A 230,686-nucleotide genomic window follows, 5' to 3' on the forward strand; every position below is an offset into this window, starting at 1 on the left:
TGTCGAACCAGATCCAGCCACCGTCTTCGAACGGAGCAAGCTCGACGTCGAATTCCAGAGCTGCATCACCGTCGGCAAATTCTTTGCCTTCCACGTGAATTCGCGAGGAATCCGCCTTGGAACGGTAGATGTCGACGCGGCCGTGGCCGGACAGTTCCAGACGCAGGACCACCGATTTCAGGATGGACCAGCGTCGCCAGTAGCTGGCGGGGAAAGCGTTGAAGTACGTGGCAAACGAGACCTCGGTCTCGGCGCCGAGCGCTACCGACGTGCGCGAAGTCGAGTGCGCCCGCCGGCTGTTGGACCAGGACTCTTCCAAGTAGAGCGTGCGCACGTCGAGCGGTTCACCGGCGCGCGGCAGGATGATCCGCTGGAGCAGCGACTTACCGAGGTAACTCACCTCGTCCCCCGCGTCGGCGTTCTCACCCTCGAGCAGATGACGTGCGTTCATTCGCTCTCCCCTGCCAATTCCGCACCCGATTCCAGATGCGGCCGCAAGGTGTTCTCGAACATCGTCAGCGCACTGGCGATAGCCATGTGCATGTCGAGGTACTGGTAGGTACCCAGGCGGCCACCGAACAGCACCTTGTTGTCAGCGGTTTCCGCCTTGGCGCGTGAGCGGTACGCGGCGAGCTTGGCGCGATCCTCCGGCGTGTTGATCGGGTAGTACGGCTCGTCGGTCGACTCGGCGAAGCGTGAGAACTCGCGCATGATGACGGTCTTGTCGGCCGGGTACTCGCGTTCCGGGTGGAAGTGGCGGAACTCGTGGATGCGGGTGAACGGGACGTCCGCGTCGTTGTAGTTCATGACCGGGGTGCCCTGGAAGTCGCCGACTGGCAGAACTTCGGTCTCGAAGTCGAGGGTGCGCCAGCCCAGCTCACCTTCGGAGTAGTCGAAGTAGCGGTCGAGCGGGCCGGTGTAGATGACGGGTGCGTCGGGGTTGGCGCTGCGCAGCTCGTCCCGGACGTCGAAGTAATCGGTGTTCAGACGGACCTCGATCTTGGGGTCCGTGACCATGTTCTCGAGCCACGCGGTGTAGCCGCCGACGGGCAGGCCCTCGTACGTGTCGTTGAAGTAGCGGTTGTCGAAGTTGTAGCGGACCGGCAGGCGGCTGATGTTGGCCGCGGGCAGCTCCGTGGGATCGGTCTGCCATTGCTTGGCGGTGTAGTCACGCACAAAGGCTTCGTACAGAGGGCGGCCGATCAGCGAGATCGCCTTCTCCTCGAGGTTGGAGGCGTCCTTCGCATCGATCTCGCTGGACTGTTCCGCGATGAGCGCGCGTGCCTCTTCGGGCGTGAAGTACCGCCCGAAGAACTGCGAGACGAGGCCCAATCCCATGGGGAACTGGTAGGCCTGGCCCTTGTGCAGCGCAAAGACGCGGTGCTGGTAGTTCGTGAATTCCGTGAACTGGGTGACGTAGTCCCAGACCTTCTTGTTGGAAGTGTGGAACAGATGCGCTCCGTACTTGTGGATCTCGATGCCTGTCTCCGGCTCGGGCTCGGAGTAGGCATTGCCACCCAGGTGGTGACGGCGATCCAGAACCAGCACTCGCTTACCCAACTGGGTGGCGGCGCGCTCGGCGATGGTCAGCCCGAAGAATCCCGAACCGACGACGATGAGGTCGTACTGAGCAAGGGCGGTCTCTGAATTTGCAGCGGTCACGATGAACCAGGGTATCGGACCTGATCTACCGGGGGCGTATTAGCAGTCGTGATCACACCCGCTGTGGAACCGATACCCCGGTCCGATGCGTCCAAGCACGTGGGCTGCCCGGGTGGGCAGCGGGAGGTGGGGCCCAACATGACACGCATAGCCGGAGCGCTGATGCTGGCGACCGTTCTGATCTCGGTGGTGACCGGATGTGGTCGCAGCGTCGAAGGGACTGCGAGGGCGCAGGCGGCAACGGCCACGCTCGAACAGTCCCCAACCGCCACCACGTCGTCGCCCGAACCAGCAGCCGACGACGGTTTGTGCAACATTCCCGACGACGTCGCGACGGAGTTGAACGTCGACAAGTCCACCGCTGAGCGGTCGATGGAATCGGCTACCACGCTGCTGGACGACTGCGCGTGGCGTGGCCCGGATTTCGAGTTGCGAATCGCGAGCTACGACGTTGTTGCGGCCCCCTTTGCAGCGCGTCTTGCGCAGGAAGTCTCAGCCGACAGCAAAGAAATCACCATCGGCACACATCAGGCATTTGTTCTCACCCAATCCGAGGAGGAGTTCGAACCCGGCTGCGTGATCGTCCTGGACATGATGGACAACAGCATCGTGGTCATCAGGGAAGACGACACCTACATCAGTCGCGCCAGCATGTGTTCTCGCGTCCGTTCTGCCGCCACCGCTATCGAAGACGCCCTGGAGTGAGATGGCCAGGACGTCCTCGAGAGCTGGCGTCTACAGACTCTTTGCGATGATTCCCTTCATCACTTCGTTGGCGCCGGCGTAGATCTTCTGCACGCGGGAGTCTTCGTACATGCGCGCGATCGGGTATTCGCGCATGTAGCCGTAGCCGCCGTAGAGCTGAACACAACGGTCGACGACGGCACACTGCTGCTCGGTGAGCCAGTACTTGACCATCGCTGCGTCCGCACCGTCGAGCTCACCGTTGAGGTGATCCTCGATGCAATTGTCGAGGAATACGCGGCAGGTGCGGGCGATGGTCTGACATTCAGCAAGTTCGAATGCTGTGTTCTGGAACTCGAAGAGGCTGTGCCCGAACGCTTGACGCGCCTTGGTGTACGCGACGGTCTCCTCGACGGCCCGCTCGATGGTGCCGATGGCCTGAGCGCCGATGATGAGACGCTCTTGCACCAGCTGCGCCATCAGCTGACCGAAGCCGAGGCCTTCGGACTCGCCCAGGAGATTCGAGACGGGAACGCGGACGTCGGTGAAGGACAGCTCCGACGTGTCGGCTCCGTGCTGGCCGACCTTGTCGAGCACGCGGCCCACCGCAAAGCCTTCGCAGTCACGCAGATCGACGATCAAGAGCGAGACGCCCTTGGCGCCGGCCTTGGGGTCCGTCTTGACGGCCAGCACGATCATGTCGGCGCTGCCACCGTTGGTGATGAAGGTCTTCGACCCGTTCACCACGTAGTGGTCACCGTCGCGGATAGCCGACGTCGTGATGGCCTTGAGGTCGGAACCTGTTCCCGGCTCGGTCATTCCGATGGCGCCGAGGATTTCGCCCGTCGCCATGCCCGGCAGCCACGCCTGCTTCTGCTCTTCGTTGCCGTACTCGAGCACGTAGTGCGCGACGATGCCACTGTGCACGGAGTTACCAAGCGCGTAGTCGCCGCAATACCCCTGCGCCTCGAAGACCGCGAGGTCGTGCGCAAAGGTTCCGCCGCCCCCGCCGTACTCCTCGGGAATTGAGCAGCACAGCAGGCCGAGCTTGCCGGCTTCGAGCCACACGGAACGGTCGACGCGATGCTGAGCGTCCCACTGCTCACGCTTGGCGATCAGCTCACGATCGAAGAAACCGCGGGCCAGTTCGGCGACTGCGGTGATCTCGTCGTCGTACCACGACGGCTTGCGCTTGGTTCCCATGATCAGACTCGCTTGAGCAGGGCTGCGAGGGCCTGGCCGCCGCCGATGCACATGGTGACGATGCCGAATTCGAGATCGCGGCGGACCATGTCGCGGGCAGCGCGCAGGGTAAGGATCGCGCCGGTTGCGCCGACGGGGTGTCCGAGGGCGATGGCGCCGCCGTACGGGTTGGTCTTCTCCGGGTCGAGGCCGGCGTCACGGATGACAGCGATGGCCTGCGAGGCAAACGCCTCGTTGACCTCGGCGGTGCCGATGTCGGACGGCTTCAAACCTGTTTGTGCAAAGAGCTTTTCGAGGGCGAGCACGGGAGCGTAGCCCATCAGGCCTGGCTCCATGGCTGCCGTCGTGACGGCTTCGAGGGTGACCAGACCGGTCAGGCCGCGCTTGGCTGCCTCGGTGCCGGTCGCGAGAACGAGGGCTGCGGCGCCGTCGTTGATGCCCGACGCGTTACCGGCGGTGACGGAGCCGCCCTCTTCGAATGCGGGGCGGAGCTTCGCGAGGGTTTCCATCGTGGTGCCGGGCTTGGGGTGCTCGTCCTCGGTGATGGTGACGGAGCGACGGCCACCGGTTTCGACGGCGGTGATCTCCTCGGCGAAAGCGGCCTTTGCGGCGTCGGTGGCTGCGCGTCGCTGCGATTCGACGGCAAACTCGTCCTGCTGCTCGCGGCTGACGCCGTACTTACGGGCGACGGCTTCGGCGGTGCGGCCCATGTGGGCGTTGCTGAAGGGGTCGGTGAGCATCGCGACGGTGCCGTCGACGAGACCGTGATCGCCCAACTTGAAGCCGGCGCGGGCGGAGAAATCGTAGAACGGCATACGGGACATGCTCTCGTCGCCGCCGGCGAGCGTGATGGCGGCAGCGCCCCAGCGCATCTGCATTGCTGCCGACCAGATTGCCTGCAGACCGCTGCCACACAGGCGGTTGACGGTGTAGGCGGGAACGTTCTCGGGCAGTCCGGCTGCGATGCCGACGCGGCGCGCGTTGTAGGCGTCTGGGCCGACCTGGCCGATGCAGCCCATGACAACCTCGTCGATGTCCTCGGGTGCAACGCCGGCGCGGGTCAGCGCGGCCTTGGCAGCCGTGGCGCCGAGCTCGTGTGCGGGGACGTCCTTGAAGACGCCACCGAAGCTACCGACCGGGGTGCGAGCCCCGTCGACGATGACGATCGGTTCGGGTGTGGTCATGATTGTCCCCATCTGCTGTGCGCACGGCGCTCGAAATTCTCGGTCCGTGGCCGATACTAGGACATCTAAGTATCGCGCAGATGGGGACGTAGGCGTCAGGCCTTTGTAGTGACTGCCGCTGTTGTCGTTTCCACCGTTGGGGTTACCTCTGCCGGGGCGGCCCGGTCTTGTTGTCGTCCGTCTTGTCGTCGTTGCGGTAGCGGTAGAGCCCGATGCCCACGAGGATCGCCGCAAGACCAAGGGACACGAACATCTGGCTACGGGTCGAGTCGAGGACGACCATGCCGATGCAGAGCGCGATGATCGCGGCAATGGTGGCGTAGGTGAGGTACGGGAAGAGCCACATCTTCAGTTCCAGTTCCTGGCCCGACGCTTCGAGCTTCCGACGAGTTCGCAACTGGGACACGGAGATAACGAGCCACACGAAGAGCGCGATCGCACCGGAGGAGTTCACGAGGAACAGGAACACCTTGTCCGGGGACAGGTAGTTCATGCCAACCGTCAGGAATCCGACGATGGTCGAGACCAGCACGGCGCGCATCGGGACGCCGGTCTTCTCGATGCGGGAGAGCGACTTCGGGGCGTCGCCGCGTCCGGCGAGGGAGAAGATCATGCGGCTTGCGGTGTACAGGCCGGAGTTCAGGCAGGACAGGACGGAGGTGAGAACAACGACGTCCATGATGTTGCCCGCGGCCGGGATGCCGTACGAGTCCATGACTGCGACGTAGGGGCTGAGTGCGACAGATGCGCTGTCCCACGGCAGCAGGGTGACGACAACGGCGATCGAGCCGATGTAGAAGATGAGGATTCGCCACACGACGGATTTGACGGCTGCACGAACAGCTTCGAGCGGATTAGCCGATTCACCAGCGGCAATGGTGGCGATTTCAGCTCCGAAGAACGAGAACACCACCACAAGGACTGCGGCAAGCATGGCTCCCGTGCCGTTGGGCAGGAACCCGCCGTGGCCGGTCAGGTTGGTCATGCCTGGTGCTTCGACGCCGGGCATCCACCCGCAGATCGCGACGACACCCATGCCGAGGAACGCGATGATGGCAACAACTTTGATGGACGCGAACCAGAACTCGAACTCACCGAACGACTTGACCGAGATGATGTTGGTCAAGGTCAGCACGATCATCAGAATCAGTGCCCAGGTCCATTGCGGAACACCTGGTACCCATCGGTTCATGATGAGAGCGCCTGCGGTGGCCTCGATTCCGAGGACGATGATCCAGAACCACGCGTACAGCCAGCCGATGGAGAAGCCGGCCCAGCGGCCGATGGCCTTGTCTGCGTACGAGGAGAACGACCCGGTTTCCGGGGACGCTGCCGACATCTCACCGAGCATGCGCATCACGAGGATGACGACGACGCCGGCAAGTGCGTAGGAAATCAGGACGCCTGGGCCCGTTTCCTGGATCGCCACGCCGGAGCCGACAAACAGTCCGGCCCCAATGACGCCTGCGATCGCGATCATCGACAGGTGCCGCTTCTTCAGCGTGTGCTGAAGCGCGGGTTGGTCCGTACTGGACATCGAAACTCCTTGTGGGATTCTCCGGTGGGATTCTGGTGGCGCTTTTTGGCTAGCGCCAGTGTCGGACCTCGAACCCCCTCGCGACAGGCTCCACTTTGTACAAACGTGACCGCAGGCACTACATAGTGGCGCGAACAAGGTGCCAGACTGAACCCATGCCCATCACCCTGCGCCAGCTCTGCGCGACCGAACAGTTCGGCCTGCGAGTACTGGCCGGGCAAGACCAGCTCGACCGCACCCTGACCTGGGCACATGTCTCCGAACTCCCCGACCCGACGCCCTTCCTCGACGGCGGCGAATTACTCCTCATCACCGGGGTGTCGCTACCCATGACGGCCGCGGGAACAACCCGATTCGTGCGGACCCTGGTGGGCGTCGGAATTGCCGGAATCGGTTTCGGAACCGGCCTCGGATACGAGGAAGTACCGCAGGCTCTCGTGGATGCGGCCACACGTTTCAACGTGCCTCTTCTCGACGTCGAAGGATCGCTCCCCGAACCGGTTCCTCCCGTACATATTTGCGTACTTGCTGCAGATCGAAGAACGGTAGCGATCCGATTGCAACCTGCTGCAGCGAAGCGAGTACCTGCCCCGGGACGCGGTGGAACCCGAAGGTGCGCACTCCGCCCTCGAGACCCAACTTCCGCTGGACTTTCGCCTGACGCCGCTCGAATCCACGCCGACTAGCCGAGTCGTCACGTGGTTTATATGTCACCGGCGGCAATTTCGCGCTGATACCGCTTGTGGTGAGGAACGAACTGTAGTGAGGCGCGATGACCGTGTCCCGGTTGACCGCACCGAAACCGGCCTGCGCGAGACCGCGATCGAGGCCGTCGAGCCAACCCGATTTCGGGTCGCCGTCACCAATTCCGTGCAGAAAAACAATCTTCACAACCGCGTTCCTCTCGAGGTTCGAACCCTGATATCGCCGTAGCTCATGCCGCTATTCACTACAAGAGTTGGAGAGAGGTGAGGACCAGTGGCAATCTCATCCGAGTTCTTAGCGCTTAGCCGTTCAATACCGTACCGAGCACGTCCGACACTTTCCCAACCAGCTGGCAAAATCTCGTTCACAACAGTGACATGGCAGGTAGATCAATTAACGAGAGCGACCCGCTTGATGTGTCGGAGAAGATTCCGTTGCGGATTTACTCCGCATGCCACTCGGCGGCGGTAACGATGCATTACTCATACGAGATGATACGAAAGTGAAACAGTTGGAAGCGCATGAGGTACCCCTCCGCAAAGTGTTCTGCAGTGACTACGATTTCCGGATCCCGGAGTACCAACGTCCATATTCCTGGGGGACAGAGCAAGCCTGTCAACTACTCGAAGACCTGACAGAAGCCCTCGACCGAGGACCCGACGAACCGTATTTCTTAGGCTCGGTAGTCCTCGTGAAGTCGAGCGACGAAACCTCTGCCGATGTCATCGACGGCCAACAACGTCTCACCACCCTGACGATTCTGCTAGCGGTACTGCGCGACCTCACTACCGATTCAGGCCTTGCCCGTGAACTCGAAGTGATGCTCCAAGAACCGGGCAGCAAAGTCCAGGGACTGGCATCAAAGCCACGACTGACCCTCCGCGACCGGGACACAGAATTCTTCACCCAGCACGTCCAGAATCCCGGTCAACTCCAGGCACTCTTTGCACGTAAACCGGAAACACTGGCAACCGACGCGCAACGATCAATCCATGCCAACGCGAAAGCACTATGGGAATTGCTTCACTCGCGCGACGAGAATGCCCGTCTCGGCCTCGTACAATTGCTCGGGCAAAAGACATTCCTCGTCATCGTGACCACACCTGATCTCAACAGTGCACACCGAATCTTCTCCGTCATGAATGCGAGAGGACTCGACCTCTCCCCGGCCGACATCTTCAAATCACAAGTCGTCGGAGCAATACCGGAAGTCTTGTCCAAGGTCTACGCAGACAAATGGGAAGATGCCGAGGCCACTCTCGGCCACGACGATTTCGGTGATCTGTTTCTCCATATCCGGATGATCTTCTCCAAGGAACGTGGAAAACGGGAACTACTCAAGGAATTTCCCGAACAAGTTCTCAATGCGTATCTCCCGGATCGCGCTACAGAATTCGTCGACGACATCGTCGTCCCCTACGCCAACGCCTACGCACAGATGCGAGATCACTCGTACACCGCCGCCCACGGCGCCGACCTGATCAATGCATGGTTCCGACGGCTCGACAAGATCGAGAACAACGACTGGCGACCCGTCGCGCTCTGGGCTCTGCGCCACCACAGCGACGAACCCGCATGGCTTGATGCCTTCCTCAAACAGCTCGAACGACTCGCCGCCAGCATGCTGGTCCGTCATGTGTACAACACACCCCGTGTCCGGCGATACGCGGAAATACTGCGTGAACTCGATGCCGGTGCCGGACTGAATGCGCCTTCCTTTGATCTCACTTCAAGAGAGATCGAGGAAACTCTCCAGGGGTTGGAAGGCGACATCTACCTCTACACCAAAGGACGCCGCTACATCCTCCTGAGACTGGACGAGGCATTGGCGAAAAGCCCAGGCGTGCGATACGAGCATCGCCTCATTACCGTCGAACACGTACTCCCCCAGAACCCCAGTCCTGGATCGCAGTGGCTGAACGATTTCACCAACAAGGAACGCCAGGAGTGGACACACCGCCTCGCGAACCTTGTTCTGCTGAACCAGGCCAAGAACTCCGAAGCGCAGAACTTCGACTTCGAGAAGAAGAAATCGAAGTATTTCACTGGTAAGCGCGGAGTGGCGACATTCGCACTGACGAGCCAAGTACTCAGTGAACCGGAATGGACCCCCACAACCATGCAAGACCGGCAGAAGACCCTATTAGGAGCACTGCGGGACGAATGGGATCTCGCCTAATCAGAGGCGAACACCTGGATCAGACAACCAATCTGCGCCGGAACGATCTGTAGAGAACCAGTTATCTGCAGCGCACACTCCACTAATCCACCACGGCAAGCCCCTCTGCTCGATCGTCCATTCGATCGGGCAGAGGGCGAGGACCACCATGCATTTCACAATGCCAAGATCATCAGATGTGAGCGATACCCGTATCTTCATCACCGAGGTGACCGCCAGTGCCTATTGTTTACAGCGAAAAATCATCCGTTACAACAGTTTCGAGGTATCTAGCGTCGACCGAGCCGAGGAAGAAGTAGATGCGTTTGCGCACCTACAAAGCCAATATCCCCGCTCACCTCGACTTTCGGCCCTTCCAGAATACGAGGGTAAATCGTCCACACCGATGGCTCGCCCACTGCCCAAGAGTTGCGAAGATCATCGAAAACCGCAGTAAGAAAAATTGGGTCGTCGAACAGACAATGCCCTCACTGTCCCCACCACCACCGAAGACAGGCCCACGCGACCAAGCAATGGTGGTTGGTTCAGAGTGCCCGCTTCGCGCGATCCGCCATATCCATTGCCGCAGCTTCCTCCGGAGTGGGCGCTCCTCCACCGAGCCGGCGCGGGACCCAGTACCCACCAGGCTCATGAGCAAACCCATCCTGAACGTGATGCAAGATGGCATCCATCTCGATCCGCAGGATTTCGGTAAGTGCGTCCGCCGGTTCTACCGGATCAATGGGCGCCCCAACTTCCACGGAGATCGGAAAGTGGTTGCGGCCCAAATTCTTCGGTCCGCCTTTTGTTACCAACCGCTGCGCGCCCCAGACGATCACGGGAATGATCGGCACATTCGCTTCGATCGCCATCCGCGCTGCACCGGACTTGAATTCCTTGATCTCGAAGCTCCGGCTGATTGTCGCTTCCGGATACACCCCAACCAATTCGCCACGACGCAACCCGTCGACGCCGACCTGGAAGGCCGCGGCACCCGCCGAGCGATCCACTTCGATGACGCCGCACCCGCGCATGAGGAACGCGAGAACCTTGTTGTTCGCCAATTCCGTTTTGGCCATCACCCGAAGCTTCCGCTTCGACTCGCGCACGGCAAGGGCCGCATGGATGAAGTCCAGGTAGCTCGTGTGGTTGATCGCAATAACAGCTCCGCCGGTACGCGGAACGTTCTCGGTGCCGGTTCTGGTGACCGCCAAACCCTGTAGACGGCAGAGAACACGCGCGGTGGTCTCGACTGCCGTGTACACGGGTTCGGCGGTCACGGGCTCAGCCTTCCGACTTGCGGGCCTCGCGTGCTTTTGCCTTGGCCTCGACCTCTTCGGCATCCATTTTGTCTGCCTGTTCGAGGGTGGGCGCGCTACCACCCAATCGTGCGGGTACCCAGTACTCGCCTGCGGGATGCTGGTAACCCTTCTGAGCTTCGAGCAGCAGTTCCTGCATCGTCGTGCGCAGTTTGGCCGTCAGCTCACTGGCCGGTTCGAAAGGCTGGATGGGCTCGCCGACGGCAATGGAGATCGGAGTATTGGTGCGGCCCAACCGCTTCGGGTAGCCCTTGGTCCACACTCGCTGTGCACCCCAGATCGCGACGGGGATGATGGGAACACCGGCCTCGATTGCCATGCGGGCAGCACCGGACTTGAATTCCTTGATCTCGAAGCTCCGACTGATCGTGGCTTCCGGATATACGCCGACCAGTTCGCCGCGCTTGAGGAAATCGACGGCCGCCTTGTAGGAATCAGCACCCGCGCCACGGTCGACGGGGATGTGCTTGAGGGCGCGCATGATGGGCCCGGAAATCTTGTTGTCGAAAACTTCCTTCTTGGCCATGAACCGGATGTACCGCTTCGGGGTGCGCGCCGGCAGACCCGCGTAGGTGAAGTCCATGTATCCGGTGTGGTTGATCGCGATCACCGCACCACCGGTTGCGGGGATATTCCGATCGCCCTGAACCGAGAACTTCAGGCCTTCGAACGCGAAGACGGTACGGGCGATGCCGATGACTGTTCTGTATACGGGGTCCACAGGTTCCCAGCCTAGCGGTGAACCCGTGATCTGACCCACCGCGTGGGCGCGTGTTTCCGGTGGTGACGTCGGGTTATCCGCGATGCCCAGGGGTTGCCTGATCAAACCCGCTGCGCGGAGGGCCTACCCTGGTACCGTCGCTCAGCACATTTTCAGGAGGCATACCAGTGCAGGTCACCAGCGTCGGTCACGCCGGATTCCACATTCAGACGACCGCAGGCTCGATCCTGTGCGATCCGTGGGTCAACCCCGCGTATTTTGCGTCGTGGTTCCCGTTCCCGGATAACTCGGAGTTGGATTGGGACGCCATCGGTAATTGCGATTACCTGTACGTCTCGCACCTTCACAAGGATCATTTCGATCCCGAGAACCTGAGCAAGCACGTCAACAAGGACGCCACGGTCCTGCTGCCGGACTACCCGGTCCCGGACCTCAAGCGTGAGCTCGAGAAGCTCGGTTTCCACAAGTTCTTCGAAACCGAGGACTCCGTCAAGCACACCGTCTCGGGCCCCAAGGGTGACCTGGAGATCATGATCATTGCCTTGCGCGCCCCGGCTGACGGCCCGATCGGCGACTCCGGCATCGTGATTTCCGATGGCGAGACCACGTGCTTCAACATGAACGACGCGCGTCCGGTCGACATGGACGTCCTGGGCGAGCAGTTCGGCAAGATCGACATCCACCTTCTGCAGTACTCGGGTGCAATCTGGTACCCGATGGTCTACGACATCCCCAAGGGCACCAAGCGCAACTTCGGCAAGCAGAAGCGTCAGCGCGGCATGGATCGCTGCCGTAGCTACATCGAGCAGGTCGACGCCACCTGGGTCGTCCCGTCGGCCGGCCCGCCGGTATTCCTCGACGACGCTCTGCGTGACCTCAACGACGATCACGACGACGAGGGAAACATCTTCCCCGATCAGATCGTGTTCCTCGAGCAGATGCGCATCCACGGCAACAACGGCGGCCTGCTGATGATCCCCGGCTCGGTCGTGGATATTCATGGCAGTGAAGCTGTTCTGTCCCATCCGATTCCGGATGCAGAGGTCGACAAGATCTTCTCGAACAAGGCCGAGTACATCGAGAACATGGCCCAGAAGATGGCTCCCGTTCTCGCTGCCGAAAAGGCATCGTGGGCACCGGCCGAGGGTGAACCGCTCCTCGAAGCGATCAAGGCGAAGTTCGAGCCCATCATGGCGCAGTCGGACGTCATCTGCGACGGCATCGGCTACCCGGTCGGACTTGTCATGGGCGACGAGACGGTAGTCCTCGACTTCCCGAAGCGCCTCGTCCGCGAGCCCATCGACGGTGAAGGCAAGTACCGCTACGGATTCCGCATCGCACCCGAGTTGGTTCGCACCGTCCTGCGCGACGACGAACCCGACTGGGTCAACACCATCTTCCTCTCCACCCGCTTCCAGGCGTGGCGAGTGGGCGGATACAACGAGTTCCTGTACACGTTCTTCAAGTGCCTCACCGACGAGCGCATCGCCTACGCCGACGGCTGGTTCTCCGAAGCCCACGACGACACCGCGTCAATCGAGCTGGGCGGTTACGAGATTCAGCGTCGTTGCCCGCATTTGAAGGCCGACCTCACCAAATTCGGTGTGGTGGAAGGCAACAAGCTCACGTGCAACCTGCACGGCTGGCAGTGGGATCTCGAAACAGGCGCCTGCAAGACGTCCAAGGGACACGAGTTGCGCACCCGCAAGCTCTAGCCTCGACCTAGCCGAAAGTGGGGCTGCAGGTCGTCAGACCTGCAGCCCCACTTCATGTTACGGATGAGGAAAGTTCCACTTCTGCCCTACGAGCCGAAGATGTTACCCAGCGAACCCGATCCACCGGGTTCCGTACCCGCCTCAGTGACGTTGATCGTCGACCCGGTAGATTCCGACTCCTTCATCCCGGGACCACCACTGAACACCGCAGTGATCGAATGATTACCCGCAGTGGCGAAGGTGTGATCAAGAACAGCAACACCGTTGACCACGTCCACCGCTGCGCCCAACGGCACATTGCCCTCGAAGAACTGCACTGTGCCAACGCTGCCCAGCGGAGACACATTGGCCTTCAACTGAACACTCTTACCCACAACACCTGATGCCGGAACATTCAACGTTGTCGTCGTATCCACATCAGTCGGCGCTTCAACGGTCACATTGACCGTCTCCGCATTCGACGTCGAGCCGGCCAACGTACCGGAACCGCTGTACACCGCAGTCACCGTAACCGTGCCGACGGCGTTGAACGTGTGCGCCAACGTCGCTGCACCGTTAACTACAGGAACCGAACCAACGCTGACACCGTCAACCTTGAAGGTGACCGTGCCGCCCGACGGAGCCGGATCACCTGAAGGCTGACCGGAAACCGCAGCGGAAAGATCCAGTTCCACACCGACCTTCGCTTCACCCGCAACACTGAGCACCGTTGTCGAAGTCGTGTCGACAACCACTGCATCAGACACCGTCACCGTCGACGGACCCGCACTCGACGCCACAAAACCGGCGCCTGAGAAATCAGCCGTCACCGACTGCACACCCGCCGCAGCAAACGTGTGCGACAGAGTCGCAACACCATTCGACACCACAGCAGTACCAACCTCGACACCGCCAACCTTGAACGACACCGAACCCACAGCAGAAGCCGGAGCAACCGTCGCCGTCAAATCAACAGCAACACCCGTCGTCGCCGAAGCCGGAACCGTCAAACCCAGCGTCGTATCAACATCAACCGGAACCGGATCAGAGACCGTCACCGTCGACGGACCCGCACTCGACGCCACAAAACCGGCGCCTGAGAAATCCGCGGTCACCGACTGCACACCAGCAGCACCAAACGTGTGCGACAGAGTCGCAACACCATTCGACACAACAGCAGCACCAACCTCGACACCGCCGACCTTGAACGACACCGAACCCGCGGCGTTTGTCGGAGTAACGGTCGCGGTCCAATCAACAGCATCACCCGTCGTCGCCGCAGCCGGAACATTCAGCACCAAAGACGTTTCCACATCAGCCGGAACCGGATCAGAGACCGTCACCGTCGACGGACCCGCACTCGACGCCACAAAACCGGCACCCGAGAAATCCGCCGTCACCGACTGCACACCAGCAGAAGCAAACGTGTGCGAAAGAGTCGCAACACCATTCGACACCGAAGCGGTACCCACCTCGACACCGCCAACCTTGAACGACACTGAACCCACCGCAGAAGCCGGAGCAACCGTCGCCGTCAAATCAACAGCAACACCCGTCGTCACTGAAGCCGGAACACCCAGCACCAGAGACGTTTCCACATCAACCGGAACCGGATCAGACACCGTCACCGACAACGGACCCGCACTCGACGCCACAAAACCCACGCCTGAGAACTCTGCCGTCACCGACTGCACACCCGCAGCAGCAAACGTGTGCGACAAAGTCGCAACACCATTCGACACAGATGCAGTTCCAACCTCGGCACCGCCAACCTTGAACGACACCGAACCCACCGCAGAAGCCGGAGCAACGGTCGCCGTCAAATCAACAGCAACACCCGTCGTCGCAACAGACGGAACCGACAAACCCAACGTCGTATCAATATCAGGCGGAGCCAAGACGGTCACAGTGACCGGAGCTGAGATCGGACCGACGCCAACAGCATTCGCCGCAACGGCAGTCACGGTCAGGGTGCCGACCTCGCTGGTGACGATGTCACAGCTGAAAGCACCGGCAGCACCAGCAGTGACCTTGCACGTCTTCTCACCAGCTATGACAGTGACCTCCGAATTGGCCTCAGCAGTCCCGGAAACCGTCACAGTGCCGCCGACAACAACAGATGTCGGGTTCACGGTGATTGCGGTCGGCGCCGCAGGGGCGGTCGGCGCAGCTGCCACAGTCCCGGTCTGCGCGGCCGAGGTCGATACTGCGTTGGTGGCGTCGCTGAGGTACTTCGCGGTGATCGAGTACGGCTGGCCCGCGTCCGCGCCGGACGGGGTCCACGCGTAGGTAGCGGTGCCGTTGGCGATCGTGCCGGTACCGAGGAGGTTGCCGTTGTTCAAGAAGTCGACGTTGCCGGTGGCACCTGTTGTGACGGTGGCCGTCAGAGTCGAGGCTCGATCAGCCTGCGGTGCAGGCGCTACGGTGAGGCTGGTCTGCGTTGCAGCCTTTGCAACGGTGATAGACGGACCCGTATTGGCGGTTTCAGAGCCCGTACCCTGGTTCGCGCTGATGCCGGCGCCCGTTATCAAGGCGACGTCGCGGGCACAGTTCTGGCCGACGGTGTACTTGACCGTGTAGTCGATGTTCCGATCGACGGCGCTGCGGATCCACGATCCTGTCATGCTCACAGATGTGGAGGTCGAACTCGTGCCGACGCCATTTCCGGCGACTTTTGACGAATCCACGACGTAGGTGAGGCAGTCCGGGTGAATGTCCTTGAAGGCACTGATGGTCGGAGCGAGACCACCGTTCCAACGGATGTTGTTCGTGACGGTGATTGTTTCGCCGGGGACGGGCGTACCGTTGCTGATCGTTCGGTTGAATGTCCAACTGCCGGACGTCGTCGATGTGCTCACGGGCGCAGCGGACGCTGTCATGACGCCGAACGACGTCGCGAAGCCCACCGCCATCGCTGCGGTGCTGACGCCGGCTAACAACCGGCGTAACTTCCTGTCTTTCATGTACTTCGAGCCCTCTCTTGCGATGCGCTGACTGGACGGAACAACCGCCGCAGCCAGTGCCACAGCAGCAGTTGAGCTGAATCCGAATCTGCTTTGCGCAGCAGAAGGGAAGCCCACCCAGCGAGCCGACATTTTGGTTAGGAACTGTTGATCAAAAGTTGAATCACAGAGTAGCTAGAAAACTGCTACCTGTATCAGTTTTGGTAAGACGGACGTCCAATAGGGAGCAAAATGTTGCTGGCCACCGTCTTGGGTGAGCTAAGCAGGCCGAAATAGACAAGAGCGGAGCTGCAGATCATCAGACCTGCAGCCCCGCTCTGCGCGAAACAACTACCCCCAAGCCGAACACACCTGGTCGGGCGGAAAAGCAGCCGAGGCCGCGACAAAATCGTCGCGGCCTCGGCTTTTCAGCTAGGAAGAAGTCAGCGCAACACATCCGTGCCGACAAACGGAACCAGTGCTGCCGGCACGCGAACGGTGCCGTCGGCCTGCTGGTGGTTTTCGAGGATCGACACGATCCAGCGCGTCGTAGCCAGGGTGCCGTTGAGGGTGGCAGCTGTCTGCGGCTTGCCGTTCTCGTCGCGGTACCGAACACTCAACCGTCGCGCCTGGAAGGTCGTGCAGTTGGAGGTCGAGGTCAGTTCGCGGTACGCCTGCTGCGTCGGAACCCATGCCTCGCAGTCGAACTTACGGGCAGCCGAGGAACCAAGGTCTCCGCCGGCAACGTCGATGACGCGGTACGGAATCTCCATGGCGTCCAACATGTCCCGCTCCCAACGCAGGAGACGCTGATGCTCGGCGTCGGCGTCCTCCGGTCGGCAGTATGTGAACATTTCGACCTTGTCGAACTGGTGGACGCGGATGATGCCGCGGGTGTCCTTGCCGTAGCTTCCCGCTTCACGGCGGAAGCACGAGGACCAACCGGCGTAGCGCTTCGGGCCTTCGTTCAGCTCGAGAATTTCACCCGAGTGGTAACCGGCCATCGGGACCTCGGAGGTGCCGACGAGGTAGAGGTCGTCTTCCTCGAGGTGGTAGATCTCATCGGAGTGAGCGCCGAGGAAGCCGGTACCGGCCATGATCTCGGGGCGCACGAGCACCGGCGGAATCATCATCGTGAAGCCGTTGGAGATAGCCTTCTGCGCCGCGAGCTGCAGCAGTCCGAGCTGGAGCATCGCGCCGTACCCGGTCATGAAGTAGAAACGCGAACCCGAGACCTTCGCGCCGCGCTCCATGTCGATGAGGTTGAGCGATTCACCGAGCTCGAGGTGATCCTTCGGCTCGAAGTCGAACGACGGAATGTCGCCGACAGTCTCGAGGACGATGTAGTCGTCTTCGCCGCCGGCCGGAGCGCCCTCCTGCACGACGTTGGAGATCGCGCGGTGCGCGGCGTCGAGCGCGGCCTGCGCCTCGTGCTGCGCGGCTTCGGCTTCCTTGACCTTGGCCGCAAGTTCCTTGGACCCCGCGAGCAGTGCGGGACGCTCCTCCGGAGATGCCTGTCCGACCTTCTTGCCGAACGCCTTCTGCTCGGCGCGGAGGTTGTCTCCGGTCAGCACAGCGGCGCGTCGGGACGCGTCGGCTTCGAGCAGAGCGTCGACCAGTCCGGGATCTTCTCCACGGGTGCGCTGCGACTCGCGGACGATTTCGGGATTCTCGCGGAGGAACTTGAGGTCAATCACGACTAGGAACTCTACCCACTCACCCCAGGTAGCCAACGGTCACGTCCGCGGCCGCTCCGGGCGACGCTCAGGATTCGAGCAGGGAAAGATAGTCCTCGCGTCCGAACATCCGGGCCGCGTCGATAGCGCTCGGATGCCCGCCGCGCGGGTCGACTCCCCCGCTCACCAGTGCTTTTACGACGGCGTCCTCACCCTTGAAGACGGCACCGGCAAGGGGTGTCTGGTTCTTGTCGTTGGCCCGATTGACGTCGGCGCCACGCTCGATCAGAGCAACGACGGCATCAACGTGGCCGTGATATGCGGCCAACATCACCAGCGTGTCGCCGCTGCTGTTGGTCAGATCCACCGGAATCCCGGCGTCGATGTACGACGCCAGAGAAGCCGCGTCGCCGGTCCGCGCCATGTCGAAGAGGCGCCCGGCAAGTTCGACGGCTTCGGGTTCGAGCCCGGATTCTTCGGTCATAGTCCATAAAATACCTGCTTCGGACGTAAACGTTTTGCCGTGAAGGTTCGGTACGGCATGGAAAACAGGCATGATGGGATCGATGCCTGAAGACAAGATCGAGAAGCCGTCCGATCCGGCGGGCCCGACGGGCGCGTCGGGGAAGAAAACCGTCTCAGCGCACCGCACCAGACGCGTTCTGGCTGCTGTTGCGGTGGGCGCGGTTGTTGCCGCCATTGCGACAATCGCGATTTCCGGCGGCCTGAACAGTGGCGACAAGCCAGCTGCCACTGTCGGCGGAATCGGCTCTCAGGCCACCAACAAGTCCGCCGAAGAAAACGCCTTCACGTCGGCCGGCGCGGGCGACTGCCTGAACTGGACGCCTGCGACGGCATCCGGTGGTGATCGCACCGACATGTCCATCGTCTCGTGCGACACCGAGCACCGCTTCGAAGTTGCCGGCCCGCTCGACTTGTCGGTGTTCCCGGGCGCGGAGTTCGGCCCCGGATCGCGATACCCGGGCGCGCTGCGGTTCGCAGAACTGCGCGACGAGCACTGCACTCCGATCGTGAACTCGTACCTCGGCTCGCGGTTCGACCCGAAGGGCAAGTTCAGCGTCGGACTGATGTTCCCGAGTGAATCGTCCTGGACGTCCGGCGACCGTTCGCTGCGCTGTGGTCTGCAGTTCTCGACCACAACCGGTGAACTTCTGCCATTCATCGGCAGGGTTGCCGATCAGGATCAGTCGAATGTCTGGGACGTCGGAACCTGCATCGGCATCAACCAGAATCTCCCGACCGACCCCGTGGATTGCGCGAACCCCCACGCATACGAGGTCATCTCGGTGATCGATCTCGGCACCCAGTTTCCCGCAGGCATGCCGTCGGTCGAGGATCAGGACGCCTATCTCGAAGGAGTCTGCACGCAGGCTGCCAACGAGTACCTGGGTTCAGCCGACGCGTTGCGCGACAAGACACTGACCCTGTTCTGGGACAACATCGCCCTCGAGAGCTGGTTGGCCGGCAGCCGACGCGTCAACTGCTCCGTCGGCACGGAAGTCGCCACCGGCGGGTTCGCGGCCATCACCGGCAGCGCCAAAGGCGAAATCCTGATCAACGGCGCGGCTCCGGTCCCGCCGCCTTCAGCACCGGAAGGTCGGTCAGTGCCGACACCGTTGCCCGGCGCGTCCCCGCCGTCGTAAGCCATGACGGTAACCATGAACGACGACCGGTTCGAAGACCTGGTCGGCGAGGCACTCGATCTCATTCCGCCGGAATTGGCAAAGGCCATCGACAACGTTGTTGTCCTGGTCGAACCCCGTGACCCCGAGGAACCGGGGCTTCTCGGGCTGTACCAGGGCATTGCCCTCACCGAGCGCGATTCTCAGTACGGCGGATACCTGCCGGACACGGTGACCATCTACCGCGACGCGATCCTCGACATCTGCGAGTCCGAAGAAGAGGTCGTGCACGAGGTTGCGGTCACGGTCATCCACGAGATCGCCCACTACTTCGGAATCGAAGAGGACCGCTTGCACGAACTCGGGTGGGGTTGAGAAACCAGTCCGATTTCGAGGGAACCGACAGCTCCCGGCGCGCATCAAAGTAGGTGCGGGGAGTTTGACGTTCGGCGTCTGTAGGGCGACGGATGATGATCCTCGCCCATCATTCGCACTGGTCACCTAGGAGTTCGGCACATGCACGTCGATCCTCACGCACTGATTACCGCTGCCCTCGAACTCGAAGCCGGGGCCGCACGGCTGCGCGGAGTCGTCGCGTCCACAAGACCCGCCCGGCAAGTCCTGCCGTCCGGCTCCGACGAAGTGTCCACCAGCGCCGCGAGCAGTTTCAATGCGACGTCCGAAAGCTTGGCATCGTCAGCCGACCGCGCTGTTGCCGAACTCGAAGACGCAGCCGCCGCACTGCGCCGCTACGCCGCCGCCTATGAATTCGAGGACAACCGGACGCAGGCGGATCTGGCTTCGGCTCCACTCTGATCCTCGTCCGCAGACACGTCACTACTTCGCACATTTTCACTTCTGGGGGGAAGAACAATGGTCGGCATCACCGGCGTCATCTGGTATCCACGCGGCGCAGCGCCCAATTCGGCTGCGTTGATCGCCGGCGCGGGCCCGGTGCCACTCAGCGTCGCGGGCGGAGCCTGGACGGCAGTATCCGCCGGACTCGGAGACACTGCGTCGACGGTCAGCCGAGTGATGGCAAATCTACGAATCGGCTGGACGGGCGACGCTGCCGATGCCGCTCTCGCCAAGTTCAAACCGTTCGAGGAGTGGGCGGCGCGGTCTTCCATGCTCGCCCAGAAGACCGGCGGCAAAGCGCAGGTTCAGTCGGCGACGTACACCGTCGCGGCTATCGCCATGCCGTCGTTACCGGAAATCGCTGCCGTCGAAACAGCCAAGCTGGCCGCGTACACGCTCGGCGGCGCCCTCACCGGATCGGCTGCGGTGGCTGAACTGGCTGCAGAGCAGCTCAAGCTCCGGGCAGCGGCGGCCATGGAAACCTACGATTCCGCTACGGCTCCCCTCGCCGTGCGGGACGAGTTCGAGCCGCCGCCATCCATCACCATGTCCGATGTTGCCGGCCAGGGCTCTCCGCAGAATGTCAGCGTCGCCGAACAGACCGTCAACGCATTTGTCGAGCCGGTCCGCACTGCTGCGGCGGCAATCACGTCGGCGCTCTCCAACCCTGCAGTCACTGCGGCCGCTTCCCAGCTCGGCGCCGTATTGGGCGGAGCCAACGCCGCCACTACCGCAGCAACAGCAGCCGCAACGACGGCCACCGCTGGGGCTGGTGCCGTATCGGCGGCAGTCGGCCTGGGCGGCGGGCTGGGCGGCGGGCTGGGCGCGGGTGCACCATCATTCCTGAGTTCACCATTGACTGCCCTGACCGGCGGTAACAACGCCGGGCGGCATGCCGCAGCCACCACCGCAGCGGCCGCCACAACACCCGTCGGCGCACATTCGACCAGCGCAGGGCTTTCGGTCAGTTCTGCCGACCAGATCACGCCCCGCGCGGCGTCCGGGACAGTAGTCAATGCTGTCGGCACCGAAAGTGTGCGCTCCGACGCCGTCCGCACCGACGCCGTCCGCGCTACGCCGAGTTCCGGAACGGGCCCCGTCGCCAGTGGTCGGCATGCCGCGACGGATGACGACGACACCGAATTCCATGACACCCCCGACTACCTCAAGCACTTCGAGCATTTTGCCGATGGGCGTACCGTCATCACCTCGGTGATCGGTGCCGCCGATGTGGAATCGCGCCTGTGAGCACCCTTGATCTCGGAATAGCTACCGACACCGACGCTTTCCCCTCCGTCGATCTGACGTCGGCGGAGATCGAGTACGCCCGCGAGCGCCTCGGCCTCGATGTGCTCCCGGTGGTACTCGGCGGCACAGCACTCTGGGATTCGGTAGCCGAATACGATGCCGCAATGCACAGTGCAGCAACATCTTTGGCTGCGCGTGACCTTCTCCCGGGCGGCGAGATCCATCACGGCATAGCTGCGACACTGCGCACCCTGACGCGCCCCGCATGGGAACTTGCACTGCGCAGCCACAACCAGGGAACACTGACCCGGGTGTGCGTTGCCGCCGACGAAACGCTTTGCGTGGAAGCATCTTTCAACGAAGAAACCAGAATCTACACACTTCACAAAGTCGTGAATCCGGCAGATGCGGTGGTGCGCGCACTCGGCCCGTCGGAACCCATGCCGATTGCCGTGATCAACGCACCCACCGACATGCTGAGCGCCGCACTGAACGCCGGACCCGACGCAGACACCGTCGCCGACGCTCTGACCCAAGCCGGCGTACCACCCGTCGAGGCCGGCCAGCTCGGCAGTGCGATGGTCACCTGCACGTCCTTCACCGAAATTGTCGGCATCCCGCGGGGCGTCGGCACCGAGAATCTCCCCGCCGGAGTGGTGTCGGTCTTCAATACCGCGCATGGCCGCGTTGTCGCGTCGTCAAGCACGTCGGCCGACGGTACGCAGTGGAGCTCGATCAGTTCCGGAACACCCCAACGGCTCCGACAGGCGGTGAATTCGCTGGTAGAACTGCTGTCCGAATCGCCTGGTGCCGTCTCCCGGTAACCTAGGGCGATCCCCTAGACGCCCGGAGCCTTCACCCAGCATGCCTTTGACCACCCCCACCACCACCGTCGAGTCACCGCACAAACCGAGAACACGGCAGTACCGCGAAGACCTCAACGGGCTTCGGGGACTCGCGATCGCCTTGGTGGTGGTCTTCCATGTGTGGTTCGGCAAGGTATCCGGCGGGGTCGACGTCTTCCTGGTTCTGTCCGGCTACTTCTTTGTCGGTTCGCTGGTTCGCCGCGCCGAGGCCGGTGGCTCGCTCAATCCCCTACCGGCGTTCAAACGGGTATTCGTCAGATTGTTCCCCCCGATCGCGGCGGTGACGTTCCTGACCGCGGCGGCGGCCTTGGTGCTGTTGCCTCGAACCCGATGGGCCGGCCTCGCCGACGAGCTGACAGCCGTTCTCGGCTTCTTCCAGAATTGGCAGCTTGCGCTTACGTCGAGCGACTATCTGGCGGCCGACGGTTCGGTGTCTCCGCTCCAACACTTGTGGTCGATGGCCGTGCAGGGTCAGTTCTATCTCGTGGCCATCGCAGTGGTGCTGGTGGTTGCGTCATGCGTATCACGCACTCGCCCAGAGCTTCTGCGACCAACACTGACGCTGGTGTTCGGCGCGTTTGCTGTTGCGTCGTTTACCTACGCCGCAGTGATGTCGGGCCACGATCAAGCCTGGAACTACTACGATTCCGCGGCCCGCCTGTGGGAGCCGTCGGTGGGCGCACTCGCGGCGTTGATGCTGACACGCTGGAATATCACGCGGGTCGGAGCGTGGCCACTTGCACTGAAAACAGCTCTCGGCATCGCCGGATTGGCGTCGATTCTGCTGTGTGGGTTCTTCCTCGACGGCGCCGAGCAATTCCCCGGACCGTGGACGCTGGTTCCCACGCTCGCGGCCATCGCACTGATAGTCAGCGGCGAGGGCAACAAGACTTGGACCGCACACATTCTCGCGCACCCCGCCCTCTCGCAGCTTGGCTCCTTCGCCTTTGCGCTGTACCTGGTGCACTGGCCGATCCTGGTGTTCACCCTCGTTGTGACCGGGCGCCCGGAAGCCGGATTTGTGGGCGGGACGTTGATTATCGCCGCATCGCTCGCGGTGGCCTACGGCTTGCGGATGGCGGTCGAGGTACCGATCGAGCGCGATGCTCCGGCACGGAGGCCGATCCTGCTGGCCTCCGTCGTCGGTGCGGCGGTCATCGTCACCGGAATGTTCGGTTGGCAGGCCTACGTGGGAAGTCAGAGCACGGGTCAGCGCGCAGCCGATACCCTCGACATCCCCACCCACCCCGGCGCATTGACGTTGACCGACGGGGTTTCAGTCCCGCAAGCCTCCATGGTTCCGTCCATTTTCGACGCACCACTGGATCTTCCGATAACCACGCTCGACGGCTGTATCTCGGATTTCCAGCAGATCGACATCGTGACCTGCACGTACGGTGACGTGAACGCAGACCGCACGATCGCCCTGGCCGGGGGATCCCACTCCGAGCACTGGATCACCGCACTCGACGAACTCGGCCGCAGCAATGGTTTCCGGGTCGACACGTATCTGAAGATGGGTTGTCCGCTGGTCGCGGGAGAGAGCCCCGCCGTCAGCGACGTGCCGGATTGTGCGCCGTGGTCGAGCGCGGTCATCGACCGACTTGCCGCCACCACACCCGATTATGTGTTCACGACCGCCAGCCGGCCCAGTCCGGACGGTCCCGGCGACGTGACGCCCGAAGCCTACGTCGAGGTGTGGCACGAGCTGGAGCAGAGCGGCGTTCAGGTTCTCGCGATCCGCGATACTCCATGGCTGCACCACGACGGCGTTCCGTATCGCGCCATCGACTGCCTGGCAACCGCTACCTCAGCGGATCATTGCGCGTTGCCGCGGGCAGACATGCTCAGCGACATCAACCCGGCGTGGGAGGCAATTGCGGAACTCTCCAACGTAGCGCTACTGGATCTGAGCGATGGTGTCTGTGGTCCCGATCTATGCCGCGTGACGGAGGGAAATGTGTTGGTGTACCACGATTCCCACCACCTCACAGCAAGCTACGTCCGAACCTTGACGCCGGAACTCGGCCGTCAGTTAGGTTCAGCGACAACCTGGTGGTGAGCTGGAGCGTCAGCCCATCACGTCGTCGGCGCCCGGAATGAGCCGGTGCTCGAACGGCGGGTTCACCGTTCCCCAGCGCAAGCAATCCCAACCGCCGTCGGCGCGCGGCAGTAGTTCGACGCTTTCGGTGTTCGCAAGGTGATTGTTCGCCGCGAACAGTCCCGGGATGCCCGCGAGCTGAGCTGCGACCAGCCTGATGGCGGCGCCGTGGCTCACGACAACGATATCGCCGGCGCCCGACGACCCTTCGAGGAACTCGTCGCGCAGCGAGTTGACCACGGGGACATACCGTTCCAAGACGTCGTAACCGGTTTCGCCACCGGGTATACGCATACCGAGGTTGCCGGTGTGCCAGTGATGGAAGGTTTCGACAAACAGACGGTGCGCGTCTTCGTCGGTGCGATCTTCCAGGTCACCTGCCTGCACTTCATGCAAACCGTCTCGCACGTCCAGTGAGACCCCGGCGGCCTGTTCGACGAATCCCGCTGTCTGCCTTGCGCGCAACGCCAAGGACGACACCAAGGCGAGCGGCGGCGCGGCGGCCAGACCCTTGCCCAGAACTTCGGCCTGCGCCAGCCCTTCCGGGGTGAGTTTGGCTCCGGGCAACGCTGTGTCGAGCCGCTTCGCTACGTTGGCTTCGGTCTGGCCGTGCCGAACGAGAATGAGCCTGCCGGTCATCGTTCTCCCTCTCCGCGTTTGAGGTCTTCGATCCACGCGATCGCTGTTTCATCCGAAGGAGGCTGTGGCCCTGTTGAATTCGCGGTCGCCCACGACCCCAGGAAGCGAACTCCGGATTTTCGGTACAACGCGCGCATCGCTTCGGCCACCAGGGAGTCTTCGACGTGCCCAACACAGTCGACGAAGAATCGGTAGGTTCCGAGCTCCGTGCGCATCGGACGCGATTCGATTCGCGTCAAATCGATTCCGCGAGCGGCAAATTCAGATAGTGCCTGGACCAGAGATCCGGGAGCGTTGTCCAGATGGAGCACCAAGGCGGTGCGGTCTGCGCCGGTTCTGGCCGGTACCGGCGCAGGTTTGGTGACCAGCACGAAGCGCGTCACCGCGCCTCCCACGTCGGCGACATTGTCTGCAAGGCTTGACAATCCGAGCATCTGGCCGGCCAAGGCCGTGGACACACCGGCGTCGACGGTTCCCGCCTGCACGTCCAGCGCGGCACCGGCATTGGACGAGGAGATCACAACTTCCGCGTTCGGGAGATTGGCCGCGATCCATCCCCGCACCTGGGCGCTCGCGTGCGGGTAGGCACCGATGGTGCGCACCTGATCAGCACTGATGCCGTCGCGAACGAGGATGGAAAAGCTCACCTCGATCTCGGTCTCGGCCACGATCTGCAGCGGCGAGCCCAAGGCGAGTGAGTCCAGCGTCGGCGCGACACCGCCTTCCACCGAGTTCTCGAACGGCACCACGGCGCCGTCGACAACGCCGTCACGAACCAGGTCGAGCGTCGAGGGTGGGCTACCGGCAGGCACCCGTTCGACCAGCTCGTCGAATGCGCCCTCTGCCTCGAACTGGGCGAGCGCTATCTCCGTGAAGGTTCCCGACGGACCGAAATACGCGATTTTTGGCACGCCTCAAAGGTTACGCAACGATCAGCTCAAACCTGCCGAATGCAGTGCCGTTTCCACCGAAGTCGGGTCGGATACCTCGATCGTGAGGAGAACCTCGCGCAACGCGGACTGGGCTTCGGGGATGAGCGCAGCCAGTTTTGCCGGCTGCGGGTCGAGAATGGCAGCGCGGGCGTCGTCGCCGCGCAGGGCCGCCATGGTTCCGCACAGCAATCCGATCACCTCGTCCGCGTCGGCCGCTCGGGCGACAAATCCCACCGATTCGTGGGCCAGCACGGCCAGAAAATCGGCGATTTCGGCAGGTGAGTGCCCTGAATCGAGGCCCGGGATGCGTCCTCCTTCACAGAGCAACGCAGCCGATTCGGCCGGAGACAGAACCTCGTCGCCGCCGTCGACGTACACCGCGAGCGGGGCGGGCACGCGAAGTGCGATGGCGTCGTCGATCTGTTCGGTTGTGCACTCCAGATCAAAGCGCACCGCTTCGTACGACGCACCGGCGTCCGCTCGCAACCGCGCGGGGTCGATATCGAGGAGAACTACGACGCGTCCAGCGGATTCGGCTCCGAGCAGGGCAGATGCGGGAACAACGCGGGGTTCGCCAGGGGCGCCGAGGAGGAGTCCGTCGAGCAGTCCACGGGAACTTTTCGGGGGCAACCCGAGAGAAAGAGGTATGGCCACCGCTCCACCGTAGTGGCGGGTGCGGTCGGGGATTTCAGGCGAGTTGCGCAAAAGTCTTGCGATTCACACCACAGCAGCTTAGGTTAGGGTTACCTCATCAGCCGGTGAGGTAACCGGAAACACCCACCGAGGGGGCAGCATGGCTACGAAAACGAGCACCGGTCCATCCACCGCCGAACGAGTACGTAGCGCCTGCGCCCGAGCCCAGGATGCGGTTCTCGCGATCGAAGGCAGCGAACCGACCGTCACATCGGTGCACCACCTGCGATCCAACGGCGACATCGTTGTGGCCGTCCCCTCCGGCTCGGCTGCAACAGCACTTGCCTGGAGCGCCGGAAACGGCGGCCTACCTGCAGTGTTGGAGCTCACCGACCACGCGCCGCTGGCCCTGCGCGAACCTGTCCGCTCACTCGTCTGGCTGCGCGGCACACTGCACGCGGTGCCGGACTACGAATCGCGGGTACTGGCCGACGACGTCGCCGCCGAACACCCGCACCCGGCACTCCTCGACCTCGGTCACACCTCGGTACTACTCCGGTTGAGCCTCGCGTCGGCCGTTGTCGCAGACTCGTCAGGAGCCGAACCCGTCGCCGTGGAAGACCTGCTCGCCGCTCATCCCGATCCGTTCTGCGAAATGGAAACGGCGTGGTTGCAGCACCTCGACGAAGATCACAGCGACCTTGTGGACATGCTCACACGCAAACTGCCCTCGTACCTGCGCACCGGACGGGTACGCCCCCTCGGAATCGATCGCTACGGACTGCGTCTGCGCGTCGAGGACCACACCGGCGACCGGGACGTCTGGATGCCGTTTGCCAACCCCGTCGACGACGCCATCTCGCTGTCCCGCGCGATCCGCATCCTTGTCGGCTGCCCGTTCCTCAACGGCCTGCGCCCCGGCGGTTCACATGTCACAGGCGGCGCCGCCAACGGATAGCGTTGCGCGGGTGAATGCCCGCCAAACCGTCCGCTCGTGGTTGAACCCACCCGCTCCCGCCGGACCTGCTCTCGATGCGTCCGAACGTCGCGGTGTGCGGATCGAGATCACGATCGTCCTGCTGGTCACCTTCGGCCTCAGTGGCCTTTCCGGCGTCTTGTCGCTCCTCGAATCCCTCGCGACGCCGGTCGCCCTGTCCGATCAGACGGTGGCGCTCAATCCGTCGCAGGCAGCGATCGACTGGATCGACCTTGCTCGTCAATTGCTGAGTGTGACAAGACTGTTCGCGTGGGCTGCACTCGGCCTGTACCTGCTCTGGCGGGCGGGTATCGGCCCGACCGCAGCCGGCCTTCCTCCCAAACCGAAGCTACGACGCGACATCGCGCCCGGCTTTGGCCTTGCCGCCTTGATCGGCCTTCCCGGACTGCTGTTCTATCTCGCGGCGCAGGCGTTGAACATCAATCTCACCGTCCAGGCGAGTGCCCTCGACGATCACTGGTGGCGCGTCCCGATCCTGATTCTCTCGGCGATCGCGAACTCGAGCGCCGAAGAAGTTCTTGTTGTCGCGTATCTGATCAGCAGGCTGCGCCTGCTCGGGTGGGGCGAGAACTCGTCGTTGCTCGCGTCGTCGCTGCTGCGGGGCAGCTATCACCTGTACCAAGGTTTCGGTGGTGGTGTCGGCAACGTCGTCATGGGTCTGATCTTCGGTCGGTACTGGCAGCGAACGGGACGCCTGTGGCCGTTGATCATCGCCCACGCGCTCATCGACATGGTGGCGTTCATCGGTTACGCCCTGCTTCGCGATCATGTGGGTTGGTTGCCGTGACCGGTACCGTGAACTGGTGACCGGCGACTCCCCCTATCCTCAGCGCCCGCCGCGACCGGGTCCTCCACCTCAGGGTCCGCCGCCGCGGCGTCAGCCGCCGCGCCCGCCCGAGGGACAGCGCCCGCCCGAGGGAACTCAGGTCATTCGCCGTGACGGCCGGCCACCCCAGAACCAGCCACCCCAGAACCGGGCGTGGTCGCAGACCCCGCCACCCCAAAACCGCAACAACTGGGCCCCGCCGCAGCAACCACAGCCGTACCGGGACCCCCAGCAGAACCGGCAGCCACCGCAGGATCGGCAAGCGCAGCAATACCGTCAAGCTCCCCCGCCACCCCCGCGGAGGACGCCGCCGAATCAGCCACCCCGCCAGCCACCGCCGCGTCAGCAGCCGCCGTCGGCGCCTCGTCGACGCAAGAATTGGGGCAAGCGCATCGGCATCACGTTGCTGGTGCTGCTTCTCGCGTTTGTCGGCGCGATTTTCTACGTCGACAATTCACTGAATCGGATCGACGCACTTCCCGACTACGCCGGCCGCGTCGCGGATACACCTGGCACGAACTGGTTGATCGTGGGTTCGGACAGCCGCGACGGTCTGACTCCGGAGCAGGAGCAGGCGCTCGCGACCGGTGGCGATACCGGACCCAAGCGCACGGACACGATCATGCTGGTCCATGTGCCCAAGAGTGGGAAGACCACGATGGTCAGCATTCCGCGTGACTCGTATATTCCGATTCCGGGTGAGGGTTCCGACAAGATCAATGCCGCATTCGCGTGGGGCGGAGCGCCGTTGCTGGTGCAGACCGTCGAGGAAGCAACGGGTTTGCGGATCGACCACTACGCGGAAATCGGATTCAGCGGTTTTGCGGGAATCGTCGATGCTGTCGGCGGGGTCAACGTGTGCCTGGATTCTCCGATCGACGATCCCCTTGCCGGTATCAACTTGCCTGCCGGGTGTCAGGACCTGACAGGCTCGGAGGCGCTCGGATTTGTGCGTACCCGCGCAACGGCGCTGGCCGATCTTGATCGCATGAACAATCAGCGCAAGTTCATGTCGGCTCTGCTGTCGAAGGCCACCAGTCCTACGACGTTCCTCAATCCGTTCCGGTTGTGGTCCCTTGCCACCGACACGGCAAAGTCGCTTCAGGTCGACAACGGTGACCACATCTGGAATCTGGCGTCACTCGCGTGGGCTTTGCGCGGCGGCATGACAACTACAACGGTTCCCGTCGGCGGATTCGACTACGTCGACGGCTCGGGTGACGTTCTGTTGTGGGACAAGACCAAGGCATCACAATTCTTCGACGCGCTCGCCAATGATCAGCAGATTCCTGCGGAATTGGTCACACCCGGCTGAGCAACGTAGATCCCGGACGGCGGCCTGCACGCAGTAACCTGGAGACATGACACAGGCGAAGAACTCGAGCGAATTCACCCTTCTTCTGCGTGAGCAGATCCGGAACGAGTTCACGGCGTCTCAGCAGTACGTCGCGGTGGCCGTGTACTTCGATTCGCATGATCTTCCGCAAATGGCGACGCGTTTCTACAACCAGGCGAGCGAAGAACGCTCCCACGCCATGATGATGATCCAGTACTTGCTGGACAACGATCTCGACGTCGAGATTCCCGGAGTCGACGAGGTTGTCACGAAGTTCGAAAATGTGCGCGGACCTGTGGAATTGGCGCTCGAGCAGGAGCACACCGTCACGGCTCAGATCACGCGTCTGGCTCGCACTGCTCGTGACACCGGAGACTATCTGGGTGAGCAGTTCATGCAGTGGTTCCTCAAGGAACAGGTTGAGGAAGTCGCGAGTATGACCACGTTGTTGTCGATCGTGGATCGGGCAGGAAACAATTTTTTCCACTTGGAAAACTTTGTGGCGCGCGAGATGAACAATCCGCCCGCAGCCGATGCCACTGCTCCGAAAATTGCGGGTGCCGGGGCTTGAATAATTAGGTTTCCATTAGTTTGGAAACGCTTACCACAATAAGGCTGCACTGGGATGACAGTGCCCCTGACCTGCACTATCTTGGGGTTCATGACTTCTGGTGACACACACATGACTAAATTCCATGCGCTCCTCCGAGACCAGATTCGCAACGAATTCAACGCCTCGCACCAGTACACGGCAACTGCTGTTTATTTCGACTACGCCGATCTTCCGCAGCTTGCCAAGCACTTCTACAAGCAGGCCGTTGAAGAGCGCAATCACGCGATGATGATCGTCCAGTACTTCCTCGATCGCAGCATCAACGTCGAACTCACGGGTGTCGACGGCGCCAAGTCCGACTTCAAGGATGTCCGGGAAGCCATTGCGCTTGCACTCACCCAGGAGAAGTCCGTCACCGAGCAGATTGTTCAGCTCGCGAGCACCGCTCGCGAGGAAGGCGACTACTTGGGTGAGCAGTTCATGCAGTGGTTCCTCAAGGAGCAGGTCGAGGAAGTTGCGAGCATGACAACACTTCTCACCATCGCGGATCGTGCGGGCGCCAACCTGTTCGACATCGAGGATTTTGTGTCTCGTGAAATGAGCGTCGTTGGCGATTCTTCGGGAGCACCCGCCGTTGCCGGCGGAGCCGTCTAACGCCGCAACTCACTGCCGGCCAGCAGAATCGAGCTGATCAGCTCGGGTGAGTCGGTCATCGGAACATGCCCTACCCCAGGCAAAACTATGAGTTTTGCTTGCGGGAAGGGCTTTTTCACGCGCTGGGCCTGATAGACCGGCAGGATCAGGTCGCGTCGGCCCCACGCAACTGTCACGGGCACAGCCGGATTCACGATCGGCGGCAGCACAAAATCGAGTTCCATCCCTAGATCGACAAGCTCATTCGAGATAAGTGAACGGCAGTCGGCCAGGGCAGCGGAGTAGTCGACGTGACTCGGATGCGCAAAGAACGCGGCAAGCGCCGGGTAGCGAATCAGCTTGTACTGCAACGCGCGGGGCAATCCGTCGCCGAAGAGTTTGGCCGTGCTTCGGAGTGCCTGAAACGTGCCTATCGCGCGCACCTGATCCAGATGATTGACAAAAAATCCGGCCGGCGAGAGCGCCGTTGCCGAAGCAACGTCGCCGCGTGCCGCAAGGCAGAGTGAGATCCACCCGCCGAGAGAATTACCGGCGACGTGGGCGCGCTCGCCCGGCGGCGTCACCTCTGTGATGAATGCACTGACGTCGTCGATCAACTGGCCCATGACATCAGTCCCGAGTTCGGGCAGCGCAGAATCCCCGTGGCCGGGGAGATCAACCGTGACGACGCGCCGATAGGGCATCAACTGATCCAAAAGCGAATCCCACGCCTGGCGCCGATGAACAATGCCATGGACGAGCACAAGCGTGGGACCGCTACCGGAGATGTCGTGCGCCAAGGTCATCCGTAGAACTTTATACGTGACCCTGCGTAACGTCTATAGAAGCGCTATCAGCGCAGCGTGACCTGACGTCCACGCAGTCCGTCGCGCGAACGCAGTTCGGCCGACGTCAAAGGCGCGTCGACGGCCAGGGCCTGCGCCAGGCGATCGCCGAACTCGACGGTTGCCGCAACCCACTCGTTTGCGTGCTTCTCGGGGTCCAGGTCGAAGACCGGAACCAGCAGTCCGTGGGTGCGGAAGGATCCCGCGTAACGCGAACCCTCACCCAGGTTCAGTCCGCCGGCAGCGTGAACGCGAGCCAGTGCAAGCATCAGATCGTCTTCGCTTTCGGGGCGAACCCAACGCAGGTGCGCCTTCTCGCCGGCGTCTACCCACCAGGCTGCGACGAGGCCGTCACCTTCGAGCCGAGCCGACGGCATGATTGCCGCGTTGGCCTGCTCAACGGTGGCCTTGACCTGGGCATCCGTTTCGGTGCCTTCGGGGATCCACCAGTTGAAATCCTGGTAGACGGTGATGTCGAGCAGTGCGGCGGGATCGACGACAGCGGTGACGGCCGGGGTGTCCTCCGCCGGATCGGCAGCGGGGAGCGCGTCGCCGGGGGCTGCGTCGGCAACCCACGTCACGGATGCGGCGAGGTCTGCGCCCAGATCTGCGGAGTGAGCCTGAACCTGAACACCGACAAATCCGGTTGCCGTCTCACCCTCGTTGCGGACGAGTGCTGCAACAGCGCCGGGAAGAACCGTCGCGACGGTGACGGGACGATCCGAGCCGATGACGGGCAGCGGAGCCGTGGCCGAAGGAACGAATTCGCGCATGGCAACCAGGTCGCACTCTGCCGCGAGGCCTTCGAACGGGCGGTTGACCGCGCCTGATGCGGCGTCCCGCTCTGCTTGGCGGGCTGCGAGCTTCGCTGCGCGCCCACTGTCTACCTTCGGTCCACTGTTTCTCTTGCTCTTCTTAGCCACGAGGGCAAAACTACACGGGATCACCCGCGATCAAGCACTGCCCAGCCATTGCTTCGTGCGTCCGGGATGGTTTGTGGCCACCCAACTGACCCCGAGCTCACGGCACAGGTCCACATCCGCCTTGTCGTCGACGGTCCAGCAGTAGGTAGCGCGTCCGGCCGCAGCGGCGCGGTCCACAAGATCGGGATGCTCTCGCAGCGCCTTGACCGACGGGCCGATCGCCGTCGCTCCCACAGCCGTCGACGCGCCGCCGCCGAGATACCGCGACGCATCCCCGAGAAGGACCGTCGGCAGAAGGGGAGCTGCTCGGCGCACGCGCCACACCGCGCTGGCCGAGAAGGACATCACGACGGCCCGGGAATGATCCGCGGACGGCGGCGACGCTATGCCGAAGCGGTGCAGTTCGGCGAGGAGTTTCGCTTCGACCAGTCCGCCGTACCGCACGGGGTGTTTGGTTTCGATGAACAGTTTCACCGGACGCGAGAAATCCAGCGCCAAGGTGATGAGTTCGGACAGGGTCAGCAGATCTGCGGGCTCGCCGGTTGATCCGAAGTCGAGTGCGGTCAGGGAATCGAGGGTCATCTCGCTGACGATGCCGGTGCCGCTGGACGTGCGGTCGACCTTGCGGTCGTGGACACAGACCAGGTGGCCGTCGCGGGTGAGCCGGACATCGCACTCGAGCCCGTCTGCCCCTTCTTCGAGGGCAAGCTCGTAGGCGGCAAGCGTGTGTTCCGGCCGCGCAGCCGACGCGCCTCGATGCGCTACGACAAGCGGGCCTCGGCGATCCGGGCTCACTGAGCGGCTGCTTTTTCCGGCACGGCGTTTTCCAGCACCGATCGTGGAACCGGCACCCATCTGGTCGCGGTGTCCGGTTCGCCTCGCCAATCCTTGTGCTCGATACGCCGGATCACCGCCAGCAGGAGCGCAGCGGTGACAGCGGCGATCAACGCAATGAAGGCCGAGAGGAGCACTCCATCGGCCATTGCCTGGAGGCCGGGTCGCGAGCGCCAATACGCGTTCACGACAAGGAGGAAGCCACTGAACGCCCAGAACCCCCACCAGATCTTGACGAGCCGGCTCCCGCGCGGGTCGCGGCGCACGAGTTCGAGTAGATATACGGGCGGCATCACGAGATTGAGGACCGGCACGGCGCAGCCGACCAGGATTTCACCGCGTGAGCGCGGATCAGCGCGCTTTTCCCGCGCGTACAGGTCGCGGCGCGCACGTAGCAGCCAACACACCGCGGCCACGGCGGCGAGAACAGCCGTAAGCAGCCCACCGAGTTGCGTGAAGTAGACGGCGGCGTCCGACAGCCGCAACAACAGTTGTGGGACCAGACGGGTCTGGTTGTACACCAGGATCGTGTAGCGGCCGAGTTCCGCGAAGACGGCCAACCCGTACAGGACTGCCGCAATGGTGAGCAACGAGCCGACGCGATCGGCCATCCGGTCGGCGCGAGACTCCTCGGCTGGGCTGGTGTCGACGACGTCGGTGAGTCCCCACGTCGGGACGGCGTCGTATCGGGGCGTCGACGGGTCGGTGCGCGGCGGGTTGGGATCTCCGACGCCACGTGGTTCCCCGGGGTTGCGGGCGATCCACCGGAAGCCGCGACGGGAGGGGGGCAGATACACGTCGGTGCGGACCGGCATGAGGAGGACACCGCCGCAGCGGGGACACCATCTACCCGCGGGACCGACGACGGGCCATCGTGCGGCGCACCGTGCGCAGACCTGTAGCTGGTTCACACGCTCGATTCTGTCACGCCGTATCGGTAACGGCAGCAAATGGTTTCGGAGCTGTTCCGTAACCTGAACTTCATCTCCAGGTACAACTTTGTGCCGATAATGTGACCTGCGACACCGAAAAACTCGAGTTATCCACACTATCCACAGGTTCATCCCCAGCTTGGGATGAATCCACAGACCTTTATCCACAGGTCAGGGCTCATGGGTTGTGGGTTTACTGACAGGTGTTAGCGAACGATGCACAGGCTCGAGGATGAATTTGACAAGCGGGCGAATTCCCTGTGAATTCGCGGCCGGAGTCCACCGGACAATCCGTTCACGCGGCACCTGGCAGCACTGTGGGACGGCACCTGGCAGCATTGCCAGGCGATGACTCTCCCGATGACCAAGCCCAGTGCCAGGTGCGTTTTGCCGATCGCACTCGCGTCGATCGCGATCGCACTCGGTATTCGAACGTGGGTGGCGTCGCAGAACTACTTCTACTGGGACGATCTCATCCTGATCGGACGCGGAGCTCGCTTCCCCCTCTTCTCGAGCGAACTGCTGCTCTACGACCACGACGGTCACTTCATGCCGGCAGCCTTCTTCCTGACGGGCCTCGTGACGCGAATTGCCCCGTACCAGTGGGCTCTTCCGGTGATGCTGCTCGTCCTCGGTCAGGCGTTGGCATCACTCGCGCTGCTCCGCACGCTCAGACTGGTGCTCGGATGGCGTCCGGCGCTGCTGATTCCGTTGCTCGGCTATCTGTTCATCCCGCTCACTCTGCCGGCATTTGCCTGGTGGTCGGCGGCGCTCAATGCGCTTCCCCTGCAGATTGCTCTCGCCTGGGTGTGCGGCGACGCGATACAACTCGTGCGGACCGGCCGACGGCACTATGCCGTCTCGGGGACCGCTGTTTTTGTGGTCTCGTTGCTGTTCTTCGAGAAGTCGGTACTCGTGCCGTTTGTGGCGCTCGTGTTCGTCGTCTTGTATCTGCGCACGCAGTCCGACGCGTCGCCGATTCTCACCGCTGCGAAAAAAGCCAAGGCGCTGTGGATTCCGTGTGCCGTTGTGCTCGCGATCTGGATTCCGGTGTACCTGTTCACCGTCGAATCGCCGGTGACGGGCAACGGTCGCAGCATGTCCACGGCCCTGCTGCACCACGGAACTTCCTTGGGAATGCTCCCGACTTTGTTGGGTGGGCCGTGGCAGTGGGAGCGATGGATTCCGGGTCCCGCGTGGGCGAATCCCCCGATGTTCCTGGTCATTGCTGCCTGGATCATGCTTCTCACCGCACTCGTGGTCACCGTGCGCTCCCGACAAGGCGCTGCCTGGATCTGGATCTGCGCCGCTGTGTATTTTCTGGCGTCGGTTGCTGCGATGACCGTCACCCGCACCGCCGAGGGCACGACGTACGAATTGGCACAGACTCTGCGGTATTTCACGGATTCGGCCACGGTGTTCGCTCTCGCAATTGCGCTCTACTTCGCGGCGCCACCCCGGGTCGAACCCCGCGTCGACTCCCACACCACGGTGCCGATCCGCGCTATTGCCGTGGGTCTTTCGGTTCTGTTTGTCGTCAGTTCCCTGGTCTCGACATTCTCGTTCGTGAATGTCTGGCGAGAAAGCCCAACCCGTGACTATCTTCAGAATGCCCGGGTGTCGTTGGCGCAGAACACGGATACGCCGCTGCTCGATCAGCCGGTCTCGATCTGGGTTCTCCTTCCTTTCACCAACCCGAACAACATGGCTTCCCAGGTACTCGGCCCACTGCCCGATCGACCCGAATTTGCTTCCAGTACACCGATTCTGCGACTGATCAACGACAACGGCACTGTCGTCGACGGCGAAGTCACGTTCACGCGACGGATTCCCGAGGGCACGGATCCGCAGTGCGGAACACGTGTCGACGGCCCGACAGAACTGACGTTGGACGGACCGTTGGCCGTCTGGGATTGGACAGTTCAGCTCAACTATCTCGCGAGCGCAGACGGAACGATCGACGTGTCCTTGACCACCGGTGACGCGGTCTCCGTACCCGTGAAGCAGGGCCTGCACTCGGCATTCGTGCAGGTTGTCGGCGACGGCACAACCGTCAAGGTAGCGCCGCGGACCCCCGGACTGTCACTGTGCCTTGCCGCCGGACAGGTGGGTGTTGTCGTTCCCGCGCTGCCCTGACGCACCCGCAGTGGCAGAGTTGAGCGCATGGATCTACGTATCTTCACCGAACCCCAACAGGGCGCTACTTACGAACAACTACTCGCGGTGGCCCAGACGGCCGAAAAGCTCGGGTACGGAGCGTTCTTCCGTTCCGATCACTATCTGGCCATGAATTCCGACGGCCTTCCCGGACCGACCGACGCGTGGATCACGCTGGCCGGCATTGCCCGCGAGACATCGACGATCCGCCTCGGCACGCTCGTGACGTCGGCAACGTTCCGTTATGCCGGCCCGCTTGCCATCTCCGTCGCGCAGGTGGACCAGATGAGTGGTGGCCGCGTCGACTTCGGTATCGGCGCCGGCTGGTACGAAAAGGAGCATGAGGCGTACGGGATTCCGTTCCCGGCGCTGAAGGACCGCTTCGAACTGCTCGAGGAAACCCTCGACGTGGTGACGGGCTTGTGGCGCACACCCGTCGGCGAGCAGTTCGACTACGACGGCAAGCACGTTCAGATCAAGAATTCTCCGGCGTTGCCGAAGCCGCACCAGGCCGGCGGACCGCCCATTCTGATGGGCGGCGTCGGTAAGAAGAAGACACCGGCCTTGGCTGCGCGGTTTGCCGACGAGTTCAATATCCCGTTCCAGTCCGTTGACGCGACCAAGGACATCTTCGGGCTCGTTCGTCAGGCCTGTGTCGATATCAACCGGGACCCGAGCGAGCTGACGTATTCCAACGCACTGGTCTTGTGCTGTGGACGCGACGAGGCGGAAATAACCAAGCGAGCTGCTGCCATCGGCCGCGAAGTAGCCGAACTGCGTGAAAACGGCTTGGCGGGAACGCCGTCGGAGCTGGTGGACAAACTCGGAGCATTTGCCGAGGCCGGTTCAGAGCGTATGTACCTGCAGACGCTTGATCTGAGCGATCTGGATCATCTCGAACTGGTGGCGAGCGAGGTCATGCCGCAGTTGGCGTAGGCCTTCGGCCTGTGCGTCTTTTTGGTAGCGCCCACTACCAAAAAGGCGCACAGGGGGCGAAGCCCTAGCCGTGTGCGTCGAGGAACGCGCGCAGGTCCCGGTCCCACTGCGCGTCGCGGCTACGGTCCAGCCATACCCGAATCAGCATGAAACCGATGGTCAGCAGCGACATGACGCTGAACCACGTGAAGATTCCGGTCACGACCGCAGCCACGTCTGCTGCGCTCTGCGTGATCGGGGCAATGGTTTTGTCACCGTTGTTGTCGACGTAGATGTCGACAGAAGTGCCGGCAGGCGTGGTCTCGTCGACGGTGATGTCTTCGCGATGAACCTGCCCGTTCCAGTTCCACTGAGCCGGTGCTGTTTCGGTGTTCGCAGGAATGTAATCGGCGGTCGCGACACTGGACGTGACCGAGTCGCCTGTCGTGACGGCGGCGATGGAATGGGTGCTCCTGGCCTGGTCGGCGATCAGGGCATTCTGGCTTGCCGCCGTAGCGCCGCCTGCCCAGATGGCAAACGGCACCAGCAGGATCGCAAGAACGATCAAGCCGAAGGACATGAATCCCTCGATGCGATCACTACGCCTGACCATCGGGTCGTGGCCGACGTGAATGGTGCGTCGGAGCAACGACGCTGTTGCTCGCGTACTAGCGGACATGATGCGCTCAGTTCTCTCGACAAGACACTCTTGCTATCGAGATTCCCTCTATTTCGATCTAGTTGCAAGTATTAACGATCGGAATCACATGTGTCCTCCAACACCAACTATTCGCGAGGCGGAAGAATATCGGTCTGTGCCGGCACCTGATCTTGGCGCAATAGTCCTACCGGGCAACTGACTCCCGTGGCATGCACTGGGCAATATCCGCCGGGGTTTTTTGCAAGATATTGCTGGTGATAGTCCTCGGCATAGAAGAAATCACGCAGCGGACCTATTTCCGTCGTAATTGCGCCATAACCGGCGTCAGTCAATCGTTTGCCGAATGCAAGTGCAGATGCGTGCGCGATCTGTTCCTGATCTTCGGAAGTCGTGAAAATCGCGGATCGATACTGCGAACCTTGGTCGTTTCCTTGACGCATCCCCTGCGTCGGATCGTGGTTTTCCCAGAAATGAGCCAGGATCTGCTCGTACGAAATGACGGCCGGATCAAAGACGACGAGAACTACCTCGGTGTGCCCGGTGCGTCCCGAGCAGGTTTCCTCGTATGTGGGATTGGGGGTGTATCCGCCCGCATATCCGGCAGCGGTGCTGTAGACGCCCGGAAGCTGCCAGAACTCCTTCTCCGCACCCCAGAAACAACCCATACCGACGACGACGGTCTGCAACCCCTCGGGGAACGGCGGCGTCAGCGGATGCCCGTTCACGTAATGCGCGGCAGGCACTGGCATCGCGGTCTCACGTCCTGGCAGTGCGTCCTGCGGACTGATCAGGGTGGATTGTGCGGACGCTCGCCCCAGAATGTCGTCGTACCAGCTCATTCTTTGATTCTACGCGTGAGCGCTTGTTCCGCCATGCCGTGACGGCTCGGGCACCTGGCAGTTCGACCCAGCGATAGCCGAATTCCGCGACGACCGCCGTGACAACAAGAAAGAGGCCGAAGGCGAGCGTCGGACCGACGTGGGGGGTCGTGTTCTCGACGACGCGATACAGAATCAGCGTGTGGACGAGGTAGATGATGTAGCTCCGCGTCGACAACCACTTCACGAACGCCCAGCGCGTCGGGCCGCCGTCGTAGCGGCCGATGAGGACCACCGCGGCGGCTACGACGGTGATGGTCCACAAATAGTTCTCACCGGCCCAGTAGACGCGGAACTCGGTGGCCACGAGGATCACGTGAATCTGCGCCAGAACGGCGACGATCAGCCATCGCCCCGGCGCCAGCCGCGCCCACGCGAGGTACATGATCTGTCCGAGGAAAACCGCCGGGAGTGTCGCCGCGATCTTCGAGAGCATCGGAACGGTGTACGGCATCGGTGCGTAAATGTTGTAGAGCAACACCAGCGAACACAGCGCTGCCCCGCCGAGCGGCATGATGACCGGCCGCATCCGCAGAATCGGCCGCATCGCCACGCAGGCAAGGTAGAACAGGAATTGGACGGTCAACGTCCAGGTCACACCGAGAACAGCCACTTCGGGCGTGAGAAAGAACCCGCCGAGGAAAAAGCTCATCAACGCCTGGGTATTCGAAATACCGTCCTGGCCACTGAACATGCCGTTGATACCGAGACGAACCAACAGGATGGCAATCGCAATTGCCACCCAGAATGCCGGTACCAGTCGACTCAATCTGTTGGTCAGGAATTTGCCCGGCCGATCACGTATCGCGGACCGAGTCACCAGGGCGCCGGTCAACATCATGAACGTCGCGACTCCGACAAAAGACAGGTGCTGATTTAGCTGAGCCGGTTCGATCAAGGCGCCGTACACGACGTCGATCAGCCACCAACCGGAGCCGAGATCGTCGATGACGTAGAACGAGATGTGGGAGTAGATCACCGCCGCAACAGCGAGTGCGCGCAGCAGGTCAGCGCCCGGAAGGTACACCCGAGGCGGTGCCGCCTCTGATGACTCCGGGAGAAAAACTGGTGCGGGCATCGAGCAAGTTTAAGGTTCCGTTCACCTTTACGACGAATTTCCGGATGCCCCAATGTCCGAGATCACGCAGTTTTCGGTTACCCGAACTTTATTGTCAGGGAATGACTACCTGAGCTGAACTGTTGCAGACCGTGTACGAATGTTATTGGGTGGATACCCAAGATTGATCCGCAATCCAAGCACCATACTCTCGAAGAAGCAGGGCTCACGGAGCCCGCAAAGAAGGGACCCTCGTGTCTGTTTACACGCTGCCGGAACTCCCCTACGACTACGCAGCCCTCGAGCCGCACATCTCGGGCAAGATCATGGAGCTGCACCACGACAAGCACCACGCGGCATACGTCGCCGGCGCCAACGCTGCACTCGAGAAGCTGGCCGAGGCTCGCGAGAACGACACCATCGCCGCGCAGGCCAACCTGCTCGAGAAGAACCTGGCTTTCCACCTCGGTGGCCACACCAACCACACCGTTTTCTGGAACAACCTCAGCGCTGACGGTGGCGACAAGCCCGAAGGCGAACTCGCCGCAGCGATCGACGACAACTTCGGTTCGTTCGATCTCTTCCGCGCACACTTCTCCGCGAACGCCAACGCCATCCAGGGCTCCGGCTGGTCCATCCTCGCGTGGGATTCCATCGGCGCACGCCTCGTCATCGTCCAGCTCTACGATCAGCAGGGCAACATCTCCATCGGCCTCACGCCGCTGCTGATGCTGGACATGTGGGAGCACGCTTTCTACCTCGATTACCAGAACGTCAAGGGCGACTACGTCAAGGCATTCTGGAACATCGTGAACTGGAACGACGTCACGGCACGCTTCGAGCGCGCTCGCACGCAGACCGCAGGCCTGATCGTCTAGTCACGTTCTTCTTGCTCTACGCGGCGGCGCTCCTTCACCAGGGGCGCCGCCGTTTGCGTCAGCAAGGCACCAGCAAGAAGGGCCGTCGCCACGCCGAACATCAAAGCGATTGTGCGCGAATCCGATCCACTTCCCGGCGCAGGCGTTTGATTCACCGCCACAGGATCGGACAGCACCGACATCAGTTGAACCTGCTGCGGAGTGGTCAACGCCGGCAGCCCGGATTTTGCGGTGTCCAACCCGGTCACCAACGACGTCGCAACCGACTTGAGAGTCCCGAACCCCTGGGTGATCTGAGTGGTCACATCTTCGAGCATCTGCGGAGCCTGGTCTGCGATCGGAATCAAACCGTCACTCAATTGACCGGCAGCGCTGTTCAATTGCGCACTGGCGCCCTGCAATTGGCCGACGGCAGTACGCACCAAATCGCCGAGCGCCGTATCGGGGCCCACCGACCCACCCAACATCGACGGCACCGCGTTCAATTGCGCAGTCACGGCGCCCAAGTCGGTACTCACGCTCGCCAATTGCGCCGTAATATCCTGCGGCACCGGCAATCCACTCAACGCACCGGTCAGCGAATCGATGCGCGACTTGAGATCTGCGGTGGACGACGACGCTTCACCCAACGTCAAGCCGAGCGAGTCTGCGCGCGTGGCCAATTCCTCCGCCGACCCGGCAGCCTGATCCACGACGCCGGAAACCTGCTCCGCGACACTCGTCAACTGCAACGAACCCGCGCGCGCTGTTTCCAGGTACGGCAGGATCGTGTCTGCCCCGGCCTTCACCTGGTCGATCGACTTCTCGGCGCCGGCTGTTCCCGCCACCAGCATCTGCGCGGTCACAAGATTTTGATCGAATGCCCGACGAGCAGCGGACGTCTGGGACATCAAACCCTTGATACCGTCGGCACTGACCTGCGCCGACACCGCGCTGGTCAGCGCCACCGCCTGCGCTCCGCCAGAGCCCTGAACCTCGAGGTCGATACTTGCCTGCTGAGGATCCGGGCCCAGCATCGAGGCAACCGCCTCACTGAAATTCTCCGGCACGGTGAGGGTCGCAAAATAGTTACCGCCGGGGCTGTCCACGACGTGGAATTCGAAGTCTTCACTCGCGCTCAGTGTCTCGACCAGCGTGTCACCGGCGCGTAGTTCCTCGCCGTCCAGCATGGTTCCGGCATCGGTGTTGACTATCGCAACTGTCCGCGAGTTGTTCTCGCTGCCCGAGAACCACACCCAGCCCGTACCGGCCACCGCACCCACCACAACAGCTGCCAAACCACCCACCGCCAGCCGTCGACCAAGTAGCGACGGCTGGCGGTGGGTGTTTTCGGTGTTGTTCGCGGTGCTCATGGCCGAGACGATAGATGGCGATCTTGTAGAAATACTGAGAGTTACCTCAGCCGGCGATCACCGGATCGTCCGCCAGCGCATCCGTCCTGGCCTGCAACCGCGTCCTCATCGTCTCTACCTCGGCGGCAAGAGCCTCCTCCGTCAAACCGTCACTGAGCGGAATCGACGACGCGACATCGTCCAGAATTCCCAGCGCGCGGCCACTCGAGAAGAGCTGCTCGTACAGTTCGCGGTACGCCGTGTCATAGGTCTCGGTGAAGGCCGTCGACGCGAGGAACCGTTCCTTCAGTTGGTTGCCTCCCATTCCGCCGCCCATGCCCCCGCCCATGGCCCCGCCGGGCGCCTGCTCGGCGCCTTCCTGTCCAGCAGCCGACTCTCCCGCACCCATCTGTCCTGCGCCCATCTGTCCTGCACCGCGCGCTGCACGACCGGGGGGCATTGCGCCTTCTGTCATTGCGCCCTGCGGTGCGGCGCCGTCCGTCGCGACTCCCTGCTGAGCGCCGCCGCGCATACCTCCACCTCCCATGCTGATCGAATCATGCGGTCCCGCTTCGGAATTACCGCTCAGCGCCATGTTGAGATCCCACGCAACAACGGAGATTTTCTTCGACTCGAGGTCGTACCACAGATAGTAGTTCTTGCCCGGCCCCGCCATGTCATCACCGTTCACCAGAAGATTCTGCGTCGCAACGTATCTGGCGAAGGAATCGACGTCGACCCAGTTTGCGAGTTCTGAGTCGAACTGCTCATCGGTCGCCGAATCCAGCCACTTCAGGAAGCTGATGATCGGCTGAAGGTCCTGCGACCCTTCAGCATTGATCTGCTTGAACTGGTCGACGTAGGTCGTCTGGTCGTCACCTTGATAGGTGAAGCTCGAGTTGGCATCGGCCTTGTAGAGCACTCCGTCACTGTCGAACAGTGAGTTCGCATAGCCCTCGTCTGGATGCTCGAGTATCAACCGCGTCTGGGTTTCGGAGCCGTTCACCGAGTACACCGCATAGCTGTATCGCTGTGTTGGCTGGCCGGATTCAGCGGTGAGCGACAGCGCCATCGCCTCGTTCAGCACTGGGCTTCCCGGCCGGATCGACAGCTGTGTCATACCTTGGTAGGCCCGCCCGGACACATTCTTGTCAAAGCTGATCAGGAAAGGCAGAGACGCCGGATCATCGGCTGACAGGCTGACCATGCCGCCGCCCCCGCCACCCCACTCGGGTGCGGCTGCGCCATCAGGTATCACCGCACCGCCAGGAACTACTGCCCCATCAGGAACCACTACACCGTCCGGGATTTGCATCCCGCGTCCGCCGGATTCAGTACTACTCAGGCCACGAAGCGTGGAGTTGCCTTTGAGACGCAAGCCGACATCGGTGACCAGGGTGCCGTCGATCGTGATGTCGGCCTCGATCCACTCCTTCTCACCGTCGGTTGCGTAAGCATCGATCATCTTGTCGTAGTCGGATTCGCTGAACTCCACACTGAAGGTGTGTTCAACCGATGCGTCGAAGAAATCAACTGAGCCCGTGATGTTCTCGGTAACCTGCGACGCGATGACCGTGGCGTCGCCGGTTATGTACGGACGCACCCGAGTCTGACCGAATACGCCGGCAAGCACAGCCACAAACGCGACGAACGCAGCAGCCAACTTCCAATGCTGACGCAGAGGCGTTGGCACCCTGTGGATCAGCCGCCTACGGGGTGCAACCGGCGCTGCATTCTCGCCCATCAGATATCAGTCTGGTCGTAACCGGTCAGGACTGTGACTCGCTGGCCGGAGTTGACGCCACTAAGTGCCGAGATCAGTTCTGCCGGTTTCTTACCCGGCTTCAGTTGGGCGGTGTAATACAGCTCGGTGAGAGCACCCGAACGTACCGATTCGGTGGACACCAGTTCGAATTCCTTGGTGTAATCGATCAGAATGTCTTCGACCAGTGCGGTGTATCCGGGCTCCGGGGGAACCTGGACCTTCACGACCTGACGTTGCACGTCGAGCTTGAACATGTTGAATTTGCTCATCAGGACCAAGACCAGGCAGATGGCGATGGTTGCGGCAATTGCCAGGAGGTAAAACCTTGTACCCGTGGTCATTCCGATTGCCATGACGAGGAAGATGAAGCCCACGTCGCGAGTTTCCTTGATCGCGTTGCGAAATCGCACCACGGAGAGCGCGCCGACGAGCGCAAACGCCCGTGCGACGTTCGATCCGACAACCAGCATGATGAGGCTGATGACCATGCCCACCATCACCAATGTCTGCACGTACGACTGACTGTACGAAACGTTCTTGTGCGTCAATCGGTACACGTAGCCGATGGTCGCGGACAGCACGAAGGAAAGTGCAAGCGAGACAATGATGTCGAAGGTCGAAAAGGTGCCGCTGAGATCTTGTAGATCGAAATTCATTTACAGTCCTGATGTGACGAGGGAGCTCTCGAATGGAATCGAGGGCGTGAGCAGTTCTTCACGGGCATGCAGGCGCGAGCGCGGCGCCATCCCGAAGGCTTCGACGCTCTGGCAGTATTTGGAGATTCGCACGACGGACATGTCCATCCGTGCTGCCATATCCGTAACCCAATAAGGCACACGCTCATTGGCTTTGATCTCCACGATGCACAGGTGCGGTGGAATGATGAAGCGATTCTGCGCTTCGGCCGCGAAGTGGAAGTCGCGATCTCGGCCGTGAATTTTGTGATCGATGGTCACCCGCAAGCCGAGGTCGGCGTCGATACCGACAAACGCTTCACGCAGATATCCGGTCGTGACCGACGGCCGGAGGTCGAGATTGCCGATCAGCGTGGACACTTCGTTGACAAAGGGCTGCGCCGTTCTGTCCACGTCGATGTCGCGTCGGCCGTCACACAATTGCCGCGCAACATCGTAGGAAACCTGAACGCGCCGCTTCTGAGTCACACGATTGACCCGTTGCTTGATCTCGACGTACACAGGCGTCTCGTCAACTGCGTCGGACGGGCGACCGTACAGGCGAATTCGGAGTTTCCGGCGAAACTTGAGTCCTTCGATCTTTTCCCAGTAGAAGCGAAGGCTCTGTGTGTCGTAGTACAGGCTGGTCACCGGGTATCCACCGATCGGCGAATTCACATCGGAGTCCATGTGTGCATTCAGTTCCTCGCGCAATGCGGGAACGTCTCGTTCGTGGGCTAGATACTTGATCTCATACCGGTTGAACGCATGGAGCGAACTAGCCGTGCGCAGAGATCGTTCGGGCGTTCCCAATGACGTGGCCTTTCTTCGTCGACTGGGAAACAGTCCACTCCACCAGGCTTTGGTAATCCTGGAGTAAAGCTGCCAAGTTGCTGTCAATCTCGAAGAAAGGTTGCGTCAACCTGAAGTTGGCTCGGTGTTCACCCGGGACTGCTCTTCAGGCGGCTCCTCGTCCACTTCCGGTTCCTCGACAGCATCTGGTGGCTTTGCAACCTCTTTCGGACCACTGATCAAGATGTCGGCCCACCGGGTAGACGGATCGATGTCGAGCAGGACGGCTTTCACCAGAAGTGAGAGCGGAATAGCCAGCAGCGCACCGAGCGCGCCCAACACCCACGACCAGAAGATGAGCGAGAGGAAGGTCATCGTCACCGACAGACCAACGGCGTCACCGACAAACTTGGGTTGGATAATGGACTGGATGACGAAGTTGATCACGGAGTACACGACGATCACCCACACCATCAACCATGGTCCGCCCTCGAGGAGTCCGAGCAGTGCCGGCGGGATCACACCGATCACAAATCCGATGTTCGGGATGTAGTTGGTGATGAACGACAACAACGCCCACAGAATCGGCAAGGGGATCCCCATCAACCACAGCGCGCCGCCGTCCAGCACCGCGACGATCAGACCGAAGACGGTGGACACCACCAGGTACTTGCGGGTTCCCTTGGCAAAAGTGGAAAGAGCGTAAGAGATTTCAGGGCGCTCTTCGGCCAGGATATGCAGTCTCGACCGGATACTCATGCCGTCGAAGGCCATGAACAGCAGTAGCGCCAAAATGAACACGAGGTCCGAGAACACGCCGAGTAGGCCCTCGAGAGCTGTCTCGACCACTCCCAAAACCTTGGTGAGATCGATACTGCTGACCGTGTTTTGGATCTGCTCGGTATCAACTCCGAAGCTGGCCAGACTACTTCGAGCCTCGTCCAGGAGCGCACCCATCTTGTCTGAGTACTCCGGCAGGATCGTGGCCAATTGAGCAGTCGAGACAACCAACGACGCGGCCAAGCCGATCAGGATCAAATACACCGTGACCAGGGCGCCGAGCATGCCGAGCCACTTCGGCCAGCTGTGCTTCTGCGCCCAATCCTGAATCGGCTGAACGGCAACGGTCAGCATCAAGGCCAGAAATACAGGACCGAGAATTCCACTGAAGCCCTTCATCCCGGCAACCGCGACCACTGTTGCGGCAGCGCCGAGCAGCACGATCAGCCCGCGCGGAATCGACCAATGTTCGCTGCCTGTGACAGTCGGTGCCGGGGCGGGGACGGGAACAGGAGCGGGAGCCCGCTTAGAGAACACCAGCTTCCTTTGCCCGACTCCTGATCTGGAACGCACCGACGATCATCAGAATGCCGAAGAATATTGCGTACCAACCAAGCAACCAGGTCAACCCGATGATGCCTTCACCAGGGAAGATGAGCAGGATTATTCCGAAGATCACGGCCAGCACCGACGCGGCGAGTAGCCATCCCCACCCGGAGCCCGACAAGCCCTTGAGCTTGAAAGATCCGACCACGCCGAGGATTCCGAACAGGATGGCGTAGAACGCGATGATGTACAGCAGTACCACCGCAGTGATTCCGGGCCATACCAATGCGACAACACCGGCTGCCACCGAGACCACGCCTGTGAAGACGAACCATCCCCATGAACTGAGATGCGCTCGGTCGCGGATTGCCCGCACCAGGGTGACCACACCGTCCACGATGGAGTAGATACCGAAAACGAAGACCAAGGCCACCACGGTTATTCCCGGCCACACGAGGGCGATGATTCCGAAAATCACGCCGAAGATTCCACGGACCAGGATCATCCACCAGATCTCTTTGCCGTACAACACAAACGGGTTCGTTGCGACCATCAGTAGCCTCCGAGCATTTCAGTTCGTCGGACGAATACCCGGTGCCGTCCACGATCCCGAGAGCACCGAAGCCTTGGGCCAATACAGTCGCAAGAATACGTTGAATCCGTCTGCCGGGCTGGGTAACCAGTTCTTTTCCTTCGAGCCGCCGGGAGACTCGTGCTGAATGTAGATATTCAGGGAGCCGTCGTCCTCGAATCCCAAGTCACTTCGGTCACCGATGGCGTATCGATCAATCGGATTGTCCACGAAGAACTGTCGCTCGTTCATCATTGTCAGCGACCAGAAACCTTCGACCGGCGGAAGCTCGTCCTCGTCGAAGTGCAGTACGTAGTTCTTCTCCCCGGTCAGGGCATTACCGTCGATGTCAGTGGTGGCATGCGGGTACACGGCGTCCGCGTCGAGGTTGGCGCCGAATCCCAGCCATACGATCAAAGCCCGCTGCGCATAGTGCGTTCCGTAGTGCCCCAACCCGCGGTGCATGGTCCAGCCGTTCTTCGGGGAACTTTCGGCGTCGGCCGCGATCGTGTGCAGCAGGTCCATGCCGCTGCGTGCGGCGCGGTCCAATGCGTCGCGCACTTCGGGTGGCCGCGACGCCCACGCGAGTCCCGACCCGATTCCTATGTCGCCGAGCTGCTTCATGATCTCGGAATCCTCGGGACGCGGTGGATTGTCGTCGAGTAACGCGTCGAGTGCGGTGAAGAACGCCTGTCCGTCCATCGCGGCAACCTGGTCGACCGGGGGTGTGAACGTATCGACTGTCGGGTCGAGCGAGCCTTCGGGCGCCGTGTATCCCGCCTTGTTGTCCGTCCACTGCGACAGTGGTGTCAGCCGGGTTCCGTCCTGCAACGTGTGTACTGCGGCGAGGTCGGTGCCGCCCGATGTGGCGTAGCGCGCCACTATCCAATTCATCGCCGTCGGCGAGCGGAGAAGCGTCGTACCCCGCGGCACTTCGCCTTTCCATGTCGGACCCGCCACGACGTACGGTCCGCCGGTACGACCTACCGTGCGGGAACCGGGCACGGTGAAGACATCGCTCCACGCGTCGAGAATCGGGACCAGCCAGTACCTCGTCCCGAAGTCCGGCAACGTCAGGACCTGCGGTTCGGTCCGCAGGTCCAACCACGCCGACGAGTAGAGAGTGTCCGCGTTGGGTGAGACCACATCCGTGAACGACGCATCCGGGGTTTCCCGCGCGTACGCAAACTGGTTGAGCGGCGCTTTCATGCCCTGTGGTGTCGCCGTTGCCGTCATCACGTCCCGTGAGACCGCCGCGATCAACAGTGGATATCCGAATATCCAGGCCTGCGTTGCCAAATCATCCAACGACGAGCGCTTCGAGGCAGTCATGCCCGGTGAATACCACCGCCCTCACCTGCGCAAACCACCGCCGGCACCTGCGCTCATCACCGCTGGCACTCTCCTACTCTTGTGTGCCAGCAGTGTTTAGGCGCATATTTTAGCTACCCAACGACGTGTGCCGGATTTACCTGTCATCACCTCGGGGAGGAACAGAGATGAATAGAAATGAAGCGATAGGCATCTCACCGTTCCAGTCGGCCGGAGCGTTGCAGGGTTTTGTCATTTCGGGGCGTTGGCCCGACACCACCAAAGAATGGGCGCAACTGCTCGCATTGGCTGTGCGGGTCGCGTCACTCCCCGGTCTGTTGCCCACCTCGACGGTTTTCGGCGTGCGCGAGGACGTCCCGGACGATCCACAACCGGGCACTGTGGGATTGGTGATGGCCGAAGGTCCGGTTCTCGGAGATTTTGCTCTGCCACCTGGGCGTTTTTCCGAGCATCAACCGCCGGCGCTGATCATGCTGCACCCACCCTCCGAAACGACTCCCAGCCTGCCGGAATGTGAGGGCAGCGCCTCTGGGTGTGTCCTGCTTCCAGGACTGCCGTACCTCGGCTTGGACCATCGCGCGGCCTGGGTGGAAGCCGAGGCCGACGGGACGGTCGTCTCGATGATCAGCCGGGTAGGCATCGATCCGATCAGCGATCCCGACACCGCAGTTTTGGCAATGCTCCTTGCCTGCTGACGGTAACGGTAAGCGATAAGTTCGGGCTCCCAAACTTGCTGTGCGCTTTGCCAATTCGTGAAACGCAGGCTAACCTCGGTAACAACGAAGGGGAGTAGCCCCCAATCGCCTGTGTCGACATACTGGTTCAACGCGTTCCGCCTGGTGCGGATCGCGAAGCACCCGGCCTGGCGAACCGAAGGTTTCTGACCTCGGTGGGCGAGACCTTCGGCCGGACAAACGCACCCGTTGCGTCTGTCCAGGCCGGAGGCCCCATATTTCCTCCGACCGATACGGACCGGAGGAGTTAATCTTGCTAGCCGCAATACTTTTGAGCTTCGGCGTTATCTTCGTCGCTGAACTCGGCGACAAATCCCAGCTGATGGCAATGACATTTGCCCTGCGCTATCGCTGGTGGGTTGTTCTCGGCGGAATCACCGTCGCCACCACCCTTGTTCACCTGGTGTCAGTGGCTGTCGGCCACTACCTGGGCGTCGCACTGCCCACGGCGGCAATTTCCATCGTCGGCGGTATCGCCTTCCTGGTCTTCGGCCTCTGGACCCTGCGCGGTGACGATCTCACCGAGGACGAGCAGAACAAGGCCGGACGCGTCACCCGCTCAGCCTTCATCGCTGTCGCGTCGGCCTTCTTCCTCGCAGAACTCGGCGACAAGACCATGCTCGCCACCATCACCCTTGCGACCGACAACGACTGGATCGGCATCTGGATCGGATCGACCGTCGGCATGGTGGCGGCCGACGCTCTCGCCATCATCATCGGCTCGGTGCTGGGCAAGCACCTCCCGGAGGGATTCATCAAGATCGGTGCCGCGGTGCTGTTCTTCGTCTTCGGTGTCTGGCTGCTGCTCGACGGTATTTTCCCGGACTCGTCCGCCGGCATCATCGGCGGCGGAGTTGTCCTGGCAATGTCCGTGGTGGGTGCGCTGGCCCGGATGGTCTGGAAGCGCACCCATCCGAAGCCTCCTTCAGAGCTTGGCTCTGATCTCCTGCGCGATCGGCTGGAACTGCTCGAGGAAGGTAAGCGCCCAACCGAATGAGGCGACGCCCTCGTAGTCGAACGAGTACACCTGATCGTTCTTGACGGCGCGCAGACGCTGGAAGATGGTGTCGTTCGCCAACTTCTCGTTGATGGGACCCTTACCACCGTTGGTGATGATGACGTCGGCTTCGTCGAGTAGCTCCAACTGCTCCTTCGGGAACCACTCGTTGCTGCCGGCAGGAATTGCGAGTGAGCGGTCGTTGAACTGGAACCCGGCCTCGCTGATGACCGTCGTCTGATACTTGGTCGGCGAGTACAGCGAGAAACCACTCTCCTCGAAGTACGTGGTGTAGACGACCTTCACCTTGCTCAACACGTCAGCATTGTCGCTGCGGAACTTCGCGATCCGCGCCTCGTACCGGTCTGCCAACTCTTGAACCTTCGCACTCTGGTTGAGTGCGTCCGCGACCCCGAGGGCGCGCTCCTTCCACGCGTACTGGCCGTCTTCGGCAAAAACTGCGGTCGGTGCAATCGACCGAATCTGCTCGTAAAGATCCGGGTCGTTCTCCGAAAGGAGGTTGGTCATCACGATCAAGTCGGGAGACAAAGCCGCTATCGCCTCGGCGTTGGGCTCGTACCAGCGTCCCACCTTCGGAAGAGACCGCAGGGCAGACGCATACGGTTCCGGGACGCCGTCGGCGTTCTCGTAGTCGACCGGCAACCCGACAGGTGTGAATCCGGCGTCGAACATCGCGGGGCCCGTGTAGTAATCGGCGCTGACCACCCGCTGCGGATTAACGGGTACCTCCACCTGGCCGTTGACGGTGGTGATCGTGCGCGTCTCGCCCTCGGCCGTTTCGCCCGAACTGGTTCCGCAGGCGGTAAGCAATCCGATCCCGGCTAAGGCACCGGCCCCGAGGAAACCTCGCCGGGTGAGTGCGGCGGTGATGCGAGCGAATTCGGCATCGGTATCGAGTGTCGGCAGCAGAAGTGATGTCATTAAGTGTCCTGACAGTAACTGAAATTAGGGTGACCTAAAAAATATCCTCACCTGCGGGGTTACGGTGAAGAGTATCGGTCAAGGGTTGTCTCTTTCACGCCACAGACAACTGGTCTGACCACTTGACCTCTTGCCAGAAGGTGGCCTATCGTCAGTACATGTTCCAACCCGTTGCACGTACCTCGGCTTCCGGCGCAGTGTTCGACCAGATTTCGGTGAAAGTGCTGGCCGGAGAGCTTGCGGCGGGCGAAAATCTCCCCAGCGAGCGCAAGCTCGCCGAGGCGTTCGGCGTCTCGAGGCCCGCGGTCCGAGAGGCAATTCAGAAGCTCGCCCAAGCGGGACTAGTCGAGGTCCGCCAGGGCGAATCGACGTCAGTGCGTGATTTTCGACGCCAGGCCGGACCCGAGCTTCTCCCCCAATTGCTGATACGCGACGGTGTCCCCGACCTGGCCGTGGTGCGCAGTGTCCTGGAAACTCGTGAGTTGATGGGACCGCAGATCGCGGTGTTTGCCTCCCGTCGCATCTCCGAGGAATCTGCCCGAGAACTCGACACGGCCGTGGATCAACTAGGCGCCACCGAAGATCCGGTAGAGCTGCAAGACCGCGCTCTGGCGTTCTGGGACGTCGTCGTCGACAGCGCGGATTCCATTGCCTTCCGTTTGATCTTCAACAGCCTGCGCGCTGCATACGAACCGGCCATGACTGCACTTGCCTCCGTCATGGTCGCCGAAGTCGGCCAGACCGACCTGTATCGAAAACTGGCCTCCGCCATCACTTCACACGACGAGTCAACTGCCGAGGCGTCAGCCGCACAGCTCCTTCACACCGGCACGACGGCAATCGGCGACGCTCTCACCTTCCTGGAAGGACTGAAACCATGAGCAAGCCCATCACTCTCGCCGATGCCGCACGAACGTTCCGCAAGTCACCGACGCCGTGGATGATCGGCACCATGTTGGTGGCTGCAGCGTCGACGCGCATCGCGCTGGGCGACTGGCAGATCACCGACGCACTTGTTCCGCTCGTGATGCTTACCGCATTCCCCTTCGTGGAGTGGATCATTCACGTCTTCGTTCTCCATTGGAAGCCGCGGACCATTGCCGGCGTCACCCTCGATTCACGCCTGGCGCGCAGCCATCGGGAGCACCATTTCGCCCCGCGAACCGTCTCACTCATCTTCATTCCGTGGCAGACGCTCCTGATCGTGATTCCCGTCCTGACCGCTGTCGCACTCCTGGCGTTTCCCCGCGTCGAACTCGGCCTGACCTTCCTGACCTGTATTTCCGTACTAGGTCTCGGCTACGAGTGGACTCATTTCCTCATCCACAGTGACTACAAGCCGAAAACTGCTCTCTACCGGTCGGTTTGGCGCAACCATCGCAACCATCACTTCAAGAACGAGCACTACTGGTTCACCGTCACCACCGCGGGAACGGCCGATCGCGTACTGGGCACGTACCCCGATCCCAAATCCGTCGAGACATCCCCGACGGCCAAGAACCTGCACGGCACCGCGTCGAAGCTGTGAAGAAACGCCGATTCCTGGCCCCCAGCTGGCAATGAACTTGAACTTGACTGTGTATCAGCGATTTTCGTTGAAACCCACTCGAACCGTGCTTAGTGTCGATGGAGTCAGAAGTTCGAAAAACGCTGTAACCGAAGGACACAACACATGTTCAACGATGTATTTAACAACGTCATCCACCCGATGGTCACGAACTTCCAGCAGTTGGGTCCCCAGCAGTTCATTCCCCAGCAGTTCATCCCTCAGGGCCTGTTCCAGCAAGCGCCGCAGGCCGCAGAGCAGGCTGTGACGATCTTCGGTAGCTGATACCGCAATCCACAGATAGCGCCACTCAGGGGTCGTCCGTCCAATATGCTGGACGGACGACCTGAGTGCCTCCGCCTGACAAGGATCCCCATGAGCCCCAACACCCCCGTCCACGCATTCACCGATGACGCCCTGGGCGATCTCGACGCCACCGGCGTCGCCGCCCGGATCGAATCAGGCGAGGTGACCGCACGGGAGGTCATGGAGGCGTCGATCGCGCGCGCCGAGGCAGTGCAGGGGCAATTGAACGGTCTGGCCTGCACAGACTTCGATCGCGCCCTCGCCAGGAGCAACCGGCCGGCCACGGGCATCTTCGCCGGCGTCCCCACCGCGATCAAGGACAACACCGACAGCGCCGGCCTCCCCACCCAGCAGGGCAGCACCGCCTTCACCGCAGTCCCCGCCAAGGCTGACAGCGATTTCGCGAAGCAGTTCCTCTCCACCGGGGCCATTTCGATCGGCAAGACCCGACTGCCCGAGTTCGGATTCAGTGCGTCCACCGAGTACATGACGGAAGAACCCGTGCACAACCCGTGGAACCCGGCCTACTCGTCGGGCGCTTCCTCGGGTGGCGCTGCCGCACTGGTTGCTGCCGGAGTCCTCCCGATCGCGCACGCCAACGACGGCGGTGGATCGATTCGCATTCCCGCCGCTGCCTGCGGACTGGTCGGACTCAAACCCACTCGCGGCCGTACCATCGCCGATCCGGCCGACAAGTCGATGCCGATCCGGCTGATCGCTCAGGGCGCCGTCACCCGCACGGTTCGCGACACTGCACGATGGATGTCAGCGGCCGAAAGTTACTACCGCAATCCACGACTCGCACCGGTTCGCCTGATCGAAGGACCGAGTTCCACACGATTGCGCGTCGGTGTGATCACCGATTCCGTGACGGTCACCAAGACCGACGACGAGACACGCAAGTCCGTCGGAGCTACGGCTGAACTCCTTGCAAGCCTTGGCCATCACGTCGAGGACGCGGCATTGCCCGTCGGACCGGAATTCATCGACGACTTCAGCATCTACTGGGGCTTTTTGTCGTTTGCCATCTCCACCGGTGGCAAACAGATGCTCGGGCCTGACTTCGACAAGTCAGCGACCGACAACCTCACGAAGGGCCTCTACACGCTGTACCGGAAGAACCTGGTGAAGACGCCGCGCGTGCTCTACCGCCTGCGACGCCTCCAGCAGCAGTACAGCGCCATGTTCTTGAAGTACGACGTCGTGCTCTCGCCTGCTCTGGGGCACACCACCCCCGAGCTCGGATACCTTTCTCCTGCTCAGCCTTTCGAGGAACTCTTCGACAAGTTGATCGCGTACACGTCGTTCACGCCGCTGAACAACATCTCCGGTGGTCCCGCGATTTCGCTACCGATGCACCAGACCAGCAATGGTTTGCCGTTGGCTTCGCATTTCTCCGCCGATCTCGGCGACGAGCGCACACTCCTCGAATTGGCCTTCGAACTGGAAGAGGCTCAGCCCTGGAGAAGAATCCAGGACTGAGCCCCACCCGATAAATACCCTCAGTCTCGTGGCAATCCGAGCATGCGCTCACCGATCACGTTGAGCTGCACCTCGGTTGTGCCGCCGTAGATGGTGGTGGCACGGCCCGAAATGAGCTGCTCCATCGCCTTGTCGCTTGGCTGACCTGGGATACTGACCGCTCCGGCAGCACCCAGTTCGGCGACGACGAACTCGGCGATCGACTGGCTGATCTTCATCGCCAACAGCTTGCCGACGCTCGACGTCGTACTCACGTCGATTCCCGAAAGTTGCTTGAGCACAACGCGGGAGCCGATGAGGTCGATCGCCTGGCTCTCGGCCACCAGCTCACCGACGCGGTAGCGTCCGATCGGGCTCAGGTCTGCTGACTTCGCGAACTTCAGTAGATCGGAGTCCGAGGCGTACGCCTCCATCTTCTGGCTCAGGGCGACGCGCTCGCCGGCCAGCGTCGTACGTGCAACGTTCCAGCCGTCGTTGACCTCGCCGACCACGTTCTCGTCGGGGATGAACACGTCGTCGAGGAACACCTCGTTGAACAACGCCGAACCCGTCATCTCACGCAGCGGGCGAACAGTGATGCCCGGTGTCGACATGTCCAGGACGAAGTACGTGATGCCCTGATGCTTCGGCTTGCCGGCGTCCGTACGGGCGATCAGCATTGCCCAGTCGGAGAACTGCGCAACCGTAGTCCAGATCTTCTGACCGGTGATCTTCCAACCGCCGTCGACCTTTTCGGCCTTCGTGGACAATGACGCGAGGTCGGAACCAGCACCGGGCTCACTGAAGAGCTGGCACCACACCAGCTCACCCTGCAGGGTCGGTACTGCCAGTTCCTGCTTCTGCTTGTCCGAACCATGCGCTACGACGGCCTGCACGGCCCAGGTGCCCATCAGGAGCTGCGGCATCGAGATACCCGCAGCCTTGATCTCCTGGGAGATGACGATCTGCTCGAGCGGAGCAGCGCTGCGCCCGTACGGCTTCGGCAGGTGAGGCTGAACCCAGCCGCCGTCGCCGAGCGCGATCAGCTGGTCGTCCTCGTCGAGCTCGACCAACTTGGCAAGCTCGGCCGCGATGCCGCCGCGGATCTCCTCTGCCTCGGGCGGCAGTTCGAGAACCGAAGCCCGGCTGACACCGTCAAGTGCCTGCTGCGCAACACGGTTGGCGCGATCCTCGCGAGTACCGAGAATGCCGCGGATCGAGAGTGCGCGACGGTAGTACAGGTGCGCGGCGTGCTCCCACGTGAATCCGATGCCGCCGTGGACCTGCACACAATCCTGAGCTACCTGCACTGCGGCGTCCGGCACGATGACTGCGGCGATATCGGCGGCAAAATCTGCCGTGTCGTCGCCCTTGTCCAATGCGCTTGCCGCATCCCACACAACGGCGCGTGCCTGCTCGAGTGCAATGCCCATCTGCGCACACTTGTGCTTGACGCCCTGGAACTGGCCGATGGGTCGCCCGAACTGCACACGGGTCTTGGCGTACTCCGACGCAGTGGAAACACACCAGGACATGACGCCGACGTCTTCGGCACCGAGAACGACTGCGGCAATGGACCGTACCCGCGCCTCGGTGAGACCGTCGAGTATCCGTTCGGCGCCGATCTGAACATTGTCAGCTTCGATCCGCGCACTGCCGCGCAGCACGTCGATGCTGTCCTGCACGGTGATCGCGACTGCGCTGCTCTCGAGCACCGCGTAGCGGACACCCTCGGGCAACTGGATCGGGACCAGCAGCACGTCGGCGTGTTCACCACCGAGCACACCGTCGAGTGCGCCCGTGATCTTGTATCCACCGTCCGACGACTCGGCCGTCAACGGTGCACCCAAGGCGACTGCTGCTGTACGACTTCCGTCGATCAGGCCCGGCAGAAACTCGGGTCCCGCCTTGGAATCAGCGGCGCCGAGAACGGCGCTTGCCAATACTGTCGGAACAAACGGGCCGGGAGAGACAGTGCGGCCCAATGCTTCCAGTGCCACCGCCAAGGTCAGCAGACCGGCGCCGTGACCACCCTGTTCTTCCGGAACCGCGAGCCCGAGAAGGTCCTGCCCGACCAGGGCCGTCCAGAACTCGGGGAACTTGTCCTCGGTCCTCGACTCCACCGCCGCGCGCACCTGCTCGGTAGTGATGGTGCGCTCGGCGAATGACCGCACCGAATCTGCGAGTGCGGTGTGCTCCTCACTCAGCCCGAGGCCGAGTTCGTATGCGTTGCGTGCCATGCGCTTACAGACGTTCGGCGAGGTCGGCGGTGGTCCAGGGACCCTCGCTCTCGATGGTGTTCACACCGTGCCAGCCGGCGAGTTCCGTGATAGCACCACCCTGAACGGCGTACACCTTGCCGGTCAGCTTGCAGTCCGCTGCCGCTAGATAGGCCACCAACGGGGAGATGTTGGACGGCGCAAACGCGTCGAACTCACCCTCGGGGACCTCGGCGGCGAACAACGCGCCCATACCGGGTGTCGCCAGCGTCAGCCGAGTACGCGCGATCGGCGCAATAGCGTTGACACGCACACCGTATCGATCGAGCTCGTCAGCGGCCACCAGAGTCAGGGCTGCGATGCCCGCCTTGGCGGCGCCGTAGTTGCCCTGGCCCGCGTTGGGCATGAAGGTACCCGAAGCCGAAGCGGTGTTGATGACCGAAGCGTTGACGGTCTCGCCTGCCTTGCTCTGGTCCTTCCAGTACGCGGCAGCGTGGTGCAGCGTCGCCGCATGACCCTTGAGGTGCACGGCAATGACTGCATCCCACTGGCTCTCGTCCATACCGGCGATGAAGGCGTCACGAAGAATGCCGGCGTTGTTGACCAGTACGTCGAGTCGGCCGAACTCGCTGACGGCCTGCTTGACGAGGCCCTCGGCGCCGTCCCAGGTGGCGATGTTGTCGGTGTTGGCAACGGCCTTGCCGCCTGCAGCGACGATCTCGTCGACTACCTGCTGCGCGGGGCCGGCATCTGCACCCGAACCGTCGTTTGCTCCGCCGAGATCGTTGACCACGACGCTCGCACCCTCACTGGCGAAGAGCAGCGCATGCTCACGGCCGATGCCGCGTCCTGCTCCGGTGATGATCGCTACGCGACCGTCGAGACTTCCCATCAGTTCAGATTCCCATCAGTTCAGTTGTCGGACATGAAGACTCATTTGTCGGCGATGACCGCGAGGCCGTCCTTGATGACGAGGTCGCCGACCGCGCTGGTTTCGTACGAGTACGACGTGGCTCCGTCTGCCGAACCCGACTTGTAGAACACCGTCTCGATGTCCTGTGTCGGGAGTACGGGTTTCGCGAATCGCACTGCGAGACGGCGCAACCGCTCGGTCTCTCCGCCCGCCAGTTCGGTCAGGGCTCCCCACGACGTGAACGCCATCGTGCACAGTCCGTGGTTGATGATTCCGGGGAGACCGGACATCCGAGCGATCTCCTCGTCGAGGTGGATCGGCATCGGATCGCCGGAAGCCGGTGAGTACCGGAACGTCTGGTCCTCGTCGATATGCTGGTTCATCACCGCTGCGGGACTACCCGCGCGAAGAGCGTCGTCGAATCGGTGTTCGGGAGCCTTCTCACCCAGGCCGGGGCCTGCGTCGACCTTGCGGAAGAAGGCCGTCATCCACTGCTCGTTGACCAATTCACCCTTGTCGGTTTTTGTTTCGACGTAGATGACGACGGTGGATCCGTTGTCCCGGCCCTCGAATCCGATGGGCTTGGCACGAGCGACCAGATGGTCACCGGGGTAGATCGGACGGTGGAACAGGAAGTCCTGCTCACCGTGAACGAGCTTCATCAGCAGTTCGACCGGCGCCACCGACAGCGCAGCGGGTGCCATCGACATGAAGACGGGTACCACCGCGAAGACCGGTGGAGCGATCTCGCCTTTCAGGTGTCGCTCGATGGGATCGTTGGTGGCAGCGGCGTATTCGGCGATGCGCTCGGCTGTCACCTCGAAGTGCTCCGGATCGGTCCATACGTCCAGCCCGGACGTATCGAATTCGACCGCGTTGGTCTTCGGTGTTGTCATTGAGCCGTTACCCGACCAGCTCGGCGAACTTAGCCAGCGAGGCCTCGAGATCAACCTTGGCGTTCTTGGCAACTGCCTTGCCGATCGGCCCGACGATCATGGTGCCCTTGAAGCTGGCGTCGACGGTTGCCTTCGAACCCGCACCGTCGGCCTCGACCGAGAGAACGAATTCGACGGTGACGCCGGCCATTCCGGTACCGGCGATCTTGACCATCTTCGGAACCTCTACCTCTTCGACGGTCCACTCGATCTTGTTTGCCATACCCATCACGGAGACGACCTCGGTGAACTTGGCGCCCAACGCAACCTGGGTGGGGAGTTCACTCTTCCAGCCCTGGTGAATGGTGAGCCACTCTTCCCAGCGAGACAGGTCGGAGAGCGCATCCCAGGTCTTCTCGGGGGATGCGGGCAGTACAGCGGAGACGGAAACGGAAGCCATGATGAAACTCCTAGTGGGTAGCTAGCGGGTTGTGGGTGTGATTCAGCGTGCGTAGGGCTTGTATGCGGTCACGACAACTGCGCCGCCGAGTCCGATGTTGTGCTGGAGAGCGACCTTCGCGCCGTCGACCTGACGCTTGTCGGCGGTTCCGCGGAGCTGCCAGGTGAGTTCGGCGCACTGTGCGAGGCCGGTTGCGCCGAGGGGGTGACCCTTGGAGATGAGGCCGCCGGACGGGTTGACCACCCAGCGTCCGCCGTAGGTGGTGTCGTCGGCGTCGACGAGCTTGCCGCCGTCACCTTCTGCGCACAGTCCGAGCGCCTCGTAGGTCAGCAACTCGTTGGTGGAGAAGCAGTCGTGGAGTTCGATGACGTCGACGTCGTCGGCGGTGATCCCGGCCTGCGCGTACACCTTCTCAGCGGCCTTACGGGTCATGTCCGCGCCGACGAGGCTGATCGCGCTCTTGTCCTCGAAGGTGCTGTTCATGTCGGTGACCATGGCCTGCCCGACGATCTCGATCGCCTGAGCAGCGAGTCCGTGCTTCTCGACGAATGCTTCGCTGGCGATGATCGCCGCGCCGGATCCGTCCGAGGTAGGCGAGCACTGGAGCTTGGTGAGCGGCCCGTGGATCTGGCGTGCTTCGAGGATCTGCTCGAGGGTGTACTCGTCCTGGAACTGGGCGTACGGGTTATTCAGTGAGTGCTTGTGGTTCTTGACGGCGATCTTCGCGAACTGCTCTGCAGTGGTCCCGAAGCGTTCCATGTGCTCGACGCCCGCGGCGCCGAACATGTACGGAGCGGGCGGCATCGCGAACTCCTGCAGCTCGGCGAGAGCGAGGAGGTGCCGCATGAGTGGCTGTTCACGGTCGTCGTAGGTGGATCCGAGGGACCCGGACTGCATCTTCTCGAAGCCCAGCGCCAGTGCGCAGTCGGCCTGACCGCTCTTGACTGCCTGCGTGGCGAGGTAGAGCGCGGTCGATCCCGTCGAACAGTTGTTGTTGACGTTGACGATGGGGATGCCCGTCAGACCCAGCTCGTAGACAGCCCGCTGACCTGCGGTGGACTCGCCGTAGACGTAGCCGACGTATGCCTGCTCGACCTCGGTGTAGTCGATACCCGCGTCTTCGAGCGCCTTGGTACCCGACTCGCGTGCCATGTCGGGGTAGTCCCACTCGCGGGCTCCCGGCTTCTCGAACTTCGTCATGCCGACGCCGACGACAAAAACCCTGTTACTCATTGCCACTCCTGAGGAGAACGGTATCTGTGTGTGACACGCTGTCCCACCAAAGTATGTGAGACATCTTGTCCAGTCAATGGCCGGGTGAGTATCGTTCGATTTATGACAAAAACAGCCGAGTCGGCGCAGCCCGACGGGCGCAGCACTCGCTGGAACGATCACAAGGAGCAGCGCAAAGCGCGGATCCTCGACGCAGCACTCGATGCAGTCAACGAAGGTGGCGCCGATGTCGGCGTCCAGCAGATCGCCGAACGTGCCGACGTCCCCCGTTCCGTTGTCTACCGGATCTTCAAGGATCGAGCCGACCTCGACGAGCAGCTGCGAGTCCGCATCCTCGAGATGATGATGACCGACCTGACACCCACCCTCACGCCACAGGGCACGGTCGGCGAGGCCATCTCACGGGCAGTCGAGACCTACCTTCAATGGATTGTGAAATACCCACGACTGCACCACTTTTTAGGCAAGGGCTCGCCGAGCACCCGAGCTACCGGTTCGAAAGTGGTGACCGGAACCAAGACAGCCATCGCCGTCCAGTTGGGAAACCTGTTGGGTGCGATCCTCGCCAGCCGCGGCAAACCGTCGAAGATGGCAGAGCCCTTGGCTTTCGGCGTCATCGGCTTGGTCGACGTCAGCGTCAATCGTTGGCTCAGCCAACCCGGTTCCGACGTGTCCGGCACTGAATTGGCCGAGTTCCTCGAGCTTTCCATCTGGCAGGTTCTCGACGGAAATCTGCGACGGATGGGTGTGGACATCACTTTGGAGACGCCGATATCGGAGTTGTAGGCAGCAAAGTGCACCGGGGCATGTTTGATCCCCGGTGCACACGTTTGTCTTTCAGGCCGCTGTTGGCGGTGTGTTCCCGGGAACGGGAACTTGGTACGGATCCACGGACATCGGTGGATAGAACCGGGTTTTTCGGTCGTCTCCGATGTCCACGCGCCATTCGGTGTGATGCATCATCCGATGGTGGTGACCGCATAACAAGATCAAATTATCGAGATCCGTGGGGCCGTCATCGAGCCAGTGGATCAGATGGTGGGCGTCGCACCAGCCCGGTGGAGTGCCACAACCGGGGAAGGCACATCCGCCGTCCCGAACCGTCAGGGCCCGCCGCTGCGGAACGCTGGCAAGTCGCGCTTTCATACCGTGATTGAGCGGAACACCGTTGCTATCGAGGAGGATTCGGGTGACCTCGCAGTCGCAGGCCAGCATACGGGCGGTGTCGAGGCCGATGGGGCCGGCCCAGTTGGTGATCGCATACCCGAGTTCCTCGGTGGAAGGCAACATGTCTTTGAGGGCCTGAAGATCGGTCATGTCTTTTGCGGTGGCGGTGATCGTCAGGTGCGGTTTCACGCCGCCTTCGACGGGACCGAGACCCGCGGCTTCGTAGCGGCGCAGCATTTCGCAGAACCCGTCGGCGCGTCGAAGTGCCAGGGTGCGTCCGTCTTTCACACCGTCCTTCTCCGGCGTGGGCGCCGAGAGGGCGGACAGTAATGCGATGAGACGGGCACCGTTGACGGCGTCGAGGTCACCTTTCACGCTGACTCGCCCGTACAAACCGCGGGAAGCGTAGAACTCGTTGAGCTCGGAATCTTCACCGGCCGGTACACCGTCGGCGCGGTTGCCGTACTGCTTCTGAATCCGCCGGATCGCGGCGCGGACGGAATCGCAGTCGGTGACCTTCTTCGAGGCGAGGGTCAGGAGGATGTCGCGGGCTTTCTCGACGTCGGCGAGGCTCATGTTCTTGGGCGGGTGCTGGCAGAAGTGGGCGACCTGACGCGCTTTCAACGCGTCGATATCACCGTCGTGAAAAGATTGTCCGACAACAGGTTCGAGCATGAATAACCGCGCCAGGCCCACCAACTGGCTGCATTCACCGATCTCGAGATTGGTGGACAGGTGCAGCCACTGTGCGATAGCGCGGAATCCTTTGCCGCCGAGGGTGTCGCGGGTGAACATTTCCGTGATCATCACAACCATGCGGGACTGCATCTCGTGTCGGGCGCGAGCGAGGTCGAGTACCTCGGTCTTGAGGCCCTCGCCGTCGTATTGCCACGCTTCCCGACTGTCCATGGGCCAATTCTAATCGAACAGGATTTCGATTCCTAGGGACATATCGGACACGTTTAAGCGAATCTGTGCTCGAGACTTGTTGACATACAAGAATATTCAATGAATCGTGACCCACAGTTGCGCACTGCCATCGTGCCCAATCATGCAACGATTCGAAAGAACCCGTCTACTCCGAAGCGGGCTTGTAACCCTTGCCCTGCATCCACGCCAGAACGTCGAGGATCCGCACTGCGGGCACTACTTCGTCCAGACCTGCCAGATCGCGTAGGCCCTGCAATCGCGATTGGAGTTCCCCGTCGCGCAAGGCGCCCCGCACCGGCTCCAGATGGGCGGCCTTCGTTCCGAGTTCTCGACCGACGACGTCGTCGTAGATCGGGAAGAGCCGTGGGCGTTTGCGAGCAATCAGCTTGGACGCCATCGTCCGGCCGACGCCGTGGATCTCGCGCAGCGCTGTCTCCAGCCGCCACACCGGAGATTCCGGCGTCAAAGGATCAACTTCGTCCACCAGATCGCGATCTGGACCTACATCAGCCAGGAGCGCATTCAGTGAAGCGTTGATCTCTCCCAGCAGGAACAATGCGCCCTGGGCTGGAACCTGAACTGCGAGAAGTGTCACTGCGACAAGATCTTCCGCAGTGAAGACGTCCGCGTCGCGATCACGATTACCACTGGGATCCCAGGAATCCCACAACGCACCGGTACGGAGATACCCTGTCTTTCGGAGCGGCCTCGTGAAGTACTCCTGCAACACGTCGACGGCGCCGGCATCGTCACCGTCTCGCAGCACACGCGGCAAGCGGATGGACATTTGCTCAACCATGATCGACTGACCTTTCGAGTACGTACTTGGCAAATCCGGGATTGTGGTACTGCCGGAAAGGCCCTTTGCCCTTGGCTACGAGATGCTCCGCCAGCGGCCGAACGGTCGACGCGTCGACGGGCAGTTCGGCGAACTGCTCCAACGCATCCGAGTCCTCGAGGCTGCAGTCGATCATGGTCCCGTCACCGTCGGCTGAAGCTAACGCAGTACGCCGGATGCCGAGCAAATCGTGTTTTGCAGCAAGTTCCTCGATACTGCAACCCGTTCGGGATTCCAACGCCGAACTCGACACGAAGACCGACATGACGTGTTCGATCGGTTGCCCGCCGACAAGATGACACTCGACGCTCAGCACTTCCATCGGACCGATGTTGAGGGTGAACAATCGATGGCGATCCGCGGATCGGTTTGTCGACGGCAGGCAGCTGATCGTCCACTGCTCGATCTCGACTGCCGCCGGAGCGTCGAATGCGTAGGAAAGTACCTCTGCAATCAGCTCGGCGAGATCCTCGAACAGTGGGTCGCCCTGCAATCGCTCGAAGTTCTCGACCGAGGCGGCGGGGCGCACAGGTGCTTTGCTCACCGCGGCCCCCTCTCGTCCGATGAGGTCGAAACCTTACGTCTCACCTCGCATCAAAGGTACCCAGCGCTATGGAGCCCTCGCGCGTTCGCCCTCACATAGAGCGCCGCGTTATGGTTCTCAACACGTACCACTGCCTTACCGATCGCTAACTCGAGGAGCATACGAAGTGGAAATCAAGGGAACCGCAGCACTGGTCACCGGAGCAGCTTCCGGACTGGGAGCAGCTACGGCCAAGCGCCTCGCCGACGCCGGCGCTACCGTCTTCGGCCTGGACCTGCCCGCATCGATCGAACGCGCCGGCGACAATGTCCCCGCCGGTGTCACCCTCATCCCCACCGATGTGACCAGCGGCGAAGAGGTCGAAGCTGCCATCAACCAGATCGTCGAATCCGGCTCTCCGCTGCGAATCGTCGTCAACTGCGCCGGCGTCGGCTGGGCCGGACGCATCCTGTCCAAGAACGGCCCGCATGACCTCGAGCTTTTCCGCACGGTCATCACCGTGAACCTGCTCGGCACGTTCAACGTCATGCGCCTGGCGGCCGACGCCATTGCCAAGACCGATACCGTCGACGACTCGGGCCAGCGCGGGGTTGTCATCAACACCGCATCTGTTGCCGCATTCGAAGGCCAGATCGGACAGATCGCCTACTCCGCATCCAAGGGCGGCGTGCACGGCATGACGGTTCCGGCTGCCCGCGACCTGGCTCAGTTCGGCATCCGCGTCAACACGATCGCTCCCGGCATCATCGACACCCCGATGCTCGCGGGCGTCACCGACGAGTACCGCAAGGGCCTCGAAGCCGGCGTTCCGTTCCCGTCGCGTCTGGGCCAGCCGTCCGAGTACGCGCAGCTCGCTCAGATGATCGTCGAGCACGACTACCTCAACGGCGAGACCATCCGCATGGACGGCGCTCTCCGTATGACACCGCGGTAGGTTTCTGTTGCCTTGTGCGCCTTTGTCAACCGCCCGCGGTTAACAAAGGCGCACAAGGGCTATGACCGTTTGAGGTATTCGGCGACGTCCGCCGCCGGTATCGGCTCGCTGATGTAATAGCCCTGAACCAACTCACAGCCGGCGAATCACCTTCACTGAGCTCAGTGATGAATGATCTGTCGATTTCGAGAATGCCCACGGGCAGTTTCTTCAAACTCTCGAAAGACGAGTAGCCGGTTCCGAAGTCGTCCAACGCAATTGCGATCCCCGTCGCACGAAGACGGTCCAATTAGGCGACGCCGAGCGACGGACCGATCCACTCCGGATACTGCACAGCCATCGGCATAGTCGGCATGACATACCCGGGAGGCGAAATCAACGCTCTACTCCCTTGGGTGTCTACGGTGAACGTCGGGAACTCTTGTTTCCACCAATCGACGCACCCTTGCGAGATCGCATTGCCCGGAATCGATTTTTCCTCCACGATTTTCCAGTTCCCGAAAACATTCCACGAGGGTGGGCGTTGGGCACGTGGATCATGACCTCCCACATCGGTGTCTACGATTCCCGAACTGCCCGCAAGTTCAGCAGTATTCTCCAAAACTATACGCACTGAACCATCGAGAACAACCGAGCTGTCAAATTTCGACGGCTTCTCGTGAACCAAATAGTCACACACAATTGCCGACACCGAATCTGAACTCTCCGAAAAATCGACAATATTCCGGAACCAAGTAAACCTATTATCGTAGTCGGGAGTCTGATTCACGATCCACGAACTAATTGAAGAACGATCCCTGGAAATGTCACGAATCGCATCGATGTAGCCCGGATAAGTAAACTCTGGTCCGCCGGTATGGGTGTACGCAGTGGCTTCGGCAGTCGCTCGAATCAATTCAGCACCGCGACCGAATAAGTCGACACCAGGATCAGCCGACCACACCGTTGTGTGCGGAAACTCCGACGCCGGTGCGACATCGGCAGAATTCGTCGGCGATCTGTCGCTGCCACACGCTGAAATAGAGGCCACACATATCAGCGCTACCGCCACCGAAAGTGCTCTGTTAGGGAGCATTCCACGCCACCGCATTATATTTTTCCAGCATCCGCGTCGCATGGAAATCAGTTGAGGAACCAAACGTCGAAAACATTGTGTCAATATCACCCAGCCTATAAGGTTTTTCGTTGGTCGCCTCCTTAATTTGATCCCAAGATCTCAATTCTCCATCATCGAATGCCCACCGGTAAACTTCCTTGAATTCAGGTGGTAATTCCGGTGCCGCATTCAGAATATTGTAAGCCTGTCTAGCTGAATCGAAACCTGCGAGTTTAGCGGTTTCAGGCCCTGAAGGCTGGGCACCGATTACCGACTCCTTCAACGGATCACCCCCGGCACCGATCATGGCGTTGATGTAATCCCCGCCAGGGAGGTTTCCGATTCCCAAGGTTCCGAGACTCATCAAGGCACCATATGCATTGTTCTTGCGTGCATATATTTCGGCTGCCTGCGCCGCCTTGTCGTCGTAACCATCCTGAGTGCCACGCATCAATCCGTAGTCTGTCAGCCCCGCCAGCCTTCCCGCAGTATCCAAATTGTTGGCTGCACTTTCCCCCATAGGGTTCAGCGCATATGCACCCTGCCTCGCGAGCATCTCCTGGTATGCCGCTCGGGTAAAGTTCGTGCCAGCCGTTTCGTCGGTATTCATCAGAGCGAACACGTTTGCCGAGCCAGTGTAGTGACGAAACCCGTCGGGATCAGTCCACCCTCCGATGCTGAAACCTGGATGATTCTCAGGATCTTCACCAGCCAGATCAGAAACGTAGGGACTCATACTATTCGAAACTGTCTGCAACAGATCGGGATTGAGCTGGCCAGTCGACTGGCCGTCGGCTTCAGGGATATTGGACAGCAACTTCCACGCGTCGTCAGTACTAACCGCTTCCCCAACAGCTGACATGATGCTGCCGGTACGAGTTGCCGTGGCCACATCGGTGGGATCATTCGGATTCTCCACAGTGGCATCACCATCCGGGAAGTCGAAGAGCGTCGACGCGGCTTTACCGTCGTCAGTCCAGTTGTGGGACAGCACATCCTTCACGAAGTCGCTGCCGATCTCTGGATTGTTGACAACGGCATCGACGGCAATTTTGTCATGTCCCACAGCGGCGAAGATCTGCTCGGTGACAGCCATGTCCTGGGTACCACGCCCATCGACCATGAAGTACTCGAACTTGTGTTCCGGGTTCTGTTCATGAGCGACCTGCGCATCCAGGTATTTCTGCCCCACGTCGAGAAGCGCACTGTCCAGGGTGCTTCCGCTCTTGTACTGATCGTCGCCCATCGAAACGATGTCGGCGATCGCCTGATTGTCGGCAACCCCGTTGAGTGCGATGCTGGGAAGGCCGGATCCGCCAACTACTTCAAAGCTGTTTACCACCAAGTCATCCCGAGTCAGAGACTCTCGCATCATGTCGGGTAGAAGGTTCAGACCGCCCTTGGTCGGAACGTCCGGATCACCCTCGACCGTCGCGCTGACGTTCTCGTTGGACAGTATCTGCAGCGAGTTTGCGACCGCAGCCTGCGCATCGGGCGGCAACTTCGAGAGCAGGTCTTCGATCTCCTGGGGCGATTTCCCATCCAGTGATCTTCCCAGCTGATTGAGGTATTCCATCTGCGACGCCGGGATTATCGCAGTGTCACCACGTTCCAATGCCGTGACCTGTTCCGGTGTCAGGTGGCCGGTTTCCGTGATCCGCTGCAATTGTTCCGGCGTCATCGACGCCGGATGTGTTGCTAGAGCGTCAGAATCACTCTTACCCTGCTCCCCACCCGAGGTAGCTGCGGATACAAATGTCACACGTAGCCCGTCACGAGCGCCTGCCAGGGAGCTTCGCACAGTGTTGTCCGCATTCTCGGTGGCATTTGCGGCGTCGGTCAGTTCACGTTGCCGTTCGACCATCAGGGCAACACGGGCTGTGTCCGGTTCGGCCGCGGTGTCGGTGAGAAGAAGCGCGTCCGAGACCACAAATCTATCCGCTTCTGCTGCAAGAACAGCCATTCGGGCCCGCTGCAAGGGAGCGTCGATCTCGTGAAAGCCTTGCTGTGCGGTTTTTGCCAGAGCTTCGAGAGCATCGACAACCTCGCCGGCAGTCTTCCTGTCTGCGGCGGCCCTGTCCTGAGCCGCTTCCGCGGTCTTTCCTTCCCAGTAAGCACCGTGGACGGTGGTAACACTGCTGAGGTACCGGGAGAACAGATCTTCCGCCTTGCTGCCCAAGGTAATCCACGCGTCGGCAACGGCAGTGAGCGACGCTGGATCCCACGATTCGATCTGTGCACGCGTCGGCGTCATGCGGTGGGTTCCTGGGCGACCCAGGCGCCTGTGGCGTCGGTGTACGCGGTGGCAAGTTCGGCCGCAGACTGCTCGTCGCGACTGCGGAACTTTTCGGCGACGTTGATCATGATGTCGCCGGTCTCGCCCAACCGTTCCTGCAATGAGGGAACCAGCACACCCTCGACAAGCTCGTGCGAGATCGCTGATGCTTCAAGAAAAGAGGTCAGCACCGTATTCGCAGGCGCAAAAGGGAGATTCCCGAGCAAGGGCCCAGGCGCCATGGGGACAAACGTGCCACCAGTGGCGGGAGGAGCACCGGCCGACGGTCCCACGCTCAGCCGACCAGCTTCATCCGCGAGCCCGTGTAGCACCCCGCCCAAGCTTTTCAATTCAGCAATATCGGCCGCAAACGTACCCACGATCCCCCCTCGGACGTACGAGTCAGACCCCCCGACTCATGCAACGCGGGCCAAGTATACGTCGAGTAAGCCGGATTACAGGTCCGAGGCGAGGGGAATTTCCTTCTCCGCGCGGTCCGTCATCCACTCACGTAAGACCTTGGTGGCGATGACATCATCCTCGTTGTACTGCAGGATCCGCGTCCGTTGCGTCTCGTCCGGCTCACCGTCGTAGCCGACCGCCTCGCGGTACCACGCCATCGACGCTTCACCACCGGCTTCGGCGTCGCGCCAATGGAATCCGGCAACGGGCGCAATCTTTTTGAGCCCCTTGCCATCCGGGCAGATGAACTGATCGCTGACGGCTTGGTAGATGTCAACCCACTGCGGACTGTCGATAAACTCCCGGATCTCTTCCTTGGTCGGAATGCCCGGTTCACCGGCAAATCGACGCGCAGAATCCAGAAGCCATTTGTCCTCCGCCGAACGTGAATAGCAGTAGGCGGCAAAGGTTTTACCGGACACCGCTGCGCCCGCACGCTCTGCCATCAGCCAACCCCAGAACTCCGCAAACGATCGCGCCTCGTCCCGTGTCGGCAACGGATCCCACGTCGCAAATCCCCGATACATCGAGAAGCCACCGACATTGAGCAAAGTTCCCCACAAATAGGCACCGTGCTCCTGGTAACTCTCCATGTCGACATCGATCTCGATATCGGCGCGCGTCACCGAGATCTTGTCGAACCGTCGTACCAACGGAGCGCCCGCCAGCCACGCCTTCGCGATAACGACGGCGTCGTCGAAGTTTCCGTGTGGCCAATCCTCGAGCGGCTCGCCCTCCCAGGCCGCGAGCTGATCGATGGTGTTGCATCCGGCGTCACGCAGAAGCTCGGCCCGGGAACCGACCGCAACCAGGCTCACATCACGGTTGCGGACCAACTCTTCCTTGCACTCCGTCCACCACGGGCACGATTTGCACTCACTGACCTGAGAGGGAGACGTCAGCACCTCACCGCGCGCCACGGCAATCCTGTCGTCGTAGCGCTCGTCGTAGTCCTCGAGAATCGCACTCAGGTCGTGAACGAGGATGCAGTCGCCGTTGTAACCGATCGCACCCGCCTGCAACGACGGACTCGCCAGTCCCCGGCGCTCGAGCATCCGGTAGACCTGCGCGACGCGCATCTGATCACGAACCTGGCCTCGCACCTTGCGCTTCGGATCGACTGCAGGCTCCCACTCGAACAGGCCAGATGTGATCGCACCCTGCCCCGGGTCGGTGACCTTGTGGTTGACAACGATCACCGGGATATAGCCGCCGCCGTCGGTATCGCGGATCAACATTTCGCATCGACCCTTGCGGCCGGTGTCACGTTCGACAGGCAACACGGCGCCCCAGATGCGGTCGGCGCCGGCTTCACATGCGGCCAGCGTGTCGCGAGCTTGCGCCGCCGTCGACTGATCGGCGTTGATCCGCACCCAACGATCCGGAGCGGCGCCGATCACCAGCTCCGCGATCTCCGCACGCTTGGCCGTTGCCGATTCCTGACGCTGCTTGATGCCCGTATCGAGAGGCTCCGACGCCCACTTGCCCGGAAACAATCCGTCGAGGCGCACCCGATGACGGCAACGCGTGAGCGCCCCTGAATCGATCAGAGGGAGCGAGGGCGCGGGGCTTTTATCGGAACACACGATGACGAAGATTATGTGCTCCCCTAGGCTGAAGCCGAAGCGCAGGTACCTGGCAGCGCACAAACACCTGGAAACGGGGTCCTTTTCGATGGGGTTGTTCAAGAAGCGAAAGTCTCGTGCCACCCGCAAGGCGGAGGCGAAGGCTCTCAAGCACAAGGCCGAGGTCGAGGCGAAACTCAACGCCAAGAGCCAACGCAAGCGCGACAAGGTTGAGACCAAGTCGATCAAGAAGCTGGAAAAGGCTGAGATCGAGTCGACGCACAAGATCGAAAAGGCGCAGATCGCCACGCTGAAGGCCCAGGAAAAGGCCGCTGTGAATCAGGGCCTGACCGTTGCCAAGGTGCGCAAGTACCTGGGTGTCGCTCGGCTACTGGCTCCGGTTCTGCTGCCGATCATCTATCGAGCGGCAACCGCGGTTCGTGGTCAGTTGGATACCGCGCGCGCTCAGAAGATGGGCATCGCCGTCGACCAACTGGGCGACTACACCGGCCACGGAGCCAAGCTGAGCGCCCGCATTGCGGGAGCGGAAAGCTCGGTCACCGAAATCCTCAGCCACAAGCCGAACGCCGCCGAGACGCAGCGTTTTGCCGCAGCCATCCGTGAGCGTCTGAGCGACCTGAGCACCGCGGTGCGGGCGGCCGAGCAGATGCCGCAGGCTCGCCGCAAGGCCGCCCACCACGCTATTTCCTCCGAACTCGACGGCGTAGAGGCTGATCTGCTCGCACGCCTCGGCGTCCGCTAGACCTGCTCGAGTGTCCACCGACGCGCCCACGACAGCACTCCTTCGGGGTAGTGCTGTCGGGGCTGTGTCGACCGCTCTTGCCATCGCAGCGCACGGCCTGGCCGGCGGCGATGTACCGCCGGCGTCGGCGCTGACCCTGTTGATAGCCGTGTGTTCAGCCGTGGGCGCGATCACCGGAACGCTTCCCGTTCCGACCCGCGGACCGCTACCACTCATTGCGGCTCTCGGCGCCGGCCAACTGGCAGCGCACACCACCATGACACTCTCCGTGCATTCTCATTCCCCTTCTCCGGGGCTGGCGATGCTCGGAGCACACATAGTCGCCGTGCTCGTCTGCGCGACCCTCGTGTTGGCTGCCGAGCGACTGTTCGGAGTCCTCACCCGCGTCGTGCAGGTTGTGCTGTCCGCGCCGGCGACGCCCGTCGCAGCGCTGATCCGCCGATTCCCGACGACGCACCACCTCGGCCCCAATGGCGCACTCCTTCGCGCCGGCATTTCCCCGCGCGGACCTCCCGCTCTGGTCTGAAGAACTCGCACTGAAACCCTTCACCAGACCAAGAGGACACATTCCACATGAAGAACACCCTGATTTCGCGTGCGCTCATCACGGCAGCAGCAACCGGCGGGGCAATCCTGCTCGCCGGCGGAATCGCGTCGGCGCACGTCAGCGTCGTAGCTCCGGGAGCGACCCAGGGCGGGTACAGCGTTTTGACCTTCCGCGTACCCACTGAATCCGACACCGCGTCCACCACCAAGGTGACGGTGGCACTGCCCGACCTCAAGTCCGCGCGCACCGAACCGATGCCAGGTTGGACTGCCGTCGTCGAGAAGGATCCGACGTCGTTGGTCGCCAAGTCCGTCACCTGGACGGCAGATCCCGGTGTCGGCGTCGGCCCCGGCCAGTTCCAACAGTTCGTTCTCTCCGCCGGCCCGCTGCCCACGCAGGACGAGGTCTCGTTCAATGCGGTGCAGACGTACAGCGACGGCAACGTCGTCAACTGGGATCAGGCCGCCCTCGCCGACGGCAGTGAGCCCGACAAGCCGGCGCCGTCCTTGACCTTGGCACCTTCGACGGGCGACGCGCACGGAAGCAGCGCCGATACTCACGCCACGAACGAGACAACTGCGACAGAATCATCGAACGACAACACCGCCCGCTGGCTCGGAGGAGCCGGACTGGTTCTCGGCGCGCTCGGCGCTGCACTGGGCCTGGGTGCACTGGTGAGGAGCAAGCGTTCATGAGCACACGACTGAAGGTCGTCACTATCGGCCTACTTGCCATGCTCGCGTCCATGCTCGGGGTGAGCACAGCCAGCGCGCACTCCGCGGTGGTCGGGTCGAACCCCGAGAACGGCGCGTCCATCCAGGTTCCCCCGGACAACGTTTCCGTCACTTTCAACGAAGCACTGCAAGCGCAGTTCGCGGCGTTGACCGTCACGGGCCCCGGTGACAGCCGCGATCAATGGTCCAAGGGCGAGCCCTCAGTCGAGGGGGCAACTGTGAGTGTGGACCTCGGAGATCTGGGGCCTGCCGGTGTGTACACGATTGCGTACCGCGTCACGTCCGCCGACGGCCACCCGGTTCAGGGAACGTTGAACTTCACACTCACCGAGGCCGGTCCCGGCACCCCGGTCACCCCGGCTGCGTCGGCTGGTGACAGTTCGTCGTCCGAGTCGTCGTCGAGCAGCATCCCGGTGTGGGGATTCATCCTCGCCGGTGTTGTCGTCTTCGGCGGCGCACTGTTCTTCGTGCTCCGCAAGCCGAAGTCGAGCTGATCCGTGAGCGGTACGGCAAACAGGTGGTGGTTGCTGTTTGCCGTACCCACAGCACTGCTGGGAGTGCTGATCGCGTGGGGATTGGCGAGTCCCGCCGGCCCTGAAGCGTCCAGCACGGTACGCGTCCTCGCCATCGGATGTGGTTCCGTGACACTGGGAATCGCCACACTCGCCTGGATGGGCCGGGGCGAGCGTCGGCCGGCTTCACCCAACAGCGCGATGTGGACACAACTCACTGCCATCGCCGCCGTGTGGCTGGTTGCCGAAATCGCCTTGCTCGCACTGAGTGCCGCTGCCGCCGACGGACAGCCGATCACCGCGTTGACCGTCGGCCACTTCGCAACTTTTGTCGGCGAAGTCAATGTCGGCCGGGTCGGAGCAGCCATCATCGTGTGCGCTTTTGCCGTCGTCTGCTACGGCGTCTACGGATTCAAGAACCCTGAAACAGTGCCCGTCGCACCGGCATTGGTTGTCACTGCCCTTGCTCTTGCCACCCGCCCCATTACCGGTCACATGGCGCAGCAGAGCTTCGGATCCATCCTCGACGCCATCCACGTACTCGCTGCCGGCTTGTGGTTCGGCGTCCTCGCCGCACTCGCGCTCGCCATGCCCGCTCGCGGCGCCTGGGCACTCTGGCTGCCCAAATACTCTGCTCTCGCGTGGCGATGCGTCCTTGCGCTGGTCATCACGGGAGTTGTCAACGCAGCCGTACGACTCGGATCTGTGACCGCGTTTGTCGACACTGCCTACGGCCGCGTCGTCCTCGCCAAGCTCGTTGCCGTTGCCCTGCTCCTCGGGTTGGGGTGGTGGTGGCGTCGTACGTGGGTCGTCGCGAGTGCCGCCCACCGCATGAGCGCCGACGGATCGCTTCGCCGCGCAATCGGCGAAGTTGTGCTCATGGCAGTTGCTTTCGGGCTTGCAGCGGCCCTTGCCACTACCGCTTAGGGCCTTCGGCCCCGTGCGCCTTTTTGGTAGCGCCCACTACCAAAAAGGCTCACGGGCAGCGAAGCTGCCTGATCCACTTCCTCGTATCTGCCGGATCGATGACGTCGTCCAACTCGAATGTTGTTGCCGCCATCAGCGCCTTGCCTTGTGCGTAGGCCAATTCCACGAACTGACCGAACAGGGTTTCCCGCGCAGCCGGATCTTCGACTGATTCGAGTTCCTTCCGGAAGCCCAGTCGGACAGCGCCTTCAAGCCCCATCGGCCCGATCTCGCCGGTCGGCCAGGCCACAGTGAACTCGGGCGCGTGGAATGACCCGCCGGCCATCGCCATGGCACCGAGACCGTAACCCTTACGCAGGATCACCGTCCCGAAAGGCACCGTGAGCCTCGCTCCGGCCACGAAAAAGCGACCGAATCGCCGTACCGTCGCTTGTTCCTCGGAATCCGGCCCCACCATGAATCCCGGAGTGTCGCAGAGCGTAACCAGCGGAATCCGATGTGCCTCGCACAGTTCCAGGAAGTCCGACGCCTTGTCCGCTGCTTCCGCATCGATTGCCCCGCCCAGATGCTCACTACTGTTCGCGAGCACGGCAACCGGTACGCCTTCCACCCGGATCAACGCCGTCACGACGCCGCGACCGTAATCGCGCCGCAACTCCAGCACCGAATCGACGTCGGCAATCGCCTCGACGGCGCGTCGCACATCGTACGAACGCAGCCTGTTTTCCGGCACTACATGCCGAGCCAGCCGAGGATCAGGCGCGGTCCACTGCTGCGCCGCACCCTGGAAGTAGCCGAGATACTTCTTTGCCAATTCGACTGCCTGAGCATCGTTCTCGGCAACCACGTGCACAACGCCGTTTCGCCGTTGAATGTCGATCGGCCCGATGTCCTCCGGGCGGTAGGTACCCAGTCCACCGCCCTCGACCATCGCCGGTCCACCCATTCCGATGTTGGCGTCCGGCGTGGCGATCAGGACATCGCACGCACCCGCCAACGCGGCATTGCCGGCAAAGCAACGACCCGATACGACGGCCACCAACGGCACTCGGCCGCGCAATGCCGCCATCGCCCGGAAGGTACCCAGTTCAAGCCCCGACCCTGCTCCGGCATCCGTATCACCGGGGCGACCACCACCGCCCTCCGCGAACAGCACCACGGGAACACGTTTACGGGCGGCGAGCTCGAGCAGTCGGTCCGTCTTGGCATGATTGCGCATACCCTGCGTACCGGCAAGAACCGAGTAATCGTACGAAATGACAACGCTCTCACCGCCGTTGATTGCTGCCACGCCACCGATCAATCCGTCGGCGGGAGTATTTGCGATCAGGTCTTCTTCACTGCGACGGCTACGCTGAGCCGCCAAAGTCAAGGCGCCGTATTCGACAAAGCTGCCGTCGTCGATCAGGTCCTCGACATTTTCGCGTGCCGTCCGACGACCCAGCTTGTGCCGTTTGGCTACCGCTTCGGGCCTCGCCGCATCCAAGGTCACCTCATGTCGAGCAAGGATTTCCGCGAGGTCAGGACGCACCAGATCCAGGTCGAGGTCCTCGGAACGCTCCACTCGCTCGGCCGCTGTGGCATCGCGCACCACCATGAGCGGCTCACCCGCAACCACTGCCTTGCCGACCCTGCCGAGTACGCGAATCACCTCGACGTCGGATTCGGCAGCCAGGACATGCTGCATTTTCATCGCTTCGAGCACAGCGGCCTGACTGCCCCGGTGAACGGCATCGCCGACAGCGGCAATCTCGACGACAATTCCGGCCATCTGCGCGCGCAGGACGGTCTCACCCAGCACTGCAACGGGAGGCTCCGAAACCTTGGCTTCCGGGACGAGATCGGCAATACGTCCCTCGAGCCAGTCGATATCGACGACGCCGTCACGGAAATCCTTCTCCGACAGGATCGCCCGCAGGAAAAGAAGGTTGGTCGCAATCCCTTCGATCGCAAACTCGTCGAGTGCGGCAATCGACTTGCGCACCGCCGCAGCAAAATCTGCCCGACGGGTGTGTGTGATCACCTTCGCCAGCAAGGAGTCGTAGCGGGCACTCGGCGACAAACCCGCCGCACCGAAGGTGTCGACTCGAACTCCCGGTCCGCTCGGCGGCGCAAACACGTCAAGCGTTCCGGTTTCCGCGCGCGCACCGCCGTCGCGCGTCATGGTTTCCATGTTGACCCGCATCTGGATTGCGATACCCGACGCCGCCGCAACGGTTCCCTGATGCCCAGGAACTCCTGCTGCACAGGTAATCCCCTCAGGAAGATGCAATGATTCGAAACTCACGCCGTCGGCGATCATCAACTGCACGGCAACCAGGTCGACACCGCTCACCTCTTCCGTGACGGTGTGTTCCACTTGGATACGCGGATTGACCTCGAGGAAAACGAATCCTCGCTCCTCCACGAGAAACTCCACTGTTGCGATCCCACGGTAACCGACCTCCGCACACAACCTCGCCGCGGCGGCATGCAAACGCTCGCGCAGTGGTTCGGAAAGACCTTGCGCGGGAGCAATTTCGACAAGTTTTTGATGCCTGCGCTGAACGCTGCAATCGCGATCTCCCAGTGCCGTCGCACAGATACCCGCCGCGCCGGGCGCCGACACAACCTGGACCTCGATATGGCGAGCACGTTCACTGAGCACCTCGGCAAACAGTTCGGCACTGCCGAAGCCGGCCCGAGCCTCCGCCGCACACACGCGGTAAGCGTCGTCGAGCGAGGGCAGATCGCGCACGACACGCATGCCCCGACCGCCGCCACCCGCAAGTGCCTTGATCATGATTCCCCGCGAATGCCGCGCGAAGAACTCCCGCACCTCGTCGAGGCTTGCATCGCCCGCCGTGGCCGGCAACACCGGAACGCCGGATTCCACAGCAGCGCCGCGCGCGCGTGACTTGTCCCCGAAGATACGGAGCACCTCAGCGCTCGGACCCACGAATACAAGGCCCGCACTGGCACACGCCCGTGCGAAATCCGGATTCTCACTGAGGAATCCGTATCCGGGATGGATATGCGTGACCGATGAATCGAGGGCGATCGACAACAGCGAGTCTTGATCCAGATACGCAGACGCGCCGCTGCCTGGCAGTGGAAACGACTCTGTCGCAGCTTCGACGTGTGGGCTTGTTGCGTCATCTTCGGCGTAGACCGACACGGTCTCGATCCCGAGTTCGCGGGCTGTTCGAATGATGCGCAGAGCAATCTCGCCTCGATTGGCGATCAGCAGTCTCATTCCGAGGTTTCGCAGTCAGTCACCGCCACAGTGTGTTTTGACGTTGACGTCAATGTCAAGCATGGGGGATCGCCCGCGCCACTAGATCACGTCGGCGTAGAGATACACGTTGTCCTGGTAGTTGCCGACCCCGTCCGAGAACTCCAGCTCCCCACCACACGTCACCACGGCAAGCTTGCGCGGACCGTCCGGCCCGGCCAGAACACTCTCCTCGATTCCGTCCGCCTTGGCTCGCGACACCACCGCCGTCACCCGCCACCGTGTGCTGTTCCCAGCGGCATCCGACGTACGGATCTCCTGCCCAGGCTCGACTGTCCCGAGATCGAACAACGCACCGTTACCCTGACCGGCAAGATTCACATGCCCGGCGATCAGTGTTGTGCCCGTCTGCGAATCCAATGGCGCACCGTCCAACCAGATGCCGACCTCGCTGACGTCGCCGGGAGGGGTCAAGGCTCCATCGATGACACTCGCGTCGACGATCGGTGCCTGCACCCCGAGCGGATCGAGGGACAAAGTAGCAGGCGACATCTGCGCATCAGCAGTAGCGAGCACCGCCGGCGCCGATTGGCCGGCCGTGGGCGCCGGCGGTATCGCCGTACTCTCACCCGACCGAGAGCCGAGGTATGTCATGAGTAAGCCCACAGTTACCGCGATAATTATTGCCGCAGTAGCAAATACGCGAGACTTGCGCCTGCGCACAGGTTCCGCGGAACTGGTGCCTGGCTCGTCCGGTACGGGATTCGGATTCATCGACGTCATCAGAGATGTTCCTTTGTCGTGAACGAGCATCGTCCGGTGCTGACGGGGAGAGTCGGCACCGGACGCTGCTCGATCGAAACTGGTTCAGATTTCCGCTGCTACGAGCGGCGGCGGCGGACGGCGATTGCTCCGCAGGCAGCCAGCCCGATCAGGCCGAGTCCCGCAATCGCAATTCCGACGTGCGGACCTGCAGTCTCGTCAGCTGCGCCACCGTCGATAGAGGTCGGACGCTCACCCGTCGGAGCCTTCGGGGTCGTTTGCGTGACCACACGCGGGGTGGGTACCGCAACCGTGGTCGGAGCGGGAGCAACCGGCACTCCGGGGATCACCGGAATGATCGGGATAATCGGAATGATCGGAACGATCACGTTGGGCTTGGTGGTTGTCGTCGGAACAGTCGTCGACGGCGTCGTGGTCGGAGCTCCCGGCGTCGTGGTCGGAACAGTCGTGGACGGCGTTGTCGTCGGAGCCGCATCGAAGGTCACCGTCGCATCACCCTGGAGCTTGGCCGGGGTGACGGTGTTGAACGTTGCAAAAACCTGGCACTCGGCGCCGGCGTTGTTCCAGTGGATGCTTTCGAACGAGCTGGGTGCGCCGGCGACGGATACCTTGACCGCGCCTGCACCCGGGGACGTGACGCACAGCGCCACGTCAGTCGGATCATTGCCCTCACCGGTGACAACCAGGGTGTTTCCGGTCAGCTTCACATTTGCGTTCGGCTCACACAGTTCCAGAGTTGCGCCTGCGGGAGCGCTCACGGTGAGTGGCTTGCCGTACATGTTGGTGGACACCGTGAACGTTGCCTTGCCGCCGCTGGCGAGAGTGCCACTGGCCGGGTCTGCGAGCGAAATACTCAGGGCGGGTGTCACATTCATGACCCCGAGAATCCGAGCCTGCTCAGCCGGACCGAGATCGGCGTCGCAATCGACTACGGCGTTCGTTTCCTCGAGATAATCCTTGTCCGATACACACCAGATAAGAAGCTGACGATTTACCCTGTTCGCAGCCGTCGAATCATCAGCGACGCCACCCGGCGTGAACGGGTGGGGATTCTGAATCAGGTAGCTGATGAGCAGTTCCTGTTCCTGAGTCAGACGATCGTTGCCGCCGACCGGAAGCGTCGGTCCTACTACGTTGAACTGCCCGCCATCGCTGTAGCCAGGCTCGCCATCAGGCGAGATCTCATCACACGTCTCTTCCTTCATGTCGGTGCAGTACATCCACTCCGACTGTGGACCACTGGCCTCGGGGACGTCGCGCACACCACAGATAGGCGCAGGTGACCGCTGGTCGTTGTTGTAGTACAGCGGCACCACATTTCCGGCGTTGTAGTAATCCAGGCGCACACCATCGATAACCATGTCGTCCGCGTAGGGATAGTCAGCGGACGTCTGCGTGCCTTCGCACATCGGCGCAGTGAAGGCGGCCGCCGACGCCGGCGCAGCTGTTGCCGGCCCTGCCAAACCGGCGACAATTCCACCGACCAATGCAAGCGTCGACACAGCGGACACGGATGCCAGCCCGACCTTTTTCCGCCGCACCACGGCTGATGACGATGACGATGTGTTCATGGACGATCTCCTCGAGAAGTAACAGTTGGGGCACCCAGCAGGCCAACATGGCATTAGCCATGTGATTGCCAACACAGTTCGACGATTGAAACTTGCTGCGCGCTTGCTGTCAAACGTCACTATTCGGCGGAAAGCGCTCATAGCGTCGCAAAACAGCCAAAAGGTTTGTTATGTGACACTCTGTCACAGATACACGGAGAAACCGGCGATAAGCTGCGCATTTATCCACAAGGTCGAACAGTTCCCGAAACGATTTGCCGACCCGGAAGAAAATCGTCACAAATTCAACAATCGGCACAGTTACAAGACGATAGCTGTGCGTACTGATAGCTGAATGGTGACAAATCAACCAAACGACTATCTGTTGATCGACACCCGGCACGTCGCGATCCCATAGCGCACGCGGCCCGAGAATGAATGGAATCACGCAATTCGACCCGCACCATTCGCGTGCTGCCGCCCGGTACCGACGTGCGCAATGTCTACGCCGACCGCACGAAATCAACCAGACAACCGTAATCTTTCCGACTAAGGACTGACCGGTCTGAAGGGTGCTCGGCTCGACTTGTCGCAGAGCTAGGTACCCACTGTCCACTTTGCTCCAGAAGGAGATCAAGCGATGCCCGAAAACGCTGGGCCAATGACGCCTCTTCAGATCAAGAACGCTGCGGCAGATTTGATGCCTGCGCTTCGATCGGAATTGATCGAACTGGTACGAATACCGTCGATCGCGACCGATGGCTATCCCGCAGCACCACTCTTCGAAGCCCACGATTTCATCGTGTCACTCTTGGAGAAATCCGGGGTCACCCAGATCGATCGTCTCGAAATTCCGGGTAAGACGGCACCTGTCATCATTGCGACCATTCCGGGTCCGGTCGGGACGCCCACGGTCCTCATGTACTCGCATTACGACGTCGTTCCCGCCGAAGACCTCGAACTGTGGGACACACCGCCCTTCGAGCCCACCGAACGCGACGGCGCGCTCTACGGCCGCGGGACGGCGGATTCCAAGGCAAACGTGATCGGCATGATCGGGGCGCTTCGCGTCTTCGACGGAAAACCGCCTGTGACAGTCAAACTCGTCATCGAAGGCCAGGAAGAATTCGGCAGCCCCTTCGACAATTATCCGCCCGAAGCCCCGGAACTCTTCCAGTCCGACGCCATGGTGATCGCCGATGTGGGAAGTGTTCGCCCCGGATCACCCACCCTGACCGTCGCATTGCGCGGATCCGCCCAGGTGATCGTGGAACTGACCACTCTCGGAGCCGACAAACACAACGGCCTCTACGGCGGCGCCGCTCCCGACGCGCGCCTCGCGCTCATCCGCGCACTGGCATCGCTGCATGACGACAACGGTGATGTCGCCGTCGACGGTCTGCTGCGCGAGGAATGGACGGGAAGCAGCTACACCGACGAAGAATTCCGCACCCTCGCCGAAGTACGTGACGGACTCCCCCTCCTCGGCACCGGCGGAATCGGTGAACGAATCTGGTCCGGTCCGGCGATCACCGTCACCGGAATCGACGCACCGCCCGTCGACGGCGCAGTCAACGCCGTCGCGAGCACCGCACGCGCAGTGATCAACCTGCGCGTGCATCCGCGTCAGCCTGCATCCGAAGCGCAGGCAGCACTGGTCCGGCACTTACAGGCACTACGCCCGTTCGGCCTCGAACTCGACGTCAAAGCCGGAGAAACCGGGGACGGCTTTGCTGCAGAACAGGGCGGCCCCGCATTCGACGCGGCCATGTTCGCGCTCTCGGAATCCTGGGACGGCGAAGCCGGACAGATGGCCGGCGGCGGTTCCATCCCGATCGTGATGGCTCTCGACACTGCCGTGCCCACCGCCGAGAAACTGCTCTTCGGCGCAACCGACGGGTACGCAAACATTCACGGCCCCAACGAGCGTGTGCTTCTCGACGAATTCGAAAAGGCCGTTGTCGCGAAAGCTCTGTTCTTCCAGGAGTACGCCCGCACATTCGAAGGAAAGAAATGAGCACCAAGACCGAAGAAGGCGCCGCGCACACCCCGGCGAAGAAGAAGTTCGAGTTTCCCGGCGCCGTCACGATGCTGGCCATCGTCACGGTACTGGTATGGATTGCCGCGCTGTTCATTCCGGCCGGACGCTTCGGTGTCGACGTCGACGGATCACCCGTCCCCGGTAGCTTCGAAACCGTCACGTCCCCGCTGACTTTCTTCGAACGCATCCAGCAGCTGATTCTCTCCCCCGTCAACGGCCTCTACGGTGTTCAGGATCCACTCACGGGATTTGTCGACACCGATAACATCGGTCGGCTTTTCGGATCTGTCGGTGTCGTTCTGTTCATCATGGCCCTCGGTGCATTCATCTCCGTCAGTTTCGCCACTCGCAGCCTCGAAACCGCTGTCTCGCAACTAGCTACCAAGCTCAGCGACAAGGGTTGGCTGCTCATCACCGTCATCATGGTGCTGTTCTCGCTGCTCGGATCGACCATGGGGTTCTCCGTCGAGACGTTCGGCTTCTACGCGCTCCTCATCCCCCTGATGACGGCTCTCGGCTACGACCGCATGGTCGCGGCGACGATGATCATCCTCGGCGCACTCGTCGGCAATATGGCGTCGACCGTCAACCCGTTCTCGATCGGCGTCGCGTCCGGTGAAGCCGGCGTCTCCATCGGCGACGGTATCGTCCTGCGCGTCATCCTGTGGATCGTATTGACCGCAGTGGCAGTGGTATTCGTACTTCGCTACGCCGCCAAGGTGAAGAAGGATCCGGCCACCTCGCTCGTCGGATTCGACATCGACGACGACGAGGAAGAAGAGGCAGCACCACCTGTCGACATCGACAGCAAGCTGACCGGAATTCAGAAACTGGTCCTCGTCATCACCGGACTCACCTTCGGTTTGATGATCTTCTCCGTCATCCCGTGGTCGAGCATCTTCGGCGGTACCACCGGGCCGGCCGAGTACGACGCGTACCACGTCACCGCCACCGAGCCATACTGGTTCGAATTGAACTGGTGGTTCCCGCAACTGGCGATGCTGTTCATCCTCGCAGCCGTCCTCGTCGGCATCGTCGCCAAGATGGGCGAGAAGAAGACCGTCTCACTGATCACCCGTGGCGCCGGCGACATGGTGGGGCCCGCCATCGTCATCCTGCTCGCGCGCGGCGTCTCCGTGATCATGACCAACACCGAAACCCTCGACACCATCCTCAATGCGATGGAACAGTTGGTGTCCGGCGCGTCCGCGGGTGTGTTCGCGATCCTCGTGATGCTCGTGAACATTCCACTGGCCTTCCTGATTCCGTCCAGCTCCGGACACGCCACCCTCGCAATGCCACTGCTGGCACCGCTGGGTGATTTTGCCGGAGTCAGTAGGTCTTTGGTGATCACGGCCTTCCAGATGGGCCACGGCCTGATGCTGATGGTTGCACCCACCAACGTCGTCGTTGTCGGTGGACTCGCAATGGCCAAGGTCGGTTACGACAAGTTCCTGCGCTTCGTCTGGCCGCTACTGTTGATCAACTTCGTGATCGTGGTCGTCGTGATCGGCGCCGCCGCGGTTCTCGAGTAGAAATGGGTCAGGCGTGGTCGGCGCTGCGCGCTGCCTGTTCGAGGCGGTCTCGATATTCGGCCCACCACGCCTGATCACCCGGCGCCACGTTGGCGTTGTCGGATCGCAGACCTGCAGCGCCGTCGATCATTTCGCGCACGATGTCGGCGTGGCCGACATGACGATGAATTTCCGTGACGACGTGCACGAGTACCTGGTGCAGGGTGACGTCACGGAGTTTCAGCGGCCACGTCTTCACCTCCCCCGCTGCATCCAGATCCAGATCATTGATCGTGGCATCCGAAAAGACCCAGGTGCGACGGTACGTGTCGAGTATGAAATCCCTGGATTCGTCTGCGCGGGCCCACATATCGACATTGGGCTCGTCCGAGCGCAACCACTGCGGCAGGTCCGGCACCCGGCGTCCGAACACCGGGCCGAAGTACCCGAGTTCCACGCCGATCATGTGCTTGACCAACCCCAGCAGGTTGGTGCCTGTATGCGTCATCGGTCGCCGGATCTCGTACTCCGACAACCCTTCGAGCTTCCAGAGCAAGGCGTCCCGTGCCGACTGAAGGTATCGCTGCAGATCGTCCTTGTCTTGCGCGCTTGTCATGCCTGTCAGTGTTGCACCGATGCCTGCCCTTGCGTGAGATAGTGCGCAGGAGAGCTGATTTCCCCATAACAACTACCGAGTGGAGTGAGCAGTTGACCGCGGTCGAAGATCTGGCCGAAGTGGCGTCGCGGGCCCTCGCGGCCGAAGCCGAAGTACGTTCGGTCCGATGGCAGAGCCGAACTGCAGTGGAAAAGGCTGCGATCGGTGCCCGGGATGTGTTGGACAAGGATCGAGCGGCACTGAACCAACCGACGTACAGCGGCCTCTCGCCGTCACCGCACATGGCCCGCCAACTCGAACTGATCACCCGCCTTCAGCCACCCCTGCCGGCCGACGCCAGCATCGGCGCTGCAGCTCAAGCAGAAGCTGACGCGGTAGCAGCGGTCACCACCGCCCGGATTGCGCTCGAAGCAGCACATCTCGCAGTTCTCGAAGCTCGTGTCGCCGCCCTCGATGCCGGCGACAGTGACGACGTTGCCGCTGCGATCCGCGGCTATGTCCCGCTCGCGGCCGGTAACCCCGCGGTTCGGCACATGCAGGACCTCGGCAGCCGTATTCGCGAGGAATTCCGACACGTATTCAACGGGAAACCTCGATCCATTGCGTTCCGTCTGGGCCTGAGCCTCGGGCTAGGGTTCGCGTATCTGGCGTTCATCCGACTTTTCCAGTGGGACAGCAAGGAAGACCGACTGCCCTATCTGGCTCTGTACGCATTGTCAGGGGTCATCGGCAGTGTGGTCTGCACCAATGCACTGAGCTTCGACGCCGGTCGGGTGCGCGCCGCGCTCTCCGGTGGTACCCGCCTGTGGCATGTGCTGGTCGCCAAGAACATCGTGATGCTGATCCTCGTCGGCGCCGCCGGCTTTGTTCTCAGCGTCGTTCTGTCATGGCGCGCCGGAAACAGCACCGAATTGTTGAAAGCCTGCGGGCAGGTCCTGACCATGATCCTGCTGTGGCTCGGAGTCGCCAACGTCATGTCGGTGAGCTTGCCGTTGCGCGCCGAACCGATTCTCGAACGTCGCTACGACGGCACGTGGAAACCCTTCATGCTCTCCTTCGCCATCTCGTACGGTGTCGGGTTGGTCGTCAATCTCATGCTGTACTGGCGTGTTTGGGCCAAGACGACGCTGCTCGAGCAGATGGGTGGGCCGTGGATTCCGGTGCTCATGCTGGTTGCGAGCGCCGCCGCGACGTGGTTACTCCTGACGGTGCTGGCAGTGCTGCTGGCCGAGCAGCCGCGGTTCCGTCGTGCGTTGCAGCGCGAGATGATCGTCTATCGCGACGCTGCCGAAACCGTGAAAGCGTAGAAACCAGACAGTCGGACTAAAGTTGCAGATGATCATTTCACCAGGCCGGAACACCGACCTCGAAGAAGGAACAAGAGAACTGATGGCCAGTCAAGACCAGTTCGGTCCTATCGAATATGTTGCCGTCGAGTTTCCCGATGGCGCAGTAACTGCCGACGGTTTCGAGCAGTTGCTCGAGATCGTCGACAACGGAACCATCCGCATTCTCGATCTCGAGTTTGTTGTCAAAGCTGCGGACAACTCGCTGCGCGTGGTTCCGGCATCCACGTTCGACCTCGCAGACTTTGATCTGTCCCAGTTCGACGGTGCCGCGTCCGGATTGCTCGACGCCGGCGACATCGCCGCCGTGGGCGAGGACATCGCCGCCGGAAGTGTTGCAGCGGTTCTCGTCTACGAGGAGTTGACTGTGCTCCCCGTTCTGGATGCGTGGGTTCGCAGCGGTGCCCGAGTGATCACCGAAGGTCACATTTCAGTCGACGAACTGGCCGATGCCTTGAATGAAACGGAGAACAACGAATGAGCTTCCTCAGGCGGGCCAGCCGAGTAGCTGTCGCGAGCTCCATCCACGGAAATGTTCAGCGCCGCCAGCGAACTCGCTGGGCAGCAGAAGATCAGGCCAAGGCAGCAGCACAGGCTGTTCCACCGATCCCGGATCTGCCGCCGCTGCCGCCTCAGGTTGCGCCGGCAGCATCGATGGACGCGAAGATCGAACAACTCACCAAGCTCGGCGAGCTCAAAGCCGCCGGCATCCTCACCGACGCCGAGTTCGACACCCAGAAGGCCCGGGTTCTCGGGAACTGAGCGTCATCGTGCTCATCCCCGCCGATTGCGGGGATGAGCACAGCCCTTACTTCGAGACCTTATGCGCGAGCGAACTAGATGCCCGGGAGAAGTATCGGTTTGACGATTTCCCCCGCGAGAGCGCGCTTTTCGGCGGCATTGATCTCGGAGAGAGGGAAAGTAGTGACGAGGCGGTCGAAGGGGAATTGTCCGGCCCGCCACAGTGCGATCAGGGTGGGGATGAAGGTGTGCGGGTTGGCGTCACCTTCGAGGATGCCGGTGATGGTGCGACCGGCAGTCAGAGCAAGTGGTGCGATCATCAAATCGCCCTGTTGCACGCCGACCAGTCCCAGAGTGCCGCGCAGAGCAAGGGCATCAAGGGTAGCCGCGATGACGGTGGGTAGCCCGGTGGTGTCGAGGCCGTATCGGACTCCGGCCGGAGCAATCGCGCGGATCTGTTCTGTCAGATCACCCACTCCGGGAACGATCGTGTCCGTGGCACCGAGTTCGCGGGCCAGTTCGAGCCTGTCGCTGTTCAAGTCGACAGCGATGATCGGTCCGGCGCCGGCGACCTTGGCGGCCATGACCGCGGACAGGCCGACTGCACCCGCGCCGACGATGACGATGCCTTCACCGGGACGCACCTGGAGCACTTCGAGGACTGCACCGGCGCCGGTTTGAATTCCGCATCCGAGGGGGCCGAGCAATTCCAGCGGCAGTTCTTTGTCGACGACCACGGCGTTACGTGCGTCGACGACCGCGTGGGTGGCGAAGGACGACTGACCGAACCATCTTCCGGCGACGGGTTTTCCGGCGGTGTCGGTCAGCGGGGTGGAGCCGTCGAGGGCGTTGCCGACGAGATTGCGGGCCAGGAAGGTGTCGCAGTACGCCGGGTGAGCGTCAAGACAGTTGGCGCAGGTGCCGCAGGAGTCGAAGCTCAGGACAACGTGGTCACCGACTGCGACGGTCTGCACCGCGGATCCGACGGCTTCCACGATTCCGGCGCCTTCGTGTCCGAGAACAATCGGTGGGGTTCCGAACCCTGCTGCGGCCCTGGGTAATACATCGGTGTGGCAGTGGCCGGCACCGACGATCCGGACAAGGACCTCATGCGGGGTCGGGTCGGCCAACTCGAGGTCCTCGATACTGAAGGGGGCTTCTTCGCCACGGAGGACGGCTGCTTCGATTTTCATTGCTTTCCTGCGTCTTTCGAGTCAGTGACAGTGGTGAGACAGATCGATTTGGTCTGTCGGCGTTGTGAGCGCCCGTCAGTACAAGTAGTCCTCGCCGCTGGCGCGGACGGTAATGTCACTGATGCTGATGCCCCACGGTTGATCGATGACGTGAACAACAGCATCGGCTAGATCGTCGGGCTTGATGAGCCAGTATTCGATCGAGTCGACGTCCTTCTGCTCGGGACGCATGGTGCCCTCGGTCAGGTGACCGACGTTCTCCATGTAGATGCCGGCGCGCTGACCGGTGAGCCCGAGGATCGCTTTCTCGTTGACGATCCAGCTCGCCAAGTTGGTGCCTGTCACGCCAGTTGGCTTGACCGTGGTGACCTTGATCTTGCCCTTGGCCTCGATTCGCAGCGAATCCGAGATCGTGGTGACTGCAGCCTTTGTCGCACTGTAGACGCCGGATCCGTCGATGCCCGCGTTGCCGAAGATCGACGAGATGTTGACGACCTGGCCACGACCCTGTTCGATCATCTGGTCGTAGACGGCGGAGATTCCGTTGACGACGCCCTTGATGTTGATGTCAATTGCCTTGTGCCACTTCTGCCATGCACGCTCGTGGTCGGCAAAGTAGGCGAGAGGCATAACCCCGGCGTTGTTGACAAGTACGTCGAGCGCTCCGAATTCCGCAATTCCGTGCTGTGCTGCAGCAACGACCTGGTCCATATCGGTGACGTCGGCAACCTTGTAGGTGCCAGTGAACCCCGCTGCCGCGATACCGTCGAACACAGCCTTCAAGCCGGCTTCGTTGATGTCGACGCCGACGACCTTGGCACCCTGCGCTGCCACCTTCTCGGCGATGAGCTGACCGAACCCCCCGCCCGCGCCGGTGATGAGAATGACCTTGTCCTGCAAGTATTGAGACATAATTTTCCTGTTCTTCGAAATTGAGTTCTCTGTGGATCACACCGAAAGTTCTGTGTGGATCACACAATGTTGATGGCATCGAGGACCGCCGCGACGGTCCTCCGATCGCCGGAAACATCGACCGCGGACCGCCATGCAGATCGGGTGGTCCCCCATCGCAGGAAATCGGTGGCCTGGGTCGTCGCGATGTTCTCGGGCACGTCACCGGTTTCGGTGACGGTGACTCCTTCGCCGCCACGAGCCAGGACGAAAGTGCGCTCGGTGGCACCAGTAAGTCGAAGTGCCACAGGCGATGTCAATGCGGCGGCGACGGCTTCGCCGCACATCTGTGGGAGTCCTGAGACCATCCAGTCGATCGCCGGGTCGATAGCAGCCGCCACGTCGACATCCCCGCGAGAGATCGGTCCGAACGGTGCCAGAAGATCCGACGTCAGATGAACGAGATGGTCGAACGACACCGCATCGCTGAGCTGATGCAGACGATAGGTCCCGAGGTCGAGCATCTCGAGTGTGTTGTTGCGAAGCTCTTCGCCCTGCAGCGCGGCTAGCGTCGCGAGACCTGCTGCGGACTGTTCCCGGTAGTAGTCCAGAATCTGCTCGTGCGGTAGATCTGCGCGCTCGCGAACAGCAGCGTCGTTGAGCCGCTCGGACATTCCACTGGGGTTCGGCGGGAACACGAGGTCCGGATCGGCGATGAAGTTGAAGAAGAACGCCATGTGGCCAACGAGGTCGTGAACGCGCCAGCCGTGGCACGCACTGTCGGCTTCCCATTCGGCGGTCCCGAACTGCTCGGCGATTTTGACTGTGTTTTCTGCCAGCGCGCGGGCGCCGGCGAGTCCTGCGTCGGACATGGTGACTCGATTCTCAAGAGGATGCGAGGAAGATGGATTTGAGCTGCTGGTACGACGCGAGTCCTTCTGGACCGAGTTCGCGGCCCACACCGCTGGCTTTGACTCCACCGAACGGTGAACCCCAGTCGAGGTTGAAGGTGTTGACGCCGAACGAGCCTGTCTCGACGCGTCGGGCAATTTCGATTCCGCGTTCCTCGTCGGAGGTCCACACCGTCCCACCGAGGCCGTACTCGGAATCGTTGGCAAGTGCGAGCGCATCATCGACGTCGTCATAGGAAATGACGGACAGCACCGGCCCGAAGACCTCCTGCCGTGCGATTGTGCTGGCGTTGTTCACGTCGGCGAACACGGTGGGCTCCACAAAGAATCCCGTGTCGAGGTCGGTAGGACGTCCACCACCGGTTGTGATGGTTCCGCCCTCGGAACGACCCTGCTCGATCAAGGACAGCACGCGATCGCGTTGCCTAGCGCTCACCATCGGGCCGACAAAGGTCGACGGGTCCATCGGATCGCCGACCTGCAGGCCCGACGCCATGGCAGTGATGGCATCGATGTAGGTCCGACTGTGGCTGCGCGGGACCAAGATTCGAGTCGACATGTAGCAGGTCTGCCCGCTGTTGAGCAAAGATGCCGTCGCGAGACCGGTTACCGTCTGCTCGACATCCGCGTCGTCCAGAACCAGGGCTGCCGACTTACCGCCCAACTCCAGGGTGACGGGGCGAAGCATTCCGCCACACACCTCGCCGATGTGTCGACCGGCTGCGGTGGATCCGGTGAACGCGACCTTGTCGATCCCAGGATGCGCCACGAGATACCGGCCGATCTCCGGTCCACCCGTCACGACGTTGATGACGCCCGCAGGAAGGTCGGCCGCAATGGCAGCTTCAGCCAATACGTAAGAGTCCAAAGTTGTTTCGGGCGACGGTTTCAATACGACGGTGCAACCCGCCGCTAGAGCCGGAGCGATCTTGAACATCGACAGCACCGCAGGGAAGTTCCAGGGCGCGATGGCAGCGACGACGCCGATGGGCTCGCGTCGCACGATCGTCGTGCCCGGCATCGGTTGGCTGACGCGTCGTTCCTCGGGGGGCGTCGACTCGGCGAGGTTTGCGTAATAGCGCAAGAGTTGGACGGGTGCGGCGCCCTCGGCGAATCGGGCAAGCTCGATGGGCATGCCGTTCTGGTGAGTGACCGTCGTCGCGCGATCCTCGGCTCGTTTCTCGAGTTCGTCGGCGAATCTGCGAATGGCGTCTGCACGTTCGGTGGGGGAAAGTTCCGCCCAGTCGCTCCGCCGCAACGCGTTTCGAGCCGATGTCACCGCCGCGTCGACGTCCGTCGTCGTGGATGCGGGGAACGAACCTATCTCCTGCTCGGTGAGAGGTGAGACAACCGGGATGGTTTCCGAACTGTCCGGTGTCCTCCACGCTCCGTCGATGAACAGAGCGGTGTGGTCGGTGCGCGATGTCATTTTCTGGCTCCTCCGAGGATGGCGTTCGACGCTGAACAAGTCATCTGTGTCGATCATCACTGCCCACGCGAGGATTAAATTGACTTCACGCGCCAATTTATTTACATTTCGACACATGGCGGATCTCATCAGTGCTTCGTCGTTGACGCGATTGCCCGAGTTGATCTCCGAACTCGGGGGTGATCCCCACGAGTTCTGTGACCGCGTGGGCATCGATCCGGCCATGATCGGCACCTACGACAGCTTCGTTCCGTTCAGTGCGTTGTCCACCTTGCTCGGACAATGCGCACAGGAGCTTGGGGTTCCGGATTTCGCCCTCAGGCTTGCGAGCAGACAAGACCCGGACATCCTCGGTCCGGTGGCCATCGCGGCCCGCAGTGCCGAGACGATCGGCGACGCGTTGCACGACGTCGCCCGCTATGCCCACGTGTACAGCCCGGCGTTGGCCGTCGATCTGACGATCGGCGACACCGACGTGTCCTATGGACTCGACACCGTGCTGCATCGACTGCCGTACCGTTCGCACGTCGTGGAACTGGCGATGGGAGTGACGCTCCAGACGTTCAGGATGATGGCGGGCCCGGATTTTCATCCGACGCACATCTCATTCCAGCATCCGCGCATCTCCGAACTACACAGGTACATCGAATATTTCGGGTGCTCGGTCGAGTTCGGCTCAGACCGGAATCTGTTGACCTTTCCGCGCGGAGTCATGCATCGTCAGCTGCCCCGGGTGGATCCGTTGGCGTACGGCGTTGCTGTGCGGTTCATGGCGGGTCGAGATCCGAATGTGGCGTTTTACGACGCGGTGTCCGCGTTGATCGTGCGGTCTCTGCCCGCAGGCGTGGCCACACTGAAGCAAGTCGCGACATTGATGATGCTGCACCCGCGAACACTGCAGAGACGGCTGGCCTCTGAAGGCAGAACTTTCGAATCACTCGTCGATGATTCGCGGCGCGAACTCGCTCTCAGCCTTCTCGCCAACCCGAACGTCCCGGTCTCCGCAGTGTCACGGCAACTTGGCTATTCCGAACCGAGCACCCTGACCCGGAGCTGTAAGCGGTGGTTCTCCACAACGCCACTCGCGAAGCGGAGGGAATTGACCGGGCGCAGCAGTTGATTGCGCGAAAATATGCACGTAGGCAACATGACGACGTCGACCCACTCGTGCGCGATCATGGACTCACGAACCCGGGTGCAGCAGGCGAGACACCTCGGCGGCCCCGTCAATTGAAGCAAGTTCACCGGCGAACCACGCCTCCGGAACAGCAAAAATCGCGTTCGACGTCGCGGCCGGAGTCCCGGCAAATGCCGTGCGGGCAGCCTCGAGCGTGGATTCGCGAGTCGACTCGGTGGAGTAGACGACCAAGATTGCCTGCGGCAACTTCGCCAGGACCGATTCCGTGGCTACCTGGCCGAAGTACTTGCCGTCGGGTAGGTCGTCCTCGAAGAGGTTGCTTCCCCCTGCAGCCTCGAGCACGCTGCTGTACAGCCCCCTCGCCAATGCGTAGGACTGCCCCTCCGAAACCTGAACCATCACCGTAGGAACCGGAGCCTTTCCGGCCACGAATACCTCGGTGGCCGTCAGTGACTTCTTGCCGCCAGCCACCAATGTCGCTGCCGCGTCACTTGTTCCGGTCAGGGCACCGAGACCGTCGATGTCGGACCAGACGTCGTCGATCCTGCCCTCGGTGACTGCCTTGTGGCAGTAGCCACTGTTCACGAAGATCGGGATGCCGAGATCACGCAACTCGTCCATGGTCTGTAGCCGGTCACCGTCGAACCAGTACTCCCCGTCGGAGACGATCAGATCCGGCCGGGCGTCGAGTAGCGCTTCCTTTGCCGGCACCCCAGTGCTCAGAACCGGCACGGCTGCAAACTGCTCCGCAAGCTCGGGATCAGGCGGTGACAGGTCGGTATTTGATTGTCCGACAATACGGTCCGCGGCACCGAGCTGAATCAGCAGTTCCGTCATCGACGGATACAGCGAGACAATCCGTTCCGCCGCCTTGGGCAACGTGACGTCCCGATCGCAATTGGTGACGGTGATCGCGCCCGAGGACGCTGCCGCCGAATCCGCAGTCGAGTTTCCGCACGCGGTCAGCACTGCAGTGGCGACGGCCGAGCACAACAGTGCGGCAGTACGTATCGAGGTTTTCACGTCACAGCTTCTTTCGTATGGGTGAGCGGAGGGGCAAACGCGAGCAGCGGTCGCCCGGTCAAGGGGTGCGTTCCGAGATGCACCCGGACTCCGAATACTTCGGACAACAGGCCCTCGGTAAGAACTTCGGCCGTGGGTCCTGATGCGACGACGGCTCCATCAGAGAGCACGCAGACGTAGTCGCAATACGCAGCGGCCAGCGCAAGCTCGTGGATCGCGACAACGGTCGTGGTTCCGAGTTCGGTTACCAGTTCCATCAATTCGAGTTGAGCACGGATGTCGAGGTGGTTGGTGGGCTCATCCAGCACCAGCACCGACGGCTGCTGGGCGATCGCCCTGGCCAACATCACCCGCTGCTTCTCCCCGCCCGACAGCTCGGCGAAGAGTCGTGATCCGAAGCCCTGCATACCGGTTCGCGCGAGTGCGGCGTTGACGATGTCCCGGTCGATCTCACCGAGTCGCGAAAACGCGCCATGGTGCGGTGTCCGGCCCGTTGCCACCACCTCGCGGACAGTGAAGGAGAAGTCCGAGGAATGTTCTTGCCCCACAACGCCGATGATTCGTGCCGCTGATCGGGGCGAGAGATCGTCCCACACGTTCACCTCGTCCACCCGCACGATTCCGCTGCTCGGTTTTCCGGAGCGATACAGCGCCCGCAGAAGCGAGGACTTTCCGCTACCGTTCGGTCCGACGAGCCCGACCACGCTTCCCGCGGGTGCTTCGAGATCTACGCCTGAAACCACCAGGCGTCCGCCTCGAACGACGTGAATTCCACTGGCCGACAATCTCATGACTGCGTTCCTCCGTCGCGGCGCAGTAACCAGAGGAAGAATGGGGCGCCCAATCCGGCCGTGATGATCCCGAGCGGCAATTCGTTGGGAGCATCCAACATTCGAGCCGCAAGATCGACAATCACCAAGAAGGTTGCGCCGACGAGCGCGGTCGTGGGGAGAAGTTTGCGGTGATCGGATCCGACCACAAGCCGTACCGCTTGAGGGACAAGCAATCCCACAAAACCGATCCCGCCGGCCACGGCTACGACAACCGCAGTCAGCAACGACGCGATCACCAGCAACAGCAATCTGGTGCGGCGCACGTCGACGCCCACCGATTGTGCACTCTCGTCCCCCATTGCCAGGGCATTGAGTTGGCGGGACTGCGTCAACAGCACACCCGCGCACACGGTGATCACCGCGGCCGGAATGCCGAGGTCCGACCAACTTGCCCCACTCACCGAACCGAGCAACCAGAAGAGCACGCCCGAAAGCTGACTCGGGTCGGCGCGCAACTGTACAAAACTTGTTGCAGCCGAAAGCAAATAGCCGATGGCCACACCAGCGAGGACCATGCGCAGCGGGACAAGCATGCCCTCTCGCCTGCCCAGGACCAGGACTGCGATCAGGGAGACCATCGCTCCCAGGAAGGCTGCCACCGGGACTCCGATCGACAGACCGGTTCCGACGCTGGTTGTCATGATCAGCACCGCACCGAAGGACGCTCCCGAACCGACACCCAGGATGTACGGATCGGCAATCGGGTTGCGTACCAACGCCTGCAGCACGGCGCCGGCCAGTGACAACCCGGCACCCGCCATGGCCGCGATCAGAATGCGCGGGACCCGCAATCCCCACACGATCCGGTCGAGCAGCGGATCGACCGGCGGACCACCGACGTGCGCATACAGCACCGCGAAGACGTCACCGACGGATACCGACGCGGCACCCGACCACACCGCGACGACGGACACCGAGGCAAGACAAACCGTCGTAACCACGAGAAACGGGACGTACCTGCGGGAGTCGACGGGATGCGAACGCGTCTGCGCGTCAGGTGCTGCTTCGCCGGTCAGCGTCATCGCACTCCTGATCCATTGGGGTCCATGGACATGAACACACGCATTTAAGCATAACGACAGTCGTTTTCATTAATAGCGAAGTGCTTATCTGTGGGGACACGGATCGGTCCGCAGGGCGCTCACCCACGCGAACACCGCCGAGACCAGCGCAAAGGCGCAAGCAACGAGGTAGGCCGCACCGATGTCCCAGCTCCCCGCGATCGCTCCCGCAACCAAGGCGCCTACCGGTGAACCGCCCCAGGCCACCATCCTCGCCGTCGTATTCACACGCCCCTGAAGATGATCGGGAGTCAGGCGCTGACGCGCACCGATGCCGTTGAGGATGGTGATCGTCGCACAGCCCGAATAGACGCCCAGCGCAGCAATTGCAACAACGGCGCTCTCGGTGGTCGCCACGAGGAACAACACCACCGGGGCGACGGTCAGCGAGCCGATCGTAATCGACCCGACCGGCCACTGCGCCGGCAAGCGTGGGAGCACGACGGCACCGACAACCCCACCGATGGAGACGGCCGTCCACAGTGCGCCGATCATCGGACTCGACGTCGAAATCCCCAACCTCTCGGACGCGTAGACCACCAGGAGTGCCGTAACAGCGCCCTGCGTCAGGGAATTCACGAAGCCGACACCAGTCAAGGCTCGCAAGAGCCGCGACCGCCAGAGGAAGGTCAGCCCCTCCCGGATATCACGTGCAATGCTGGAGTTCGAGGTTGTGCTCGCCACCGGCGTGACCGAAAACGACGCACCGATCGAGCCCATCGCCAATGCAGCCACCACATAAGCCAGTGCGTCGGCTCCCAGGGCATAAGCGGGGCCGATCGACGCCACGAGCACCCCGGCGACCGCCGGGAACGCCACGTCGATCAAGGTGCCCGCCGTCCACAGAGCACTGTTGGCGGCCGGTATTCCCCGCCGACCTACCAAGGCAGGCAATGCGCCGAATGCTGCGGCGTCGAACCACACGAAACATGTTCCGATGCAGATCGATACGCCGATGGCGTGCCAGGCAGTCAATACGCCTAGCGACTGCGCCGCCGGAATGCTCGCCAACGCGATAGCGGCTAAAGCCTGCGCACACAGGATGACCGTCCGCCGATTGACACGGTCGGCCGCGGCGCCCGCCACCAAGCCGAACACGAGATAGGGCAGGACTGTTCCGGCGGCCGAGAGCGAGGTGAGAAACGGTGACCGACTGATGTCGAACACCAGAACGGGCATCGCTACGCCGGTGACCGCCGCACCCGCGACTGCAACAGTGCGGGCCGTGAAGAACAGCCGAAAGGACCTGTCTCGAAATACATGTCGGTGCGTGTCTGAAGTTTGCACAGCGACATAGTAATGGAAATCATTTCCATTACTATGTCTGCCTGACCACCAATGCTGGAATACCCGCCTGTAGCGACTCAGTCGACTCCACCGAATGAAGCCACGTCGGTCGCGCAATCGGAGACTGACGAATGACGTCCACGGCGCGCGCAGCGATCATGGCTGTCGCAGCCGATTGACTCCGGCCGGACGCCCATAGCGTCGGGCCGGTTTCGGTGCGGGCCATGACAATCCAGCGATCCGAACCCCACATCTTCTTGGGAACTACTTTCTGCAAGGGCGGTGCCCACGTCATCGCGGCCAAACCGAGCGTCGCCGCCGAGGTATCCAGACGCAAGTAGGTTCTCACCGGCACGCCGAGATCACGCGTCAAAGCATGTTGATCGGAGAAGTCCGCGCGCACCGCTGGACCCTTGCGGTAGCCAGGCGCCTCGGCCGGGACGTCGAATACCTTCATTCCCGTGTAGTTGCGGACGAGTTCACCGCTCGGATCACGAAACCTGGTGCCCAACATTCCGTACGTCCACGCCGTGGCCGCGGGGCCGTGAAGTTCGCCGCCGCCAAGACCTACCATGATGTCCACCGGTCCGCTGCCGAGTCGATGTGCCTCCGCCGCAAGAACACTGGTCAATCCCGGCGCTAATCCGACACCCAGCAGCACGGGACCGTCGACGTTTTCCAATGCATCGCAGTACGCCGACGTCGCAGTGATGTCCACAAAGGTAGCTCCACCCCGAACTGCTTGCTGCGCCAACCAGACGTCTTCGAATCCCGACGCGTTGACCACCACGTCGTAGCCCGATACGGCCCGAGAGTAGGCGTCCTGATCGGTCAGATCGACAGCCACGTCGGCGCGAGCGGCGTTGCGCCCGGCAGAAAACGCTGACACGGCGGGGTCCGTACGGAACTCCTCCATCAGCGGGACACCCACTGCGCCATAGCCGCCCAGAACCAGGACCTTCATTTTCTTGTTCCCTCCGAGTAGCTGGAGCTTCACTCTAGAGCTAAACTCCAGCGCATGGTGGGGGTAGAAACAGTGGCACAGGCGACCGCACGATCGAAGATCATCGCGGCGGCGCGGCATGTCTTCGTCAATCCGGGATACGCGGCAGCGACTATCAAACAACTGGCCGATGCGGCCGACGTTTCGGTCCAAAGCGTCTACTTCGTCTTCGGCAACAAGCCGAGCGTATTGTCGGCGCTGCTGGAAGTCGAGGTCGCCGGCGACGAGGCTCGGATAAGCACTCTGGATCGGCCGTGGGTGGCGGCGGCACTCGGTGCGCCACATCCCCTCGGACAACTACGCATTCAGGTTCATCACGGGCGACTCATCCTCGAACGAACCGCAGACATCCTGCTGGCCTTGCGCGCCGCCGCATCCGCTGACGAGGACGCGGCACTGCTGTGGCAAACCAATCTCGCTCAGCGGAGAACCGTGCAACAGCACCTCATGATCGGGCTCGTGGAGAAGGACCCGTCCGTCGATCTCGAGACCGCGATAAACGTCGCGCTCACTTTGACGAGTGCCGAAACCTATACCGATCTCGTGGTCGAGTCGGGGTGGACCGGCGAGCAATACGAAGAATGGGTGGTCGGCACACTTGCCTCCACCCTCGGCCTGGACCAAGCGAAGAAGTCCAGGCCGCGCCGCGTGTGATCAGGCGTTTGGTTTGTCCAAGGTATGACGCGGGTTGTTCCACAATCGCTCTGTCAGGTCGTGGAAAACTGCCAGAGTGATTGTGTCGTCGTCACGCCGAAGCAACGATTGACTGACCGTCGCGCGAACCAAAGTGCTGTCGGCGTGGACAAATTCCTTGATCGAACCCGGCTCGGAACTCAACTCGCGGTGAGCCTGCTCCGCACTGACGTCGTCGGCATCCTTGTCGTACATGATGTCCTGCAGACGCAAGGCGGCGACGGCTTTCTTCGGGTAGCCGAGCATGTCGGCAAAGGACGGATTGGCAAAAACAATGCTGCCGTCGCGGTGCACGGCCACCACCGGGACCGGCAATCTGTCCAGCAGGATCAACGGCGGCATCTGCTCGAGATCTGCGATCGGTGATTGCGTCGGCGGCGCAACATTGCGGCGGCGTTCCATAACACGTCCTCTCATGTTGCCCAGTCGCAACAGTCTAGCGTCCCAGCTATCTGTCGGTTGACTTCCGGTTGGGGAATTTCGACGGTCACTGGAGACCACGCCCCCGCAGTCAGGCCGCGAATACCTCCCGATCGACTGTCAGGGATCCATCAACCACACGATAAACATTATCCATCCGATGCAGGTGTCCGCGGTCGTGTGTCACGAGAAGAGTTGCAGCATTGTGTTCTCGCACGACTCCGATGATCAAATCCATGACCGCCGCGCCACGTTCCTGATCGAGCGCGCTCGTGGGCTCATCCACCACCAACAGTTGCGGATCGTTCATCAAGGCGCGCGCGAGATTCACCCGCTGACGCTGACCACCGGACAGTTGCCCTGGACGCTTCCCGCTGTGATCTGCCAATCCAACCGCATCGAGCAAATCCATCGCTTTCGCTTTCGCAGCTTTGCGACGCGCCCGCGACGTGAACACGGACTGCCCCAGATGCGCCATCACCTCGAGCTGTTCGAGGGCCGTCAACGACGACACCAGATTGGATTGCTGGAACACGATGCCGATGGACGTGCGTCGAAGTTCGGACGCGTCGCGGCGGCCGAGTGTCGCAAGATCCGTGGCTTCGCCGCCGGTGCGCAGGTAGACGTGGCCCGAGTCCGGGCGAATAAGCGTCGACGCCACCGCGAGCAGGCTGGACTTTCCCGAACCCGACGGGCCGGTGATCGCGGCAATCTCCCCGCGATCGAGCCGCAGGGACACGTCGTCGAGAGCGGTGACGCGGGATTGTCCGTCGGGAAATGTCAGGTTGACGTTTTGGATGTCGAGAACGGTGCTTCCGGCTGCAGAGGTCATCGCGAACTCCCTAGTGCTGTGAGCGGATCAGTGGTGAAGAGGAATCGAAGAGCAAACGCGGCGCCGAGCAGGCCGAGCCCGATGAGCGCCACTGCGGGCACCAGAGTTGTGGACGCGTCCAATACGAAAGGCATCGAATCGCCGATCACCGAACCGGCGATCGCAGTCAAGCCGATTCCGAGCGAAACGCCGACAACAAGCACGATGAACGCCTGGCCAAGCGCGTCGCGGACCAAGGAACCCGACGTCGCGCCGAGCGCTTTCAACGTTGCGATATCCGGCATGCGCTGGATCGTCCACACCGTGAAGAATGCGCCGATCACGAGAGCCGAGATCGCGAGCAACATCACCGTCATCAAGGTCAACGACCCGTTCTCGGACTTGTACGACCCGATGGCATCGAGCGAGCCGGTCACCGTCGTCGACGTTGTTGATGCCGCATCGTCGATTGCCGAAGGATCCGACGCGCCGGATACAGCCAGAATTGTTGCTACCCCGCCGCGCGGATTCAGGTCCTGCCAATCCGCGAGTGTCGTCCAGACGACGGGAGTGTGGCTGTACCAGTCATCGCCGCGAACTGCGCTGACGGTGAACTCCCCGGAGCCGATGCTGACTCGGTCACCGTCGGCTGCGCCCAAGTCCCGGGCGGCGCCCTCGCTGAGGACCACCGTTCCCGGAGCGTCGGGCGTCCGGTTGCCGAAACCGCCGTCAGCACCGAACAGCGCCACCGACTTCTGGTTCGAGCCCACCACACCGGCCTTACCGCGGCCGATGCCGACGGGATCCACAGTCTGTGCGCCTGCCGTCCAGGCTGCGAGTTGATCAGCGGTGAGTGCCGATTCGTCGAACGACGCACCCGCCCCGGTATCGGCGAACACGACGGTATCCGCCGTCATCGACTCGATGGCAGAAACATTCTGATGGCGTAGCCCGGCGGTCAAACCGCTGAGAAAGCTGACCAGCAGTGCAACCAACAGAACCACCGCCGAGATCAGCGCGAAACGACCTCGCGCTGCCCGTAAGTCCTTCATTGCGACAAACACTGTGAATTCCTTTCCTGTGCTTGCCTCTACACTCCCGCTGATCCACACTCTTTCCATCGCACCTCGGACGGACATCGCGGCCAACCGAAGTAGGACCCGCGATTACAACTTTTGATGGATGGCGCGGCGCCGAACCTGGTTAAGCTGGGCGAGATGCACCGATCACCGCTCACACCTGTCTTTGCCGGCCTCCAACTCGGCCTGCACATACTGGTTGTTGCGCTGGCCGGCGTTGTTCTTCTGAGGGCGATCGTCGACGAAACCGCGGCGACGCCGTACATCATCGCCTTGACGGTGATCTTCACCGCGATCTACCTGTTCGGGGTGGTCAAGCGCCTGCGCGGGAATGCCGCGCGCTGGTGGCTGGCCCTGCTGACCCTCGTGTGGATAGTTCTGATGGCGCTGTCCGCCGAGGCTGCCTACCTCGTTTTCGGTCTGTTCTTCCTCTACGTTCACCTGCTACGACGCCCGTGGAGCCTGGTAGCGGTAGTGACCGCGACGTCGGTCGCGGTGATCGGAACAGGTCTGCACCGGGGATGGTCCATCGCGGGGGCAATCGGTCCGATGATCGGCGCCGCTGTCGCGGTTGCCATCGGACTCGGCTATCAAGCGCTGTACCGGGAGGCCGCCGAGCGCGGTCGCCTGATCGACGAGTTGATGAACACGCGTGAGGAATTGGCGTCGACGTCACGAGATGCCGGCAAACTTGCAGAACGCGAGCGACTCGCCGCCGAAATTCACGACACTGTTGCCCAAGGTCTTTCGAGCATCCAGATGCTGCTGCATGCCGCAGAACGCGCCGATCCGAACAGTCCCGCCGTGCGTCAGATCAGCCTCGCCCGCGAAGCTGCAGCAGACAGCCTTGCCGAAACCCGGCAACTGATAGCGGAATTGACACCCGCAGCGCTGGATGGTCAGTCACTGTCCGACGCACTTGGCCGAATCTGCGAGCGCGCGTCCAGCGCTCACATCGAGGCCCGTGCCGTAGTCGAAGGCGAGCCGATCGCGCTACCGATGCCGCTCGAGGCAACCCTCGTCCGGATCGCTCAGGGCGCGGTGGCGAACGTTCTGCGCCACGCCCACGCCACTCGAATGGCCGTGACACTCACGTATTCCACGGACACCGTCAGCCTCGACATCGTCGACAACGGTGTCGGTTTCGACATCTCGGTCCTGGATCGCGGGCCCGCCGAATCTTTTGGACTCAACGCAATTCGGCGACGTGTCCAACTGCAAGGCGGCACTTTCGACATCGAGTCGGAGCCAGGGCACACTGCAGTCACCGTGACCTTCCCCCTCGAGATCGGCGACGAATGATCCGTTTACTGCTGGCCGACGATCACGCCATCGTACGAGCCGGTTTGCGCGCTCTCCTCGAGAGTGAACCCGACATCGAAGTGATCGGTGAAGCGGGAACCGCCGAAGAGGCCATCGCATTCTGCGCCACCACACCAGTCGACTTGGTACTCATGGATTTACGGTTCGGCCCTGGAAAATCAGGCGTCGACGCCACCCGAAGTGTCTGCGCACTGCCTGACCCACCTCACGTACTTGTGGTGACGAATTACGACACCGATGCGGATATCCTCAGCGCCGTCGAAGCCGGAGCCAGCGGATACCTACTCAAGGACACTCCGCCGCCAGAACTCCTCGCGGCGGTCCGCTCTGCCGCTGCGGGCGACAGCGTTCTTTCTCCCGCAATCGCATCCAAGTTGATGACCCGGGTCAGAAAACCCGAAACCAGCCTCAGTCCACGAGAAATCGAGGTTCTGAAGCTGGTAGCGGCCGGAAAGTCGAACCGCGAAATCGGCAAGGAACTGTTCCTCAGCGAGACTACGGTCAAATCTCACCTGGTCCACATTTTTGGCAAGCTGGGCGTGAAGTCACGAACCTCCGCGGTCGCCCGGGCTCGGGAGTTGGGCTCGATCTAACCTGTCCGAAATGCCTCTTGATTCGAATATATGCCCGCCAGGGCCCAGTCCACCGAGACTGAACCCTATAGCCGCGGGACTATGTCCTCCTTGCGACAGCATCTGTCCCCACATCGACAGGCCGAAACCCTATGGTCGAAGCATGTCTTTCTGCGAGCCCGCCCGCGTCGTATCCGTCGTGTCCCTGACACCGCACATGCGGCGGATCAGCATCGAGGCAGAAGGCGACTGGCATTGGCCGACCGGCGGGCAGGGTGACGAGCGAATCGACCTCGCCTTCCCCAAACCCGGCGAAACAGAGGCGAATTACGAGTTCTTCAACATTCCCGACTACGGCAAAGCCGAACTGGGGACCGAGCCGCCGTGGCGGCACTACACAGTGCGCAAGGTGCACGACGGTGGTCGACGTCTCGACATCGACTTCGTCGTGCACCCTGGCGGTATTGCTGCGGATTGGGCCTTGCGGGCGGAACCCGGACACCTACTCGGCGTTTTCTGGTCCGATAGTTCGCGCTCTCATTACCAAGCCCCGGCCGGCCCACGCTGGCAACTGCTTGTCGCAGACGCAACGGGACTCCCGGGTTTGGGCAGGATTGTCGAAGAACTCCGCGAAGGCGATGTCGCACACGCGATCATCGAGGTGGAAACGGAAGAAGATCGACAGGCATTAGTCACTCGCGGCGAAGTCACGTACACGTGGCTCACGGGGAGTGGTCTCGGAAAGGCACCGAGCGCACTTTTCGATGCTGTCGAGAAGGTAGAGTTCCCTGACTCCGATTCAGAGAATACCTACGCCTGGGTGGCGTGCGAAAGCGCAACAAGCCGACGAATTCGTAAGCATCTGAGGGAAGTTCGTGGAATCTCCCGCGACAAGCACAATGTTGTCGGGTATTGGCGAGAGGGCGCCGACGGTCATGTCTCCGGCATGAACAGCGAGGACGTTACCGTCGGCGCCTGAGCGCGGTGATCACTCTGCCGAAGTCTCGGCAGGATCTTCAGTGGACTCACCGGCAGATTCTTCGGCGGGCGCTTCAGCCGGCTTCTGGGCCAGCAGTTCGAACAGCGCGCGCCGCGCTTCGGCAAGAATCGCCTCTGCCTGAGCTACCTGCTCGGGTGTTCCGCCAGTGGCTACCGCAACTACGGCGCCTCGGAGAAGACCCGTCTCGGTGCGAAGTGCGGCACTTGCCTCGGTGAACTCCGGGCGACCGCCACGGCCACCAAATTCTCCGCGTCCTCCACGACCTTCGGGGCCGCCATGACCTCGACGATCAGGGCCGCCACGGCCGCGTCGGCCTTCGGGACGACCTTCAGGCCAGCCTTCGGGGCGACCGCCGAATCCGCGACCTTCACCGAATCCGCGGCGTTGACCGCGATCCCGGCGCTGGTGTCCACGTCCGCAGTCTTCGCGGCGTTCTTGCATTTCTGGGTTGTTGTGTGGGGCGTACATGTTGTCCTCCTGGACTGTTTGTGTTTGTTTGACGTATCGACGATATATCGACAATAGATCGAACGCAAGGGTTTGAAGAAAAATTCCTGCCCCGCCCGGGAACGTAGGCTGACATCGTGAATCCCGACCCCGCAGCCCAGGCCGCCGACGTACTCCGACGGATGGCCCTCGACGAAACACTCAAAGAGCGCACGATGGCCAATCCGGCATCCGCAGCAATTGCGCGCAGAGTCGCCGATCGCTACATCGGTGGCGAAACGATGGACGAAGCCTTCGATCGCCTGCCGGCGATCTTTGCCCGTGGGCATAAGGGCAGCATCGAATACACCGGGGAGAGTGTTCGTGACGCTGATGTCGCGAACGCCGAAACCGACGTGTTCGTCGAACTGGCGGAGCGCATCGGCAAGACGGGCGTCGACAGCACGGTGTCATTCGACCTATCGCACATCGGTCTCGTCGTCGATCCGGAGTTGTGTTACCGCAACGTCGTTCGGCTCGCCGAAGCAACCGAGCGTGCCGGAGCCGAACTGATGATCTCGGCCGAAGGCTCCGACCGTACCGATCTTGTACTCGACATTCACGGCCGACTAGCGGAACGGTTCACTCACGTCGGTGTCACCGTTCAGGCGAGACTGCACCGGACGGCGCAGGACATCGCAACACTCCTCGATCGGCCCGGGCGCATCAGACTGGTGAAAGGCGCGTTCCTGGAACCGGATTCAATTGCATACCCACGCGGAAGTGCCGAGTTGCAGGACGCATACCTGACGTACGCGTCGAAGATCGTCAAGGCCGGACATCTCGTAGCGATCGCAACACACGACCGCGACATCCTCGAAACACTTCGAGCAGAACATGGTTCGGCATTGGCTGCGGAACACGTCGAGTTCGAGATGCTGCTCGGCTTGGGAACCGAGCAACTGGACGCTTTGCATGCCGACGGTTTCACCACTCGCGAATACGTGATCTTCGGGACCGAGTGGTGGCTCTACGTCCTCAATCGCATTGCCGAGGAACCAGCGCGCGTCTTCACGGCAATTGCCGACGCCGCAGTCTGATCAAAACATGCAGTGGAGCCGCACTGGCCCCACTGCATGTTCTCCCTACTGCTCGAGATGCATCTTGATACGCGCGAGGGTGGTGTCGATCCCGGCCGCAATGATCTGATCTCGGCCGCGGCCGAGAACGCCACTACCGGACAGAATCCGTACATACCGGGGCGCAGTCGCGAATATTTCACGAGTCTCGGTGAGCAGAGTGCCCGTTCCCGACGGCTCCACGAGGAAGCTCCATCGCGCCTTCGACTCAGCTACTTCGAAGGCGAACTTCTGCCCACCAACAACTTCGGTAATGGTGCAGCGGGTACTCCACCGCACCAGACCATGCTTGTTGGTTCCCTTGAATGTTGCGCCCACCGTACCCGGCTTTCCGGAAGTCCAGGCACCACCGGTATTTTCGGGACTGAAACGACCCATCCCTTCGAGGTCGCTGACCAAGGTCCAGACGGAGTCGGGCGTGGCTTCGATGTACGCGCTCGAGCGATCCACCTGGACGCCTACCGACCCGGAACCCAGGACATGATCTTGATGGCATGGGGCATGATCTTGGCCCACAGCTTGGCCGGAACTCCGCGTGGCCCACCAAGATTCATGACCCGAGTGGTCGCAACCGTCTGCGGCTCGGTGTACTTGATCAGACCTTCGGCACCGTGACGGCGTCCGACGCCCGAAACTCCCATGCCGCCCATCGGCGCAGCGGTGCTGCCCCAGGTAGGTGCGTAGCCCTCGTCGACGTTGACGGTTCCGGCGCGGACTCGTGCGGCAATCGCTTCACCGACGGCCTTGCTTCCCGCCCACACGCTGGCATTGAGACCGTACTCGGTGTCGTTTGCAGCGGCGATTGCCTCTTCGGCGTCCTTGACGGGGTAGATCGAAACGAGGGGGCCGAAAGTCTCGTCGCGGTAGCACTCCGCATCCTCGGGCACGCCGGTGAGGAGTGTGGGCTCGTAGAACAGCGGTCCGATATCCGGGCGCGCCTTTCCACCGGCAATGACGGTGGCGCCCTTCACCACAGCGTCGTCGACATGCGAGGAAATAGCCTTGACCTGGGCTTCGGAGACGAGGCTGCCCATCTCGATTCCGAATTCGTACCCGGCGCCGATGTTCATCTTCTTGACGCGGTCACCGAACATCCGGATGAACTCGGGTGCGATGGACTCTTCGACGTAGATGCGCTCGATGGAAATACACAACTGGCCGGAGTTGGAGAAACACGCGCGCACCGCTGCGTCGGTGACCTCACGCAGATCTGCGCCGGCCAGAACGATCATCGGGTTCTTGCCACCGAGTTCTGCGGAGAATCCGATGAGACGGCGGCCGGCCTGCTCGCCGAGTAACTGTCCGGTGGCAGTGGAACCAGTGAACATGAGGTAGTCGGTGTTCTCGACCAGCGTTGTTCCGACAACGCCGCCCGGACCGGGAACAACAGCAAAGAGATCGCGGGGAAGCCCTGCCTTGTAGAGCAATTCGACGCAGGCAAGAGCGCAGTACGGAGTCTGGCTGTCGGGCTTGAGAACAACACCGTTACCGGCGAGAAGCGCGGCAATGGCGTCGGACACCGCCAGCGTCATCGGGTAGTTCCACGGCGAGATGACGCCGACAACACCCTTGGGCTGGTAACGCACAACCGTCTTGGTCAAGCCGGGGAGCATTCCGGATACTCGGCGCGGACGCAGCAGCTTCGGGGCGACGCGCGCGTAGTGCCGCGCCGTCATCGAAATGTCGAGAACTTCTTCTTGCGCAGCCGCGCGGGACTTGCCGGTCTCCGCCTGTGCCATGTCCATGAGTGCGTCGCGGTTCTCGAGGATGAGGTCGCGGTAGCGATGGAAAATCGCGGCACGCTCGAGGACGGGGCGCTTTGCCCACTCCTTCTGCGCGACGCGGGCGCGAGCGATAGCGGCAAGTGCGTCGTCGGCGGTGCCCACGGGGATGGTCGCCAGCTCCTTGCCGGTGAACACCTCGGTAATGGACTTCGTCGGGCGATCGGCAGCATTGTCGATGGCGATCAGTTCGGCGAGCCGCGAGAAGGTCGCAGCGGACGGAGCTGGCATTTCGGTACCCCTACTGGTGAGTAGTTCTTGGAGTTACGTATAACTTACCCCGTCGGTGGTGCCGATCACAGTACGGCGTTTTGCAATCATCAGCGACATCACAGCGGCGATCGCGCACAGAGCGCCTGCCACGTAGAAGGCCGCGTCGTACGAGCCGATCTGATCACGGACCAGGCCCGCCAGGAACGCCACCAGGCCGGCACCGATCTGGTGCGACGCCAGCACCCAACCGAACACGATGGGAGCGTCGGCGCCGAAGTGCTGACGACACAGCGCGACAGTCGGCGGAACCGTCGCCACCCAGTCGAGTCCGTAGAAGATGACAAAGGCGATCATCGGCGGGTTCACCGTGTTCGCGAGGAGCAGCGGCAGGAAGAGCAGCGAGATTCCGCGAAACAGGTAGTAGATGCCGAGCAGTTTCCGCGAGTCCACCCGGTCGGTGAACCACCCCGACGCGATGGTTCCGACCATGTCGAGGATTCCGATCAACGCCAGCAGTGACGCGGCCGTGGTGATCGGCATCCCGTGATCGTGCGACGCCGGGACGAAGTGCGTGCCGATCAGGCCGTTGGTGCTCGCGCCGCAGATCGCGAAAGTGCCCGCAAGAAGCCAGAACACCTTGGTCTTCGAGGCCATGATCAGCACGGAGATTGCACGGCCCCCGGCGCCGCCACGCTGATGAACCGGCGCAGCGGGCGCGACGTAATCGGCGGGTGCACCGTACGGCGTCGTCCCGACGTCCGACGGGTAGTTGCGCAGGAACAACAGCACAAACGGTACGACGGCCAACGCGGCGAACGAGACCGTGAAGGCGACGCTCTTCCAGTCGTAGGTTTCGGCGATCTTTGCCAGGACGGGCAGGAACACCAATTGGCCGGCCGCACCACCGGCTGTCAGGATGCCGGTGACGAGCCCACGCTTCTCGACAAACCAGCGGTCGACGACGGTGGCGACAAAGGCCAGTGCCATCGATCCGGTCCCCAAGCCGACAAAGACGCCCCACAGCAGGATCAACTGCCAACTCGACGTCATGAAGATCGTCAAACCACTGCCGAGCGAGATCAACGCCAGCGCGGAGGTGACAACAGCGCGGATACCGAAGCGCTCCATCAGGGCCGCCGCGAACGGCGAGGTGAGTCCGTACAGGACCAGGTTCACCGATACGGCAGCCGAGATACTGGCACGTGACCAGCCGAAATCCTCATGTAGGGGGTCGATCAGAATGGATGGTGCCGCTCGGAAACTGGCAGCACCGACCAGCGCCAGGAAGGCCACGATCGCCACCGACCAGGCACGGTGAAAGCGCGGCGGGCGCACCCGCTGTCGGCCCGATTCAGGGAGAGCGATCTCAGAAGTCACAAGAGGATTCTGCTGTACATCGCCAACCCGCGACAGTGGCCAGATTGCCAATATATGAAAGAATCAGGCCATGAGCGGACCGCATCGCGTTGTTGTCCTTGCCCTCGACGGTGTCATTCCCTTCGAGCTCGGCATCCCGGCGCGTATCTTCGGACGCGCGGTCGACGCCGAGGACAAGCCTCTGTACGAGATCCTCACCTGCACTGTCGATGGCCGGCCCGTGCGAACGGATGCCGATTTCAGCATTACGGTCGACCACGGCAGTGAACTACTCGCCACAGCGGACACCGTCGTCATTCCGGCGTCGTACGAACTTGGTCCCGCCTACGAGGACGGTTACCTCTCCCCCGAGTTGGCGGCGGCATTCGAACACATCCGCCCCGGGACGCGGCTTGTGTCGATCTGCACCGGCTCGTACGTTCTGGCTGCGGCCGGCCTGCTCGACGGCTTGAGGGCCACCACTCACTGGCGCAACACTGATCACTTCCAGCGCATCTACCCCAAGGTGAAGGTGGACCCCGACGTCCTGTTCGTCGACGAGGGCCACATTCTGACCTCCGCCGGAGTGGCCTCAGGAGTGGACCTGTGCCTACACATCGTGCGGCGTGATCACGGCATGGAAGTGGCGAACACCGTCGCCCGGCGATGCGTCGTACCGCCGTGGCGCGACGGTGGGCAAGCCCAGTACATTCGACGCCCGCTGGCCGACAAACCTTCCGAATCGACTGCCGCCGCTCGGCATTGGGCTCTCGAGCATCTCCGGGAACCGATCACTCTGACGGACCTGGCGAATCGCGCCAACATGAGCGTCCGCACCTTCAGTCGCAGATTCCGCGACGAGGTCGGGACAACGCCGAACCGCTGGCTCACCGCTCGGCGTATCGATCACGCCCGCGAACTACTCGAAGAAACCGATCTCTCGATCGACACGATTGCGGCCCGCACCGGATTCGGGACCGCCACATCGATGCGTCAGCACCTCAGTGACACGCTCGGCGTCTCGCCGAGCGCCTATCGCCGCACTTTCCAGGCACCGGGGTAAATCTGCCATTCCCGGCAACTACCCTGGAGGTATGGCTGAATCGACCCGCCCGAATTTCCTCCAGTACTGCGGATACCTTCTGGGCAAGACCCTCCCTGACAAGTACCAGGATTGGGTTCGGAACGATCTGGTCGGACCGGGCGCCCAGGTTCGCTACATCGTTCGTTTCACGGTGCCGGCGACGCTCATCCTCCTGCTGTTTCTCCTGATTCCGGGACCCATTTGGATCCCTCTCGCCATGATGGCGCTACTGCTCATCCCGCTGGCCTATTTTGTCGTGGCGCTTGGCAACATCTACCGCCGTCACCGCCTTCAGAGTCACGGCCTCGATCCCGAACTCATGAACGAGAAAGCCCAGCGCCGCGCCGATCGCACTCGTGAGGACTACGAAAAGCGGCACGGCCGCTGACAGCCTCACGAGTGCGATCGGCCGAGCGAGGTCAACAAGCCCCGGGGTTCACCTCTCCGCCCGCGAGCATTCTTGTCGTGAAGTCCATCGCGTCGTTGTAGGACGCCGCGATTGCTCCGCGGTGATCGGCACCCTCGTAGGTCTTGAACTCGATGTCCGAGCCCTTGGCGCAGTAGTCCTTGACTGCACCGGACGTACTTGCCACCGAGACAAGAACATCCGTGGTTCCCTGCGCGAACAAGGTGGGCACCTTCGGGGTTACGGTCGACAGTTCCTGCTCGTTCAGGTTTGCTGTCAACGCCGTCAGATCTGCACCCTCACGGAAGATCTGATCAACGGGGACAGTCGGTACCGCACGCACTGCCGCCAGGCACCCCGTCCGGGCAGCCTCGAGGAGCGGCTGAGCCTGGTCCGACAACAAGTCTTCAGGAACTACAGACGGATCAACTGCCTGTACGCCCAGCAGGATGACCGGAACAAACGGCACACCCCCTGCCATAGCCTGATTTCCCGTAGCAACCATTGCCGGAATCTGGGCCGTGCCGTTTCCGGGAGCTATCGATACCGCACCCTTCAGATTCAGTTCCGGTGCGCGGTCCTTGCCGATCTGCGACGTGAAAGCGGCTGCCTGCCCACCCTGGCTGTGACCCATCGCAAACCAGTCCTTGCCAACCTGATCGTCCACCTGCCGAGCGGCTCGAACGATATCGGTCACGGTATTGGCTGCGCTGGTCCCGTTCATGTACGAGTGACCGCCGGGAGTACCAAGACCCTCGTAGTCGGTTTGGACCACAACGTACCCACTGCTGACCCACTGGTCGAGCGTCTGGTCGACCACCGACAGGTAGTCGTGAACCGGACCGGCGGGAGTATCCGCCGACGGCGCACAGGCGTCGGCAACTCCGGTTGTGCCGTGCGCCCAACTGATCACCGGCCAACCACCTGCCGGGGCAGGCGTCTTGGGGATAGCAACAACGCCAGAGACGAGAATCGGTTCACCTGAGGCACTTTGGGACATATAGGTGATACGTTCGTTCTTCGCCGCACTGGGCAGCGCGGCAGATTCGGTGAGATTGTGCGCGGTGATCAGAGTTCCCGGCGACAGTTGTGGTGCCTGCGGATCTCCGAAGGACAATGACCCTTCGGCCGACGCCGGGGCAGCAAAAGCTGCTACCGATGCAGCCGCACACAGTGCCAGAGCTCCACTGGACACTCGGATCAGACGCTTCTTGCGGTCGATCTTCACGAAAACTCCTCCAGATGAGTGAAAGTCAGTGCAGTGAAAGTCAGTGCAGTGAAAGTCAGTGCAACGCAACCGTTGCGCCGATCAAACCTTGTGCCTCGTAGATCTTGGCTGCGACTTCGTCTCGCATAGCCACGAACTCGGGGGTCGAACGGACAGCGGTGTCGACGGGTTCGCGATTGTCACCTTTGAACCACACCTTGCGGTCGTAGATGACGCGACCCGGCCTGGCGCCCATCACAATCACTCGGGTTCCGAGGAAGATCGCCTCTTCCACACTGTGAGTGACGAAGAAGACCGTCTTACGACGCTCGCGCCACAAGTCGAGCAGTTCGAGCTGCAACTTCTCGCGGGTCATGGCATCGAGTGCACCAAAAGGCTCGTCCATCAGGATAATTCGCGGGTCTGTGATAAGTACACGCGCAATCTGGCAGCGTTGCTGCTGGCCACCGGACAGCTCGTAGGGCTTACGGTCACCATACAACTCCAAGCCGACCATTTCCAGCATCCGATCGGCCTCGGCGGCACGCTCGGCGCGAGGAACTCCCCGCATCTTCAGCCCGAACTCGACGTTCTTCCGCACCGACAACCACGGGTACAGATTTGCTTGCTGGAACACCACACCACGATCCGGGTCCGGCCCCTTGATGTGAGTGTTCCCGACCATGATGGTTCCCTCGGTCGGCGCTTGGAAACCGGCAAGCATTTGGAGGAGCGTCGTCTTGCCACAACCGGACGGTCCGACTACGCAGACAAATTCTTCCGGTTCGAAAGTCAAGCTGGTGGGGGCCAGCGCGAGTACCGATTCACCTGCGGTGACGTACTCCTTCCGCACTTCGGTGAGTACGACGCGAGTGCTGAGGTCTGTAGCCGTGCTTGTCATGACTGGCCCACTTTCGTCACTGCGTCCGTGTAGATTCCCTCGGCGTAGGTGCTGCTGGGGCTTACTGCGTCGATGTTTCCCTGCTGCAGCAGGAATTCCGCAGTGCCGAAAAGACTTTGAGTGAATTCGCCGCCGAGGAAGGCGGGGCCGGCTTGCTCCGCCGCCGAGAGGTACGTGTAGCCCGCCAACTGCGGCTTGATGACGTCGGGGGCAATACCGAGTTGAGCAGACATCGATACTGAGGCACCAGTGGGATCGGCGTTGATCCGGCCGGCTGCGTAGTCCTGCAGCTTGGTCCACATGAGCATGAATTCCGGATTGGCGGAGACGAATTCAGTGGTAGCACCCGAGAGATCGAACGTGGGCGCGCCCTGTGTCGCAACATCAGCGCTACTCATGACGATGTGACCGTCGGCCGTCAGCTTCGACAGCGTCGGATCCCACACCCAGGCCGCGTCGATCTGTCCACCCTGCCACGCTCCGAGCATTGCGTCCGGTTTCAGACTCATGAGGGTGACATCGGCAGTCATGTTTGCCGCTCCGAGGGCTGCAAGCAGACTGTAGTGCGACGTACTGCCGAACGGTGTCGCGATTTTCTTGCCCTTCAACCCTTCCAATGTGGTTATCGATGGGTCTTTGACAACGAGGGACTCGGCTTCGCCGATCACGTCCTGGATCCAGACGACCTGCATGGGGATATTCAGCGGTGCCGACAACGCCATTGTTGCCGGACTCGACCCCAAGGTTCCCAGATCCAGGCTTCCGGAACCGAAGGCCTGCACTACATCCTGCCCCGAACTGAACTTGCTCCACGTGATATCCGCATTGGGCATGCACGCCTCGAGCAGTCCCTGATCCTTGACGATCAGGTCACCGTTCGGAATGTCCTGATACCCGATCCGTGCCGATGTAGTCACCGATTCATCCACTGTGACAGGACAACTCACTGAGCTGTCCATCGAGCGGCTCATCTCACCTCGACCCGTTTCCACACACGCGGTCAAAGTTGTTCCCAGAGCTGCAGCGGAAACCACCGCGATTGCAATTCGCCTCGACTGACCGGTCATGCCTTACCCTTCCATGGTGCTACGAGTGTTCCGATTGCCTTGATCGCGGAGTCGAGAACAAGTGCGGCGCAACCTATGACGATGATGCATGCGATTGTGAGTGGTGTATTGAGCTGCGTGCCGGCAAGATAGGCCAACCCGCCGATACCGGGTATGCCGTTGTTGAGTTCCGCGGCCACCACGGTGGTCCACGCAAAGCCGACCGCGATTCGAATACCGTTGATCACTTCCGGCAGCGTCGACGGAAAGACCACATTGGTCAGTACCTGAGTTCGGCTCGCACCCAGAGCTCGCGCGGCGTTGATCTGATCGACCTTCACCGAGGTGACGCCGTTGAGTGTGGCTATCGCGATCGGCGGGAAGGCAGCGAGGAACAGCAACCAGATCTTGGAGGTGTCACCGATACCGAACCAGACGATCAGCAGGCCGATATAGCCGAGTGGCGGCAACGCACGCAGAAAGTTCAGGTACGGCTCCACGAAGGTTCTGATCGGGACGGACATTCCCATCGCAAAACCGATCAGCGGACCCACGATCACGGCCGCGCCGACGCCTGCCGCTATGCGCTGACCGCTGGCGATCAAATGTTCCCAGAGAAAGTAGTTCTGTTCGCCGAGCACTTCGCGGTCGACACCGGGCGCCACCTGATGCCAGGTGTTGGCCCGAATGAACGCATCCCACACCGAACCTGGTGAAGGAAGGAATAATTCGTCGATCACACCGGCTGCGGTAACACCCCACCACGCCACGAGGAACGCAACCAGAGCCGCAATCCGGACTCCGATGGAGCGCACCCGTTCCGGTGTGAAGATCGGTGTGCGCTTCTTCGCAGACACCGCGGGCGGAGGAGTAGGTACACGCGTAGCTTCTGTTGAACTCGGTGAAGCAGTTGAACTCGGTGAAGCAGTGGTGGTCATGCCGTCCTCCTGTGCACTCGCTGAGCTGAGGTCTGGTCGCGAGCCAGTACAAGCATCGAGTCGACGTTGACTCGGCTCGGGCGGGTCACAACCCAGGCAACGCATTCCGCGATGTCGTCCGCGGTCAACGGATCGGCGCCGGCGTACACCGCGTCGGCGCGCTCCTTGTCGCCACCGAAGCGCACCATGCTGAACTCCGTCTCCACCATGCCGGGATCGATCTGGCAGACGCGGATGGGTTCACCGAGCAGTTCGAGGCGAAGAACCCGAGTGAGCGCTGTCACAGCATGTTTCGCGGCGTTGTACCCACCACCGCCGAGGTAGGGCTCGCGTCCGGCAATCGACCCGATGGTGACGACAGTAGCGTTTCCGCTCTCACGAAGGCGCGGGAGAAGTCGCTGTGTGACGCGCAGTACACCGAGCACGTTGACGTCGAACATCGCGGACCAGTCGGCTTCGTCGGTATCGGCGATACTGTCGGCTCCCAATGCGCCGCCGGCATTGTTGACCAGCACGTCACACCGCTCGATCGACGCGCAGAAGGCGTCGACCGATTCGACGTCCGTCACATCGAGAGACAGAGCGCGAGCACCTGTTTCACGTGCCAACTCCTCGAGTCGATCCATTCTGCGTGCACCCATCACCACGTCGAAACCCTCTTTGACGAGGTGGCGCACCGTAGCGGCACCGATGCCGCTGCTGGCCCCGGTGACCACGGCAACTGGAGCTTTCATGACGGACATAGTTGTGAACTCCTCGATGAATGATGTTTCGGCCCTGAGAGATCCGCAGACACGAGATCCCGACGGCGGTGAATGAACTGCTCACCAGTGTGCTCGTGATCTGGCCCCCACTCCAGTGCCACCTGCGTGGTGAATTTCTCGGGCCAGTCGTAACGTAGCCGTCTCGTGTTAACGCGAAGGTTCCATCGTGTAACTGGCCCCAGGAGATGCCCTCGAATCTGGATCTGGCGCAGGACCACAGCCATTCCCCATCCTTGAGTGGACTGAAGAAGTTCCAACCCTCGATCAGGAGGTTTCTGCCATGGCAGCTCCCGCAATCAGCACGTCACAACGCACGTACGAGTTGGATCGCGCACACGTCTTTCACTCATGGTCGGCACAGAAATCCTTGCAGCCCATGGTGGTCGAGCGCACAGACGGCTGCTACCTGTGGGACGGCGACGGCAAGGAATACCTCGATTTCTCGTCGCAACTCGTGTACACGAACGTCGGTCACCAGCATCCCAAGGTTGTCGCGGCGGTACAGGAGCAGGCTGCGAAGCTCTGCACCATCGCGCCGGCGCACGCAAACGAGGCTCGGTCCGAGGCAGCGCGTCTGATCGCCGAGATTTCACCCGAAGGAATGGACCGGGTGTTCTTCACCAGCGGCGGCGCAGACTCCAACGAGCACGCAATTCGCATGGCGCGCTTGCATACCGGTCGCTACAAGATCCTTTCGGCGTACCGCTCGTACCACGGCGCTACTGCCGAGACGATCAACCTGTCGGGCGATCACCGCCGGTGGCCGAACGATTACGGAAACTCGGGCGCCGTTCATTTCCACGGACCTTTCCTGTACCGATCCGAATTCCGTTCCGAGACAGAGGAACAGGAATGTGAGCGAGCTCTCGAACATCTCGAAACTCTGATCCGCTTCGAAGGTCCGGCCGCGTTTGCCGCGATCATCGTCGAATCCGTTCCCGGCACCTCCGGCATCATGCCGCCGCCGCCCGGATATCTGAAGGGTGTTCGTGACATCTGCGACCGATACGGCATCGTCATGATCTGCGACGAGGTCATGTCCGGCTTCGGCCGCACGGGCGCCTGGCTGGCAATCGACCATTACGACGTTGTCCCCGATCTCATCACGTTTGCCAAGGGTGTGAACTCCGGTTACGTGCCCCTGGGCGGAGTCATCGTCGGCGAGAAGATCTACAACTCGTTTGCCGAGCGTCCGTACCCCGGCGGCATGACGTACTCCGGCCACCCGCTCGCCTGCGCCGCAGCGGTGGCCACCATCACCACGATGCACGAGGAGCGCATAGTCGAGAACGCAGAGTTCATCGGTCGCACGTCACTCGGACCGGGCCTACGCGCTCTCGCGGACAAGCACCCGAGCATCGGGGACGTCCGCGGTCTCGGAGTCTTCTGGGCACTCGATCTCGTGACGAACCGCGAGACGCGCGAGCCCCTGTCACCGTATGGCGGCACCAACGCCGCGATCGGCCAGACGATGGCCGCCGCCCGCGACGCCGGACTGCTCGTCTTCAACAACTACCACCGCATCCACGTCGTCCCGCCGTGCACCGTGACGCCGACGCAGGTCGACGCCGCACTCGCCATGCTCGACACTGCCCTCGACGTGGCCGATTCCTACTACGACGGTCCCCGGTGACAGCCTCGGCCGTCCACGCCAGTGCGCTCGACGACGCGCGCACGCAACTCGCGGAGGCAGTGGCGGCCCTGGGCTACCCGGACGGCCTGCACCGCATCCTCGGGTCCGCCAGACGTGAGACGACGGTCAGCGTTCCGCTGGTCCGCGACAACGGCGACGTTGAAGTGTTCACCGGATACCGCGTGCAGCACAGCATCGCGCGCGGACCGGCGAAGGGCGGGATCCGGTACAGCGCCGGAGTGAATCTTGACGAAGTGCGGGCTCTCGCAATGTGGATGACGTGGAAATGCGCGCTCCTCGATATTCCGTACGGCGGGGCAAAAGGTGGGGTGGACGTCGATCCCCTGACTCTCTCCCCGGCCGAACTCGAACGACTGACCCGGACGTACACCCAGGGAATCTCACCCGTCATCGGACCGGACAACGATATTCCCGCTCCGGACGTCGGCACCGACGAGCAGACGATGGCCTGGATGATGGACGCCTACTCCGCAACTCGGGGCCGTGGTGTCCCGGGCGTGGTGACGGGCAAACCGCTTGATCTCGGCGGTTCGCTCGGCCGCCGGACGTCAACCTCACGCGGTGTTGCGCACATCGCGTTGTTGGCTCTGAAAAAGGCAGGCATAGAACCGAACTCGGCCACCTCCGTCGTCCAGGGATACGGCAAGGTGGGAGCCGACGCTGCCGACTACCTCGGCGACGCGGGAGTCCGGATCATCTCTGTCAGCGACAGATTCGGCGCGGTGCACAACGCCGACGGATTGAACCTGCCCCTTCTGCGAGCCCACGTCACCGAGCACGGTTCCGTCGCAGGCTTCCCCGGAGGTGAGCAGATCGACCCCGCTGCCGTTCTCGAACTGGATGTCGACCTCCTGGTTCCCGCTGCGGTTGAAGGAGTTATCCACGGCGGCAACGCACATCGCATCCAGGCACGTATTGTCGTGGAGGGTGCAAACGGGCCAACCACCGCCGAGGCCGACGCCGCACTCGAGCGAGCGGGAGTGTTGGTGGTCCCGGACATCCTGGCCAACGCCGGCGGAGTGGTCGTGTCCTACTTCGAATGGGTTCAGGCACAACAGGGTTACTGGTGGACTCTCCCCGAAGTAGAACGGGGACTCGATGATCGGATGACTGCAGCCTGGGCTGCGGTACTGGATCAGGCTGGTGCTACCGGCACCACGCTCCGACGCGCCGCGATGACCCTGGCAGTCGGTCGCGTCGCTCGGGCCCACCGCGCGCGGGGCCTCACTCACTGATCCGGCGAGACTCATCCAGTAGTCGGTGAGCAATTCCTCCAAGCAGTGCGATGCCCGGTTCGATCGAATTCTGGTCTATCGAACCGAAACCCAGTCGCAGGCAGTTTCGGGAGCCTGTCCCCGGAAAGAAGTAGCGGGAGCCGTCGGCCACCAGGATCCCCTGCAGGGCTGCACGTTCCGTGAGTTCGGCAGCGTCAAGATCCTCCGGGCCGGTGTACCAGACACTGACACCGCCCGGAGGAAACGACGGCGTCTCAACTCGTGGCATGTACTTGTTGATCGACTCGGTAATGATTTCCCAGTTCTGCTTGAGCCGACGACGATGCGAGCGCAACACCTTGTGGTAATCACCGGACATGATGAACAACGCCAGCGACCGCTGAATATGTCCCGGAAGATGTTTGGTTCGATGGTGCCGTTCTGCTCGAAGTGCCGCAATGACAGGCGGATCCGCCACGATGTACCCGATGCGCAGGCCGGCCGAGAGAAACTTCGAGAAGGAACCGAGGTAGATCACCCGGCGGTTGTCCCCCAAGGATTTGAGGGACGGAGTCGGCCTCCCACGAAAGCGGAATTCGCTGTCATAGTCGTCTTCGATCACAAAACCGTTTCTCTCCTCCAACAATTCCAGGAGCAGCTTGCGGCGAGGCAGGCTCAATGTGACGTTGGTGGGGTGGTGATGACTCGGCGTGAGATACATGGCGTCGAAGACAGTCGATCGGTCGAACACCGCCCCACGCCCGTCAACGGGAATGGGAGACAGTTCCACACCGGAGCGCTTGAAAATGTGCATAGCGTCGAGGTATCCGGGGTTCTCGAAGCCCATGATCTTGTCGGGTCGCAACAGTACGTCGGCAATCAGCGACAGCCCCTGCTGAGTTCCACTGGTCACCAAGATCTCGTCAGCCGCTGCTTCGATGCCTCGCGACGGGAGAATTTCCTTGCGCAGCGCCTCCACCAGCAGTGGATCGTCCTGATCGACGGCGTCACGCACGCTGTATCGCAGATGCGGGCCCGTCATCGCCTCACTCGCCGCGCGCAACCAACCGCGGACCGGGAAGGAGCGCAGTTCGGGCTGAGAACTGATGAACGGGTACGGATAGTCGAAGGCGTCGGGATGGCCCAGAGTTCGGGTGAACTCGACGCTCTCGCGGGGCTGGAGCAATGTAGACCAGTCAACTGGCGGAGCGGGCCGCGACGACTCTGCAGAAGGTGTTCGAGTGAGCGGGGCTGCCGCGTAAAGACCACTGCGAGGACGACTCTCGATTACTCCGAGCGCGATCAGCTCGTCATAGGCCGCTGCCACCGTATTTCGGGAAACGCCAAGTTCCTGCGCCAGGTAGCGCGTCGACGGCATGGGTCGACCACCGTCGAACACTCCACGTGCAAGCAGGTCTTCGAGCATGGCCCGCACGCGCCGGTACATCGGCGTGTTGGTGGCCGAGTCGAGATACGCCGACCTGCCCTCGAGGAACTCTCCGAGATTTTCGTGTGATCGCAACCTGCTCCTCCTGATTCTGGCCCCATTAATGCTCCCACGATCTGGATCTTCCGTCAGTGCCAGATCGCCCAGAGAATGGGATTGTGATTCTTCTCCTGGTTGCCTGCGTACTTGTTGCCTCCTCGGCGATTCAATCGGCAACCGGCTCGGGTTTCGGCTTGATCGCCGGACCCGCCCTTATTCTGATTGCCCCGTGGCTTGTTCCAGCCCCGCTACTGATTCTCACCATCCCGATAATGCTGATGGTGGCGGCGCGAGAACGCGGGCATTGCGACACACGCACGGTCGGAATCGCGACCGCCACAATGATTCCCGGTATCGCCGCAGGCCTATGGGTCATACAGCGCGTTGAAACGGCGTCCGTTCAACTCCTGGTGGCCGTTCTCGCGCTGGCAGCAGGGGCGGTGATGCTCGCGGGTAAGTCCGTGACCGGATCACGGCGAACCCTGGCCGGCGCCGGGGCCGCGGCCGGGTTCATGGGCGCATTGGCCGCGATGCCCGGCCCACCGCTGTCGCTGACCTATCGGCCGAACGATGCTGCCGCCCTGCGATCTACGTTGTCGACGATCTTTCTTGTCATGGCTGCGGCGACGCTTATCGCACTCCAGTTCCAGATCGGTGTTACCGGAAGCGAATTGCTTGCCGCACTCGCATTGTCTCCACTGCTGGTGTGTGGACACCTGCTCGGCTCGTACCTGGCGCGGCGGATCTCCCTGGCGGTCTTGAGTCGCACAACCACCTACATCATCCTCGCCGCGGCAACCGTGCTGTTAGCCAAAAGCGTAGCCGGACTGGCCATGTGAATCCGAGTTTTAACCCTGCGGCCACCTGGACGTCTGTCCTATGGCCACCTACGGACGCTTAGCCGATCTAACTTCCTGTTCGTCGTGCCATTTCGGCGCGAGCAGAAAGGACTCATCACCATGCGAAGCCCCCGCTTCGGATTGCTGGCGGCCGCAGGCGCTGTCGGACTCATGCTTGTCACGACCGGCACTTCTGCCGTTGCCGCCGCGTCACCATTCGGTTCATTCGACACCGGTTCTCTCGACACCGGTTCTCTCGGGGCCCCGGGCACACCTGCCGTCGGGGGCTTCACGTCCAAGACTCCGTATTCACCCGGCCAGGCCATTGGCGGACTCCAGGCCGTGCCCGCCGGTTTCACGCCCGTGTACACGGAAAACGTTGCACGTCATGGTTCCCGCGCGCTCTCGAGCCTGAAGTACGACGACCTGAGCCTGCAACTCTGGGAGATCGCCGAAGCCGAGAACGCTCTGACTCCCGTCGGCAAGGAGTTCGGCCCCGTACTTCGTGAACTCATGGCGGCCAACCAGACGTTGGGCTACGGCAATCTGAGCGGCCTCGGCATTACCGAGCATCGCGAGATGGGTGCCCGTGTGACGGAACGCCTTCCGCAGCTGTTCGACGCAATTGCCAAGCAGGACGGCTCGATCACCCTGACGTCCTCGGGTGTGGACCGCGCAGTGGACAGTGCCGCCAACTTCGCCCAGGGCGTGAGCACCGCATTTCCGGCGATCGCCGGAAATATCGGAGCTGTCACCTCTGATCCTGACGTCCTCTACTTCCACGATTCCGATCTGAACGCGGACTACAAGGAATACGAGGATTCCGATCCTCGCCTCGAAGCCGTGGACGAGCAGATCGAGAACCTGCCTCGCACTCGCGACGTGTCACGTCACATGATGGAGAAGCTGTACTCGAAGAGCTTTGTGGATCGTCTTGTCGCCGGCGAGTTCTCACTCGTCGACCGGGGCAAGGGCTCGGAAGAGATCAACAACGAGGTCGATGCCGCGTACATGCTTTACAACACGTACATCATCACCCCGGGCATGTCGGAGGAAGGGGACTGGAATTTCGGTCGCTTCATCGACCAGGACGACGCTCAGTGGCTGGCGTACACCAACGACGCAGAGGACTTCTACGCCAAGGGACCGGGATTTGCCGGTGAGGACGTTACTTACCGGATGGCGACGGTGCTCCGCGACGAATTTCTGGCGGGGCTGAAAGAACATTCAGGTGCAGATTCTTTGCCCGGGGCCGACTTTCGATTTGCGCACGCCGAGACGATCATCCCCTTTGCTGCACTGCTGAAGCTGCCCGGCAGCACGGTCGCACAGCCTGAGGGCACCTTGTACACGTACGACAACAACCCGTGGCGCGGCGAGCAGGTCAGCCCGATGGGCGCCAACATCCAGTGGGACGTCTTTGCCGGACCGGACAACGCGCAACTGGTTCGCATGCTCTACAACGAGCGTGAAACCGCGTTTGCAGCGCCGTGCACGCCGGTTGCAAGCGGAAGCTTCTTCTACACGCCGGCGGAACTCGAGCGCTGCCTGCCGGAAATCTCCCCTATAGCTTGAGGCCGGGCCCCCGGACGACGCGGACGCGCCCATGCTTGGTGCAACGCCAGCATGCGCGCTTTCTCGTCGTCTTCCATCAACAATGCATCGCAGATACGAACCATGACCCGAGACGAAACACCCACGGACGTACCCTGTTCCAGCCTTTGATAGTGGTTGAAACTGATGTCGGCGATCTGCGCGACCTCACGTCTGCTGAGGCCGTGCATGCGACGAGCACCCTCGCATCGAATACCGACCTTCTCGGGCGCAAGGCTATTGCGCTTCTCTACGAGCAGCCGGCTCATCAACTGACGTGCACTCGACCCGTTCACGCCGCAGCCTTCTCCCTCACCTGAAATATACTTTTACCGAACATGTTTCAGAATATGGGACAGCAAGGTCGTGGCGGTATCTCCGAGATGACAGATAATCACGCGATACCGCCACTGCTGCGGCGTCAGGACACAGAGTCAGGCACAAGTCAGGCTATGAACCGTCCAATTGTCGGATTGCTTTGGCAGATAGGGCTACTGCCCCAGTTGATGGAACCGAAAGCGGTCGCAACAACGTTGCCGACACCGGTATTCACAGTCGCCGACAGATAGGGGTACGTCCCCATCAGATCGACGATTCCGGCCTTACCGGTGTCGGTGTTGACCCACGCGACCGTGACCTGCCCGGCGGCCGGTATCGGTGCTGCCGCCGGAAAGGACTCGAAGCGTATGTCACCCTTGGCAATCGGCGGATTCGCTTCAGGCCCGGACTGCCCGGTGAGACCGGTCATCGACGCCAGTGACCCCTGATTGGGACAACCGATGGTCACTGCAGCACCACCGAACGGATGGGGTGGATCCGCCGAAGCGGTGCCCACGTATGCGAGTGACGCAACGATCGGCAAACCTACGGCTGCCAGGATTCGGGCAGTACGGGAGATACTCATTGAAACTCCTCGGGTCGACAACTCCCTGATCGGATACCCCTGGTACAACACCCGAAACGACCGAACAGTGGCAATTCGACACCACTAGACAACATGCGTTGTCAGAACTACTCTCGGTGGCACAGCTCACACCGAAGCCATGGGAGTGTTCACATGAAGCGCTACGACCTTCGCGCGCGCACAGATCAGCTCGATCCCGAGACCGACTACGAAGAGATGTCTCGCATTCTTGCTGCTCAAGAGTTTCCCTGGGACATCAACCAGGCCCTCAGTTTTGCGCTGTTCCGCACCTATGCGGTGCCGTCGATCGGCAAACTGCTCTTCTCCACGGGTGAATTCACCGACCGGGTCCAGAAACGGTACGACGACACCAGCCTCATTCTCGACGCCGTCCTCGAACACGGCCTGGGCAGCGACCAAGGTCGATCGAGTGTTCGCCGGATGAACCAGATGCACGGCTCGTACGACATCTCCAACGACGACATGCGATACGTGTTGGCTACTTTTGTCGTCACTCCGGTGCGCTGGCTCGAATCGTACGGTTGGCGCCCGTTGACGCCCAACGAAATAGCCGGATCCACCTTCTATTACCGCGAACTCGGCCGTCACATGAACATCAAGGACATGCCAACGACCTACGACGGATTCGCGAAGCTCTTGGACGAGTATGAGCGCGAACACTTTTCGTTCGATCCGGGTGCCAGGGCGGTTGCCGACTCCACACTGGAACTCATGTGTACGTTCCCGCCCAACAACCTAGCGCCGAAGCCCCTGATCAAGGCATTCGCCTACTCACTCATGGACGATCACCTTCTCGAGGCGTTCGGGTACAAGCGCCCACCTGCGGTGGTTCGTGCGCTCTCCAGGGGCGCACTCAAAGCACGCGGCCGCCTGCTGCGATTCTTCCCACCGCGCACCGCCCGGAAATTCGCCCGCGATCTTCCGAATATCCGCAGCTACCCAGCCGGCTACAAGGTCGACCAACTGGGAACCTTTCCCACGGGGTGCCCCGTCAAGCACGTGAAGCCGAGTGAACAAGCCCAAGCGTGACGTGGCGGTAAGACAAGAATGGGGCGCTTCCTTCGGCACAGTTCGCGAAGGAAACGCCCCCGAAAAAATCAGATCGCGGATTCCAGTTCGTACTTACCCAGACCGGGCGCACCGGCAAGAAGTGGTCCCAAATCCTTGATAGCTCCCGGACCCGCGCGCCATTCGCGGTAAGCGGCATCAGCCTCGGCAGACGCCCACTTCTCGACGCACAACCAGTGCGTTTCGTCCTCGGCATCGATCACCACGTCGACGCCTTCGCAACCCTCGAAAGCACGGGTTTCAGCCAAAACTCGCCCGAACACCTCGCGCGCGGTATCAAGGCTCTCCTTCTTCAACCGCACATCCAAAATCGCGAAAATCGTCACAGAACACTCCTAGTCGTCAACTGCAGTGAATCGAATAATTCAAGGCCACGTTATCGGAAGCACATTCCGCTGACGGTGTGATCGCGTGAAGTTGAAGGAAGCTTTTGTCGCTCTGCCGACTATTCTGTCGTGCATGACCGAGCCTGTAGCCACTGCTGACCTTGCCGACGAAATTGGACCAGACATCCGTAGCTGCGACACGCAGTTCACTGCGTTCGGTGGCCGTGAGGTTTTTGCCGGCCCCATCACCACCATCAAGTGCTTCCAGGACAACCTGCTGGTGAAGCAGACCCTCAGCGAACCGGGCAACGGCGGTGTCCTCGTCGTCGACGGTGATGCGAGTATCCACACCGCACTGGTCGGCGACATCATCGCCGGCCGCGGAGTCGACAACGGCTGGGCCGGAGTGATCGTCAACGGTGCCGTCCGTGACTCCGCAATCCTGCGCACCCTCGACATCGGCGTCAAAGCGCTCGGCACCAACCCGCGCAAGAGCACACAGACCGGTTCCGGCGAGAAGAACGTGCCCGTCGAAATCGGCGGCGTCACCTTCAATCCCGGTGAGATCGTCTACAGCGACCAGGACGGGGTAGTCGTCCGCGAAAGCTAGAAGTAGAGCTCGAGATCAGGCGGGAGCTTCCACCTTGGCGGCCATCCCGCCGATCTCGACTACATCACCGTCGCGCAGCTGACGACCACGACGGTCCTCCACCTCACCGTTGACCGACACCATGCCGTCGGCGATGACTTCCTTGGCTTCTGCGCCGGATTCGATGAGGTTGGCGAGCTTGAGGAACTGGCCGAGACGGATCATTTCGTCGCGGATCGGTACTGCGGGGATGTTGGCGCTCATGGCAATCATTCTGCTCCTCGCACAAAACCGGACACGAACGGCCACACTGAACAGTGAGACTGATCGACCGGTATGGGAGGACGCTCGATGGCACCTATCAGCGAGATAACGGATACAACCGCGGAGTTGGTTGAAACTCCGCCGGAGAATCCGCGAAAGGCACGCCGCTTCCAGTCGGGACGGCTGAGCCAGGTCCCGCATATCTCGGGCTTGATCCTCGGAGTCTTCTCCGTCCTCGTCTTCTTGTGGAGCCTGTCGCCGACGCTGCGTCATATCGTTCGGGTCCCACGCGAATACATCGACAACTACTACTTCGACGCACCGGATACGAGCTTGTCGTGGGCGCTCGTCGTCGGTCTTCTTGCTGCCGCACTAGCCAGCCGCAAGCGCATCGCGTGGTGGCTGTTGACGGTCTACCTGTCCGTGATCGCTCTGAGCAACATCTTGTTCACGTTCACCGACAAAAATCCGAATAATGCCGTAGCTGCTGTCGTACTGCTGGTCGTCATCGGAATTCTGATCGCGGCCCGTCCCGAGTTCTACACCCGCGTACGACGCGGAGCCGGCTGGAAAGCTCTCGGCGTACTGATCGGCGGTTTGGCGATCGCCACCCTGTTGGGCTGGGGACTGGTCGAACTCTTCCCAGGCACACTTCCGGAAGATCAGCGTTTTGCGTGGGCGCTCAACCGTGTCACCGCTGCAGCGGCGGTCGACAACGAAGTCTTCGACGGTCATCCGCATGCCTTCGTGAACACGATCCTCGGTCTCCTCGGTGCTATCGCACTCCTCGCTGCCGTCATCACGCTCTTCCGCGCCCAACGCTCCAACAACGCACTCACCGGCAACGACGAGTCGGCGATCCGCGGGCTCATCCAAGGTTTTGGCGCCGACGATTCCCTCGCCTACTTCGCCACCCGACGCGACAAAGCCGCGATCTTCGCTCCGAGCGGCAAAGCCGCGGTCACCTATCGCGTCGAGATCGGCGTCTGCCTGGCCAGCGGCGATCCGATCGGCGACCCCGAAGCCTGGCCGCACGCCATCGAAGCGTGGCAGGACCTGGCCTCGAAGTACGGCTGGGCAACAGCCGTCATGGGTGCCAGCGAAACCGGTGCAACCGCCTACAAGCGGGCCGGACTCAACGTCCTGCAGCTCGGCGACGAGGCCATCCTGCGTACCCGCGAATTCAATCTCAACGGACGCGACATGCGCCCCGTTCGACAGGCAGTCACTCGCGTACGACGCGGCGGCGTGACCGTCCGGATGCGACGCCACCGCGACGTGCCCCCGGTCGACATGTCCGCCGCCATCGTTCGCGCCGACGACTGGCGCGACACCGAAACCGAACGTGGCTTCTCCATGGCACTCGGCCGACTGGGCGATCCACTCGACGGCGACTGCCTCCTCGTCGAAGCCGTGATGGACGAAGGTACCGACGACGAGTCCGTCGTCGGCATGCTGTCGCTCGTCCCGTGGGGGGCAAACGGAGTCTCCCTCGACCTGATGCGTCGTAAGCCGACGGCACCCAACGGTGTTGTCGAGTTGATGGTCTCCGAGCTTGCCACGCGCTCCGACGAATTCGGCATCGTTCGGGTCTCACTCAATTTTGCGGTGTTCCGCTCCGTGTTCGAGGAGGGCTCGCGCATCGGCGCCGGACCGATCCTGCGTATCTGGCGATCGGTGTTGGTCTTCTTCTCCCGTTGGTGGCAACTCGAGGCTCTGTACCGCTCCAACGTGAAGTATCAGCCGGACTGGGAACCACGCTTTTTGTGCTTCGAGGACAATCGCGAACTCCCGCGCGTCGGATTCGCGTCGGCGATCGCCGAGGGTTTTGTTGTTCTCCCCACCTTCAGTCGCAGATCGAGCAAGGCCACCAAGCACACCGGAATTCACGAAACGCTGCCTGCTGCACTGGTCACCGCCGAAGGCATTCACGCCGACGGCAGCCTGCCGGACTCCGCACCGGCGATGGCAGCACCGGGGCCGCGGCGACCCGAGCAGGTTCGCGTGCGAATGAACAAACTGGCGACGCTCGAGGGCGAAGGCATCAGCGCATATCCCGTCGCCTACCCTCCGACTCACACGATCGCCGCGGCAGCACAGTCACCGGAAGGCACCCGCGTACGCATTGCCGGACGAATCCTGCGGGTCCGCGACTACGGCGGTGTTGCATTCGCCGACGTGCGCGACTGGTCCGGCGACATTCAGGTATTGGTGGACCAGGATCACGTCGGGCGCGAGAAGTTGACGGAGTTCGCTGCCGAATTCGATCTCGGCGACCTGATCGAGGTCAGTGGGACCATCGGTCGCAGCCGTAAGGGTGAACTGTCGCTGATCGCTCTCGAATGGCGCATGAACGGCAAGTGCCTGCATCCGTTGCCGGACAAGTGGAAGGGCCTGTCGGATCCCGAAACTCGCGTTCGTCAGCGGTACCTCGACATCGCCCTCAACCCGAAGGCCCGCGACCTACTCGAAGCCAGAAGTGCCGTCGTCAAGTCGCTGCGTGATTCACTCGGCAACCGTGGTTTCCTCGAAGTGGAGACGCCGATCCTGCAGCAGGTTCACGGCGGCGCCAACGCCGCACCGTTCCTGACGCACATCAACGCGTACAACCTCGATCTGTACCTGCGCATCGCGCCCGAGCTGTACCTGAAGCGGTTGTGCGTCGCCGGCATGGAAAAGGTGTTCGAGATCGGTCGCGTGTTCCGCAACGAAGGTGTCGACTTCAAACACAACCCCGAATTCACGATCCTCGAGGCGTACGAAGCGCACAGCGACTACGAGGGCATGATGCGGATGTGCCGCGAGCTCATCCAAGCTGCGGCTGTGGCGGCTTTCGGGCGCGAGATCATCATGCGGCCAGGACCCGACGGCGAACTGGTCGAGGTCGACATCTCCGGCGAGTGGCCCGTCAAGACGATGCACGGCGCCGTTGCAGAAAAACTCGGCGTCGATGTCTCTCCCGAGACAAGCCTAGAAAAGCTGCAAAAACTGTGCGACGACAACGAAATCCCGTATCAGTCCAACTGGGACGCGGGCGCCGTGGCACAGGAAATGTACGAGCACCTGGTCGAGGACTTCACCGAGTTCCCGACGTTCTACACCAATTTCCCCACCTCGATGTCGCCACTCACCCGTCCGCACCGCAGTATTCCCGGTGTCGCCGAGAAGTGGGACCTGGTGGCGTGGGGAGTGGAACTCGGCACGGCATACAGCGAGCTGACGGACCCCGTTGATCAGCGCAATCGCCTCACCGAGCAGTCGATGCTCGCGGCCGGCGGCGACCCGGAGGCCATGGAGTTGGATGAGGAATTCCTCCAAGCTCTCGAGCACGCAATGCCGCCGACGGGTGGACTCGGAATGGGCGTCGACCGTGTTGTCATGCTGATCACCGGTGGCAGCATCCGCGAAACCTTGGCGTTCCCCCTCGCGAAACCACGCCAGTAATCGAGGCACTGATGCCGGGACTGTTCCACGTGAAACCACCGGGCGAGTTGATGACGGTCGGCGGGGACAGCCTGCATGTGCTCGTAGAGGGCGACGGACCTGCCGTCGTCCTCTGCGGCGGACTGGCCGGCAACTGGTTCGACTGGGACGACTGCGCGCGCAACCTCAGTCTCGACCGCACCGTAGTCCGGTTCGATCGGCCCGGCTTCGGACTCAGCGAGCCTTCGGCCCAAATCCCAAGCGTTCGCGGCGAAGCGCAGCGTATCGCCGACGTTCTCGATGCCGTGGGAATCACTGAACCAGCTGTGGCAGTAGGTCATTCGATAGCCGGTTTCTATGCCGAGGGTTTTGCGAGGCTGTTTCCCGAGCGAGCAGCGGGCATCCTGCTCCTCGATTCGAGCGCCGAGAAAAACCCGAAGCGGCTCGTCCCGCGCAACCTCCTGCTCACGGCCTCACACCTGGTCGCTGCAACCGCCAGTACCGCTGGGCTGCAACGACTTCTAGGCACCACCACCCGAAAGATTCTCAACCAATCCGTGCCCCCGACAGGCCCCTCCCACACAATGGCCGAATGGGTTGAGCACATCTACCGCGAACCGCACTACCTCGAAGCCGCCATGATCGAATACGTCGCCTACACCGATATGGCGATGGAGCTCAACAAGTTACGCGAGTCCGAGGACCACCGACTGCCGGACATCGGTATCAGCGTCGTAGCTGCTCACACCGGCCACTCGACCCCGTGGTCGGTGTCCTGGATGGCCAAACAACAGCGGCTCGCAACATACCTGGGCGGGCGCTTCCACGTCCTGCGTCCCGCCCACCATCACGCGATGATCGATCAGCCCGAAAAACTGGCGGAGCTGATCCGATCCGTCACATGAGAATGATATTCTCATTTTCATGGTCCTCGCGAACGGCTCGTCGCCACAGGTGCTTGCAAGCATGAAAACCTTCACCTCCGACTTCGGGCTGGCCTCGTTCCAGCCGACGCCGGAGCGCTCGCTGATGCGCGCCGATCTCACCGACAAACTGCGGTCACACGGGGGCCAGGCTTCCCTGGGAGTCCTGGTCACCGTGGCGGATTATGTGACCTCCGACCCGGCATTGGTGGCCTGTCGGCCCGATTGGACTGCAACCCAAGATCTCTCACTTCATTCGGCCGGTCCGCTCACCGAGGGACCGATCGTCGTCGACAGTAACCTCGTGCGCATCGGCAAGAAGACGATCATCGTCTCCGCCGATGTCTACGACGGCCACGGCCTTACCGACCTCCGTGAGCTGGCCGACGCAATCGACTCGGGCAGCGGTCCCACCCTCGCAGCTCGCGGACTCGTCACCTTTGCCCGCATTCCTCGTTCGGCCGCTGGGGACGCGGATTCGTACACCCCGGACCAGTGGATCGGCACACTCAGGGAGCATCCGACCGAAGAGGTCGAGGGAACGATTTACTCCCGATTGGGAATGCGGGTCATCGATGCTTCGGCCGGCGTGCTCGAACTCGATCTCACTCCGTTTGTGGTCAATCAGATCGGCACGATCATGGGCGGCGCGCAGGCGCTGCTCGTGGAGTCGGCCGCCCAGGCCATGCGGCCGGAGCTGGTTGCAACAGATATACAGATGCACTACCTGTCGCAAGTCCGAACCGGACCAGCGCGGTCCTACGGCACGGTGATCCGCGACGCCGCGGATCACGCAGTGCTGAGCATCCAGTTAGTCGACGCCAGTGCGGACGATCGACTGCTCGCATTGGCAACGGTGACTCTCCACAAGCCCAGCCGTCTTACGCAGCCCAACCGTCCAGAATGACGCTGACTGCGTGATTCAGGCGGAGAGCGTCGCCGCCCCAGTCGGGCACTATCGCATCGTCAGCGATCTCACCGCTGAGCAACCGATCCGCGAAACCCACTGACGGCGGCGCCGGTTCCATCACCGAACCGCCACGAAGCCGGAACTCGAATTGTTGCTCTCCAATCGCAGTAATCATGAACTCATCGCGGTGCAACGCTCGATGGCACGTGCCGCACAACATGATCAGGTTGTCGAGATCCGTCTTCCCACCAGCACGCCAGAATCGAACGTGATGAGCGTGTAGGAAGCGCGTGCGTCCGCATCCTGGTGTGCGGCAACACCCGTCGCGGTACATGAGCGCAGTCATCTGCTTTGCACTGGTAATGCGGGTACGCCGACCCAGGCTGAGCATGCACTTCTGCTTGGTCGTTGCGGCCCGCACTCTGGCGTCACACAGCACTTCGTCGGCATCAGCGTCCTCGAGCGCGGGCCCACCGGACACGCGTACAACCTTCTCCTCACGTAAAAACACCACTTCGGCTGAGCGGCTACGCATACCCGCATCCGTTGCTACCGCGACGATGTCAGCCATTGCGACCAGCGCCGGACCGATGTTGCGCAGTGGGCGCCGCACCGTATTGGCAGCCTGTGGTTCTTGTGGTTCTTCAGGTTCCCCAGTTTCTTCAGTGGTGCGCGTGCGATCCCGCTCCGCATTTGCCAACGCCGCCAATACCTTTGCACCGTCTTGCGCTGCGAGGCGTCCCCGGAAAACGAAGTCGCCAGTATCCGGATCCCAGTGCCATCGGGTTTCGAACCGGTCCAGCTTCGGCTTGCCCTGATCATCGCTCGTTGCCTTACGTAAGCCGGCAACAAGACGGTCGATCTGGCCGGACGGAGCACTCGTGCCGAGGCGCACCATCTGTTTGTCGTTGAGCGGCGTGGCGACACGAGTCAAAGATCGGACTTTGGAATAGGACAAGCGACCTTCTTCAAACGCAGCACGCATGTTCGGCAGCGTGGTGAGAGCTTTTGCAACCCGGACATATTCGCGCCCGGTATGCTGGCTGAGCCCACACTTCCAGGACAGCCAATGGGCGCACGAATGCAGGCCAGGCCCCGTCCAGCCGCGAGTCTCGTCGAACCGCGCCACCAAAGCAAGGAATCTGGCGGTAGCTGCGGCAATATGTCCGGCAAGTGCGCAGATTTCGGTACCGAGCCGGTCGGCTGTATCCCGATCTGTTGTCGCAGCACCATCCCTGGTCACGCCTCTATCCCTGGTCACGCCGCTGTCTGTTTTCGTCATGATGTCCCCCACCGTTACGAATGTGCGTCGACAGTAGACGCGGGTACCGACAGGTTTGCCGAAAACGTCCCCGCGGGGACGTCTCGACCTCGAAACCTCGAGCTTCTCACTCAACAAGACTGCCGAAATTTGGCCGCACTCAACCTGTTAGAACGGAAGGGTGCCCCACGAATCCCCGAATCTCACCCTGCCCGACAACACCTTCCGCGACAACGAATGGTGGCGCAGCGCCGCGATCTACCAGGTGTACATCCGCAGCTTTGCCGACGGCAATGGTGACGGCGTCGGCGATATCGCCGGAATCCGAAATCGCTTGAGCTATCTGGCAGAGTTGGGCGTCGATGCCATTTGGGTCAACCCGTGGTACCCGTCGCCGATGGAGGATGCGGGCTACGACATCTCCGACTACCGCAGCATCGAACCGTCATTCGGCACGATGGAACAGGCCGAGGCCATGATCGCCGAAGCCCATGATCTCGGGATGCGCGTCATCCTCGACCTGGTGCCCAACCACGTCTCCGAGGCACATCCGTGGTTCCAGGAAGCTCTGCTCGCGCAGCCCGGTTCGGCCGAGCGCGGACGGTTCCACTTCCGCCCGGGCAAAGGTGCGGCAGGCGACGAGGCACCTAATGACTGGGTCAGCTCCTTCGGCGGTCCCGCGTGGACGCGCGTCAAGGATTCGGACGGCAATCCAGGTGAGTGGTACCTGCACCTCTTCACACCCGGACAGCCGGATGTGAACTGGCGCAACGCGGATATCCGCGGCGACTTCGAGACGACGTTGCGGTTCTGGTTCGACCGTGGTGTCGACGGATTCCGCATCGATGTCGCCCAGTCACTGTGCAAGGACGCGGATCTGCCCGACCTGAACGGGCTCACATACCCCACGCCGGTCCCGGCCGACGGTTCCGAACCGGTGGAGCATCCGCACTTCGACCGCGACGAAGTCCACGACATCTACCGTTCCTGGCGAGCGGTGGCCGACAGTTACGATCCGCCGCGCGTATTTGTCGCCGAAGCCTGGGTGGGCAACCCCGCACGCCTCACCCGTTACCTGCGCCCGGACGAACTCCACAGCGCCTTCAACTTCAACTTCCTGCTCGCGCCGTGGAACGGAGCGACGCTGCGCAGCGTCATCGACACAACGATCACGTCGCATGCTGCGGTGAATGCATCTCCCACCTGGGTACTGTCCAACCATGACGGCGTCCGTCATCTTTCCAAATATGCGAGGCCGCAGACAGATTCGCGCACCTGGTTCCTCAGCCAGATCCGCGACATCCCCGGCGACTTCGAACTCGGCGAGCGCCGGGCGCGCGCCGCGGCGATGCTGATGCTTGCACTCCCAGGCGGGGTTTACATCTATCAGGGCGAAGAACTCGGCCTGGCCGAGGTGGAGGACATCCCGGACGATCAGTTGCAGGATCCGATCTGGGAACGGACCGGGCACCGCGAGCGTGGCCGCGACGGCTGCCGTGTTCCGCTGCCGTGGTCGGGCGACACCGCCCCGTACGGCTTCAGCCCCCCTAACGCCAACCAGGCGCCCTGGCTGCCACAGCCGCAGGGTTGGGGTGAGCGCACCGTCGAGTTCCAGACGGGCAATGCCGACTCCACTCTCGAGCTCTACCGCAGCGCGCTGTCCCTACGCCGCAGCCTGTCGGCGCTGGCCACCGAGCCGCTGACTACCGCGACGCTGACCTGGATGAGCGACGACAACGATCGGGTGCTGGACTTCCGGCGCGGCAGTGCGCTGCGCTGCGTCGTCAACACGTCTTCCGAGCCAATTGCGCTTCCCGACGGTGACGTTCTGCTTGCCAGTGGTCCACTACCCGGCAACGGCACGATCCCCGCCGACACGGCCGTCTGGCAAGGTGTCCCGTGTGCAACTACTCCTGATCCGACACGCGCTCCCTGAACTGGCAGAGGTCACCGAGGGTCGTGCTGATCCCGCGCTGACAGACGAGGGCCACGCCCAGGCACACCGACTGCCTGCGGCGTTGGCCCCGTACCGGATCACGGGGCTGTTCAGCAGCCCACAAAAGCGCGCTCTGGAAACCGCGGCTCCCGTATCGAAAGTTCTCGGACTCCCGGTCACCGAGCTTGCGGGTCTGGCCGAGTACGACGCCGAGCAATCCCACTACATTCCGATGCACCAGGTCTTGGAGCGAGCACCACAGACCTACGAGCGCATCAAAGCCGGTTGGCTACCCGAATCGATCGACGCCGACGCATTCCGCACTCGTGTCCTCGGAGCGATCGACGACATCGTGGCGTCAACGGACAACGACGCCACCGTGGCGGTGTTCTGCCACGGCGGCGTCGTCAATATCGTTCTGCAGGAGTTACTCGGCCTGGAGCGTCCGCTGACGTTCCCGATCGAGTACGTTTCCGTCACTCGTATTCTCGTGTCCCGCAACGGTAATCGACGGGTTGCGTCGGTCAACGAAACAGGTCACGTCCGAAACATGTTGCGCGTCTAGCTCAACTCACACGTTGTGGCACGCCACCTGGTGTCCGCCGTCGACGAGTCGTAGCTCCGGAACTTCCTCGGCGCAGCGATCCGTGGCGAGAGGGCACCGGGTGCGGAACCGGCAGCCGCTCGGCGGGTTCAGCGGCGACGGAAGTTCGACGACCTTCTGGTCGACGTTCTGCGCCGCGGTCACCGTTGCGTCGGGATCGGGGATCGAAGACAGCAGCAACTGCGTGTACGGATGCAGCGCACGGTTCTGCATGTCTTCTGCGGGAACGATTTCGCATACGCGGCCCAAGTACATGATCATCACGCGGTCGCTGATGTTCTTCACAACGGCCATGTTGTGCGCGATGAAGAGCAGTGACAGCCCGTGCCGCCGCTTGGCATCCTCGAGCAGGTTGAGGATCTGTGCCTGCACCGAGACGTCGAGACTGGAGACGGGTTCGTCGCAGATCAGCACCTTGGGATCGAGCATCAAAGCTCGTGCGATGCAGACACGTTGGCACTGACCGCCCGACAACTCGCGAGGGGTGCGATCCCAGACCACGTCGGGGTCGAGGCCGACCTCGGCGAGGACGGCGCGGGCGCGGGCCTCGATTGCGGCCTTGTCCTCACCACCCCAGATCGACGGTCCTTCGGTCACGAGCGCCTTGACCTTGCGGCGCGGGTTGAGCGAGGAAATCGGATCCTGGAAGATCATCTGCAGCTGAGTACGGCTGCGACGCAACTCTTCCGAGCCCAGCTCCGTCATCTCCACGTCACCGAGCCGGATGGACCCCGATGTCGGCGAGGGCAACTGCATGATGGCTCGCCCGGCGGTCGATTTACCGCAACCGGATTCGCCCACCACGCCGAGGGTTTCACCCGCAGCGACGGTGAAGCTGATTCCCGAGACGGCGTGAACTGTCTGTCCCTTGCCGACATTGAACTCGACAACCAGATCTTCGACCGTCAATGCGTCGTCGAGCTTTACCGGCTTCTTGGTATCGGTTGCTGCAGTCATCAGACCATCTCCTTCACTGCGAGCGAGAGGCCCGCTGCGGTCTTGCCGGCCTTCTCGTTGGCTACCAATGCCGCTGTGCCCTCAGGGGTGTCGACGGGGAAATGGCACGCAAACGAGTGGCCGTCGGACGTGTTGTCGCCCGGTCCGCCGAGCGCGAGTGCCGGGTCGCCGGTCAGGCAGTCGTCCTGCGCGTACTTGCAGCGTGCTGCAAAGCGGCAACCGGTCATCGGCTTTGTCATGTCCGGCAGTCCACCCGGAATGGTTTGCAGCACGGTGTGCGTCGGCGATTCGAGTCGCGGAATCGCGGCCATCAGCGCTTCGGTGTACGGATGCCGTGGACGCGAGAAAAGCTCTTCCGTCGCCGATGTTTCCACGACGGAACCGGCGTACATGACGGCGACGCGATCGGAACGTCCCGACACCACGCCCAGGTCGTGACTGATGAGAATCACGGCCATGTTGAGCTTGTCGTTGAGCGAGGCGAGCAGATCCAGGATCTGCTTCTGCACCGTCACGTCGAGAGCCGTGGTCGGCTCGTCGGCGATCAGCAGCTTCGGCTCGCAGGCCAAAGCCATTGCGATGACAACTCGCTGGCGCATACCACCGGACAGCTCGTGGGGGTACTGGTCGAGGCGACGCTTGGGCTCCGGAATTCCCACCATCGACAGGAGTTCAGCGGCGCGGTCACGGGCCGCGTCCTTCTTGAGTCCGAGATGGAACTTCAAGGATTCGGTGATGTGCGTGCCGATTCGCTTGAACGGGTTAAGCGACGTCATCGGATCCTGGAAGACCATGGCGATCTCCGGGCCCCAGAAGTGCTTCATCTCCGACTTTTTCATCGTCGACATGTCGCGGCCCGCAAACGTGACCGTTCCGGTGATGTCGAGTGCCGGACCCTTCTCCAGCAGACCCATGATGGTGCGGCCGAGAACCGACTTGCCGGAACCCGACTCACCGACGATGCCAAGAGTCTCACCCTCGGATACGTGGATGGACACACCGTCGACGGCCCGCAGTTTGCCTCGGGGTGTCGCAAATACGGTTCGGATGTTGTCCGCTTGCAGCAGCGGTACGCCATTTGTCACTGAAGTGGTCACAGCTTGCTCCGATACTTCTCACCGATGAGGTTGAACGAGAACACCGTCAGGAAGAGGAAGACGCCGGGCACCAAAACGATGAACGGGTGCTTCTCCACGATGCCGCCCTGGCCTTCTGCAATCATGTTGCCCCACGTCGGATCCGGCTGAGCGATACCGAGCCCGAGGAAGCTGAGCGATGCTTCGGCGACGATCAGGCCGGACACGGCGACGAGGCCGAGTGCTGCAACGGGAACCAGAACGTTGGGTACCAGTTCTCGCCAGATGACTCTCCATTTGGTGGCACCCATTGCCCGGGCAGCGAGCACGAACTCACGTTGGGCGACCACTATCGTATTCGCTCTTGCTATTCGAACCATGCTGGGAATGCAGAGAATCGACAGTGCGAGCGTGATGTTGCGCAGGTTCGACGTGAGGACAGCAGCCAGCGCGATCAGCAGAACCAGGGACGGAATTGCGAGCAGCGAGTTGGTGAGGATCCCGACTACCGCGTCGATCTTGCCGCGGAAGTACCCGGCCATGACGCCGATCGTGCCGCCGATGACGATGCCGATGAGCACCGCGCAGATTGCGACGGTGAGCGAGGCACGCGCTCCGTACAGCGCGCGGGCCAGGAGATCGAGACCGAAGTTGTTGGTACCGAGCGGATGCTCCGAGAGCAGGCTCGGAGGTGCAAAGCCGGGCTCGGCCAAAGTCTTGACCGTGTCCTTGTATTCACCGAGCGGCAGGAGCGGCGCGACGATGGCCGCAACAACCAGCGCTACGAGCCAGATGCAGGCCAGCCAGTACGACAGGTCGAATTGGCTTCCCCACCTGGCGATACCGATCTTCCCCAGTCCCTTGAACAGGAACACGAGCGAGGCCAGGCCGATGACGATACGAACGATCATCATGATGCCGGACCCGAAGAGGGCGGTGCCGAGCAGAGCGATACCGACGACGGTCAGGATCGTGCCGATCAGGACCAGATTCTTCGGCTTCTCCAGCGTTTCTATCGGACCGGGCGCAAGCAGGACGGTCTGCTGCCGATATGTCATCACCTCGGACGGGGCCGGCGCGGGGGCCGCTCCGTCGGGCGTCACTTCAGACATGGACACGACGACTCCTCGGGTCAAGATAGGTGTACAGAACGTCGATCGCACTGTTGACGACCACGTAGATGACGGCAATCACGACCACCGCACCCAACAGCATCGGCGAATCGCCTTGTTGTGCAGCCCGAACGATGAGTGTGCCCATGCCGGGCAGCGAGAACAGTGTCTCGACGATGACGGTGCTGCCGATCATGCCGCCGAGTGCCAGACCCATCATGGTGATGAGCGAGAACGACGACGGCCGCAGTGCGTCACTGAACAGGACTCGCAGCGTGGGCATGCCCTTGGCCTTCGAAGCGAGGATGTAATCCTCACGCAAGGTGGTCACAAGGTCGCTGCGCAGAACGCGGGTGAACATCGCCATCTCGAGAAGACTGATGGTGATTGCGGGAAGTATTGCGTGCGAAAGGTTTCCGGAGATGCTGTCACCGATTCGCACCCACTGCGAGCGCGGGAACCAACCCAACCAGTTCACCGTCACCATGATGAGCAGCAAACCGGCCAGGAAGCTCGGAATCGAGAGAACACCGAACGTTGCGGCGCTGATGACGCGGTCGATGACGCCACCCTCGTGATGTGCCGACCACAGTGCGAGCGGAACGGCGACAACAAGAGCGATGACAAGACCCATCACTGCAAGCTGAACGCTGACCGGGAGAGCCGAGCCGATTGCGGAGAGAACTTCCTGCTGCGGCGGGACCAGCGAGGTACCGAGATCACCGGTAAGGGCGCTCGTCAGCCAGTCCCAATAACGAACCAGGAGTGGATCGTTGAGTCCGAGCTGCTGGCGCATTTCCTCGTATTCGGCGGGGGTACGACCCTCACCCAATACCGCGACCGCCGGGTCACCGGGGATCAACGACGCCAGCACGAAGGTTCCGAAACTGACGATGAGGAGCACAATGACGAGCTGGCCCAACTTCTTACCGATTGCGCCGATGTTCATAGATTTCGTCTCCTTCGGGCAGCCAACTCGCAATTCACAGCAATTCCTCGTATCTCATTCGTCTCGGTTAACGTGTCCGGCCCCGCGAGGGCCGGACACGTGTAGGTCGAGTCAGGACTTCCAAACGCTGTCGAACAGCATGATTCCGTCGATGCTCTGCTTCAGGCCGTGAACGTTCGTGTTCCACACGTCCAGCGTCGGGACGTTGCCCCAGACGATCCACGGCACCGTCTCGGTGGCGCGTTCCTGAATCTTTGCGAGAACAGCCTTCTTGTCCTCGTCGTTGGTGGCAACACCGAGCTGATCGAGAAGGACGTCCATCTCGGCGTCGGCGTAGTTGGTGACGTTGTTACGGCCACCGGACTTGATGCCCGTGTACAGACGCTCGAACGGGTCTGCCTCGGACAGTGAACCGGCTGCGGTGCTCATGTCGTAGTCACGGTCGACGTACATCCGCTTGACCAGATCGCCTGCGCCGGTGACGTACTCGATCTGCGTGTCGAAACCGACTGCGTTGAGCATTGCCTGCACGCCGAGAGCGGTCGACTGTGCGGACGGCTCCTGGATGGAGAGGAAGGTGACCTTGCCGTCGAAGCCGTCTGCCTTGGCCTGATCGAGCAGTTCCTTGGCCTTGGCCGCATCGACACCGGTCGGAGCGACGTCGTTGTGCCAGCGGGAGGTGTCCTGGAAGATCACCTGTCCGGGAAGGCCCTTGCCGTTGTTGACGCGGGTGTTGAGGGTTTCGGGGTCGATCGCCAGTGCCATTGCCTGGCGCACACGGAGATCCGAACCGGGGCGACCCTCGGCCATGTTGACGTTCGCGATGTAGCCGAGCGACGGGATGTCGATGAAGCCAGGGTTGCCGTTCTCGATCAGATCGAGGATCGGGGTGAGCGTACGCATGTACGCCGCGTCGATGCCACCGGTCTTGAGAGCCTCGGCAGTGGGCTGAGCTCCGACGATGCTGATGAGCTTGAGCTTGTCGACCTTCGGTGCGCCGCCGAAGTAATCGGGACGGGCAGCGAGCAACAGCTCCTCGTTGGGAGCAAAACGCTCGAGTGTGAATGCGCCGGCGCCGATCGGCGTGAACTGATCACCCTGCTGCGCAGCCGGAGCGACGATCATGCCGGGACCAGTAGAGAGCATCGATTCGATACCCGTCCACGGGTCGACGAGGTTGAAGACGACCGTCGACGCGTCCGGGGTGTCCATCGAGGCAACCTTGGCTGCCCACAGGCTCGACTGCGCTGCCTTGTTGTTGACGTAGCGGTTGATGCTGTCGACAACTGCCTTGGAATCGAGAGATGTTCCGTCACTGAACTTGACGCCGTCACGAAGCTTCAGCGTCCACGTCTTGCTGTCCGAGCTCGGCTCGAGGGACTGCGCCAACTGCGGAACGAACGTCTTCTCGATGGGGTCGTAGCGCATCAGCACGTCGTAGATCGCGCTGAGCTCACTGCCACCTGTTGCGCCGGCAACCTGGATCTTCGCCGGATCGAGCGATGTCACTGCGGAATAACCGCTGAACGTCAGCGTGCCACCCGTGGTCGGGGTGCCGGGATCAGCCTGTTCGTTGACCAATCCGATCTTGAGCGCGGAACCCGACTCGACAGATTCACCGCCGCCGCTCGACCCGTTGTCGGCGCACGACGCCAGGAACATACTTGCGGTGATCGCCAGCGTGACCGCAGCTAATCTGCGATGCCCGCGGCGGGAACTACGACTCATTCTGATGCCTCCAAGGCAGGAAAAACTGTGACTTCTTGTTGAACAAGAAACAGTGTGTGATGCGACGCACAGAATGGTTCGAACGAGTCCCGCTCAGTGGAATTGGTTAAGTTGCGGTCCTCAACGGTTATCTAAATCGCCCTGGCCTGCGCATTCCGCCAAACCAAAGAGACCTATCGGTCTAGTCCCGATCTAGTCCCGATCCAAGGTCGCTTCCTCCAGATCCAGCTCACGTAGTACCTTCCGTAGGACCTCGTCATCGATGCGGCCGCCATCGCGTTCGGCAATGAACACAGTCCGCTCGGCGTCGATCATCTCGAGACGCAGAGCCCGGAATGCCGCCGACGGGCTCTCCCCCAGATCGTCGTCGCTACGCCCCAATCGCTCCCACGCCGAATTGGCTCGGTGCGTATTCCAGGTCCGCAGGATGTCCGCCGCTCGATCCCGCACCGCGGGCACACCTCCGTCCTGCTCGGCAACCAACTCGTCCAGCCGCGCTGCTGCTGCCCGCGCCGCCTTGTCCTGCGCCGCCGCCTGCGCTTCCTCCCCCTGAACACCGAGCGTGCGGATAACCCACGGCAACGAAAGACCGTGCAGGAGCAATGTTCCGACCACGACGACAAATGTCAGGAACAAGATCAGCGAACGCCCGGGGAACTCCTCACCACTGTTCACTGTCAAGGGAATGGCAAATGCCGCTGCCAGCGACACGACTCCGCGCATTCCTGCCCACGACACGACAAATACCGACCGCACCGACACGTCCGGTTCCCGCGCGCGGATCCGCGGCGACAACCACCGCGGCAGGTACGTGGCCGGAAAAACCCACGCAATCCGCACAACCACAACGGTCGCGAGCACCGCAATGGACGCCCACACCACAATCGAGGTGCTGTACCCCTGCAATCCACTCACGACACTGGGTAATTGAAGTCCGATCAACAGGAACACAAACGACTCGAGGATGAGGTCGACGGCCTTCCACACGGCCGTATCCTGCAGGCGTGTCGCATAACTGGCCCGAGTGGAACGCTGACCCAGGAAAAGGCCGGCCACCACTACGGCAATGACGCCCGACGCATGGATCTCTTCCGCAGCCAGGTAGGTGAAGAACGGCACCACCAAGCCGATTGCACTCTCCATCACCGGATCGCGAAGTTTGCCACGCACTTTGGAGATCACGAACCCCACCGCAAGCCCGATCGCCGTTCCGCCGACAGCGGCGATCACAAACGTCTCGAACCCGCTCGCCAATGTGGCACCCGTGCCAACGGCCGCCGCCAAGGCAACCTTGTAGGCCGTCAGGGCGGTGGCGTCGTTGAGCAGGCTCTCACCGCCCAGGAGTGTCATGATCCGACGCGGCAGTCCGAGCCTGCGTCCGATTGCGCTCGCCGACACCGCATCCGGCGGCGCCACAATCGCACCGAGAACCAACGCCGCGGCAATCGAGAACTCCGGCACGATCAGATACGCGACCAAGCCGACCGCTGCGGTCGTCGCGAGGGGCAGACCCACCGCGAGCAACCCGATGGGACGCAGATTCGATCGCAATGCCAGATATGAACTGTCCAACGCCGCCGAGTACAGCAACGGTGGTAACACCACGAACAGAACAAGATCCGGATCGAGCTCGAGATCCGGTACGCCGGGTACCTGACACGCGATCAACCCGAAGACCACCAGTATCAACGGCGACGACAAACCGAATCGACGCGCAACCGCTGCGACCAGCAAAGCCGCTACTACAACCCCCAGTAATATGCCGTTCACTCTGGCAGCATGCAGGATCGGCGGCCACCGTGCACTATGGATGGTGATGAAAAAAATCCTGAAGCGCGTCGCCGCCCGCACACCGGCACCCGAACCGGTGGCAAGCGGTTGCGAAGAATTGGCTGAAACGCCCGAAACCGACCCGGCCGCTTTAACTCCCGGCGTCTGTCAAGAATGCGCCAAGCTGGGCGAGGACAACTGGTCACACTTGCGAATCTGCCTCACCTGCGGCCACGTCGGATGTTGCGACTCCAGCCCGCACCAACACGCCACCAATCACTATCGCGAGACCGGACACCCCGTGATGCGGTCCCACGAACCTGGCGAGTCCTGGCGCTGGTGCTATGTCCACGATCTGATGGACTAGATACCGCGAAATACCTGGACACCCCGAAATACACCGAAGCCGGAGATGCAGTGCGCATCTCCGGCTTCAGCTTTGCCGTACTCAGTTATTCACGTTCCGTCAGTTGGTCTTCCACGCCTCGTCGAAGAACATGATTCCGTCGATGCTCTGCTGGACACCGTGAACGTTCTTGGCCCACACGCCAAGCCACGGCGTGTTGCCGAGGATCTGCCACGGCACAACCTCAGTGGCGCGTGCCTGGATCTTGGCCAGGACCTCTTTCTTCGCGTCATCGGACGTCGCGACACCCAACTCGTCGAGCAGCGTGTCCATCTGAGCGTCGGAGAAGCTTGTTGCGTTGTTACGTCCACCGGTCTTGAGGTTCGAGTACAGACGCTCGAACGGATCGGCTTCCGGAAGGTTGGCGGAGCCGGTCGACATGTCGAAGTCGCGGTCGACGTACAAACGCTTGACGACGTCGGCAACCGAGTTGACGTACTCGATCTGGAAGTCGAAACCAACGGCATTTGCCATCGACTGCAGCGCGAGAGCCATCGCCTGAGCCGAATTCTCCTGCATTGTCAGGTACGTGATCTTGCCGTCGTAACCGTCAGCCTTGGCCTCGTCGAGAAGCTGCTTGGCCTTGGCCGGGTCGACACCGATCGGAGCCTCGTCGTTGTGCCAGCGCGAGCTGTCCTGGAAGATGACCTGCCCCGGTAGGCCCTTACCTTCGTTGAGTCGGTTGTCGAGTGCAACGGGATCCGTTGCCAGAGCCAGTGCCTGACGCACGCGCACGTCGGCGCCCGGGCGACCCGGAGCCGTGTTGAGCAGTGACAGGTACGACAGCGACGGGATGTCGACGTAGCCCGGGTAGCCGGAGTCGATGAGGTCGAGCACGTTCGGCAGTGATCGCATGTACGCGGCATCTGCGCCGCCACTCTTGAGCGACTCGCTCGTGGCCTGCGAACCGACGATGCTGATCATGCGCAACTTGTCCACGTTCGGGGCACCCGCGAAGTAATCCTCACGAGCGTCGAGAATCAGCTCCTCGTTGGGAGCGAACTTCTCGAGTGTGAACGCACCCGCGCCGATCGGCGTGAACTGATCACCCTGCTGCGCGCTGGGCGCAACGATCATTCCGGGGCCGGTGGCGAGCAGCGACTCGATACCCGTCCACGGGTCGACGAGATTGAAGACAACCGTCGACGCGTCCGGCGTGTCGACCGACGCGACCTTCGACGCGTACAGGCTGGACTGCGGTCCCTTGTTGGTGACGTATCGAGCCAGGCTCGACGACACTGCCGCAGAGTCGACCTGCGTGCCGTCACTGAACTTCACACCATCGCGCAGCTTGAGCGTCCAGGTCTTGAAATCCGAACTCGGCGACATCGAGTTGGCGAGCTTCGGAACGAACTTCTGCGACGTGGGATCGTAACGAAGCAGGGTGTCGTAGATCGCCCCGAGCTCCGAGCCGGCCACCGAGCCGGCAATCTGTGTCTTCGAGGGATCGAGACTTGTCACCGCGGAGTATCCACTGAATGTCAGCGTTCCCCCCTTGACCGGATCGCCCTCGTTCGTCGATGCGTTGACGGGACCGATCGTCAGAGCTGAGCCGGACTCGGGTGCGTCGCCGCTGCCGCCGTCCGCTCCACTGTCGGCACACGAAGCCAAGAACAAACCGGCGGAAACAGCCAGTGCGACTGCTGCGACCTTTCGACTGCCGCGCCTAGAACTGCGACTCATTTACGAACCTCCAGATCGGACCTTCAACTGTGATGTGATGCGAAGCTGTCACAGTTTGTGACCTAAGGCACAAGTATTAATTCTCAGTCCCACTCAGTGGAAAGTACGAGGCCAATGGCCTGTGCGCCTTTCTGGCAGTGGGGGCTACCAGAAAGGCGCACGGGAGCGTAGCCCCTACTTCTTCCACACCTCGTCGAAGAGCAGAATCCCGTCGATACTCGGCTGAAGTCCGTGCACATTCTGGTTCCACACGTCCAAAGCCGGTCCGGTGCCCCACACCTGCCACGGCAGGGTTTCGTTGGCGCGTTCCTGAATCTTCACGAGGACGGCCTTCTTGTCGTCGTCGCTGATTGCAACACCCAACTCGTCGAGCAACTGATCCATTTCGGCGTCCGAGTAACCCGTGGTGTTGTTACGCCCACCGGTCTTGAGACCCGTGTAGAGACGTTCGGAGGGGTCCGCCTCGGTGAGGTTGAGAGCAGCGGTCGCCATGTCGTAGTCGCGATCGGCGTACATCCGCTTGACCAGGTCACCGACGTTGTTGACGTTCTCGATCTGGACGTCGAACCCGACGGCGTTGAGCATGGCCTGCACAGCGAGTGCCGTGGCCTGCGCCGACGGCTCCTGCATGGTGAGATAGCTGATCTTGCCGTCGTAACCGTCCGCCTTCGCCTGATCGAGCAGTTCCTTGGCCTTGGCCGGATCCACACCGATCGGAGCGACATCGTTGTGCCAGCGAGACGTGTCCTGGAAGATCACCTGACCCGGAAGGCCCTTGCCGTCATTGGCCCGGACATCAAGGGTGGCCGGATCGACGGCGTATGCCATCGCTTGGCGCACACGCAGATCCGCTCCGGGTCGACCAGCGGCCATGTTGACGTTTGCGATGTAGCCGAGCGAGGGAATGTCGATGAATCCCGGGTAGTCGGACTCCACCAGATCGAGGATCGGCCCCAACGTTCGTATGTACGCGGCGTCGATCCCACCGGACTTCAACGCCTCGGAGGTGGGCTGTGCACCGAGAATGCTGACCATCTTGAGCTTGTCGACATTCGGCGCGCCGCCGTAGTAATCGGGACGAGCAGCGAGCAGCATTTCCTCGTTGGGAGCAAACTTCTCGAGCGTGAACGCACCGGCGCCGATCGGCGTGAACTGATCACCCTGCTGCGCAGCCGGAGCGACGATCATTCCGGGGCCGGTGGAGAGCATCGGCTCGATTCCCGTCCAGGGATCAACCAGGTTGAAGACGACCGTCGTTGCATCCGGCGTGTCCATCGAGGCGACCTTGGCAATCCACAACCCCGACTGCGGTCCCTTGTTGGTCATGTACCGGTTGATACTCGCCGTGACGGCCTGCGCATCGAAAGGTGTTCCGTCGCTGAACGTCACACCGTCGCGCAGCTTCAACGTCCACGTTGTGCTTTCTGCATTGGGCTCGAGCGACTCCGCCAGCTGCGGTTCAAACGTCTGCTCGATGGGGTCGTATCGCATCAGCACGTCGTAGATTGCACTGAGCTCGCTGCCACCGGTGGAGCCGCTCACTTGAGCCTTGGCCGGATCGAGCGTCGTCACCGGCGAGTAGCCGCTGAACGTGAGAGTACCGCCCTTGGTGGGCGATCCGGGATCGGCCTGCTCGTTGACCATTCCGATCTTCAACGACGACCCGGAATCAGCCGACTCGCCTCCGCCCCCGCCCTCGTTGTCGTCATTTCCAGCACATGATGCAAGGAACAAACTTGCGGTGATCGCCAGTGCGGCAGCTGCCGCGCGGCGACTACCTGATCGGGAATTGCGGCTCATCGAAACCTCCAGGTCGGTCGTACAACTGCGGTGTGAAGCGAAGTTCTCACAGTTTGTGACCTGAGACACAGTGTTTCGCAAAATAGCCTAAGCTGCGCAAAACGACGGGGGAAACACATGAGACTGAACCGCATGGGACTACTCAAAGACATCGGGAGTTGGCGACGCGGAGCAAAGCTGCAGCGACGCCTACGCGACCTCACCGGAACTCTCGTGGTTGTCACCGGAGCCGGCAGTGGCATCGGCCGCGAGACCGCGCTCGCTTTTGCCGCCGAGGGCGCAATCGTCGTTGTGTGCGACGTCAACCTCGAAAGCGCCCAGGACACAGCCGCACTCGTCAACTCACCCGCAAGTGCCGGCGGAGCCGAAGCCGTCTTCGGTGGAGGCGCACACGCGTATCACGTGGACGTTTCCGACGAGCTAGCGATGACTCGATTCGCGGAAACCGTAGCCGCACACCACGGAGTTCCCGACATCGTGGTCAACAATGCCGGTATCGGTTTTTCGGGAACCTTCGCAGACACCACTGTGGCCCAGTTCGAGCGAGTCATGAACATCAACTTCTGGGGAGTTGTGTACGGCTGCCGCGCCTTCTCACCGATGATGATCAAGCGCGGCTCCGGCGGACACATCGTCAACCTCTCGTCCGCCGCCGCCTACACACCCCAAAAAGCGTTGACCGCTTACTCGACCAGCAAAGCCGCAGTGTTCATGCTTTCCGATTGCCTGCGCGCAGAACTACTTCCGCACGGAATCGGCGTCAGCACCATCTGCCCGGGGATTGTCGACACCAACATCGTCAAGACCACCGAGTTTGCCGGAACCACTGCAGCGGAACAACTTCGAAACCAAACGAAGGCGGACAACTTCTACCGTCGACGAAACTTCACGCCCGACCGGGTCGCAAGCGCCATCGTCAAGGCAGTGCGAACCAACAAGGCAATTGTGCCCGTCACCCCCGAAGCGAAACTCGGGTACCGGCTCAGCCGGTTCTACCCGAGTTCCATGCGCGTCGGAGCCCGCATCAATGCTTTATGAGGCGGCTGTTAGCTTCCAAAAGAAAGACTTCCCGTAAATCCTTGTCGGACGTCGTCTTTCGATCGGGGAAGCACTTCATACGTGTCCGCGTACTGCCCACTGAAGCCGGTCACGGTGATCGGTCGGCCAACCAGAATGGACGCCGGGTCGAGACCCGCCTGCGTGTTCACGAAGATGACAGTGTTTCCTCCCGCTCCCGACACCAAGATCTTGTGTCCGTACGGCAGATCGTCGATGACCGGCGCGCTGACGATGCCGGACACCGTGACAAGCCGTCCCTCACTGCTCTCGCCGATTGCACTGAGCGGCAACCGCTCCGGCCGTACCGCCGGGGCGGAACCAAGACGCGTGACCGCGCTCGGACGAATGACAAGCAGGCCCTCCTGATCTGCGAGAACACCACTGACCTCGACCTGGTCGCCAACAGTTACAACCGAGTTGTCAGGATCACTGACATAAATGCCCGAATTGCCGCTCTGGAGACCAAATCCCTTGTCATAGAAGCTGGATTCGAAATCCCCGGACGACGTAGTCGCAATTCCCGACACCGTAACCTCGGCGCCGATTGGCAGCGAGCGAGCGAGCTCGATCGAATTGACCGCTACCACCGATGGCACGGGAGGCAAAGGTTCGGCAACTGCAGGTGCGCCAGTGAATATTGCTACTCCCACAGCACCTGCAGCCGCCCAAGTCAGAACTCGAACATGATTCATCGATGAATCTCCCCCGTATGTAGTGAACAGCAGACAATGACTTCCGCTGACAATACTGAGCTACGGGCAAATATGAGGCAACCGAAGCCGAAGCGCGGCAAGAACGGTCAGGAACCCGAGCTACCGCTCGACCCGAGTGAGCCTGTTCCACCACCGAGGTCGTCGAGCGGATCGGATCCGTCGATACCGCCCGGGAACAGGTATGCCGTGGACACCGTATTGAGCGACGTACCCGAAGTTGCCGGCGCCTTGGCGCGCCAATTGACGATCGGATTCAACACTCCGAACGGGCCACAACCGCTGGCAGACGGAATAGCGAAATCGGTTGTCGCACTCTTGACCGGGCTGACCTTCAACGAGCCCGACGGCGCTACTTCGAAAGCCGGACTGGAGTCGGCCGTAGGTGTGAGGTGGAAGTTCACCGGCGCCGTTTCGGATCCCAGGTAGCAGTTGTTGCCGAGGAAAGCGTTGTTGATCTTCATCCGAACCGGGAGGCTGATATCCATGTTGGTGATCAGATCGTTGAAGACGGGCACGCCCACCGCCTGCACTTCAGCCGTGACGCCCGCCAAACCGAATAGATTGTTGAACGGAAGATCGATACCGAGTACTCCACCCGGCACGGTCATCGGACGAAATTGTTGCCGGGGCCGGTGAACGAGGTCAGCATTACCTCGCGGCACTGCGATTGGCGGGAATCCCCCCGAGCGGCATGGATTCCGCCGAGATCCTCTATGCCGACGGAACCTGCAACGCCATCGCCCAGGGCATGCCGCGATCCGAGGTGCTCGCAGAGTTCAAGGCAGTTGGCGACGTGTATGCCCAGATCACTCCGATGCCGTCACAGCGAATCGCCGAAATCTATGTGGAGACAGCAGAAAACACGTATTGCTGATCAGGCTTTACCGGCCAGCCAGTTGTGCAGCCACGATGTAGCGGTGGTGCCCGAACCGTCGACTACGTAACGGGTGTAGTCGGTATGAACCTGTGACCCGTAGAAATCGACCAACTGATCGACACGCCGATCGTTGGCGCCGGGATCAAGTTGCGCCATGAGAGCGGGAAGCCCACCCGCAGTGATCAAGTCACGCACGATCACAGCCGCCTCGTCGCGCAACGAGAGAGCCGTTGCCGGAGTGGGATCGGAAACTTGCGCCATGAAGCCGGCCAGACGCATCACAAAATCGTCTTCGGGCGTCGAGCAGTACAGATCGCCCGCAGCACACAGAGTGACGGTATCGGCTGACAGCCAACCGAATCCGCCGATGCGAGCACCACTGGCGCCATTACCGCCAACCCACGGACCGATCAACACATCGGACTCGGCGCGACGCGGATCGGACAGCAGACCGACTCCCGCAACACGATTGGGCGGAACGACGCCGATGCCTGTCCCGATTTCGGCTGCGAGGTCGCCGGCCGCGTCGGCGCCCTGGCTGTACCCGACTATCGCGAATCGAGTGTCGCCGCACGACGCCGCCATCGCCCCGATCATGCCGCGCGCATTGTCGACCGCCTGCCTTTTCGACCTGGCGTAGACATTCGATTCCCATGGGAAAGCGGTGGCCGAGTACGTGACGTAGTCGGTTCGCACCGACGACGGGAGGCCACTGGTAACCGGCGCGAGCATGCCTGCACCGGGCGAAGCGCCTGAGGGCTCCCACGTTCCCGGAATCGCTACGACATACAGTTCGGGGCAGGGCGCTGCGGACGCCGTCGGTGCGCCGACGGCCTGCACTACACCAGCGGCCGCAACAACCGACAACATCGCAACAAAGCGCTTTGCACCCATCAAACACCCCGCATCCGATCGGGCAGACCCCTGTAGTCACCGCAGATATTTGAGCAGCATACTTGGTCAGAGCCCTCCTGTGGCGACCTCAACCAGTACTTTCATCCGGCGACCAGCGGACGCCGCCTCAACTCCTTCGACCACGATGTCCGCAAGGGGGACACATTCCACCCAGTGGTCGAGTGGATAAGCGCCCGACGCCATCCGGTCGATGACGCTCTCGAATTCCTTACGCGAACACGAGAGAGACGACATCACTCGTGCCTCGGTCAACATCAGCGCATACGGGTTGAACTGGAGCGGTTCCTTGTACGTCGCTACCAGGACGACTGCGCCGCGCGCTCGCACCGATGCCAGTGCACTCTCGACTGTCGCTGCGACACCGGCACATTCGAACACCGCGTCGGCGCCGTTCCCGTCCGTTCGCTGGGCGACGGCCGCAGCCAGATCATCGATGCCGGGATCGATCACGTCGAACCCCATCTTCGTGGCCACGGCTTGGCGTACCGGCGACGGCTCACTCAGCAGAATCCGGTCCACTCCACCGGCCCGGAGGTTGAGGGCAGTCGCGATACCGATGGGCCCTGCTCCCAGGACGAGGGCAAACTGACCCGCCGCCGCGCCGGAGAGCTTTACCGCATGCAGTGCGACGGATAGCGGTTCGATCACCGCGCCCTGCCTGAGCGTCACCGAGTCCGGGAGGACGTGCACGGCACTTGCCGGGACTGCAGTGCGCTCGGACAACCCGCCGCCATGCGCGTTGATCCCATGGAAGGCCGCCATCACGCACAGATGCTCGAGACCGCTACGGCATCGCGCGCATTCACCACAGCAATAGTTGGGCGCCACCACTACTCGGTCTCCGACTGCCACGTCCACGACACCGGCACCGATCTCACAGACGATTCCGGAGAATTCGTGACCGAGGACCTGCGGTCCACACGCACCGGTCAGGGGATGCGGCTGATCGAAATTCCGTAGGCGTGAATCAAGCCGAGGTCGCTGCCGCAGATGCCGTTGAACGCCACCTCGACCATCACGTAGCCCTCGCGAAGTTCCGGTTCCGGAACATCCTCGACGCGAAGGTCGTCGACGCCATACAGGACAGCCGCCCTCATGCCTTTGCCGCCAATTCGTCTTCGTACTTCTTTGTCATGTGCGCAATCGCGGCATGTTGTGCCTCGTTGTGACTTTCGCGTACCTTGCCCGCCCTGGTCGCCGCGTCGAATGTGGGCTGCGACTGTCCCTGGAAGTGCGGCGCCACTTGCTGCGCGATCAACTCGAACGAGCGCCGAGTTGCGGCGGGGTTCGCCCAGTCGGTACCCATGATCAGCATCGATCCGAACCCACCTGACTGCTCGACGAGTTTGCCGACCAGTTCCCGCGCCTGAGCCGGAGTTCCGATAACGCCCATGCCGGAGTGGTTCATGTACGCGATCATCTGTTCCATGTCGGCGCCGCCGGAGCCGAAGTGCGGGAACGCCGCGACCTTGCCGAAGTAGTCGATCCACTCCCCGAGCCCGAACCGCACATCTTCCTGCGCTTGCTCTTCCGTCTCCGCAATGTGCATGGGGCACACCAGTCGCCACTGGTCACGATCGACGACGGTACCGAACTCGGTGGCACGTTCCTCCATGATCCCGAAGTGATGACCGAGCGCGTCGAAGCCTTCCGGCGTGAGGGTCGCACCGATCGAGAGCAACCCCAGACCGTGCTTACCGGCCAACCGGGGTCCGGTGGGCGAGGCCACGCCGGCGACCACGATGTCGAACATCGGGTGCGAGTACGGACGAAGCTGCAGTTGCGCGTCGACCAGATTATGCGTCTTGGTCTTAGCGGTGACGCGCTCACCGTTCAACAGTCGTACCACGATGTCGAGGTTGTCCTCGAGCAGTTCGCGGCACTCCGTGGGATCGAGTCCGATCATCGACGAGTCGGTCGGCAGTGAACCTGGACCGACACCGAGCATTACGCGGCCACGAGTGAGGTGATCGAGAAGCACCAACCGGTCCGCGACCCAAAGTGGGTTGTGGTAACTGAGCGACGTCACACCGGTGCCGAGCTTGATCCGTTTGGTGCGTTCTGCCGCTGCGGCGATGAAGATCTCGGGGCTGCCGATGATCTCACTGCCCGCGCTGTGGTGCTCACCGATCCACACCTCGTCGAAATCGAGACGATCGAGGTGCTCCACCAGCTCCAGGTCACGTTGCAACGCGAGCGTCGGGTTCTGTCCAACCGCATGATGCGGTGCAACGAAAGCACCGAAACGTAGCCTGCCCATGGAAATACTCCTCAATATCGATTGAACCAGTCGATACGACGCTAGAATTAGTTCTAGCTCAGCACCAGTGCACTTTGGGGGACATCAGTGAGTGACATCGCGTTGACCGCCGTCGAATACGAGCGGGTTTTCGCAGTCCTCGATCGCTGCGATTCGGTGCGAACGGTGACGGAGTTCCGGGACGTCATAGTCGAGGCGATACCCGCAGCATTCCCCATCCGGCACGCATCCTGTTTCGTAGGCGACACCTTCGAGAGCCAGTTCACCGACCGGAACGCCACGGTCACAGCTGCCGGCTCCGGCTCCGGCAGCTGGGAGACGATCAAGGCGAATTACCAAGAACATTGGGCACGCCACGACGTATTCAATCTCCCGCAAGCACGGCAGCAGCTCCAATCGACAAGAGTCGCGTCACTTTCCGAGTTGGGCGGGCTACCCAAGCCTGCGGCGGTTTACGTTCACGAATATCTTCATCCGCACCAGATGCATTCGATCACTGCGATGCACCTCGATCTCGCGGCGGGCGGGCATGCACTGATCGGGCTGTTCGATCCCGACAAAGATGCGATAAGGCCGAAAGATCTTCTGGCTCTTCGACTCTTGGCCCGGCAGCTCTCGATACTCACTCGCGGCCTCCAGACCCTGCCAGGACTCGACCTGTTTGCAAAGCTCACGGCACGCCAACGAGAGGTAGCGACACTGGTCGCCGACGGCCGCAGTAATGCCTCGATCGCCGGGCAACTGAATCTCACCCAGGACACCGTCAAGAAGTACGTCAGCCGAATCCTTACTGCGACCGGATGCGCGTCCCGCACCGAGCTGGCGATCGATGTTCGACGCCAATCTTTCTGATCAGTCGCCACTCGAATAAACCGGCTTCACGAAAAACCGCACCCCACCGTTTCTGGTGGGGTGCGGCTTTGTACGTCTCGTGCGACTAGCGCTGCGGAGCCGCCGTCGGGAGGATCGGAGCCGGAAGCGCCGTCTCACCTTCGAGGTAGGTGTCCACAGCAGCTGCTGCGGAACGTCCCTCGGCGATGGCCCAGACGATCAGGGACTGACCGCGGCCCATGTCTCCGGCCACGAAGACACCGTCGACGTTGGTGTTCCACTTGGACGTGCGGGCGACGTTGCCGCGCTCGTTCAGGTCGACACCGAGATCGGTGAGCAGACCCGGCTTTTCGGGTCCAACGAAGCCCATCGCCAGGAACACGAGGTCGGCTTCGAGCTCGAAGTCCGAGCCCTCGACCTTCTCGAAGCGACCCGACTTCATCTCGACCTCGTGAGCCTTGAGGGCGGTGACCTTGCCGTCTTCACCGACAAACTTCTCGGTGTTGACGGAGAACAGGCGCTCGCCGCCCTCCTCGTGAGCCGAAGCCACGCGGTACATCAACGGGTATGTCGGCCACGGAGTCTGCTCGGCGCGAGTCTCCGGCGGGCGCGGCATGATCTCGAACTGATGGACGCTTGCAGCGCCCTGACGGTGCGAGGTACCGAGGCAGTCGGCGCCGGTGTCGCCGCCACCGATGATGACAACCTTCTTGTCCTTGGCATCGATGGTCGGAGCATCGAGATCACCGAGCTGAACGCGGTTGGCGATCGGGAGGTACTCCATAGCCTGGTGGATGCCGTCGAGTTCGCGGCCGGGGATCGGCAGGTCGCGAGCTGCGGTAGCGCCGCCGGCCAGAACCACTGCGTCGAACTGCTCGCGCAGCTCGTCAGCCGTGATGTCCACGCCCACATTGACGTTGGCCTTGAAGACGGTGCCTTCGGCTTCCATCTGCTCGAGACGGCGGTCGATGTGGCGCTTCTCCATCTTGAACTCGGGGATGCCGTAGCGCAGCAGGCCACCGATGCGGTCAGCCCGCTCGAAGACCGTCACTGCGTGACCGGCGCGGGTCAGCTGCTGCGCTGCAGCCAGACCGGCCGGACCGCTGCCGACAACTGCGACGCGCTTGTTGGTGGAACGAGCGGCGCGAACCGGCTTGACCCATCCCTCGTCGAAGGCCTTGTCGATGATCTCGACCTCGACCTGCTTGATGGTGACCGGATCCTGGTTGATGCCCAGGACACAGGACGCCTCACACGGCGCGGGGCACAGGCGACCGGTGAACTCCGGGAAGTTGTTGGTCGCATGCAGACGCTCGATAGCGTCGTGCCAGTGGTCCTTGTACACCAGGTCGTTCCACTCGGGAATCAAGTTTCCGAGAGGGCAACCGTTGTGGCAGAAAGGAATTCCACAGTCCATGCAACGGCTGGCCTGGGTCTTGAGGGTTTCCTTCGGGAACTCCTCGTACACCTCTTTCCAGTCGAGCAAGCGCAGTGGAACGGGACGACGGACCGGCAATTCGCGCGAACCGTGCTTCAGGAAACCGCTTGGATCACCCACGAGCTGCCTCCATGATTGCCTCGTCGACGTTTGCGCCGCGGATTTCGGCGTCCTTGATTGCCATCAGTACCTTCTTGTAGTCACGCGGCATCACCTTGGCGAAGTGGGTCACCTGCTGGGACCAGTCCGCGAGGATCCGCGCAGCAACCTCGGAACCTGTTTCGTCGCGGTGCCTTTCGATGACACTCTTGAGCCAGACGTACTCGTCGCCCTCGAGGTCCTCGATATCCACCAGTTCGCTGTTGACGTTGGCTTCGAAATCACGGTCCGGATTGAAGACGAAGGCGACGCCACCGGACATGCCGGCACCGAAGTTACGTCCGGTCTTACCGAGAATGACCACCTTGCCGCCGGTCATGTACTCGCAACCATGATCGCCCACACCCTCGACGACGGCAGTGGCGCCGGAGTTACGGACTGCGAAGCGTTCGCCGACGATCCCACGCAGTAGCGCCTCACCGCTGGTGGCGCCGAACAGGATCACGTTGCCACCGATGATGTTGTCCTCGGCGACAAAGCCTTCCGCTGCGTTGAGCGGCGGGCGTACGACGATGCGTCCACCCGAGAGGCCCTTGCCGACGAAGTCGTTGGCGTCGCCGTTCAGGCGCAAGGTCATACCGCGGGGCACGAATGCACCGAAGCTGTTACCGGCGGAACCGGTGAACGTGATGTCGATGGTGTTGTCGGGCAAGCCCTCTCCACCGAACGCCTTGGTGACCTCGTGGCCGAGCATGGTGCCGACCGTGCGGTTGACGTTGGTGATCGCGGACTCGAATACGACCGGCTCACCCTTGTCGAGTGCATTGCGAGCCGAGACGATCAGCTGCTGATCGAGCGCCTTGTCAAGGCCGTGATCCTGCGTTCCGGTGCAGTGGACATCCTGATCCATGAACGCGGACTCGACCTGGGTGAGGATCGGCGACAGATCGAGATTGCCTGCCTTGCTTCCCTTCCAGTGATCGAGAGCGCGTGTGGTGTCCAGCATGTCGACCTGGCCGACTGCTTCGAGCAGCGTGCGGAAACCGAGTTCCGCGAGAAGCTCGCGAACCTCTTCGGCGATGAACATGAAGAAGTTCTCGACAAATTCCGGCTTGCCACTGAAACGCTTGCGCAGCACCGGGTTCTGCGTCGCAACACCAACGGGGCAGGTGTCGAGATGGCAGACGCGCATCATGATGCAGCCCGAGACCACCAGCGGTGCGGTGGCGAAACCGAACTCCTCGCCACCGAGCAGAGCAGCAACAACAACGTCGCGACCCGTCTTGAGCTGGCCGTCGACCTGCACGACGATGCGGTCACGAAGACCGTTGAGCAGCAACGTCTGCTGGGTCTCGGCGAGGCCGAGCTCCCACGGTGCGCCGGCGTGCTTGACGGAGGTCAGCGGGGTGGCACCGGTGCCACCGTCGTGACCGGAGATCAGAACGACGTCGGCATGTGCCTTGGAGACACCGGCCGCGACGGTTCCGACGCCGACCTCGGAGACCAGCTTCACGTGGATGCGGGCCTGCGGGTTGGCGTTCTTCAGGTCGTGGATCAGCTGAGCGAGATCCTCGATCGAGTAGATGTCGTGGTGCGGCGGCGGCGAGATGAGTCCGACGCCAGGCGTGGAGTGCCGAACCTCGGCCACCCACGGGTACACCTTGTGAGCCGGAAGCTGGCCGCCCTCACCGGGCTTGGCTCCCTGTGCCATCTTGATCTGGATGTCGGTGCAGTTGGTCAGGTAGTGCGACGTGACACCGAAGCGTCCCGACGCGACCTGCTTGATCGCACTGCGACGCGAATCACCGTTCTCGTCCGGCGTGAAGCGTGACGGATGTTCGCCGCCCTCACCGGAATTGGAGCGAGCGCCCAGACGGTTCATCGCGATGGCGAGGGTCTCGTGAGCCTCGGCGGAGATGGAACCGTAGCTCATCGCACCCGTCGAGAAACGCTTGACGATCTCGCTGGCCGGCTCGACCTCGTCGATCGAGATCGACGGCCGCTTGCCGATGTTGAAGTCGAACAGACCACGCAGAGCCGCAAGGCGCTCCGACTGGTCGTTGACCATGGTCGTGTACTCCTTGAACACCTCGTACTGACCGGTGCGAGTTGCATGCTGGAGCTTGAAAACCGTGTCCGGGTTGAACAGGTGGTACTCGCCCTCACGACGCCACTGGTACTCGCCGCCGACCTCGAGCTCGCGGTGAGCGCGCTCTTCCGGACGATCGAGGTACGCGACGCGGTGACGTGCAGCTACATCGGCTGCGATCTGATCGAGGCCGATACCGCCGAGCTGCGACTGCAGTCCGGTGAAGTACTCGTCCGTCAGCTCCTGCGACAGGCCGATGACCTGGAACAGCTGAGCACCGGTGTACGACGCGAGCGTCGAGATGCCCATCTTGGACATCACCTTCAGGACACCCTTGCCGGCTGCCTTGATGTAGTTGGCGATGCCCTTCTCGAGGGTCAGACCCTCGAGTTCCTTGTTCTGCAGGAACTCGTCGATGGTCTCGAAAGCCATGTACGGGTTGACCGCGGCAGCACCGAAGCCGATGAGGAGCGCCATGTGGTGCACCTCGCGGGCGTCGCCGGCCTCGACGATGAGACCGACCTTGGTGCGCGACTTCTCACGAACCAGGTGGTGGTGCACAGCCGAGGTCAGGAGCAGCGACGGGATCGGTGCGTAATCCTCGGTGGACTCGCGATCCGAGAGCACGACGAGGCGTGCGCCACCCGCGATTGCCTGCGAAACCTGGTACTTGATGCCGTCGAGCGCACGACGGATACCGTCGCCGCCTTCCTTGACGGGGTACAGGCCACGGATGACAACACTGCGGAAGCCGGGGAATTCGCCGTCGTCGTTGACGTGAACAAGCTTCGACAGATCGTCGTTATGCAGGATCGGCTGCGGGAGCGCGATCTGCTTGCAGGAATCAGCGCTCGGGTGCAGCAGGTCGCCTTCGGGGCCGAGTGTGGCACCGAGGCTGGTGACAACCTCTTCACGAATAGCGTCGAGTGGCGGGTTGGTGACCTGAGCGAACAGCTGCGAGAAGTAGTCGAACAGCATCCGCGGGCGTGCGGAGAGCACGGCGATCGGAGTGTCGGTGCCCATCGAGCCCAGAGCCTCGGCACCGGAGAGGGCCATCGGCTTGACGAGCAGGTTGACCTCTTCGCTCGTGAAACCGAAGAGCTGCTGACGGAGAACAACACGCTCGTGTGACATGTACGTGTACGGGCGATCCGGCAGATCGTCCATGTGGATCAGACCTTCGTCGATCCACTCCTGGTACGGATGCTCGGCAGCGAGTTCCGACTTCAGTTCGTCGTCGCTGATGATCCGGCCCTGAGCCGTGTCGACAAGGAACATGCGGCCGGGCTGCAGGCGGACCTTCTTGACGACGGTGGACGGATCGATCGGCAGAACGCCGACCTCCGACGCCATGACAACAAGACCGTCCTCGGTGATCCACAGACGCGACGGACGCAGACCGTTGCGGTCCAGCACGGCGCCGATGACGGTGCCGTCGGTGAAGCACACCGACGCCGGTCCGTCCCAAGGCTCCATGAGAGCCGAGTGGTACTCGTAGAACGCCCGACGAGCGGGGTCCATGCTCTCGTGCTTCTCCCAGGCTTCCGGGATCATCATGAGAACTGCGTGCGGCAGGCTGCGGCCGGCGAGGTGCAGCATCTCGAGCACCTCGTCGAAACGAGCGGTGTCGGATGCGCCCTGGGTGCAGATCGGGAAGATCTTCTCGAGGTTCTCGCGGCCACCGAAGACGTCGCTGTCGATGAGGGACTCGCGAGCGCGCATCCAGTTCTCGTTGCCGGTAACCGTGTTGATCTCACCGTTGTGAGCGACCCGACGGAACGGGTGCGCCAGCGGCCACGACGGGAACGTGTTGGTGGAGAAGCGCGAGTGGACGAGGCCCAGCGCGCTCTCGACACGATCGTCCTGCAGGTCCAGGTAGAAACCCTTGAGCTGCGGGGTGGTGAGCATGCCCTTGTATACGAAGGTCTGGCCGGAGAGGCTGGGGAAGTACACCGTCTCGCTACCCGGGCCGCCCTTGCCTGCGCCCGCGCTGCCGAGCTCGTGCTCGGTGCGCTTACGCACGACGTAAGCACGACGCTCCAGGTCCATGCCGGTGAACTTGTCACCCTCGGAACCGATAAAGATCTGACGGAACGTCGGCATCGCGTCGCGCGCCAATGCGCCGAGCGACGAGTCGTCGGTTCCGACCTCACGCCAACCGAGAACCGTCAGGCCCTCTTCGACAACGATCTTCTCGACCGCGGCAGCAGCCTCGTGAGCTTCGGCGTCGCCCTGGGGCAGGAATGCGATACCCGTTGCGTACGCGCCTTCGGCGGGCAGCGAGAAGTCCACGACAGCTCGGAAGAACTTGTCGGGAACCTGCAGCAGGATGCCTGCGCCGTCACCCGTGTTGGGTTCGGATCCGGCAGCGCCGCGGTGCTCGAGGTTCACCAGAGCGGTAATCGCCTTTTCGACGATGTCGCGACTGCGGCGACCCTTCATGTCGACAACAAATGCGACTCCACAGGAGTCGTGCTCATTGGACGGGTGATAGAGGCCCTGGGGGCCTGGAAGTTGCTTCATACCCAGCCTTCGTATGCCATAAATATGCACCGACGACCAGCAACGCTGATGGTCATCAACTTGCAATGCAAGTTCGTAAGCACCGGCACGACGATGTGTCCGGCACAGTCGGTTGAAACTTCTGCGAGTCAACCGTGTAACGAAAACGATAATTCAGAACCCCAGCATGCGCGCAACTAAGGTAGCCCTATATTTGCTCTGAACTGCGGCGATGCAGGACGCCCGAGAGCGCCTCGGAAAGATTCAGGGCTGCGTTCGTGCAGAAAAGTTCCGCTTCACAGGATACCGAATCCCCAGGCAACCGGCCTAAAAGTGCGACAAATGCAACAACTGGCCGCAGCGATAAAGATCAGCTGCGGCCAGTGTGTCTGAAACTGTAGCAAAAGTTGATCGATCAACCAAGAGCTGCTGCGGCATCAATTGTTAACGGAATCTCATTCGTGTGATTTCCCTACGCTCCCTGCGATTTCCGTACGCTCAGCCGCATGACAACAGCGGTGGTCGTGGGCAGCGGCCCCAACGGACTGGCAGCGGCAATCGAACTCGCCCGACACGGTATCGCGGTCCACGTCATCGAAGGCGCCGACAAGATCGGCGGCGGCACCCGCAGCAGTGAATACATTGTCGACGGACTCATCCACGACGACTGCGCGGGCTTCCATCCCACCGCGCTGGCATCACCGTTCTTCCGCGGGCTCGACCGGGAATTCGGTTTCGCCGATCACGGATTGGAGTGGCTCTGGCCCGAAATCGATCTGGTCCATCCACTCGACGACGGGACCGCCGGGGTTCTGTGGCGCGATATCGACCGAACTGCCGACGAGATGGGCGTCGACGGTAAGCGGTGGCGCTCGGTATTCGGGTATCTGTCGGAGCACTTCGACGCGTTGGTCGAGGACGTCTTTCAACCGATCGTCCATATCCCGAAACACCCGCTGATACTGGCCAGGTTCGGCGCCGGCGCGATTCTCCCCGCAGCTGGTTTCGCACGTATGTGGAAGACCCCACAGGCCCGGGCGCTGTTCGGTGGCAGCGCCGCGCACATGTTCGGTGCGCTGACTACCCCATTGTCCAGTGCGGGCGGACTCATGCTCACCGCAGGCGCCCATGCACACGGCTGGCCAGTCGCCCGCGGCGGCTCCGGCTCTATTGCCGCTGCTCTGACCTCCATTCTGCGCAGCCTCGGCGGCACCGTCGAAACCGGAAACCGGGTCACCGCCTTCTCCTCGTTGGCCGGCTACGACATCGTGATGCTCGACCTCGCACCCGACGCCGCCGCTCGACTCCTCGACGGCCATCAGCCCGATCGAATTGCGCGGGCCTACCGCAAGTACCGCTACGGACCCGCCGCCTACAAAGTCGACTACGCCGTGCGCGGCGACTCCGACGGAAGCGTCGTACCGTGGACGAATCCACACGCCCGAAAAGCCGGCGCCTTGCATCTCGCCGGGTCGATGCCGGAAATCGCCGCCGTCGAGCGTCAGACCGCCCGCGGTGAAATGCCTTCCGCACCATTCATTCTCGTGGGTCAGCAATTCCTGGCCGACCCATCACGATCAGTGGGAGACATCCACCCACTCTGGTCGTATGCACATGTCCCGCATCGATATTCGGGTGATGTCACCGAGTCCGTCACTCGGCAGATCGAACGCTTCGCACCCGGTTTCCGGGACCGGATCGTCGGCGTGCATGTTCGCAACGTCCCGCAGATGGAGGCCTACAACCCCAATTACGTCGGCGGGGACATTTCTGCCGGAGCAAACACACCGAGGCAGCTCATCGCCCGCCCCAGGTTCGGGTTGGATCCTTATGCCACCGGAGTTCCTGGTGTCTTCCTCTGCTCGTCCGCAACTCCCCCGAGCGGTGGCGTCCACGGGATGTGCGGCTACAACGCGGCGCAGTCGGCGCTGAAGACCAGGAGCTGAAACGTCCCCGCGGGGACGCTTATTCGGACAAATGCCTCGCCACAAGACGGTGATTACCTAGTCGTCCGGACACCACTTCAATGTCACAGGCGTCAGCTCACCCGATTCGGGATCGAAAGGGATTATGCGGAAATATCCTGAGTTCTGATCAACCTCGTCGTCATCGTTGAATTTGATTCCCGACCAAATACCCATCATCGTCGAACCTGCGTGGGCGAGCGCATGTTCGACTTCGCGCTGGGTCACCAGAACGGCAGCGCCAAGAGTCTGTGTGCCTTTGGCTTCCAAGTACAGCAGCTTTCCGCCCTTTTCGGCCGTCGCATCGAAAGGACTACCAAGCCTGGTATCCGTTATCTTCCAGCCCCGCGAACGATAATGCTCCATCAGGCGGTCTTGTGCAGCATCTTCGATCTTCTTCCGGAGCACCGGGTCCTGCAGTCGCCCCTGAGCTGCCCCTCTACCCAAGCGGCCTTCCGCCTCGACATCAAGGCTGTCCCGGTGTGCAACCCACAACATTTCGAGATCCAACGCTGCGTTCGCCGCCAGCATGATGCCGCCGCCCTGAGGCCGCCAATGCTGCTCAGGCATAGCCTCTTCCAAGGCCTCAGTCGGCAACAGATCTTCGACTGCGAGGACTACATCCCACCGCAGGTCGACATAGTTTGCCGGACGCGCCGAACCATCCCAATGCTTGCTCTCGTAAATTTCGCTGGTCACTTTTCCGCTGGCAACTATTCCTCGTCCCTTAGTTCCCTGACGAAGCAGGAAGACCCGGTCACCTGGGCTCACCCCACTCTTTCGCACACCGGTAGACCAGCTGTCCTTGACCTTTACGCGTTTGACTGTTTGGTCGATGGCATCGAGATAGGCGGCACCCCAATCCCATTGATCCGGATTCCATGTAACGATCAATGCACCGTGCATGGCCGATACCTCCTGCGCAGACTGGTCCGTACCAAGATCGTAGGGTTCGGTCGCACTTCGGGTTCGACTACAAGCAGTATCCGTCTGAATTGCGTAGATTCTGATCGAAACGTCCCCGCGGGGACGTCTTTTCGGACAAAGCGGAGGGATACAACGTTGGACGATCCACCCGAAGAGGCATACGGGCGCGTCACGAACCCGGAACGGTTTGCTCCGTTGATACCGGCTGCCGAAGAGTTGATCAGCGATCTGGTATCCAGGTTCGACGTGACGATTTCCCGCGGTCCAGCGGCGCCGTCGAAGTCGAAGACCGTCGCGATGTTGGAGACGGTGCGGATAACTCCCGTTCGCCGGGACCAAGCACCGCTCACGATCACTTTCACGTCGTTTCCCGGGCTGTATCTCGACGTCGGTGCGTGGCAGCACATCGCGCTCCCCTCCTGCGGATGCGACGCGTGCAGTGAGGACGCAGAATCCACCTTGCGGGAGTTGGCTGAATACTCCGAAGCGCTGACTGCTGGGCAACTCTCCGAACGCATCACCGGCAATCTTCGGCCAGTGCTCGAACATTCCTGGGAAGGCAATGGCTGGGGTCGTAGCGGCAAGTCCTCTCTGTCCAGGGAGAAAGCCGCCGAGCTTCGTGCCGGACCGGTGCAACCGCCGACGGATGGCCACTGGAGACCGTGGTCGACGACACTGCCCTCCTAGACTGAGATCTCACAGGCAAAGGGCAGGAGGCTGAGGTGGCCGATACAACAGGGGTGGCCGATACAACAGGGGTAGCCGCTACAACAGTGGCCGAGGTAATCGCCGAACTGGCCGCACTCGAGGATCCGAAAGCCCGCGCGGTGAACGAGAAGCACGGCGACGATCACGGCGTGAACCTCAGCAAATTGCGCGCCATCGCGAAGCGACTGAAGACGCAGCAGAAACTCGCACAACAGCTTTGGAAGACGGAGGACACCGCAGCGCGCCTGCTGGCGATCCTGATCTGCCGTCCGAAGGCGTTCGACCGCGACGAGTTGGACGCCATGTTGCGGGAGGCCCGCACGCCCAAAGTGCATGACTGGCTCGTGAACTACGTAGTGAAGAAGAACCCGCACTGCGAGGAACTGCGTCTGGCTTGGTCAGAGGATCCGGATCCAGTGGTAGCGAGCGCCGGCTGGGCTCTGACTACCGAGCGCGTGGCGAAGAAACCCGAGGGCCTCGACCTAGCGCGTCTGCTCGACGTCATCGAGGCGGAGATGAAGGATGCTCCCGATCGCTTGCAGTGGGCGATGAACCACACCCTGGCTCAGATCGGGATCGAGCACGCCGAGTACCGCGCCCGGGCAATCGACATAGGCGAACGGCTGCGGGTACTCGAGGATTACCCGACTCCCCCGAACTGCACATCTCCGTTTGCACCCATCTGGATCAACGAGATGGTCCGACGACAGAACAACGCGTAATTTCCGGACTACCTCAACCAACAAAAAACGAGGCCACAAACTCGAAAGAGTTTGTGGCCTCGTCTGTGGTGGGCGAAGGGGGACTTGAACCCCCACGTCCCTAAGGACACTGGCACCTGAAGCCAGCGCGTCTGCCATTCCGCCACTCGCCCGAGCAACGTCGAAACATTATCACGACAACATTTGAAACTTCTATTCGTACTGGTCACGGCATGAAACGAAGAACACAGGGTACTTCAGTGGGAGGAACCGATATCATGCAGGAACCAGAGGCAGATACTGCCGAACAGCCGTTTGACAGTACCGTGGAACCTGACAGCAGTTCGAACGACACGCGAGTGGGCGATGCCGGCGCTAGTTGCCGAGCATTTTTCCACCGGGAAATGCGAAGCGAGAGGAGACCCCGATGGGCATCGTTCAGCGTTTTGAGCGAAAGCTTCAAGGAGCTGTCGGCGACGCATTCGCACGTGTCTTCGGCGGCGGCGTCGTACCGCAAGAAGTAGAGGCTGCGCTCCAACAGGAAGCGCGCGACCGCGTCGAGCACCTCGGCGGCGGAATTCTCCTTGCCCCCAACCACTATGTGATCACGATCAACAATTCGGATCACGAGGAGTTGGCGGCCGACCGCGACCTCACTATCAAGGCTTTCAGCCGGCATCTGCAGGATTTCATCCGAGATCAGGGCTGGCAGACGTATGGCGATATTTCGGTGACTTTCGAGCCCTCGCCTACATTGCATACCGGTCAGTTCCGCACCCGCGGCACTGTCGACCCGGACGACGATGCCGATCAGGCATCGCCCCGGTCCAATGTTCCGCAGGTATCGTCTCGACCGCCACAATCACCTGCACCTATTGTTCCCCCTGTTTCGAATCCAGTCCCGTCACAACCAGGAGCCGGCACCATGACGCAGAACTCAGGCTACGAGTCCAGCCGCGAACCGGCTGGTCGCCAGCCCGATCAGCAGCCGGCGCGCAACGGATACTCACACGACGACGGCAACTACCCGGCACCACGGGGCCAGGAAGCGCCGCCGCAGAACGGGTACGACCGCGGCGACGGTTACCGCACCGGTGACGATCAGCCGCAGCAGCAGGCGCCCTACGACCAGGGCGGGTACAACCAGCAGGGCTACCAGCAGCAGCCGTACAACAACAACCAGCAGGCGTACCAGGGCAGCTACGACCAGCAGGGTTACCAGCAGCAGCCGTACGACGCTCAGCAGGGCGGCTACCAGCAGCCTGCCTACGATCAGCAGTCCTACGACCAGGGCGGTTACAACCAGCAGGCGTACCAGGGTGGTTACGACCAGCAGGGTTACCAGCAGCAGCCGTACGACGCCCAGTCTTACGATCAGGGCAGCTACGACCAGCAGGGTTACCAGCAGCAGCCGTACGACGCCCAGTCTTACGATCAGGGCAGCTACGACCAGCAGGCATACAACAATCAGGGCGGCAACTACGACCAGACACAGTCGTACGCCCAGCAGGGTTACAACCAGGGTGGTTACGCGCCCGCAGCCCCGCAGGCTGCTGTGACGGCAACCCTCCAGCTCGAGGACGGCAGTGGACGCCACTTCCAGCTCCGCGATGGCAGCAACATCATCGGCCGCGGCCAGGAAGCACAGTTCCGTCTTCCCGACACCGGTGTTTCACGTCGTCACATCGACATCCGCTGGGACGGCCGGACGGCAATGCTGTCCGATCTCGGTTCCACGAACGGCACCACAGTTAACGGGGCGCCGGTTCAGGACTGGCAACTCGCCGACGGCGACATCATTCGCGCTGGTCACTCCGAGATCTTGGTCCGTATCCTCTGAGTGTGACGAAGGTTGCTGGCGAATATTCCGATAACAATCGAACATAGGGCGGTCCGTCGGCGCGCCTCCGGCACTCCATGTCAGTATCGTGATCTTTCGGGGCCCCGTGCCCCATATGATGCTGCCAGTCGACAACGCTCGAACCCTTGCTGCGGCGGGGATCGAGCCATAGAAGGAGGTGGACAGCCGTGCAGGGCCTGATTCTGCAACTCACACGGGCAGGCTTTCTGCTCCTCTTGTGGCTGTTCGTCTGGGCAGTCCTGCGCACGCTGCGGTCGGATATCTACGCCGGCTCCGGAGTGCGTGTTCCTCAGCGGTACACACGCGCCGGGAAAGTCCTCCCCTCCCTCGGTAAAACGAAGGTGCCTCGCTATCTGGTCGTCACACAAGGCGCTCTCGCCGGCACTCGCATCACGTTGGGTTCGCAACCCGTCATGATCGGTCGCGCCGACGATTCCACGCTGGTCCTGACCGATGACTACGCGTCGACGCGCCATGCGCGGCTCTCCCAACGCGGGGCCGACTGGTACGTCGAAGATCTTGGTTCCACCAACGGCACTTACCTGGACCGCGCCAAGGTCACCACGGCTGTGCGGGTCCCGTTGGGTACCCCGGTCCGTGTCGGCAAGACGGTAATCGAGTTACGCCCGTGACCCTTGTTCTCCGCTACGCGGCGCGCAGCGACCGTGGTCTGGTGCGCTCCAACAACGAAGATTCCGTGTACGCGGGTGCTCGCCTCCTGGCTCTGGCCGACGGTATGGGCGGCCACGCGGCCGGTGAAGTTGCGTCGCAGCTGATGATCGCGGCGCTTGCGCATCTCGACGACGACGAGCCCGGCGAGGATCTGCTCGGCAAGCTAGAGGTGGCAACGCGTGAGGGCAACGACTCCATTGCCGATCATGTCGAGGAAGAACCTGAACTCGACGGCATGGGGACAACGCTCACCGCGATTCTCTTCTCGGGCAGCAAGCTCGGCCTGGTGCATATCGGTGACTCGCGCGCGTATCTGCTGCGCGACAACCATCTGACGCAGATCACCCGCGACGACACTTTTGTTCAGTCCTTGGTCGACGAGGGCCGGATCACAGCAGAACAGGCACACACTCACCCGCAGCGGTCGCTGATCATGCGCGCGCTGACGGGCAACGAGATCGAGCCGACGCTCACCATGCGCGAAGCCCGCGCCGGCGATCGTTATCTCCTGTGCTCCGACGGATTGTCCGACGTGGTCAGCGACGAAACCATCGAGAACACGATGCGCGAGGGCTCGCAGGAAGAGTGCGCGGACCGACTCATCGAGTTGGCCCTGCGCAGCGGCGGTCCGGACAACGTCACCGTCGTCGTGGCCGACGTCATCGACCTCGATTACGGACAGTCACGTCCCATCGTCGCGGGCGCCGCGTCCACCGAGGAAGAAGAGTTCACTCCTCCTCCCAATACCGCTGCCGGACGCGCTGCCGCTATGCGTCCACCGCGCGCGACACCCAAACGTGTTGTTTCCCAACCTGAACCCGAGCCGAAAAAGAAGCGGAACCGGTTGTGGTGGGTGGTTATCGCCGTTGTGCTGCTCGCGGTGATCGGAGTTGGCGCCGTCATCGGACGCACCGTTATCCGCAACAACTACTACGTCGGAGCCGACGAGGGCCGCGTCACGGTGCTGCGCGGAATTCCCGGTTCAGTCCTCGGTTACTCGCTGCAGGAAGCTGACCTGATCGGGTGCGTCGGCGACGACGACGTCCTGACGCTTGTCTCCCCGAACGAGATCCCGAGCGATTGCAACGTCCTCGAGGTGACCGATCTGCAACCGTCGGCGCAGGAACAGGTCAGGGCCGGGCTGCCGTCTGGCAATCGTACGGACGCGCAGAGCCAGATGATCCGGCTCATCGGCGGCGACCTTCTGCCTCGTTGTGAATCGATTCCGTCCACCACGACTTCGGCGACTCCGACGCCGCCGCCGGTGGGAACAGCGGTGGTTCCGACTACCGAAGCGCCGCCGCCACCGGTAGAGCCTGTGCCTCCCGTGGCAACAACCACCACTCCGACACCGACACCGACCGGAATTCCCGGTCAGACTTGCAGGACGGTCAACTGATGTCGTCCAACGCCACTGCTGGGACGGCTTTTCCGAGCCCGCCCGGAGGTTTTGCTCCGGCGCCGGTCCAGTCCACTCGGCGCAACATGGAACTGATGCTGCTCGGGTTTGCAGTCATCATCACCACGGTGTCACTGCTGCTGGTGGAGGCAAGCCAGGAGCAGAAGATCACTCTGGATCTGGCGAAGTACGCGCTGGCGTACACGGGTCTGTTCCTGATTGCGCACTTGGCGATCAGGCGATATGCGCCGTACGCGGATCCGTTGCTGTTGCCGATCGTGGCATTGCTCAACGGCCTCGGCCTGGTCCTGATTCACCGTCTGGACCTGGCCGACCAACAGACTGCGCTGTACAACGGCGTCGAAGCACCATCGCCGGACGCTAACCAGCAGGTCATGTGGACGGCCTTGGCGATTGCGGGTTTTGTTCTGCTGCTGGTGTTCTTGAGGGACTACCGGTTGATGGCCCGGTTCAGCTACACGCTGGGTCTGGCCGGACTGGTGTTTTTGGCGATCCCGGCAATCCTGCCGGCGAAGTTCTCGAGTGTGAACGGCGCGAAGATCTGGATTCGCCTGCCCGGATTCAGTATTCAGCCTGGTGAGTTCGCCAAGATCCTGCTGATCATCTTCTTTGCGTCGGTCCTGGTTGCCAAGCGCGATCTGTTCACCACGGCCGGCAAGCACTTCCTCGGCATGGACTTTCCGCGTGCCCGCGATCTCGGTCCGATCCTGCTCGCCTGGATCGTGTCCGTCGGGGTGCTCGTGTTCGAGACCGACCTCGGTACGTCGTTGCTGTTGTTCAGCACGGTGCTGGTGATGCTGTACATCGCCACCGAGCGCGTGGGGTGGCTCGTGATCGGTGGCGGACTGCTCGCCATCGGATTCTTCTTCGCCTACAAGATGTTCGGCCACGTCCGCGTGCGCGTCGACACCTGGCTGGACCCGCTCGGCGACTACGCCAACACCGGTTATCAGATTTCACAGTCGCTGTTCGGCCTGGCCACGGGCGGTATCGCCGGTACAGGCTTGGGCAGTGGCCGGCCCAATCAGGTGCCGTTCGCCAAGACCGACTTCATCATCGCGACCATCGGCGAAGAGTTGGGGCTCATCGGCCTCGCTGCTGTCTTGATGTTGTTCCTGATCCTGATCGTTCGTGGCCTGCGCACGGCACTGGCCGTGCGTGACAGCTTCGGCAAGCTGCTTGCCGCCGGCTTGTCGTTCACCATCGCGATCCAGATCTTTGTCGTCGTCGGCGGCGTCACCAAGCTGATTCCGCTCACAGGTTTGACGACGCCATTCATGTCGTACGGCGGTTCGTCGCTTCTCGCGAACTACCTCCTGATGGCCATCCTCATCCGAATCTCCGACGCAGCCCGCGCGCCGGTAGTTGCCAAGAAGAAGGGTCCGCCCCCTATCGCCGACGCCAATACCGAGATGATGCCGCGCGTATGAACATTCCCCTACGCCGCGTCGCGATGGCCGTCATGTTGATGGTTGTCGCACTCCTCGCCAACGCGACTTACGTTCAGGTCATCAAAGCCGATGACCTGCGGGCCGACCCCCGCAACTCGCGGGTGCTGCTCGACGAGTACTCACGCCAGCGCGGTCAGATCTCCGCTGCCGGTCAGGTACTGGCCTCGTCCAGCATCACCGAGGATCGGTACAAGTACCTGCGCGAATACCCCAATCCGTACCCGTACGCGCCGGTGACCGGCTTCTACTCGATGCAGTACGGCAGCACCGGCCTCGAGCGCACCGAAGATCCGATCCTCAACGGTTCGGACAACCGGTTGTTCAGCCAGCGATTCTTCGATCTGGTGTCCGGTCGCGATCCGCGCGGCGGAAACGTCGTGACAACTCTCAATCCGGCAATGCAGCAGGTTGCCTACGACCAGTTGACCAGCAAGGGCTATACCGGTTCCGTCGTTGCGATCGAGCCGAGCACCGGCCGAATCCTGAGCATGGTGAGCACACCGAGCTACGACCCGAACCTGCTTGCGGGCCACGACGGCGCCGAGACGACAAAAGCGTGGGACGAACTGAACGCTGACCCAGCCGATCCGTTGGTGAACCGGGCGATTTCCCAGACCTACCCGCCCGGCTCGACGTTCAAGGTGATCACCACCTCGGCTGCGCTCACGAACGGTGCTACCCCGGAGGATCAGTTGACTGCGGCGCCGCAGATCACGCTGCCCGGAACCAGCACCACGCTCGAGAACTACAACGGAAGCACCTGCGGATCCAATCCGACGGCGTCGCTGCGTGACGCGTTTGCGCGTTCCTGCAACACCGCATTCGTCGAGCTGGGTATCAAGGACGGCGCCGACGCCATCAAGGACGAAGCCAAGGCATTCGGCATCGGCCCCAACACTCCCGCCATCCCGTTGTCGGTCGCAGACAGCACCGTCGGCGACATCCCCGACGACGCGGCCCTCGGACAGACCAGTATCGGTCAACGCGACGTCGCTGTGACGCCGCTCGAGAATGCCGTGATCGCCGCTACCGTCGCCAACGGCGGTGTGCGGATGGCTCCAAATCTGATTTCCCAACTGCAGGCACCGGACCTGACCGAACTCAGTGCACCGGCCCCGGTATCGATGGGCCAGGCGATTTCACCGACGGTGGCGGCAACTCTGACCGATCTGATGATCGGTTCGGAGAACTTCACCGGCGGCGAGGGCAAGATCCCCGGCGTCCAGATCGCATCCAAGACAGGCACCGCCGAGCATGGCGTGAATCCGCGCGAAACACCGCCGCATGCCTGGTACATCGCGTTTGCACCGGCTCAGAATCCGACGGTTGCAGTCGCCGTCATCGTCGAGAACGGTGGCGACCGCGGACTTGCCGCTACCGGTGGCTCGGTGGCTGCACCGATCGGTCGAGCAGTTATCGCAGCCGGAATACAAGGGGGCTGAACCATGGCGTTGAACAATGGCGCTTTGATCGCCGATCGTTACCGACTGAACCGTCTCATCGCCACCGGCGGTATGGGACAGGTCTGGGAAGCCACGGATTCCCGGCTCAATCGACGCGTTGCCGTCAAGGTACTCAAGTCCGAGTTCTCGTCCGATCCGGAGTTCTTGGAACGTTTCCGGTTCGAGGCGCGCACCACAGCGCAGCTGAATCATCCTGGCATTGCCGGTATTTACGATTACGGCGAGACTCGGGACAGCTCAGGCGATTCCACTGCCTACCTGGTGATGGAACTGGTCAACGGCGAACCGCTCAATGCCGTGTTGGCGCGCGTCGGCCGCCTTGCGGTTCCCCATGCGCTGGACATGCTCGAGCAGACCGGTCGGGCCCTGCAGGTTGCGCACGATGCAGGTGTGGTGCACCGGGACGTCAAGCCGGGCAACATCCTCATCACACCCGCAGGTCAGGTCAAGATCACCGATTTCGGTATCGCGAAGGCCGTCGAGAGCGCGCCTGTCACGCGCACCGGAATGGTGATGGGCACCGCCCAGTACATCGCTCCCGAGCAGGCCCTCGGCCAGGACGCCACGTCGGCCAGTGACGTGTACTCGCTGGGAATCGTTGGTTACGAAGCACTTTCAGGCCGTCGCCCGTTCACCGGCGACGGCGCTTTGACCGTCGCAATGAAGCATGTCCAGGAGATTCCGGCTCCGATGCCGGCCGACCTGGCGCCCAACATCCGCGAACTCATCGACATCACGTTGACCAAGGACCCGGCCGGTCGCTACGCAAACGGTGGCGAATTCGCCGACGCCGTCGCAGCCGTCCGCGCTGGAAGGCGTCCGCCGCCACCAGGATTGGGCCAGGGCGGCACGCTGCCCCCGACGGGCGCCACTCAGATAATGCCCCCGACCGCCGGCTACGCGGGTCCGGCCGCGATGGCCGCTGACGATGCGGCCGCAGCAGGTGGACTGACCAGTGGCCAGAAGGCGATGGCGTGGGCCGGCGGTGGTTTGATCGCTCTGGCGTTGATCATCGGCGGCGTGTGGATCGCGACGGACGGCCCTGACAATTCCTCGCCGGCCGTCGTGACGTCGTCGACAACCACGCGTCCCACGACGACAACAACGCGGCCGACGACAACAACGACGCGTCCCACCACCACCACAACCGTCGAGCCGACCACCACGACAACGCGGCCGACGACAACAACGACCGAGCCGACCACCACGACAACAACGGTGCCGACTACGACGACCACCACCGAGCCGACCACCACAACGACCACAACCACCACGACAACTACAACCACCACGACAAACGCTGCAGAAGAACCGCTAGGACAAGACGAATGACGACACCTCGTAATCTCTCCTCCCGATACGAGCTGGGTGAGATTCTCGGCTTCGGTGGAATGTCCGAGGTTCATCTGGCACGCGACCTCCGCCTCAGCCGAGATGTAGCCATCAAGGTCCTGCGGGCCGACCTCGCGCGCGACCCTACGTTCTACCTGCGATTCCGTCGTGAGGCACACAATGCTGCCGCACTGAATCACCCAGCGATCGTGGCCGTCTACGACACCGGTGAGGCCGAGACCGACGCCGGACCGCTGCCGTACATCGTGATGGAGTACGTCGATGGCGACACCCTGCGTGACATCGTGCGCAGCAACGGCCCGATGGCGCCGCGTCATGCGATGGAAGTGATCGCGGACGTCTGCGCCGCACTCGACTTCAGTCACCGCAACGGCATCGTCCACCGTGACGTGAAGCCGGCCAACATCATGATCAACCGCGCCGGCGCCGTGAAGGTGATGGACTTCGGTATCGCCCGAGCGATCTCCGACGCGTCCAGCCCGATGACGCAGACGGCTGCCGTGATCGGCACCGCCCAGTACCTCTCACCCGAGCAAGCTCGCGGCGAGCAGGTCGACGCACGTTCGGACGTCTACTCGCTCGGCTGTGTGCTGTACGAGGTCCTGACCGGTCAGCCGCCGTTCTCCGGCGACTCTCCCGTTGCCGTGGCGTACCAGCATGTCCGTGAGGATCCGCCGACGCCGTCGGAGATCAACCCCGACATTCCGCGCGAGCTGGATTCGATCATCCTCAAGGCGATGAGCAAGAACCCCGCCAACCGTTACCAGAGCGCGGGCGACATGCGAAGCGATCTGGTTCGGGTGCTTGGCGGCCAGCGTCCGAGCGCGCCGATGGTGATGAACGACGAGGATCGCACCACGATTCTCGGTGCCGTCGGCAGCGAGACCGGAAATCTCCGCACCGCAGCTGATCCCGTTGCTCCCGTCACCACCGCCGCCGCGAGTAGGCGGGCACCGGAGCCGCCGGCCAAGAAGAAAGGTCTGCGCTACGCGTTGATGGGCTTCGCCGCCGTCATCGTCATCGCGTTGATCGGAGCCTTCCTGTGGCAGGTGAACTCGCCGAAGACGGAAACCGTCGCCGTGCCGACGGGCCTGACCAATCAGCCCGCCGATTCCGCGGAGGCGACTCTCCGCAACGCCGGCTTCAACGTCGAGCGGCAGAACAAGACCGACAAGGTTGTTGCGCCGGGCAATGTGATCACCACGCGCCCGGTCGGCGGAGTCAACCTCGAAAAGGGCAGCACAGTCACGCTCGACGTCTCCACCGGACCGGAGCAGGTCGCCATCCCGCGCTTGACCGGATTGAGTCAGGACGACGCCGAACGCAAACTCACCGCCATCGGCCTGCGACTCGATCCCACGATCGGTCAGGCCGCGTCGACGATCGCCGAGGTGGACAAGGTTGTCGGTCAAGATCCGGCGGTCGGGGTTTCGGTTGTTCTCGATTCGGCTGTCTCGATCACCGTCGGTTCCGGTCCCGAACAGGTCCGCGTTCCCGATGTCACTGGCCAGCGTGAAGAGGTGGCGCGACCCAACATCGAAGGTGCCGGATTTGTCGTTCAGATAACCGAGATCGACTCAGGCCTGCCTGCAGGCCAGGTCGTCTCCACTGATCCCGTCGGTGGAACGTCTGCCACCAAGGGCTCGACGGTGACGCTTCGGGTGTCAAACGGCAACAAGATCGCGATTCCCGATCTCACCAACAAGACCGTCTCCGAAGCGTTGACCACGCTGCGTGCAGCCGGTTGGGCGGGAACGGCCGGCCAGTTGGTGCAGACGCAGACCACCACACTGATACCGGAAATGGTCGGCAAGATTCTCTCGCAGACTCAGCCCGCCGGGTCCGAGATCTCCAAGGACGCGGTCGTCACGGTCAGTGTGGGAGCGTTGGGAATTCCCAACCGATAGTTCAGAGTCGGTAAATCAGAGTATTGCCGGCAGGGCTCCACCGAGCGCCGACGCGACCTCAGCTTCGAGGGCAGCGACAAGCGCTTCCGGTGGAGCCTCGCCGCATACCGTCAACCAGTTGGCCAGCATCCGATGCCCACCCTGCGTGAGGACGGATTCGGGGTGGAACTGCACGCAGTGAATGGGAAGTTCGCGGTGGCGCATCGCCATCACGACGCCACTCTCGGTGTGCGCGGTGATTTCCAGTTCGTCGGGAATGGTGTCCTCGAGGACCGTCAGCGAGTGGTAGCGCGTCGCAGTGAACGGATTGGGCAAACCGGCCAGTACGCCGACGTTCATGTGAAGAACCTTGCTCGTTTTTCCGTGCAACAACTCCGGTGCACGGTCCACGGTGGCACCGAAAGCCGCGCCGATCGCCTGATGGCCGAGGCAGACACCGAGTACCGGCGTCTTGGTTTCGGCACATACCTTCACCAGGTCCATGGTCACTCCCGCACGCTGCGGAGTGCCGGGGCCGGGGCTCAGGAGAATGCCGTCGAACTGCTCTGCAGCCGCATGAAGCCCGCCCGGAGCGGTCAGTCGCGGATCGTCGTTACGCCACACCACGGCTTCGGTTCCGAGCTGACCCAGGTACTGAACCAGGTTGAACACAAAGCTGTCGTAGTTGTCGACGACGAGAATCCTCATAGGAGCAGGGTAAACGCCCGAGCTAACCGCCGGTGTACGCGGGCACTGTGATCTCGCCCGAACTCGCCTGGGTATAGCCGAGACCGAACCTGGTGGCGTACTGCTTGAACACGCGAATTCCCGGTTCGCCGGCCAACGCCGCCTCGAGCTGTTCGGTGTTGCCGATCGCTCGCATCACGTACGGCGGGCTGTACGTCCGACCATGCAGGAGCAGCGTGTTGCCGATACACCGCGGCGCCGACGTGTTCACGATTCGCTGGTCCTGCATCCCGACCGCTTCGGCTCCGCCCGCCCACAGAGCGTTCAGGACACTCTGGACGTCCTGCTGATGGACCACGAGGTCGTCCGGGGTGGCGTCGACGGGATACTTGCCATCCGCATTGCGCGGAGCGTCGGTCATGGTGACGACTACACCGGGACCGGTCATGGCCGTCAGACCCGCGTCGACGGCCATCGCGTCGAGTTGCGCAAGCGCCTCGGCAACGCCGTCGTCGGACCGCGCGGCCTCCACTTGCAGTTCATTCAGTTGCGCCGAGAGTTCGTCGCGCGTCGAGGAGATACCGTCGGCGTTTGCCTGTGCGCTGCGCACAAGATCGGAGAGCCTGGTGCTGTCGGTGACCTGAAGCTGATTTTCTTCGGCCGAACGCGAAGCGGTGGCGACCATCAGTCCCGCCACGAGGCAGACAACAAGGACACCGACGCGCCAGAAGGTGCGTGACCCGGTGTTGCGTGACCCGGTGGACCTGACGGTTTGTCCCACGTCACTCTCCTAGTTCCTGTCCTGGTTCTTCCTCTGTCATGCCCAGTCGGCCCGTGACCGGCCGGACCCAGCTACGTTAGCGTGTAGGTACACATATGCAGGTCACACCGTAAGAGCGAGGACGTTATGCCCAAGTCGAAGGTACGCAAGAAGAACGACTACACGATCAACCCGGCGAACCGCACTCCGGTCAAGGTGAAGATGGGTCCGTCGAGCACGTTGTACGTGTCGGTGATGCTCGGTTTCATGCTTGTCGGATTGGCATGGTTGATTGTGTATTACTTGGCCGCAGATTCGATCACATGGATGAACGACTTGGGAGCGTACAACTTCCTGATCGGCTTCGGTTTCATGGTTGTCGGACTCATCATGACCATGAAATGGCGTTGACCTGCGCGTTCTCGATTTAGTCCTGATCGTGACCGGCTTTCAATTACATGGGTGTCATTCATCCCCAGTGTGGATAACTCCTGTGGACAACCTAGGAAGTTATCCACATGCTCGAGGATGAATTTCATCCACAGCCTCGTGACAACGGCTCGGACGTAGTCTCGTGGGCCACTCCGATGGGTGCTGTCTACGCGATGTTTGCGGGTGGAATCGCGCTTGCGATCGCCGCGATCGTGGTGCCGACGGAGACTGCCGGACGGTTCCTTCTCGCCCTTGCCGTGATCGGATTGTTCGTGATGGCCGGGCTCGCCCTGAAGCAGCGTCCGCGACTCGCCGTGATCGACGACAACGGCACCCCAGCTATCGCCGTGCAGCGTCTACTAGCGCGCCACGTGTTTCCCCGGCCACAGATCGACCGGGTGCGCCTGGTGCGCTACCCGCGTCTGGGTCGACGCGTCCCCATGCTCGAGATCGACATCGTGGACCGTGCGACCGACACCGAGAAACTGTTGATCTTCGGACGCTGGGATCTGGGCACCAACCCCGAGGATGTCCTCGAGGTGCTCACAGTCCACGGCTTGGTGCCGCCCGAGAAGTAGAGTCGAGCGGTGAGTAGTCCGGAGAGCGCAGAGCGCGATCGCCTTCTCGACCTAGCTGCCGACTACGTGCTCGAGTTCGGCGTCTCCTCTGCAACGCTCCGCGGGTTGAGCCGCGCCCTCGGCTCCAACAATCGCATGCTGCTGTACTACTTCGGGAGCAAGGCCGGTTTGCTCCTCGAGGCACTACGCCGCGCCGGGCTTCGCTTTTCCGGAATAGCCCACCTCCTCGATCTGATCCGCGATTCCGAGATCCCCATCGCGGACCGTCTCCACGGCGCGTGGGACATCCTCGCCGACCCCGAACTTGTTGCCTACCATCGGCTCTTCTTCGAACTCTTCGGAGTGGCCGCATTCGACTCGGAGCAGTACCGACCACTCCTCGAGGGCGTCGCAAACGAGTGGGCCGACGAAACCGCCCGTGCCATAGCCGAAACCGGCGTCGACGCCGAACTTGCCGAAACTTTGGGACACGAAATCGTGGCCGCGTGGCGCGGGTTCCAGATGACGCTGATCGGCGGTGGGGACAGCACACTGGTCAATCGCGCCGCTCGGCATCTGACGGAGTCGATCATCGCTGCTGCGGAACCGATTACATAGCCAGCGCCGCAAGGTCCGGTTGGACGATGTCGAGGGCCTGCTGCGGAACCGCGACGGCTTCGGTCGACCATCCCCAGATCGAGTACAACTCACGGTTCGGATCGGTGTATCCGTCACGGCCGTGCAGCACGCGGTAGTTGTCGATGCAGATCATCTCGCCGGCCTCGGCGCGAAACATCGGTCCGCTGTCACGCACGTGAGTCACCGTCTCGCTCCATCTACGGACCATCGGCCACTGCGCATCTTCGGATTCACCCTCGATCGGCGCGAGGAAGGGGTGGTATCGCGCCTGCTCACGACCACTGGCAACCGTCCTGGCGATGGGCGAGAACGTGGACTGCTGAAAGTTCGGTTCGGAATGGTCGATGTCCACGCTCCAGCAGAAGTCCGCGAGCTCCGCCGTGGACGGATCCAGTGCCAGCAGTCTGGTGAGTTTGACCGCATCGATCAGGAACGAATCTCCACCACTGGGAAGCGCCGGCTGCTTGCACCACAGGAACAGATAATCGGGCGCGTAGTCGCCAAAGGCAAAGCCGTCGTTGTGTGCCGTCATACGGTCCGGCGACATGTCGAAATACCGCTTGCGGCCACGCTTGTCCACCGGCTGCTCGTCGACAACAGCAGCTTCCGCGTCCTGGCTGCGGGCTGTTGCCTCGAACTGGCGTCCGACGCGAATGTACTTGTCACCGAGCAACTTCGACGCAAACGCAATGGCGTCGGTTTCCGTATGCAATCCGCCGAACACCGCGGCGCCGTCAAGCGCGATGGCTGCCCGAACTGCCGCCACGGTGTCCACGCGCCGGGGAACGATACTGGCCGTGGTCAGTTGAGAAGAGAACATTCGTGACTCCCTACGTCGAGTTGAACCAAGTGGTTCAACTCGAGAGTAGGGAGGTGGGATTTCGCCGATGTAACTCCGGAAATCGATTCGGTTACGACTGGCGGCGCTCAGATCACCTTGCCGGGGTTCATAATTCCGTGCGGATCCAGAGCATTCTTGATCGCATGGTGCATCGCGACCACGGCCGGCGAGAGTTCCTGGGCCAGACCACCCATCTTGAGGAGGCCGACGCCGTGCTCACCGGTGACGGTTCCACCCAACTCGAGGGCGTTGTCGATGATCTCGGCAAAAGCGGCCTGGGCACGCGCACGGGCCGCCTCGTCGTCGTGCGGCGTGATCAACAAGGGGTGCAGGTTGCCGTCACCGGCGTGAGCGATATTCGCGATGTGGGTGTCGTGCCGAGCCGAGATCTGTTCGATGCGGGCCAACATTTCCGGAACCGCGGCCTTCGGGACGCAGATGTCCTCGGTCAGCACTGGGCCCAGTCGCTCGAGCGCCGGATACGCGAGACGACGAGCCGAGAACAGCGCGTCGGCTTCTTCCTGGTCAGTGGAGCGGGCACTCCACGTAGCGCCGGAACGGTTGAAACACGCCAACATTCGCTCGGCTTCGGCGTCGCCGATCTCACCGGGAGTGTCGATCCGTCCGAGGAGCACCACCTCGGCATCGGCGGAGAGGCCCATGTTCTTCCACGCGTCGACGGCCAGCAGGCATTGCCGATCGATCAGTTCGAGGGCTGACGGTGTGAGACCTTCTGCGGCAACGGCTTCGACAGCTTTGCCGGCGGCAACAATGGAGTCGAAGTAGCCGACGATGGTGCGTTCGGGATCGCGCTGAGGGCGAAGTTTCACGGTTACCTCGGTGATCACGCCGAGAGTGCCCTCCGATCCCACCATAAGTGCCGAAAGATCGAATCCTGCAACACCTTTGGCTGTACGACGCCCAAGGCGAACGAGTTCGCCGGTGCCGGTGACCACCTGCATCCCCAACACGTAGTCCTTGGTGACGCCGTATTTGACGCAGCACAGACCGCCCGCGTTGGTCGCGACGTTACCGCCGATAGTCGACCACGGGGCGCTGGCCGGGTCCGGCGGGTACCAGAGGCCTTGCTCGGCGCAGGCCTCACGCAGGTGATCGTTGACCACGCCGGGTTCAACGACAGCCAACCGCTCGAGAGTGTTGATCTCCTTGATGGCGTTCATCGCGTCGAAGGCAATCACCACACCACCGGAGACGGCATTGGCTCCACCGGACAGCCCCGTTCCGGCGCCACGCGTCACCACCGGCGCACCGTGCGCGATGCAGGCGCGGACAACGGCCTGGACCTGCTCCGCGGTGCGGGGACGCACAACGGCAACAGGCATGGCGTACGGAGCCCATTCGGCATCATCGTGCGCGTAGCTCGCCATGATGTCCGGATCGACGATCAGGCGATCCGCATCGATCTGCGAGCCGATCGCCTCGAGGAGCGCGGCGGAATCGACGGTGGCCTGATCAAGCGGAGTCATAATTCCACGATAGTGACACCCGAAATGCCAGCCCATGTAGATTTACTCCAGGAAATCGGCGAATGCATGGGCTATTTCTCCATGCGCGGGAGTGACAATGCACGAACAATGGCTACAGATGCTCCTGACCGAGGCATCAACGGATGAACTGATTGCTCATCGTGATCAACTCGCCGAGGCCGCACCTCTCGGCGCGGTTCACGACATCGAACAGGCAGCACGATCCGCTCTCCAACTGCGCAGCCTCCTCGCCCAGCGCCGCCAGCGCGCCACCGAACTGTCCGCTCTCAACGACATCGCAACACTGTTGACCACGATGCACGACCATCACGCGCTACTGCAGGAAATCGTAGACCAGGCAAAACGACTACTCGGAGTAGATCTCTCGTACCTCGCGCTCATTCACGGCGACATCCTGATCATCGAAGTGACCAGCGGCGCGTATACGTCACAGCTACTCGGACTCACCGTCCCGTTCCGCGAAGGCCTCATCGGACGCGTTGTCGAAAACTCCTCTCCCGCATGGACACCGGACTACCGCAATGATCCGTCGTTTGCGCACATCGGCCCCGCCGACGACGCCGCTCGAGCCGAGAACATGCGCGGACTGCTGGCCGTTCCATTGCAGGTCGACGGCAAGATCCTGGGCGCGTTGTGTGCCTGCAAGCGCCAGGAGCGACGCTTCGGCAACGAGGAAGTTGCACTACTGTCCGCACTTGCCGCTCATGCGTCAGTGGCTATCGAGAATGCCCGCCTCCTCGAGCAGTACCGCGCGACGGTCGCGGAAGTCAACGCCGCCAATACCGAACTTGCCAAGCGCACAGCACTTCTCGAACAGACTCTGACGTGGGACCGCTCGCTTACCCAAGTTGTGTTGCGCGGCGGAGGAGTTCGCGAACTGGTGCAGGAGGCGTCGGCGTCGACGCGATGCCCGGTGTTCTTCGTGACCGGCCCGGCCGAAATCCCGTCAGGACTGCAGCACCTGCGTGGCAGTGTGGTGCGCGCCTTCGAAATTCTGGCCGCAGATCGACGTGAACAAGCGCTGACTCTGATCGACGGGGATCAGTTCCTGTTTGCCGTCGAGGTCCGCAGCGCCGGGGATCGCCTCGGCGTGCTGTTCCTGACTTCACGCCAAGATCCCACTGCGGCAATGCGATTGGTTCTCGAACGCTCGGCCCCGGCCGTAGCGCTGGCGCTGGTCGGCGAGCGTGCGGCCCGGGAAGCCACCCGCCGCGCCCGCGACGCGTTCCTGGTCGACCTCATCACCCGGCCGGCACCGACGCCGGCCGAGGTGACGGGGCAGTTCCGGCTGGCCGGTCTCAATCCGGACCGCTCGTACACCGTGGCGGTGGCCCGCCCTGCCGACGCCGTCGAACGAACGCGTCGGAGCATCGAGGAGATCACCTTTCCTCCGGGAACCGTTGTTGCCGAACATGGTTCCCGCGTCATTGCCATGATTCCGGGCATGACACCCGCCGAGGTCGCTGCCGCCTGGGTACAACCACCTGAGAATCCCACCGTCGGTATCGCCGATCCAGCCGTCGGCGGAGAAGGTCTGGCACGGGCATACGTGGAGGCACAGCGCACCGTCGACGTTCTCGAGACTCTAGGCCGAGAATCACAGGTCGAGGCCGCGAGTTCGCTCGGCATTTATCGAATCCTGCTCAGCCGCACCGGCCGAGACGAACTGGAAATGCTGACGCAGCGGTCCCTGGGGCCGCTCCTCGAGGAGGAAACCCGGCGCGGTGTTCCGTTGCTGGACACCCTTGCGTCGTACCTGGCTCACAGTTGCCGGCACTCCGCGACGGCAACTGCCCTCGCGATCCACGCGAACACCCTGTATCAACGACTCGAATCCATCGACCGATTGATCGGCGCCGAATGGCGTCAGCCGGACCAGGCGCTCGATCTTGCGCTCCTGATCCGGCTGCGTGCCAGTGTGGGGAAGCTCGGTCAAATCTGAGCAGGATTGTCCGATCGCTTTGCCAACATCACAACAAGGGTTGCAGCACAGAGCATCACGCCGCCCACCACCCACAGGCCCGCCTTGGCGTTTCCGGTCACATCGGTGAGCCATCCCGTGATGTACGGAGCGCCGAAGCCCGACGCGTTGCCGATGGAGTTGATCATCGCGATACCGGCGGCCGCACTCGCTCCCGTGAGGAACGTGGTGGGCAGGTACCAGAAGACCGGCAGCGCGCACAGAACGCCCACAGCGGTGAGCGATACGGCGATCATGACGGTGAACGGCGAATCCAGGTACAGCGCAATCGGAATAGAGACGGCACCGAGGAGCGTCGGCGCGGCCACGTGCCACATCCGCTCACCGGTCTTGTCGGAGTGGCGGCTCCACAGCACCATCGCCACGGCACCGATTGCGTAGGGAACTGCCACGATCAGGCCGGTCTCCATGAGCGAGAAGTCGGTATCGAATGTCTGCTTGAATCCGGCGACGATGCTGGGCAGGAAGAAACTCAGGGCGTACAGGCCGTACGTGATGCCGAAGTACACCAAACCGAATCCGATGACCCGCGGATCACGCAGTGTCTTGGCGGCCGACCGGTGACCGGCGTCGCCGAGTTCTCGTTCCTCGTCTTCCATCGATCGCATGAGCCACGTGCGCTCTTCCAGGGTCAACCACTTGGCGTCGGCGGGTCGATCGGTGAGATAGAACCACACGACAAACGCCAGGATCACCGCGGGTAAGCCCTCGATCAGATACATCACGCGCCACCCGGCCAGGCCGAACAAGCCGTCGCCGTACTGGATGATCGCAGCGGACAGCGGTGCGCCGAGGGCCGACGACAGGGGAAGTGTCAGCAGGAACAGGCCCATCAAACGAACGCGGTACTTCTTGGGGAACCAGAATGTCAGGTAGAGCAGCACGCCGGGGAAGAAGCCGGCCTCGGCGATACCCAAGAGAATTCGCAGGAAGTAGAGACTTCCCACATTCGGTACAAAGGCCAGAGCCGCGGCCAGAATGCCCCAGGTGAGCATGATGCGCGCGATCCACAAGCGTGCGCCGAAACGGTGGAGGGCCAAGTTACTCGGCACCTCGAACAGGAGATAGCCGACAAAGAAGAGGCCGGACGCGAGCCCGAACATCGTCTCGGTCATGCCGAGGTCGGCGCTCATGGTGAGCTTGGCAAACGCGATGTTCGTACGATCCAGATAGTTCACGAAATAGAGCAGGATCAAGAACGGAATGAGCCGCCTGGCTACCTTCTTCACCACACGAGATTCGATCTCGCTTGGCGCAACTCCACCGTCAGGGGTGGCGCGATCGGTGGAGGTCATTGCGGGTGGTACTCCTAAGAATGGCCGGAAGCATCGCTTCTACTTACGTGACTCGAGCCACAGTAGAATTCATTGCTTCGTCGCACTATGTGGATTGTCTCCACAGAAGAAGTACCGCTATGTGCACTATCTCTAGCCGCTGGTGAGGAACAGCCCCTGCTCGCGCAGTTGCACGACACGCATCACGATGATTCCGATCGTGACCACGGTGACGGCGCTAAAAGCGATCCAGCCGATCCGGACTGCTTTCAGCCGATCTTGACCCGCACCCAACCACTGCGGCACGTACAGGAATGCGGCAGCGGCAGCGGCGCCTGCCAGCAGACCACCCGCGTGTCCCCAGAACGAGATGCCTGGCAGCGAAATGCTGATGATCACATTGATCGCGATCACCGAGATGATCGGGACCGGGCTACGACGCAGACGCAACAACAGAACGGCCTGCGCGCCCATGATGCCGAAGATCGCACCCGAAGCACCCGCGGTCCACGACAGCGACGTCACCGACGCAAAGACCGGTTGAAACGCCATCACCGACGCGCTGCCACCGACCAGCGACACGAGATAGATGCTGATGTACCGGGAGCGGCCCATCACGATCTCCGTGTCGCGGCCAAGGATGTAGAGCGCATACATGTTGACGGCCAGATGCAGGATTCCGAAGTGCAGGAATCCCGACCCGATCAGACGGAACCACTCGCCGCCCGCAACCAGTGCGGGGTTGAGGGCCCAGTTCGCGAAGATCGACGAATCGACCTGATTGTTCATGATGCTGCGCGCCTGCACGAGCGTCGCCAGGAACGCCAGGACGTTGAGGCCCATGAGCGTGTACGTCACGACCGGCACCGGCCGCGCCTGCGTCACGGTATTGCCCGCGACGCCACGCACGGGTCGAACATCGCGTTGACCGGCAGCTACACAGTCAACACATTGGTAGCCCACCGCAGCCTCACGGAGGCAATCGGGGCACGCCGGGCGGCCGCAACGATTGCAGGAGAGAGCAGTGGGTCGATCTGGATGGCGGACGCACCGCGGTTGGGGCGGGAGGCCCTCACTCGCACCGCCGCCCCAACCGGGGTTAGTCATCTTCGTTGTTTACCTGTTCAGGAGATGGTGATGCTGTTGATGACGACCGGCTCGACCGGGCGATCGGAGCGATCGACCGCGGTGGAGGAGATAGCGTCGACAACCTTGCGCGACTCGTCGTCGAGAACCTCACCGAAGATAGTGTGGCGACGGTTCAGGTGCGGCGTCGGGCCGGTGGTGATGAAGAACTGCGATCCGTTGGTGCCCGGGCCGGCATTAGCCATGGCGAGCAGGTAGGAGCGGTCGAACTGCAGTTCCGGGTGGAACTCGTCGCCGAACTGGTAACCCGGGCCGCCACGGCCGGTTCCGGTGGGGTCGCCACCCTGGATCATGAAACCGTCGATGACGCGGTGGAAGACTGCGCCGTCGTAGAACGGTCCGGTCTTGGCGCCGGATGCGTTCTCGGTGGAGTATTCCTTCGAGCCGTCGGCCAGGCCGACGAAGTTCTCGACGGTCTTCGGCGCATGGTTGCCGAACAGAGCGATCTTGATGTCGCCGCGGTTCGTGTGCAGCGTTGCGGTTGCGGTCTGATGAGTTGAAGTCACCACCCCATCGTGCCATTGTCTGGCTTCCGATGGATGTGAGGCTGCCAAACCGGGGCAAAAGCCAGCGTTCAGGCTTTCCCAGGCGATCGCCAGTTTCACGGAACCTCGTTACCAGGGAGCGCTGGAATCATTCGAGATGCGCACATCAGCGCAATCACCAACGAAAGGCACACACCATGGACCTGAGCTACCTGACTGATCTTTTCGGCGCCTTCACCGATCTCTTCAGCGCCCTCGATTTCTTCAGCGGATCGCTCGGCTGACACCACACCTGCACTGACCACGCGCTGTTGAACTGTGGGGCTGCGCTCCCGCCCGACTGTGGCTCCACAGCTCAACTACCGCAACAAGATCTAACACATCGACGTGAAATCCAGCGGCGCGGCGGGTAGATGGCGTCCCCGTGGAGTGTCGTCCACCAGAATCCCGTCATGGACGACGACGTGACCACCGACAACAACGGTCACCGGCTTTCCGCGCAGCCGCCGACCTTCGTAGGGCGTGTAGTCGGTGGCCATGTGCAGGTCGGCGTCCGAGACGGTCCATTCCAGATCCGGGTCCCAGATAGCTACATCGGCATCGGAACCCGGCATGATCGAACCCTTGCGCGGATAGAGCCCATTGGTGCGAGCCGGATTGGCAGCCGTCAACTGCACAAAACGACTCGGCGACAGACCGTTGGCCGCAACAAACTTCGAGAATACGACGGGCAGGCGAGTCTCGACGCCAGGCAAGCCGTTCGGCATATGACGAACATCGTGGCGGTGTTGACGCTTCTGAACGGTGTCGTAGCAGCAGTGATCGGAACCGATGGTCGTGATGTGACCGGTGAAGAGGTGCTTACCCAATCCGTCGACGGTACCGCGTGAACGCAGCGGTGGGCAGCACACAAATCGTTCCGGTTCTGAGCCTTGGTACTCCGAATCATCCAGTGTCACATGATGTGCCACGACCTCGGTGAAGGCTACCAACCCACGCTTGCGAGCATCGGCAACCAGTTCGACAGCCGCCGCCGACGATTGATGCACAAAGTACACCGGCGCCCGTTGCGATTCCGCAATAGCCAATACTGCTGCTACCGAGGCTGTTTCAGCTAATTCCGGACGCGTGGCCGCCATCCCGGCCGCATCGATGTGCCCACAACTGGCGGCGGCATTCTGCGCGTCACCGACAATGGCGTCCGATTCGCAGTGAATGATCACCATGCCACCAAGATCACGCGTGGTTTGCATGGTGCGCAGAATGGTGTGTTCGTCGGCCATCGACTCGCCAGCATAGGTCGTGAACATCTTGACCGTGCGGATTCCGGCGGCAGCCATCGTTGCCAGTTGATCGGCCGTTGTATCGTCCCACTCGACGACACATCCATGCAGAGCCGAATCACACAGACCCTCGGTGGCTTTGGTTCGGAGCTTGTCCGCAGCATCCAACGGATCCTCACCCGGCCGGGGAATCGCAAAATCGATGATGGTGGTGGTGCCGCCGAAAACAGCGGCGGTGGTGCACTCGGCGTACGAATCGAGCGACGTGAACTCGCCCGACGTGAATCCGACATGACAGTGCGGATCCACCCCACCCGGCATAACCAGCTTCCCCGTAGCGTCGAGCACCGTCGCACCGTCCGGAATCAGCCCGCCCGGCTCGGCTATTGCAATGATTTTGCCGTCGCGCATCACCAGATCGGCAAGCCCGCTCCACGACGACTCCACCACCGTTCCGCCCCGCACAACAGTGAGTGGGGAGGTGGTCACGACTTACTCGCAAGGTACGCACGCCAGCCGCCGCGGTCGCTGATGTCCACCACTTCGGGACGATCCAGCCACTCGGCCCGCATGCGCATGGACAACGACCCTCGTCCGTCGGCAAGAAGAATCACGCCCAGTTCCAACTCCTCCGGCTCACGGGGCAGCAGTTCGAGTCGAAGGAGGTCGTAGTCGACCTCGTACAGCTCACCGGGCACGGTGAATCCACCTTCGGCCACCGGGTGCAATCCGGGGAATTCGTCTCGCACGGAGAAGAACTGGTAGTTCGGCGCGGTATCGGCCGCACCCAGGAACGTTGCCCCTGCCAGCGCGTCGTTCAGTGTTCCGCCGGACAGTGCTTGCCCGTTCACGAACATCGTCACGGTTGCCATTCTTGTCTCCTCTAGTTCGAATAACGTTGGTATCAGTGAGAGGCGGTCAGTCGCGCCGGCCCGAAGGAACTGACATCGACAGCCGGTTCCTTGCCCTGGACCAGAGCTGTGAGGACGTCGGCCCACAGCGACGCAAAGGTGAACGAATAGGTTCCACCCGCAACAAAAACGCCTGGTGCACTCTCGAGTTCACCGATGATCGGCAATTCGTCCGGTGTGGTCACAACCGGGCCGGTCCAGACGTCGGACAGCTCGATCTCACCGAGGCCCGGCATCAACCGCCCAGTCTGGGCGAGATTGCCCGCTATGCTCTCCTCGCGGATCGGTGCCGCACCTGCAGTCCGGAACTGTCCTGCGGGCCATCCACCGCCGAGCACTATGCGATTGCGCCTGTCCTGCTTGATCGAAATACCCTCACCGACGTGCTGTACCAACACATTCAAGGTTTCGGGCGGGGCGGCAAGGGTGTGCATTTGCAGCGACAGAGCCCGCAGTTCCAGTTGCACGTCGACCATCGCGGCGACCTCTGCCATCCACGGACCCGCAGCATTGACCACGTGGGGTGCCTGCCACGTCCCCTTCGCGGTACTGACGTTCCAGGATTCACCGATCCGCTCGATTGCCGTGACCTTGGTATCGGTAGCCAGCTGCGCACCACGAGCGACCGCTTCCGCCAGGAGAGCCGGGCCCGCGATATCGGGTTCCGCGTAACCGTCCAAGCCGCACCAGCTGGCACCGGCAATGGTCGATCCGAGCAACGGAAGCTCTTGGCGTGCTTCGTCACCGGTGAGAAGACGGGTCGGAATTCCAACTTCCCGTTCCCATTCGTGCTTCTGTGCCAGAGCGTCACACTGCTCCTCGGTCTCGGCAACCATGTAACCGCCGCAGCGGACGAGGCCGACACCGCCGGGAACATCGTGCTCGAGCTGATCCCACAACTGACTCGCCGCTAGCTGCAGTGGAAGCAGACGACGCACATCCAGTGCCACACCCTGACCGGGTCGGCGCGTGTGAATCGTCTGAATGTGCAAATTTCCGGCCGTCGTTCCCGATCCGGCGCAATTGGGTACCGACCGATCAAGCACCACGACGCGGAAGCCTGCATCGGTCAGTCGAAATGCCGCTGCAGCTCCCACAATTCCGGCACCGATGATCACGACATCGACCTCGCTGGTCATGAACTCGGTTGGCATGGGCTCAGTGGACATGTGTGAACTCCTTCGACGTATGTGCGCTGGCTTCGGCTATGCCGGATCGATCGATGATCGACTGCAGGGCTTCGATGATGCTCGGGTCGGTGACCGGCAGCAGCGGTTCCCGCACGTGACCGCCTGGCTGCCCCAGCAGGTTCATGACCGCTTTGAGCTGGGGAATCGGTGACGCGTGAATGCCGCTGTAGTCACCGTTGATCAGCGCACCGGACAGTGCGCGGTAACGGTCGGCCCATTCCTGCGCTGCCGCAGCATCTTTTGCGGCAACAGCGCGATAGAAGGGGACACTGAAGGGAGCGCCGACGCCACCGCCGTCGATGTTGCCGTCACCACCGAGTTCGAGAAGCGCGGCCAGTCCGCGGCGATGCAGGAAACTACCGAAAATCCTTACCTGCGAAGAGAACTGCTCGACGGTGTCGAGCATGCTCAGCCAATCGCCGGTGCTGTCCTTGATCGCCACCACATTCTCTAGATCCGCGATGCGGGCGAATAATCCGGGAATCTTACCCATGTCCACCGAGACCCCGCGCGGCCAGTTGTACGCCATGAACGGTAGATCTGTTGCTGTGGAAACACTTTCGTAGTACGCAACCGTTTCGTCGGCCGACGTGTGAACGTACGGCGGCGGGGTCGCAAGAATTCCGTCCGCACCGGTGCCGGCCGCGTGCTTCGCGAGTCGCCGTGATTCGTCAGCCGTGTATGCGCTCACTCCGATCAGCACGGGGAAGCGACCACTCACGGCGCTCACTGCCACCTCGGCGACAAGTTTGCGCTCGGCATGGGTCTGGGAAAACCACTCACCGGTGCTGCCGTTGATCAGAACTCCGTCGACGCCCATGCGTGCGTAGAGATCCATGAGCTCGGCAAATGCATCGACATCCACCGCTCCAGCAGCGTCGAACGGGGTGGGAGACGCGGGCCAATAGCCCGACCAAGCGACATCGTCGCGATTCATAGAAGTAGACCTCTCGATGGAGATGCACAGACTGTGCGAATGGGATCGATTCCATACATTGCTCCGAACCGGTAAAATCGTCAAGCCAGGAAACAGACTCGTAACACGGGCATAGTCGAATGAAGCAACCACGCAGTCAATGAAGCCAAGAGGACACGATGACAGTCACCCTGATCGATGTCGCAAACGCCGCCGGTGTTTCGCGAAGCACTGCATCACGCGCATTGAGTGGATCGGCGTTGATCTCTCCGCAGACCAGGGCGGCCGTGCAGGAAGCCGCGCGCAAGCTGCAGTACCGCCCCAATCGCGCCGCGAGCGCGCTGCGCTCCCGGCGGTCACACCTCATCGGTCTCGTGATGAACAACCTGCTCAACGCGTCGTTCCACACGGTCGCCGAAGTAGTGCAAAAAAGAGCGTCGGACAAGGGTTTTCAAGTCATCCTCTGCATCACAGACGCTGATGTGTCGCGTGAACGTGACGTGCTCGAGATGCTGGCCGAGCACGGCGTGGACGGGACGATCGTGATCGGTAGCGGCCGTAACGCCACCGCGACCAACGACCTGCTCTCGGGAAGCGCCGTCGTCAACCTCATTCGGACTGTGGAAGGCAGCAAAGCACCCAACGTTCTTGCCGACGACATCGACGGTGCCATGTTCGCTACCCGTCATCTACTCGCACTCGGCCACCGCAACATCGGCTATATCGGCGGCACCGACGACGCGACGTCCGGCCGTGAACGGTTCGAGGGATACCGCCGCGCGCTGGCAGAGTACGGCGTCGAGGTGGATGAATCACTGGTCAGAAAAGGCTCTTTCACAACGTATTTCGGAGCCGAGGCAATAGGTTCCCTGCTCGATCACGCGCCGAAGATGACTGCGTTGTACGCCGCCAACCACGAAGCGGTTTTCGGCATCCTTCCCACCCTCGTCGGCCGTGGCGTGAGCATTCCGAACGAGTTGTCCCTGGTGTGCCACGAGGACATGCCGTGGCTAGAGATGTGGCAACCCGCGATCACCACGATTGACAACGGTGCAGTACAACTGGCCAATGTCGCAATGGATCTTCTTTTCCAGCAAATAGATTCGGGGAAACTCGGCAAAGAAGACCATGGCCGTACCTACCGGATCGGCTCGACGCTGATCGACCGAAATTCCTGCGCGCCACATGACGGAGGTCACTGAAAACAGCAACGATCGTGGCGCACGACACGCTGTTTCGTTAACAGTTCGTTTCGTCGGTATCTCTCGCGTTAACGGCGTTGACCCTTCATCAATCGCGTGCCAAGCTCAGTGCAATCGATCCCATGAAACTGATTCGGACGATTCAGAGCCTCCCCAAAATGTGCTTTGGAGCCCGAAAAAAATGTAGGCGGAAGCCACTCCCGAAAGGCAACTCGAAAAATGCGCAGAATCCTCGCAGTCGCAGCCGCCACCGCTTTGGCAGCCACCCTCACAGCCTGTGGATCGGGAAGCGACGACACTGCCGCTCCCACCGACTGCACCCCCACACTGGGATCATCGGACCTCGCAGAAGAAGGCACCCTCACCATCGCCACCAACGCCACGCTCCCACCGATGCAGTACGTGGACGAGTCAGGCAAGGTCGTCGGAATGCGCGTTGACCTGGGCAAGGAGATCGCGAACCGCCTGTGCCTGCGCGCCGACTTCGTCAACATCGAGTTCGACGCCCAGATCCCCGGCGTGCAGAGCGGCCGTTGGGACATGATCGACACCGGGATGTTCTACACACCGGCTCGCGCCGAGACCATCTCGCTCGTTCCCTACGAGGTTCAGGCGGTCTCCGTCTCGGTACCGGCAGGAAACCCCGAGTCCATCTCGTCCGTCGACGATCTGGCCGGTAAGACCATCGCCGTCGAGGCACCGGGATACGAGTTCGACACGCTCAACGCATTGAACGAGACATTCAGCGCCGCCGGCAAGCCGACCATGAACGTGCAAACCTTCAAGACGAATGCTGATGCTTACCAAGCACTTTCGGCAGGACAAGCGGACGGGGCGGCGATCGTGAGCTCGGTAACCTCCTTCTACCAGAAGGACGGCCGCTTCGAGACGGGCGTCGACGGCATCAACAACTCACCCTTGGCCCTCGGATTCTCCCAAGGCAGCAAAACTGCCGTCGAGGTGGCGCGCGTCCTCACCGACATGCGTGCCGACGGCTACCTCCCCGCTCTGTTCGAGGAATACGGCGTCGACGGTTACGACGGCGATATCTCCGTCAGTACCGGCCCGCTGCAGCCCTGAGCTCCGCTCATCTTCAGCCCTGAGCTCCGCTCATCTTCAATGCTGAGCTCCGCTCATCTAGCCGAAAGGTAACCCCATGTGGTCCTGGGATGCATTCTTCTCGATCTTGACCAGTAAGCAGCTGCTCGAGGGCGCATGGGTCACCATCTGGCTCACTGTCGTCAGCATGGTTCTCGGCCTGATGCTGGCCGTCGTCGTTGCTGCGGCACGCTCCTCCCGCTGGTGGATTCTGCGGGCAATTGTCGGCTTCTACGTGTGGTTGATGCGCGGCACTCCCCTACTGGTGCAATTGGTCATCATCTATACCGGCTTGCCTCAGGTGGGAATCAAGCTCGGAGTCATCGAGTCCGCCCTACTCGGGCTTGTTCTCAACGAAGCCGCCTACCTGTCCGAGATCGTCCGGTCCGGACTGATGTCGGTGCCGGCCGGTCAGACCGAGGCGGCCCGGGCGCTGGGCATGTCGCCGTTCAAGGTATTCCGAGTTGTAGTGCTACCCCAGGCATTTCGCGTCATGATTCCGCCGCTGGGCAACAGCTTCAACGGATTGCTCAAGACCACAACCTTGGTATCGGTCATCTCGGTCCAAGAGTTGTTGCGGCGCACACAGTTTCTGGTACAGGTCAACTTCCGAGTACTCGAAGGCCTGTGCGCGGCGGCTCTGTACTTCCTCGTCCTGACCACTGCCTGGGGAATGATTCAGCGTGTACTCGAAGCCCGCGCCGGCCGGGGATACGACCGTAACTACAAGCGCAAGAACACTTCCGGCGATGCAAAAGTCGCCGAGTCGGCTCAGCTAGCGGAAGCAGTGAACAGATGACCACCACCGACATTGCCGCCGCCACAACGGTTGTTCGCGTCGAGAACATGATCAAGTCCTTCAACGACGTCCGGGTACTCGACGGCATCGATTTCAGCGTCGCCGAGGGCGAAGTTGTACTGCTGCTCGGACCGTCCGGTAGCGGCAAGAGCACCCTCCTGCGCACCCTCAACTGCCTCGAGATCATCGACTCAGGGATCGTCGAAGTATGTGGCGAATCGATGGGCTACGTCGACAGCAACGGCAAACGGCGCTTGCGCAGCGAAGCACAGATCGCGAAACAACGGCAGGGCACGGGGATGGTGTTCCAGAATTTCAACCTCTTCCCGATGATGACCGCTGTGGAGAACGTCGCAGCCGGCCCACGTCACGTACAGGGAGTACCCAAGGACGAAGCCCAGGCGCAGGCGCGCGAACTCCTCGCCCTGGTCGGGTTGTCCGACAAAGCCGAGAACTACCCCTCCCAGCTCTCCGGCGGACAACAACAACGCGTGGCCATCGCCCGAGCACTGGCCATGAAGCCGAGCGTCATGCTTTTCGACGAGCCGACCTCGGCGCTCGACCCGGAAATGGTCAAGGAGGTGCTTGACGTGATGGTCCGGCTTCGCGACGAAGGTATGACCATGGTGGTGGTCACCCATGAAATGGCATTTGCCCGCGCTGCCGCGGATCGCATCGTTTTCATGAGTGACGGCAAGATCGTCGAAGACGCTGCTCCGGATCAATTCTTCGACAACCCTCGGAATCCTCGCACCCGGGCGTTCCTGGGGCAGATCCTGTGACAAAGTGGAGTCATGACACGAGTGACCGAGTCCCTCAGCAGCCAGCTTCCCGACACATTCGACCAGGCCGTGGCCCGCGTCGAAGACTCTTTCGAGGAAACAGCAACCCGCATCAAGGAATCTGACGCAGCCGACAACGCCCGTCGCATCGCCGCTGTGGTCGCCACGGCAACTGCCCGTGGCGCCGGACAGCTCGGCCTGTTCCTGGGCCGTCAGAGCGCTGTTCTCGCCAAGAAGGGCGTGGAGTGTGCAAAGTCCCTCCCCGCCAAGTCAGCGGCGCGCGCAGAGCGTGAACCGAAGCCGCGTGGACGTAAGCGCATCGGCCTGTTCGTCATTGCCGGTGTGGCTGTGATCGGTGGAGCTGTTTTCTACAAGAGCCGCCACCGCGAGCACCCGCCGGTAGCGTCGGCTCCGCCGCGAGTTGACGAACAGACTGCGTAGATCTTGAAGCAAAGAGGCCCGGAACACAGTGTGTTCCGGGCCTCTCTTCGTTGGTGAGCGCCAGTCAGCAGTTCGACGGCGCCGGAACGTTGTTGAACCGATCGATCATGTAGCCGATGGATTCCGGTGTTCCCGTGATGTACGGGGCTAGATGGCCCAGTGCAACACCCGGAGCGACAGAGGGCAGCTCGTTGACGGAGAACTGCACCGTCGCGCCGTTGCTGCACCATTCCCGCGCGAGTTCCTGTCCCTGGCCGAACGGCACGATGTCGTCAGCTCGCCCGTGCTGGATCAGGACCGGCGACGTCGGCGTCAGGTTGCCGATCTTCTGTTCTGCCAGGATCCCCTGTGCAACGGGCAAGCGATCGAGCACAACCGACAACGATTCGCCCGACTTCGTGAACTCCGACGTCTTCTGGAAGGCAAATTGCAGGCCCGTCTCGCCGACGCACTGATTTTTGGTCGCCGCGAGCATCGCGCGTCCACGATCGTTGATTTCCGCGTCGAGTAGCGGCTCCACGTCGGGGTACTGAGCCACGATTCCGTTGAGCGCGTATCCGATCAAGCCGGTGAGAAATGTGCCGTCGATCTGCTCGAGGGTGGCTTCCAGATCAGCCGGAGGAGCGCCCGCGTACGTGCCCTTCAGATCGAGCTCCGGGGCGTACGACGGCTTCAGCTCCGTTGCTGCAGCGGCAGCGCCGCCACCCTGCGAATAACCCCACAGGCCGACGGGCCCGTTGTCGGGAATGCTGGTGTTCGGAAGTTGCTGCGCAGCCCGCACCGAATCGAGGACGGCGTGCGCTTCGGCGGCGCGGTTCACGTACGTGTGGTCGCCCGGCGTTCCCAGCCCGTCGTAGTCGGTGACCACAACGGCAATGCCGTTGAGCAACAACATATTCACCCAGATGGACTCGTAGCCGACCATCACGTCCGTCGGAAACCTGTATTCCAGTCCGGTGTTGAACAGCTTGGACGGGGCACACTGGTCACCTTGTCCGTGAGTACCTACTGCGCTGGCAACCAGTGGACGCGCCCCCTGCCCGGTCCACGGGTTTGTCGGCTCGAGGTACGTGCCGGTGACTGCAACGGGAGCACCAGTGGCGTCTTCGCTGCGGTACATGATCTTGGTGGCGGCAGCCGGCCACGGACCATTCGATCCCGGCACGCTGAGAAGCAAGGGCGTCGGCTCACTGCGAATGAGGTCGCCGTTGCCCCCGGCGGGCAGTTCAGTCGGCGGAGTGTAGAAATCCGCCGGCTCAGCTGCCGCGAACGGCGCCGTTGCAGCACTGACCACCAGTGCTGCAACGGACAGGCCTGCTGCCCACCACATTCGGTTCTTCACGTTCACGTTCTCCCCACGTCGTTTGCACTGTGCTCTGACACACAGTGAACGCAGGGTAACATATACCGCAAAACAAACTTACCGGTAAGGAAAGAACCTTAGAGTCGTTGCTGTACAGCTACTTTCACCTATTTCGTCGGCTCCACATTGTTGGTCAGGAGCGCACGCAACTGCTCGGTGTTCTCCGGCGTCCACGTCGTCGGATGCAAGATGTTGGCCCACATGTCCGCGGCATCTTCGCCGTAGTTGTGCCCATGACCCGACGGAACATCCGCCGAGAACACCATGTCGAGCGTGACCTGCCAGAACGTCACAAGAGGAATCCACGTCATACCCGGATCGACGTCGCGGCCCTCCGGCTTTTCGCTCAACCAGTCGGGCTTGTTGAGGAGGAGGTCGAACGACCACCACGTGATGGGGTCACTGGCGTGCTGCCAGTAAACGATTCGATCGTCAGCCCAGTCGGCCTCGAGCTCCAGGTCGATCGGATCAGCGGCAAAACGGATCGACTCGCCGCCGTCGATCACGGGAAGAATCTCCCGCGAACCAGAGTCACGATTGTTCGTGATCTCCTGCCACTGCTCCGTGAAGTTGGGTGTGCCCACCCACAAAGCTCCGTCGACGCGCGTCATCATGTCCTGGTCCCCGGCAAAAGCGGCCTGGCCGCCGTACGAACCGAGGCTCTCACCGAACACGACCAACTCGGGACGCGTCTCCACGGGCAGGTTGATCCACTCCGCAAAAACAGCATTGAACAACGCGCGGCCGGCGACCATCGGTGTTTCGCGGTCCGCGATGAAGGCCAACGGACTCGGCAGGAACGAGTACTGCATCGATGCAATGGCGGTGTCACCGTCCTCGACATATTCGAACGCCGACGCCACATCCTCGTTGACCCAACCACGACCCGTGGTTGTCACGACGGCCAGAGTTCCGCGGTCGAACCCACCGGTGCGCTTGAGTTCGTCCACAACCCGGTTTGCCACGCCGCGAATCGAATCCGAGGACTCACGCCCGGCATACACGCGGATCGGCTGCTTCGCCTCACGCCCCGTCAGCGCCGTGATCTCCGCCGCAGTGGGGCCACTACCCATGAAGGTGCGCCCTTCCTGCCCCAGCGAGTCCCAGGCTTCCGCAGACATCGGTGAACCACTGCGTTCGGCAATGAGAGGCTGTTCGATGCCGTCCGGAGTTTCGGTATCCGCACCCGAGAAGCTCCAGTTCGCGAACGCGATCAACCCGTTGTACAGCGCACCGTTCACGACAAAGACAGCAAGAGCGAGAACCACAACAAGGCTGGCGACCTTCGCCGCTTCCTTCGGGACGAACCGCAATGCGAACTGCGAAAGGCGGTTCGTGGAATGGCGAATGCCGCGCGATGCCTCGAGCAGGATGAACCAGATGAACAGCGAAATAAGCGCAACCAGAAGGTAGTTTGCCGCACTGTCACGCGGCATACCGACAAGTTCACGGACGATCCGCTGCCACCGCGCCCCCAGAATCAAGAAGAGCGGAACTGCGATCACGGCCACCACCGCCATCGTCCGCCACGCGATCTTCTTCGTGCGCTCCGACCACTGCGGTTCGACGCCACACTTGCGAACCGTCCACGCGACCAGAGTTCCGATCGCGTAACCCATTGCCAGAGAAATACCCGTCGCGACGCCCTGCAAATACCACACTCGAGGCAGCAGCGACGGGGTCATCGACCAGGTGAAAAACACCAGCGCAAAGGCAAGGCCGACAGGATGAAGCGTCCCGCAATAGCGGCGTATGCGGTCCCACACAGATCTCATGCGGGAATCGTAAGCGCAGAGCGTCCCATTTCAGGCACGGTACCGCCCAGTCGGCATGCTAATTCTCACGATCTGGGTGCGCACAGACAAAAACACCCTCCCAGTTTCCCGGGAGGGTGTTTTCTTACTGTGGAGCCTAGGAGATTCGAACTCCTGACATCTGCCTTGCAAAGGCAGCGCTCTACCAACTGAGCTAAGGCCCCGTTCGGTTTTCCGACCGGAGTCAGAGTACCTATGTTCTAGCTTGTTTCCAAATCGTGCCAAACCTTGTCTCCGCGCTGACTTTTGATCAACTTGGTGACTACGAGAGACACCAGAATGCTAGCCCCGACAAGCAGGAAAACCTTCATTCCAGCAACCCTTCTTCGGCACAAGGAGTGGGCCTAGGAGGACTTGAACCTCCGACCTCTTCATTATCAGTAAAGCGCTCTAACCACCTGAGCTATAGGCCCCTGAACCGGTTTCAAAGATTACCCCACCGGCCCGCTAACACCAAAACGGGTCCGGTGGGGCAACGTTTATGCAGGTCAGTCGCGGTCTGCGAGAGTTACCTCGACGCCGCCAACCAAGTCGCTGCAGAGGTTGTAGATGAACGATCCGATCGTGACGAGCGCGGTGAACAACACCATGTTCGCCAAACCGATCACTGCGGAATAGCCGAAGACTTGCCCCGCTGTCACCAGTCCGTCGGATCCGCCATCGGACACGATGTCCGTAAAAGCGTTGTTCAGGCGGTCCCAGACGCCCATACCGTCCAAAACGACGTACAGAAGACCGACAGCCACCATCCACACGAAGAAAAGTGAAACCGAGATCACAGAAGTGATCTTGAGCGTGGACCACGGATCGATACGACGAATCTGCACCGTCGCCCGTAAAGGCCCCCCGCCGGACGCAGCCGCAACGGCAGCGACGTGATTTTTGTCACCAACGGCCGCCTGCGGCAGGGGATGCTTCGCCTCGGAGAGGTCCGGCATGTCCTTCGGCAGATCCTTACGGCTGATATGCCGAGTCGGACCGTCGATCGCCGCAGCCTTGGCCCGGGGACCGGCCGGAGCATTTCCGGCCGGTGCGTTGGGCCCCTTCGGCGGGGCAACCGTCTTATTCGCAACCGTCTTATTCGCCACAGTCTTGTCGGCGACGGTCTTGTTGTCGACCGCGTTGTTCATGGCCGCGTTGTTCATGGCCGCGTTGTTCATGGCCGCGTTGTTCGCGACCTTCGGAGCAGCCGTTCCCGTGACCACCGGCCGAGCCGGCGGCTGCGACGGAGATCCAGGACCTGTTGGCCGCTGGTTCGGCGGACCGACCGGCGGTTTCCCGGCAGCAGGTGCAGGCCCCTTCCGAACCTCGGGTCGCGGCGCAGCCGGACGGGTGATGTTGGTCTGGGGTTCGCGCTGCTGCACCCCAGGCTGCTGCGTAACAGGCTGCGGACCTGACTGCTGCTGACCACGCTGCCACGGCGGCGCCTGATTACCCCGTGCCTGATTAGCCGGTGCAGGCGCGTCAGGTGCCTTCGGGGCAGCGGGAGCAGCCGGTGCACTCTTCCCAGCCGCAGGCTGTGCCGACTTGTCGGCCACAGCCTTGGAATCGGCGGCAGAGCCGCTTGGCTTACCAGCGGCCGGAGGTTTCGAAGCCTCAACGGGAGACTGCGAGCCCCCTGCACCCGCCGGAGCAGCTGGCTGCTCCGGCTTTGGGGGCGTCGAACCGGAAGTGCTCGTGCTCTTCTGGTCACTGCCCGGCTGGTTGGGAGTGCTCACTAGGACTCCTTAGCTCCATCGGCATTGTCTGCACTGTCGGTGTTTGCGGCAGCGATCTCTTCGGGTTCGTCGGCGTTGCGCGCAATTGCGAGCAAGGTGTCGCCTTCGCCGAGGTTCATCAGACGCACGCCCTTGGTCTGGCGTCCGGCCTTACGAACCTGCTTGGCAGCTGTCCTGATGACGCCGCCGCCCGAGGTGATCGCGTACAGCTCGTCGTCGTCGTCGACGATGAGCGCTCCGACCAGAGTGCCACGTTTCTTGTCGTACTGAATGGTGAGTACGCCCTTGCCGCCGCGACCCTGGACCGGGTAGTCCTCCATGCCGGTTCGCTTGGAGTAACCACCGGAAGTGGCGACCAGCAGGAACTTGCCTTCACGGACGACGTTGAGCGAGAGCAGCTCGTCCTCGCCGTTGAAGCGCATGCCCTGGACACCGGACGTTGCGCGACCCATGGGCCGTAGTGCTTCGTCGGTGGCCGAGAAACGGATCGACTGGCCCTGTGCCGAGACGAGAAGCAGATCGTCGTCAGCGGAGCACAGAACAGCTCCGACCAATTCGTCGTCGCCGCGCAGGTTGATGGCAACGATGCCGCCGCTGCGGTTGGAGTCGAAGTCCGTGAGCTTGGACTTCTTGACCAGACCGTTGCGGGTGGCAAGTACCAGGTAAGGCGCGTCGTCGTACGTCTTGATCTGGATGACGGACTGGATGCGCTCGTCCGGCTGGAAGGCCAGCAGGTTGGCGACATGCTGACCTCGAGCGGTGCGGCTGGCCTCGGGCAGTTCGTATGCCTTGGCGCGGTAGACGCGGCCCTTCGTGGTGAAGAACAGCAGCCAGTCGTGCGTCGAGCTGACGAAGAAGTGCGAGACGATGTCGTCCTGCTTGAGGCCGGCACCCTGAACGCCCTTGCCGCCGCGCTTCTGCGAGCGGTACAGGTCGGTCTTGGTGCGCTTGGCGTAGCCGGTCTCGGTGATCGTGACAACAACGTCCTCACGGGCGATGAGGTCTTCGTCGTTGACGTCGCCGTCGGCGGCGATGATGCGAGTACGACGGTCGTCGCCGTACTTGTCGACAATTTCCTTGAGCTCGTCACGAACGATCGCGCGCTGACGCTCAGGCTTGGCCAGAATGTCCTTGTAATCGGCGATTTCGATTTCGATTTCGGCCAATTCGTCGACGATCTTCTGACGCTCGAGGGCGGCCAGACGACGCAACTGCATCGCGAGGATCGCGTCGGCCTGAATCTCGTCGACGTCGAGGAGGTTCATCAATCCGGCCCGGGCGACGTCGACGGTCTGCGACGCACGGATCAAGGCGATGACCTCGTCCAAAGCGTCGAGAGCCTTGACCAGACCACGCAAGATGTGAGCGCGCTCTTCGGCCTTGCGGAGCAGGTACTGGGTGCGACGGACGATGACCTCGAGCTGATGCGTCGTGTACAGACGGATCATCTGGTCGAGGCGCAGGGTGCGCGGCACACCGTCGACGATGGAGAGCATGTTGCAGCCGAAGCTGGTCTGCAGCTGGGTGTGCTTGTACAGGTTGTTCAACACAACCTTGGCAACGGCGTCACGCTTGACGGTGACAACGATGCGCATGCCGACGCGGTCGGAGGACTCGTCGTGAATGTCGGAGATGCCGGCGATCTTGGCGTCACGAACCTGATCCGCGATGGAGGTGATCAGGTTGTCCGGGTTGACCTGGTACGGCAGCTCGGTGATGACAATTGTGGTGCGGCCCTTGGCATCTTCTTCGACCTCGACCACACCGCGCATACGGACGGAGCCGCGACCGGTGGTGTAGGCGTCCTGAATACCCTGGCCGCCCACGATGAGGCCGTGCGTCGGGAAGTCCGGTCCCTTGACCCGCTCCATGACGGCAGCGAGAGTGGATTCCTCGTCGGCTTCGTAGTTCTCGAGTGCCCAGTAGATGGCTTCGGCAACTTCACGCAGGTTGTGCGGCGGAATGTTGGTGGCCATACCGACGGCAATACCGTTGGAGCCGTTGATCAGCAGGTTCGGGACGCGGCTGGGGAGAACCGTCGGTTCCTGCGTCTTACCGTCGTAGTTCGGTGTGAAATCGACTGTGTCGTGGTCGATTTCACGCAGCATCTCCATGGCGAGCGGCGTGAGACGGCACTCCGTGTAACGCATGGCGGCGGCGCCGTCGTTGCCACGGGAACCGAAGTTGCCCTGACCGTCGACGAGGGGGTACCGCAGCGACCACGGCTGGGCCATACGGACCAGGGTGTCGTAGATCGAGGAGTCGCCGTGGGGGTGGTAGTTACCCATGGTCTCGGCGACCGGACGGGCAGACTTCACATATCCGCGATCGGGGCGATTGCCGGTGTCGTACATCGCGTACAGCACGCGGCGGTGCACGGGCTTGAGGCCGTCGCGCACATCCGGCAGAGCGCGACCGACGATGACGCTCATGGCGTAGTCGATGTAGCTGCTCTGCATTTCCTGCTGGATGTCGACCGGTTCGATGCGGTCGTGCTGCGGTCCGTCCGGTGGCAACGTGGTGTCGGTCATGAGTTCACTTTCTTAAGAAGAAGATGGGGGCGAGCCCCTTGTGCGCCTTTGTGGTTGTCGGAGCTACCGGAAAGGCGCACAGGGCCGTAGGCCCTACACGTCGAGGAAACGGACATCCCTGGCATTGCGGATGATGAAGCTGCGCCGGGCCTCGACGTCCTCACCCATCAACACGCTGAACAGTTCGTCGGCGGCAGCGGCATCGTCCAACGTCACCAAGCGCAGAACGCGCACCGTCGGGTCCATCGTGGTTTCCCACAGTTCCTTGGCGTTCATCTCGCCAAGGCCTTTGTAACGCTGGATGCCGTCGTCCTTGTTGATCTTCTTGCCGGATTCGAGACCAGCCTTCACCAAGACGTCGCGCTCACGATCGGAGTACGCGAATTCCGGCTCGCTGCGCTGCCACTTCAGCTTGTACAGCGGCGGCTGGGCCAGGTAGACGTGACCGTGCTCGACCAGCGGGCGCATGAAGCGGAACAGCAGCGTGAGCAGCAGCGTCGCGATGTGCTGACCGTCGACGTCGGCGTCGGCCATGAGCACGATCTTGTGATAGCGCAGCTTCGCGATATCGAACTCGTCGTGGATGCCGGTGCCGAAGGCGGTGATCATCGACTGGATTTCGGTGTTCTTCAACGCGCGGTCAAGACGGGCCTTCTCGACGTTGAGGATCTTGCCACGCAGCGGCAGAATTGCCTGGTACATCGAGTCGCGGCCGGACTTGGCCGAGCCACCTGCCGAGTCACCCTCCACGATGTAGATCTCGGACTTTTCCGGATCGTTGGAGCGGCAGTCCGCAAGCTTGCCCGGCAGGCCACCGAGATCGGTCGCGCTCTTACGACGAACCAATTCGCGGGCCTTACGGGCAGCGATACGGGCCTGCGCCGACGAGACCGCCTTGTTCACGATGGTCTTGGCGTCAGCGGGGTTGGCCTCTAGCCAGTGCTGAAGATGCTCGTTGCACGCCTTCTGCACAAAGGACTTGACCTCGGTGTTGCCGAGCTTGGTCTTGGTCTGGCCCTCGAACTGCGGCTCACCGACCTTGACCGACACGATGGCCGCGAGACCCTCACGGATGTCGTCACCGTTGAGGTTCTGCTCTTTTTCCTTGAGCAGCTTCTTGTCACGGGCGTACTTGTTGACGACCGTGGTGAGCGCCGCACGGAAGCCCTCTTCGTGCGTTCCACCCTCATGCGTGTTGATGGTGTTGGCGAAGGTGTGCACGGACTCCGAGTAACCGGAGTTCCACTGCATTGCTACCTCGAGCTCGTGGCCCGTGCCCTTGGCCGTGAATCCGACCACCGAGTTGTGGATGGGGCTCTTGGACTTGTTGATGTGACGGACGTAGTCCTCGAGTCCACCCGGGTAGTGGTAGACGCGGGTCTTGGCCTTGCGCGGAGCGGCAGCAGCCGCTTCCTGCGTCTCGGCTGCCGACTTGGGTGCCTCCGCGACGTCGATCGATTCCTCGTCGACATCGATGACCTCGGCGCGCTCGTCGGTGAGCGTGATCGTCAGACCCTTGTTGAGGAAAGCCATTTCCTGCAGGCGACGCGCAACGGTCTCGAAGTTGTAGCGCGTGGTCTCGAAGATCTCGGGATCCGCCCAGAAGCTGACCGTGGTTCCGGTCTCCTTGGTGGCGGGACCTTGAATCAGCTCGCCGGGCTTGGAGTCCGTGTACGTCTGATGCCACTCGTAGCCGTCGACCTTGATGTCGACGTCGAGCCTGGTGGAGAGCGCGTTGACCACCGAGATGCCCACACCGTGCAGACCACCGGAGACGGCATAGGAATCGGAGTCGAACTTGCCACCGGCGTGCAGCTGAGTCAGCACGACCTCGACGGTGGGAACTCCGGACGCGTGCATTCCGACCGGGATGCCACGACCGTCGTCGACGACGCGAATTCCGCCGTCTTCGAGGAGGGTGACCTCGACCTTGGTGGCGTGTCCGGCCATCGCCTCGTCGACAGAGTTGTCGACGACCTCCCAAATCAGGTGGTGCAGGCCGCGCTCACCGGTGGAACCGATGTACATGCCTGGGCGCTTACGTACCGCTTCCAGTCCTTCGAGGACTGTGATGGACGACGCGTTGTAGTCCTTGCTGGAAGTGCTTGTATCTGACTTCTGGGCAGCCACGGGTTGGTAGCTCTCCTTCTCCGTCAATACTCGAGCGCAGCCGTCAGCAAGCCCTTGCGGGTGTCGTCGGAGCGGGTTCGAGAATGTTGCCGCTAGTTACCGGAGACCATCTTACTGGTAAGCACCGACAGGAACCGCCCAATGACACCCCTGGCTGCGCCACAGGCGAATTATTTTGGTCCTGGGAGGGTGAATCGCTAGGACGTTTGCTTCTCCCGGCGACGCTCTCTCAGGCTCGCAATAAAGGCCTGCGCATGTTCGGCAACCTCGCCGGCGTGTGAAATCGGCGACCAGTGACCGGCCGCAATTTCGGTTCGCCGCAGGTCGGAGACCCATTTTTCCGTATCTTCGAAGCCCACCGGGCGAACTGCCTTGTCGTACTTGTTCAGGATCAACTGAACGGGAACGTCCGTGTACCGTTCACGCGGTTTGCCCAGAGCAGGCCGAATATTTGCTCGGTACAACTTGAGACCGTTAACCATGTCGTCGGCAATTGTCGGCGCGGTCACCACCGATTTCGGGTCGAGACCGTCGAAAAATCCCAGAAAAGCCGGCCAGTGCTTGGAAAACCACAGCCGCAACGGCACCGTGCACAGACCTGGAATCTGAAACAGCACCGTGTACGCCGACGCCACAGCTTGCGCGGCCGGCCCGCGGAACCGCCGCCTGGACGCACTGGAACGGATCCATTTACCGAGATGGTCGAGATTCGGTCCCGATATGGAACTGAAGGATGCGATCTTTTCCTCGGCGCCCGGCTCGCAGACGGCCTCCCAGGTTTCGACGGATCCCCAATCATGAGCAACGACGTGAACCGGCTCGTTCGGACTGACGGCGTCGATCACGGCAAACAGATCACCGGCCATCGCACTGAGTTGGTAGTCCTGCACTCGCGACGGGATCGTGCTCTCGCCGGCCCCACGGCTGTCGTAGGTGACAACACGGAAATTGTCGGCCAGCAGCGCCGCGACGCGGTTCCACAATTCGTGAGTGTCCGGCCACCCGTGAACGAGGACGATCGTCTCACCGTCCACCGGGCCCTGCTCGAATACGGCAAGGCTGACGGCACCGTTCGTGACGCTGCGTGCAGTTACGGCATGGAGAGGCGCGTGCTTGGTCATCTGCAGACCCTTCGTAGGTGAGTAGAACTAGAGATCGAGTACCAGTCGTCCGCCGTCGGAACGCGACACACAAATCAGCATCTCGTTTTCGCGTTCGGCATCGTTCAGTCGGTTTTCGCGGTGATCCGGAGTGCCGGCGAGGACCTTCACCCGGCAGGTCCCGCAGAAGCCTTGCTGGCACGAGTAGCCGACACCGGGCAGGGTTTTCCGGACAACGTCGAGTGCCGACTGGTCGGCATTCACGGTCAACACTTCACCGGAGCTGACCAATTGAACTTCGAACGGGACCCCGCCAATTACCGGCGGAGCTCCAAATCTTTCGAAATGCAAAGCCGTGGAGTAGGTTTCACGAAAACTCGTGCGCACTGCGTCGAGCATGGGCGTCGGGCCACAGCAATATACGGCTCCACCTTCCGGAGCCTTTTCCAGAAGATCTGTGGCAGTGGGTAATCCGAATTCATCGTCAGGCCGCACGAATACTCGTTCCGATTCCCAGGTAGCGATCTCCTCGAGGAACGGCATGGACTCGCGGGAGCGGCCCGAGTACACGAAGTGCCAGTCCATTCCCAATTCCCTTGCAGCCCGGACCATTGCAATGATCGGAGTAATTCCGATACCACCGGCAATGAAGAGTGCACCACCCTCGCCGACAAAGGGAAACCCGTTGCGCGGACCACGAACTGTCACGTGCTCGCCTGGTTGCAGTGCATGCATTTCGACGGAACCACCACCACCGTCGGGAATTCGGCGCACGGCGACGGTATATCCCCAGCGATCAGCGGGGTCACCGCAGAGCGAATACTGTCGACGCAAACCGGAAGGCAAATGGAAATCCAGATGAGAGCCGGGCTGCCACGGGGGAAGCGGTGAGCCGTCTGCAGACTCGAAGCGCAGGCGGACAACATTCTCGTCTGTCGCCACGACCTCGCGGGCACTGACCATCATGTTCAGCGCGGTATCCGGGTTGTGACCGGCGATCTTCGGGTTGTAGTCGTATGCCGTCAGAACGCGAAGGTACTTGTCCGCCAACGACTCTGTGATCCGCATAGCCCGATCGGGGCGAGCGCGACCTGCGAGATCTGGCGGAGCCTGGTGCCGCGGAAGACCGTCGTGCCCGATCAGGACGTCCTTGATCCTGGCAATCGACGGAATCACCGTGCCGCCGCCTGCGCAGCCGGCGAGGACGCCAGGTACTTCACGGCCTGAGCCGTCGAACCTTCTTTTCCGGGGTGATACGACTTGGAGAAGTACGTCGACATCCGCTTGACCAGTTCGAAACTGGTGGGGACGGTGCCGCGCTTGCCTGCTGCCACAAAATCCGACAAGTGCGGGCGACGCCGACTCGGCGCCTGGTTGGCAAGTTCGGGATCGTTGCGCATCAGGAATCGGGTACCGCGGATCCACAACCACACGATGACGGGCGTGACCAGGATCTGAGTGCGGATACGGCGGGTTTCACGCTTGTCGAAGTAGCGCATCACGTCGTACGCGACGGAGCGGTGTTCGACTTCCTCGGCTCCGTGCCAACGAAGCAGGTCGAGCATCGTCGGGTGCATACCGGCCCGATCCAGACCGTCGGCGTTGAGAACCCAGTCACCGAGAAACGCTGTGATGTGTTCGATGGCCGCGATGATCGCCAGACGCTCGACCAGGTGATTCTCGGCTCGCAAGCCTGTCAGGGGACGGGGTCCGAGCAGCTTCGAGAAGGCCCATTCCATCTGCTGCGTGTACGCCGTCGGATCAAGTCCATTTTCTTTCAGATGGACCAGCACACCGGTGTGAGCACCGGCGTGCATGGCTTCCTGGCCGATGAAGCCGACAACGTCGTCACGAAGTTTCTCGTCCTCGATGAGAGGGAGTGCTTCCTTGAACGTTTCGACAAACCACTCTTCACCGGCCGGGAGCAGCAGATGCAGCACGTTGAGTACGTGAGTACTGAACGGGTCACCCGGAATCCAGTGCATTGGCAGGTCGGACCAGTCGAATTCGACATTGCGTGCCTGCAACAAGATGTGATCAGGCTCGGCGTGTACCTTGCTCGGCATCTGACTACCCCTTCATGCTCTGTGACACAGTTCACCCAGAACTAGGGTAACTGTAACATGAAGTAATAGGTACAACCAGGCCTTGCTCAGCCGTACGTATCGCGAGGTCCGCGGCCTTTGACGTGCCTTTCGCCCTTACGCCAACTGGGCGCGCTCGGCCCGGTAATCCGTAGTGTCTTCACGACGCCGTCACCCACAGCCACTGCGATTTTCGCGAGAATCTGGGACTGCATCATCCGCAACTGAGTCGCCCAGGCCGTCGACTCCGCCGAGATGCTCAGAACCCCTTCACGAAGGGAAATGGGCTCGGCGTGCGCCGAGATGTCTTCACCGACAACCTGCGGCCACCGGCCGAGAACCGTCCCTTCGGACACTCTCGGGGACCAGCCGCGTGATTTGGATACCGCGCTGGTCAGTGCACCGAACGGTTGTGGGTCGCGGGCATCGGGGCCGGGGCCGGACCACCCTCCGCGTCGACGCGGCCTACCGCTACCGAACTTGGGCGACGACCGGCCCTGGCCGACAGCTTTGCCGTTGGCCTTAGCCGCAGCACGGGCCTCCTCGAGGGCTCGGCGAGCCAAATCGATACCCCGAAGTTCGGGCTCTTTTTCGTCAGTCACGATTCTCGACCCCCTCGGACAAGTCCGTCGTCGCAGACCAGTCTTTCGAGACTATCCGTGAAATACGACCTTCGGGTGTTTCCGATGCTTCGACGCCGAACTTGGCTGCCTCGAGTTCGTCCGGAACGTCCTCCGGAACTGCGGCGGTGACAATGACCTGTTCAGCGGTGGCGGCGACCGCAGCCAACGCACGGCGACGGCGCCGATCCAATTCCGCAAAAACGTCGTCGAGCAGCAATACGGGGTCACTGCCTTCTGTTCGCAGCAACGCAAACCCCGCTAGCCGCAGCGACAACGCAAACGACCACGATTCCCCATGACTGGCAAAACCCTTTGCGGGGCTGTCCCCGAGAATCAACTCGAGGTCGTCACGGTGCGGACCGACCAGACATACACCCCGATCAATTTCCTTGGTTCGCATCACCGACAGTTCGTGATGGAAACGCTCCTCGAGGTACGCGACGTCGTCGATTCCGGGAATCCTTGTGGGATCGGTGAATTCAGGATCCAAGGACGTTCCGAGGCTGCTGCGGTATCGCATCGACGCTGGCCTCGATTCCGGCGCTATCGAGCGATACGAGTCGGCAAGGTGCGGAGCGAGATCGTGAACCAACTCGAGGCGTCCGGCCAACAATTGTGCGCCGTGCGCCGCCAAATGCCCGTCCCACACCTCGAGGGTGGAGAGAACATTCTCGCCGCTACCGGAACCGCGTCGTAGTGCCCCGCCCGCCGTTTTCAGCAGCGCTGAGCGTTGACGCAACACCTTGTCGTAATCCGCACGTACAGCGGCCATTCGAGGGATGCGGAACGTCAACAGTTCGTCGAGATATCGCCGGCGGTCACCAGGATCACCGCGAACCAACGACAGATCCTCCGGCGCAAACATCACGGACTGAAGGATGCCGAGTACTTCACGGGGACGCCGCGCCGGCGACTGATTTATCCTGGCGCGGTTGGACTTTCCCTCGATCAGCTCGACGTCGATGGTGAGTTCACGACCGGAATTGACCACCGTTGCACCGGCAAAAGCGCTAGCGGAACCGTTGCGAATCATCGGGGCATCAGAAGAAACCCGATGAGAGGACAGCGTCGACAAGTAGCCGAGCGACTCGAGGATGTTGGTTTTACCGTGCCCGTTGGAACCGAGGAACACAGTGGTTCCCGGTACCAGATCGAGTGTCAGGGAATCCCACGAACGGAAGTCCCGCAACGAGAATCTACGAACGAACACTCATGCCGCCCAACAGCAATTATCAGCCTGGAAGTCGAACCGGCATCAGCAGGTAGGTGTATTCGCTCGAGGGCGCAGCGAAGTTACCCGACTCGTCCGGTGTCGGATCTTCGTCGGTAGCCGGACGCAGAACTGCGGGACGGCTGGGCGTAGTGAAGCCGAACAGGACGTTCTCGCTGTGCAGCGAGTTCAGTCCATCCGTGAGGTATCCGGGGTTGAACGCAATGGTCAACGGCTCACCCTGGAACGTTGCGTTGAGAGTTTCCTCAGCGCGGCCGGCGTCGTCGCCACCAGCGGAGAGCAGCAGTCCCTCGGAAGAGAACTGCAAACGCACCTGAGCGCCACGCTCTGCCACGAGAGCTACACGCTTGATGGCTTCGATCAGCGGAACAACCTCGACGGTTGCCATGGCCGTGTGCTGCGCCGGCAGAAGCTGGCGGAACTTCGGGAACTCGGCATCGAGGAGGCGAGTCGTTGTGCGACGACCGTCGTTGACGATACCGAGGAGGCCGTCGTTGCCGATGCTCGAGCCTGAACCGAGAGCCAGCTCGACCGGTGAACTTGCGTTTCCGGCAAGCGTTTTCGCGGATTCGGACAGGGTCTTTGCCGGGATGAGAACCGCAGCCTCGACATCGGGGTTTGCCGGCATCCATTCGAGCTCACGGACAGCAAGACGGAAACGGTCGGTCGCAGCCAGAACAATGGAATTCTGGGCGATCTCGACGCGAATACCGGTCAACATCGGCAGGGTGTCATCTTTACCGGCTGCGATGGCAACCTGACTGATTGCTTCGGAGAACAGATCTACCGGGATGGAACCCGACTGCTGCGGAAGCGTCGGAAGCTGCGGGTAGTCCTCGACCGGCATCGTCGGCAGGGAGAACTTTGCGCTTCCGCACGAGATCAGAACGCGAGTGCCCTCGAGGGTGACATCGACAGGCTTGTTGGGCAAGGACTTGGTGATGTCGGCAAGGAGGCGACCGGAAACCAGGACCTGACCGACAGTGGTGACATCTGCGGAAACGCGAACCTGAGCTGATACCTCGTAGTCGAAACCGGAGACCGTGAGTCCCTGTTCGGTTGCATCGAGAAGAACGCCACCGAGTACGGGAACCGGCGGCCTCGAGGGGAGGCTACGGGCAACCCATGCAACTGAATCTGCGAACTCTTCCCGGGATACGCGAAACTTCAGGCTTCCAAGCTCCATCGCCGGGTAATTCCTCTCGGTAGGCATGTTCTGGTGACAGCAAGTCTGGCACAGACGTCAGATGACAAGTTTGGCACAACGGGGTGCGACGCCAACCGTATGCCCTCGAGGGGCGATCAGGAAAGCCGAGACGGGGACGAGCGAGGCCCGTTCCGAGGTTCCTCACAGGAGTTGTCCACAAATCTACTTTTAAAGAGCTTTTCCTAGAAATTTCTCAGTAGTAGTAATAAGTCCTGTGCAATCTGTGGAGTAACGGTTGTCGATGCAGGTCTGCCCCCTCGAGGGCTTGTGGACTTCTCGAGGACAGACTCGAGGAGCGATCAGGGCCCTCTGTGCACAGACAAGAAGTTTTCGGATTACTCCTCGAGATCTCCACAGACTTTCGAAGTTATCCACACAGTTATCCCCAGATGTGAATACTTTCCAGAAGAAACGAAAGGTTTAACTAAATCGGCGTGTCGAACCCTGGCGTGTCGTGGGTTTGGAGGAATGACCCGCCCTCGAGGGACGCAGTCGACACAGCGGTGCCCCCTCGAGGGAAGGACTTTCCCCCTCGAGGGGGCACCGGTAAAAAATGCAGGTCAGCGCTTGGAACGCTGCTTGATCCGAGCCGTCAGCTCTTGTACCTGGTCGTACACCTTGCGACGTTCGGTCATTTCCTTACGGATCTTCTTGTCCGCGTACATGACCGTGGTGTGGTCACGCCCGAACGTCTGACCGATCTTCGGCAATGACAAATCCGTCAGCTCACGGCACAGATACATAGAGATCTGGCGTGCCTGAGCGAGCGGACGGGCCTTACCCGGCCCGCAGAGGTCGTCGATCGACATATTGAAGTATTCGGCCGTCACGGCCATGATCGTCGCCGCATTGATCTCGAGGCTCGACGAATCAGGCATCAGGTCCCGAAGGACAACTTCCGCCAACGTCAGATCCAGCGGCTGCCGGTTGAGCGAGGCAAACGCGGTGACACGAATCAACGCGCCCTCGAGCTCGCGGATGTTGCGCTCGATCCGGCTGGCGATCAGCTCGAGGACGTCGTGCGGCACCTCGAGGCGATCCATCCGCGCCTTCTTGCTCAAGATCGCGATACGCGTCTCGAGTTCCGGCGGCTGAACGTCGGTGATCAGGCCCCATTCGAATCGCGTCCGCAGACGCTCCTCGAGGGTGGCCAACTGCTTGGGCGGCCGGTCTGAGGAGACGACGATCTGTTTGTTCGCGTTGTGCAAGGTGTTGAAGGTGTGGAAGAACTCTTCCTGGATACCTTCCTTGCCTTCGATGAACTGGATGTCGTCGACGAGGAGGACGTCTGTCTCGCGGTAGCGGCGCTTGAATGCCACCTTGCGGTCGTCGCGAAGACTGTTGATGAAGTCGTTCGTGAATTCTTCCGTGGAGACGTACTTCACGCGCATACCGGGAAAGAGCCGTTGCGCATAGTGACCGGCCGCGTGCAGCAGATGCGTCTTGCCGAGCCCGGACGCGCCCCAGATGAAGAGAGGGTTGTAGGCCCGGGCGGGCGCCTCCGCGATCGCGACCGCGGCAGCGTGAGCAAATCGGTTGGACGAACCGATGACAAACGTGTCGAACGTGTACTTCGCGTTGAGGCTGTTTGCACCGGAATTCGACGAGGACGGCGTCGACGGCGGTTTCGTGAAGTACGACGGCCACGATTCGTGAACGCTCGCCAATGCTTCTCGGTCGTCGTCGACCTCTTCGCTCTCGGCGGTCTCGGAGTCGGACGGTTCCCCGTCGCCTTCGGTGAATCGGCGTCGACGGTAGGCGCCGGAACTGCTGACCGATTCGAACTGCCGGCTTCCTGTGCGCTCTTCCGGTTCTGCCGAATCTTCGTCGGGAGGAGCGATACGGACGCCGAGGCCCTCGACCTGTCCACCGAGATGTCGTCCGAGTGCTTGCAGAATCGGTTCGCGCAGATCGCGCTCGATGGTCTCCTGAGCGAAGGACGACGGAACCGAGAGGAGTGCAAATCCTTGCGCGAGTGTGAGTGGTCTCACCAGGCGGACGAATGCCTTCTGCTTACTACTCAGTATCGGAAGATCGTTCCCGGGGTCATCACTCGTGAGTTCTGCAACCACGTCGACCCAGGCACGTTCGAGCGCGTTGGGATCGTCGTTCACGTGGTTCCTTCCGTGTTTCACCGACAGCGAGTGCGCTGGCGCTACCGAGCACGTTGCTGCGGCATGGATGTTCGGTGGTGGGGATGTGCGCTGGTGTGACACTTTTGTTATGTCTGTTGGTGTGTCTGCCACCTGAGGTGAGAAACCTCGTAACAGCCTACGAATATGCCACCTGAACTGTGTTTCCACACAATTATCCACAGATGTGGACAAACGTGCACCGAGTCGGTTTATTTGTGGGATTTTTCCTGAGAATCCAACCCGAAGTCGATCTACCTGGCCTTTTGTTGCAACTCGAGGCGTTGGACACTCGGCGGTAGCGGTGCGTTGATACTCACAGCCCTGTGGATGAATGCCAAAACTTGGGTTTCCGCGTCGCAACCTGACCCCCGGACCGAACGTGCAGATGAGGCCTTGTCGAGTGCTTCTCTGTCGGAATTGCGTACACCGGGTTTTGTATGCTCTGAGCACCGTTGCGAAAATGTTGCCAAGGTCACACTCGGTGCCTCGCTCGAGGTCAACGACCTATGCACATCTGGGTTCGAAAATCAGGGATTCGACGACATTCGGCGTGTCGATTCTGCTTCGGAGGAGTGTCCGCCGAATGCGCTGGTTTGACCTTGGCAACGGTGGTAAGTAACCTCGAACAGTCACCCGCTGGTGGTGATCGTTTCGTGCTGACTACATATGTCGGGTCGGAAGGATTATCCAAGCCGCTTGCCGGGTGGAGAAGACCGTTAGATCCAAGGCGCTCAGGTGGCGCCGATCAATTAGAGGGCGCCGGGAGGCGCCAATGAACTTCGAGGAGTGTTGACCGTGGCCAAGGGCAAGCGGACGTTCCAGCCGAATAATCGCCGCCGCGCGCGTGTTCACGGCTTCCGTCTTCGTATGCGTACCCGTGCGGGTCGTGCAATCGTTTCGGCGCGTCGCCGTAAGGGCCGCGATTCCCTGACAGCCTGATCTGATTCTGAGATCAGGAGCTCGGGGTGTTGCCTGAGCCGTACCGGTTGCGCCGCCACTCGGATTTTTCCGTGGCGGTGCGACGTGGTCGTCGTATGGGAAGACGCGACCTTGTCGTGCACGCGTTTGATCGCGAGCAGGTAGAGGCGTTGGTAGTAACAAATCACGGTCCCCGATTCGGGCTGATCGTGAGCAAGGCTGTCGGGCCGGCGGTGATTCGACATCGAGTCGCGCGCCGGCTTCGTCATATATGTGCAGACCTCGCACAACAGGTTTCACCGGAAACCGATGTGGTTATTCGTGCACTTCCAGGTAGCGCGAGCGCCAGTTCCGATGAGTTGGCCAAGCAGTTGCGCGCAGGTCTGGGCAAAATGAATCTATTGGTGTCGGTAAGTGAAGAGCCATGAGTACTCCGCTCGATGAGCAGATCGAAACTCCCTCAGCCTCCCGTTTTCTGACGGTTTTGAAGGCTGTGCGTCGCGCTCCCGCCACTGTTCTCATCTTCTGTATCGAGTTGTACCGGACGTATGTGTCGCCCCTGCGGATGCCGACCTGCCGGTTCACCCCCACGTGTAGCGAGTATGCGGTGGATGCCCTCCGTACGCACGGGGCGATCAAAGGCCTTTTCTTGACTGTGGTGCGGTTGGCGAAGTGTGCCCCCTGGCATTCTGGAGGGTGGGACCCCGTTCCGCCCCGTCGTGGCCGTGATGCGGGTTGCCGCCACCGCGGTCCTATGGACGAACAGAGGAGTACTTAGAGCCGTGCTCAATTTCATTTACTATCCGGTCTCCGCGATTCTGTGGGTCTGGCACAAGGTCTTCGGCTTTGTGTTCGGCGCAGACAGCGGTTTCGCCTGGGCACTCGCAGTGGTGTTCCTGGTGTTTACGCTGCGTGCGGTTCTGTACAAGCCGTTCGTGAAGCAGGTCCGCACCACCAGACAGATGCAGGAACTGCAGCCGCAGATCAAGGCTCTGCAGAAGAAGTACTCAGGTGACCGTCAGCGTCAAGCTGTCGAGATGCAGAAGCTCCAGAAAGAGCACGGATTCAACCCGATCATGGGTTGCCTCCCGGTCTTGGCTCAGGCACCCGTCTTCATCGGCCTGTTCCACGTTCTACGTTCGTTCAACCGAACCGGAACCGGTATGGGTCAGCTGGGTATGGATCCCGCTACGAACGCCAGCACGCCTAACTACGTGTTCAGCGCTGCGGACGTGCAATCCTTCCTGGACGCACGTCTGTTCGGTGCACCGATCTCGGCTGCGATCACCACCCCCGTCGCACAGCTTCAGGCTTACGTCACCGAGAACGTTCCCGAGTTGCCGTCACGACTGAACATCATCCTGGTTGCAGCTCCGCTGATGATCATCGCGAGCATTGCTACGCACTTCAACTCCCGCGCATCCGTCGCCCGCCAGTCCGAAGCTGCCGCAGCGAATCCACAGTCCGCGATCATGAACAAGCTCGCGCTCTACGTTTTCCCGCTCGGTGTTCTGGTCGGTGGACCGTTCCTGCCTATCGCAATTCTTCTGTACTGGGTTGCCAACAACATCTGGACCTACGGCCAGCAGCACCTCGTCTTCCGCAAGATCGATGCCGAAGAAGAAGAGAAGAAGCAAGAAGCGATCTCACGTCGAAACGACAATGCTCCCAAGCCCGGTGCTCGCCCGAATCCCGCCAAGAAAAAGGGATCTCCGGCAGCACTGAGTGCGACGGAATCATCAGACGAATCCGAGTTGCCCGAGGTATCTCTCAACAAGGCCGACAAGCCAGCGACCAAGCCCACCGGCTCGGGGGGTGGCGGCGCTTCGTCGAAACCGAAACAGAACCGGCCACAGAGCAATCGCGGTAACTCCCCCAAGCGCAATAAGCGGCGCTGATCGAGGAAAGAGAACGACCAATGTCCAGTGATGCTGACACCGCTTTGGATGGAGAAAACGCAGACGTGAGCACTGAAATCGCTGCGCCCGTTACCGACGTCGACGTCGAAGATTCAGACATCGACGATTCTGACGACGACCTGATCGAAGAAGGCGAAATCGCCGGCGATTACCTCGAGCAGTTGCTCGATGTACTCGACTTCGACGGTGATATCGACCTGGACGTCGAGGGCGATCGTGCGATCGTCAGCATCGACGGCGGGGACGATCTGACCAAGCTGGTTGGCCGTAAGGGCGAGGTTCTCGACGCTCTCCAGGAATTGACCCGCCTTGCCGTCCAGCAGTCCACAGGCGAACGTAGCCGCTTGATGCTCGATATCGCCGGGTGGCGCGCAGGCCGTCGTGAAGCACTCAGTGCCCTCGGTGCCGAGGCTGCTGCACGTGTTCTCGAAACCGGTGAGCGTGAAGAACTGGCGCCGATGACGCCGTTCGAACGCAAGATCGTGCACGACGCCGTCGCCAAGGTGAAGGGCGTATCGAGCGAAAGTGAAGGCGCTGAGCCGTCACGTCGAGTGGTTGTCCTGAAGGACTGACACTCCCCCAGCAGTACGAGAATGCGAGCCCCGGATTCGATCCGGGGCTCGCATTCTTTTTGCATTTTCCGGCAATCGGTTTCACGTGAAACGGTCGCGGAAACGGCACCCTCTTCTGGTATCTCGTGAACGATCACCTCGTTGCCGATATCCGTCACCACGGCAACGAAGGTTACAGTCCGTGTGTCGATCCCGACGAGCCAACTGACCGAGACACCTCGTTGGCGGGACACTTGGCGGTAGATCGCTGTACAACCGTCGATGATTGCTTTCGGATACGACGCCTAGGTGTACCCGGCCAGGACGTTGGTAGCGGGCGTGTCGGCTTGATGTGAAGAGAACCTCCGGTTGGGGTGTGGCTTGTCGAAGGCCCACTTCCCACCGGAGGTTCTCGTGTCCCACGGTAATGCCCGCACCACGTATCTCGGGAGAATGCTCATCGTCGAACGCCACCGGGACGGCTGGCCCAAGGCCCATATCGCCAGCGCGATGGGGGTTTCCCGTAAATGTGTGTCCACTTGGGTGGACCGCTTCGCGGCCGAGGGTGAGGCGGGATTGCACGATCGGTCCTCTCGTCCGCACATGATGCCGACCCGAACCGCGGCCACAGTCGAGACGCGGATCGTCGAACTACGCATGCGTGAACGACGCGGACCGGACTGGCTCGCAGCGGAACTCGGTGATCCGCTCGTCGAAGACCACCGCGGTGCGCTACGAACGTCAGCGCCCCGGCGAGCTGGTGCACATGGACGTCAAGAAGCTCGGCCGGATCCCCGACGGCGGCGGATGGCGTGCCCGCGGCCGCGAGCACCGGGAGCGGGACTACTCGACGAAGGTTGGATTCGACTACGTTCACTCGCTCGTTGACGACCATTCCACGCTCGCCTACTCGGAGGTCCTGCCGGACGAGAAAGGCGCCACCTGTGCGGGTTTCCTGATCCGCGCGATCGACTACTTCGCCGGCAACGGGATCACCAGGATCGAACGGCTGATGACCGACAACGTCTGGGCCTACCGGTCGTCATTGCGTGCGGTCTGCGCCGAGCACGGCATCCATCAGAAGTTCATCAAACCGCACTGCCCATGGCAGAACGGCAAGGTCGAACGACTGAACCGCACCCTGCAGGCCGAGTGGGCCTACCGGCAGGTGTTCACCAGCAACGCCGAGCGCACCGCCGCGCTTGCGCCCTGGATCGAGTACTACAACATTCGACGACGTCACAGCGCACTCGGAGGCCTGCCGCCGATCAGCCGGCTGTCACCAACCTGATGGCCGGGTACACCTAGGCCGTGTCGATGATTGCTTGCCTGACGACGTCGAGATCGATCAGGTCATCTTCGGGACCGATCTGTGACGGCAGAAAGCTCGTCAGGGCGAACGGTATTCGAATCACAGTCGGTTTCGGCGGAGGAACCGGCGGAGGGCTGTCGCTGTAGTCGACGTCCCATATGAGCGCGCCTTCCTCGAAGGTCGGAAGCAGGCCGGAATGTTCGGTACCCGATTCGATACTGATCCGGACCGAATCGACATAATCCGTCAACGACGCCGATACAGGATCGCAGTCATCAGCGACCTCCCAGCCGAACTCGCGAACGAAACCTTGTTGCCGACCCCCGCGGGTGTCGACGTATAACAGGTCGCCGGATCCGTTCTCTGCGAACGGAAGATAAGTATCGAGGAACATGTGCGCGACTTCCCCGGCTTGTTGCTGCCGAGCGACCTGAATCCAGTCGTCGCCGAGTCCTTCAGTGTCATGGAGTGTTTCCGGGTCTCGGCAGTATTTATGGTTGGCGACTAATTCGTCGAGACGAGCAATCCGAAGTTCGGGAACACGCTACCGATTAAGTCCCCTCCCCCGGTCGGCTGTTCCTGGCCGTCATGAAGTGAGTAGAACCCGCACCCATGTACGTGAGCCACGAGTCGGTAAGTGTCATTTTCAGAATGTCTGGGGCGGGATGAATGCGCCGGATGGTTTCACGTGAAACGCCTCACCTCAAGTTCAATGAATTAGACAGTTTTCGGGATGAAATTTCCCCATAAAGGAACCCTGCTTAGTTTCGTCACTGTGATGATACTGCTCGAGGGGTATCTCTCTTTGAATGGGCATGTTTCACGTGAAACCTGGCGCGACCGCGAATGAGTTGGCAGACTCACAGCGAGTCGACGCGTAGAAGTGAACACTTGTCGGCGATAACACGGATAATAACTTTGGTCTTGATTGTTGATTTCGCGGTATACGCGGGAGGATGTTTCACGTGGAACAAAATGGTGCGGCGTCGGTTGACTGGGATGAACAAGCGACTGCGCGCGCTGTGTTCGGCGATCGATACGACATTGCAGAACGCTACTACCAATCTCTGGCAACGGACGGCGTTGAGCGTGGGCTCATCGGACCTCGCGAGGTGCCGCGACTCTGGGAACGTCACTTGCTCAACTGCGCTGTCATTGGTGAGTTGATCGCCGAAGGTGAGTCTGTTGTCGACGTAGGAAGTGGAGCCGGGTTGCCGGGTATCCCTCTCGCAATCGCGCGGCCGGACCTCAAAGTCACTCTGGTCGAACCGCTTCTGCGGCGGTCTGTGTACCTCGCCGAGTTCATCGAATCCAACGGATTGGATGTTCTGGTGGTCCGGGGGCGCGCCGAAGAATCTGGCGTAGTGAAGGAAGCCGGGGGTGCCGACGTAGTGACGTCGCGTGCTGTTGCGCCGTTGGAAAAGCTGGCCCGTTGGTCACTCCCCCTCATTCACGAGCACGGTCGGATGCTTGCGCTGAAGGGTTCGAGCGCTGCGGAAGAGATCGAGCGCGACCGAACCGCGTTGACCAAACTCGGCGCGGGCAAGTTCGAAATACTCGAGTGTGGATCCAAATTTCTCCGGACGCCCACCGTCGTGGTCAAGGCCGAGCGTCTCCCCAAACGGCGTCAGCGATGACGAAGGAAGTACACATGATGAGAGCACGCAGTGGTCGATTCGCAATCGAAGGAGCAGTCAATGTCGGGTCGATCTGAAGCCGTGGTTTCACCGGAAATTGTTACTACGTCCGAAACCGCTCCGTCGCCGGAGACCGCTGTTTCACGTGAAACAGCAACACCGCAGCCGAGCGTGAACGCGGATCCGGTGATCAATGACGACGAGAATTTCACGGCTCCCTATTCCGAGATCTCCTCGGAAGAGACTCCGATCGGCGCTGCCGCGCATCGCGCAAGCCAGGTGCTGCACCCGCACTCGGTGACCCTGCCCAAGCCCGCTTTCCGTCGGGTAATCACGATTGCCAACCAGAAGGGTGGCGTCGGCAAGACAACAACAACCGTCAACCTCGCTTCTGCGCTCGCCCTTCAAGGGCTTACCGTCCTCGTGGTCGATTTGGACCCTCAGGGCAACGCCAGCACCGCTCTGGGCGTCGTTCACACCTCGGGTACCCCTTCGAGCTATGAGCTCCTCATCGGCGAAGTGAAGGCCGTTGACGCGGTTCAGGCAAGCCCGCACAGTGAACGGCTTCTCTGCATCCCCGCGACAATCGACTTGGCCGGCGCCGAGATCGAACTGGTGTCGATGGTGGCTCGCGAGAATCGTCTCAAGGGCGCGCTGAACGACAAGGTGCTCGCGGAGCTGGACGTGGACTTCGTCCTCATCGACTGCCCGCCGTCTCTCGGCCTTCTGACCGTCAACGCGATGGTCGCGGCCAAGGAAGTTCTGATCCCGATTCAGTGCGAGTACTACGCCCTCGAGGGTGTCGGCCAGTTGCTGCGAAACATCGAATTGGTGCAGGCACACCTGAATCCCGATCTGCATGTCTCGACCGTTCTCCTGACGATGTACGACGGCCGCACCAAGCTCGCCGACCAGGTGGCAGAAGAGGTGCGTAAGCACTTCGGCGACACCGTTCTCCGGGCTGTGATTCCCCGAAGCGTCAAGGTTTCCGAAGCTCCGGGCTACGGCATGACCGTTCTCGATTACGACCCGGGTTCACGCGGGGCGATGAGTTACCTCGATGCCGGCCGCGAATTGGCCGGACGCTCTGTCACCACTACGACGCAGGAGCAGTGAGATGAGCCAGGCACGTAAAGGCGGATTGGGCCGCGGCCTTGCCGCACTGATTCCTACCGGTCCGGCCACTGCACCCGGACTGGGGGCGGCAGCAGCGGATCTCATCATCGGCGGCGAAGTGGGAAGCGGTGACATAGGAAGCCGTGAAAACGGCGGCGAGAAGGCCAACCCCTCCCCTCCCCCACCGAAGACAGCGGCCCCCAAAACCACAAAATCCAAAGCTGGTGACGCAAAGACTGCAGTGCCGACCGCGGATGAACTCGAGTCTGAACTGACATCCGCTGGCGCTGTCTACCTCGAGATCGAACCGAGTCTGATCGAGACCAACCCGAAGCAGCCGCGTCACGTTTTCGACGAAGAAGCACTTGCGGAGTTGGTGCATTCCATCCGTGAGTTCGGTTTGATGCAGCCGATCGTGGTTCGCCGCAACGGCGACAAGTACCAACTTGTCATGGGTGAGCGCCGCTGGCGGGCGAGCCAGGAAGCCGGCCTCGAGAAGATTCCGGCGATCATTCGTGAGACCGACGACAACTCGATGTTGCGTGACGCGCTCCTCGAGAACATTCACCGTGTTCAGTTGAATCCCCTCGAGGAGGCTGCCGCGTATCAGCAGTTGCTCGAAGAATTCGAAGTGACGCACGAGGAATTGGCGAACCGCATCGGTCGCTCGCGCCCCGTCGTGACCAACATGATCCGTCTGCTGAAGCTGCCGGTGGCTGTCCAACGACGCGTCGCTGCTGGCGTTCTGTCGGCCGGGCATGCTCGTGCATTGCTCTCCCTCGAGGCGGGTGCCGACGCTCAGGAAGTGATGGCGGCGCGCATCGTGGCGGAAGGAATGTCGGTCCGAGCGACAGAAGAAGCTGTCACTTTGGCCAACCGCGCGGACAGTGAGCTTGCTCCCCCACAGAAGCGGAAGCCGATCGTGATGCCGGGTCTGCAGGATGTGGCGGAGCGGTTGTCCGACTCGTTCGACACCCGCGTGACGGTCAGTTTGGGTAAGCGGAAGGGCAAAATTGTGGTCGAGTTCGGCTCGGTGGATGACCTTCAGCGCATCGTGGGCATGATGGAAGCGCAGAAATCGAACAAGTGACGAAACATCGACATCCATCCATACCAGCTAGTTTTGTCACTGTGACAAAATATTGATGCTGAGCGGTTCCCGGAAGTGAAATACTTTGAACCGCAACAGTTTTGATGTGGCGGGTGCAGCGGCAGCGCAGACGGAGTTGTGGTGGCTTATTCTGGAGAAGGAAAACGCGTCGGGTAGGGCAAAAATGTGCGGCGGAGACCTAAATGTTCGGCAGATACCAAAATTGAGATCGCGACCTACGGAAGTGAGTTAGCCAGTGTCGACTCACGTCATCACATCGCTGCGGCTTGACGGTCTCGATCAACTTTCGGCACACGCTCGCCGCTGCGTGTTCTGGGAGATGGATCCGGCGGCCCTTCACGATGCGCGGGGATTCTGCGATCAGGAATTCGAAAAAGAAGCGTGGCTGTCGATGGTTATGCTCGAGTGGGGATCCTGCGGCCAGGTCGCGGTCAAGGACGGCAAACCACTCGGCAGCGCTCTCTACGCCCCTCCCCGCACCATTCCGCGCGCCCAGATGTTCCCCACCAGTCCCGTCAGCTCTGACGCCGTTCTGCTGACCAGTCTTCGGCTGGAGCCGTCGGGCGTCGAGGAAAGCCTCGGGCCGGCCCTCATTTCCGCTGTGGTGACCGATCTCGTTCGACGCGGTGTCCGTGCCCTCGAAGCTTTTGGTATCCGCGCACATGAGCAGGAGTCGGCGTCGGATATCGCGTCGGCAACTGCAGCATTGGAATGTTCACCGGAGGAATGCATGATCAGCGCAGATTTCCTCGAGGATTACGGCTTCGAGGTTGTTGCGCCCCATCATCGGTACCCACGCTTGCGGCTCGAACTCGATCGGGACCACGAGTGGAAAGTCGACGTCGAGGAAGCCCTCGATCGACTCCTGCAGGCCGCGGCCCTCGAGATGATTCAGGTTGGTGAACTGACACGCGTGTGAGTAACGCGCGTGTCAGTTGCGGTCGGATACCGAAAGTTCTTCTGCGAGAAGCTCGGCAAACGTGAACGTGCCGGTGGGCTGATCGTCCTGCCCAAGCAGGTACAGGCGTTTGACCGAAATCAGGATGGCCTCGGCGATGGTGTCACGCATACGCGGATTGGTAAGCACCGCAGCATCATTCGCGTTCGAGAGGTAGCCGAGGTCGATCTGTACCGTCGGCATGTTGGTCAGTCGCAGCAATTCCCACGTGCGACCATGAGTCCTGTTGTCCTGCAACGGGGTTCGGGCAACGATCTCGCGCTGGACGAACCCGGTGAGAATCTGACCGATCTTCGAGACCGAACCGTGTGAATTTCCGAAATGGAAACTCGCCACACCGTTTGCGGACGGGCTGGGATTGCTGTCGCACCGCAGCGAGATCATCAGGTCTGCGTCGAACGCGTTGGAAGTTGATGCCCGATCAGCCTCTGACGGATCGACATTGTGCGGCCGCGAGAGGAACGTCTCCATTCCGGTTGCGGCCATACGCCCCTCGAGGCGCATCGCAAGATCCCACAGCACATCGGACTCGGAGATACCGTTGACGATCGCTCCGGTGGACGGGCCGCCCAGACCGGGATCGATGACGATCCGCTTTCCGCCCAGCTGCGGGCCCTTGCGCCGCACCAGTTCTTCCTCGCTGATCGCGTGAGGTGAACCGCCAGTGACACGAGTTCCGAGAAGGTCGAGCGAGCGCAGAGTCTGGGGGCCGCAGATGCCGTCGGCGGCGATGCCGATCTCACGCTGGAAGGACGACAACGACTCGTGCGTCATCGGCCCGAAGAAGCCGTCGACGCGCCCCGAGTAGAAGCCGAGATCCTGGAGTTTGGTCTGTAGTGCTGCCACGTCGTCGCCGTACAGCGGAGCGGACAGCTGGTAGATCAGAGTGCGGGCGCCTAGGCGGTACGACGCCTCACGAATGGACCGATACGTTGCCGGGCCCACGATGCCGTCGACAAGTAGCCCACGTTGCTGCTGGAAGGCACGAACGGCGCTGTCGAGGTGATGATCGAAGATGACGTCCGGCGCAACCCAATGGGCACCGTCGCCGCTTTCACGTCGAATGCTGGACGGGATGTGGTGCAGATATCCCAGCTTCGTCAATGTGCCCCGAATCTCGGCGACGGCCGGGCCGTGATCACCGTGTCGGAGTCGATGCATGCGTGAAAACCTCTCGGATCGGCAAAAGAATTCGATCGATGTGCCTGGAAGTGGATCTGATCAGGCACATCGATCGATTATCTCAGAAAACCTGGGGATTGCGAGAATCCCCTACGTTCACAGGGTACTCAGAGTACGTCCGAGAGTTCCTTGAGCAGCGCGGCCTTGCCCTTTGCGCCGACGATGGTCTTGATGGGCTGTCCGTCCTTGAACAGGATCAGTGTCGGGATCGACATGACCTGGAAGTCGCGGGCTGCGGCCGGGTTGGCGTCGATGTCGAGCTTGGCGATGGTCAGCTTGTCGCTGTTCTCACCGGCGATTTCCTCGAGAACCGGGGCGACCATCTTGCACGGGCCGCACCAGGTTGCCCAGAAGTCGACGAGAACGGGCTTGTCGCTGCCCAGGACGTCCTGCTTGAAGGAATCGTCGGTGATGGTGACGGTATTCGACACTGTTACTCCTCGAGGGTTGTGAACGAGCTGGGATCAGGGGGCGCCGACGACGTCGACGGCGTGACCGGCGGCATCGAGGGTGTTTGCGGTGATGTCGCCGCGGTCGGCGAGCCAGCGTTCGGCGTCGATCGCAGCGGAGCATCCGGTGCCGGCAGCGGTGATGGCCTGACGGTACGTGTGATCGACCAGGTCGCCGGCCGCGAAGACGCCGTCGACCGAGGTTGCGGTGGAGCCGGGGGCGACGCGGACGTAGCCGGCGTCGTCGAGGTCTACCTGGCCCTTGACGAGTTCACTGCGGGGATCGTGTCCGATGGCGACGAACATGCCGGTGATCTCGAGGGTGGAGGTCTCGCCGGTGACGGTGTCGCGGACCACGAGGCCGGTGACACTGTTCTCGCCAAGGACCTCGAGGGGTTCGGCGTTGGTGAGGAAGCGGATCTTCTCGTTGGCCTTGGCGCGCTCGAGCATGATGCGTGAGGCGCGGAACTCCTCGCGGCGGTGCACCAGGGTGACCGAGCGGGCGAAGCGGGTGAGGAAGGTTGCTTCTTCCATGGCGGAGTCGCCGCCGCCGACCACGACGATGTCCTGGTCGCGGAAGAAGAATCCGTCGCAGGTGGCGCAGGCGCTGACGCCGCGGCCGAGGAGACGCTCTTCACCGGGAATCCCCAGGTAACGCGCTGCGGCGCCCATCGCGAGGATGATCGCGTGCGCGGCGTAGGTTTCGCCGTTCGCGACGACGGTTTTGATCGGGCCGCTCAGGTCGATCTCGTCGACGTCCTCGGTGCGGATGTCGGTGTCGAAGCGCAGAGCCTGCTCACGCATCTGTTCCATCAGGTCCGGTCCCATGATTCCCTCGCGGAATCCGGGGAAGTTTTCGACCTCGGTGGTGGTCATGAGGGCGCCACCGAACTGGGTTCCCTCGAAGAGCAGGGGCTGGAGCTCAGCGCGCGCGGTGTAGACACCAGCGGTGTAGCCGGCCGGTCCGGAACCGACAATGATGACGTCATGGACCGCGGGCGTGGTTTCCAGCTGGGTGGTCATGCGAGCCTTCCAATAGTGAGTGCAGACCCTCCGCTTCTTGGAGAGCCGTACCGATCAACACCAGGATAAGGGGTGTTGTTCCCGGGCCCGGCGCAAAAGTGGTCAGGCGCTCAGCTGGGGTCGTGTGCATACGGTGCGACCAGGGCGCCAGCACTGCGGCGCACCTGATCCGGATCGGTGCCGCGTTCGATTTGCCGGACACCGGTGTGAACTATCGCGTTGATCAGTTCGGCAGTGACGGCGGGGTCGCGTGCGCCGAGTTCCTGCAGCGTGTGCAGCAGCGGAGTGACAAGATCGCCGTGCAGTGCCCGGCTCTTCTCATCGAACTTCGGGCCGGGTGCGATCTGGCTCAGTGACGCCGCGATCGCGTGCTCTCCGTCTGCGGCCAGGATCAGATTGGCGTCGACGTACGCGAGGATGCGACCGGCGGGGCCGTCGGCCTCCGCCATGGCCTCAGCCAACTTCTGCGACCACCGCGGGAATGAATCCTCGACCAGTGCGTCGAGTAGGTCCTGCCGGGAGTTGAAGTACTGATAGACGCTCGATCGGGCCAGTCCGGCGCGCCTGGCTATCTCACCGAACGACGGGATGTCCGCGGTTCCTTCGGCAAGAACCTCGCGGGCAGCGTTCAGGAGCGCACGACGCTGCGCTGCGCGATGCTCGCCGACGGTAGCGGCGTTGATGCGTGGCACGTGAACTCCTTTCGTACGCTGCTCGGTTGTCGAACAGCCTAGTGGGGAGTTGCGCGCTATGTGGTCGCTGGGCGCAGAGCCTCTCGGACGACGCAGCGCGTGCCGGTGTAGATGGTGGGCATGCACTTGTTGCAGTGGACGCACAGCCCTTCGGAAACCGATTCGGACTGAAACTTGTTGACCAACTGCGGATCTCGAAGCAGTGCCCGAGCCATGGCTACAAACTCGAAACCTTCACCGAGTGCTCCCTTGATGGTGTCGACGCGATTGATGCCGCCGAGCAGGATCAGCGGCAGACTCAGCGCCTCGCGGAACTGGCGCGCGAATGGAAGGAAGAACCCTTCCTCGAAGGGGTACTTGGGAAAGAGCGTCGGGCCGTACAACTTGAGACCGTAACCCACGAGTTTGGGCTGGGACGCAACAAATTCCGCCATCGGAACGTCGCCGCGGAAGAAGTACATTCCGTTGAGAAGTGAACTGCCGCCGGTCAATTGCATGGCGTCGAGATGGCCGTCGGCCTCGAGGATCTTGGCGATGGGCAGGCTCTGATCGAGCCACAGTCCTTTGGGGACGCCGTCGGACATGTTGAACTTCGCCGTGACGGCAACCGACGGTCCGGCTGCCCTGCGGACTGCTTCGATCACCCGACGCGGATATTCGGCACGCCTGGCGACGGTTCCGCCGTATTGATCGTGGCGCTTGTTCAGATTGGGGCTCATGAACGAACTGAGCAGATAGTTGTGGCCGAGGTGCACCTCGATGGCGTCGAATCCGGCGTCGACGGCAATGCGCGCGGTGCGCTCGTAGTCGGCGACAACGCCGTCGAGTTCCGCGAGTGTCGCTCCCTTGACGAGACCCATCGCGGGCGGACTCAATCGCGTCGACGGGGCCAGGGTTTTCGTTTTGTTGGAGAGGGTGTTGGCCACTAGTCCGGCGTGGCCGATCTGTGCGGCGGCGAGTGCTCCTTCGGCGTGGACCGTCTCGGTCAGACGGCGCAGACCGGGCAGCGCCTGTTCGTTCATGACGAGGGTGTCGCGGTGGACGCGGCCACCGGGTGAGACGGCGCAGTACGCGACGGTGGTCATGGCGGCACCCCCGCGAGCGACCTCGGCGTGGAAGTTGATCAGGTCGTCGGAGATCGCTCCCCGCGGCATCACGCCTTCGAAGGTGGCAGCTTTGATGATGCGGTTCTTCAAGGTCAGCGGCCCGAGACGGGCCGGTTCGAAGATCGTGGGGGTCATGTTCTTCTTCCTGCTTCGGCGGATCCATTACGATGCCAGTGGACTCGTATCTACGACGATATAGCGCCGACGCCAAATCTGTTCGACAATTCGAGACGATGAACACCACAGGATCTGGTCGCCCCCGAGACCCACGCATCGACGACGCAGTCCTCGAAGTCACCCGCACCATGCTGCTCGAGGTCGGCTGGGAGCAATTGAGCGTGCGCGCCATCGCCGCCCGAGCCGGAGTCAGTAGGGCGTCGATGGCGCGTCGATGGTCGTCCAAAGCGCACTTGGTTCTCGGATCGATCCTCGGCGCCACCCCGGATCTGACGCCCTTCGAGGGAACGGATCGCGACGGGTGGATCCGCTGGGTGGTGGCCGGTAGCGCGCAGTTGTTCGCCCGCCCCGAGGTTCGTGCCGCGGCGCCCGGACTATTGGCAGCATTGCGCGATCACGACGATCTACGTAACGAGCTGTGGCGCGGGTTCAGTGGGCCGAGTACTCAGTTGTTCCTGGAAGATTCGGAAGACCGCGACGCCGCGCTGTTGGACGCAAAAGCTGTGCTGGTGATGGCGGCCGGAGCTGCGATGTTCTCGAGTCTTATTGCGGTGGAGGATGATACGGAGGAACTCCGCGAGCGCATCCTGGCACTGCTGTTGCCGGTCGCAGAAAAGTGAACTAGCCGATAGTGTTGACGGACAGCGTGTTCGGTTTGTCAGTGCTACATTCCGGGCCGACGGCAAGGATGGTGATCTGACGTGGCTGTGTGCCGCGCAGTAGGAGCACCACGGCTGGGTTGCCGTCGACGCTGACCTCGCCCGATCCGAGAAGTGGCTCATCTTGCGAGAATCCGTTTGCCTGCAGGCAACCTGCCAGTTTGAGTGGATCCTCCAATGGGCCAAGATCTTTGGACCCGATCAAGGTGAGGAATCTTTCGGGAGTCGGGTTTTCGCTTACGGTAGGAGTGGGTTGCGCAGTGATGACGGCGTTCGGTTCGGTGGGGCGTACCGCAATCAACACAGCCACAACCGCTACGGCTGCTGCAGCAGCGGCACCACCCATCAGTAGTCGGCGTCGCGAGCGGGCGATGGAGATTACATTCGAATCGGAATCATGTTGCGTCTGTTGCTGTTTCCACTCGCTGTCCAATGCGCTGTGGATGCGCGCTGCCAACTCGGGCGGCATGGGCTCGTGCGGGGCGATGCGCTCGTCCCACGTCCGCAGTGAATGACTGACGTTGTCGAGTTTGCTGACGAACGCCAGTGCGTCAGGATCGTCGTCGACGAGGACCCACAAGGCAGCACTGGTTTCCGGGTCGAGAACACCGCCGTGAAGATCGGCCAGCAGGTCTTCGGAGAAAGGTGGGGCAGGAACGTACGAATCGTTCACGAGCCTCCCCTTTCTGCGCGCGGCTACCTGTTCTGGTGCTCACAGAGATTAGACGCGTCGATATCACGATCGGTTCCCCTGGCCACCCAACTCGGCCAATTCGGCGGCTAGACGCTTGCGCGCGCGAGCGCAGCGACTCTTCACCGTTCCCACAGGGATGCCGAGCCGAATTGCGGCCTCTGCTACGGGATAACCCTCCATGTCCACCGCAACGACGGCAGCGCGCTGCTCAGGCGGCAGCAGGGCCAAGGCTTGATCGACGGTCATCCTCATGTCCACGGCTTCGACATGATCGTGAGAATCGCGAGGTTCCTCCACATTGTCGGCGGAGAGCGAAAAGGCTTGGCGTGACTTGTTTCGCCGAATTCGATCCAGGCATGCGTTGACAACTATCGCGTGGAGCCAACTTCGCACAGCGGCATCGCGACGGAACTTGGACGCGTTGCGGTGCGCAGACAGCAAGCCTTCCTGCAAGGCGTCACTGGCGTCCTCGTCCGAATAGCTGGTACGCCGGGCGACGTGCCATAGATGATCCTGATGCCGGGTCAGCAATTCACGGAAAGCATGTGGATCGCCCGCCACATGTGCTGTCAGTAATTCGACATCCGTTACCTCGCCCCCGGTGCCCCCCCGATAAGTGTGCACCGGCGGATGTTAACCCAGGAGCGGGCCATCGGGAGGGTCAGGGACGGGCTATCGAGCGGCGTTGAACGTTATGTCCGAGATGGCTGTTTGGTTTTGTCCGGATTGCGTGCTGAGTTCGGTAATCCAGATGAGAACGTACTGACTCGGGCTGTCGGTGGTGACCGGAATATCCGTGACACCGTTCTTCAATGTTCCGGTCCCGATTTGCTTCGTCTGATCGAGAGTTGTTCCGGCAGAAGGGGCAGAACGGATTTCAACGACGCTACCCGGCGAATCGGACGTGATGGCAACGTTCTTCAGAGTCGCGGCGTCGTCCAGCGTGACCATCAGGCCGACGCCGTTCTTCAGCGCCGGGAACGGCTGGAAGTACGAGTCCGTCGACCACTCCGTTGTGGGGTTTCCGTCGATGGCGTTCTTGGCCGTAGCCGGCTGATCCGGGGTGCCCTGCGGCGAGAACACCGCGACCGTCGACGCACCGACAGGGGCCGTGGCAACCGGCGGGGCGGCGGGAGCCGAACTTTCCTCGGGTGCAGCAGCTTCCGAGGTCAAGCCGAAGCTCTGTTCACTCAAGGGAGTGTTGGAACTGCTCCCGGAGAGGAAGCTGGCAACCCACACGCCGAGCAGGATCAGCACGATGACGGTGAATACGCCCAGCGCGGTCAACGCGGCGAGCATGCGCGTCGACTTCTTCTTCTCGGCTTCGATGGCCTCGGGATCCGTCAGAGCGTGTCCGGAGTTGCCGGGGTCGCGATGTCCGAGGCGCAGGGCGGGAATCAGTTCCGTCTTGTCGTTGACGACGGACGCCTGATCGAGAATGTGTTGCACCGTTGCGGCAGTGCGGATTCCGCTCTCTGCTTGCAGTGCGCGCGTGGCAACGGCCGAGATGTCGAACGGCACCTCGGGACGGATTCCTCGCACCTCGACGGGATTCCCGGAAGCGTCGCGGCCGGCCGGGAGCAACCCGCCGACGGGTCCGGCTGACGGCTTTGCCAGCGGCCACCGAGCCGTGATGAGGGCGTAGAGCATGGCGCCGAGACCACGAACGTCGCTGGTGGAATCGGCGTCGGCAAGCGTTGCGGGGAACGCGAGTACGGCGTCGCCGTTGATGCTGATGCGCACCCGATCCGGGTGATCGATGGACAGCGCGCCACCCGAGCGGTGAGCTGCCTCGGCAGCAGCCGCGAGGCTGCGGATCGCGCGTGCTGCGCCGATGGGCGACGGCGTCGTCTCGGCCATTTCACGCAGTGATCGGCCAGGCGTCCACTCGGCGACGACGATGCCGCCCGAGCTGCCGCGGACGACGTCGAGGACCCGGGCCAGGCCCGGCGAGTTGATCCGGCCAAGGCGCAAGGTGCGGGAGAGCACGGCCTGCGGACCGGACTGGGCGTTGTCGTCGCCGCGCTGTTCCGCGTCGACAAACGTCAGGGCTACTTCGCGATCGAGTTTGACGTCGAGTGCTTCCCAGAACTGCAGTCCACGAGTGCCACCGTGCGGGGCGAGCAGACGGTAGCGGCCGCCGGCGACGGAGGCACCCGGAATGAGCTTCGGTCCGCGGGGAGAGGGGCGGGAAGTAGAGGTCGGTGCAGCGGGCGGCGTCTTGGCAGATCCGGCGGGCGGCACAGGGTTGGGGGGCACAGCCTTGTTCGGCACAGCCTTTTGCGGCACAGCCTTGTTCGGCACAGCCTTGGGCGGCTCGGACTTGATTGCCTGTGTCTGCGGCGCCTGTTGCTGTGGTGTTTGCTGCTGTGGTGTTTGCTTCCGGGGAGCCTCTGCTCGCGGCGCACCCGTAGGCGCTGCCCCAGCCGACGTGGACTCTTTCACGGCAGAAGTTCCGGCATTCTTGTCGTCGGAGACCTTGTCGTCGCTCACCCTCGCTCCTTCACTTTCGGTTGCCCATCCCCGTGTCTGTGCGGGTTGCGACCTTGTGGTTCCAGGACCAGGGTACGGCAGCGCACCTGGTCGTTCGTGCTGGTTCGATTCCGTTCGCACGGCGGGGATCAGCTCGGTTACAGCATCGTCGTCGCGCTGCGCCGAATTACCGGTGGCGGACTTCGAGGCTGGTTCGGGGCGACCCAACACAGAACGAATCTTGCGGGAGACCGCAACCGTTACCGAGCGCACTTCGGGGATCTTCTTGAAGTACAGGATCGTGAAGGTGATGGCGAGCATGAGAATGCCGCCGACGGCTACGCGAATGAAGGATCCGGGACCGCCCAGGTTCTCGGTGAGTTTGTGGAATCCGAGTACCCGGTCGACGGCAATCATTGTCAGTGAACCGGCCAGGGAGGCGACGACGACGGACCATACGGTCTTACCGACATTGGCCATCTGGAGGTTTCCGAGGCTGCGGTGCAGAAGGTATCCGCCGATGACCGCACCGGTGATGTAGCCGAGTCCGTTGGCTGCACCGAGCAGGATCACGACCTGATCGGTATCGGACGCAACCAATGGGACGAGAGCGGAGAAGGCGATCTTCACAGCGGTGATTCCGAGAACGATCCACGTCGGCGTCCAGGCTTGTTCGCGGGCGTAGAACACGCGGAGTTGGATCAGCACCAGCGCGTACGGAATCAACGTGAATGCCGACCAGCTCACGGCAGTGCCGAGACGTTCGGCCTGTTCAGGTCCGAAGCGGCCGTAACCGTAGAGCGCTTCACCGACCTGGGGGCCCATGAAGGTGAGGAACATGATGATCGGAACGAGCGTGATCATGGTCAGACGCGTGGCGACCGACAGATCGTCGACGACGGCCGGGGTGTCGTCGGCTGCGGCGTTGCGGCTCAGGCGCGGCATGATCGCGGTCAGAACTGTCACACCGAGGACGCCGTACGGCAACTGCAGCAGCAGCCAGGCCTGGCTGTAGATCGCGGGGCCGGCTTCGTCGGCGTGCGAGGAGATGCGCGTCGCGAAGATCATGCCGATCTGACTGATCAGGACGTACAACACGATGGCGACGGCCATGCCGCCGAACTGACGTAGGCGGTCGTCGAGACCCCACAGCGGCTTGAGGGAGATGTTCTCGCGTCGTAGCGCGGGAATGAGGCTGGCAGCCTGCACGATGACGCCGACGGTGATGCCAATGCCGAGGGTGAGCAGTTTTGCGTCACCCATCGAGACCGGATTCAGCGAGATCTCACCTGGTGTCAGGCGGTAGATCACGAGCACCACGAGGACGACCATGTTGTTGAGCACCGGCGCCCAGGCTCCGGGTTTGAAGACCTGACGGGTATTGAGGAACGCCGTGAACAGCGCAGACAGTCCGTAGAACAGGATCGCCGGCAGTAGCAGGTACGACAGGGCCGTCGTCAGGTCGGTGCTGACCTTGCCGTCTTCGGACAGGAAGACGTATTTGGTGAGCACAGGTGCGGCGAGGGTCGCGAGTAGCGCGGCCATGCCGAGAAGGACAAGGGACGCCGTGAAGAGGCGTCGGATGAAGGCTTCGCCTTTGTCTTTGTCTTCGCGTTCGGCGCGGACGAGGACCGGCACGACGATCGCGGTCAACACTGCGCCGAGAACCAGCTCCGCGATCATGTTCGGGATCTGGCTGGCGACTGTGAACGAACTGGCGATGGCCGGACCGAGAACCATCAGGATCATCAGCTGCTTGGCGAATCCCGTGATGCGGCTCGTCAGTGTCGCGATGGCGATGGAACCTGTCGCCGCGAGAAGTCGCGAGTTGGATTCCTTGCGGTCTCCTGGCAGAACATGAGAGTCGGGGTCGACGTCACCGGACTCGGAGACGGGACGGTTCGCCAACTCCATTTCCGCTTCCCGGTACCGCGGGTAGTCGCGGATGACCGGAATGGTCATGGTTGGTGAGTCGTCGAAACGTGCGTCCGGGTTGACCGGCTGGATCGGGTACCCGCGTTCCCACGGTGGCATGCGCGGATGTGACGCGGTTGCGGTGCTCCGGCGCGTGATCGCGGACCGTTTGCCCTCAGGCGGATTCCCGGTCATGAACGTTTGTACCCTTCATCAGCTGGGTCGGGCTGACCCCGATATCGATGCCACAGCCGTCGTCCGGCCAAGAACAACAACAATCCTCCTGCTGTGGCTGTCACAGCGGCCAACGGACGACCGTATGCATTCGACCGTACGGTCACGCTGGTCGGGCTGCCCAATTGGAACCCGTCGGTGGTGGTGAGCGAGAAGCTCACGACCACCTTGCGGGAATCGTTCATTTCCGCTGGCACAGTCAATTGTCGGCTACCGCGCGGCGGCAATTGTTTGGGACCGATGTCACTGATCTTCATCTCCGGCGGAGCGTCCACCCGCAGGTTGACGTTGATGGCGATCGGCAGTTCGTTGCGGGCCACGAGGAGCAGCGGGCTTTGCCCGGACGCCAGTGTGTACACGCCGCCCGGCGATACGACGCTGACGGCTTGATAGAGACCGTTGACGCTGGTGGTCACGTTGCCTGCGCGGATGCTTGCAGCACGTTCGGCATTCCGGACGGACAAGATACTGGTATCGCGCCGGTTGGCCGAACTCATCGCGCGCAGCAGATCCTCACGAAGCGGGGCGGTGAAGGAGCGCGGAGTGAGCAGAACCTGCGGGTCGTCGACGAGTGAGAGTTCGAGCGCATCGATTCGGGGCAGTTGAGCTTGTGCCGTGTCGATGACCGCTGTTTGCGGACCGTCCTGAGTTGCCCGCTCCGGATATTCGAGAGTTGCCGTGTCCGTAGCGCCGGGTTGTGTGCCGAGCAGCGCCGGAAGGGACTGTGGTGTCGCCAGGCCGGAGCGGATGAGCGTGGCGAGCATCGACAGCATCGCGCCGGCGTCCTCCGCGTCGGCGCTCCACAGTTGCGGCGGCGCCAGAATCTGATTGCGCGGCACGGCGGTGGGAGTCAACGCGGACCACGCCATCGCGCCGAGTGCGTCCTGGCGCCGGGCAACCCGCGATTCCGTCTCGAGTTGCGGCGCGGTGTCCTCGTCGATGTACGACGGCGTCGACGGGTTGGATCCGGTCGCGGCAAAAGCTGCGGCCGCCGCTGTGTCGAAGGCAAGTGCGTCGACGGTGTCGGTGATGCGCGAGGACAGTTGTGCCTCGCTCGAATCCACGGACGAGGCCGCTACGAGGGTGGTTGTCGGCCTGGTGCTCAGAGTGTCGACAGTGACGGAATCGAGGACGCCGGAATCCGGCCACACGAAATTGCGGAGCGAAGTCACGCCGAGAATGGTGTCGACGATGTCGGCCGGCCGGTCGATGGCCGTCGCCGTCAGTTCGGGATGGGCGACGGTACCGACTGCCGCGAGATCTGCCTGCGCAAACGGAACCGACGTCGTACACATCGATGCTGCCAGGGTCTTGATTCGCGACAACCAATTGGACGCCGCATCCTGTCCGCGACCGTCGTGGGCTGCGCCGGTGGGGTCTGCCGCGTTGTCGACGACCAGATAACCGCGGGTCATGTTGTCGACCGTGATCACGAGGTCGGGGTCGATGGCGAGGCACAGTGAATCCCGCACCTTGTTGTCGGCGTCGATCTCGGGTTTCGTGGCATTGTCGACGGCGTCGACAAGCGCGTCGAGGCGTCCGCCGTCCGAGAGTTCGGTGGCGAGGTCGTCGTTGATCAGTCGAACGGGGTCATTGACGGATCCGGGGATTCCGCCGACCAGGCTGGGAGCGGTAGCGAGCGGCCACATCATCGTCACGCCGACGGGATTGGACGTGTCGGGTGCGACGACGGCTGTAGCCGAGGTGCTTGACGTTCTTGTGTTGGTCGCGCTGGGAACGCCGAGAACCGGGAGGAGGAAACGTGCGTCGTCGAGCCGGGCTGCGCCGCCGTATTCGGGGGTGCCGTTGACATTGACAAGCATCGGGTAGACGCCGGGCTCGGAGATCTCCAGTGAGGTTCCGGTAGTGCTGCGCAGTGGCAGCGAGAGGGTGAACGGCCTGGATTCGCCCCGCTCGAGGCTGGTGGCGACGGTGTCGAACTCGCCGACTGTGTCGAAAATGGCTTGGTCGAATTCGAGGGCATCGCGTACGTCGGCTGCATTGTCGATGGCCGGCGCTCGTTGCAACCGCACTCCGACGTCTTCGACGGGACGGTCGCCGACGTTCTTGACCGTGCCCTTCACCACGACGGTGGGCGTGCTGGTTGTCGTGACGGTGGTCGGTGTCGTGGATTCGATGGACAGTTCGAGGAACTTGCCGTCGGTGCTGGTGCGTGGTGCCTGAACGTGTTTGTCGTGCGAGGCGGGGAGTGCGTGTGCCGGTGCCGCCCCGAGCGATCCCGTCACACCGACAGCGGCCATCACCAGAGCGGCGATGCCCGCTCGCCGTAGAGCCATTTTCATCCTGCGTCCGGTTCCTTCGGAAGCATGGGTGCGTGGGGCATCTCGGCGATCATCTGTGCGGCAAGTTCGGCTAGTTTTCGTTCGTCCGCGTACGCCAGGCGTGAGTGCAGTTCCGCGAGCGGTACCCAGGCCACTTCGGTGACTTCGACGTCTTCGTCGGACAGTTCGCCGCCGAGGAATCTCAAGAGATAGTGGTGCACCGTTTTATGGACGCGTCGGCCCTCGGTGACAAACCAGTAGTCGATGCTGCCGAGTGGCGCGAGGACGGTTCCCTGAATGCCCGTTTCTTCCTCGACCTCACGCATCGCCGTCTGCTCGGCGGTCTCGCCCTGCTCGATGTGTCCCTTGGGCAGTGACCACAACAGACGACCA

213 protein-coding genes, 3 tRNA genes and 1 pseudogene (2 of these 217 cut by a window edge) are annotated in these 230,686 nt (G+C 61.9%); 90 read left to right on the forward strand and 127 right to left on the reverse strand.

Going from position 1 to position 230,686, the window contains the following annotated elements; translation table 11 throughout:
* Together RG2_RS24525 and glf are read right to left on the reverse strand one after the other, a co-directional pair.
* A protein-coding gene (locus tag RG2_RS24525; RefSeq protein WP_033235163.1) for a glycosyltransferase crosses the window boundary here: on the reverse strand, positions 1-451 show its 5' portion. 1,463 nt of this gene lie to the left of the window's left edge; the window shows 451 of its 1,914 coding nt (coding positions 1-451); the start codon lies at positions 449-451; its stop codon lies beyond the left edge, outside the window.
* Positions 448-1,662 (reverse strand): UDP-galactopyranose mutase, encoded by a 1,215-nt coding sequence (glf, locus tag RG2_RS24530; RefSeq protein ID WP_033235164.1) that lies wholly within the window; start codon positions 1,660-1,662, stop codon positions 448-450. Before glf ends, RG2_RS24525 begins: the two co-directional genes overlap by 4 nt.
* A 138-nt stretch (positions 1,663-1,800) precedes the next feature.
* Between glf and RG2_RS24535 the strand changes: the two genes are divergently transcribed.
* Positions 1,801-2,367, forward strand: coding sequence for a DUF3558 family protein (locus RG2_RS24535; protein WP_033235165.1), 567 nt, complete (start codon positions 1,801-1,803; stop codon positions 2,365-2,367).
* A 30-nt stretch (positions 2,368-2,397) separates the two neighbouring features.
* On the opposite strand, the gene RG2_RS24540 is transcribed toward RG2_RS24535, so the two are convergent.
* From RG2_RS24540 to RG2_RS24550, 3 genes are all read right to left on the reverse strand, one after another.
* On the reverse strand, positions 2,398-3,549 hold the full coding sequence (locus tag RG2_RS24540; RefSeq protein WP_033235166.1) for an acyl-CoA dehydrogenase family protein: 1,152 nt from the start codon (positions 3,547-3,549) through the stop codon (positions 2,398-2,400).
* A gap of 2 nt (positions 3,550-3,551) precedes the next feature.
* A complete protein-coding gene (locus tag RG2_RS24545; RefSeq protein WP_033235240.1) occupies positions 3,552-4,733 on the reverse strand; it encodes a thiolase family protein in 1,182 nt (393 codons plus the stop codon).
* 142 nt (positions 4,734-4,875) lie between these two features.
* Complete coding sequence (locus tag RG2_RS24550; RefSeq protein WP_033235167.1) at positions 4,876-6,270, reverse strand: amino acid permease; 1,395 nt, start codon at positions 6,268-6,270, stop codon at positions 4,876-4,878.
* 155 nt (positions 6,271-6,425) lie between these two features.
* Here RG2_RS24550 and RG2_RS32450 point away from each other — a divergent pair, with 155 nt between their 5' ends.
* Complete coding sequence (locus RG2_RS32450) at positions 6,426-6,956, forward strand: PucR family transcriptional regulator ligand-binding domain-containing protein (protein ID WP_033235168.1); 531 nt, start codon at positions 6,426-6,428, stop codon at positions 6,954-6,956.
* A gap of 521 nt (positions 6,957-7,477) precedes the next feature.
* Entirely contained in the window at positions 7,478-9,154 is a 1,677-nt protein-coding gene (locus RG2_RS24560) for a DUF262 domain-containing protein (protein ID WP_033235241.1), read from the forward strand.
* 524 nt (positions 9,155-9,678) lie between these two features.
* On the opposite strand, the gene RG2_RS24565 is transcribed toward RG2_RS24560, so the two are convergent.
* Positions 9,679-10,413 carry a lysophospholipid acyltransferase family protein gene (locus RG2_RS24565; protein ID WP_033235169.1) on the reverse strand — a complete coding sequence of 245 codons (735 nt, stop codon included), beginning with the start codon at positions 10,411-10,413 and terminating at the stop codon, positions 9,679-9,681.
* Positions 10,414-10,417: 4 nt separating this feature from the next.
* Positions 10,418-11,173: a lysophospholipid acyltransferase family protein gene (locus RG2_RS24570; protein WP_033235242.1), complete on the reverse strand. Its 756-nt coding sequence runs from the start codon at positions 11,171-11,173 to the stop codon at positions 10,418-10,420.
* Between the two features lie 167 nt (positions 11,174-11,340).
* On the opposite strand from RG2_RS24570, the gene RG2_RS24575 reads away from it, so the two are divergent.
* Complete coding sequence (locus RG2_RS24575) at positions 11,341-12,888, forward strand: MBL fold metallo-hydrolase (protein ID WP_033235170.1); 1,548 nt, start codon at positions 11,341-11,343, stop codon at positions 12,886-12,888.
* A gap of 86 nt (positions 12,889-12,974) precedes the next feature.
* Here RG2_RS24575 and RG2_RS24580 read toward each other — a convergent pair whose 3' ends face one another.
* The 3 genes from RG2_RS24580 to RG2_RS24590 all read right to left on the reverse strand — a co-directional run bounded on the left by RG2_RS24580 (position 12,975) and on the right by RG2_RS24590 (position 17,969).
* Positions 12,975-15,962: a beta strand repeat-containing protein gene (locus RG2_RS24580; protein ID WP_051730588.1), complete on the reverse strand. Its 2,988-nt coding sequence runs from the start codon at positions 15,960-15,962 to the stop codon at positions 12,975-12,977.
* A gap of 290 nt (positions 15,963-16,252) precedes the next feature.
* Positions 16,253-17,506, reverse strand: coding sequence for a serine--tRNA ligase (gene serS, locus RG2_RS24585; protein ID WP_033235171.1), 1,254 nt, complete (start codon positions 17,504-17,506; stop codon positions 16,253-16,255).
* Positions 17,507-17,573: 67 nt separating this feature from the next.
* Complete coding sequence (locus RG2_RS24590; protein WP_033235172.1) at positions 17,574-17,969, reverse strand: ankyrin repeat domain-containing protein; 396 nt, start codon at positions 17,967-17,969, stop codon at positions 17,574-17,576.
* An 82-nt stretch (positions 17,970-18,051) separates the two neighbouring features.
* Between RG2_RS24590 and RG2_RS24595 the strand changes: the two genes are divergently transcribed.
* The 6 genes from RG2_RS24595 (at position 18,052) to RG2_RS24620 (ending at position 24,162) form a co-directional block, all read left to right on the forward strand.
* Complete coding sequence (locus RG2_RS24595) at positions 18,052-19,149, forward strand: septum formation family protein (RefSeq protein WP_230590200.1); 1,098 nt, start codon at positions 18,052-18,054, stop codon at positions 19,147-19,149.
* A gap of 3 nt (positions 19,150-19,152) precedes the next feature.
* Positions 19,153-19,503, forward strand: coding sequence for a metallopeptidase family protein (locus RG2_RS24600; protein WP_033235174.1), 351 nt, complete (start codon positions 19,153-19,155; stop codon positions 19,501-19,503).
* Positions 19,504-19,644: 141 nt separating this feature from the next.
* The gene (locus tag RG2_RS24605) at positions 19,645-19,944 is read left to right on the forward strand and encodes a PE domain-containing protein (protein WP_033235175.1); all 300 of its coding nucleotides are present in this window, start codon (positions 19,645-19,647) and stop codon (positions 19,942-19,944) included.
* A 57-nt stretch (positions 19,945-20,001) separates the two neighbouring features.
* The gene (locus tag RG2_RS24610) at positions 20,002-21,234 is read left to right on the forward strand and encodes a PPE domain-containing protein (protein WP_033235176.1); all 1,233 of its coding nucleotides are present in this window, start codon (positions 20,002-20,004) and stop codon (positions 21,232-21,234) included.
* The gene (locus RG2_RS24615) at positions 21,231-22,058 is read left to right on the forward strand and encodes an ESX secretion-associated protein EspG (protein ID WP_051730589.1); all 828 of its coding nucleotides are present in this window, start codon (positions 21,231-21,233) and stop codon (positions 22,056-22,058) included. Before RG2_RS24610 ends, RG2_RS24615 begins: the two co-directional genes overlap by 4 nt.
* 40 nt (positions 22,059-22,098) lie before the next feature.
* Positions 22,099-24,162, forward strand: a complete 2,064-nt coding sequence (locus RG2_RS24620) for an acyltransferase family protein (RefSeq protein ID WP_033235177.1) — start codon at positions 22,099-22,101, stop codon at positions 24,160-24,162.
* Positions 24,163-24,171: 9 nt separating this feature from the next.
* Here RG2_RS24620 and RG2_RS24625 read toward each other — a convergent pair whose 3' ends face one another.
* The 3 genes from RG2_RS24625 to RG2_RS24635 are packed head-to-tail and all read right to left on the reverse strand — an operon-like array spanning position 24,172 to position 26,426.
* Positions 24,172-24,840: a histidine phosphatase family protein gene (locus RG2_RS24625; protein ID WP_033235178.1), complete on the reverse strand. Its 669-nt coding sequence runs from the start codon at positions 24,838-24,840 to the stop codon at positions 24,172-24,174.
* A complete protein-coding gene (gene pheA, locus RG2_RS24630) occupies positions 24,837-25,751 on the reverse strand; it encodes a prephenate dehydratase (protein WP_033235179.1) in 915 nt (304 codons plus the stop codon). Before pheA ends, RG2_RS24625 begins: the two co-directional genes overlap by 4 nt.
* Before the next feature lie 21 nt (positions 25,752-25,772).
* The gene (locus RG2_RS24635; RefSeq protein ID WP_033235180.1) at positions 25,773-26,426 is read right to left on the reverse strand and encodes a hypothetical protein; all 654 of its coding nucleotides are present in this window, start codon (positions 26,424-26,426) and stop codon (positions 25,773-25,775) included.
* Positions 26,427-26,565: 139 nt separating this feature from the next.
* On the opposite strand from RG2_RS24635, the gene RG2_RS24640 reads away from it, so the two are divergent.
* The 5 genes from RG2_RS24640 to RG2_RS24660 all read left to right on the forward strand — a co-directional run bounded on the left by RG2_RS24640 (position 26,566) and on the right by RG2_RS24660 (position 30,771).
* Complete coding sequence (locus tag RG2_RS24640) at positions 26,566-27,363, forward strand: DUF2470 domain-containing protein (RefSeq protein ID WP_033235181.1); 798 nt, start codon at positions 26,566-26,568, stop codon at positions 27,361-27,363.
* Entirely contained in the window at positions 27,335-28,189 is an 855-nt protein-coding gene (locus RG2_RS24645; RefSeq protein WP_045066276.1) for a CPBP family intramembrane glutamic endopeptidase, read from the forward strand. Before RG2_RS24640 ends, RG2_RS24645 begins: the two co-directional genes overlap by 29 nt.
* Before the next feature lie 16 nt (positions 28,190-28,205).
* Positions 28,206-29,543 carry an LCP family glycopolymer transferase gene (locus RG2_RS24650; RefSeq protein ID WP_371851340.1) on the forward strand — a complete coding sequence of 446 codons (1,338 nt, stop codon included), beginning with the start codon at positions 28,206-28,208 and terminating at the stop codon, positions 29,541-29,543.
* Positions 29,544-29,589: 46 nt separating this feature from the next.
* Complete coding sequence (locus RG2_RS24655) at positions 29,590-30,135, forward strand: ferritin (protein WP_033235183.1); 546 nt, start codon at positions 29,590-29,592, stop codon at positions 30,133-30,135.
* Between the two features lie 90 nt (positions 30,136-30,225).
* The gene (locus RG2_RS24660; RefSeq protein WP_033235246.1) at positions 30,226-30,771 is read left to right on the forward strand and encodes a ferritin; all 546 of its coding nucleotides are present in this window, start codon (positions 30,226-30,228) and stop codon (positions 30,769-30,771) included.
* Here RG2_RS24660 and RG2_RS24665 read toward each other — a convergent pair.
* From RG2_RS24665 to RG2_RS24680, 4 genes are read right to left on the reverse strand one after another with little or no spacing between them, the layout of a single operon-like run.
* Positions 30,768-31,556, reverse strand: a complete 789-nt coding sequence (locus RG2_RS24665; RefSeq protein ID WP_033235184.1) for an alpha/beta fold hydrolase — start codon at positions 31,554-31,556, stop codon at positions 30,768-30,770. The two genes, RG2_RS24660 and RG2_RS24665, sit on opposite strands and share 4 nt — an antisense overlap.
* 47 nt (positions 31,557-31,603) lie before the next feature.
* A complete protein-coding gene (locus tag RG2_RS24670; protein ID WP_033235247.1) occupies positions 31,604-32,518 on the reverse strand; it encodes a DUF5926 family protein in 915 nt (304 codons plus the stop codon).
* A gap of 30 nt (positions 32,519-32,548) precedes the next feature.
* Positions 32,549-33,313, reverse strand: coding sequence for a glycerophosphodiester phosphodiesterase (locus RG2_RS24675; RefSeq protein WP_033235185.1), 765 nt, complete (start codon positions 33,311-33,313; stop codon positions 32,549-32,551).
* Entirely contained in the window at positions 33,310-34,167 is an 858-nt protein-coding gene (locus RG2_RS24680; RefSeq protein WP_230590202.1) for a DUF4328 domain-containing protein, read from the reverse strand. The genes RG2_RS24675 and RG2_RS24680 overlap by 4 nt, the downstream gene beginning before the upstream one ends.
* A 477-nt stretch (positions 34,168-34,644) precedes the next feature.
* On the opposite strand from RG2_RS24680, the gene RG2_RS24685 reads away from it, so the two are divergent.
* Together RG2_RS24685 and RG2_RS24690 are read left to right on the forward strand one after the other, a co-directional pair.
* On the forward strand, positions 34,645-36,420 hold the full coding sequence (locus RG2_RS24685; protein WP_230590204.1) for a PH domain-containing protein: 1,776 nt from the start codon (positions 34,645-34,647) through the stop codon (positions 36,418-36,420).
* A 27-nt stretch (positions 36,421-36,447) separates the two neighbouring features.
* Positions 36,448-37,377 (forward strand): LLM class F420-dependent oxidoreductase, encoded by a 930-nt coding sequence (locus tag RG2_RS24690; protein ID WP_033235188.1) that lies wholly within the window; start codon positions 36,448-36,450, stop codon positions 37,375-37,377.
* Between the two features lie 64 nt (positions 37,378-37,441).
* On the opposite strand, the gene RG2_RS24695 is transcribed toward RG2_RS24690, so the two are convergent.
* The 3 genes from RG2_RS24695 to RG2_RS24705 all read right to left on the reverse strand — a co-directional run bounded on the left by RG2_RS24695 (position 37,442) and on the right by RG2_RS24705 (position 39,973).
* Complete coding sequence (locus RG2_RS24695) at positions 37,442-38,035, reverse strand: Rv1733c family protein (protein WP_230590206.1); 594 nt, start codon at positions 38,033-38,035, stop codon at positions 37,442-37,444.
* Positions 38,036-38,142: 107 nt separating this feature from the next.
* Positions 38,143-38,856, reverse strand: coding sequence for a peptide-methionine (S)-S-oxide reductase MsrA (msrA, locus tag RG2_RS24700; protein ID WP_033235189.1), 714 nt, complete (start codon positions 38,854-38,856; stop codon positions 38,143-38,145).
* The gene (locus tag RG2_RS24705; protein ID WP_172936913.1) at positions 38,774-39,973 is read right to left on the reverse strand and encodes an acyltransferase family protein; all 1,200 of its coding nucleotides are present in this window, start codon (positions 39,971-39,973) and stop codon (positions 38,774-38,776) included. Before RG2_RS24705 ends, msrA begins: the two co-directional genes overlap by 83 nt.
* Positions 39,974-40,206: 233 nt before the next feature.
* Between RG2_RS24705 and RG2_RS24710 the strand changes: the two genes are divergently transcribed.
* Positions 40,207-40,830 (forward strand): superoxide dismutase, encoded by a 624-nt coding sequence (locus tag RG2_RS24710; RefSeq protein WP_033235191.1) that lies wholly within the window; start codon positions 40,207-40,209, stop codon positions 40,828-40,830.
* On the opposite strand, the gene RG2_RS24715 is transcribed toward RG2_RS24710, so the two are convergent.
* The 7 genes from RG2_RS24715 to RG2_RS24745 form a co-directional block, all read right to left on the reverse strand.
* A complete protein-coding gene (locus RG2_RS24715) occupies positions 40,827-42,182 on the reverse strand; it encodes a YhgE/Pip domain-containing protein (protein WP_033235192.1) in 1,356 nt (451 codons plus the stop codon). The two genes, RG2_RS24710 and RG2_RS24715, sit on opposite strands and share 4 nt — an antisense overlap.
* A gap of 46 nt (positions 42,183-42,228) precedes the next feature.
* Complete coding sequence (locus tag RG2_RS24720) at positions 42,229-43,905, reverse strand: CotH kinase family protein (RefSeq protein WP_033235193.1); 1,677 nt, start codon at positions 43,903-43,905, stop codon at positions 42,229-42,231.
* Complete coding sequence (locus RG2_RS24725; RefSeq protein WP_033235194.1) at positions 43,905-44,582, reverse strand: DUF4956 domain-containing protein; 678 nt, start codon at positions 44,580-44,582, stop codon at positions 43,905-43,907. Before RG2_RS24725 ends, RG2_RS24720 begins: the two co-directional genes overlap by 1 nt.
* Complete coding sequence (locus RG2_RS24730; protein WP_051730595.1) at positions 44,583-45,446, reverse strand: polyphosphate polymerase domain-containing protein; 864 nt, start codon at positions 45,444-45,446, stop codon at positions 44,583-44,585. It lies immediately after the preceding gene.
* A gap of 72 nt (positions 45,447-45,518) precedes the next feature.
* Positions 45,519-46,709, reverse strand: coding sequence for an AI-2E family transporter (locus RG2_RS24735; protein ID WP_033235196.1), 1,191 nt, complete (start codon positions 46,707-46,709; stop codon positions 45,519-45,521).
* Positions 46,699-47,271 carry an HdeD family acid-resistance protein gene (locus RG2_RS24740; protein WP_033235197.1) on the reverse strand — a complete coding sequence of 191 codons (573 nt, stop codon included), beginning with the start codon at positions 47,269-47,271 and terminating at the stop codon, positions 46,699-46,701. The genes RG2_RS24735 and RG2_RS24740 overlap by 11 nt, the downstream gene beginning before the upstream one ends.
* Before the next feature lie 18 nt (positions 47,272-47,289).
* Positions 47,290-48,621: a DUF1254 domain-containing protein gene (locus tag RG2_RS24745; protein WP_033235198.1), complete on the reverse strand. Its 1,332-nt coding sequence runs from the start codon at positions 48,619-48,621 to the stop codon at positions 47,290-47,292.
* A gap of 167 nt (positions 48,622-48,788) precedes the next feature.
* Here RG2_RS24745 and RG2_RS24750 point away from each other — a divergent pair, with 167 nt between their 5' ends.
* Together RG2_RS24750 and RG2_RS24755 are read left to right on the forward strand one after the other, a co-directional pair.
* Positions 48,789-49,316 carry a hypothetical protein gene (locus RG2_RS24750; protein WP_033235199.1) on the forward strand — a complete coding sequence of 176 codons (528 nt, stop codon included), beginning with the start codon at positions 48,789-48,791 and terminating at the stop codon, positions 49,314-49,316.
* Positions 49,317-49,608: 292 nt separating this feature from the next.
* Entirely contained in the window at positions 49,609-50,352 is a 744-nt protein-coding gene (locus tag RG2_RS24755; RefSeq protein WP_051730590.1) for a TMEM165/GDT1 family protein, read from the forward strand.
* Here the strand turns inward: RG2_RS24755 and RG2_RS24760 are convergent.
* Positions 50,281-51,294, reverse strand: coding sequence for an ABC transporter substrate-binding protein (locus tag RG2_RS24760; protein ID WP_033235200.1), 1,014 nt, complete (start codon positions 51,292-51,294; stop codon positions 50,281-50,283). The two genes, RG2_RS24755 and RG2_RS24760, sit on opposite strands and share 72 nt — an antisense overlap.
* 158 nt (positions 51,295-51,452) lie before the next feature.
* Between RG2_RS24760 and RG2_RS24765 the strand changes: the two genes are divergently transcribed.
* From RG2_RS24765 to RG2_RS24775, 4 genes are all read left to right on the forward strand, one after another.
* Positions 51,453-52,175, forward strand: coding sequence for a FadR/GntR family transcriptional regulator (locus tag RG2_RS24765; protein WP_033235250.1), 723 nt, complete (start codon positions 51,453-51,455; stop codon positions 52,173-52,175).
* Positions 52,172-52,822, forward strand: coding sequence for a sterol desaturase family protein (locus RG2_RS24770; RefSeq protein WP_033235201.1), 651 nt, complete (start codon positions 52,172-52,174; stop codon positions 52,820-52,822). Before RG2_RS24765 ends, RG2_RS24770 begins: the two co-directional genes overlap by 4 nt.
* Before the next feature lie 144 nt (positions 52,823-52,966).
* A complete protein-coding gene (locus RG2_RS31905; RefSeq protein WP_020905720.1) occupies positions 52,967-53,125 on the forward strand; it encodes a hypothetical protein in 159 nt (52 codons plus the stop codon).
* 90 nt (positions 53,126-53,215) lie between these two features.
* A complete protein-coding gene (locus tag RG2_RS24775) occupies positions 53,216-54,628 on the forward strand; it encodes an amidase (protein WP_033235202.1) in 1,413 nt (470 codons plus the stop codon).
* Positions 54,629-54,648: 20 nt separating this feature from the next.
* Here the strand turns inward: RG2_RS24775 and RG2_RS24780 are convergent, their stop codons facing one another.
* From RG2_RS24780 to RG2_RS24800, 5 genes are read right to left on the reverse strand one after another with little or no spacing between them, the layout of a single operon-like run.
* Positions 54,649-56,847 carry an acyl-CoA dehydrogenase family protein gene (locus tag RG2_RS24780; RefSeq protein ID WP_033235203.1) on the reverse strand — a complete coding sequence of 733 codons (2,199 nt, stop codon included), beginning with the start codon at positions 56,845-56,847 and terminating at the stop codon, positions 54,649-54,651.
* Between the two features lie 4 nt (positions 56,848-56,851).
* On the reverse strand, positions 56,852-57,718 hold the full coding sequence (locus RG2_RS24785; RefSeq protein WP_033235204.1) for an SDR family oxidoreductase: 867 nt from the start codon (positions 57,716-57,718) through the stop codon (positions 56,852-56,854).
* A gap of 41 nt (positions 57,719-57,759) precedes the next feature.
* Positions 57,760-58,635 carry a MaoC/PaaZ C-terminal domain-containing protein gene (locus RG2_RS24790; protein WP_033235205.1) on the reverse strand — a complete coding sequence of 292 codons (876 nt, stop codon included), beginning with the start codon at positions 58,633-58,635 and terminating at the stop codon, positions 57,760-57,762.
* A 7-nt stretch (positions 58,636-58,642) separates the two neighbouring features.
* Positions 58,643-59,074: a type II toxin-antitoxin system Rv0910 family toxin gene (locus tag RG2_RS24795; protein WP_033235206.1), complete on the reverse strand. Its 432-nt coding sequence runs from the start codon at positions 59,072-59,074 to the stop codon at positions 58,643-58,645.
* A gap of 42 nt (positions 59,075-59,116) precedes the next feature.
* Positions 59,117-60,307: a lipid-transfer protein gene (locus tag RG2_RS24800; protein ID WP_007735955.1), complete on the reverse strand. Its 1,191-nt coding sequence runs from the start codon at positions 60,305-60,307 to the stop codon at positions 59,117-59,119.
* A gap of 102 nt (positions 60,308-60,409) precedes the next feature.
* On the opposite strand from RG2_RS24800, the gene RG2_RS24805 reads away from it, so the two are divergent.
* Entirely contained in the window at positions 60,410-61,093 is a 684-nt protein-coding gene (locus RG2_RS24805) for a TetR/AcrR family transcriptional regulator (RefSeq protein WP_033235207.1), read from the forward strand.
* 51 nt (positions 61,094-61,144) lie between these two features.
* Here the strand turns inward: RG2_RS24805 and RG2_RS24810 are convergent, their stop codons facing one another.
* From RG2_RS24810 to RG2_RS24820, 3 genes are all read right to left on the reverse strand, one after another.
* Positions 61,145-62,383, reverse strand: coding sequence for an HNH endonuclease signature motif containing protein (locus tag RG2_RS24810; RefSeq protein WP_072782709.1), 1,239 nt, complete (start codon positions 62,381-62,383; stop codon positions 61,145-61,147).
* 166 nt (positions 62,384-62,549) lie between these two features.
* Positions 62,550-63,203 carry a DUF6308 family protein gene (locus RG2_RS24815; RefSeq protein ID WP_033235408.1) on the reverse strand — a complete coding sequence of 218 codons (654 nt, stop codon included), beginning with the start codon at positions 63,201-63,203 and terminating at the stop codon, positions 62,550-62,552.
* The gene (locus RG2_RS24820) at positions 63,196-63,786 is read right to left on the reverse strand and encodes a hypothetical protein (protein ID WP_033235407.1); all 591 of its coding nucleotides are present in this window, start codon (positions 63,784-63,786) and stop codon (positions 63,196-63,198) included. The genes RG2_RS24815 and RG2_RS24820 overlap by 8 nt, the downstream gene beginning before the upstream one ends.
* Positions 63,787-63,952: 166 nt before the next feature.
* On the opposite strand from RG2_RS24820, the gene RG2_RS24825 reads away from it, so the two are divergent.
* Positions 63,953-64,720 (forward strand): SDR family NAD(P)-dependent oxidoreductase, encoded by a 768-nt coding sequence (locus RG2_RS24825; RefSeq protein ID WP_033235406.1) that lies wholly within the window; start codon positions 63,953-63,955, stop codon positions 64,718-64,720.
* 25 nt (positions 64,721-64,745) lie between these two features.
* Here the strand turns inward: RG2_RS24825 and RG2_RS24830 are convergent, their stop codons facing one another.
* The 5 genes from RG2_RS24830 to RG2_RS24850 all read right to left on the reverse strand — a co-directional run bounded on the left by RG2_RS24830 (position 64,746) and on the right by RG2_RS24850 (position 70,103).
* Positions 64,746-65,009, reverse strand: coding sequence for an EAL domain-containing protein (locus RG2_RS24830; RefSeq protein WP_072782711.1), 264 nt, complete (start codon positions 65,007-65,009; stop codon positions 64,746-64,748).
* Positions 65,010-65,771, reverse strand: a complete 762-nt coding sequence (locus RG2_RS32095) for a hypothetical protein (RefSeq protein WP_207787549.1) — start codon at positions 65,769-65,771, stop codon at positions 65,010-65,012.
* 13 nt (positions 65,772-65,784) lie between these two features.
* A complete protein-coding gene (locus RG2_RS24840) occupies positions 65,785-67,995 on the reverse strand; it encodes a TPR repeat domain-containing protein (protein WP_230590245.1) in 2,211 nt (736 codons plus the stop codon).
* A gap of 71 nt (positions 67,996-68,066) precedes the next feature.
* On the reverse strand, positions 68,067-68,471 hold the full coding sequence (locus RG2_RS24845; RefSeq protein WP_051730605.1) for a hypothetical protein: 405 nt from the start codon (positions 68,469-68,471) through the stop codon (positions 68,067-68,069).
* Between the two features lie 75 nt (positions 68,472-68,546).
* Positions 68,547-70,103 carry a TM0106 family RecB-like putative nuclease gene (locus RG2_RS24850; protein ID WP_033235445.1) on the reverse strand — a complete coding sequence of 519 codons (1,557 nt, stop codon included), beginning with the start codon at positions 70,101-70,103 and terminating at the stop codon, positions 68,547-68,549.
* Between the two features lie 124 nt (positions 70,104-70,227).
* Between RG2_RS24850 and RG2_RS24855 the strand changes: the two genes are divergently transcribed.
* From RG2_RS24855 to RG2_RS24875, 5 genes are read left to right on the forward strand one after another with little or no spacing between them, the layout of a single operon-like run.
* Positions 70,228-70,881, forward strand: a complete 654-nt coding sequence (locus RG2_RS24855; protein WP_033235402.1) for a DUF6474 family protein — start codon at positions 70,228-70,230, stop codon at positions 70,879-70,881.
* Positions 70,882-70,891: 10 nt separating this feature from the next.
* Positions 70,892-71,407, forward strand: a complete 516-nt coding sequence (locus RG2_RS24860) for a hypothetical protein (protein ID WP_033235401.1) — start codon at positions 70,892-70,894, stop codon at positions 71,405-71,407.
* Positions 71,408-71,454: 47 nt separating this feature from the next.
* The gene (locus tag RG2_RS24865; RefSeq protein WP_033235400.1) at positions 71,455-72,123 is read left to right on the forward strand and encodes a YcnI family copper-binding membrane protein; all 669 of its coding nucleotides are present in this window, start codon (positions 71,455-71,457) and stop codon (positions 72,121-72,123) included.
* Positions 72,120-72,656 carry a copper resistance CopC family protein gene (locus tag RG2_RS24870; protein WP_033235399.1) on the forward strand — a complete coding sequence of 179 codons (537 nt, stop codon included), beginning with the start codon at positions 72,120-72,122 and terminating at the stop codon, positions 72,654-72,656. The genes RG2_RS24865 and RG2_RS24870 overlap by 4 nt, the downstream gene beginning before the upstream one ends.
* Positions 72,657-72,659: 3 nt before the next feature.
* Positions 72,660-73,601, forward strand: coding sequence for a CopD family protein (locus RG2_RS24875; protein ID WP_033235398.1), 942 nt, complete (start codon positions 72,660-72,662; stop codon positions 73,599-73,601).
* 49 nt (positions 73,602-73,650) lie between these two features.
* Here the strand turns inward: RG2_RS24875 and RG2_RS24880 are convergent, their stop codons facing one another.
* From RG2_RS24880 to RG2_RS24890, 3 genes are all read right to left on the reverse strand, one after another.
* Positions 73,651-76,836, reverse strand: coding sequence for an acetyl-CoA carboxylase family protein (locus tag RG2_RS24880; RefSeq protein WP_033235397.1), 3,186 nt, complete (start codon positions 76,834-76,836; stop codon positions 73,651-73,653).
* 81 nt (positions 76,837-76,917) lie between these two features.
* Positions 76,918-77,598, reverse strand: a complete 681-nt coding sequence (locus RG2_RS24885) for a class F sortase (RefSeq protein WP_080711780.1) — start codon at positions 77,596-77,598, stop codon at positions 76,918-76,920.
* A 98-nt stretch (positions 77,599-77,696) separates the two neighbouring features.
* Positions 77,697-79,169 (reverse strand): hypothetical protein, encoded by a 1,473-nt coding sequence (locus RG2_RS24890; RefSeq protein WP_051730604.1) that lies wholly within the window; start codon positions 79,167-79,169, stop codon positions 77,697-77,699.
* 640 nt (positions 79,170-79,809) lie between these two features.
* Between RG2_RS24890 and RG2_RS24895 the strand changes: the two genes are divergently transcribed.
* Together RG2_RS24895 and RG2_RS24900 are read left to right on the forward strand one after the other, a co-directional pair.
* The gene (locus RG2_RS24895) at positions 79,810-81,165 is read left to right on the forward strand and encodes a M20/M25/M40 family metallo-hydrolase (protein WP_051730603.1); all 1,356 of its coding nucleotides are present in this window, start codon (positions 79,810-79,812) and stop codon (positions 81,163-81,165) included.
* Positions 81,162-82,724: a YfcC family protein gene (locus RG2_RS24900; protein WP_033235396.1), complete on the forward strand. Its 1,563-nt coding sequence runs from the start codon at positions 81,162-81,164 to the stop codon at positions 82,722-82,724. Before RG2_RS24895 ends, RG2_RS24900 begins: the two co-directional genes overlap by 4 nt.
* A 7-nt stretch (positions 82,725-82,731) precedes the next feature.
* Here the strand turns inward: RG2_RS24900 and RG2_RS24905 are convergent, their stop codons facing one another.
* A complete protein-coding gene (locus RG2_RS24905) occupies positions 82,732-83,319 on the reverse strand; it encodes a DinB family protein (RefSeq protein ID WP_033235395.1) in 588 nt (195 codons plus the stop codon).
* A 92-nt stretch (positions 83,320-83,411) separates the two neighbouring features.
* Here RG2_RS24905 and RG2_RS24910 point away from each other — a divergent pair, with 92 nt between their 5' ends.
* The 3 genes from RG2_RS24910 to RG2_RS24920 all read left to right on the forward strand — a co-directional run bounded on the left by RG2_RS24910 (position 83,412) and on the right by RG2_RS24920 (position 85,427).
* Positions 83,412-84,626: an ABC transporter permease gene (locus RG2_RS24910; RefSeq protein WP_033235394.1), complete on the forward strand. Its 1,215-nt coding sequence runs from the start codon at positions 83,412-83,414 to the stop codon at positions 84,624-84,626.
* A gap of 82 nt (positions 84,627-84,708) precedes the next feature.
* Positions 84,709-85,146 carry a DUF6325 family protein gene (locus tag RG2_RS24915; protein ID WP_033235441.1) on the forward strand — a complete coding sequence of 146 codons (438 nt, stop codon included), beginning with the start codon at positions 84,709-84,711 and terminating at the stop codon, positions 85,144-85,146.
* The gene (locus RG2_RS24920) at positions 85,143-85,427 is read left to right on the forward strand and encodes an SHOCT domain-containing protein (protein WP_033235393.1); all 285 of its coding nucleotides are present in this window, start codon (positions 85,143-85,145) and stop codon (positions 85,425-85,427) included. Before RG2_RS24915 ends, RG2_RS24920 begins: the two co-directional genes overlap by 4 nt.
* A gap of 74 nt (positions 85,428-85,501) precedes the next feature.
* On the opposite strand, the gene RG2_RS24925 is transcribed toward RG2_RS24920, so the two are convergent.
* The 4 genes from RG2_RS24925 to RG2_RS24940 all read right to left on the reverse strand — a co-directional run bounded on the left by RG2_RS24925 (position 85,502) and on the right by RG2_RS24940 (position 89,830).
* Positions 85,502-86,599 carry an NAD(P)-dependent alcohol dehydrogenase gene (locus RG2_RS24925; RefSeq protein ID WP_033235392.1) on the reverse strand — a complete coding sequence of 366 codons (1,098 nt, stop codon included), beginning with the start codon at positions 86,597-86,599 and terminating at the stop codon, positions 85,502-85,504.
* A gap of 75 nt (positions 86,600-86,674) precedes the next feature.
* Positions 86,675-87,511, reverse strand: a complete 837-nt coding sequence (locus tag RG2_RS24930; RefSeq protein WP_033235391.1) for an SDR family oxidoreductase — start codon at positions 87,509-87,511, stop codon at positions 86,675-86,677.
* Between the two features lie 59 nt (positions 87,512-87,570).
* Positions 87,571-88,362, reverse strand: coding sequence for a maleylpyruvate isomerase N-terminal domain-containing protein (locus RG2_RS24935; protein ID WP_033235390.1), 792 nt, complete (start codon positions 88,360-88,362; stop codon positions 87,571-87,573).
* Positions 88,363-88,375: 13 nt separating this feature from the next.
* Entirely contained in the window at positions 88,376-89,830 is a 1,455-nt protein-coding gene (locus tag RG2_RS24940; RefSeq protein WP_033235389.1) for an aldehyde dehydrogenase, read from the reverse strand.
* 115 nt (positions 89,831-89,945) lie between these two features.
* Here RG2_RS24940 and RG2_RS24945 point away from each other — a divergent pair, with 115 nt between their 5' ends.
* Positions 89,946-90,950: an AraC family transcriptional regulator gene (locus RG2_RS24945; protein ID WP_033235388.1), complete on the forward strand. Its 1,005-nt coding sequence runs from the start codon at positions 89,946-89,948 to the stop codon at positions 90,948-90,950.
* Positions 90,951-91,013: 63 nt separating this feature from the next.
* Here the strand turns inward: RG2_RS24945 and RG2_RS24950 are convergent, their stop codons facing one another.
* The 5 genes from RG2_RS24950 to RG2_RS24970 all read right to left on the reverse strand — a co-directional run bounded on the left by RG2_RS24950 (position 91,014) and on the right by RG2_RS24970 (position 96,136).
* Positions 91,014-91,991, reverse strand: coding sequence for an ABC transporter substrate-binding protein (locus RG2_RS24950; protein WP_033235387.1), 978 nt, complete (start codon positions 91,989-91,991; stop codon positions 91,014-91,016).
* Positions 91,988-92,782 carry an ABC transporter ATP-binding protein gene (locus tag RG2_RS24955; RefSeq protein WP_033235386.1) on the reverse strand — a complete coding sequence of 265 codons (795 nt, stop codon included), beginning with the start codon at positions 92,780-92,782 and terminating at the stop codon, positions 91,988-91,990. Before RG2_RS24955 ends, RG2_RS24950 begins: the two co-directional genes overlap by 4 nt.
* Positions 92,779-93,846, reverse strand: a complete 1,068-nt coding sequence (locus RG2_RS24960; protein ID WP_033235385.1) for a FecCD family ABC transporter permease — start codon at positions 93,844-93,846, stop codon at positions 92,779-92,781. The genes RG2_RS24955 and RG2_RS24960 overlap by 4 nt, the downstream gene beginning before the upstream one ends.
* Positions 93,847-93,930: 84 nt before the next feature.
* Complete coding sequence (locus RG2_RS24965) at positions 93,931-95,172, reverse strand: MFS transporter (RefSeq protein ID WP_033235384.1); 1,242 nt, start codon at positions 95,170-95,172, stop codon at positions 93,931-93,933.
* A gap of 31 nt (positions 95,173-95,203) precedes the next feature.
* Positions 95,204-96,136 carry a saccharopine dehydrogenase family protein gene (locus RG2_RS24970; RefSeq protein ID WP_033235383.1) on the reverse strand — a complete coding sequence of 311 codons (933 nt, stop codon included), beginning with the start codon at positions 96,134-96,136 and terminating at the stop codon, positions 95,204-95,206.
* Between the two features lie 54 nt (positions 96,137-96,190).
* Here RG2_RS24970 and RG2_RS24975 point away from each other — a divergent pair, with 54 nt between their 5' ends.
* Positions 96,191-96,829, forward strand: coding sequence for a TetR/AcrR family transcriptional regulator (locus RG2_RS24975; protein ID WP_033235382.1), 639 nt, complete (start codon positions 96,191-96,193; stop codon positions 96,827-96,829).
* On the opposite strand, the gene RG2_RS24980 is transcribed toward RG2_RS24975, so the two are convergent.
* From RG2_RS24980 to RG2_RS24990, 3 genes are all read right to left on the reverse strand, one after another.
* A complete protein-coding gene (locus tag RG2_RS24980; protein ID WP_033235381.1) occupies positions 96,830-97,270 on the reverse strand; it encodes a PAS domain S-box protein in 441 nt (146 codons plus the stop codon).
* A gap of 109 nt (positions 97,271-97,379) precedes the next feature.
* Positions 97,380-98,120, reverse strand: a complete 741-nt coding sequence (locus tag RG2_RS24985; RefSeq protein ID WP_033235380.1) for an ABC transporter ATP-binding protein — start codon at positions 98,118-98,120, stop codon at positions 97,380-97,382.
* Positions 98,117-99,163 (reverse strand): ABC transporter permease, encoded by a 1,047-nt coding sequence (locus tag RG2_RS24990; protein ID WP_033235440.1) that lies wholly within the window; start codon positions 99,161-99,163, stop codon positions 98,117-98,119. The genes RG2_RS24985 and RG2_RS24990 overlap by 4 nt, the downstream gene beginning before the upstream one ends.
* Positions 99,164-99,277: 114 nt before the next feature.
* On the opposite strand from RG2_RS24990, the gene RG2_RS24995 reads away from it, so the two are divergent.
* The 3 genes from RG2_RS24995 (at position 99,278) to RG2_RS25005 (ending at position 102,052) form a co-directional block, all read left to right on the forward strand.
* Positions 99,278-100,480 carry a sensor histidine kinase gene (locus RG2_RS24995; RefSeq protein WP_033235379.1) on the forward strand — a complete coding sequence of 401 codons (1,203 nt, stop codon included), beginning with the start codon at positions 99,278-99,280 and terminating at the stop codon, positions 100,478-100,480.
* Complete coding sequence (locus RG2_RS25000; protein WP_033235378.1) at positions 100,477-101,094, forward strand: LuxR C-terminal-related transcriptional regulator; 618 nt, start codon at positions 100,477-100,479, stop codon at positions 101,092-101,094. Before RG2_RS24995 ends, RG2_RS25000 begins: the two co-directional genes overlap by 4 nt.
* 142 nt (positions 101,095-101,236) lie before the next feature.
* Complete coding sequence (locus RG2_RS25005; RefSeq protein WP_033235377.1) at positions 101,237-102,052, forward strand: siderophore-interacting protein; 816 nt, start codon at positions 101,237-101,239, stop codon at positions 102,050-102,052.
* 9 nt (positions 102,053-102,061) lie between these two features.
* On the opposite strand, the gene RG2_RS32455 is transcribed toward RG2_RS25005, so the two are convergent.
* Positions 102,062-102,541, reverse strand: coding sequence for a hypothetical protein (locus RG2_RS32455; protein WP_230590243.1), 480 nt, complete (start codon positions 102,539-102,541; stop codon positions 102,062-102,064).
* Between the two features lie 116 nt (positions 102,542-102,657).
* On the opposite strand from RG2_RS32455, the gene RG2_RS25015 reads away from it, so the two are divergent.
* On the forward strand, positions 102,658-103,599 hold the full coding sequence (locus RG2_RS25015) for a proline dehydrogenase family protein (RefSeq protein ID WP_033235375.1): 942 nt from the start codon (positions 102,658-102,660) through the stop codon (positions 103,597-103,599).
* 45 nt (positions 103,600-103,644) lie between these two features.
* Here the strand turns inward: RG2_RS25015 and RG2_RS25020 are convergent, their stop codons facing one another.
* The 3 genes from RG2_RS25020 to RG2_RS25030 are packed head-to-tail and all read right to left on the reverse strand — an operon-like array spanning position 103,645 to position 107,009.
* On the reverse strand, positions 103,645-104,088 hold the full coding sequence (locus tag RG2_RS25020) for an SRPBCC family protein (RefSeq protein ID WP_033235374.1): 444 nt from the start codon (positions 104,086-104,088) through the stop codon (positions 103,645-103,647).
* An 8-nt stretch (positions 104,089-104,096) separates the two neighbouring features.
* A complete protein-coding gene (locus RG2_RS25025) occupies positions 104,097-105,650 on the reverse strand; it encodes a succinic semialdehyde dehydrogenase (RefSeq protein WP_033235373.1) in 1,554 nt (517 codons plus the stop codon).
* Between the two features lie 33 nt (positions 105,651-105,683).
* Complete coding sequence (locus RG2_RS25030; RefSeq protein ID WP_033235372.1) at positions 105,684-107,009, reverse strand: MFS transporter; 1,326 nt, start codon at positions 107,007-107,009, stop codon at positions 105,684-105,686.
* A gap of 70 nt (positions 107,010-107,079) precedes the next feature.
* Between RG2_RS25030 and RG2_RS25035 the strand changes: the two genes are divergently transcribed.
* Both RG2_RS25035 and RG2_RS25040 read left to right on the forward strand, forming a co-directional pair.
* Positions 107,080-108,051 carry a GlxA family transcriptional regulator gene (locus tag RG2_RS25035; protein ID WP_033235371.1) on the forward strand — a complete coding sequence of 324 codons (972 nt, stop codon included), beginning with the start codon at positions 107,080-107,082 and terminating at the stop codon, positions 108,049-108,051.
* Positions 108,052-108,082: 31 nt separating this feature from the next.
* Positions 108,083-108,460 carry a DUF5313 family protein gene (locus RG2_RS25040; RefSeq protein ID WP_033235370.1) on the forward strand — a complete coding sequence of 126 codons (378 nt, stop codon included), beginning with the start codon at positions 108,083-108,085 and terminating at the stop codon, positions 108,458-108,460.
* Positions 108,461-108,491: 31 nt separating this feature from the next.
* Here the strand turns inward: RG2_RS25040 and RG2_RS25045 are convergent, their stop codons facing one another.
* The 5 genes from RG2_RS25045 to RG2_RS25065 all read right to left on the reverse strand — a co-directional run bounded on the left by RG2_RS25045 (position 108,492) and on the right by RG2_RS25065 (position 113,313).
* Positions 108,492-109,679: a lipase family protein gene (locus tag RG2_RS25045; RefSeq protein ID WP_033235439.1), complete on the reverse strand. Its 1,188-nt coding sequence runs from the start codon at positions 109,677-109,679 to the stop codon at positions 108,492-108,494.
* A gap of 82 nt (positions 109,680-109,761) precedes the next feature.
* Complete coding sequence (locus tag RG2_RS25050; RefSeq protein ID WP_033235369.1) at positions 109,762-110,586, reverse strand: ABC transporter ATP-binding protein; 825 nt, start codon at positions 110,584-110,586, stop codon at positions 109,762-109,764.
* Positions 110,583-111,503 (reverse strand): taurine ABC transporter substrate-binding protein, encoded by a 921-nt coding sequence (locus RG2_RS25055; protein WP_230590239.1) that lies wholly within the window; start codon positions 111,501-111,503, stop codon positions 110,583-110,585. The genes RG2_RS25050 and RG2_RS25055 overlap by 4 nt, the downstream gene beginning before the upstream one ends.
* Positions 111,504-111,649: 146 nt before the next feature.
* Positions 111,650-112,570, reverse strand: a complete 921-nt coding sequence (locus RG2_RS25060; RefSeq protein ID WP_080711777.1) for an ABC transporter permease — start codon at positions 112,568-112,570, stop codon at positions 111,650-111,652.
* Positions 112,567-113,313 carry an SDR family NAD(P)-dependent oxidoreductase gene (locus RG2_RS25065; protein ID WP_033235367.1) on the reverse strand — a complete coding sequence of 249 codons (747 nt, stop codon included), beginning with the start codon at positions 113,311-113,313 and terminating at the stop codon, positions 112,567-112,569. Before RG2_RS25065 ends, RG2_RS25060 begins: the two co-directional genes overlap by 4 nt.
* 301 nt (positions 113,314-113,614) lie before the next feature.
* Here RG2_RS25065 and RG2_RS25070 point away from each other — a divergent pair, with 301 nt between their 5' ends.
* Both RG2_RS25070 and RG2_RS25075 read left to right on the forward strand, forming a co-directional pair.
* Complete coding sequence (locus RG2_RS25070) at positions 113,615-114,967, forward strand: aspartate aminotransferase family protein (protein WP_033235366.1); 1,353 nt, start codon at positions 113,615-113,617, stop codon at positions 114,965-114,967.
* Positions 114,964-116,223 carry a Glu/Leu/Phe/Val family dehydrogenase gene (locus RG2_RS25075; protein ID WP_033235365.1) on the forward strand — a complete coding sequence of 420 codons (1,260 nt, stop codon included), beginning with the start codon at positions 114,964-114,966 and terminating at the stop codon, positions 116,221-116,223. The genes RG2_RS25070 and RG2_RS25075 overlap by 4 nt, the downstream gene beginning before the upstream one ends.
* Here RG2_RS25075 and pdxR read toward each other — a convergent pair.
* On the reverse strand, positions 116,213-117,724 hold the full coding sequence (gene pdxR, locus RG2_RS25080; RefSeq protein ID WP_051730601.1) for a MocR-like pyridoxine biosynthesis transcription factor PdxR: 1,512 nt from the start codon (positions 117,722-117,724) through the stop codon (positions 116,213-116,215). The two genes, RG2_RS25075 and pdxR, sit on opposite strands and share 11 nt — an antisense overlap.
* Before the next feature lie 83 nt (positions 117,725-117,807).
* Between pdxR and RG2_RS25085 the strand changes: the two genes are divergently transcribed.
* A complete protein-coding gene (locus tag RG2_RS25085) occupies positions 117,808-118,527 on the forward strand; it encodes a TSUP family transporter (RefSeq protein ID WP_033235364.1) in 720 nt (239 codons plus the stop codon).
* A gap of 120 nt (positions 118,528-118,647) precedes the next feature.
* Positions 118,648-120,102, forward strand: a complete 1,455-nt coding sequence (locus RG2_RS25090) for a histidine-type phosphatase (protein WP_033235363.1) — start codon at positions 118,648-118,650, stop codon at positions 120,100-120,102.
* Here RG2_RS25090 and RG2_RS32755 read toward each other — a convergent pair.
* Entirely contained in the window at positions 120,048-120,311 is a 264-nt protein-coding gene (locus tag RG2_RS32755) for a helix-turn-helix domain-containing protein (protein ID WP_353805919.1), read from the reverse strand. The genes RG2_RS25090 and RG2_RS32755 overlap by 55 nt on opposite strands.
* Here RG2_RS32755 and RG2_RS32460 point away from each other — a divergent pair.
* A complete protein-coding gene (locus RG2_RS32460; RefSeq protein ID WP_033235362.1) occupies positions 120,255-120,440 on the forward strand; it encodes a hypothetical protein in 186 nt (61 codons plus the stop codon). The genes RG2_RS32755 and RG2_RS32460 overlap by 57 nt on opposite strands.
* 125 nt (positions 120,441-120,565) lie before the next feature.
* Here RG2_RS32460 and RG2_RS25100 read toward each other — a convergent pair whose 3' ends face one another.
* Positions 120,566-121,024 carry a hypothetical protein gene (locus tag RG2_RS25100; RefSeq protein ID WP_033235361.1) on the reverse strand — a complete coding sequence of 153 codons (459 nt, stop codon included), beginning with the start codon at positions 121,022-121,024 and terminating at the stop codon, positions 120,566-120,568.
* 153 nt (positions 121,025-121,177) lie between these two features.
* Here RG2_RS25100 and RG2_RS25105 point away from each other — a divergent pair, with 153 nt between their 5' ends.
* On the forward strand, positions 121,178-122,074 hold the full coding sequence (locus RG2_RS25105; RefSeq protein ID WP_033235360.1) for an oxygenase MpaB family protein: 897 nt from the start codon (positions 121,178-121,180) through the stop codon (positions 122,072-122,074).
* Positions 122,075-122,142: 68 nt separating this feature from the next.
* On the opposite strand, the gene RG2_RS25110 is transcribed toward RG2_RS25105, so the two are convergent.
* On the reverse strand, positions 122,143-122,439 hold the full coding sequence (locus RG2_RS25110; RefSeq protein WP_033235359.1) for a putative quinol monooxygenase: 297 nt from the start codon (positions 122,437-122,439) through the stop codon (positions 122,143-122,145).
* 133 nt (positions 122,440-122,572) lie between these two features.
* Here RG2_RS25110 and rraA point away from each other — a divergent pair, with 133 nt between their 5' ends.
* Entirely contained in the window at positions 122,573-123,049 is a 477-nt protein-coding gene (gene rraA, locus RG2_RS25115) for a ribonuclease E activity regulator RraA (RefSeq protein ID WP_033235436.1), read from the forward strand.
* A gap of 15 nt (positions 123,050-123,064) precedes the next feature.
* On the opposite strand, the gene RG2_RS25120 is transcribed toward rraA, so the two are convergent.
* Positions 123,065-123,292: an RNA-binding S4 domain-containing protein gene (locus RG2_RS25120; protein WP_033235435.1), complete on the reverse strand. Its 228-nt coding sequence runs from the start codon at positions 123,290-123,292 to the stop codon at positions 123,065-123,067.
* 87 nt (positions 123,293-123,379) lie between these two features.
* Between RG2_RS25120 and lysX the strand changes: the two genes are divergently transcribed.
* Genes lysX through RG2_RS25135 form a run of 3 tightly spaced genes read left to right on the forward strand, consistent with a single transcriptional unit; the run spans position 123,380 to position 128,545 of the window.
* Complete coding sequence (gene lysX / locus RG2_RS25125) at positions 123,380-126,736, forward strand: bifunctional lysylphosphatidylglycerol synthetase/lysine--tRNA ligase LysX (protein WP_033235358.1); 3,357 nt, start codon at positions 123,380-123,382, stop codon at positions 126,734-126,736.
* An 11-nt stretch (positions 126,737-126,747) separates the two neighbouring features.
* Positions 126,748-127,620: an alpha/beta fold hydrolase gene (locus tag RG2_RS25130; protein WP_080711775.1), complete on the forward strand. Its 873-nt coding sequence runs from the start codon at positions 126,748-126,750 to the stop codon at positions 127,618-127,620.
* Between the two features lie 19 nt (positions 127,621-127,639).
* A complete protein-coding gene (locus RG2_RS25135; protein WP_230590237.1) occupies positions 127,640-128,545 on the forward strand; it encodes a PaaI family thioesterase in 906 nt (301 codons plus the stop codon).
* Here RG2_RS25135 and RG2_RS25140 read toward each other — a convergent pair.
* Entirely contained in the window at positions 128,520-129,791 is a 1,272-nt protein-coding gene (locus tag RG2_RS25140) for an HNH endonuclease signature motif containing protein (RefSeq protein ID WP_230590235.1), read from the reverse strand. The two genes, RG2_RS25135 and RG2_RS25140, sit on opposite strands and share 26 nt — an antisense overlap.
* Positions 129,792-129,990: 199 nt before the next feature.
* On the opposite strand from RG2_RS25140, the gene RG2_RS25145 reads away from it, so the two are divergent.
* Together RG2_RS25145 and RG2_RS25150 are read left to right on the forward strand one after the other, a co-directional pair.
* Positions 129,991-131,745 carry a glycoside hydrolase family 13 protein gene (locus RG2_RS25145; RefSeq protein WP_165826336.1) on the forward strand — a complete coding sequence of 585 codons (1,755 nt, stop codon included), beginning with the start codon at positions 129,991-129,993 and terminating at the stop codon, positions 131,743-131,745.
* Positions 131,711-132,310 (forward strand): histidine phosphatase family protein, encoded by a 600-nt coding sequence (locus tag RG2_RS25150; RefSeq protein ID WP_033235356.1) that lies wholly within the window; start codon positions 131,711-131,713, stop codon positions 132,308-132,310. The genes RG2_RS25145 and RG2_RS25150 overlap by 35 nt, the downstream gene beginning before the upstream one ends.
* 6 nt (positions 132,311-132,316) lie before the next feature.
* Here the strand turns inward: RG2_RS25150 and RG2_RS25155 are convergent, their stop codons facing one another.
* The 6 genes from RG2_RS25155 to RG2_RS25180 form a co-directional block, all read right to left on the reverse strand.
* Positions 132,317-133,306 carry an ABC transporter ATP-binding protein gene (locus tag RG2_RS25155; protein WP_033235355.1) on the reverse strand — a complete coding sequence of 330 codons (990 nt, stop codon included), beginning with the start codon at positions 133,304-133,306 and terminating at the stop codon, positions 132,317-132,319.
* Entirely contained in the window at positions 133,306-134,403 is a 1,098-nt protein-coding gene (locus RG2_RS25160) for an ABC transporter ATP-binding protein (protein ID WP_033235354.1), read from the reverse strand. The genes RG2_RS25155 and RG2_RS25160 overlap by 1 nt, the downstream gene beginning before the upstream one ends.
* Positions 134,400-135,494, reverse strand: coding sequence for an ABC transporter permease (locus RG2_RS25165; protein WP_230590249.1), 1,095 nt, complete (start codon positions 135,492-135,494; stop codon positions 134,400-134,402). The genes RG2_RS25160 and RG2_RS25165 overlap by 4 nt, the downstream gene beginning before the upstream one ends.
* The gene (locus RG2_RS25170; RefSeq protein ID WP_033235352.1) at positions 135,487-136,443 is read right to left on the reverse strand and encodes an ABC transporter permease; all 957 of its coding nucleotides are present in this window, start codon (positions 136,441-136,443) and stop codon (positions 135,487-135,489) included. The genes RG2_RS25165 and RG2_RS25170 overlap by 8 nt, the downstream gene beginning before the upstream one ends.
* A 111-nt stretch (positions 136,444-136,554) precedes the next feature.
* The gene (locus tag RG2_RS25175) at positions 136,555-138,171 is read right to left on the reverse strand and encodes an ABC transporter substrate-binding protein (protein ID WP_033235351.1); all 1,617 of its coding nucleotides are present in this window, start codon (positions 138,169-138,171) and stop codon (positions 136,555-136,557) included.
* 192 nt (positions 138,172-138,363) lie between these two features.
* Positions 138,364-139,941 (reverse strand): Na+/H+ antiporter, encoded by a 1,578-nt coding sequence (locus RG2_RS25180; RefSeq protein WP_033235350.1) that lies wholly within the window; start codon positions 139,939-139,941, stop codon positions 138,364-138,366.
* A gap of 46 nt (positions 139,942-139,987) precedes the next feature.
* Between RG2_RS25180 and RG2_RS25185 the strand changes: the two genes are divergently transcribed.
* A complete protein-coding gene (locus tag RG2_RS25185) occupies positions 139,988-140,308 on the forward strand; it encodes a UBP-type zinc finger domain-containing protein (protein WP_033235431.1) in 321 nt (106 codons plus the stop codon).
* 99 nt (positions 140,309-140,407) lie between these two features.
* Here RG2_RS25185 and RG2_RS25190 read toward each other — a convergent pair whose 3' ends face one another.
* Both RG2_RS25190 and RG2_RS25195 read right to left on the reverse strand, forming a co-directional pair.
* A complete protein-coding gene (locus RG2_RS25190) occupies positions 140,408-142,030 on the reverse strand; it encodes an ABC transporter substrate-binding protein (protein WP_033235349.1) in 1,623 nt (540 codons plus the stop codon).
* Between the two features lie 174 nt (positions 142,031-142,204).
* Positions 142,205-143,830, reverse strand: coding sequence for an ABC transporter substrate-binding protein (locus tag RG2_RS25195; RefSeq protein ID WP_033235348.1), 1,626 nt, complete (start codon positions 143,828-143,830; stop codon positions 142,205-142,207).
* A 132-nt stretch (positions 143,831-143,962) separates the two neighbouring features.
* On the opposite strand from RG2_RS25195, the gene RG2_RS25200 reads away from it, so the two are divergent.
* Positions 143,963-144,868, forward strand: coding sequence for an SDR family NAD(P)-dependent oxidoreductase (locus RG2_RS25200; RefSeq protein ID WP_033235347.1), 906 nt, complete (start codon positions 143,963-143,965; stop codon positions 144,866-144,868).
* A gap of 8 nt (positions 144,869-144,876) precedes the next feature.
* Here the strand turns inward: RG2_RS25200 and RG2_RS25205 are convergent, their stop codons facing one another.
* Both RG2_RS25205 and RG2_RS25210 read right to left on the reverse strand, forming a co-directional pair.
* A complete protein-coding gene (locus RG2_RS25205) occupies positions 144,877-145,581 on the reverse strand; it encodes a single stranded DNA-binding domain-containing protein (protein WP_051730600.1) in 705 nt (234 codons plus the stop codon).
* Between the two features lie 107 nt (positions 145,582-145,688).
* Positions 145,689-146,210, reverse strand: coding sequence for a hypothetical protein (locus tag RG2_RS25210; protein ID WP_230590233.1), 522 nt, complete (start codon positions 146,208-146,210; stop codon positions 145,689-145,691).
* Positions 146,211-146,293: 83 nt separating this feature from the next.
* Between RG2_RS25210 and RG2_RS25215 the strand changes: the two genes are divergently transcribed.
* Positions 146,294-146,476, forward strand: a complete 183-nt coding sequence (locus RG2_RS25215) for a hypothetical protein (RefSeq protein ID WP_230590231.1) — start codon at positions 146,294-146,296, stop codon at positions 146,474-146,476.
* Here RG2_RS25215 and RG2_RS25220 read toward each other — a convergent pair whose 3' ends face one another.
* The 4 genes from RG2_RS25220 to RG2_RS25230 form a co-directional block, all read right to left on the reverse strand.
* Positions 146,477-147,373, reverse strand: a complete 897-nt coding sequence (locus tag RG2_RS25220) for a cutinase family protein (protein WP_033235346.1) — start codon at positions 147,371-147,373, stop codon at positions 146,477-146,479.
* 66 nt (positions 147,374-147,439) lie between these two features.
* The gene (locus RG2_RS25225; protein ID WP_230590230.1) at positions 147,440-148,252 is read right to left on the reverse strand and encodes a zinc-binding dehydrogenase; all 813 of its coding nucleotides are present in this window, start codon (positions 148,250-148,252) and stop codon (positions 147,440-147,442) included.
* A 71-nt stretch (positions 148,253-148,323) separates the two neighbouring features.
* Positions 148,324-148,491 (reverse strand): hypothetical protein, encoded by a 168-nt coding sequence (locus tag RG2_RS32465; RefSeq protein WP_230590228.1) that lies wholly within the window; start codon positions 148,489-148,491, stop codon positions 148,324-148,326.
* Complete coding sequence (locus tag RG2_RS25230) at positions 148,488-149,654, reverse strand: LLM class flavin-dependent oxidoreductase (RefSeq protein ID WP_033235345.1); 1,167 nt, start codon at positions 149,652-149,654, stop codon at positions 148,488-148,490. The genes RG2_RS32465 and RG2_RS25230 overlap by 4 nt, the downstream gene beginning before the upstream one ends.
* An 87-nt stretch (positions 149,655-149,741) precedes the next feature.
* Between RG2_RS25230 and RG2_RS25235 the strand changes: the two genes are divergently transcribed.
* Entirely contained in the window at positions 149,742-150,506 is a 765-nt protein-coding gene (locus tag RG2_RS25235) for a helix-turn-helix transcriptional regulator (RefSeq protein ID WP_033235344.1), read from the forward strand.
* A gap of 85 nt (positions 150,507-150,591) precedes the next feature.
* Here RG2_RS25235 and RG2_RS25240 read toward each other — a convergent pair whose 3' ends face one another.
* Positions 150,592-152,043, reverse strand: coding sequence for a glutamate synthase subunit beta (locus RG2_RS25240; RefSeq protein ID WP_033235343.1), 1,452 nt, complete (start codon positions 152,041-152,043; stop codon positions 150,592-150,594).
* Positions 152,036-156,634, reverse strand: coding sequence for a glutamate synthase large subunit (gene gltB / locus RG2_RS25245; protein WP_033235342.1), 4,599 nt, complete (start codon positions 156,632-156,634; stop codon positions 152,036-152,038). Before gltB ends, RG2_RS25240 begins: the two co-directional genes overlap by 8 nt.
* A gap of 485 nt (positions 156,635-157,119) precedes the next feature.
* Between gltB and RG2_RS25250 the strand changes: the two genes are divergently transcribed.
* Positions 157,120-158,559 (forward strand): phytoene desaturase family protein, encoded by a 1,440-nt coding sequence (locus RG2_RS25250; protein WP_033235341.1) that lies wholly within the window; start codon positions 157,120-157,122, stop codon positions 158,557-158,559.
* 57 nt (positions 158,560-158,616) lie between these two features.
* Here RG2_RS25250 and RG2_RS25255 read toward each other — a convergent pair whose 3' ends face one another.
* Positions 158,617-159,483, reverse strand: coding sequence for a protein NO VEIN domain-containing protein (locus RG2_RS25255; protein WP_033235340.1), 867 nt, complete (start codon positions 159,481-159,483; stop codon positions 158,617-158,619).
* 156 nt (positions 159,484-159,639) lie between these two features.
* On the opposite strand from RG2_RS25255, the gene RG2_RS32035 reads away from it, so the two are divergent.
* Both RG2_RS32035 and RG2_RS25265 read left to right on the forward strand, forming a co-directional pair.
* Positions 159,640-160,191, forward strand: coding sequence for a DUF6226 family protein (locus tag RG2_RS32035; RefSeq protein WP_033235339.1), 552 nt, complete (start codon positions 159,640-159,642; stop codon positions 160,189-160,191).
* Positions 160,192-160,226: 35 nt separating this feature from the next.
* Positions 160,227-160,934: a DNA alkylation repair protein gene (locus RG2_RS25265; RefSeq protein WP_371851341.1), complete on the forward strand. Its 708-nt coding sequence runs from the start codon at positions 160,227-160,229 to the stop codon at positions 160,932-160,934.
* Between the two features lie 66 nt (positions 160,935-161,000).
* Here RG2_RS25265 and RG2_RS25270 read toward each other — a convergent pair.
* Positions 161,001-161,086: transfer RNA gene (locus tag RG2_RS25270), tRNA-Leu, on the reverse strand.
* 254 nt (positions 161,087-161,340) lie between these two features.
* Here RG2_RS25270 and RG2_RS25275 point away from each other — a divergent pair.
* The 7 genes from RG2_RS25275 (at position 161,341) to pknB (ending at position 171,040) form a co-directional block, all read left to right on the forward strand.
* Entirely contained in the window at positions 161,341-162,753 is a 1,413-nt protein-coding gene (locus RG2_RS25275; RefSeq protein WP_033235337.1) for an FHA domain-containing protein, read from the forward strand.
* 188 nt (positions 162,754-162,941) lie between these two features.
* Complete coding sequence (locus RG2_RS25280; protein WP_033235336.1) at positions 162,942-163,406, forward strand: FHA domain-containing protein FhaB/FipA; 465 nt, start codon at positions 162,942-162,944, stop codon at positions 163,404-163,406.
* Complete coding sequence (locus RG2_RS25285) at positions 163,403-164,845, forward strand: PP2C family protein-serine/threonine phosphatase (protein ID WP_033235335.1); 1,443 nt, start codon at positions 163,403-163,405, stop codon at positions 164,843-164,845. The genes RG2_RS25280 and RG2_RS25285 overlap by 4 nt, the downstream gene beginning before the upstream one ends.
* Positions 164,845-166,296 carry an FtsW/RodA/SpoVE family cell cycle protein gene (locus RG2_RS25290; protein ID WP_033235334.1) on the forward strand — a complete coding sequence of 484 codons (1,452 nt, stop codon included), beginning with the start codon at positions 164,845-164,847 and terminating at the stop codon, positions 166,294-166,296. The genes RG2_RS25285 and RG2_RS25290 overlap by 1 nt, the downstream gene beginning before the upstream one ends.
* Positions 166,293-167,759: a peptidoglycan D,D-transpeptidase FtsI family protein gene (locus RG2_RS25295; RefSeq protein WP_033235333.1), complete on the forward strand. Its 1,467-nt coding sequence runs from the start codon at positions 166,293-166,295 to the stop codon at positions 167,757-167,759. Before RG2_RS25290 ends, RG2_RS25295 begins: the two co-directional genes overlap by 4 nt.
* A gap of 3 nt (positions 167,760-167,762) precedes the next feature.
* Positions 167,763-169,112 carry a protein kinase domain-containing protein gene (locus tag RG2_RS25300; RefSeq protein ID WP_033235332.1) on the forward strand — a complete coding sequence of 450 codons (1,350 nt, stop codon included), beginning with the start codon at positions 167,763-167,765 and terminating at the stop codon, positions 169,110-169,112.
* Positions 169,109-171,040, forward strand: a complete 1,932-nt coding sequence (gene pknB / locus RG2_RS25305) for a Stk1 family PASTA domain-containing Ser/Thr kinase (RefSeq protein WP_033235331.1) — start codon at positions 169,109-169,111, stop codon at positions 171,038-171,040. Before RG2_RS25300 ends, pknB begins: the two co-directional genes overlap by 4 nt.
* A gap of 15 nt (positions 171,041-171,055) precedes the next feature.
* On the opposite strand, the gene RG2_RS25310 is transcribed toward pknB, so the two are convergent.
* Positions 171,056-171,727: an aminodeoxychorismate/anthranilate synthase component II gene (locus RG2_RS25310; protein WP_033235330.1), complete on the reverse strand. Its 672-nt coding sequence runs from the start codon at positions 171,725-171,727 to the stop codon at positions 171,056-171,058.
* 22 nt (positions 171,728-171,749) lie between these two features.
* On the reverse strand, positions 171,750-172,391 hold the full coding sequence (locus RG2_RS25315) for a DUF881 domain-containing protein (RefSeq protein WP_080711785.1): 642 nt from the start codon (positions 172,389-172,391) through the stop codon (positions 171,750-171,752).
* 222 nt (positions 172,392-172,613) lie between these two features.
* On the opposite strand from RG2_RS25315, the gene crgA reads away from it, so the two are divergent.
* The 3 genes from crgA to RG2_RS25330 all read left to right on the forward strand — a co-directional run bounded on the left by crgA (position 172,614) and on the right by RG2_RS25330 (position 174,073).
* Entirely contained in the window at positions 172,614-172,877 is a 264-nt protein-coding gene (gene crgA, locus RG2_RS25320) for a cell division protein CrgA (protein ID WP_033235329.1), read from the forward strand.
* 107 nt (positions 172,878-172,984) lie between these two features.
* The gene (locus RG2_RS25325) at positions 172,985-173,476 is read left to right on the forward strand and encodes a PH domain-containing protein (RefSeq protein WP_033235328.1); all 492 of its coding nucleotides are present in this window, start codon (positions 172,985-172,987) and stop codon (positions 173,474-173,476) included.
* Positions 173,477-173,485: 9 nt separating this feature from the next.
* Positions 173,486-174,073, forward strand: a complete 588-nt coding sequence (locus tag RG2_RS25330; protein WP_051730599.1) for a TetR/AcrR family transcriptional regulator — start codon at positions 173,486-173,488, stop codon at positions 174,071-174,073.
* Here RG2_RS25330 and RG2_RS25335 read toward each other — a convergent pair.
* Together RG2_RS25335 and RG2_RS25340 are read right to left on the reverse strand one after the other, a co-directional pair.
* The gene (locus tag RG2_RS25335) at positions 174,066-174,914 is read right to left on the reverse strand and encodes a TauD/TfdA family dioxygenase (protein ID WP_033235327.1); all 849 of its coding nucleotides are present in this window, start codon (positions 174,912-174,914) and stop codon (positions 174,066-174,068) included. The two genes, RG2_RS25330 and RG2_RS25335, sit on opposite strands and share 8 nt — an antisense overlap.
* 107 nt (positions 174,915-175,021) lie before the next feature.
* The gene (locus RG2_RS25340) at positions 175,022-176,422 is read right to left on the reverse strand and encodes an FAD-binding oxidoreductase (RefSeq protein WP_045066097.1); all 1,401 of its coding nucleotides are present in this window, start codon (positions 176,420-176,422) and stop codon (positions 175,022-175,024) included.
* 97 nt (positions 176,423-176,519) lie between these two features.
* Between RG2_RS25340 and RG2_RS25345 the strand changes: the two genes are divergently transcribed.
* A complete protein-coding gene (locus RG2_RS25345) occupies positions 176,520-178,385 on the forward strand; it encodes a helix-turn-helix domain-containing protein (protein WP_033235326.1) in 1,866 nt (621 codons plus the stop codon).
* Here the strand turns inward: RG2_RS25345 and RG2_RS25350 are convergent.
* The 8 genes from RG2_RS25350 to RG2_RS25380 all read right to left on the reverse strand — a co-directional run bounded on the left by RG2_RS25350 (position 178,376) and on the right by RG2_RS25380 (position 185,650).
* Positions 178,376-179,719: an MFS transporter gene (locus RG2_RS25350; protein ID WP_033235325.1), complete on the reverse strand. Its 1,344-nt coding sequence runs from the start codon at positions 179,717-179,719 to the stop codon at positions 178,376-178,378. The genes RG2_RS25345 and RG2_RS25350 overlap by 10 nt on opposite strands.
* A 132-nt stretch (positions 179,720-179,851) precedes the next feature.
* Positions 179,852-180,805 (reverse strand): rhomboid family intramembrane serine protease, encoded by a 954-nt coding sequence (locus tag RG2_RS25355; protein WP_033235324.1) that lies wholly within the window; start codon positions 180,803-180,805, stop codon positions 179,852-179,854.
* A gap of 17 nt (positions 180,806-180,822) precedes the next feature.
* Positions 180,823-181,350 (reverse strand): peptidylprolyl isomerase, encoded by a 528-nt coding sequence (locus RG2_RS25360; protein ID WP_033235424.1) that lies wholly within the window; start codon positions 181,348-181,350, stop codon positions 180,823-180,825.
* A 95-nt stretch (positions 181,351-181,445) separates the two neighbouring features.
* On the reverse strand, positions 181,446-181,634 hold the full coding sequence (locus RG2_RS31910) for a hypothetical protein (protein ID WP_155276690.1): 189 nt from the start codon (positions 181,632-181,634) through the stop codon (positions 181,446-181,448).
* Between the two features lie 69 nt (positions 181,635-181,703).
* Positions 181,704-183,101: a dihydropyrimidinase gene (gene hydA / locus RG2_RS25365; protein WP_033235323.1), complete on the reverse strand. Its 1,398-nt coding sequence runs from the start codon at positions 183,099-183,101 to the stop codon at positions 181,704-181,706.
* A complete protein-coding gene (locus tag RG2_RS25370; RefSeq protein WP_033235322.1) occupies positions 183,098-183,484 on the reverse strand; it encodes an allophanate hydrolase-related protein in 387 nt (128 codons plus the stop codon). The genes hydA and RG2_RS25370 overlap by 4 nt, the downstream gene beginning before the upstream one ends.
* A 32-nt stretch (positions 183,485-183,516) precedes the next feature.
* The gene (locus tag RG2_RS25375; RefSeq protein ID WP_230590226.1) at positions 183,517-184,692 is read right to left on the reverse strand and encodes an NAD(P)/FAD-dependent oxidoreductase; all 1,176 of its coding nucleotides are present in this window, start codon (positions 184,690-184,692) and stop codon (positions 183,517-183,519) included.
* A complete protein-coding gene (locus RG2_RS25380) occupies positions 184,682-185,650 on the reverse strand; it encodes a dihydrodipicolinate synthase family protein (RefSeq protein ID WP_033235321.1) in 969 nt (322 codons plus the stop codon). The genes RG2_RS25375 and RG2_RS25380 overlap by 11 nt, the downstream gene beginning before the upstream one ends.
* A 158-nt stretch (positions 185,651-185,808) precedes the next feature.
* Here RG2_RS25380 and RG2_RS25385 point away from each other — a divergent pair, with 158 nt between their 5' ends.
* The 5 genes from RG2_RS25385 to RG2_RS25405 all read left to right on the forward strand — a co-directional run bounded on the left by RG2_RS25385 (position 185,809) and on the right by RG2_RS25405 (position 189,951).
* A complete protein-coding gene (locus RG2_RS25385; RefSeq protein ID WP_033235320.1) occupies positions 185,809-186,831 on the forward strand; it encodes a LacI family DNA-binding transcriptional regulator in 1,023 nt (340 codons plus the stop codon).
* Between the two features lie 219 nt (positions 186,832-187,050).
* Positions 187,051-187,911, forward strand: a complete 861-nt coding sequence (locus RG2_RS25390; protein ID WP_033235319.1) for an ABC transporter substrate-binding protein — start codon at positions 187,051-187,053, stop codon at positions 187,909-187,911.
* 76 nt (positions 187,912-187,987) lie between these two features.
* Complete coding sequence (locus RG2_RS25395) at positions 187,988-188,728, forward strand: amino acid ABC transporter permease (protein ID WP_033235318.1); 741 nt, start codon at positions 187,988-187,990, stop codon at positions 188,726-188,728.
* A complete protein-coding gene (locus RG2_RS25400; protein ID WP_033235317.1) occupies positions 188,725-189,510 on the forward strand; it encodes an amino acid ABC transporter ATP-binding protein in 786 nt (261 codons plus the stop codon). Before RG2_RS25395 ends, RG2_RS25400 begins: the two co-directional genes overlap by 4 nt.
* A gap of 12 nt (positions 189,511-189,522) precedes the next feature.
* On the forward strand, positions 189,523-189,951 hold the full coding sequence (locus RG2_RS25405) for a hypothetical protein (RefSeq protein ID WP_033235316.1): 429 nt from the start codon (positions 189,523-189,525) through the stop codon (positions 189,949-189,951).
* 64 nt (positions 189,952-190,015) lie between these two features.
* On the opposite strand, the gene RG2_RS25410 is transcribed toward RG2_RS25405, so the two are convergent.
* The 14 genes from RG2_RS25410 to dnaA form a co-directional block, all read right to left on the reverse strand.
* A complete protein-coding gene (locus RG2_RS25410) occupies positions 190,016-191,281 on the reverse strand; it encodes a lipase family protein (RefSeq protein ID WP_423815900.1) in 1,266 nt (421 codons plus the stop codon).
* A gap of 140 nt (positions 191,282-191,421) precedes the next feature.
* Positions 191,422-193,089, reverse strand: a complete 1,668-nt coding sequence (locus tag RG2_RS25415) for an alpha/beta hydrolase (protein WP_033235315.1) — start codon at positions 193,087-193,089, stop codon at positions 191,422-191,424.
* A gap of 130 nt (positions 193,090-193,219) precedes the next feature.
* Positions 193,220-193,292: transfer RNA gene (locus RG2_RS25420), tRNA-Ala, on the reverse strand.
* A gap of 175 nt (positions 193,293-193,467) precedes the next feature.
* A tRNA-Ile gene (locus RG2_RS25425) sits at positions 193,468-193,541 on the reverse strand.
* A gap of 75 nt (positions 193,542-193,616) precedes the next feature.
* Positions 193,617-194,846, reverse strand: a complete 1,230-nt coding sequence (locus tag RG2_RS25430) for a DUF3566 domain-containing protein (RefSeq protein ID WP_033235314.1) — start codon at positions 194,844-194,846, stop codon at positions 193,617-193,619.
* Positions 194,846-197,377 carry a DNA gyrase subunit A gene (gene gyrA, locus RG2_RS25435; protein ID WP_033235313.1) on the reverse strand — a complete coding sequence of 844 codons (2,532 nt, stop codon included), beginning with the start codon at positions 197,375-197,377 and terminating at the stop codon, positions 194,846-194,848. The genes RG2_RS25430 and gyrA overlap by 1 nt, the downstream gene beginning before the upstream one ends.
* Positions 197,378-197,470: 93 nt before the next feature.
* The gene (gene gyrB, locus RG2_RS25440; RefSeq protein WP_033235312.1) at positions 197,471-199,507 is read right to left on the reverse strand and encodes a DNA topoisomerase (ATP-hydrolyzing) subunit B; all 2,037 of its coding nucleotides are present in this window, start codon (positions 199,505-199,507) and stop codon (positions 197,471-197,473) included.
* Between the two features lie 197 nt (positions 199,508-199,704).
* On the reverse strand, positions 199,705-200,628 hold the full coding sequence (locus RG2_RS25445; protein WP_033235311.1) for an alpha/beta fold hydrolase: 924 nt from the start codon (positions 200,626-200,628) through the stop codon (positions 199,705-199,707).
* Positions 200,629-200,655: 27 nt separating this feature from the next.
* The gene (locus RG2_RS25450) at positions 200,656-201,675 is read right to left on the reverse strand and encodes a PDR/VanB family oxidoreductase (protein WP_371851344.1); all 1,020 of its coding nucleotides are present in this window, start codon (positions 201,673-201,675) and stop codon (positions 200,656-200,658) included.
* A 104-nt stretch (positions 201,676-201,779) separates the two neighbouring features.
* The gene (locus RG2_RS25455; protein ID WP_033235310.1) at positions 201,780-202,673 is read right to left on the reverse strand and encodes a metal-dependent hydrolase; all 894 of its coding nucleotides are present in this window, start codon (positions 202,671-202,673) and stop codon (positions 201,780-201,782) included.
* 86 nt (positions 202,674-202,759) lie between these two features.
* Positions 202,760-203,293 (reverse strand): DUF721 family protein, encoded by a 534-nt coding sequence (locus RG2_RS25460; protein WP_033235309.1) that lies wholly within the window; start codon positions 203,291-203,293, stop codon positions 202,760-202,762.
* A complete protein-coding gene (gene recF / locus RG2_RS25465) occupies positions 203,286-204,524 on the reverse strand; it encodes a DNA replication/repair protein RecF (protein ID WP_033235308.1) in 1,239 nt (412 codons plus the stop codon). Before recF ends, RG2_RS25460 begins: the two co-directional genes overlap by 8 nt.
* Positions 204,525-204,546: 22 nt before the next feature.
* Entirely contained in the window at positions 204,547-205,731 is a 1,185-nt protein-coding gene (dnaN, locus tag RG2_RS25470) for a DNA polymerase III subunit beta (RefSeq protein WP_033235307.1), read from the reverse strand.
* Positions 205,732-206,312: 581 nt separating this feature from the next.
* Positions 206,313-207,866, reverse strand: a complete 1,554-nt coding sequence (gene dnaA, locus RG2_RS25475) for a chromosomal replication initiator protein DnaA (protein WP_033235306.1) — start codon at positions 207,864-207,866, stop codon at positions 206,313-206,315.
* Positions 207,867-208,682: 816 nt separating this feature from the next.
* On the opposite strand from dnaA, the gene rpmH reads away from it, so the two are divergent.
* The 6 genes and pseudogenes from rpmH (at position 208,683) to RG2_RS25510 (ending at position 212,566) form a co-directional block, all read left to right on the forward strand.
* Positions 208,683-208,826: a 50S ribosomal protein L34 gene (gene rpmH, locus RG2_RS25485; RefSeq protein WP_003942540.1), complete on the forward strand. Its 144-nt coding sequence runs from the start codon at positions 208,683-208,685 to the stop codon at positions 208,824-208,826.
* A gap of 26 nt (positions 208,827-208,852) precedes the next feature.
* Positions 208,853-209,233: a ribonuclease P protein component gene (gene rnpA, locus RG2_RS25490; protein ID WP_045066064.1), complete on the forward strand. Its 381-nt coding sequence runs from the start codon at positions 208,853-208,855 to the stop codon at positions 209,231-209,233.
* The gene (gene yidD / locus RG2_RS25495) at positions 209,230-209,583 is read left to right on the forward strand and encodes a membrane protein insertion efficiency factor YidD (protein WP_072782717.1); all 354 of its coding nucleotides are present in this window, start codon (positions 209,230-209,232) and stop codon (positions 209,581-209,583) included. The genes rnpA and yidD overlap by 4 nt, the downstream gene beginning before the upstream one ends.
* A gap of 4 nt (positions 209,584-209,587) precedes the next feature.
* Positions 209,588-210,703, forward strand: coding sequence for a membrane protein insertase YidC (yidC, locus tag RG2_RS25500; RefSeq protein WP_033235304.1), 1,116 nt, complete (start codon positions 209,588-209,590; stop codon positions 210,701-210,703).
* Between the two features lie 20 nt (positions 210,704-210,723).
* Positions 210,724-211,296 (forward strand): Jag family protein, encoded by a 573-nt coding sequence (locus tag RG2_RS25505; RefSeq protein ID WP_033235303.1) that lies wholly within the window; start codon positions 210,724-210,726, stop codon positions 211,294-211,296.
* Positions 211,297-211,689: 393 nt separating this feature from the next.
* Positions 211,690-212,566: pseudogene (locus tag RG2_RS25510) on the forward strand (integrase core domain-containing protein).
* Between the two features lie 13 nt (positions 212,567-212,579).
* Here the strand turns inward: RG2_RS25510 and RG2_RS25515 are convergent.
* Entirely contained in the window at positions 212,580-213,113 is a 534-nt protein-coding gene (locus RG2_RS25515; RefSeq protein ID WP_341477506.1) for an SMI1/KNR4 family protein, read from the reverse strand.
* 430 nt (positions 213,114-213,543) lie between these two features.
* Between RG2_RS25515 and rsmG the strand changes: the two genes are divergently transcribed.
* From rsmG to RG2_RS25535, 4 genes are all read left to right on the forward strand, one after another.
* Positions 213,544-214,224 carry a 16S rRNA (guanine(527)-N(7))-methyltransferase RsmG gene (rsmG, locus tag RG2_RS25520; RefSeq protein WP_033235301.1) on the forward strand — a complete coding sequence of 227 codons (681 nt, stop codon included), beginning with the start codon at positions 213,544-213,546 and terminating at the stop codon, positions 214,222-214,224.
* Positions 214,225-214,284: 60 nt separating this feature from the next.
* Complete coding sequence (locus tag RG2_RS25525; RefSeq protein WP_230590224.1) at positions 214,285-215,340, forward strand: ParA family protein; 1,056 nt, start codon at positions 214,285-214,287, stop codon at positions 215,338-215,340.
* Between the two features lies 1 nt (position 215,341).
* A complete protein-coding gene (locus tag RG2_RS25530) occupies positions 215,342-216,430 on the forward strand; it encodes a ParB/RepB/Spo0J family partition protein (RefSeq protein ID WP_033235300.1) in 1,089 nt (362 codons plus the stop codon).
* Positions 216,431-216,686: 256 nt separating this feature from the next.
* On the forward strand, positions 216,687-217,370 hold the full coding sequence (locus RG2_RS25535; RefSeq protein WP_033235299.1) for a hypothetical protein: 684 nt from the start codon (positions 216,687-216,689) through the stop codon (positions 217,368-217,370).
* Between the two features lie 12 nt (positions 217,371-217,382).
* On the opposite strand, the gene RG2_RS25540 is transcribed toward RG2_RS25535, so the two are convergent.
* The 5 genes from RG2_RS25540 to nox all read right to left on the reverse strand — a co-directional run bounded on the left by RG2_RS25540 (position 217,383) and on the right by nox (position 221,996).
* Positions 217,383-218,570: an N-acetylmuramoyl-L-alanine amidase gene (locus RG2_RS25540; RefSeq protein WP_033235298.1), complete on the reverse strand. Its 1,188-nt coding sequence runs from the start codon at positions 218,568-218,570 to the stop codon at positions 217,383-217,385.
* A gap of 128 nt (positions 218,571-218,698) precedes the next feature.
* Positions 218,699-219,022 (reverse strand): thioredoxin, encoded by a 324-nt coding sequence (gene trxA / locus RG2_RS25545; RefSeq protein WP_033235297.1) that lies wholly within the window; start codon positions 219,020-219,022, stop codon positions 218,699-218,701.
* Between the two features lie 33 nt (positions 219,023-219,055).
* On the reverse strand, positions 219,056-220,063 hold the full coding sequence (gene trxB, locus RG2_RS25550) for a thioredoxin-disulfide reductase (RefSeq protein ID WP_033235296.1): 1,008 nt from the start codon (positions 220,061-220,063) through the stop codon (positions 219,056-219,058).
* 110 nt (positions 220,064-220,173) lie between these two features.
* Positions 220,174-220,755, reverse strand: coding sequence for a TetR/AcrR family transcriptional regulator (locus RG2_RS25555; RefSeq protein WP_033235295.1), 582 nt, complete (start codon positions 220,753-220,755; stop codon positions 220,174-220,176).
* 56 nt (positions 220,756-220,811) lie between these two features.
* Entirely contained in the window at positions 220,812-221,996 is a 1,185-nt protein-coding gene (gene nox / locus RG2_RS25560) for a 4,4'-dithiodibutanoate disulfide reductase (RefSeq protein ID WP_033235294.1), read from the reverse strand.
* Between the two features lie 98 nt (positions 221,997-222,094).
* Between nox and RG2_RS25565 the strand changes: the two genes are divergently transcribed.
* Positions 222,095-222,658, forward strand: a complete 564-nt coding sequence (locus RG2_RS25565) for a helix-turn-helix domain-containing protein (protein ID WP_033235293.1) — start codon at positions 222,095-222,097, stop codon at positions 222,656-222,658.
* 1 nt (position 222,659) lies between these two features.
* Here the strand turns inward: RG2_RS25565 and RG2_RS25570 are convergent, their stop codons facing one another.
* The 5 genes from RG2_RS25570 to RG2_RS25590 form a co-directional block, all read right to left on the reverse strand.
* Entirely contained in the window at positions 222,660-223,370 is a 711-nt protein-coding gene (locus tag RG2_RS25570) for an RsmA family anti-sigma factor (RefSeq protein WP_033235292.1), read from the reverse strand.
* Between the two features lie 63 nt (positions 223,371-223,433).
* A complete protein-coding gene (gene sigM, locus RG2_RS25575) occupies positions 223,434-224,015 on the reverse strand; it encodes an RNA polymerase sigma factor SigM (RefSeq protein ID WP_033235291.1) in 582 nt (193 codons plus the stop codon).
* Positions 224,016-224,063: 48 nt separating this feature from the next.
* Positions 224,064-227,972 carry a murein biosynthesis integral membrane protein MurJ gene (locus RG2_RS25580; protein WP_033235290.1) on the reverse strand — a complete coding sequence of 1,303 codons (3,909 nt, stop codon included), beginning with the start codon at positions 227,970-227,972 and terminating at the stop codon, positions 224,064-224,066.
* The gene (locus RG2_RS25585; RefSeq protein WP_033235289.1) at positions 227,969-230,314 is read right to left on the reverse strand and encodes a DUF6049 family protein; all 2,346 of its coding nucleotides are present in this window, start codon (positions 230,312-230,314) and stop codon (positions 227,969-227,971) included. The genes RG2_RS25580 and RG2_RS25585 overlap by 4 nt, the downstream gene beginning before the upstream one ends.
* Positions 230,311-230,686: the 3' portion of an NUDIX hydrolase gene (locus tag RG2_RS25590; protein ID WP_080711774.1), read on the reverse strand. It continues 104 nt past the right edge of the window; the window shows 376 of its 480 coding nt (coding positions 105-480); its start codon lies beyond the right edge, outside the window — the gene reads right to left on this strand; the stop codon is at positions 230,311-230,313. Before RG2_RS25590 ends, RG2_RS25585 begins: the two co-directional genes overlap by 4 nt.

It is taken from the genome of Rhodococcus globerulus NBRC 14531 (assembly GCF_001894805.1).
Lineage (GTDB): Bacteria > Actinomycetota > Actinomycetes > Mycobacteriales > Mycobacteriaceae > Rhodococcus_F > Rhodococcus_F globerula.

Bases quoted from the DNA above. Each gene is read 5' to 3' on its own strand.
- RG2_RS24535 (WP_033235165.1), top strand. From the start codon at position 1,801: ATGACACGCATAGCCGGAGCGCTGATGCTGGCGACCGTTCTGATCTCG.
- RG2_RS24540 (WP_033235166.1), bottom strand. From the start codon at position 3,549: ATGGGAACCAAGCGCAAGCCGTCGTGGTACGACGACGAGATCACCGCA.
- RG2_RS24545 (WP_033235240.1), bottom strand. From the start codon at position 4,733: ATGACCACACCCGAACCGATCGTCATCGTCGACGGGGCTCGCACCCCG.
- RG2_RS24550 (WP_033235167.1), bottom strand. From the start codon at position 6,270: ATGTCCAGTACGGACCAACCCGCGCTTCAGCACACGCTGAAGAAGCGG.
- RG2_RS32450 (WP_033235168.1), top strand. From the start codon at position 6,426: ATGCCCATCACCCTGCGCCAGCTCTGCGCGACCGAACAGTTCGGCCTG.
- RG2_RS24580 (WP_051730588.1), bottom strand. From the start codon at position 15,962: ATGTCGGCTCGCTGGGTGGGCTTCCCTTCTGCTGCGCAAAGCAGATTC.
- RG2_RS24590 (WP_033235172.1), bottom strand. From the start codon at position 17,969: ATGACCGAAGAATCCGGGCTCGAACCCGAAGCCGTCGAACTTGCCGGG.
- RG2_RS24595 (WP_230590200.1), top strand. From the start codon at position 18,052: ATGCCTGAAGACAAGATCGAGAAGCCGTCCGATCCGGCGGGCCCGACG.
- RG2_RS24600 (WP_033235174.1), top strand. From the start codon at position 19,153: ATGACGGTAACCATGAACGACGACCGGTTCGAAGACCTGGTCGGCGAG.
- RG2_RS24605 (WP_033235175.1), top strand. From the start codon at position 19,645: ATGCACGTCGATCCTCACGCACTGATTACCGCTGCCCTCGAACTCGAA.
- RG2_RS24610 (WP_033235176.1), top strand. From the start codon at position 20,002: ATGGTCGGCATCACCGGCGTCATCTGGTATCCACGCGGCGCAGCGCCC.
- RG2_RS24620 (WP_033235177.1), top strand. From the start codon at position 22,099: ATGCCTTTGACCACCCCCACCACCACCGTCGAGTCACCGCACAAACCG.
- RG2_RS24625 (WP_033235178.1), bottom strand. From the start codon at position 24,840: ATGACCGGCAGGCTCATTCTCGTTCGGCACGGCCAGACCGAAGCCAAC.
- RG2_RS24640 (WP_033235181.1), top strand. From the start codon at position 26,566: ATGGCTACGAAAACGAGCACCGGTCCATCCACCGCCGAACGAGTACGT.
- RG2_RS24645 (WP_045066276.1), top strand. From the start codon at position 27,335: ATGTCACAGGCGGCGCCGCCAACGGATAGCGTTGCGCGGGTGAATGCC.
- RG2_RS24655 (WP_033235183.1), top strand. From the start codon at position 29,590: ATGACACAGGCGAAGAACTCGAGCGAATTCACCCTTCTTCTGCGTGAG.
- RG2_RS24660 (WP_033235246.1), top strand. From the start codon at position 30,226: ATGACTTCTGGTGACACACACATGACTAAATTCCATGCGCTCCTCCGA.
- RG2_RS24665 (WP_033235184.1), bottom strand. From the start codon at position 31,556: ATGACCTTGGCGCACGACATCTCCGGTAGCGGTCCCACGCTTGTGCTC.
- RG2_RS24680 (WP_230590202.1), bottom strand. From the start codon at position 34,167: ATGCCGGTCCGCACCGACGTGTATCTGCCCCCCTCCCGTCGCGGCTTC.
- RG2_RS24685 (WP_230590204.1), top strand. From the start codon at position 34,645: ATGACCAAGCCCAGTGCCAGGTGCGTTTTGCCGATCGCACTCGCGTCG.
- RG2_RS24690 (WP_033235188.1), top strand. From the start codon at position 36,448: ATGGATCTACGTATCTTCACCGAACCCCAACAGGGCGCTACTTACGAA.
- RG2_RS24695 (WP_230590206.1), bottom strand. From the start codon at position 38,035: ATGTCCGCTAGTACGCGAGCAACAGCGTCGTTGCTCCGACGCACCATT.
- msrA (WP_033235189.1), bottom strand. From the start codon at position 38,856: ATGAGCTGGTACGACGACATTCTGGGGCGAGCGTCCGCACAATCCACC.
- RG2_RS24705 (WP_172936913.1), bottom strand. From the start codon at position 39,973: ATGCCCGCACCAGTTTTTCTCCCGGAGTCATCAGAGGCGGCACCGCCT.
- RG2_RS24715 (WP_033235192.1), bottom strand. From the start codon at position 42,182: ATGAGCACCGCGAACAACACCGAAAACACCCACCGCCAGCCGTCGCTA.
- RG2_RS24720 (WP_033235193.1), bottom strand. From the start codon at position 43,905: ATGGGCGAGAATGCAGCGCCGGTTGCACCCCGTAGGCGGCTGATCCAC.
- RG2_RS24725 (WP_033235194.1), bottom strand. From the start codon at position 44,582: ATGAATTTCGATCTACAAGATCTCAGCGGCACCTTTTCGACCTTCGAC.
- RG2_RS24740 (WP_033235197.1), bottom strand. From the start codon at position 47,271: ATGGTCGCAACGAACCCGTTTGTGTTGTACGGCAAAGAGATCTGGTGG.
- RG2_RS24745 (WP_033235198.1), bottom strand. From the start codon at position 48,621: ATGACTGCCTCGAAGCGCTCGTCGTTGGATGATTTGGCAACGCAGGCC.
- RG2_RS24750 (WP_033235199.1), top strand. From the start codon at position 48,789: ATGAATAGAAATGAAGCGATAGGCATCTCACCGTTCCAGTCGGCCGGA.
- RG2_RS24760 (WP_033235200.1), bottom strand. From the start codon at position 51,294: ATGACATCACTTCTGCTGCCGACACTCGATACCGATGCCGAATTCGCT.
- RG2_RS24765 (WP_033235250.1), top strand. From the start codon at position 51,453: ATGTTCCAACCCGTTGCACGTACCTCGGCTTCCGGCGCAGTGTTCGAC.
- RG2_RS24770 (WP_033235201.1), top strand. From the start codon at position 52,172: ATGAGCAAGCCCATCACTCTCGCCGATGCCGCACGAACGTTCCGCAAG.
- RG2_RS31905 (WP_020905720.1), top strand. From the start codon at position 52,967: ATGTTCAACGATGTATTTAACAACGTCATCCACCCGATGGTCACGAAC.
- RG2_RS24775 (WP_033235202.1), top strand. From the start codon at position 53,216: ATGAGCCCCAACACCCCCGTCCACGCATTCACCGATGACGCCCTGGGC.
- RG2_RS24780 (WP_033235203.1), bottom strand. From the start codon at position 56,847: ATGGCACGCAACGCATACGAACTCGGCCTCGGGCTGAGTGAGGAGCAC.
- RG2_RS24785 (WP_033235204.1), bottom strand. From the start codon at position 57,718: ATGGGAAGTCTCGACGGTCGCGTAGCGATCATCACCGGAGCAGGACGC.
- RG2_RS24790 (WP_033235205.1), bottom strand. From the start codon at position 58,635: ATGACAACACCGAAGACCAACGCGGTCGAATTCGATACGTCCGGGCTG.
- RG2_RS24795 (WP_033235206.1), bottom strand. From the start codon at position 59,074: ATGGCTTCCGTTTCCGTCTCCGCTGTACTGCCCGCATCCCCCGAGAAG.
- RG2_RS24800 (WP_007735955.1), bottom strand. From the start codon at position 60,307: ATGAGTAACAGGGTTTTTGTCGTCGGCGTCGGCATGACGAAGTTCGAG.
- RG2_RS24805 (WP_033235207.1), top strand. From the start codon at position 60,410: ATGACAAAAACAGCCGAGTCGGCGCAGCCCGACGGGCGCAGCACTCGC.
- RG2_RS24810 (WP_072782709.1), bottom strand. From the start codon at position 62,383: ATGGACAGTCGGGAAGCGTGGCAATACGACGGCGAGGGCCTCAAGACC.
- RG2_RS24815 (WP_033235408.1), bottom strand. From the start codon at position 63,203: ATGGTTGAGCAAATGTCCATCCGCTTGCCGCGTGTGCTGCGAGACGGT.
- RG2_RS24855 (WP_033235402.1), top strand. From the start codon at position 70,228: ATGGGGTTGTTCAAGAAGCGAAAGTCTCGTGCCACCCGCAAGGCGGAG.
- RG2_RS24865 (WP_033235400.1), top strand. From the start codon at position 71,455: ATGAAGAACACCCTGATTTCGCGTGCGCTCATCACGGCAGCAGCAACC.
- RG2_RS24870 (WP_033235399.1), top strand. From the start codon at position 72,120: ATGAGCACACGACTGAAGGTCGTCACTATCGGCCTACTTGCCATGCTC.
- RG2_RS24880 (WP_033235397.1), bottom strand. From the start codon at position 76,836: ATGAGACTGCTGATCGCCAATCGAGGCGAGATTGCTCTGCGCATCATT.
- RG2_RS24885 (WP_080711780.1), bottom strand. From the start codon at position 77,598: ATGACGTCGATGAATCCGAATCCCGTACCGGACGAGCCAGGCACCAGT.
- RG2_RS24890 (WP_051730604.1), bottom strand. From the start codon at position 79,169: ATGAACACATCGTCATCGTCATCAGCCGTGGTGCGGCGGAAAAAGGTC.
- RG2_RS24895 (WP_051730603.1), top strand. From the start codon at position 79,810: ATGACGCCTCTTCAGATCAAGAACGCTGCGGCAGATTTGATGCCTGCG.
- RG2_RS24900 (WP_033235396.1), top strand. From the start codon at position 81,162: ATGAGCACCAAGACCGAAGAAGGCGCCGCGCACACCCCGGCGAAGAAG.
- RG2_RS24905 (WP_033235395.1), bottom strand. From the start codon at position 83,319: ATGACAAGCGCGCAAGACAAGGACGATCTGCAGCGATACCTTCAGTCG.
- RG2_RS24915 (WP_033235441.1), top strand. From the start codon at position 84,709: ATGGCCAGTCAAGACCAGTTCGGTCCTATCGAATATGTTGCCGTCGAG.
- RG2_RS24920 (WP_033235393.1), top strand. From the start codon at position 85,143: ATGAGCTTCCTCAGGCGGGCCAGCCGAGTAGCTGTCGCGAGCTCCATC.
- RG2_RS24925 (WP_033235392.1), bottom strand. From the start codon at position 86,599: ATGAAAATCGAAGCAGCCGTCCTCCGTGGCGAAGAAGCCCCCTTCAGT.
- RG2_RS24930 (WP_033235391.1), bottom strand. From the start codon at position 87,511: ATGTCTCAATACTTGCAGGACAAGGTCATTCTCATCACCGGCGCGGGC.
- RG2_RS24935 (WP_033235390.1), bottom strand. From the start codon at position 88,362: ATGTCCGACGCAGGACTCGCCGGCGCCCGCGCGCTGGCAGAAAACACA.
- RG2_RS24940 (WP_033235389.1), bottom strand. From the start codon at position 89,830: ATGACATCGCGCACCGACCACACCGCTCTGTTCATCGACGGAGCGTGG.
- RG2_RS24945 (WP_033235388.1), top strand. From the start codon at position 89,946: ATGGCGGATCTCATCAGTGCTTCGTCGTTGACGCGATTGCCCGAGTTG.
- RG2_RS24955 (WP_033235386.1), bottom strand. From the start codon at position 92,782: ATGAGATTGTCGGCCAGTGGAATTCACGTCGTTCGAGGCGGACGCCTG.
- RG2_RS24960 (WP_033235385.1), bottom strand. From the start codon at position 93,846: ATGACGCTGACCGGCGAAGCAGCACCTGACGCGCAGACGCGTTCGCAT.
- RG2_RS24970 (WP_033235383.1), bottom strand. From the start codon at position 96,136: ATGAAGGTCCTGGTTCTGGGCGGCTATGGCGCAGTGGGTGTCCCGCTG.
- RG2_RS24975 (WP_033235382.1), top strand. From the start codon at position 96,191: ATGGTGGGGGTAGAAACAGTGGCACAGGCGACCGCACGATCGAAGATC.
- RG2_RS24980 (WP_033235381.1), bottom strand. From the start codon at position 97,270: ATGGAACGCCGCCGCAATGTTGCGCCGCCGACGCAATCACCGATCGCA.
- RG2_RS24985 (WP_033235380.1), bottom strand. From the start codon at position 98,120: ATGACCTCTGCAGCCGGAAGCACCGTTCTCGACATCCAAAACGTCAAC.
- RG2_RS24995 (WP_033235379.1), top strand. From the start codon at position 99,278: ATGGATGGCGCGGCGCCGAACCTGGTTAAGCTGGGCGAGATGCACCGA.
- RG2_RS25000 (WP_033235378.1), top strand. From the start codon at position 100,477: ATGATCCGTTTACTGCTGGCCGACGATCACGCCATCGTACGAGCCGGT.
- RG2_RS25005 (WP_033235377.1), top strand. From the start codon at position 101,237: ATGTCTTTCTGCGAGCCCGCCCGCGTCGTATCCGTCGTGTCCCTGACA.
- RG2_RS32455 (WP_230590243.1), bottom strand. From the start codon at position 102,541: ATGTACGCCCCACACAACAACCCAGAAATGCAAGAACGCCGCGAAGAC.
- RG2_RS25025 (WP_033235373.1), bottom strand. From the start codon at position 105,650: ATGCCAGCTCCGTCCGCTGCGACCTTCTCGCGGCTCGCCGAACTGATC.
- RG2_RS25035 (WP_033235371.1), top strand. From the start codon at position 107,080: ATGAGCGGACCGCATCGCGTTGTTGTCCTTGCCCTCGACGGTGTCATT.
- RG2_RS25040 (WP_033235370.1), top strand. From the start codon at position 108,083: ATGGCTGAATCGACCCGCCCGAATTTCCTCCAGTACTGCGGATACCTT.
- RG2_RS25050 (WP_033235369.1), bottom strand. From the start codon at position 110,586: ATGACAAGCACGGCTACAGACCTCAGCACTCGCGTCGTACTCACCGAA.
- RG2_RS25060 (WP_080711777.1), bottom strand. From the start codon at position 112,570: ATGACCACCACTGCTTCACCGAGTTCAACTGCTTCACCGAGTTCAACA.
- RG2_RS25065 (WP_033235367.1), bottom strand. From the start codon at position 113,313: ATGTCCGTCATGAAAGCTCCAGTTGCCGTGGTCACCGGGGCCAGCAGC.
- RG2_RS25070 (WP_033235366.1), top strand. From the start codon at position 113,615: ATGGCAGCTCCCGCAATCAGCACGTCACAACGCACGTACGAGTTGGAT.
- RG2_RS25090 (WP_033235363.1), top strand. From the start codon at position 118,648: ATGCGAAGCCCCCGCTTCGGATTGCTGGCGGCCGCAGGCGCTGTCGGA.
- RG2_RS32755 (WP_353805919.1), bottom strand. From the start codon at position 120,311: ATGCACGGCCTCAGCAGACGTGAGGTCGCGCAGATCGCCGACATCAGT.
- RG2_RS25100 (WP_033235361.1), bottom strand. From the start codon at position 121,024: ATGAGTATCTCCCGTACTGCCCGAATCCTGGCAGCCGTAGGTTTGCCG.
- RG2_RS25105 (WP_033235360.1), top strand. From the start codon at position 121,178: ATGAAGCGCTACGACCTTCGCGCGCGCACAGATCAGCTCGATCCCGAG.
- rraA (WP_033235436.1), top strand. From the start codon at position 122,573: ATGACCGAGCCTGTAGCCACTGCTGACCTTGCCGACGAAATTGGACCA.
- RG2_RS25120 (WP_033235435.1), bottom strand. From the start codon at position 123,292: ATGAGCGCCAACATCCCCGCAGTACCGATCCGCGACGAAATGATCCGT.
- lysX (WP_033235358.1), top strand. From the start codon at position 123,380: ATGGCACCTATCAGCGAGATAACGGATACAACCGCGGAGTTGGTTGAA.
- RG2_RS25130 (WP_080711775.1), top strand. From the start codon at position 126,748: ATGCCGGGACTGTTCCACGTGAAACCACCGGGCGAGTTGATGACGGTC.
- RG2_RS25135 (WP_230590237.1), top strand. From the start codon at position 127,640: ATGGTCCTCGCGAACGGCTCGTCGCCACAGGTGCTTGCAAGCATGAAA.
- RG2_RS25155 (WP_033235355.1), bottom strand. From the start codon at position 133,306: ATGACTGCAGCAACCGATACCAAGAAGCCGGTAAAGCTCGACGACGCA.
- RG2_RS25165 (WP_230590249.1), bottom strand. From the start codon at position 135,494: ATGTCTGAAGTGACGCCCGACGGAGCGGCCCCCGCGCCGGCCCCGTCC.
- RG2_RS25170 (WP_033235352.1), bottom strand. From the start codon at position 136,443: ATGAACATCGGCGCAATCGGTAAGAAGTTGGGCCAGCTCGTCATTGTG.
- RG2_RS25175 (WP_033235351.1), bottom strand. From the start codon at position 138,171: ATGAGTCGTAGTTCCCGCCGCGGGCATCGCAGATTAGCTGCGGTCACG.
- RG2_RS25185 (WP_033235431.1), top strand. From the start codon at position 139,988: ATGAAAAAAATCCTGAAGCGCGTCGCCGCCCGCACACCGGCACCCGAA.
- RG2_RS25190 (WP_033235349.1), bottom strand. From the start codon at position 142,030: ATGAGTCGCAGTTCTAGGCGCGGCAGTCGAAAGGTCGCAGCAGTCGCA.
- RG2_RS25195 (WP_033235348.1), bottom strand. From the start codon at position 143,830: ATGAGCCGCAATTCCCGATCAGGTAGTCGCCGCGCGGCAGCTGCCGCA.
- RG2_RS25200 (WP_033235347.1), top strand. From the start codon at position 143,963: ATGGGACTACTCAAAGACATCGGGAGTTGGCGACGCGGAGCAAAGCTG.
- RG2_RS25205 (WP_051730600.1), bottom strand. From the start codon at position 145,581: ATGAATCATGTTCGAGTTCTGACTTGGGCGGCTGCAGGTGCTGTGGGA.
- RG2_RS25210 (WP_230590233.1), bottom strand. From the start codon at position 146,210: ATGACCGTGCCGGGTGGAGTACTCGGTATCGATCTTCCGTTCAACAAT.
- RG2_RS25215 (WP_230590231.1), top strand. From the start codon at position 146,294: ATGGATTCCGCCGAGATCCTCTATGCCGACGGAACCTGCAACGCCATC.
- RG2_RS25220 (WP_033235346.1), bottom strand. From the start codon at position 147,373: ATGGGTGCAAAGCGCTTTGTTGCGATGTTGTCGGTTGTTGCGGCCGCT.
- RG2_RS32465 (WP_230590228.1), bottom strand. From the start codon at position 148,491: ATGAGGGCGGCTGTCCTGTATGGCGTCGACGACCTTCGCGTCGAGGAT.
- RG2_RS25230 (WP_033235345.1), bottom strand. From the start codon at position 149,654: ATGGGCAGGCTACGTTTCGGTGCTTTCGTTGCACCGCATCATGCGGTT.
- gltB (WP_033235342.1), bottom strand. From the start codon at position 156,634: ATGAAGCAACTTCCAGGCCCCCAGGGCCTCTATCACCCGTCCAATGAG.
- RG2_RS25250 (WP_033235341.1), top strand. From the start codon at position 157,120: ATGACAACAGCGGTGGTCGTGGGCAGCGGCCCCAACGGACTGGCAGCG.
- RG2_RS25255 (WP_033235340.1), bottom strand. From the start codon at position 159,483: ATGCACGGTGCATTGATCGTTACATGGAATCCGGATCAATGGGATTGG.
- RG2_RS25275 (WP_033235337.1), top strand. From the start codon at position 161,341: ATGGGCATCGTTCAGCGTTTTGAGCGAAAGCTTCAAGGAGCTGTCGGC.
- RG2_RS25290 (WP_033235334.1), top strand. From the start codon at position 164,845: ATGTCGTCCAACGCCACTGCTGGGACGGCTTTTCCGAGCCCGCCCGGA.
- RG2_RS25295 (WP_033235333.1), top strand. From the start codon at position 166,293: ATGAACATTCCCCTACGCCGCGTCGCGATGGCCGTCATGTTGATGGTT.
- RG2_RS25300 (WP_033235332.1), top strand. From the start codon at position 167,763: ATGGCGTTGAACAATGGCGCTTTGATCGCCGATCGTTACCGACTGAAC.
- pknB (WP_033235331.1), top strand. From the start codon at position 169,109: ATGACGACACCTCGTAATCTCTCCTCCCGATACGAGCTGGGTGAGATT.
- RG2_RS25310 (WP_033235330.1), bottom strand. From the start codon at position 171,727: ATGAGGATTCTCGTCGTCGACAACTACGACAGCTTTGTGTTCAACCTG.
- RG2_RS25315 (WP_080711785.1), bottom strand. From the start codon at position 172,391: ATGGTCGCCACCGCTTCGCGTTCGGCCGAAGAAAATCAGCTTCAGGTC.
- crgA (WP_033235329.1), top strand. From the start codon at position 172,614: ATGCCCAAGTCGAAGGTACGCAAGAAGAACGACTACACGATCAACCCG.
- RG2_RS25325 (WP_033235328.1), top strand. From the start codon at position 172,985: ATGCTCGAGGATGAATTTCATCCACAGCCTCGTGACAACGGCTCGGAC.
- RG2_RS25335 (WP_033235327.1), bottom strand. From the start codon at position 174,914: ATGTTCTCTTCTCAACTGACCACGGCCAGTATCGTTCCCCGGCGCGTG.
- RG2_RS25340 (WP_045066097.1), bottom strand. From the start codon at position 176,422: ATGACTCCGCTTGATCAGGCCACCGTCGATTCCGCCGCGCTCCTCGAG.
- RG2_RS25345 (WP_033235326.1), top strand. From the start codon at position 176,520: ATGCACGAACAATGGCTACAGATGCTCCTGACCGAGGCATCAACGGAT.
- RG2_RS25350 (WP_033235325.1), bottom strand. From the start codon at position 179,719: ATGACCTCCACCGATCGCGCCACCCCTGACGGTGGAGTTGCGCCAAGC.
- RG2_RS25355 (WP_033235324.1), bottom strand. From the start codon at position 180,805: ATGACTAACCCCGGTTGGGGCGGCGGTGCGAGTGAGGGCCTCCCGCCC.
- RG2_RS25370 (WP_033235322.1), bottom strand. From the start codon at position 183,484: ATGGCAACCGTGACGATGTTCGTGAACGGGCAAGCACTGTCCGGCGGA.
- RG2_RS25375 (WP_230590226.1), bottom strand. From the start codon at position 184,692: ATGTCCACTGAGCCCATGCCAACCGAGTTCATGACCAGCGAGGTCGAT.
- RG2_RS25380 (WP_033235321.1), bottom strand. From the start codon at position 185,650: ATGAATCGCGACGATGTCGCTTGGTCGGGCTATTGGCCCGCGTCTCCC.
- RG2_RS25385 (WP_033235320.1), top strand. From the start codon at position 185,809: ATGACAGTCACCCTGATCGATGTCGCAAACGCCGCCGGTGTTTCGCGA.
- RG2_RS25390 (WP_033235319.1), top strand. From the start codon at position 187,051: ATGCGCAGAATCCTCGCAGTCGCAGCCGCCACCGCTTTGGCAGCCACC.
- RG2_RS25395 (WP_033235318.1), top strand. From the start codon at position 187,988: ATGTGGTCCTGGGATGCATTCTTCTCGATCTTGACCAGTAAGCAGCTG.
- RG2_RS25400 (WP_033235317.1), top strand. From the start codon at position 188,725: ATGACCACCACCGACATTGCCGCCGCCACAACGGTTGTTCGCGTCGAG.
- RG2_RS25405 (WP_033235316.1), top strand. From the start codon at position 189,523: ATGACACGAGTGACCGAGTCCCTCAGCAGCCAGCTTCCCGACACATTC.
- RG2_RS25410 (WP_423815900.1), bottom strand. From the start codon at position 191,281: ATGTGGTGGGCAGCAGGCCTGTCCGTTGCAGCACTGGTGGTCAGTGCT.
- RG2_RS25415 (WP_033235315.1), bottom strand. From the start codon at position 193,089: ATGAGATCTGTGTGGGACCGCATACGCCGCTATTGCGGGACGCTTCAT.
- gyrA (WP_033235313.1), bottom strand. From the start codon at position 197,377: ATGACCGACACCACGTTGCCACCGGACGGACCGCAGCACGACCGCATC.
- RG2_RS25445 (WP_033235311.1), bottom strand. From the start codon at position 200,628: ATGACCAAGCACGCGCCTCTCCATGCCGTAACTGCACGCAGCGTCACG.
- RG2_RS25450 (WP_371851344.1), bottom strand. From the start codon at position 201,675: ATGCGGATCACAGAGTCGTTGGCGGACAAGTACCTTCGCGTTCTGACG.
- RG2_RS25455 (WP_033235310.1), bottom strand. From the start codon at position 202,673: ATGCCGAGCAAGGTACACGCCGAGCCTGATCACATCTTGTTGCAGGCA.
- dnaN (WP_033235307.1), bottom strand. From the start codon at position 205,731: ATGGAGCTTGGAAGCCTGAAGTTTCGCGTATCCCGGGAAGAGTTCGCA.
- yidD (WP_072782717.1), top strand. From the start codon at position 209,230: ATGAGTACTCCGCTCGATGAGCAGATCGAAACTCCCTCAGCCTCCCGT.
- RG2_RS25505 (WP_033235303.1), top strand. From the start codon at position 210,724: ATGTCCAGTGATGCTGACACCGCTTTGGATGGAGAAAACGCAGACGTG.
- rsmG (WP_033235301.1), top strand. From the start codon at position 213,544: ATGTTTCACGTGGAACAAAATGGTGCGGCGTCGGTTGACTGGGATGAA.
- RG2_RS25525 (WP_230590224.1), top strand. From the start codon at position 214,285: ATGTCGGGTCGATCTGAAGCCGTGGTTTCACCGGAAATTGTTACTACG.
- RG2_RS25530 (WP_033235300.1), top strand. From the start codon at position 215,342: ATGAGCCAGGCACGTAAAGGCGGATTGGGCCGCGGCCTTGCCGCACTG.
- RG2_RS25540 (WP_033235298.1), bottom strand. From the start codon at position 218,570: ATGCATCGACTCCGACACGGTGATCACGGCCCGGCCGTCGCCGAGATT.
- trxB (WP_033235296.1), bottom strand. From the start codon at position 220,063: ATGACCACCCAGCTGGAAACCACGCCCGCGGTCCATGACGTCATCATT.
- nox (WP_033235294.1), bottom strand. From the start codon at position 221,996: ATGACCCCCACGATCTTCGAACCGGCCCGTCTCGGGCCGCTGACCTTG.
- RG2_RS25565 (WP_033235293.1), top strand. From the start codon at position 222,095: ATGAACACCACAGGATCTGGTCGCCCCCGAGACCCACGCATCGACGAC.
- RG2_RS25580 (WP_033235290.1), bottom strand. From the start codon at position 227,972: ATGACCGGGAATCCGCCTGAGGGCAAACGGTCCGCGATCACGCGCCGG.
- RG2_RS25585 (WP_033235289.1), bottom strand. From the start codon at position 230,314: ATGAAAATGGCTCTACGGCGAGCGGGCATCGCCGCTCTGGTGATGGCC.